General features: G+C 46.6%; 181 protein-coding genes, 1 pseudogene and 1 riboswitch (2 of these 183 only partly in view). Of the genes and pseudogenes, 82 read left to right on the top strand and 100 right to left on the bottom strand.

Annotated features, from left to right (window positions below; genetic code table 11):
• The 5 genes from ACO08K_RS19745 to ACO08K_RS19725 form a co-directional block, all read left to right on the top strand.
• Positions 1 to 595 carry the 3' portion of a nickel-dependent hydrogenase large subunit gene (locus ACO08K_RS19745; RefSeq protein WP_421798141.1) on the top strand. It extends 998 nt beyond the left edge of the window, so only the last 595 of its 1,593 coding nucleotides appear in the window; its start codon lies beyond the left edge, outside the window; it ends in the stop codon at positions 593 to 595.
• A gap of 71 nt (positions 596 to 666) precedes the next feature.
• Positions 667 to 1,191: a hydrogenase maturation protease gene (locus tag ACO08K_RS19740; RefSeq protein WP_421798140.1), complete on the top strand. Its 525-nt coding sequence runs from the start codon at positions 667 to 669 to the stop codon at positions 1,189 to 1,191.
• Positions 1,192 to 1,198: 7 nt separating this feature from the next.
• Entirely contained in the window at positions 1,199 to 1,513 is a 315-nt protein-coding gene (locus ACO08K_RS19735; protein WP_421798139.1) for a hypothetical protein, read from the top strand.
• A gap of 1 nt (position 1,514) precedes the next feature.
• The gene (locus tag ACO08K_RS19730) at positions 1,515 to 3,032 is read left to right on the top strand and encodes a hypothetical protein (protein ID WP_421798138.1); all 1,518 of its coding nucleotides are present in this window, start codon (positions 1,515 to 1,517) and stop codon (positions 3,030 to 3,032) included.
• 3 nt (positions 3,033 to 3,035) lie between these two features.
• Positions 3,036 to 3,389, top strand: a complete 354-nt coding sequence (locus ACO08K_RS19725) for a hydrogenase maturation nickel metallochaperone HypA (RefSeq protein WP_421798137.1) — start codon at positions 3,036 to 3,038, stop codon at positions 3,387 to 3,389.
• 55 nt (positions 3,390 to 3,444) lie between these two features.
• Here the strand turns inward: ACO08K_RS19725 and ACO08K_RS19720 are convergent, their stop codons facing one another.
• From ACO08K_RS19720 to ACO08K_RS19650, 15 genes are all read right to left on the bottom strand, one after another.
• Positions 3,445 to 4,002: a bifunctional nuclease domain-containing protein gene (locus tag ACO08K_RS19720; RefSeq protein ID WP_421798136.1), complete on the bottom strand. Its 558-nt coding sequence runs from the start codon at positions 4,000 to 4,002 to the stop codon at positions 3,445 to 3,447.
• 10 nt (positions 4,003 to 4,012) lie between these two features.
• On the bottom strand, positions 4,013 to 4,228 hold the full coding sequence (locus ACO08K_RS19715; protein WP_421798135.1) for a hypothetical protein: 216 nt from the start codon (positions 4,226 to 4,228) through the stop codon (positions 4,013 to 4,015).
• 4 nt (positions 4,229 to 4,232) lie between these two features.
• A complete protein-coding gene (locus tag ACO08K_RS19710; protein ID WP_421798134.1) occupies positions 4,233 to 4,865 on the bottom strand; it encodes an urease accessory protein in 633 nt (210 codons plus the stop codon).
• 11 nt (positions 4,866 to 4,876) lie between these two features.
• Positions 4,877 to 6,043 carry a hypothetical protein gene (locus tag ACO08K_RS19705; protein WP_421798133.1) on the bottom strand — a complete coding sequence of 389 codons (1,167 nt, stop codon included), beginning with the start codon at positions 6,041 to 6,043 and terminating at the stop codon, positions 4,877 to 4,879.
• 1 nt (position 6,044) lies between these two features.
• The gene (gene hypE / locus ACO08K_RS19700; RefSeq protein WP_421798324.1) at positions 6,045 to 7,082 is read right to left on the bottom strand and encodes a hydrogenase expression/formation protein HypE; all 1,038 of its coding nucleotides are present in this window, start codon (positions 7,080 to 7,082) and stop codon (positions 6,045 to 6,047) included.
• A gap of 22 nt (positions 7,083 to 7,104) precedes the next feature.
• The gene (hypD, locus tag ACO08K_RS19695) at positions 7,105 to 8,208 is read right to left on the bottom strand and encodes a hydrogenase formation protein HypD (RefSeq protein ID WP_421798132.1); all 1,104 of its coding nucleotides are present in this window, start codon (positions 8,206 to 8,208) and stop codon (positions 7,105 to 7,107) included.
• A gap of 8 nt (positions 8,209 to 8,216) precedes the next feature.
• Entirely contained in the window at positions 8,217 to 8,477 is a 261-nt protein-coding gene (locus ACO08K_RS19690; protein WP_320031972.1) for a HypC/HybG/HupF family hydrogenase formation chaperone, read from the bottom strand.
• A 16-nt stretch (positions 8,478 to 8,493) separates the two neighbouring features.
• Positions 8,494 to 9,228 carry a hydrogenase nickel incorporation protein HypB gene (hypB, locus tag ACO08K_RS19685; RefSeq protein WP_421798131.1) on the bottom strand — a complete coding sequence of 245 codons (735 nt, stop codon included), beginning with the start codon at positions 9,226 to 9,228 and terminating at the stop codon, positions 8,494 to 8,496.
• A gap of 170 nt (positions 9,229 to 9,398) precedes the next feature.
• Positions 9,399 to 9,851 (bottom strand): nuclear transport factor 2 family protein, encoded by a 453-nt coding sequence (locus ACO08K_RS19680; RefSeq protein WP_421798130.1) that lies wholly within the window; start codon positions 9,849 to 9,851, stop codon positions 9,399 to 9,401.
• A 129-nt stretch (positions 9,852 to 9,980) separates the two neighbouring features.
• A complete protein-coding gene (locus ACO08K_RS19675) occupies positions 9,981 to 10,502 on the bottom strand; it encodes a hypothetical protein (RefSeq protein ID WP_421798129.1) in 522 nt (173 codons plus the stop codon).
• A 125-nt stretch (positions 10,503 to 10,627) separates the two neighbouring features.
• On the bottom strand, positions 10,628 to 10,861 hold the full coding sequence (locus ACO08K_RS19670) for a DUF433 domain-containing protein (protein ID WP_421798128.1): 234 nt from the start codon (positions 10,859 to 10,861) through the stop codon (positions 10,628 to 10,630).
• Between the two features lie 30 nt (positions 10,862 to 10,891).
• Complete coding sequence (gene hypF / locus ACO08K_RS19665) at positions 10,892 to 13,156, bottom strand: carbamoyltransferase HypF (RefSeq protein WP_421798127.1); 2,265 nt, start codon at positions 13,154 to 13,156, stop codon at positions 10,892 to 10,894.
• A 10-nt stretch (positions 13,157 to 13,166) separates the two neighbouring features.
• Positions 13,167 to 13,838 carry a glycosyltransferase family 2 protein gene (locus tag ACO08K_RS19660; RefSeq protein WP_421798126.1) on the bottom strand — a complete coding sequence of 224 codons (672 nt, stop codon included), beginning with the start codon at positions 13,836 to 13,838 and terminating at the stop codon, positions 13,167 to 13,169.
• 3 nt (positions 13,839 to 13,841) lie between these two features.
• A complete protein-coding gene (locus ACO08K_RS19655; RefSeq protein WP_421798125.1) occupies positions 13,842 to 14,615 on the bottom strand; it encodes a type III pantothenate kinase in 774 nt (257 codons plus the stop codon).
• A gap of 1 nt (position 14,616) precedes the next feature.
• On the bottom strand, positions 14,617 to 16,530 hold the full coding sequence (locus ACO08K_RS19650; RefSeq protein ID WP_421798124.1) for a S8 family serine peptidase: 1,914 nt from the start codon (positions 16,528 to 16,530) through the stop codon (positions 14,617 to 14,619).
• A 124-nt stretch (positions 16,531 to 16,654) separates the two neighbouring features.
• On the opposite strand from ACO08K_RS19650, the gene ACO08K_RS19645 reads away from it, so the two are divergent.
• Positions 16,655 to 17,536: a phosphodiester glycosidase family protein gene (locus tag ACO08K_RS19645; RefSeq protein ID WP_421798123.1), complete on the top strand. Its 882-nt coding sequence runs from the start codon at positions 16,655 to 16,657 to the stop codon at positions 17,534 to 17,536.
• Here the strand turns inward: ACO08K_RS19645 and ACO08K_RS19640 are convergent.
• On the bottom strand, positions 17,526 to 18,380 hold the full coding sequence (locus tag ACO08K_RS19640) for a LytR/AlgR family response regulator transcription factor (RefSeq protein WP_421798122.1): 855 nt from the start codon (positions 18,378 to 18,380) through the stop codon (positions 17,526 to 17,528). The two genes, ACO08K_RS19645 and ACO08K_RS19640, sit on opposite strands and share 11 nt — an antisense overlap.
• 205 nt (positions 18,381 to 18,585) lie before the next feature.
• Between ACO08K_RS19640 and ACO08K_RS19635 the strand changes: the two genes are divergently transcribed.
• Both ACO08K_RS19635 and ACO08K_RS19630 read left to right on the top strand, forming a co-directional pair.
• The gene (locus ACO08K_RS19635; RefSeq protein WP_421798121.1) at positions 18,586 to 19,149 is read left to right on the top strand and encodes a hypothetical protein; all 564 of its coding nucleotides are present in this window, start codon (positions 18,586 to 18,588) and stop codon (positions 19,147 to 19,149) included.
• A 42-nt stretch (positions 19,150 to 19,191) separates the two neighbouring features.
• Positions 19,192 to 20,202, top strand: a complete 1,011-nt coding sequence (locus ACO08K_RS19630; protein ID WP_421798120.1) for an alpha/beta fold hydrolase — start codon at positions 19,192 to 19,194, stop codon at positions 20,200 to 20,202.
• A 73-nt stretch (positions 20,203 to 20,275) separates the two neighbouring features.
• Here the strand turns inward: ACO08K_RS19630 and ACO08K_RS19625 are convergent, their stop codons facing one another.
• The 5 genes from ACO08K_RS19625 to ACO08K_RS19605 form a co-directional block, all read right to left on the bottom strand.
• A complete protein-coding gene (locus tag ACO08K_RS19625) occupies positions 20,276 to 20,953 on the bottom strand; it encodes a spermidine synthase (RefSeq protein WP_421798119.1) in 678 nt (225 codons plus the stop codon).
• Positions 20,954 to 20,957: 4 nt separating this feature from the next.
• The gene (locus ACO08K_RS19620) at positions 20,958 to 22,163 is read right to left on the bottom strand and encodes a GlmU family protein (RefSeq protein WP_421798118.1); all 1,206 of its coding nucleotides are present in this window, start codon (positions 22,161 to 22,163) and stop codon (positions 20,958 to 20,960) included.
• A 92-nt stretch (positions 22,164 to 22,255) separates the two neighbouring features.
• Positions 22,256 to 22,516 (bottom strand): type B 50S ribosomal protein L31, encoded by a 261-nt coding sequence (locus ACO08K_RS19615; protein WP_421798117.1) that lies wholly within the window; start codon positions 22,514 to 22,516, stop codon positions 22,256 to 22,258.
• A 188-nt stretch (positions 22,517 to 22,704) separates the two neighbouring features.
• Positions 22,705 to 23,271 (bottom strand): hypothetical protein, encoded by a 567-nt coding sequence (locus ACO08K_RS19610; protein WP_421798116.1) that lies wholly within the window; start codon positions 23,269 to 23,271, stop codon positions 22,705 to 22,707.
• A 44-nt stretch (positions 23,272 to 23,315) separates the two neighbouring features.
• Positions 23,316 to 24,437: a hypothetical protein gene (locus ACO08K_RS19605; protein ID WP_421798115.1), complete on the bottom strand. Its 1,122-nt coding sequence runs from the start codon at positions 24,435 to 24,437 to the stop codon at positions 23,316 to 23,318.
• A gap of 213 nt (positions 24,438 to 24,650) precedes the next feature.
• On the opposite strand from ACO08K_RS19605, the gene ACO08K_RS19600 reads away from it, so the two are divergent.
• On the top strand, positions 24,651 to 25,139 hold the full coding sequence (locus ACO08K_RS19600) for an NUDIX hydrolase (protein ID WP_421798114.1): 489 nt from the start codon (positions 24,651 to 24,653) through the stop codon (positions 25,137 to 25,139).
• Positions 25,140 to 25,259: 120 nt separating this feature from the next.
• Here ACO08K_RS19600 and metG read toward each other — a convergent pair whose 3' ends face one another.
• On the bottom strand, positions 25,260 to 27,428 hold the full coding sequence (gene metG, locus ACO08K_RS19595) for a methionine--tRNA ligase (RefSeq protein WP_421798113.1): 2,169 nt from the start codon (positions 27,426 to 27,428) through the stop codon (positions 25,260 to 25,262).
• Between the two features lie 457 nt (positions 27,429 to 27,885).
• Between metG and ACO08K_RS19590 the strand changes: the two genes are divergently transcribed.
• Both ACO08K_RS19590 and ACO08K_RS19585 read left to right on the top strand, forming a co-directional pair.
• Positions 27,886 to 28,992 carry a DUF1015 family protein gene (locus tag ACO08K_RS19590; protein WP_421798112.1) on the top strand — a complete coding sequence of 369 codons (1,107 nt, stop codon included), beginning with the start codon at positions 27,886 to 27,888 and terminating at the stop codon, positions 28,990 to 28,992.
• A 22-nt stretch (positions 28,993 to 29,014) separates the two neighbouring features.
• Entirely contained in the window at positions 29,015 to 30,196 is a 1,182-nt protein-coding gene (locus ACO08K_RS19585) for an amidohydrolase family protein (protein ID WP_421798111.1), read from the top strand.
• A gap of 260 nt (positions 30,197 to 30,456) precedes the next feature.
• Here the strand turns inward: ACO08K_RS19585 and ACO08K_RS19580 are convergent, their stop codons facing one another.
• Together ACO08K_RS19580 and ACO08K_RS19575 are read right to left on the bottom strand one after the other, a co-directional pair.
• Positions 30,457 to 32,076 (bottom strand): hypothetical protein, encoded by a 1,620-nt coding sequence (locus ACO08K_RS19580; RefSeq protein WP_421798110.1) that lies wholly within the window; start codon positions 32,074 to 32,076, stop codon positions 30,457 to 30,459.
• 734 nt (positions 32,077 to 32,810) lie between these two features.
• Positions 32,811 to 34,043 carry an O-antigen ligase family protein gene (locus ACO08K_RS19575; protein WP_421798109.1) on the bottom strand — a complete coding sequence of 411 codons (1,233 nt, stop codon included), beginning with the start codon at positions 34,041 to 34,043 and terminating at the stop codon, positions 32,811 to 32,813.
• Between the two features lie 206 nt (positions 34,044 to 34,249).
• Here ACO08K_RS19575 and pheS point away from each other — a divergent pair, with 206 nt between their 5' ends.
• The 6 genes from pheS to ACO08K_RS19545 all read left to right on the top strand — a co-directional run bounded on the left by pheS (position 34,250) and on the right by ACO08K_RS19545 (position 46,371).
• Positions 34,250 to 35,287, top strand: a complete 1,038-nt coding sequence (gene pheS, locus ACO08K_RS19570) for a phenylalanine--tRNA ligase subunit alpha (protein ID WP_421798108.1) — start codon at positions 34,250 to 34,252, stop codon at positions 35,285 to 35,287.
• 42 nt (positions 35,288 to 35,329) lie between these two features.
• Complete coding sequence (hisS, locus tag ACO08K_RS19565) at positions 35,330 to 36,676, top strand: histidine--tRNA ligase (RefSeq protein WP_421798107.1); 1,347 nt, start codon at positions 35,330 to 35,332, stop codon at positions 36,674 to 36,676.
• A 75-nt stretch (positions 36,677 to 36,751) separates the two neighbouring features.
• Positions 36,752 to 37,363 carry a NifU family protein gene (locus ACO08K_RS19560; protein WP_421798106.1) on the top strand — a complete coding sequence of 204 codons (612 nt, stop codon included), beginning with the start codon at positions 36,752 to 36,754 and terminating at the stop codon, positions 37,361 to 37,363.
• Positions 37,364 to 37,704: 341 nt separating this feature from the next.
• Positions 37,705 to 40,185: a M12 family metallo-peptidase gene (locus ACO08K_RS19555; RefSeq protein ID WP_421798105.1), complete on the top strand. Its 2,481-nt coding sequence runs from the start codon at positions 37,705 to 37,707 to the stop codon at positions 40,183 to 40,185.
• Between the two features lie 565 nt (positions 40,186 to 40,750).
• On the top strand, positions 40,751 to 43,054 hold the full coding sequence (locus ACO08K_RS19550; protein ID WP_421798104.1) for a zinc-dependent metalloprotease: 2,304 nt from the start codon (positions 40,751 to 40,753) through the stop codon (positions 43,052 to 43,054).
• A gap of 818 nt (positions 43,055 to 43,872) precedes the next feature.
• Entirely contained in the window at positions 43,873 to 46,371 is a 2,499-nt protein-coding gene (locus ACO08K_RS19545; RefSeq protein WP_421798103.1) for a M12 family metallo-peptidase, read from the top strand.
• Between the two features lie 62 nt (positions 46,372 to 46,433).
• Here the strand turns inward: ACO08K_RS19545 and ACO08K_RS19540 are convergent, their stop codons facing one another.
• The 8 genes from ACO08K_RS19540 to ACO08K_RS19505 form a co-directional block, all read right to left on the bottom strand.
• The gene (locus ACO08K_RS19540) at positions 46,434 to 47,417 is read right to left on the bottom strand and encodes an SMI1/KNR4 family protein (RefSeq protein WP_421798102.1); all 984 of its coding nucleotides are present in this window, start codon (positions 47,415 to 47,417) and stop codon (positions 46,434 to 46,436) included.
• Positions 47,418 to 47,646: 229 nt separating this feature from the next.
• The gene (gene argH, locus ACO08K_RS19535) at positions 47,647 to 48,978 is read right to left on the bottom strand and encodes an argininosuccinate lyase (protein WP_421798101.1); all 1,332 of its coding nucleotides are present in this window, start codon (positions 48,976 to 48,978) and stop codon (positions 47,647 to 47,649) included.
• Positions 48,975 to 50,030, bottom strand: coding sequence for a M20 family metallo-hydrolase (locus tag ACO08K_RS19530; protein ID WP_421798100.1), 1,056 nt, complete (start codon positions 50,028 to 50,030; stop codon positions 48,975 to 48,977). The genes argH and ACO08K_RS19530 overlap by 4 nt, the downstream gene beginning before the upstream one ends.
• A 77-nt stretch (positions 50,031 to 50,107) precedes the next feature.
• The gene (locus tag ACO08K_RS19525; protein WP_421798099.1) at positions 50,108 to 50,617 is read right to left on the bottom strand and encodes a dihydrofolate reductase family protein; all 510 of its coding nucleotides are present in this window, start codon (positions 50,615 to 50,617) and stop codon (positions 50,108 to 50,110) included.
• Positions 50,618 to 50,697: 80 nt separating this feature from the next.
• On the bottom strand, positions 50,698 to 51,468 hold the full coding sequence (argB, locus tag ACO08K_RS19520; protein ID WP_421798098.1) for an acetylglutamate kinase: 771 nt from the start codon (positions 51,466 to 51,468) through the stop codon (positions 50,698 to 50,700).
• Positions 51,469 to 51,606: 138 nt separating this feature from the next.
• Positions 51,607 to 58,650, bottom strand: coding sequence for a T9SS type A sorting domain-containing protein (locus ACO08K_RS19515; protein ID WP_421798097.1), 7,044 nt, complete (start codon positions 58,648 to 58,650; stop codon positions 51,607 to 51,609).
• A 237-nt stretch (positions 58,651 to 58,887) separates the two neighbouring features.
• Positions 58,888 to 59,829, bottom strand: a complete 942-nt coding sequence (locus ACO08K_RS19510; protein ID WP_421798096.1) for a GNAT family N-acetyltransferase — start codon at positions 59,827 to 59,829, stop codon at positions 58,888 to 58,890.
• Entirely contained in the window at positions 59,826 to 60,464 is a 639-nt protein-coding gene (locus ACO08K_RS19505; RefSeq protein WP_421798095.1) for an O-methyltransferase, read from the bottom strand. The genes ACO08K_RS19510 and ACO08K_RS19505 overlap by 4 nt, the downstream gene beginning before the upstream one ends.
• Positions 60,465 to 60,641: 177 nt before the next feature.
• On the opposite strand from ACO08K_RS19505, the gene ACO08K_RS19500 reads away from it, so the two are divergent.
• Positions 60,642 to 62,378, top strand: coding sequence for a M14 family metallopeptidase (locus ACO08K_RS19500; protein WP_421798094.1), 1,737 nt, complete (start codon positions 60,642 to 60,644; stop codon positions 62,376 to 62,378).
• A gap of 152 nt (positions 62,379 to 62,530) precedes the next feature.
• Here the strand turns inward: ACO08K_RS19500 and ACO08K_RS19495 are convergent, their stop codons facing one another.
• Complete coding sequence (locus tag ACO08K_RS19495; RefSeq protein WP_421798093.1) at positions 62,531 to 64,084, bottom strand: AAA family ATPase; 1,554 nt, start codon at positions 64,082 to 64,084, stop codon at positions 62,531 to 62,533.
• Positions 64,085 to 64,236: 152 nt separating this feature from the next.
• On the opposite strand from ACO08K_RS19495, the gene ACO08K_RS19490 reads away from it, so the two are divergent.
• Positions 64,237 to 64,593 (top strand): GIY-YIG nuclease family protein, encoded by a 357-nt coding sequence (locus ACO08K_RS19490; RefSeq protein WP_421798092.1) that lies wholly within the window; start codon positions 64,237 to 64,239, stop codon positions 64,591 to 64,593.
• Between the two features lie 25 nt (positions 64,594 to 64,618).
• On the opposite strand, the gene tnpA is transcribed toward ACO08K_RS19490, so the two are convergent.
• The 4 genes from tnpA to ACO08K_RS19470 form a co-directional block, all read right to left on the bottom strand.
• The gene (tnpA, locus tag ACO08K_RS19485) at positions 64,619 to 65,080 is read right to left on the bottom strand and encodes an IS200/IS605 family transposase (protein WP_421798091.1); all 462 of its coding nucleotides are present in this window, start codon (positions 65,078 to 65,080) and stop codon (positions 64,619 to 64,621) included.
• Positions 65,081 to 65,414: 334 nt separating this feature from the next.
• Positions 65,415 to 67,709 carry an ATP-dependent helicase gene (locus ACO08K_RS19480; RefSeq protein ID WP_421798090.1) on the bottom strand — a complete coding sequence of 765 codons (2,295 nt, stop codon included), beginning with the start codon at positions 67,707 to 67,709 and terminating at the stop codon, positions 65,415 to 65,417.
• A 53-nt stretch (positions 67,710 to 67,762) separates the two neighbouring features.
• The gene (locus ACO08K_RS19475) at positions 67,763 to 68,113 is read right to left on the bottom strand and encodes a carboxymuconolactone decarboxylase family protein (protein ID WP_421798089.1); all 351 of its coding nucleotides are present in this window, start codon (positions 68,111 to 68,113) and stop codon (positions 67,763 to 67,765) included.
• A 244-nt stretch (positions 68,114 to 68,357) separates the two neighbouring features.
• A complete protein-coding gene (locus ACO08K_RS19470; protein ID WP_421798088.1) occupies positions 68,358 to 69,461 on the bottom strand; it encodes a hypothetical protein in 1,104 nt (367 codons plus the stop codon).
• Between the two features lie 406 nt (positions 69,462 to 69,867).
• Here ACO08K_RS19470 and ACO08K_RS19465 point away from each other — a divergent pair, with 406 nt between their 5' ends.
• Positions 69,868 to 70,332 (top strand): SRPBCC family protein, encoded by a 465-nt coding sequence (locus ACO08K_RS19465; RefSeq protein ID WP_421798087.1) that lies wholly within the window; start codon positions 69,868 to 69,870, stop codon positions 70,330 to 70,332.
• A 15-nt stretch (positions 70,333 to 70,347) separates the two neighbouring features.
• Here ACO08K_RS19465 and ACO08K_RS19460 read toward each other — a convergent pair whose 3' ends face one another.
• Positions 70,348 to 71,601, bottom strand: a complete 1,254-nt coding sequence (locus ACO08K_RS19460) for an AfsR/SARP family transcriptional regulator (RefSeq protein WP_421798086.1) — start codon at positions 71,599 to 71,601, stop codon at positions 70,348 to 70,350.
• Between the two features lie 153 nt (positions 71,602 to 71,754).
• Between ACO08K_RS19460 and ACO08K_RS19455 the strand changes: the two genes are divergently transcribed.
• Complete coding sequence (locus ACO08K_RS19455) at positions 71,755 to 71,979, top strand: hypothetical protein (RefSeq protein ID WP_421798085.1); 225 nt, start codon at positions 71,755 to 71,757, stop codon at positions 71,977 to 71,979.
• 5 nt (positions 71,980 to 71,984) lie between these two features.
• Here ACO08K_RS19455 and ACO08K_RS19450 read toward each other — a convergent pair whose 3' ends face one another.
• Both ACO08K_RS19450 and ACO08K_RS19445 read right to left on the bottom strand, forming a co-directional pair.
• Positions 71,985 to 72,728, bottom strand: coding sequence for a hypothetical protein (locus tag ACO08K_RS19450; protein ID WP_421798084.1), 744 nt, complete (start codon positions 72,726 to 72,728; stop codon positions 71,985 to 71,987).
• Positions 72,729 to 72,838: 110 nt separating this feature from the next.
• Entirely contained in the window at positions 72,839 to 73,297 is a 459-nt protein-coding gene (locus ACO08K_RS19445; RefSeq protein ID WP_421798083.1) for a hypothetical protein, read from the bottom strand.
• A gap of 225 nt (positions 73,298 to 73,522) precedes the next feature.
• Here ACO08K_RS19445 and ACO08K_RS19440 point away from each other — a divergent pair, with 225 nt between their 5' ends.
• Together ACO08K_RS19440 and ACO08K_RS19435 are read left to right on the top strand one after the other, a co-directional pair.
• Positions 73,523 to 74,293, top strand: a complete 771-nt coding sequence (locus ACO08K_RS19440; RefSeq protein ID WP_421798082.1) for an ABC transporter ATP-binding protein — start codon at positions 73,523 to 73,525, stop codon at positions 74,291 to 74,293.
• A 5-nt stretch (positions 74,294 to 74,298) separates the two neighbouring features.
• On the top strand, positions 74,299 to 75,993 hold the full coding sequence (locus ACO08K_RS19435; protein ID WP_421798081.1) for a hypothetical protein: 1,695 nt from the start codon (positions 74,299 to 74,301) through the stop codon (positions 75,991 to 75,993).
• A 285-nt stretch (positions 75,994 to 76,278) separates the two neighbouring features.
• Here the strand turns inward: ACO08K_RS19435 and ACO08K_RS19430 are convergent, their stop codons facing one another.
• Positions 76,279 to 78,888, bottom strand: a complete 2,610-nt coding sequence (locus ACO08K_RS19430) for a lamin tail domain-containing protein (protein WP_421798080.1) — start codon at positions 78,886 to 78,888, stop codon at positions 76,279 to 76,281.
• A 105-nt stretch (positions 78,889 to 78,993) separates the two neighbouring features.
• Here ACO08K_RS19430 and ACO08K_RS19425 point away from each other — a divergent pair, with 105 nt between their 5' ends.
• Positions 78,994 to 80,007 carry an aspartate-semialdehyde dehydrogenase gene (locus ACO08K_RS19425; RefSeq protein WP_421798079.1) on the top strand — a complete coding sequence of 338 codons (1,014 nt, stop codon included), beginning with the start codon at positions 78,994 to 78,996 and terminating at the stop codon, positions 80,005 to 80,007.
• A gap of 238 nt (positions 80,008 to 80,245) precedes the next feature.
• Positions 80,246 to 81,820, top strand: coding sequence for a hypothetical protein (locus tag ACO08K_RS19420; RefSeq protein ID WP_421798078.1), 1,575 nt, complete (start codon positions 80,246 to 80,248; stop codon positions 81,818 to 81,820).
• Between the two features lie 937 nt (positions 81,821 to 82,757).
• On the opposite strand, the gene ACO08K_RS19415 is transcribed toward ACO08K_RS19420, so the two are convergent.
• Entirely contained in the window at positions 82,758 to 83,660 is a 903-nt protein-coding gene (locus ACO08K_RS19415) for a histone deacetylase (protein WP_421798323.1), read from the bottom strand.
• A 254-nt stretch (positions 83,661 to 83,914) separates the two neighbouring features.
• On the opposite strand from ACO08K_RS19415, the gene lysS reads away from it, so the two are divergent.
• Positions 83,915 to 85,441, top strand: coding sequence for a lysine--tRNA ligase (gene lysS / locus ACO08K_RS19410; RefSeq protein WP_421798077.1), 1,527 nt, complete (start codon positions 83,915 to 83,917; stop codon positions 85,439 to 85,441).
• 123 nt (positions 85,442 to 85,564) lie between these two features.
• The gene (locus tag ACO08K_RS19405) at positions 85,565 to 87,337 is read left to right on the top strand and encodes a hypothetical protein (RefSeq protein WP_421798076.1); all 1,773 of its coding nucleotides are present in this window, start codon (positions 85,565 to 85,567) and stop codon (positions 87,335 to 87,337) included.
• 12 nt (positions 87,338 to 87,349) lie between these two features.
• On the opposite strand, the gene ACO08K_RS19400 is transcribed toward ACO08K_RS19405, so the two are convergent.
• Together ACO08K_RS19400 and ACO08K_RS19395 are read right to left on the bottom strand one after the other, a co-directional pair.
• On the bottom strand, positions 87,350 to 87,754 hold the full coding sequence (locus ACO08K_RS19400; RefSeq protein WP_421798075.1) for a hypothetical protein: 405 nt from the start codon (positions 87,752 to 87,754) through the stop codon (positions 87,350 to 87,352).
• A 100-nt stretch (positions 87,755 to 87,854) separates the two neighbouring features.
• A complete protein-coding gene (locus tag ACO08K_RS19395) occupies positions 87,855 to 88,244 on the bottom strand; it encodes a DUF1573 domain-containing protein (protein WP_421798074.1) in 390 nt (129 codons plus the stop codon).
• Between the two features lie 262 nt (positions 88,245 to 88,506).
• Between ACO08K_RS19395 and ACO08K_RS19390 the strand changes: the two genes are divergently transcribed.
• The 4 genes from ACO08K_RS19390 (at position 88,507) to ACO08K_RS19375 (ending at position 92,413) form a co-directional block, all read left to right on the top strand.
• A complete protein-coding gene (locus ACO08K_RS19390) occupies positions 88,507 to 88,911 on the top strand; it encodes a hypothetical protein (RefSeq protein ID WP_421798073.1) in 405 nt (134 codons plus the stop codon).
• 53 nt (positions 88,912 to 88,964) lie between these two features.
• A complete protein-coding gene (locus tag ACO08K_RS19385) occupies positions 88,965 to 90,428 on the top strand; it encodes a hypothetical protein (RefSeq protein WP_421798072.1) in 1,464 nt (487 codons plus the stop codon).
• 82 nt (positions 90,429 to 90,510) lie between these two features.
• Positions 90,511 to 91,506, top strand: coding sequence for an SMP-30/gluconolactonase/LRE family protein (locus tag ACO08K_RS19380; RefSeq protein ID WP_421798071.1), 996 nt, complete (start codon positions 90,511 to 90,513; stop codon positions 91,504 to 91,506).
• 79 nt (positions 91,507 to 91,585) lie between these two features.
• Positions 91,586 to 92,413, top strand: a complete 828-nt coding sequence (locus ACO08K_RS19375) for a hypothetical protein (RefSeq protein ID WP_421798070.1) — start codon at positions 91,586 to 91,588, stop codon at positions 92,411 to 92,413.
• Here ACO08K_RS19375 and rfbD read toward each other — a convergent pair.
• From rfbD to ACO08K_RS19360, 3 genes are all read right to left on the bottom strand, one after another.
• Positions 92,410 to 93,267: a dTDP-4-dehydrorhamnose reductase gene (gene rfbD / locus ACO08K_RS19370; protein ID WP_421798069.1), complete on the bottom strand. Its 858-nt coding sequence runs from the start codon at positions 93,265 to 93,267 to the stop codon at positions 92,410 to 92,412. The genes ACO08K_RS19375 and rfbD overlap by 4 nt on opposite strands.
• 87 nt (positions 93,268 to 93,354) lie before the next feature.
• On the bottom strand, positions 93,355 to 94,689 hold the full coding sequence (gene xylA, locus ACO08K_RS19365) for a xylose isomerase (protein WP_320031087.1): 1,335 nt from the start codon (positions 94,687 to 94,689) through the stop codon (positions 93,355 to 93,357).
• Positions 94,690 to 94,694: 5 nt separating this feature from the next.
• The gene (locus ACO08K_RS19360; RefSeq protein WP_421798068.1) at positions 94,695 to 96,182 is read right to left on the bottom strand and encodes a xylulokinase; all 1,488 of its coding nucleotides are present in this window, start codon (positions 96,180 to 96,182) and stop codon (positions 94,695 to 94,697) included.
• 97 nt (positions 96,183 to 96,279) lie between these two features.
• Here ACO08K_RS19360 and ACO08K_RS19355 point away from each other — a divergent pair, with 97 nt between their 5' ends.
• A complete protein-coding gene (locus ACO08K_RS19355; protein ID WP_421798067.1) occupies positions 96,280 to 97,158 on the top strand; it encodes a bestrophin family protein in 879 nt (292 codons plus the stop codon).
• Between the two features lie 170 nt (positions 97,159 to 97,328).
• Here the strand turns inward: ACO08K_RS19355 and ACO08K_RS19350 are convergent, their stop codons facing one another.
• Complete coding sequence (locus ACO08K_RS19350) at positions 97,329 to 98,852, bottom strand: hypothetical protein (RefSeq protein WP_421798066.1); 1,524 nt, start codon at positions 98,850 to 98,852, stop codon at positions 97,329 to 97,331.
• A 194-nt stretch (positions 98,853 to 99,046) separates the two neighbouring features.
• Here ACO08K_RS19350 and ACO08K_RS19345 point away from each other — a divergent pair, with 194 nt between their 5' ends.
• Positions 99,047 to 99,244, top strand: coding sequence for a hypothetical protein (locus ACO08K_RS19345; RefSeq protein ID WP_421798065.1), 198 nt, complete (start codon positions 99,047 to 99,049; stop codon positions 99,242 to 99,244).
• A 420-nt stretch (positions 99,245 to 99,664) separates the two neighbouring features.
• Here the strand turns inward: ACO08K_RS19345 and ACO08K_RS19340 are convergent, their stop codons facing one another.
• Together ACO08K_RS19340 and ACO08K_RS19335 are read right to left on the bottom strand one after the other, a co-directional pair.
• Entirely contained in the window at positions 99,665 to 100,258 is a 594-nt protein-coding gene (locus ACO08K_RS19340; protein ID WP_421798064.1) for an HD domain-containing protein, read from the bottom strand.
• A 158-nt stretch (positions 100,259 to 100,416) separates the two neighbouring features.
• Positions 100,417 to 100,899 (bottom strand): DUF4920 domain-containing protein, encoded by a 483-nt coding sequence (locus ACO08K_RS19335; RefSeq protein ID WP_421798063.1) that lies wholly within the window; start codon positions 100,897 to 100,899, stop codon positions 100,417 to 100,419.
• A 264-nt stretch (positions 100,900 to 101,163) separates the two neighbouring features.
• Here ACO08K_RS19335 and ACO08K_RS19330 point away from each other — a divergent pair, with 264 nt between their 5' ends.
• The 9 genes from ACO08K_RS19330 (at position 101,164) to ACO08K_RS19290 (ending at position 112,567) form a co-directional block, all read left to right on the top strand.
• Positions 101,164 to 102,786 carry a caspase family protein gene (locus ACO08K_RS19330; RefSeq protein ID WP_421798062.1) on the top strand — a complete coding sequence of 541 codons (1,623 nt, stop codon included), beginning with the start codon at positions 101,164 to 101,166 and terminating at the stop codon, positions 102,784 to 102,786.
• A gap of 27 nt (positions 102,787 to 102,813) precedes the next feature.
• Positions 102,814 to 104,505, top strand: coding sequence for a caspase family protein (locus ACO08K_RS19325; RefSeq protein ID WP_421798061.1), 1,692 nt, complete (start codon positions 102,814 to 102,816; stop codon positions 104,503 to 104,505).
• An 88-nt stretch (positions 104,506 to 104,593) separates the two neighbouring features.
• Positions 104,594 to 105,073, top strand: a complete 480-nt coding sequence (gene rpsF, locus ACO08K_RS19320; RefSeq protein WP_421798060.1) for a 30S ribosomal protein S6 — start codon at positions 104,594 to 104,596, stop codon at positions 105,071 to 105,073.
• Positions 105,074 to 105,106: 33 nt separating this feature from the next.
• Complete coding sequence (gene rpsR / locus ACO08K_RS19315; protein ID WP_320027567.1) at positions 105,107 to 105,373, top strand: 30S ribosomal protein S18; 267 nt, start codon at positions 105,107 to 105,109, stop codon at positions 105,371 to 105,373.
• Between the two features lie 72 nt (positions 105,374 to 105,445).
• On the top strand, positions 105,446 to 105,892 hold the full coding sequence (gene rplI, locus ACO08K_RS19310; protein ID WP_421798059.1) for a 50S ribosomal protein L9: 447 nt from the start codon (positions 105,446 to 105,448) through the stop codon (positions 105,890 to 105,892).
• 242 nt (positions 105,893 to 106,134) lie between these two features.
• Positions 106,135 to 106,491 carry a toxin gene (locus tag ACO08K_RS19305; RefSeq protein WP_421798058.1) on the top strand — a complete coding sequence of 119 codons (357 nt, stop codon included), beginning with the start codon at positions 106,135 to 106,137 and terminating at the stop codon, positions 106,489 to 106,491.
• Positions 106,492 to 106,528: 37 nt separating this feature from the next.
• Positions 106,529 to 107,500 carry a type II toxin-antitoxin system antitoxin SocA domain-containing protein gene (locus tag ACO08K_RS19300; RefSeq protein ID WP_421798057.1) on the top strand — a complete coding sequence of 324 codons (972 nt, stop codon included), beginning with the start codon at positions 106,529 to 106,531 and terminating at the stop codon, positions 107,498 to 107,500.
• 420 nt (positions 107,501 to 107,920) lie between these two features.
• Positions 107,921 to 108,334 (top strand): hypothetical protein, encoded by a 414-nt coding sequence (locus ACO08K_RS19295; protein ID WP_421798056.1) that lies wholly within the window; start codon positions 107,921 to 107,923, stop codon positions 108,332 to 108,334.
• Positions 108,335 to 108,349: 15 nt separating this feature from the next.
• Entirely contained in the window at positions 108,350 to 112,567 is a 4,218-nt protein-coding gene (locus tag ACO08K_RS19290) for an AAA domain-containing protein (RefSeq protein ID WP_421798055.1), read from the top strand.
• 156 nt (positions 112,568 to 112,723) lie between these two features.
• Here ACO08K_RS19290 and ACO08K_RS19285 read toward each other — a convergent pair whose 3' ends face one another.
• Positions 112,724 to 114,544 carry a RagB/SusD family nutrient uptake outer membrane protein gene (locus ACO08K_RS19285; protein WP_421798054.1) on the bottom strand — a complete coding sequence of 607 codons (1,821 nt, stop codon included), beginning with the start codon at positions 114,542 to 114,544 and terminating at the stop codon, positions 112,724 to 112,726.
• An 18-nt stretch (positions 114,545 to 114,562) separates the two neighbouring features.
• Entirely contained in the window at positions 114,563 to 117,739 is a 3,177-nt protein-coding gene (locus ACO08K_RS19280; RefSeq protein ID WP_421798053.1) for a SusC/RagA family TonB-linked outer membrane protein, read from the bottom strand.
• Positions 117,740 to 118,173: 434 nt separating this feature from the next.
• Between ACO08K_RS19280 and ACO08K_RS19275 the strand changes: the two genes are divergently transcribed.
• The 9 genes from ACO08K_RS19275 (at position 118,174) to ACO08K_RS19235 (ending at position 131,938) form a co-directional block, all read left to right on the top strand.
• Positions 118,174 to 118,758 (top strand): RNA polymerase sigma factor, encoded by a 585-nt coding sequence (locus ACO08K_RS19275; RefSeq protein ID WP_421798051.1) that lies wholly within the window; start codon positions 118,174 to 118,176, stop codon positions 118,756 to 118,758.
• Between the two features lie 102 nt (positions 118,759 to 118,860).
• The gene (locus ACO08K_RS19270) at positions 118,861 to 119,859 is read left to right on the top strand and encodes a FecR family protein (RefSeq protein ID WP_421798050.1); all 999 of its coding nucleotides are present in this window, start codon (positions 118,861 to 118,863) and stop codon (positions 119,857 to 119,859) included.
• 186 nt (positions 119,860 to 120,045) lie between these two features.
• Positions 120,046 to 123,459, top strand: a complete 3,414-nt coding sequence (locus ACO08K_RS19265) for a TonB-dependent receptor (RefSeq protein ID WP_421798049.1) — start codon at positions 120,046 to 120,048, stop codon at positions 123,457 to 123,459.
• A gap of 77 nt (positions 123,460 to 123,536) precedes the next feature.
• The gene (locus ACO08K_RS19260) at positions 123,537 to 125,156 is read left to right on the top strand and encodes a RagB/SusD family nutrient uptake outer membrane protein (RefSeq protein WP_421798048.1); all 1,620 of its coding nucleotides are present in this window, start codon (positions 123,537 to 123,539) and stop codon (positions 125,154 to 125,156) included.
• A gap of 207 nt (positions 125,157 to 125,363) precedes the next feature.
• The gene (locus ACO08K_RS19255; protein WP_421798047.1) at positions 125,364 to 127,205 is read left to right on the top strand and encodes a heparinase II/III domain-containing protein; all 1,842 of its coding nucleotides are present in this window, start codon (positions 125,364 to 125,366) and stop codon (positions 127,203 to 127,205) included.
• A gap of 62 nt (positions 127,206 to 127,267) precedes the next feature.
• Positions 127,268 to 128,275, top strand: coding sequence for a family 43 glycosylhydrolase (locus tag ACO08K_RS19250; protein WP_421798046.1), 1,008 nt, complete (start codon positions 127,268 to 127,270; stop codon positions 128,273 to 128,275).
• A gap of 4 nt (positions 128,276 to 128,279) precedes the next feature.
• A complete protein-coding gene (locus ACO08K_RS19245) occupies positions 128,280 to 129,149 on the top strand; it encodes a LamG domain-containing protein (RefSeq protein WP_421798045.1) in 870 nt (289 codons plus the stop codon).
• 38 nt (positions 129,150 to 129,187) lie between these two features.
• Positions 129,188 to 131,113, top strand: coding sequence for a heparinase II/III domain-containing protein (locus ACO08K_RS19240; protein ID WP_421798044.1), 1,926 nt, complete (start codon positions 129,188 to 129,190; stop codon positions 131,111 to 131,113).
• Positions 131,114 to 131,173: 60 nt separating this feature from the next.
• Positions 131,174 to 131,938, top strand: a complete 765-nt coding sequence (locus ACO08K_RS19235) for a hypothetical protein (protein ID WP_421798043.1) — start codon at positions 131,174 to 131,176, stop codon at positions 131,936 to 131,938.
• 176 nt (positions 131,939 to 132,114) lie between these two features.
• On the opposite strand, the gene ACO08K_RS19230 is transcribed toward ACO08K_RS19235, so the two are convergent.
• Together ACO08K_RS19230 and ACO08K_RS19225 are read right to left on the bottom strand one after the other, a co-directional pair.
• A complete protein-coding gene (locus ACO08K_RS19230; RefSeq protein WP_421798042.1) occupies positions 132,115 to 134,247 on the bottom strand; it encodes a molybdopterin cofactor-binding domain-containing protein in 2,133 nt (710 codons plus the stop codon).
• A complete protein-coding gene (locus tag ACO08K_RS19225; protein ID WP_421798041.1) occupies positions 134,244 to 134,708 on the bottom strand; it encodes a (2Fe-2S)-binding protein in 465 nt (154 codons plus the stop codon). Before ACO08K_RS19225 ends, ACO08K_RS19230 begins: the two co-directional genes overlap by 4 nt.
• A 244-nt stretch (positions 134,709 to 134,952) precedes the next feature.
• Here ACO08K_RS19225 and ACO08K_RS19220 point away from each other — a divergent pair, with 244 nt between their 5' ends.
• Together ACO08K_RS19220 and ACO08K_RS19215 are read left to right on the top strand one after the other, a co-directional pair.
• A complete protein-coding gene (locus tag ACO08K_RS19220) occupies positions 134,953 to 135,717 on the top strand; it encodes a glycosyltransferase family 2 protein (RefSeq protein ID WP_421798040.1) in 765 nt (254 codons plus the stop codon).
• A gap of 84 nt (positions 135,718 to 135,801) precedes the next feature.
• Positions 135,802 to 136,374 carry a Uma2 family endonuclease gene (locus ACO08K_RS19215; protein WP_421798039.1) on the top strand — a complete coding sequence of 191 codons (573 nt, stop codon included), beginning with the start codon at positions 135,802 to 135,804 and terminating at the stop codon, positions 136,372 to 136,374.
• Positions 136,375 to 136,792: 418 nt separating this feature from the next.
• On the opposite strand, the gene ACO08K_RS19210 is transcribed toward ACO08K_RS19215, so the two are convergent.
• Complete coding sequence (locus ACO08K_RS19210) at positions 136,793 to 137,074, bottom strand: hypothetical protein (RefSeq protein WP_421798038.1); 282 nt, start codon at positions 137,072 to 137,074, stop codon at positions 136,793 to 136,795.
• Positions 137,075 to 137,344: 270 nt separating this feature from the next.
• Between ACO08K_RS19210 and kynU the strand changes: the two genes are divergently transcribed.
• From kynU to ACO08K_RS19175, 7 genes are all read left to right on the top strand, one after another.
• Positions 137,345 to 138,643, top strand: coding sequence for a kynureninase (gene kynU, locus ACO08K_RS19205; RefSeq protein ID WP_421798037.1), 1,299 nt, complete (start codon positions 137,345 to 137,347; stop codon positions 138,641 to 138,643).
• Between the two features lie 62 nt (positions 138,644 to 138,705).
• Positions 138,706 to 139,452: a DUF481 domain-containing protein gene (locus ACO08K_RS19200; protein ID WP_421798036.1), complete on the top strand. Its 747-nt coding sequence runs from the start codon at positions 138,706 to 138,708 to the stop codon at positions 139,450 to 139,452.
• Between the two features lie 19 nt (positions 139,453 to 139,471).
• Positions 139,472 to 139,906, top strand: a complete 435-nt coding sequence (locus ACO08K_RS19195; RefSeq protein ID WP_421798035.1) for a YybH family protein — start codon at positions 139,472 to 139,474, stop codon at positions 139,904 to 139,906.
• A gap of 230 nt (positions 139,907 to 140,136) precedes the next feature.
• Positions 140,137 to 141,069 carry an RraA family protein gene (locus tag ACO08K_RS19190; protein WP_421798034.1) on the top strand — a complete coding sequence of 311 codons (933 nt, stop codon included), beginning with the start codon at positions 140,137 to 140,139 and terminating at the stop codon, positions 141,067 to 141,069.
• Between the two features lie 145 nt (positions 141,070 to 141,214).
• Positions 141,215 to 142,684: a mandelate racemase/muconate lactonizing enzyme family protein gene (locus tag ACO08K_RS19185; protein ID WP_421798033.1), complete on the top strand. Its 1,470-nt coding sequence runs from the start codon at positions 141,215 to 141,217 to the stop codon at positions 142,682 to 142,684.
• Between the two features lie 121 nt (positions 142,685 to 142,805).
• The gene (locus ACO08K_RS19180) at positions 142,806 to 143,885 is read left to right on the top strand and encodes a bile acid:sodium symporter family protein (protein ID WP_421798032.1); all 1,080 of its coding nucleotides are present in this window, start codon (positions 142,806 to 142,808) and stop codon (positions 143,883 to 143,885) included.
• 260 nt (positions 143,886 to 144,145) lie between these two features.
• Complete coding sequence (locus tag ACO08K_RS19175) at positions 144,146 to 145,486, top strand: amidohydrolase family protein (RefSeq protein WP_421798031.1); 1,341 nt, start codon at positions 144,146 to 144,148, stop codon at positions 145,484 to 145,486.
• Between the two features lie 103 nt (positions 145,487 to 145,589).
• Here the strand turns inward: ACO08K_RS19175 and ACO08K_RS19170 are convergent, their stop codons facing one another.
• Both ACO08K_RS19170 and ACO08K_RS19165 read right to left on the bottom strand, forming a co-directional pair.
• The gene (locus ACO08K_RS19170) at positions 145,590 to 146,888 is read right to left on the bottom strand and encodes a M16 family metallopeptidase (protein WP_421798030.1); all 1,299 of its coding nucleotides are present in this window, start codon (positions 146,886 to 146,888) and stop codon (positions 145,590 to 145,592) included.
• A 135-nt stretch (positions 146,889 to 147,023) separates the two neighbouring features.
• A complete protein-coding gene (locus tag ACO08K_RS19165) occupies positions 147,024 to 147,290 on the bottom strand; it encodes a hypothetical protein (protein WP_421798029.1) in 267 nt (88 codons plus the stop codon).
• Positions 147,291 to 147,509: 219 nt separating this feature from the next.
• Between ACO08K_RS19165 and ACO08K_RS19160 the strand changes: the two genes are divergently transcribed.
• Entirely contained in the window at positions 147,510 to 148,874 is a 1,365-nt protein-coding gene (locus ACO08K_RS19160; RefSeq protein ID WP_421798028.1) for a TrpB-like pyridoxal phosphate-dependent enzyme, read from the top strand.
• Between the two features lie 112 nt (positions 148,875 to 148,986).
• Here the strand turns inward: ACO08K_RS19160 and ACO08K_RS19155 are convergent, their stop codons facing one another.
• A complete protein-coding gene (locus tag ACO08K_RS19155) occupies positions 148,987 to 150,498 on the bottom strand; it encodes a TlpA family protein disulfide reductase (protein WP_421798027.1) in 1,512 nt (503 codons plus the stop codon).
• 597 nt (positions 150,499 to 151,095) lie between these two features.
• Here ACO08K_RS19155 and ACO08K_RS19150 point away from each other — a divergent pair.
• From ACO08K_RS19150 to ACO08K_RS19135, 4 genes are all read left to right on the top strand, one after another.
• Positions 151,096 to 152,379: a DUF4142 domain-containing protein gene (locus ACO08K_RS19150; protein WP_421798026.1), complete on the top strand. Its 1,284-nt coding sequence runs from the start codon at positions 151,096 to 151,098 to the stop codon at positions 152,377 to 152,379.
• 416 nt (positions 152,380 to 152,795) lie between these two features.
• Positions 152,796 to 154,241, top strand: a complete 1,446-nt coding sequence (locus tag ACO08K_RS19145) for an AAA family ATPase (RefSeq protein WP_421798025.1) — start codon at positions 152,796 to 152,798, stop codon at positions 154,239 to 154,241.
• Positions 154,242 to 154,264: 23 nt separating this feature from the next.
• Positions 154,265 to 155,869, top strand: coding sequence for a hypothetical protein (locus tag ACO08K_RS19140; protein ID WP_421798024.1), 1,605 nt, complete (start codon positions 154,265 to 154,267; stop codon positions 155,867 to 155,869).
• Between the two features lie 38 nt (positions 155,870 to 155,907).
• Positions 155,908 to 156,777, top strand: coding sequence for a hypothetical protein (locus ACO08K_RS19135; RefSeq protein ID WP_421798023.1), 870 nt, complete (start codon positions 155,908 to 155,910; stop codon positions 156,775 to 156,777).
• 157 nt (positions 156,778 to 156,934) lie between these two features.
• On the opposite strand, the gene ACO08K_RS19130 is transcribed toward ACO08K_RS19135, so the two are convergent.
• The 5 genes from ACO08K_RS19130 to ACO08K_RS19110 all read right to left on the bottom strand — a co-directional run bounded on the left by ACO08K_RS19130 (position 156,935) and on the right by ACO08K_RS19110 (position 165,909).
• Positions 156,935 to 159,604, bottom strand: coding sequence for a TonB-dependent receptor domain-containing protein (locus ACO08K_RS19130; RefSeq protein ID WP_421798022.1), 2,670 nt, complete (start codon positions 159,602 to 159,604; stop codon positions 156,935 to 156,937).
• Positions 159,605 to 159,676: 72 nt separating this feature from the next.
• Positions 159,677 to 162,130, bottom strand: a complete 2,454-nt coding sequence (locus ACO08K_RS19125) for a TonB-dependent receptor domain-containing protein (RefSeq protein ID WP_421798021.1) — start codon at positions 162,128 to 162,130, stop codon at positions 159,677 to 159,679.
• Positions 162,131 to 162,497: 367 nt separating this feature from the next.
• Positions 162,498 to 163,334 carry a glucosaminidase domain-containing protein gene (locus ACO08K_RS19120; protein WP_421798020.1) on the bottom strand — a complete coding sequence of 279 codons (837 nt, stop codon included), beginning with the start codon at positions 163,332 to 163,334 and terminating at the stop codon, positions 162,498 to 162,500.
• Between the two features lie 157 nt (positions 163,335 to 163,491).
• The gene (locus ACO08K_RS19115) at positions 163,492 to 165,144 is read right to left on the bottom strand and encodes a tetratricopeptide repeat protein (protein WP_421798019.1); all 1,653 of its coding nucleotides are present in this window, start codon (positions 165,142 to 165,144) and stop codon (positions 163,492 to 163,494) included.
• Positions 165,145 to 165,264: 120 nt separating this feature from the next.
• Positions 165,265 to 165,909, bottom strand: coding sequence for an RNA recognition motif domain-containing protein (locus ACO08K_RS19110; RefSeq protein ID WP_421798018.1), 645 nt, complete (start codon positions 165,907 to 165,909; stop codon positions 165,265 to 165,267).
• A gap of 227 nt (positions 165,910 to 166,136) precedes the next feature.
• Here ACO08K_RS19110 and pbpC point away from each other — a divergent pair, with 227 nt between their 5' ends.
• Positions 166,137 to 168,605, top strand: coding sequence for a penicillin-binding protein 1C (gene pbpC / locus ACO08K_RS19105; protein WP_421798017.1), 2,469 nt, complete (start codon positions 166,137 to 166,139; stop codon positions 168,603 to 168,605).
• Between the two features lie 500 nt (positions 168,606 to 169,105).
• Here the strand turns inward: pbpC and ACO08K_RS19100 are convergent, their stop codons facing one another.
• A complete protein-coding gene (locus ACO08K_RS19100; RefSeq protein ID WP_421798016.1) occupies positions 169,106 to 169,855 on the bottom strand; it encodes a 3'-5' exonuclease in 750 nt (249 codons plus the stop codon).
• Between the two features lie 164 nt (positions 169,856 to 170,019).
• Here ACO08K_RS19100 and ACO08K_RS19095 point away from each other — a divergent pair, with 164 nt between their 5' ends.
• Both ACO08K_RS19095 and ACO08K_RS19090 read left to right on the top strand, forming a co-directional pair.
• A complete protein-coding gene (locus ACO08K_RS19095; RefSeq protein WP_421798015.1) occupies positions 170,020 to 170,994 on the top strand; it encodes a hypothetical protein in 975 nt (324 codons plus the stop codon).
• Positions 170,995 to 171,158: 164 nt separating this feature from the next.
• Positions 171,159 to 171,617 carry a DUF2452 domain-containing protein gene (locus ACO08K_RS19090; RefSeq protein ID WP_421798014.1) on the top strand — a complete coding sequence of 153 codons (459 nt, stop codon included), beginning with the start codon at positions 171,159 to 171,161 and terminating at the stop codon, positions 171,615 to 171,617.
• A gap of 3 nt (positions 171,618 to 171,620) precedes the next feature.
• Here ACO08K_RS19090 and ACO08K_RS19085 read toward each other — a convergent pair whose 3' ends face one another.
• Together ACO08K_RS19085 and ACO08K_RS19080 are read right to left on the bottom strand one after the other, a co-directional pair.
• Entirely contained in the window at positions 171,621 to 172,076 is a 456-nt protein-coding gene (locus ACO08K_RS19085) for a hypothetical protein (protein WP_421798013.1), read from the bottom strand.
• A gap of 80 nt (positions 172,077 to 172,156) precedes the next feature.
• On the bottom strand, positions 172,157 to 172,612 hold the full coding sequence (locus ACO08K_RS19080) for a hypothetical protein (protein ID WP_421798011.1): 456 nt from the start codon (positions 172,610 to 172,612) through the stop codon (positions 172,157 to 172,159).
• Between the two features lie 739 nt (positions 172,613 to 173,351).
• Here ACO08K_RS19080 and ACO08K_RS19075 point away from each other — a divergent pair.
• The 3 genes from ACO08K_RS19075 (at position 173,352) to ACO08K_RS19065 (ending at position 176,668) form a co-directional block, all read left to right on the top strand.
• Entirely contained in the window at positions 173,352 to 175,265 is a 1,914-nt protein-coding gene (locus tag ACO08K_RS19075; RefSeq protein WP_421798010.1) for a serine hydrolase, read from the top strand.
• A 163-nt stretch (positions 175,266 to 175,428) separates the two neighbouring features.
• Positions 175,429 to 175,617, top strand: a riboswitch (cobalamin riboswitch).
• A gap of 65 nt (positions 175,618 to 175,682) precedes the next feature.
• Complete coding sequence (locus ACO08K_RS19070; protein WP_421798009.1) at positions 175,683 to 176,282, top strand: DUF6580 family putative transport protein; 600 nt, start codon at positions 175,683 to 175,685, stop codon at positions 176,280 to 176,282.
• Positions 176,282 to 176,668, top strand: coding sequence for a cysteine-rich CWC family protein (locus ACO08K_RS19065; protein ID WP_421798008.1), 387 nt, complete (start codon positions 176,282 to 176,284; stop codon positions 176,666 to 176,668). Before ACO08K_RS19070 ends, ACO08K_RS19065 begins: the two co-directional genes overlap by 1 nt.
• A gap of 3 nt (positions 176,669 to 176,671) precedes the next feature.
• On the opposite strand, the gene ACO08K_RS19060 is transcribed toward ACO08K_RS19065, so the two are convergent.
• The gene (locus ACO08K_RS19060; RefSeq protein WP_421798007.1) at positions 176,672 to 177,154 is read right to left on the bottom strand and encodes a SixA phosphatase family protein; all 483 of its coding nucleotides are present in this window, start codon (positions 177,152 to 177,154) and stop codon (positions 176,672 to 176,674) included.
• 105 nt (positions 177,155 to 177,259) lie between these two features.
• On the opposite strand from ACO08K_RS19060, the gene ACO08K_RS19055 reads away from it, so the two are divergent.
• Positions 177,260 to 177,655, top strand: coding sequence for a group III truncated hemoglobin (locus ACO08K_RS19055; RefSeq protein WP_421798006.1), 396 nt, complete (start codon positions 177,260 to 177,262; stop codon positions 177,653 to 177,655).
• A 96-nt stretch (positions 177,656 to 177,751) separates the two neighbouring features.
• Positions 177,752 to 179,284: a subtype B tannase gene (locus ACO08K_RS19050; protein WP_421798004.1), complete on the top strand. Its 1,533-nt coding sequence runs from the start codon at positions 177,752 to 177,754 to the stop codon at positions 179,282 to 179,284.
• Between the two features lie 83 nt (positions 179,285 to 179,367).
• On the opposite strand, the gene ACO08K_RS19045 is transcribed toward ACO08K_RS19050, so the two are convergent.
• Together ACO08K_RS19045 and ACO08K_RS19040 are read right to left on the bottom strand one after the other, a co-directional pair.
• Complete coding sequence (locus tag ACO08K_RS19045; RefSeq protein ID WP_421798003.1) at positions 179,368 to 180,165, bottom strand: SDR family NAD(P)-dependent oxidoreductase; 798 nt, start codon at positions 180,163 to 180,165, stop codon at positions 179,368 to 179,370.
• Positions 180,166 to 180,186: 21 nt separating this feature from the next.
• Entirely contained in the window at positions 180,187 to 182,172 is a 1,986-nt protein-coding gene (locus tag ACO08K_RS19040) for a PKD domain-containing protein (protein ID WP_421798002.1), read from the bottom strand.
• A gap of 293 nt (positions 182,173 to 182,465) precedes the next feature.
• On the opposite strand from ACO08K_RS19040, the gene uidA reads away from it, so the two are divergent.
• Positions 182,466 to 184,328 (top strand): beta-glucuronidase, encoded by a 1,863-nt coding sequence (uidA, locus tag ACO08K_RS19035; protein ID WP_421798001.1) that lies wholly within the window; start codon positions 182,466 to 182,468, stop codon positions 184,326 to 184,328.
• A gap of 4 nt (positions 184,329 to 184,332) precedes the next feature.
• Positions 184,333 to 185,061 carry an NUDIX hydrolase gene (locus ACO08K_RS19030; RefSeq protein WP_421798000.1) on the top strand — a complete coding sequence of 243 codons (729 nt, stop codon included), beginning with the start codon at positions 184,333 to 184,335 and terminating at the stop codon, positions 185,059 to 185,061.
• 13 nt (positions 185,062 to 185,074) lie between these two features.
• Here the strand turns inward: ACO08K_RS19030 and ACO08K_RS19025 are convergent, their stop codons facing one another.
• The 8 genes from ACO08K_RS19025 to ACO08K_RS18990 form a co-directional block, all read right to left on the bottom strand.
• Positions 185,075 to 186,238, bottom strand: a complete 1,164-nt coding sequence (locus tag ACO08K_RS19025; RefSeq protein ID WP_421797998.1) for a PepSY-associated TM helix domain-containing protein — start codon at positions 186,236 to 186,238, stop codon at positions 185,075 to 185,077.
• A 4-nt stretch (positions 186,239 to 186,242) separates the two neighbouring features.
• Positions 186,243 to 188,597 carry a TonB-dependent siderophore receptor gene (locus ACO08K_RS19020; RefSeq protein ID WP_421797997.1) on the bottom strand — a complete coding sequence of 785 codons (2,355 nt, stop codon included), beginning with the start codon at positions 188,595 to 188,597 and terminating at the stop codon, positions 186,243 to 186,245.
• A gap of 704 nt (positions 188,598 to 189,301) precedes the next feature.
• The gene (locus ACO08K_RS19015; RefSeq protein ID WP_421797996.1) at positions 189,302 to 190,507 is read right to left on the bottom strand and encodes an MFS transporter; all 1,206 of its coding nucleotides are present in this window, start codon (positions 190,505 to 190,507) and stop codon (positions 189,302 to 189,304) included.
• A 25-nt stretch (positions 190,508 to 190,532) separates the two neighbouring features.
• Positions 190,533 to 191,423 (bottom strand): alpha/beta hydrolase, encoded by an 891-nt coding sequence (locus tag ACO08K_RS19010; RefSeq protein ID WP_421797995.1) that lies wholly within the window; start codon positions 191,421 to 191,423, stop codon positions 190,533 to 190,535.
• A gap of 104 nt (positions 191,424 to 191,527) precedes the next feature.
• A complete protein-coding gene (locus tag ACO08K_RS19005) occupies positions 191,528 to 192,412 on the bottom strand; it encodes an alpha/beta hydrolase (protein ID WP_421797994.1) in 885 nt (294 codons plus the stop codon).
• A 73-nt stretch (positions 192,413 to 192,485) separates the two neighbouring features.
• Positions 192,486 to 193,259, bottom strand: a complete 774-nt coding sequence (locus ACO08K_RS19000; protein ID WP_421797993.1) for an SDR family NAD(P)-dependent oxidoreductase — start codon at positions 193,257 to 193,259, stop codon at positions 192,486 to 192,488.
• A gap of 129 nt (positions 193,260 to 193,388) precedes the next feature.
• On the bottom strand, positions 193,389 to 194,720 hold the full coding sequence (locus tag ACO08K_RS18995) for a hypothetical protein (protein ID WP_421797992.1): 1,332 nt from the start codon (positions 194,718 to 194,720) through the stop codon (positions 193,389 to 193,391).
• Positions 194,721 to 194,723: 3 nt separating this feature from the next.
• Positions 194,724 to 195,872 (bottom strand): radical SAM protein, encoded by a 1,149-nt coding sequence (locus tag ACO08K_RS18990; protein ID WP_421797991.1) that lies wholly within the window; start codon positions 195,870 to 195,872, stop codon positions 194,724 to 194,726.
• A 170-nt stretch (positions 195,873 to 196,042) separates the two neighbouring features.
• Here ACO08K_RS18990 and ACO08K_RS18985 point away from each other — a divergent pair, with 170 nt between their 5' ends.
• The gene (locus ACO08K_RS18985; protein ID WP_421797990.1) at positions 196,043 to 196,759 is read left to right on the top strand and encodes an intradiol ring-cleavage dioxygenase; all 717 of its coding nucleotides are present in this window, start codon (positions 196,043 to 196,045) and stop codon (positions 196,757 to 196,759) included.
• Positions 196,752 to 197,441 (top strand): hypothetical protein, encoded by a 690-nt coding sequence (locus ACO08K_RS18980; RefSeq protein ID WP_421797989.1) that lies wholly within the window; start codon positions 196,752 to 196,754, stop codon positions 197,439 to 197,441. Before ACO08K_RS18985 ends, ACO08K_RS18980 begins: the two co-directional genes overlap by 8 nt.
• 244 nt (positions 197,442 to 197,685) lie before the next feature.
• Here the strand turns inward: ACO08K_RS18980 and ACO08K_RS18975 are convergent, their stop codons facing one another.
• The 4 genes from ACO08K_RS18975 to ACO08K_RS18960 all read right to left on the bottom strand — a co-directional run bounded on the left by ACO08K_RS18975 (position 197,686) and on the right by ACO08K_RS18960 (position 201,948).
• Positions 197,686 to 198,435, bottom strand: coding sequence for a bacteriorhodopsin-like (locus ACO08K_RS18975; protein WP_421797988.1), 750 nt, complete (start codon positions 198,433 to 198,435; stop codon positions 197,686 to 197,688).
• Positions 198,436 to 198,811: 376 nt separating this feature from the next.
• Positions 198,812 to 199,492, bottom strand: a complete 681-nt coding sequence (locus tag ACO08K_RS18970; protein ID WP_421797987.1) for a Brp/Blh family beta-carotene 15,15'-dioxygenase — start codon at positions 199,490 to 199,492, stop codon at positions 198,812 to 198,814.
• A complete protein-coding gene (locus ACO08K_RS18965; protein ID WP_421797986.1) occupies positions 199,489 to 200,673 on the bottom strand; it encodes a lycopene cyclase family protein in 1,185 nt (394 codons plus the stop codon). The genes ACO08K_RS18970 and ACO08K_RS18965 overlap by 4 nt, the downstream gene beginning before the upstream one ends.
• Positions 200,674 to 200,994: 321 nt before the next feature.
• Entirely contained in the window at positions 200,995 to 201,948 is a 954-nt protein-coding gene (locus tag ACO08K_RS18960) for a fasciclin domain-containing protein (RefSeq protein ID WP_421797985.1), read from the bottom strand.
• A gap of 285 nt (positions 201,949 to 202,233) precedes the next feature.
• Between ACO08K_RS18960 and ACO08K_RS18955 the strand changes: the two genes are divergently transcribed.
• Positions 202,234 to 202,737 carry a DUF4396 domain-containing protein gene (locus ACO08K_RS18955; protein ID WP_421797984.1) on the top strand — a complete coding sequence of 168 codons (504 nt, stop codon included), beginning with the start codon at positions 202,234 to 202,236 and terminating at the stop codon, positions 202,735 to 202,737.
• Positions 202,738 to 202,790: 53 nt separating this feature from the next.
• On the opposite strand, the gene ACO08K_RS18950 is transcribed toward ACO08K_RS18955, so the two are convergent.
• The 4 genes from ACO08K_RS18950 to ACO08K_RS18935 all read right to left on the bottom strand — a co-directional run bounded on the left by ACO08K_RS18950 (position 202,791) and on the right by ACO08K_RS18935 (position 207,876).
• Entirely contained in the window at positions 202,791 to 203,219 is a 429-nt protein-coding gene (locus ACO08K_RS18950; protein WP_421797983.1) for a nuclear transport factor 2 family protein, read from the bottom strand.
• A 22-nt stretch (positions 203,220 to 203,241) separates the two neighbouring features.
• Positions 203,242 to 205,350, bottom strand: a complete 2,109-nt coding sequence (locus tag ACO08K_RS18945; protein ID WP_421797982.1) for a PQQ-binding-like beta-propeller repeat protein — start codon at positions 205,348 to 205,350, stop codon at positions 203,242 to 203,244.
• Positions 205,351 to 205,596: 246 nt separating this feature from the next.
• Positions 205,597 to 206,367 carry a tRNA pseudouridine(38-40) synthase TruA gene (gene truA, locus ACO08K_RS18940; protein WP_421797981.1) on the bottom strand — a complete coding sequence of 257 codons (771 nt, stop codon included), beginning with the start codon at positions 206,365 to 206,367 and terminating at the stop codon, positions 205,597 to 205,599.
• Between the two features lie 51 nt (positions 206,368 to 206,418).
• Complete coding sequence (locus ACO08K_RS18935) at positions 206,419 to 207,876, bottom strand: PLP-dependent aminotransferase family protein (protein WP_421797980.1); 1,458 nt, start codon at positions 207,874 to 207,876, stop codon at positions 206,419 to 206,421.
• A 112-nt stretch (positions 207,877 to 207,988) separates the two neighbouring features.
• On the opposite strand from ACO08K_RS18935, the gene ACO08K_RS18930 reads away from it, so the two are divergent.
• The 3 genes from ACO08K_RS18930 (at position 207,989) to ACO08K_RS18920 (ending at position 210,153) form a co-directional block, all read left to right on the top strand.
• Positions 207,989 to 208,339: an antibiotic biosynthesis monooxygenase family protein gene (locus tag ACO08K_RS18930; protein ID WP_421797979.1), complete on the top strand. Its 351-nt coding sequence runs from the start codon at positions 207,989 to 207,991 to the stop codon at positions 208,337 to 208,339.
• Positions 208,340 to 208,564: 225 nt separating this feature from the next.
• Positions 208,565 to 209,278 (top strand): DUF2306 domain-containing protein, encoded by a 714-nt coding sequence (locus ACO08K_RS18925; protein WP_421797978.1) that lies wholly within the window; start codon positions 208,565 to 208,567, stop codon positions 209,276 to 209,278.
• A gap of 2 nt (positions 209,279 to 209,280) precedes the next feature.
• Positions 209,281 to 210,153: a hypothetical protein gene (locus ACO08K_RS18920; RefSeq protein WP_421797977.1), complete on the top strand. Its 873-nt coding sequence runs from the start codon at positions 209,281 to 209,283 to the stop codon at positions 210,151 to 210,153.
• A 91-nt stretch (positions 210,154 to 210,244) separates the two neighbouring features.
• Here ACO08K_RS18920 and mscL read toward each other — a convergent pair whose 3' ends face one another.
• Positions 210,245 to 210,628: a large conductance mechanosensitive channel protein MscL gene (mscL, locus tag ACO08K_RS18915; protein ID WP_421797976.1), complete on the bottom strand. Its 384-nt coding sequence runs from the start codon at positions 210,626 to 210,628 to the stop codon at positions 210,245 to 210,247.
• An 88-nt stretch (positions 210,629 to 210,716) separates the two neighbouring features.
• Here mscL and ACO08K_RS18910 point away from each other — a divergent pair, with 88 nt between their 5' ends.
• Entirely contained in the window at positions 210,717 to 212,870 is a 2,154-nt protein-coding gene (locus tag ACO08K_RS18910) for a cation:proton antiporter (RefSeq protein WP_421797975.1), read from the top strand.
• A 23-nt stretch (positions 212,871 to 212,893) separates the two neighbouring features.
• Here ACO08K_RS18910 and lptC read toward each other — a convergent pair whose 3' ends face one another.
• From lptC to ACO08K_RS18840, 14 genes and pseudogenes are all read right to left on the bottom strand, one after another.
• Positions 212,894 to 213,430 carry an LPS export ABC transporter periplasmic protein LptC gene (gene lptC / locus ACO08K_RS18905; RefSeq protein ID WP_421797974.1) on the bottom strand — a complete coding sequence of 179 codons (537 nt, stop codon included), beginning with the start codon at positions 213,428 to 213,430 and terminating at the stop codon, positions 212,894 to 212,896.
• A gap of 65 nt (positions 213,431 to 213,495) precedes the next feature.
• Positions 213,496 to 215,433 (bottom strand): tetratricopeptide repeat protein, encoded by a 1,938-nt coding sequence (locus ACO08K_RS18900; RefSeq protein ID WP_421797973.1) that lies wholly within the window; start codon positions 215,431 to 215,433, stop codon positions 213,496 to 213,498.
• A 131-nt stretch (positions 215,434 to 215,564) separates the two neighbouring features.
• The gene (locus tag ACO08K_RS18895; RefSeq protein WP_421797972.1) at positions 215,565 to 215,927 is read right to left on the bottom strand and encodes a rhodanese-like domain-containing protein; all 363 of its coding nucleotides are present in this window, start codon (positions 215,925 to 215,927) and stop codon (positions 215,565 to 215,567) included.
• A gap of 102 nt (positions 215,928 to 216,029) precedes the next feature.
• Positions 216,030 to 216,788 carry a M15 family metallopeptidase gene (locus ACO08K_RS18890; RefSeq protein ID WP_421797971.1) on the bottom strand — a complete coding sequence of 253 codons (759 nt, stop codon included), beginning with the start codon at positions 216,786 to 216,788 and terminating at the stop codon, positions 216,030 to 216,032.
• 49 nt (positions 216,789 to 216,837) lie between these two features.
• On the bottom strand, positions 216,838 to 217,563 hold the full coding sequence (locus ACO08K_RS18885; RefSeq protein WP_421797970.1) for a LytR/AlgR family response regulator transcription factor: 726 nt from the start codon (positions 217,561 to 217,563) through the stop codon (positions 216,838 to 216,840).
• Positions 217,560 to 218,588 (bottom strand): sensor histidine kinase, encoded by a 1,029-nt coding sequence (locus ACO08K_RS18880; RefSeq protein WP_421797969.1) that lies wholly within the window; start codon positions 218,586 to 218,588, stop codon positions 217,560 to 217,562. Before ACO08K_RS18880 ends, ACO08K_RS18885 begins: the two co-directional genes overlap by 4 nt.
• 523 nt (positions 218,589 to 219,111) lie before the next feature.
• The gene (locus tag ACO08K_RS18875; RefSeq protein WP_421797968.1) at positions 219,112 to 220,983 is read right to left on the bottom strand and encodes a proton-conducting transporter membrane subunit; all 1,872 of its coding nucleotides are present in this window, start codon (positions 220,981 to 220,983) and stop codon (positions 219,112 to 219,114) included.
• 4 nt (positions 220,984 to 220,987) lie between these two features.
• Positions 220,988 to 223,498, bottom strand: coding sequence for a YbcC family protein (locus ACO08K_RS18870; RefSeq protein WP_421797967.1), 2,511 nt, complete (start codon positions 223,496 to 223,498; stop codon positions 220,988 to 220,990).
• 315 nt (positions 223,499 to 223,813) lie between these two features.
• Entirely contained in the window at positions 223,814 to 224,404 is a 591-nt protein-coding gene (locus ACO08K_RS18865; protein ID WP_421797966.1) for a hypothetical protein, read from the bottom strand.
• A gap of 322 nt (positions 224,405 to 224,726) precedes the next feature.
• Positions 224,727 to 226,556: an ABC transporter ATP-binding protein gene (locus ACO08K_RS18860; RefSeq protein WP_421797965.1), complete on the bottom strand. Its 1,830-nt coding sequence runs from the start codon at positions 226,554 to 226,556 to the stop codon at positions 224,727 to 224,729.
• A gap of 205 nt (positions 226,557 to 226,761) precedes the next feature.
• Positions 226,762 to 227,088, bottom strand: a pseudogene (locus tag ACO08K_RS18855) (virulence RhuM family protein); the annotation flags it as partial.
• Positions 227,089 to 227,293: 205 nt separating this feature from the next.
• Positions 227,294 to 229,132, bottom strand: a complete 1,839-nt coding sequence (locus ACO08K_RS18850) for a phosphoenolpyruvate carboxykinase (GTP) (RefSeq protein WP_421798322.1) — start codon at positions 229,130 to 229,132, stop codon at positions 227,294 to 227,296.
• Positions 229,133 to 229,337: 205 nt separating this feature from the next.
• Positions 229,338 to 229,919 carry an OmpH family outer membrane protein gene (locus ACO08K_RS18845; RefSeq protein WP_421797964.1) on the bottom strand — a complete coding sequence of 194 codons (582 nt, stop codon included), beginning with the start codon at positions 229,917 to 229,919 and terminating at the stop codon, positions 229,338 to 229,340.
• Positions 229,920 to 230,153: 234 nt separating this feature from the next.
• On the bottom strand, positions 230,154 to 230,686 hold the 3' portion of the coding sequence (locus ACO08K_RS18840) for a hypothetical protein (RefSeq protein ID WP_421797963.1). The gene runs 820 nt beyond the window's last position; 533 of the gene's 1,353 nt are visible here — the last part of the coding sequence; the start codon falls outside the window, past its right edge; its stop codon occupies positions 230,154 to 230,156.

Raw genomic sequence — 230,686 nt, 5'->3', positions numbered from 1 at the left:
GGATCAAACCGACTTCAACAACAAGTATTCCTGGGCAAAAGCACCCCGCTATACCGGGCATGCAGCTGAGGTAGGCCCACTGGCCAGGGTGATTATGAACGCCAATCCAGGCAATAAATCTCACCAAATTCAGGATCCTTTATTCCTGGACATTATGAATCGGATGGGGCCAAGTGTGTTCACCCGAGCACTGGCACGGGTACACGAAGCACCAAGACTCTATACCTTCATCAACGATTGGTTGAGCCAAATCAACCTCGATGGCGAGTTCTACGTCAAACCTCAAGAGCGCGATGGACGCGGCTGGGGCGCAACCGAAGCCGCTCGTGGCGCATTGGCCCATTGGATTGAGATCGAAAATGGGCTGATCAAAAACTATCAGGTCATTGCACCGACCACCTGGAACGTAGGTCCTAATGACGAGTCAGGTAATTCTGGCCCAATTGAAGCGGCATTGGAAGGTACCGAAATCGAGGATCCACACGATCCGGTAGAAGTAGGGATGGTGGCTCGTTCTTTCGACTCCTGCCTGGTGTGCACAGTACATGCCCACGATGCCAAAACAGGGGAAAAACTGGCAAAATTTAAGTTATAATTGATTTGAAATCAATCTCTCAAACCCGCAATTTTTATGAAAAAGTTGCGGGTCTTTTTTATTTTTAGAAAATGGAAAAAACGGCAATTCTAGGCTTTGGCAATCCGGTGCGCAGCGACGATGGCATTGGCTGTTTTGTAATAAATGCGCTGCAAAAACATTGGGGTAATCCTCCAGATTTGAGCATTTTGGACATGGGCACCTCCGCATTTGAAGTGCTTTTCCAATTGCAAGGCCACTCTCGGATCATTCTTGTGGATGCTGTGATCAATACGGGCGAACCCGATGGCACCCTCTACCGTTTACCTGCCGAAGCAATTGAATCTTCCATTCAGGACGATCCTATGGTATTTTTACACAGCCTGAAATGGGATCAAGCCTTGTCTTACGCCAAAAAAATCCTGGGGGCAAATTTTCCCAGCGACATCAGTGTTTATTTGATTGCAGTGAGCAATACCCGTTTGGAGGTCGACCTCAGCGAGGCAGTGAAAGCTGCAGGGCTTAAAGTGGTGGACTTGATCAATCAGGAATTAGCCCCTGAGCCGGTAGAAAACAACTCCCCTGTATTTGAGCAGTCCCAAAGTACACCCAATTAAAACAAACATGAGCCACGTAAAACTCAGAACGCAACACCTGTTGATCGAAGCCGCACTGGCGGCGGAAGTATTTGGCGCATCCGCACAGGTTCATACCGTTTTTTATGCTCAGCAAAAGTCATTGTTACTGGCACCCATGGAGGATGAACTTTTTCCCAAAATCCATAAAACAGCCTTACAAATGCTCAAATCCAGAAATTTGCAGGGCGACAAAAGTATTTCCCTGCAAGAACTGATCATTGATCATGATTTGGACGATAGTGATCGTGATCTGGAATTCTCCCACCAGCCGGGCATTCAAATGCTGCAAGTAAAGTTTTAGTATGATTTCTATTTACACCATACCAGAATTGCTCGAAACGATCAAGAGCATCATCACCACCGAAGATCGCTTGCACGAACTCGTGGAGGTAAAAGATCTCCTACTTGAAAGACCCGAACTGAGTGGCTTCAACCTGATTGTTCGCAAGGATCACATTGCACAAGTGATCGATTGGCAAAATGTGCTTCCACCTTATTTACTGCCAGAGGAAATCGCTTTTAACTCGAATAATTTACTGGCATTGGTGTACGCCAAATTGGGCAACTATGAGCGGGCTTATCAATTGTTGAGCAGCAATGGCTTGTTGAGCAATGAAATTGACATCATCAACCGCTTGCAAAACGGCATCCCTACCTCCGCCGAAGTCCTGAACTCAGATCTCAGCCCCTTTGAAGAATATCGCTTTTGTCACAACGCAGCCATCCTGCACCACTACGCCGCTACCGAGGCCAGCTTCGACCCCGATAAAGCCCGTTATTTTTACCGCGAAGCGCTGAACAGTGCTCCCAATGGAGAATTTTACGCCTTTACGGCCAAACAATACGTCGCTTTTTTGCAGGACATGGAAGAGCCTGAAGTGGCCGAACATTTGCTGGATGATGCCATCAAGGAAGCACTATCCGACGATGCCAGAATGGAACTCAGAGCGAGCTTGTGCCAGGTGTGGATGAAAAAACTGGTGGCCCCTTACGATCCATCCTTGCTGGAAAACCTCAAAAACACCCTCTGGGAAAGCCTGCAATACTACCAAAAACAAGGCCGCAGGGTAGAAGAAGCCTTGCTTTTGATCGATGCCTCCTATGTGGCCAATCTTTCCAAAAGTTTTTCAGAATCACTGGGCTACATCAATAAGGCGCTGGATATTTTGGGTCAGGAAGAGCTACCAGAATTACAGGCCAATGCACATTTCCGCCGCGCAGGCTTGTTGTACGCCTGGGCCCAAAAAGGCAATCCGCAATTTTACCGAGGCGCTCTGGAGAGTTACCAGGAAGCCCTAAAAATATTTACACGCGAAGACAGCCCGGAAACTTTTGCCGAAATTCACCACCATCTGGGAGTCATTTATTCCGAAATCCCGGATGAAGTGCGCAAAAAAAGCATTTGGGCGGCGGTGTCTTCTTCCTCCTTCAATGAAGCCTTGAATTTTTACACCAAAGACCAATACCCCTATGAATATGCCATGATTTGCAACAATTTTGGCAACGCCATCTCCAAATACCCCGAAGCCATTCATTCGGACAACCTGGAAAAGGCCGCTTTTTATTACAACGAAGCGCTGAGTATCCGCAGTGCAGAACGTTTCCCGCTGGAGCGCACCCTGACCTTGCTCAATTTTCTGGAAGCGTATTGGTACATGAGTTTGGGAGAAAATGGCTCCAATATCGTGCGTTACAAACAGATGTTGGCTTTTGCCAAAGAAGCGCTTACCCTTACTGATGACCCAACCCTGATTGCTGAAGCTAAAAACCACTTGCTCAAATTGCAGGAACTGGGTCAAGCCCTGGCCCAAGAAAAATAAGCCATGCACGAGATCTCACTGGTCCGCAACATTTTCCGCACCCTGGAAGCACAACTTCCCGCTGAGGAATTGGTGCAAGTCCAAAAAATCAAACTACGGGTTGGACTTCTGGCCAACGTGGAGCCTATATTGATGCAAAATGCTTTTGAAGCGGTGACTGCTACCGAACAGCCAAACTTCAAGTCAGCAATTTTGGAGATAGAATTGGTACCCATTCGGATTTTGTGTCCTTCTTGTGGGCAGGAATCAGGGGTGGAGAATTATCGCTTTCGTTGTGGCTTTTGTGATACGCCGAGTAATGAGATTGTGAGTGGCACGGAGTTGTTGATTAGCGGGGTGGAGTTGAGGGAGAATTAGTTTTTACCTATCTTTAGAAATTGAGTTTGTATTTTTTTACGCGCAAAACGATCTCTCACCCATTCCTCTTCTCAATATAATTTCGAATCCGCGCCGCACTCTCATAATCCTCCTTTTCAATCACTTTTGCCAGCAAATCCTCCAACTCCTCCAGGCTGTATTCCGCCAGCGAGCCCTTGCGTTGGTGTGGCAAAAAAACTTCGGTCAAAAAGCCAGCCTCTTCCACTACATTATCGTAGGTATAAATGGGCACATTGCAACGGACCGCCAGAGCAATGGCGTCCGAACTTCTGGCATCCAGCACAATTTCTTCTCCAGTGGAAGACTTCATGATGAGCTGGGCATAAAAAATGCCATCGATTAAACTATGGATCAAGACTTCCTGCATCTTCGCCCCCAGCGCAGTCAGCATCGACACAAAAAGATCGTGGGTCAAGGGTCGAGCCGGTTGCATTTGTTCCATGACAATGGCTATCGATTGCGCTTCTGCCGCACCGATGATCACGGGAATCCGGCGGCGGGTTTCCAGATCTTCCAGGATGAGGGCAAAATTTCCCGGGTGGGAATCACTCGTTGATAGGGCAGCTACACCCAGTTCGCGCTTCGTTGTCATGTATTGTTTTTCAACCCATTTTTATAAACTGGCACAATTCTTCTACACTGGCAAAAGGAGCAACCACCAGGCCTTCCGAGCGCAGCTTATAAATGCCGTTGGCCTCTATTTCAACACTGTAATCATTTTCCAGTTCGAGAAACTTTCCATTGTCGGTAAGAACGACAATGCTCTGTTCCTGAAAAGCTTGCAACAATTGTTCTTTGGAGTTGCTAGTTTCATTCATGGCTTCAATTTGACATCAGGTTTTCCCAAATGACTTTACCGCCCACAATCATACACAACAAGGAAGACAAGAGCGTAAAACGCCAGCGCCAGGGCCCCGCATCCGCAAGTTTTTGGGAAAAAGGCAGACTGAACACCCCTGAAGCCAGCAGCATCCCGGCAATGGAACCAAGCCCAAACACCAGCAGGTAGAGTACCGCAGGCAACGCTTCTTTGATTTCGGTCATGACCAGTAAAACCAAGGCCCCACTTCCGGCCAGGCCATGCACCAGGCCAACGCCATAAGCCAAACGGTGGTCATGCGCTTGCAGGTGGTGGTGCTGGTCGGCGTGCCACTTCTCGTGTTCCCAGGTTTTGCGGATGCGCTGGACGCCCAGCACCACCAGCATCACCCCAACCCCGGCCTCGAAGAAATGAAAGGTTTGTTCGGAGATGCCTAGTTTTGCCAAAATCATCAAAACGCCGATGATCAGGATGGTTGAAGTATGCCCAAGTCCCCAATAAATCCCATCTTTGAGGGCCTCCCAGATCGTTTTGCGCCGGGTTACGATATTACTCACCGCCAACAAGTGGTCGATTTCAAAGGCGTGTCCGAAACCAACTGCAGCTGCAAAAAACAAAGGGAGTGCATTGATCATACGGGTAGGTTTTAGCGTTGAGCAATTGAAGAATCGAGGAATTGAGCCAAAATAATCCGATGGTTCCCGGTATCTGCAATGGCCATTTGGTCCTCATTGACACTGATAGAAAAAGGCCAATACAGGGATTTTTCCGTCCCAAACAGAGTATCCATGTTTTCACTGCCCATGTTGAAATGGGGTTTACCAATCAGGCTTTGCGCTTTGGCATTGTTTTCCGGCGGCAAAGCTCCAAAACAGAGCACCCGGCTGTTGCCCGTATCGGCCACCAGGATTCCTTTCTGATAAAAAACCGCGTCGTAGCACCAACTCAGGGTATTGGCCTGTGGAAACAATCCGTATTGGTTCATGCCGTTGCTGTCCAGATCAGCTTGCCCAATGATCAACTCGGCTTTCTGGGACAGTGAATTTTGCCAATGTCGCCAAATCAACACCCGGTAATACTGCGTATCGGTGATCGCCATTTCGCCATTGGGGCCAATTTTGACGGCGTAGGGCCAGATGGCGTCCTGGTTTTCATAATCACGTTCGTCAAAGCTAGCTTTACCTATCACTGCGTCGGCAGCGGTATAATTTTCTTGTGGGATTTTTTCAAAAAACAAAACCCTGCGGTTGCCCGTATCAGCAATCCAAAGGCGTTTGCCATCGCTGAAAACACCGTAAGGCCAGTAAAGAGATTGGGCATTGGGAACAGTACCAATACCGTTTACATTAGGTTGATTGTGGAAAAAATCGGGCTGCCCCAACACCACGTCGGCAGCTTGACCGTCCTGTTGTGGCCAAGTGTTCCAAATAAGCACGCGGTGGTTCCAGGCGTCGGCCACAATCAGCCGCTCGCCATCCGACCAAAGGCCGGAAGGATATTGTAAAGTGGATGCTGACACACCAACTCCTGCGTTGCGTCCGGTCGCATCCATTTCAATCTGACCCAAAATCAGATCTGGCTCTGCCTGCTCGGCTAGGTGGCTTGCATTGCGCCAGATGAAAACCCGGTTTTGGCCTGTGTCGGCCACCAGAAGCGTATCTTTAATCAAGCACACGCCCCGTGGTGCCAGCAATGGATTGTCGGGTGCACCTTTGAACATGCGCTCATGTTGTACCACAGCAGGTACACTCGGCACATTTGTGGGCAGTCCGGTACCAGCCTTGAGGGTGATGTTCAGTGCGCCGTACTCCATGTCAACAAATTCGGGGCAATTGCTCGCCCAAAGGCATGTTTACGACCCTTTTTCCCCCAATCGAACTGTGCAGGATGACTTGTTTCGGATGCGCTTCAACCACCTCGCCGATGATGGCCGCCTGCGCACCATTTTCATCGGCTCGCAACATTTCCAGGGCAGCATCTGCCACTTCTGGTGCCACAAAGGCCATAAAAATACCTTCATTGGCCACATACAGGGGATCGAGCCCCAGTAATTCGCAGGCACCATAAACGTCTTCGGCGACGGGTAGTTGTTTTTGCCAAATTTCTACGCCCAGGCGGGTGTCGCGGGCCATTTCGTTGAGCACAGTGGCCACACCACCACGGGTGGGGTCGTGCAACAAGTGAATTTTTTCACCAAACTGGTCCAATAAACGAACTACGGTATGGTTGAGGTTTACAGTATCACTTTGGATTTCGCTGTCAAATTGCAGGCCTTGCCGCAAACTCAGGATGGCGATGCCATGCGCGGCGATGTTTCCGCTGATAAGGATGCGGTCGCCTACCTGTACCCGAGATTTGCTGATTTGGGCCTGGGGGTGTAGGGTGCCAATGCCAGAAGTATTGATGAAAATTTTATCACCTTTGCCGCGTTCAACTACTTTGGTATCTCCGGTGACAATTTGTACGCCTGCGCGCTCGGCGGCAAATTTGATGCTGACCAGGATTTTCCAAAAGTCTTGCATCATCAGCCCTTCTTCAATGATAAAAGCCAGGGACAAATAACGCGGAATGGCCCCACACATGGCCAAATCGTTGACCGTACCATTCACTGCCAACTCACCAATGTTGCCTCCTGGAAAAAAAATGGGAGAAACGACGTAGCTGTCCGTTGAAAAGGCCAGCGGTCCTTGCAAAGTGAAGATAGCGCCATCGTGGTGCTGATCCAGGTATTCATTTTTCAACAGGTCAAACACTCCTGTCTCCAGCAGTTTGTTGGTGAGCAGCCCTCCGCTGCCATGCCCCAGGGTAATCACCTCAAAGTCGAGCTGAGGCATAGGGCATTGCAATTCCATTTTCAGTTTTTCCATCGCGTTGTTATGCAGATACTTCTTCCATGGCCTGTGAAAAATGGTAATAGGCGGCACAGGCACCCTCGCTGGATACCATTGGAGCGCCTAGTGGCATCTGTGGTGTACAGCCGCGACCAAATTGAGGGCATTCCTGCGGTTTTTTGATGCCTTTTAGCACCAGGCCTGCAATACATTCGTCACTCTCTGCCACCTTTTCGATGTTGACATTAAACTTGATGTTGGCATCATAAGCGACATATTCCGGGCGTACTTCGTAGCCGCTCATAGGAATTACGCCGATACCGCGCCATTCCCGGTCTGCAATGGTAAAGACCTGCTGGATGACTTTTTGGGCTTCAGGGTTTCCTTCGGGCCTGACCACCCGGCTGTATTGATTTTCCAGTTGGTGTTCTCCTTTTTCCAATTGGCGGACGGTCATCAGGATGCCTTGCGCCAAATCCACGGGTTCGAAGCCCGTCACGACTATCGGAATTTCATATCGATCCACCAAGGGGTAATACTCGTCAATGCCCATGATGGTGCATACGTGGCCGGCAGCGAGGAATCCTTGGATACTGGAATCGGGGTCGTTCATCACCGCTTCGATGGCCGGTGGGACCAACACATGAGAAGCCAGAATCGAATAGTTGGGCACCCCGGCCCGTTGGGCATGGATAACCGAAAGGGCGTTGGCAGGAGCAGTGGTTTCAAAACCTACCGCAAAAAATACTACCTCTCGATCCGGGTTTTCTTGAGCGATTTTGACAGCTTCCAAAGGGGAATACAAAATCCGGACATCCGCCCCACGGGCTTTGGATTCCAGCAGACTGCGTTTGGAGCCGGGCACCCGAATCATGTCGCCGTAAGAACAAAGGATTACGCCTTTTTCTTCAGCGAGGTAAACCGCCTTATCAATCAAATTGAGGGGCGTTACACATACCGGGCAGCCAGGGCCGTGGATCATGCGCACTTCGGGGGGGAGCATGTTGAGGATGCCATTTTTGACCAAGCTGTGGGTCTGTCCACCGCATACTTCCATGATGGCCCATGGCCGAGTGACGGTTTGCCGAATCTCTTCGAGATACTGGGCTACCATATCGGCATCGCGGTATTCACTGACGTATTTCATGGCTGTGGTTATAAGTGTGATCCTGGGACAAGTTCATCCAGTTCGCCAATTTCCTCGAGGTAGGCAAAGGTCTTTTGGGCTTCCTCTTCATCAACAAGGCTGATGGCTACACCCACGTGAACCAGGACGTAATCACCTTCCTTAGCATGAGGCAACATTTCCAAACTAGCTTCTTTTGAAATGCCTCCAAACTGCACCTTGGCCATGCGGACCAAGCCGCCGTATTGCATTTCAATGGATTTGATCTTTCCAGGTATTGCTAAACACATGCTGATTGGTTTTTGACTAGGCTAAAACGGTTGTTTTTGTTGACATTGCCTTCTTTGCAGCTACCCGATCCATTACCCAGGCGCACCATGCATCCAGGCCTTCGCCGCTGGTGCTGGAGATGGTCAGGGTTTCGAGATTGGGGTTGACGTCCTGCGCATCCTTGATGGCTGCTTCGACCGAGAATGGCAAATAGGGTAATAAATCAGCCTTGGACAACAACATCAACTCACTGGTGAGAAACATGCGGGGGTACTTTTTAGGCTTGTCGTCGCCCTCGGTAGTTGCCAACAAGGTCACCCGATAATCTTCGCCCAAATCAAAGGAAGCAGGACATACCAAGTTACCTACATTTTCAATAAAAAGCAAATCAAGTCCATCCAAATCAATGGATTGCATGGCCTGCCAAATCATTTGGGCTTCCAGGTGACAAATGCCTCCAGTTACGATTTGTAGGGCTTCGATTCCGGTTTGACGGATGCGGTCAGCGTCCCGCTCTGTATCCAAATCACCTACCAAGACTGCCATTTTCAGCTTACCGCTCAGGCGTTTGGCGGTCTCCTGCATCAGAGAGGTTTTGCCACTTCCGGCGGAGGAGGTGATGTTGATCAAAAGGATATTGCGCTCGGCGACCGATTTGCGGATGGCATCTGCTACAAAATCATTGGCTTGGAGCAGGTGCATAGTGGTATTGTCACAGGCGACGGTTCCACGTGCATTTTTATTGGACTTCGGGACTCTCAAATGTTCCATGATCTGATGTATTTTGAATGGAACCGCTTACCCGTATACAAAATCAGGCAGGATTCTTGCGAAAGCTACTATTAAAAATCGAGATTAGAAAAAATTTTCTAAAAATAAAACCGGGTTTACTAAAATTTTAGATAGAAAAGGGGAGAACTGGGGCTGTCGTAGGTGGACTTCTATTTTTTCTCATCCGGCTTGGGGTACGGCCGCCAGGTGTAACTTTTTTGTACGATTTTCCAGGAGCCCTGGTATTTCATCAGCAAAAAATAGTCGGTGAAAATCCGCCAATTGGGCACGACGATTTCCGCTTTGGCGGTGGCAGCATCTTTTTCGTAATCGATCGAAATGATGCGTCCAATGCGGTTGGCTTTTTCTCCTGGTTTAAAACCTTTGATATAAACTTCCCCGGAACGGGTCATGAGGGTGTCCGCAGTTACGGTGTATAGATTGAAACTGGGATGGAAGGCTTTGCGCAGGCGTTCGGGCTCGCCATTGGCGGTGCCTTCAATATAGTCCATGAGTGTGGCAGTGATTTGTTCAAATTCAGACTTGCTGTTTTCGGCTTGGGCTTGAGCGCTTAAGCCGCTACAAATCATCAGGCAGATGGCCAGGATTGGGAGTGATTTCATCGTCGTGGTGTTTTGAATGGTGAAACTGTACTGCAAAATACAGCACTGGTATCGAAGTGCACTTACAAAGGGTGGAAAGTAGTTAATTTGGGTAGGGAAAGGTGGGTTATTGCAATTTGGCCCGCGAGGTCATTCGTATTCATATTCTCCATTATTAAAAATATTTAGTACAAATTCAGGGGCTAAATTTTTGGCACCCAGGCCTAATAATATTTCCCATGTAGTTGCACTGAAGTTTTCTAAGTTTAACTCCACTTTTTTATCAGGAGGATGGAATTCTATTTGAAAAAAATATCGAAACCTTAGAGGCCCTGAAGCTTTCACTATCAATCGATCCATTGAGCCAATGTTACTCCCATATTTATACAACTCTTCAATGATTAATGCTGGCAGTTTTTCCTTGTTTTTTTCAAAATTAAAAATGGCTAAGTCTTCTATCTCTTTAAATTCTTCATCTTGTTGTTTGTATTTATCATCTCTTGCCTCATAAATATAATTGCCAACTTGGTTTCCTAATGTTATTTGATGTTTAACTTTTTCAGATAAATAGTCCCTGGGTATGTTTCTTTGAGGAAATGCTCTGCACCTTCTATTTCTTTCGTAATGAATACATCGAATACACTGAGGAGGCCTTCTACTCGTAATGTGCATCAGAAGTTGAATTTTCCCGGAATCCACTATTTTAGCTTTTGTTTTTTGATAAAAGTATACCACTTACACAAGTCCCCATCCAAAATGATTGGGAAAATCTAAAATTTTGAAATCCTGAATTTTCATTACGCCCTTACTTTAGTCTCAATAATGATCTCATTTTCCATCCAACGTGAAGCGTAAAGCACGGCCTCCTGTACACCTTCATAAGGCAGGTGGGGAAACTCTTCAACAATTTCTTTGATGCTAGCTCCCGAGGCAAGCCATTCCAGGATCAACTGCACGCTGATGCGGCTACCTTTGATGATGGGTTTGCCACTCAAAATTTCAGGATCAGAAACAATATATTGGAACTCCATGTGGCTATTTTTTCCAAAGCTAAGCTCTTTTTAAGATTTATGCAAATGAGGAAAAACCACCACCTGCCCCAGCGCCACCCCCTCATCATTCGGCGAAACCTCCTGATGAAAGTACAGCTGAAAATCCTGCAATTGATTCAACGCCAAATCCACCAATAGGCTATTCTGCCACACCCCTCCCGAAAAGGCAATGCGTTGCACCTGCTCCACAGCCGCCATTGTTTTTATCAGCTCAATCAGCGAAACGTGGAATTTGAAGGCGATGAGATTGCTGGGCAGTCCAGCTTCTACATCCGCTTTGATTTGTAAAAGCAATTGTTGAGGAGCGGGGTGAGTATCAAAAATATAGCAATCAGGCATAGGATTTCCGTCTTGCCAATACGTCCAGGCCAATTCTTCCAGTCGCAGCGCTGCTTCCCCTTCATAGGTTTGTACATCCATAATGCCCAACAGAGCTGCCACCGCGTCAAAAATGCGTCCCGTGCTGGAAGTCTGTACTACATGCTTTTTCTGCCACAACACCTGATAATTGGCCCATTCCGCCGCGCTGAATTTAGGTTCCAGAAACGGATCCGGCCCCAAAATGGCAAAAGCCGCCAGCCGGGGCTCCCGGGCCATTTTGTCCCCCATAAAATAAGGGAAGTATTGGAAGTGGCTCTTGCGCTGAAACTGCTTTTGCTGGTACACAAAAAACTCACCACCCCAAATCTGGCCATCTTCACCCAAGCCTACTCCATCCCAAATGACCCCGAGCACAGGTTCCATTTGATCCAGTAAATCATGCTCTGCCAAAACAGCTCCAAAATGCGCCAAATGGTGCTGAATCGGTACGACAGGTAACCCTCGTGCTTCTGCCATATCTCGCCCCAATTGACTGGAGGCATAAGCTGGATGTAAATCCACCAAAATACAAGTGGGCTCCACTTGCAAGGTGTTCAGCAAGTGTTGCAAGGTGAGTTGGTAATTTTGCTGCGTATCAAAGTCTTCCAAATCTCCCAGGTATTGTGAGAGGTATAGGTTGTTTTGATGGGTAAAAGCAAAGGTACTTTTGAGTAGTGCCCCCATCGCCAGGAGGCCATTTTGAGGTTGAAAATGGGGCAAAAGTAAAGTGGGTGCCAAACCCCGGGAACGCCGGATCACTATTTTTTGCTGTTGTCTTGGCGAAAAAGCCAATACACTATCGTCCTGCGGCACCACAATCTCGCGGTTGTGCAAAAGTATCCCATCTGCAATTCCACTTAATCTTTCTAGGGCCTGCTCATTCGTATACGCAATAGGGGCATGACTGAGGTTACCACTGGTAGCTACCAAAGGTCGACCCAATGCAGCACTGATCAGCTCCAACAAGGGGGCATAAGGCAACATCACCCCCAGGCGGCGCAATCCAGGTGCAAGGGCAGCAACTTGAGCCCTGCTTTTCGGCTGCGGTTGCAGGGGCAAAAGAACAATCGGAGCCACTGAACTTTGTAGCGCTGCTGCTGCTTGTGGCGATACAATCACATCCGATGCCAGGCATTCCAGGTCGGGATACAACAAGGCAAAAGGTTTGCTGGGGCGTTGTTTGCGCTGCCGCAACAGGTTGATGGTAGTAGAATTAGTAGCATCGGCCAACAACAAAAAACCGCTGATGCCTTTCACTGCTACTATTTTTCCGGCGTTCAATGCGGCAATAGCAGCTTGTAAGGCTACCTCATTGTTTTCTGATGTGTCGTTTTTGGCCTCAACATATTGTAGTAGGATGCCGCAGGTGGGGCAAGAATTGGTTTGGGCATAGTAGCGCCGGTTCAGCGGATCATCGTACTCAGTCTGGCAAGTGGGGCACATCTGAAAATCCCGCATCGTAGTCAGTGGCCGATCATAAGGCAAACCCGTGATGATGGAATAACGTGGCCCGCAATTGGTGCAGGTAATGAAGGCGTAATTGTGGCGAAAGTTTGAGGCTTGGTGCAGCTCACTTTTGCAATCGGCACACAAACCAAAATCGGGAGTCAGCAACAATTGAGGGGTGTTGAGGCTTTCGCTGGCAATGATTCTAAAATCGGGAAAAGTTTGAGCGACTAAAATTTGCTGCCGAACGGCGGTGATGCGGGCGAGGGCTGGCGCTTCGGCTGCAACCCTTTGAGCAAAGTGCTGAATGGCATCTACTGCCCCACTTACCTCAATGTGTACTCCATCCACCCCGTTGTTGACCCAACCTTTGAGCCCCATTTCCAGTGCCAGGCGGTAAACAAAGGGACGGAAACCTACACCTTGTACTTGTCCCTGGATGTGCAGGTGCAGCGCTTGCTTGTGCATTAGGTATCAATCAATTCTTCAAACTTTTCTCAAATTGTACAGTCATACTATCCTCTATTCTACAATAAACCATCGTTTTGTATTCAGGCTCGGTTAATTTTTGGACAAAAAAACACTGTTCCACAATTCTGGCCAGCAGATCAGTATCGTTCCCAAAAGCAATATCTCGATACCCTCCAACGGCTCTAAAGGTTGAGGTTTTTCCAAAAAAACTACCATTTACACTACAGTCATTCAGGTTTATTTTGAGATTTGGATTGTTTATATCTACAACATATTCATCTCCAATTACAACAATTCCTCCATGTAAAAAATCCACCTCAGGGTGCGCTTTCAAATACTGAAGCCTGCTTTCGATGTGATCGGGCAGGTAATAATCATCCGAGTCCAAGATACACACATATTCTCCAGCCGCCATCGCCAGTCCCACATTCAGGCTTAGCGATTGTCCTCGATTACTATGTCTACTACAGCGGATGCGGTCCTCGGAAAGCATGTATTCATGGATTGCATGCAAACTTTGATCGCTGCTCCCATCATCAATAATGAGGTGCTCCCAATTTTTAAACGTTTGGTTCTTAACCGATTCAATGCATTTCGGCAACAGTTTTTCGCGGTTATAGGTGGCGGTTAAAACACTCACCTCTGGAAGCAGAGATGGATAAAGTTGAAGGTTTTTCATAAATTATTCGCTGTGCTGGGTTTCAGCAATGATGCGTAAACCTTCTAGGGTCAACATCGGATCAATGTGTTGAAAGTCAGTTCGCAAAGGAGTAAGGATCGAAGACAAGCCTCCGGTGGCTACCGCAATGTACTGCTCTCCTACTTCGTTGCGGATTTCAGCCAACATGTGCCGTACCAGGCCAACATAGCCAATTAAGATACCGCTTTGAATGGCGTGTTCGGTATTTTTCCCGATTGGCGTTTGAGGGAGGGTAAGGGGTACTTCGGGCAATTGGGCCGTTTTTTGAAACAACGAAGCAATGGCCGTCTTTAGGCCCGGAGCAATGGCCACTCCTAAAATATGGCCTTCCCCCGTAACGGTGGTAAAAGTGAGCGCGGTTCCAAAATCCACGATAATGCAGTCCTGTTGGTACAAATGATGCGCCGCTACTGCATTGGCCAATAAATCGGTGCCAATTTCATTCGGACGATCAATTTGTAATTTCAACTTCGGGTAAATCGGTGGAGCAACTTTGAGGGCTGGCTGACCAAAGAGGTGTTCGGCGATGTGTAAAAAAGATTGGGTCAATTGGGGCACTACACTACTCACTACCACTCTTGGTCGGGGGCCCAGAAGGACACCGGCTTCCATCAACAAATCGGCCAATCTTTTTTCATAAAACAACGCGGCATCTGCCTCCGTAATGGTGGGGATGCGCCAGACCTGCGACCAGGAATGGCCATCGTGTAATGCGACCACTACGTTGCTGTTGCCAATATCAATTGCAAGAACCATATTAAACGTCTGCTAGGTTTTTCACAAAGCCTTGATATCCTGCCTGCGCCAAACGACTTTGCATGATGCTGGCCTCGTTGATGTTGGCGTAGGCACCTACCACTACTTTGTAGAGTTGGCGGCCATTTTGATTGGAAACGACTACAAATACGGGTTGACCAAATTGTTGTTTCAATTTGGCGACAAGCGACAGTACGTTGTCGTAATTGCTGTACACTCCGATTTGCACGCCCCAACCAGAGCTGGGCTTTTGGTTAACATTGACCTCAAACACACTGGAGCCAGAGCCAGAACTCACCACCGGCTGGGGTTGTGGTTGCGGATTGGGCCGTGGTTGTGGGGTAGGTTGAGGGTTGTTAGGCATTGGGGTTGGAGTCGATGTGCCTCTGCGACGCAGGGCTTCAGCGACTGCACGTTCTGCATTGACCATTCCGTAGCCGTATTTGCGCGAATGGCCATTGATGTATTCAGCAGGGTTGCCAATTTTATCAGCGGTCTGGATTAAAATTTGCTTTACCTCGCGAGCGGTCAAATCAGGGTTAGCAGTCAGCATCAGGGCGCAAACACCTGCCACCAAAGGAGTAGCCGAAGAAGTACCTCCAAAATGTTTGTACTGATTGCCTCTGCTGAAACCATCGATCCAGTATCTTCTTTCGCCCTGTTCGCGTTGATCGCCCTGATCCCACCAGGCTCGGGCCGCAATGATGGGCCAGTCGCCGTTGGAGGGCGCACAAATGGTCACTTCCATCCCGGTATTGGAGTAGGGCGCATGAATGCCCTGGCTGGTACAAGCCCCTACGGCAATCACATCCGGGTGTTGCGCGTAAAAATTGACGTAGTTCAAACTATCGTTACCAACAGCATATAAGATTACACAACCTCGGCCATTCCGGCCCCGACGGGCAGCATTCGCAATGATCTGTTGTTTTTCAGCATTCAACTGGTAATTGGGATCAGTAGAGCCCCAACTGCAACTGATGATGTCAGCACCATTGTTGACACAATAGTTGAAAATCGACTCGGTGGTACGTACACTAAAAGAAGTGCCGCTGACCGGAATAAAGCGGGCATTGGGCGCGGAACCCACCATACCAACACCGTTTGAAGCGGCCAAAGCTACACTGGCACAAGGGGTGCCGTGGGTATAACGGGCATCGCCCTGGAGTACTTGTGGGCTATTGTTCCAAAAATCAAAGGGTTTGATCACCTTGTTTTTCAGGTCTGGGTGGGTCAGGTCAAAACCATTGTCCACTATGGCAATATTGATGTTAGGCGAGCCAAGACTGCCCAAGGCACGCCAGGCGGCCACCACTTTGGCGTCGATTCCCCGGCGCAACTGAACATTGGCATCGGGTACAAAGCCATTGTTTTGCAGATGCCACATGCTACCCATCAGGTTGTCGGTGGGTAAAAAATACTGATCGAGGACGGTATCAATATCCGGCTCAGCGTTTTTTACCAGACAGCTTTTTTGCAATAATCCTGCTGTTTTGATGGGGTTAGGCGAATTGGCAGTTACCCGAGCAACCAGCACATTGGGACCACGACGCTCTACCAGTTCCAGATTGTATTCATCCAGTGCTACCATCTGCTCTTCATCGCTGACTCCCTCGTGGTAAGTGATGAAAATTTCACCGGTAGCAATCAAAGGCCGGTCGCTGTTTTCGGGATAATAGACGTGGGTTCCTACCTCTACCTCTTCTCTTTCACGTACCTCATCCAGTTTATCATTGATGTTGGTATCTTCAATGCTCAATTCAACCACCTTAAAGCCGCCCAGGCTTTGGTGCAATTCTTTATTGATGTAGTCTGGTTCTAAAAGTCCACGGGATTGGGTCATTTTTAACCCAACCAAAGCTTTACTTTTACGCAGTTTAATTTCGCCTTTATCGCTGTGAATGCTGATTTGGTCCATGCCAGATACGTTCTGGGAACGGAAATGAAACAAAGCAAACCAGTTTACTTTGTTTCATTTCCGTTCCCGGTGATGTTTTATAGGTGAAAAGTACAAAATATTTTATAACTCTTGCAACTGACCGATGATGATTCGATTGCTGACTCTTTTAATCGTCCTGCCTCAAATCGTATTTGCACAGGTGGACAGCGTCCAGCTTTTGCTCAAAAAAACGGATTGGCATGCACAGAAAATTGCCCCAAAAGCCAAATGGGAACAGCATCATTTTGCCAACGCGGAGCTGTTTCATGCCAACCAAAACGTCAATATCCTGCGCATCAAAAAAGGGCATCGCCCTTTAAATCTGGCTTTTGCTTCGGGCGGCCAGGAGCTGATTCCCACCAGTATCCAGGGGCAGCAAGCAAAAGCATTAGCCGCATTAAATGGCACTTTTTTTGACGTTAAAAACGGCGGCTCAGTTGATTTTATCCGCATCAATGGGGTGACACTGGATACCACCCGGCCTTCAGGTCAATTCCTGGCAGAGCACCAACGCAGCGCCATTGTGATCAAAAACAATCAGGTGCAAATCGTCAGAGGGGACAGCATCAAGGGTTGGGAAAAAAGGTTGTTGGCCGAGGACAATGTAATGGTAACCGGGCCCTTGCTCATCCACGAAGGGAAAAAAATCCACTTGCCTGCCCGTTTGTTCAACACAACAAGGCACCCTCGCACGGCTTTGGGCATTACCCGGAGGGGAGAAATTTTGTGGATCACGGTGGATGGGCGAGCAAAAGAAGCTGCGGGCATGAGTCTGTACGAATTGAGCCAGTTGATGGAAGCCTTGGACTGTGTAGAAGCGATCAACCTCGACGGCGGAGGTTCAACTACACTATGGATTGACGGGACTACTAAAACGGGAGTTGTCAACATGCCATGCGACGACAAGGTATTTGATGAATACGGCGAACGTAAGGTGAGTAACGTTTTACTGTTGAGTCTACGGAAGGCGAAGGTCAACGATTGACCAACCAGTTTTTAAAAGTGGCCGCTTTTTTTTGACTAACTATAGCCGCCTCAGGCATACTGGGCTGGAGGATCACTTCCAGTTTACCGTTGGCGATGCTGCGGAAGGAGGCACAGGCTTTGGCATTGGCAAGGGTCTGTCGATTGATGCGAAAAAACTGACTGGCCGGCAACAAGTTGGCCAATTCATCCAGGGTTTCATTGCTCATCAATTGTTGTTCATCGAAGGTTTTGAGGTAATAAATATCATCCAGCAAAAAACAATAGGCGATTTCTTCAACTGGTACTGGTACCTGGCGGCTGCCTTTGGTCGCAATGATGACGGGCGTATTGCTGGCAGCAGGTGTATTTACCACGGCTTGGGGCGCTACGAGCTGATGTTGAAGCGTCTGTAATGCCGACTCAGCTTGCCTGAAGCGCTGATAAAAATAATAAGCCAGGTAAAAACAATTCATCATGGCCAGGTAAAAAAGCACTACCCGGTATTCCACATACAACCAACTCGAATTAAAAATATTATCCCCGGCAACATAGATGAAGAAGAGATACATTGTAAAAAAGGATATCAATACGGGTACCACAAAGCCCAAAGTAGCCTGCAAAAAAGCCCGCATCATAGAAACTTCCAACCAATCGTAATGGGCATCCAACCGTATGCTGACCCAACGAACGAGGCTCCACACGCCAAAATTGATCAGGGCTCCAGTTAGCACCTCTAAAAAGTACTCTGGCTGCATGACAATTTCCCACAAGCTCTGGGAATGCCCCAGCATTTTGATGAAATGAGCCAAAAAAATGGAGCCAATGATGCGTATCCAAATATCGGGATAGGGCCGGGTTTGCACGTTGTAAATTTTTAGCACAATTTATACAAACTTTTATAAGAATAACCTCCATTTCAGGCGCATACTTCAGCCCGCTTTTTATCTACTTCAGCCCAAATGCCTTCTACTTCGGGCAAAGTGGCGCGATTTACTGCCACCCCATCTTCAATTTTTCAGTCAATAGGGGCACAAATGTTTACTACATTTTTCACCCTTTCAAACTGTTATGATGAAGAATTTATCTTGCTGGAGTATCTTAAGTATGCTGCTTTTTTTAAGCACTTCGAGCCTGATGGCACAAAAAAACCTCAACCTGGGGCTGGGTTATTTCGGTGAAACGGGCACCCATCCCGGATTGGTTGCTCAGCTGGAGCTGGAAAAAACCCAGTCCAAAAAAGTATCTACCCTCTTCCGGGCCGACCTGGGGGCCTACGTACATGCCCGCAACCACACGGGAGTTTTTATGGATGTCCATGCTGGCTTGCGGCGCTACCGGAATTCGGGCTTTTTTACGGAGCAATACCTGGGCTTAGGTACCCTGTTGAGTTTTTACAATGGCGACGGAGTTTTTCAACGTGATGAAGATGGCAATATCCGTCGGGCCTCGGCTTTTGCCAACCTCGACATCATGCCCTCCGTAACCTTGGGTGTCGGCTACAACCTGAGCAAAGATGCGGCCAGTGCCAATCTCGTTTATTTCCGTCCCAAGGTCTTCTGGCAGCTGCCTTTCAACAACCTTGCCCTACCGCATTTGGCCTTGCAAGTTGGCTTCATTCACCGCATCAAGTAAGTGCTTGTTTAAATTCATTGATCAGCCTACAAACCTCTAACTATGAAAAAGTTACTTTGGGTGGCCTTGCTTGCCATCAGCCTTTTTGCTTGTGAAAAATCTGAATTCCTCAGCGAAGGCAACTACTATTTTATTCGCCACAAAGGCGCAGCCATGCCCGTGTGGGTCAAAGGCAACCTCGAATCCGGCGTTTTTTTGATCACTGTACATGGTGGCCCAGGCGATTCGGGGCATGAATTTGCGGTAACCAAAAGTTTTGCCGAACTGGAAAAAGACTACGCGGTAGTATACTGGGACCAACGTTTTTCGGGCCTTTCTCAGGGCGACCCTAAAAAATCAACTTTGAGCATCGATCAATTTGTAGAAGATGTGGATGTTGTGGTTGACTTTGTCCGCCAGCAGTTTAATCAGCCCAAGTTGTTCATGCTGGGCCACAGCTGGGGTGGCGGGCTGAGCGCTGCCTGGTTGGGTCGCAACAACAATCAGCAAAAAGTGCAGGGCTGGATTGATGTGGATGGTTCCGTGTTTGACTCATTAGAAGTACAAACGGTCAAAAAATGGACCCTGGAACGAGTGCCCGCCAAAATCGCCGAAGGCAAAGACCTTAAATTTTGGCAATACGTGATCGATTGGTACCAGGCCCATCCCAACCCGGTGTATTCTGACAAGGAGCCTTACATTTTTGCTTATGCACTGGACACCAGTTACAACGCCGCCGCCCTGGCCGATAGCAATCAATTGGATTATACTAAGTTACTACTGCGCTCGCCTTATTCTTTGGCTTATTTCACGAATAAAGTAGACGCTCGTTTTGCGGATGGGCTGGATTTTAGGCCTGAGTTGCGGCGCATCAACATCCCGGCGTTGGTGTTGTGGGGCAAGGATGACCCCATTTTACCCATCGAGTTGGCTAGTTTTACTTACAATACTTTGGGTACGGCACCGGATCGGAAAAAGAAAGTGGAGTTTGAAAAGTGTGGGCATTCGCCACATTATGAGCAGCCGACGAAGTTTGTGGCGGTGATGCGGGAGTTTGTGGAAAGGTGGAGGTAGTAGAGACGCACGGCTGTGCGTCTTTTCCGCGCAACCATTTAGAGACGCACGGCCGTGCGTCTCTACCACACCATCAGCGCAACATCGTCTGGTCATTCACCAGTACCCAATTGAACTCCACCTCGATGAAAGTCCCCTGCGGAAATACAGCTTTGAACACCTGAGAGAAAAAACGCTCCGCTTTTCTCCGGTCACTGATCCGCAAAGCGAGTACATTAAAAAGCAGTAGCCCACCAGGAGCAAGCAGCTCGCGCAATTGTTCCAAAAATTCAATTTGTTGGAAAGGCCCGGGAATCTGATCGTCCAAAAAAACATCCATACAGATCAGGTCATACTTTTGGTAGGTGCTCGACACAAAAATTTCTGCATCGGCACAAACCATATCGATGGGCGATTGTAAATCAGCTAAAGTGTAGCGGTAAGCCAGGTCGATGACGACCTCGTCAATTTCCACGGCAGTAATGTGGAAATCCATACCCTGTTTTTTCTCCAGGATGTAAGGAATACTACCCAGGCCCAGGCCCAGCACCAAAGCCTCTCTACCGGGCAATCCGTCCAATTTGCACTGCTCAAAAGCGCGGGCAAAGTTGGTGTAAAGGTCTTCAAAGGAATATACAGCATGGGCCGTACTCAGTTGGTAGCGTCCCCTGCGCATACTTACGTACAGGTGAGGATTGTACTCGCTTGATGCACTTTCCAGGTGGATTTCGACCAGATAACTCAGATACCTTTTCCAGGCAGGAATGTGCATGTGCTTATTTTTCCCAATTGCGGTATTTGGAACTGTCTTCAAAGGTGCGCAGCAAAATCAGGCGTTCGGAAATGTCAAATTCCTTACCTCGGCGCTGCATCATTGCTTCAGCGGTTTCGAAAGCCTTGTCCAGTTGGAAGGTCGTAAAACCAGCAGCCCCTCCCCAGGAGAAGGAGGGCACAAAAGCCCGGGGGAATCCAGCCCCAAAAATATTGGCTCCTACTCCAATCACCGTGCCAGTATTGAGCATAGAGTTGATACCCACCTTGGCGTGGTCGCCCATGATTACACCGCAGAATTGGATGCCAGCGGGTAAAAATTGACCAGCAGGATAATTCCAAATCCGTACTTCTTCGTAGGTATTTTTGAGATTGGAGGTGTTGGTATCGGCGCCGATGTTGCACCATTCGCCAATGACCGAGTTGCCCAGAAAACCATCGTGGGCTTTATTGCTGTAACCTTGAATGACAGAGTTGCTTATTTCACCACCTACCCTGCTCCAAGGGCCAAAGGTGTTGCTACCATAAAGGCGTGTACCCATTTTGACCTGAGCATGCTCGCCCAATGCCAAACCGCCCCGAATGAGGCTACCTTCCATGATTTCGGCATTTTTGCCGACGTAGATGGGACCATTGAGCACATTGAGGCTGGCACCTTCCACCACTGCACCTTCTTCCAAAAAGATGCGGCTGGGGTCACCAATGATGCGATTGCTCTCGGAAATGGACTGAGACTCCCGACCCTGGGTAAGCAATTGAAAATCTTCTTCCAATGCCGCAGCATTTTGGAGGAAAATATCCCAGGGGTGATCTATCTTTAAAAATGGAGTGTCTTCGATATCGTAAACGTGCAGTTGGTCGATGTCCTCATCGTGGATGAGTTTTTCCAACTGTTCCCGATCCAGTTTTGCAACAATCAGTTCCTCCCCTTTGAGGTAGGCCTCATTGAATTCCATTTGCCGGATCAGACGGATCAAACGATCCGAAGGCATCACGGAACCATTGATGACAATGTTTTCGTCGCCGTATTCGATTGGGAATTTACTGGCAAGGTAGTCTTGGGTAATAAAGGAAACTTTCGCGTTGAGCCACTGCTTCCATTTTTCCTGAATAGTTAGGGCACCTACACGTAGCGCACCTACGGGTCGGGTAAAAGTGAGTGGAAGCAGTTGTTCGCGAACTTCGCTGTCAAAAAGAATAACGTGCCACATAGGCGATTTAAAAGTTTGCCCGAAAATTAAAAAAAAAGTCCCAACCAAACCTGATTGGGACTTTTTTTACCGTGATCACATTGTATGGTGATTTACGACTTCTGAGCGAATTTGGCAAATTTCTTATTGAACTTGTCAATACGACCCGCTGTATCCACAAACTTCATCTTTCCAGTGAAGAATGGATGTGATGCGCTGGAGATTTCCAACTTAATCAGCGGATATTCATTGCCATCTTCCCAAACGATTTTATCGCGGGTAGGCGCGCAAGAACGGCCCATCCAAGCTTCATCGCAAGAGAAATCTTTAAATACCACCGTGCGGTAAGATTCCGGATGGATATCTTTTTTCATGGCAAACTACTTTTTCAAATTTTTAAATCAGGGTGCAAAGATAATTTCTTTCGTGCAATAAATCAAAAGAGTAGTGCAAAATATTCTCAACTTTTTCATTTTTCGGTTAATAATGAACAAGAGTGGATGACCAAAAAAGGTCACCCACTCGTCAATATGGTCACAAAACTCCAAAAAATCGAATTGAATTAGCCCTTCAGACAGCTGACGATCGAAACCAGGCTAACACCACATGAAATACAAGTGCCATCAAAATTGCGGCCAAGACAACGTACTCTGGCAAGGAAAGTATTGTTTTGGCTGATACAGTTTAGAATTTTGGTTTTGCAAGCACTGCAAGAACTGGCTGCCCCAAACAGCTGGGTGACACAATTGAGGGGATTTCCTCCACTTATGGCTACCAATTGACCACTCCGCAATTCTGAAAGTTTACCATCGGAACCTTGGGTCAGGCTAAAAAACTGGGTTTTGCCAGCCTCGGTAATCTTAATGGTAATCTGATCAAGAGTGCCTAATCTGGAAGGGATTTGCCGGGATGCAATTTGGATGGTGGAATTGCCAGCAGTAAAACGTTCCGACACTTTGATTTCGCCCAATCTGCCCCCTAACTTACTGATTAGGTGATTTTGTAAATCCCCTTTGAGCAAGCCACTGGCCAGGGATGTGTCGACTTGTGCATAGGAAAACGAAAAAGAAGCACAAAGTGCAAGCGTGAAGCAAAGCTTCAAAAAAGGGTTCTGCAATGAATTTTTCATTGTTTTAAAGGTTTGTAGGTGAAAAAAATAGTGATTGAATCATGTTAGCGCATCATACAGGCCAGATTGGCGACGGGTATGATGTTTTTGAATTGCATTTGTTTGGTGTAATCGGTACGTACGCCGTAGGAAAGCATCACGTTGCGACTGAGGCGCCAATCGCCGCCGTAGGAAATGCTCATGGCGCTGAGCTGGGTAAGGTTCAAGCCGGGGTCACTGAGTACAAATTGAGCATTGCCTTGCGAGTACAATACATCGGCAAAAAAATTGAACTTGGAACCGCCGTAGCGCAAACCCATGCCCATCGAAACGATGTTGCCACTGGCGTTGATCGTGCTCAAATCGTTCCGCCGTTCTTGCATAATGTACTTGAACAGGCCTGTCACCAGGGCTTTGCGGCCAATCCCTTTGCTGGCACTGACCCAAAAAGCGGTGGCTTGCCCTCGCAGGACCAAACTATCCACCTTGGGGTTGACGTAGGAAAAAATCCGGCCAAAAGCCACATCCACGTGTGAAGCATTCCAGTTGCTGCGCAGGTAGCGGACTACCAGGTTCTGGATGTTGTCTTTTTGCAGTTTGTCCAGGTTATTGTATTCCTGCTGGATGGAGTCCATTTGTTGTTCGTAGCGCAGTCGGTCGCGCATGCTGATTTCGGCGCGATTACGTTTGAGTTGCAGGTCGACCAATAGCTTCATCCGTTCCTGTTGTAGGCGGTTAAACGTTGTATCAACTGCAAACACTTCGATGTCACTCATCGGGTCGCGTTCACGGTACAGGTTGATCTTGGCAGCCATTGCTACCCGACGGTTTTGGGCGTCATCTTCAATGGTTCCGGCTGAAAAATCCAGGGTAGAAAGTGTCTTCAAAAACGAAGAAGTACGTTGATAAGGTCGAAGATCGGCGCGGTTGTAAAAAATCTCCCAAATGGGTTGGGCTTGTATGGCTAGATTGGGCTTGAGTCGCCAGGATCGAAAGGACCAGTCCACCTTAAATTCGCGGATGTTGTTGGGCCGCAAAATTTGGGACGGATTGACCGCTAGAAGATCAAATGCCGGCGAAACAGGAATGGTAAATTCGGAGGCTCTGGCCAGGGTAGGTGTTTCATTTTGGGCACAAATATTCCCAAGCAGCCCCAGCAAAAGCAGGAGTGTGCATAGCTTTTTCATACATGTTTTAGGGTTTTGGATGTTTTGGAGTGACCAATATTGTTTCAGCTGAATACCCCACAAAGTTCAGGGAAAGGGCTGCATGAAACATCCTGCAAAAAGGGGATTTGGGGAAAATCATCTAAAAAGAGGGGAAACATCTTTTTCAATTCGATTGTAAACTTTTGCCGGAATAACTGTTTATTTGGTGAAAACCTTTCAATTATACTTGCTATGTCTTTTCCACTCGGCCTTAAGCGCGCTTGTTCCATGGTCATTTTGCGCCATCAACAACACTTCCTCTTGCTCAAACGCATCAAGCCGCCTTATGTAGGCAGCTACCTGCCCGTAGGTGGAAAGTTGGAACCATTTGAAGATCCACGGACTGCCGCCCATCGGGAATTGAAAGAAGAAACAGGGCTTGAGGTAGAAAAATTAAAATACGGTGGCTCCCTGATGGAATCCTCACCGATTGATTACAATTGGCAATGCAACATCTATATTGCGGATATTGATTTTGTTGCTCCGCCGCCTTGCCCGGAGGGCGATTTGGAATGGATTGCTTTTGCGGATGTTCCGAATGTGCCCACCCCACCTACCGATTTCACTGTATACCAATACTTAATGGCGGAAAAACCATTTGCTTTTAATGCGGTGTACGATGCGGATATGAACTTGTTGTTTATGGACGAGGAGTTGGAAGGGGTGAGGATTTTGGGGTAAAAAACCCAGCCAACCCACGGGAATCCCACGATTTAAATCGTGGGTTATATCCGTGGGAGGCCACCCTACCGCATCACCCCATGAATTTATTCGTGGGTGAAATAAATGGCTTGAAGCCATTTATTTCACAATGCTCCCATTGCTCACACCTATCGCCGGGCTCACCAAACGCAATCGTCCATCCGGTTCCTCCGCGCTTAAAATCATCCCATTCGACTCAATCCCCCGCAATTTACGCGGAGCCAGATTCGCCACAACCACCACCTGTTTCCCCGGTAATTCCTCCGGACTAAAATGCTCCGCAATCCCGGAAACAATCGTCCTTTCTTCAAAACCCAGGTCAACTTGCAATTTCAGCAGCTTATCCGCTTTGGGTACTCGTTCAGCAGAAAGGATGGTGCCCACCCGCAAGTCAATTTTGGCAAAATCCTCGTATTGAATCACTTCTTTCAAAGCAGGCAGTTCGGTATTGGTCACTTCACTCGTTTTTAATTCCTGAGCAGCAGGCGCATTTTTAATTCTTTCCGCTTCGGCAGCCAAAATAGCAGCCAGTTTATCCTTTTGGCGGTTTACAATCTCCAGGCGACTGGTATCGCGACGGTCGTTGATTTTGGGGAACAATACTTCCACTTCTCCAACCTGATGCCCGGCAGGCACAATGGCCAGGCCGTTTTCCAGTTTGTGCAACAATTCCGCCCAATCGCCATTTTGCACCTCTGGCAAACCAATCAGTTTGCGGAACCGTGGCGAGGTGAAGGGAATGAATGGATGCGCAGCCAAACTCAATAAGCCTACGATCTGCAAGCAGATGAACATACACTCACGGATGACCGGGCTATCGGGATTTTCCTTGTAGATGTTCCAGGGCGATACATCCTGCAAATAGGTATTGCCGTAAGTGGAAATTTCCAAAAAGGTTTGGCTCGCCGCTTTGAAGCTAAAGGCATCCAATTCCTCGGTGAAACGTTGGGTCAAAGCCGTGACATCAGCCAGTTTATCCTGAAGATCGATCTTCAGTTCCGGTACTTGTCCACCAAAATACTTGTGCGTAAGGGTAATCACCCGATTGACAAAGTTGCCGAGGTTATCGGCCAGTTCCTTGTCGTGGTAGTCCACAAAATCGTCCCATTTGAAATCCGCGTCGCGGTTTTCCGGCATGTTGCGTAGCAGGGCGTAGCGCAATGCATCTTCTTTATTGGGAAATTCGGCAAATTCTTCTAGGTAGTTGTGCTGTTCGATGCCCCAGCCCCGCGATTTGGAGAATTTTTGGCCTTCAAAATTCAGGAATTGATTGGCTGGCACGTTTTTAGGCAGAGCGTATTCGCCGTGCGCCTTGAGCATAGCCGGGAAAATGATGCAGTGGAAAACGATGTTGTCTTTGCCAATAAAATGGATCAATTCTACATCGTCGCCTTTCCAATATTCCTCCCAGTTTTTGCCATTGTCCAGGGCCCACTGTTTAGCGGCGGAGATGTAGCCGATTGGGGCATCAAACCAAACATACAAAACCTTTCCTTTGCCTTCGGGCAGCGGCACGGGGATGCCCCAATCCAGGTCCCGCGTAATGGAGCGAGGATGTAAGCCGCCATCCAGCCAGGACAGGCATTGTCCCAATACGTGGTTTTTCCAGGTCTTGGGGTCGTGGTGTTGTTTACCGTCGAGTACTCCGGTTTCAACCCACTGTTTCAGCCACTCGGTGTGGTTGTCGAGTTTGAAATACCAGTGTTTGGTTTTTTTCAGGACTGGTGTTTTGCCACTCAGCGTAGAGCGGGGATTGATCAGTTCCAGGGGTGATAGGTCGGAACCACAGTTTTCACACTGATCGCCAAAGGCTTCGGTATGTCCACATTTGGGACAAGTACCAATGATGTAGCGGTCAGCCAGGAATTGATCGTAGTCCTCGTCGTAATATTGTTCAATAAAATGCTCTTCGAACTCGTCCCCTTTTTCGTGCAAACGCAGGAAAAAATCCTGGGAGGTTTTGTGGTGAATCGGCTCACTGGTGCGGTGGTAAATATCAAAAGAGATGCCCAGTTGTTCAAAAGTAGCCTTATTCAGCGCATGGTATTTGTCGATGATCTCCCGCGGGCTGATCCCTTCTTTTTTAGCCTTGATGGTAATGGCAGCGCCATGTTCGTCCGAGCCACATACCCATACCACCTCCTTGCCGAGCATCCGCAAGTAACGTACGTAGATGTCAGCAGGCAAATAAGCGCCAGCCAGGTGGCCCAGGTGGAGGGCGCCATTGGCGTAAGGCAAAGCGGAGGTGATCAAATATTTTTTTGACATGGTAACACAGTTGTAGTGGAGTCGCGTTCTAATTTGGCGCGAATATAAGCTTTTGTCCAACGATATCTACCTATAAAATGGTTCCATCAAATCTTTGGAGCATGTAAATAAAACCTAATTTTTACAATTATTCGATATACATGGAATGCAATTAGTTGTATATTTGGTCATTGTTTTTAGAGCTCTAGTCTTCTACATACGCTTAGTCGTCCGTTCCAGTATTATTTTCAGCCTTCTACACTATCTAGCCAAACAATTTCTTGTTGTAAATTAAACAGTCTTTGCCTTTCGGCAGGCTAAGCGTACACTATGCAATACTAGTTCTAAACAATCATGTGTCAGCCCCTTCCCTTCTGGGGCTGTCCTGCGCTAAGGAATGGGTGTGATAACTTTCCACCCGTTCCTTTTTATTTTTATTTTTTGCTTTTTTGCTACCTTGCTTTCAAGTATTAGACCCATGCAAATCAACCCTTTTCGGGCGCTATTGCCACATTTGGAAAAAATTGGATCAAACGACGCTTTTTTTGCTGCCGTAAAAGAAGAGTTTCCCCGTTTTGCACAAACTGCTTACTTTGAATCGCGGGAAATGCCAGCCCTTTATCTTTGCTCCATTGAATCTGCCAGTCATAAGGCCCTAGGCATTGTCGGATGTGCCCATATTCAGGACTATTTGCACGGGGCCATCAAACGCCACGAAAATACCATCCCCGCCAAGGAAGAAGTACAAATCCGCTTATGGAAGGAGCAACAGGCGATGATAAAACCCGTCTTATTGGCCTATCCCAGCGTACCCGCAATTGAAGCCTGGATGCAAAAAATAGCGACAAACCAGGCCCCGAATTTAGAAATTCCCTTTCCGGCGGAGGAACAAACCTACCAAATCTGGGCAATCACTGACCCCATCGAATTGCAATACATTCAGGAATTGTTTGCGGCCTTTGTACCCCGATCCTACATTGCCGATGGGCACCATCGCTGCTCTTCATCGGCAGTTTTGTACGAGCGGAACTTGATACATGGAAAGGCTGATCCCGATTTTTTGGTAGCCCTTTTTCCATCAAACCACTTAAACATTCAGGCTTTTCACCGTGTCCTGGATGAGGTAGATTGGACTGCGGATGAGTTACTCAAAAAGCTCGAACCTTACTTTTACATCGAATCCAGCGTTAGTGCAGTGCTTCCAAGCCAGAAATTTGAATGGGGTTTATTGATAGAAAAACGGGCTTTTCGCCTAACTTGGCGCCGTGATTTTTTGGAGCGCTACCACTGGGAAAAAGCCATTTTGGATACTCAGCTGTTCAACGAAGTGATTTTGCCAAATGTGTTTGGCATCGTCAATGTGCGCCAGGAGCCCCGATTGACTTATATTGAAGGGGCCAAAGGAATGGCCCATTTGCAACAAGTACAACAACTCAAACCCCAACGCGTAGCCTTTGCCCTCTACCCCATCGACTTGCAGGAAATGATGTTGCTGGCAGATCACAATCAGGCTTTGCCGCCCAAGTCAACCTGGTTTGAGCCGAGGATGAAAAACGGGGTAGTGGTGCGCCCTTTTCCAATTTAAACATCGACACAAAAAACGACTCATGATACGGAAGATCAGCGCTGATCGCCTTTATACAGGAACCACCGATGTCGCATTGCTCGACAAGGTTGTGATCTTTGACCCCCAAGGCACCATTTTACAAATTGATGAATTAGAAGCCCACGACCCAGCCAGTGTGGAAAAACTGGAAGGCGCTCTTGTGCCCGGCTTCATCAATACCCACTGCCACCTGGAGCTTTCGCACATGAAAGACAAGGCCAATACCGGAACAGGGCTGGTGCCTTTTTTACAAACGGTAGTCAATTTTCGCGACATCTCCATGGAGGAAATCCTGGATGCCATCGACCGCGCCGATGCCGAAATGTGGGAAGGAGGCATCATGGCCGTAGGCGACATTTCCAATAAAGCGGATACTGCTGCACGCAAGAACCAAAGCCAGATCCAGTACTACACTTTTGTGGAGTTTTTTGACTTCTTGCAGGAAGAAGGTGCCGACAATTGGTTTAACAACTTCAAACCTGCCTACGACCAGCAAAGCGATGTCAACCGCAATCGCAAAAGTGCGGTGCCCCACGCCCCCTATACGGTTTCGCGCAATTTGTTCAAAAAAATCAATGCGCTGAACCAGCCGGGCTGTACTGTCAGCATCCACAACCAGGAAACGCCGGGTGAAAATGCCCTTTTCCAGACTAAAACCGGGAGTTTTTTGGAGTTTTACACTGGCTTCGGTTTCCCCTTGGATCAGTTTCAGCCCAGCGGCAAAAGCTCCATCCATTACGCGCTGGAAAACATGGATCCGGCTTGTCGCACCCTTTTTGTACACAACACCGAAAGTACCCGTGAGGACATCCGCGCCGCTCAGGCCTGGAGCCAAGATATTTATTGGGCTACCTGCCCCAATGCCAATTTGTTCATCGAAAACCGCTTGCCCAATTACCAGTATTTTCTGGATACGGAGGCGAAGGTCACCATTGGTACGGATAGTTTGACCTCGAACTGGCAGTTGTCGGTGTTGGAGGAAATGAAAACCATCGCGCGTTTCCAGTCTTATGTGCCTTTTACAACAATTTTGCGTTGGGCCACGATCAATGGGGCGGAGGCGCTGGGTTTTGAAGATAGCTTGGGCAGTATTGAGGTGGGTAAACGGCCAGGATTGCTGTTGTTGAATTTGGGGGAGGATGAGAAGTTGAGGGCGGATACGGTGGTGAGGAGGGTTGTTTAAAAAAGCTGGTTGATTCGTTTTTATTGAGCATTTTACGTGCCACTACGTGGGCGCTCGTCGATCTTTTACTGACGCCTGCGGCGTCAAGCTCGACGGTCGCAGGCTTTAGAGCCTACCGCACCTCAGGCTTTTTACGCCTGTTCGACTAGAAGTACGATTGGTGTATCTGCGACCGTCGAGCCTGCTCGCGCAGCGAGCAAACCAGTATCGACGAGTGCCCACTTAGTGGCGGGTAAAATGCTCAAATCAACCAAAGACTTTCACTGCATTTGCAGCACTTTCCCACTTACCCATTCAATCGTTCCATCGTCCAACTGTATTTTAGCCAAGCTCAAATACATGCCTTTCGGAACCCATTGGCCGTTGCTTTGGCCATTCCAACCCTGGGTGGGATCATTGCTCAAAAAGTCTTTGCCCCGCCAAAGGGAACGCCCCCATTGATCCCACACTTCCATGTCCACTACCCGGCCTTTGGTGCCAGTGTGGCTAAATACATTCAGGTGTCCACCTTCGTGTAGCAAGCCCGGAATGTAAAAATCCGCATTGCGGTTGATCGCAAGCTCGCGGGTGGAAGTGGTGGTGAATTTCAGCTCCAGGCAATACGTAGAGTCACAAGTTCCTGGTCGGGGAATCACCCGACAAATGAGGGTGTCCTGCCGAATCACCTGGTTTCCCCATACATATATCTCGCCCTTGCGCAAGGTGATTTTTTCCCGCTTGGCGGCTTTGTCTCCCTTGGCGGCTAAAATGGTAATGCCTGCTACCCAGGTGCAGCCATTGTAATCCTCAATGTTGATGAAATGGCTCCCTGGCTGGGTGAAAGTACGGCGAGGAGGAGTGCGGGCCTGGTTTTCCCAAGAATACCTTCGGGCAGACAACAAACCTGCCGAAATGTCCCAAGTGATGCTATCCCCTGCGCAAAGCTGAACGATCTGGGTGCGGCGTTCGCGGATTCCATTGATGCCGATGGCCGGGAAGGGCAAGGGGCGCTCCACCGTAATCTGGGCCGTATCGGCAGGGCAATCGCCTGCTTTAACGATGTAGAAATAATGTGCAGCGGTATCCAAATCAGGATTCAAAAAATTGTTGATCCGCAAGGCTGGAGACCAAGTGCCACCGGGATAAGCTTTGGGGCCCAACGCTTTGTACATATCGATGAAGGAGCCATGTTCGCAGCCTTGTACCGAGGTGTCGTTGCCCGCGAAGGGACGGGCATACGCGCGTACCCGCAGGTAGGCCATAGCTGGATCACCTTTGATGCCGTTTTTATAAATATTGCACAATACGACCCGCTCGCCATCCTGCACCTCCGTAGCTTCGATTCGGTAACGAATGCTGCGCAGAGCCTCCGTAAAGGCTTCATCGCTGGCAGTACCCAGATTGCGCAGCACGATTTTTTCCTTACCCATAAAACTAGCGCTGATACCCGGAAAAATACCGCGCAGTTCCAACATTTCCTGCCCCGGGTGTTTGATGCCGGATTGAATTTTCACCACGAGTGAATCGATGCCCCCAATGTAGGATTTTATACTGGCATCCCGATCGGCAATAGGTAGCGTGGTGAGGCAGAGCGTATCTAGCTGAAAATGATCCACAAAGCGGCCGCTGCTGTTGTCGGGGTCGAGGTCCATGCGGATGTTGAATTGGGTGCGGACGTCGTCGTCGCTGGCCATACCCCAGAGTGTGGGGTAATTCAATGGAACTTTATCACATATGGTAATAAGTTTTTTGTTTTCAAAGTCAATCTCAATTAGATCATTGGTTCTTTCTAAACCGCTAATGGAACTACCTTCTAGCGTCGCATACAAACGACGTTTTTTTGCAGCATAATCCCATAAAGTAACCATTCCAAAAATTCGATCCCCTTTTGGGAAGGGCATAATAGTATCTATTTTTCCCGTTTTGAGGTCAATCTTAAAAATCCACTGTCCAGGGGGATGAAATGAATAACTTCCGGCTTGAGTAATTAATACACTGTCTTCTGGCATAAACTGAATATCTCCTGGTATAATTCCTGGAAATGGAAATGTATTAATAATTTTCGTGGAGAGATTCATTGAAAAAATTGCTGCCGCATATCCAAAATAACAATCTCCTTTTGGGCTTATACTCAAGGACGTAGAGGAATAAGGAAAAGAAATTAGTGTATCAAGAATGATATTTTTCCGAGTGTCAAATTCACATATACGATAAGGCAAAGTATCCCATGCTTCGGTAGGTTGTTCACCAATATGTCCAAGCATTCTTCCGTCTGGGGCAATAGCTATTTCAGCAATTGGTGTGATGTATTTACCAAATCCGGTTATGGTTTTGTAATTACATTCTTTGTGATTAATGGTTCCGAAGGTAGCATCAACTGTATTAAAGTAGATTTGACAATTAGCTTTAATGCCAATGAAAAGCATAAAAAAAATAAGCAATTTCATGTGTTCTTGGTAGCCCAGTTTCTGCAATTTGCGTTTCAGTGTTCTCGGGTGGCAGCCTAGTTCAATGGCCAATCGATCCCGGGTAATTAAGTTTTGGGAATTCATTACAATTAGGGTGTTATTTCGGGTAAAATACATCTCCTGAATCAATTCAACAATAAACCAATGTTAAGATTATTGTTTTGCAATTATTTTGACAAAGCCATTTGCTTCAGCCCCCACAACCAAAAATAACTCGCCAGCGCCACCCCCATCGCATTTTCCAAGGTAGCCTCCACCAACAAGGAAGCAAGCAGGACTACATAAGTGCCCAAAAACAACTCATCCCGATAATTGCCATTGTAAAATAGTGGCAAGAAAATGGCCACACAAAACAGCAACAAACCCACAACTCCCGAACCCGCCGCCACGTACAAAAACTGATTGTGCGGCATCATTACCCGAGCGGCATTGGGGTAATGAGCTGCGTATTGGGCATGCACAGCCTGGTCAAGATTACCCGCCCCTACCCCCAGAAAAGGCGCTGCTTTGAAGATTTCCCAACCCACTTTTAAGGTTGTAATGCGTTCAGAATCAGACAACATCTCGGTATGCCCGCTTTGGCGCATCCGCAGGTCGTATAGGGCATAATCGACCTTCATTTTAAAACTCGGCAGTACAAAATAACCCAGCACAGGCAAAGCCACCATCGCTCCTACGACTCCCAAAGCCAACCAATACTTATGACTCAACCAGGCATAGCGCAAACCCACTACCAGCATCGCCAAATACAGCGCCGCAATGCCACTGCGCACCGAAAGCACATGGATAAACCCAAAAAGAAACAGCCCCATCCCAGCGATCCATTTGCGCTCCTTTTCGCTTTTAAAATAGTAGCCTTGCCAGTACAAATACCCCGCTGACAATACCCCAATGGCCAACAATAAGCTAAAGCGGATGTGGTTGGTCGGCATCGGCATGGCTTGCCCCTGTTTGATCAGGAGTTGGATGTTTTCGTAGTCCAGGTTGTAGTTAATCAGAATACCCAAACTGGTTATCGACAAGATAATAATCAGCACATAAAGTAAGCTAAAGTACTGTCTTTGTGAAAATTGTGGCATAAAAAAGAAAGCCAGTGGTAGGATCAAAAAAGGCAATTTGATGCGCAAACGTTCCAACCAAAAATCCATGTCTTGTATTACCCAAAATCCAAACAACACAATCGCAAAATGCAGGCCAAAAACCCAAAAATCGGGCCTCTTCCAGAATGCTTTCCACCGCTCTGCTAGGGTCTCACGAGTGGCGATACACTCCCACACTGCGGCAATGGCAAAACCAAATAAACTCATGGATTGCAAAAAGGGAGAAACCACCAAGCCAACCAGAAGGGCGAGGCAGGAAAGATAGGTGAAGTAAAAGCGGAGCTGTGAAGCTTGGAACATGTCTAAAGAGGTTGAGAAGTTGAGAAGTTGAGAAAGTTGAGGCTACCGCAAGTGTCACTGTCAAAGCCGCTCGCGGTAGCCTCAACTTTCTCAACTTCTCAACCTTCTAAACTAAAAATTGGAACTCTGCGCAATATCGCCATTGTTATTGATTCTACATGAAAGTAAAATGCTTACTTTTGCCAGCGATTTTTTAAAAAATGAATATGTCTGCCAACGCATTTCAACAATTACAGGACTTGCTGCAGGAAATTGAGGTGGCCAATCCCGCCTCTGCGGAAACCATTGAGCAGTTTCGTTTGCGCTACCTGGGCTCCAACAATGTGATCAAACCCTTGATGGGCGAAATTCGGAATGTACCGAATGAGCAAAAAAAGGAATTTGGTCAATTGATCAACAAAGCCAAAGAGCTTGCCGAGGCCAAGTTTGAAACCCTCAAAGCCGTGGCCGAAGCTGCTGCCGAAAAATCTCAGGCGGCTGGCTTGGACATTACTGCACCTGGTGAACCCATTGATCTGGGCTCTCGCCATCCCGTGGCCGTAACCCTGAACCGCATTGTGCGGATTTTTGAACGCCTAGGCTTTGTGGTTGCAGAAGAGCGTGAAATTGAAGACGATTGGCACAACTTCACGGCCATGAATACGCCTGCCGACCATCCGGCGCGCGACATGCAGGATACGTATTACTTGCGCAACAGCTCCGAAATGTTGCTGCGTACCCATACCTCTTCGGTCCAGGCGCGGGTGATGACTTCACAAAAGCCACCCATCCGCATCATTGCACCGGGGCGGGTTTACCGCAATGAGACCATCTCGGCGCGTTCGCACTGCCAGTTCCATCAAGTAGAAGGTTTGTACATCGACAAGGGAGTGTCTTTTGCTGACATGAAACAAACCCTATACTATTTCGCCAAAGAAATGTATGGTCCCGATACCAAAATTCGCCTGCGGCCATCCTTCTTCCCATTTACCGAGCCAAGTGCCGAAATGGACGTGTCCTGCTTCATTTGCAACGCCAAGGGCTGTCGGGTCTGCAAGCACAGCGGCTGGGTAGAAATTTTGGGTTGCGGCATGGTTGATCCGCAGGTCTTGATCAATTGTGGCATCGATCCGGAAGAGTACTCTGGCTTTGCCTTTGGTATGGGCATCGAGCGCCAGGCCATGATGTTGTACACCATTACTGATATTCGCTTGTTGTTTGAAAACGATGTGCGCTTTTTGAAACAGTTTTCATCTGTTATATAACGGTAAAGACGCACGGCCGTGCGTCTCTACAACGACCAAAAAATGAAACCAACTACCGCCGAAGGCACCAGGGATTTCACCCCCGATCAGGTGCTCAAACGCAACTATATCTTCGATACCATCCGTTCGGTGTTTGTCAAATACGGCTATTTGCCCATTGAGACCCCCGCGATGGAAAACCTCAGTACGCTTTCCGGCAAATACGGTGAAGAGGGCGACCGCCTCCTGTTCAAAATTCTGAACAATGGCGAGTACCTCAAAGGCATCAAGCCTGCGGATATTGAGGCCCAAGCTTACAAAGCCCTCACCCCGGCATTGGCCAAACGGGGCCTGCGTTACGACCTTACCGTACCCTTCGCCCGTTTTGTGGTGATGCACCAGAATGAGATCAGCTTCCCCTTCAAAAGGTACCAAATCCAGCCCGTTTGGCGGGCGGATCGGCCCCAAAAAGGGCGCTACCGGGAGTTTTACCAATGTGACGTCGATGTGGTGGGCTCTACTTCGTTGGTGTACGAGGCTGAGTTGGTGCAGATTTACGATGAGGTTTTTTCCAAACTCAATCTGCCCGTTGTCATCAAGTTCAACAACCGCAAAATCCTTACCGGGATAGCGGAAGTGGCGGGTATTCCAGAATTGATGGTCGACATGACCGTGGCCATCGACAAACTGGATAAAATTGGATTGGACGGGGTAAAAAAGGAAATGGCTGAGCGGGGAATTGGCGAAGCAGCCGTGGAAACAATTACCCAGATTCTGGCCATTCAATCGCTCGAAGAATTACAAAGCGCCCTATCCGCCAGCGAAACCGGGAAGTTGGGCATCCAGGAAATCCAAAACCTTTTGCAATACCTCGGCGCCAGTACGACCCAGCAAGAAATCCGTTTCGACATCACATTGGCTCGTGGACTCAACTATTACACTGGCTGTATTTTTGAAGTACAAGCCAAAGGAGTAGCTATGGGTAGCATCGGTGGTGGTGGTCGCTACGATAACCTGACGGGTGTTTTTGGGCTTAAGGATGTTTCGGGTGTAGGTGTTTCTTTTGGTGCCGAGCGCATCTATGATGTACTGGAAGAACTCAAATTGTTTCCCGCCGATAGTAGCAGTTCGCTCAAGGTGCTTTTTATGGCATTCGATGATGCTACACACCTGTATGCTTTTGCTGCATTGAGCAAATTGCGTGCAGCGGGTGTGAATGCAGAAATTTATCCTGATCCAGGCAAACTCAAAAAACAAATGAAATATGCCAACGACCGGCAGGTTCCTTTTGTGGTGCTGGTAGGGGAAGAAGAAATGAGTAGCGGCTTACTTGGTTTCAAAAACATGCAAAGCGGGGAGCAGGAAAAACTGAGCATTGAGGAAATTATTGCAAAAACTCAATCGCTTTAAAAACCAGCGAGGCTTAAAAAGCGTTACCTTGTAGATTCATTCTAAATAACTCACACGACAACAGATACTCACGATATGGAGACTACTGTTACCAAAAGCCCGGTGTTGTTGTACACCGAGCAAACGCCCAACCCGGAGTCACTCAAGTTTGTGACCAACCGCATGTTGTACCGCGGCACAGCCGATTTCCGTGAAGTGGACCTGGCCAATGAATGGTCACCGCTGGCAGTCGCGCTTTTTGAGTTTCCTTACGTGAAGGGAGTGTACATCAGCAACAACTTCGTCACGGTGAGTAAGGAAATGAACTATGAGTGGCCAGACATCATGCTCAAACTCAAAGATTTCATCAAAAACTACATTGAAGAAGGTGGTGAATTGGTGAAAGAGGGCTTTGCTGAGCATACCGCTAAAATCGAAGCGGATCGCGCCGGAGTGACTTACACCGGTGACGAGGCTGAATTGGTGCAAAAAATCAAAGAACTAATTGATACTTACGTGAAGCCAGCTGTGGAAATGGACGGTGGTAACATTGAGTTCAAGCACTACGAAAACGGCAAAGTATTTGTATTGATGCAAGGCTCTTGCAGTGGTTGTCCTTCCTCTACGGTTACACTCAAAGCAGGCATTGAAGGGATGTTGAAGCGGATGATCCCACAAGTTGAAGAAGTAGTACAAGAGATGGGTTAATTCCATGTATACTATACAGTTATAATAACCTTTCGCCAAGTTGGTGGAAGGTTATTATTTTTTTCTGTCATTTTTTTGTAATAAACATTTGCATTATCAAAACTAAAAACTATATTTGCATAAATACCCTTTTATCGCGATTGAATATCAAGTGACATCATTTTATTTACCCTGTTTGTTCAACACTTCCTTTCGTAATCACTACTTCATAATTCACTGGTCCAACTACTTCATAATTCACTGATCCGCTCGGGCGAAGATGCCCATCGAGCAACCTATTCGCACTGATTATACGTTCGTCCAAGCAGCACTGTTTGGAACTTCAAAAATTTTAACACATCATGAGAACACTACTCACAGTAGTGTTGGCTATGCTATGGACATTGGCCAACGCTCAAAGCGCTATGCGACCAAGTGATTTGGTAGAAGCAAGGATAAAAAACAATGTAACCTTTAAAACGATTCACCTGTTTGAACGTGCTCCTGAATTGAGGAGCGAACCCCAGGTAATCAACGGACTATGGATGTTTCTTAATACGGCAAGTATAATCCCATTGCAAAGGGAGCGGCCATTGGCCCTCTCTTTGCCCTTGCCAAATACCGATGGAACGATGATGGAATTGGAGTTGGTACAAGTTGACATTTTTAGTGCCGATTTCGTTATACAGTTTTCCCAACAAAGCAACACACCTTCAAGCAAGTTGAATGGACTCTTTTATCAAGGGCGAATCAAAGGACGTCCGGAGTCCATGGCGGCCATCAGCATTTTCAACAACGAAGTGACGGGCGTAATTAGCACCCCAGAGGAAGGCAATCGAGTATTGGGCCGTTACAAAGGTGCTGACCCGCGCTTACACATTTTGCATGCGGATGAAAAAATGGCTGAACGCCCCGAGTTCCATTGCTTGAGCCCCGATAATGAATCCAATTATCGTCCAGAAGAACTACAACCACAAGCAGAGCTGCGCAGTGCAGCAGCCTGCGTGCGCTTGTACCTGGAGGTAGACAATGATGTTTTCATCGACAAAGGAGGCCAGGATGGCACTTTGCAATATGTGACCGGTATTTTTAATCAGGTTGCTGCCTTATATGCCAATGAAAACATTCGCTTGAGTTTGTCTCAGGTGTTCATTTGGAACAGCAGCAGCCCTTATACCGGATCTGATACGTACACAATACTAACGCAGTTTCAGCGAACCCGCACCAGCTTTAATGGCGATGCAGCAGAATTGATTACTTACAAAGGAGGTGGTGGCATTGCAGTAGTGGATGGCCTTTGCCGCCCTTATAACTCCTTCAAAATGGGTGTAGCGGGTGTGGGTCGCTTTTTTTCCAACCTGCCAACGTATTCTTTTAGCGTAATGGTTGTCGCCCATGAGTTGGGCCATATTCTTGGTTCTCAGCACACCCATGCCTGCGTCTGGAATGGCAACAATACAGCCATCGACGCATGCGCGGGGTATACAGAGGGCAACTGTAGTGCAACTGAGAGCACCCCCTCCGGTGGCGGCACCATTATGTCATATTGCCACCTAAACACGGTAGGCATTAATTTTTCAAAGGGATTTGGCACGCAGCCCGGCAATCTGATTCGCAATCGGATTGCTGCGGCTACCTGCTTACAAGTGTGTACAACTGATGGTGGCGGAGGTGGCAATAGTGGCGGTGGTGGTAACAATGCCACCTGTGGTGAGGTCGTTTTCCAGATGACACTGGATCTTTTTGGCAGCGAAACCACTTGGGAAATCCTCAACCCGGCCGGAGTTGCCGTTGAAAAAGGTGGGCCCTATGTAGACAAAACCTTGGGCCAAAAAATTGAACGCAAGGTATGCTTACCTTTTGGCTGTTATGCCCTCAAAATTTATGACAAACACAATGATGGAATTTGTTGTAGTTACGGCGAAGGCAGTTATCGCTTATTGAATGCTAATAACGTAGAGATCTCTAAAGGTGCAGTATTTGGAAACCTGGCACAGACTAATTTTTGTGTCAGCGCACCAGATAATGGCGGTGGTAACCCTCCTGTCGATTCGAAATGTGTCAGTATTGATTTTAACCGATATCCCCCCATTTCCTTTGGTGGTTCTCAGGATGGAGGTAGCGCCAGCATTGCAGACGCGGGTAAAACGCTGGTCATCAACAACAATGCCTGGAAAGCAGTAGCCATCAATTATGCGGTTACCACAAAGACCTTTCTGGAATTTGAATTTCGGTCCACTCAGTTGGGTGAAATTCACGGAATTGGTTTTGATGATGATGAAAACATTTCTTCACCCTATACTTTCCAGCTTTGGGGCTCCCAAACCTGGGGCATCGCCGATTACCGCAACTATACTGGAAATGGCCAATGGAAAAAATACACCATTCCGGTAGGAAAGTTTTATACAGGGACTTTTAACCGGTTGTTTTTTGCAGTAGACAAAGATGCGGCCCCATTTGCCAGCGAATCTCAATTCCGCAATGTGCGCATTTATGAGGAAACGCCTTGTCCAGGTTTCCAAGAGCCAAGCATTGATTTAGACTTGAGTCAATTGACTCAATTGAAAAACCTGAATCCTGAGGTATTGATTGCTCCCAATCCCAGCGATGTCAGTGCTCGGTTTAGTTTATTAAATTGGCCGGTTGGGCAATACAAATTGAGCATTTTTGATGCTTTAGGGCGAAAAATATTGAACAACTATCCTTTAAACATCAACGATTCCAATATATGGGAATGGCAACTCAGTACAACAAATTGGTCATCAGGAGTTTATTTTTATGTCATTCACAATGATCAGGTCAAAAAGTCAGGAAAAATGTTAATTTCAAGGCCCAATAATTAAGTGTTCCTGTGCGCAGGAACACTTTTTTTAGCGGGTTCTGACATTTTAAAGTAAAAAAAAGCCTATGTTAAAAAAATATTTGTATCTCATTAAAAATGCCCATACATTGCAGGTAGATTTGTAGTATTTGTTCCCTCCAAATGTTTAATCACCTATCCCCAAATTAGGTTATTTTTAGCCTAACTCCCTCGACACGTTACATGTGAACCACTTTGAAATTTAATCACTTTCACAAGACTTCTTTTCCCATTCAGGTTGTATAAGGCATTGCCCTATGCATTTTTACTGGTGTATTGTATGCATGCATAACAATACCCACTCTTACGTATTTAACACCTTAATCCACAACAGGTTTACCTAACAGCTGGTTGACTAATCTCTCCAGGCTGCCCTAGTATTTTTTTAACTTTTGCTTTGGAACACTATGAAATCACTACTAACAATTGTATTGGCATGTGCCTTATTGAGCACATCTGCCCAAACTGGACTACGTCCTCAGGAACAAATTGATGCACTGCGAAAGGGAAAATCACCCTTCATAAGGCTGGCGTTATTTCCAACTCACATGGTACTGAAGGACGCGGAACTTCCATCTGCCCAAGGGCTTACTTTTCAGGAGAGCGTCGCCCAAAATTTATTGCGGCGTCCCTACTCAGCCATTGAAATTGACTTGCCACTCCAGGGAAAAACAGTAACACTGGAAATGTACCGAGTTGAATTGTTTAGCGAAAACTATACCTTACAATTAGCCGATCCTACGCGTAGCCCTGATGAAAAAACTGAAGGCTTGCACTATCGTGGTGTCATTAAAGAAAGACCGGGTTCGGTTGCTGCGCTGAGTATTTACGGAGATGAGGTATTGGGAATGTTCAGTACCTTGGAAAGTGGCAACTTCACTTTGGCCAAATACAAGTCTAAGCAAAACAAGATCAAAGATTTACACGTATTGTACCCCGAAGACCAAATCCCAGACAAGCCTAATTTTCATTGTTACACCCCAGATGGACAAAGAGGTTATTCCGCTAAAGAGCTGGAAAAGACCCCCGATCTTCGGGCGGTCAATAACTGTGTCAATTTGTATTTGGAAGTTGATAACGATGTGTTTCTGGATAAAGGAGGACTGGATGAAACTACCCGTTATGTTCAAGCTATATTTAATCAAACCGCTACCTTATATGCCAATGAGGGCATTAAACTCAACCTTTCCCAACTTTACATCTGGAACACCACCAGCCCTTACAGCGAATATGATGCATATGGTTTATTGAACCAATTCAAAAACAGACGTGCCGGACAAATCAAGGGTGATGCAGGGCTCTTACTTTCTTATAAAGGAGGTGGTGGCATTGCGGTGGTAGATGGGCTGTGTGATCCTTTCAACCTGGGCTACGCTGGTATTGGCAAAAGTTACAGTGTGGCACCAGCTTATTCCTTTACAGTAATGGTGCTGACCCATGAGTTGGGACACATCTTAGGATCACAACATACTCATGCATGCGTATGGAATGGCAACAGTACGGCCATCGATGGTTGTCCTGGTTTTACAGACGGGGGTTGTGCTACTCCAGCGGTGCCCAAACAGGGTGGCACCATCATGTCCTATTGCCACATTTCTCAGTACGGGATCAATTTCTCGCTGGGTTTTGGCTTACAACCTGGCAACCTCATCCGCAACCGTATTGCCAGTGCTCCCTGTATGAGTGCCTGCCAAACTCCACCTCCTCCACCTCCTCTACTGTGCGGAGAGGTGTCTTTTACCCTTATTTTAGATGCTTATGGCAATGAAACAAGTTACGAAATTCTGGACGCGAACAACGTGGCTGTTGATAAAGGGGGGCCTTATGCGATCAAAAGTAATGGGCAAATAATTCAAAAAAAGCTCTGCCTTCCCGCAGGTTGTTACACCCTGCGGGTACTCGACTCTCGGGGTGATGGCCTGTGCTGTAATTTTGGCAATGGCTCCTTTTCATTGTTGGACAGTGAAGCCAAAATGCTGGCCGAAGGAGGGCGTTTTACCCGTGAAGCTGTAACTTCATTTTGCATCGATAATTTGGGGCGTAAAGTCACCGTTGTGCCTCCCCCACCTCCTCCTCCACCTCCTACCAATAATGCGGGTTGTATCAATGTCAACTTCAACACATTCAATATACTGTCTTACGGAGAATCACAGGATCAAGGCAGTTCATCAATTATTGAAAATGGCAATGGCCTTAGCTTAACTGGCAATGCCTGGAAAGCCATTCAGCTGAACCGAACCATCACGACCAATACGGTTCTTGAGTTTGAATTCCGCTCTACCCAGAAATCAGAGATTCACGGGATCGGTTTTGACAACGATATGGCCATTAATACCTACTACACCTTCCAACTTGCCGGCACACAGCTATGGGGATATCAAGAGTTCAATACTTATGTTGGTTATGGGGGCTGGAGAAAATTCATCATCCCGGTTGGCCAAAAGTACACTGGCGACACTCAATATTTGTTTTTTGCCAATGACAACGACGAAAGTATCACTCCGGGCAACTCACAATTCCGCAATGTCAAAATTTACGAAACCAAACCCTGTTCTTCTTTATTGAATGGTTTAGTGCCAGAAACCCAACCTGCTCCTCAAGTACTGGCCTCTCCTAACCCTGCACACCAGCAGTTAAACCTGCAATTGGATTATTTTCCGCCAGGCCAGTACCAGGTACAAGTCCTGGATCTTTTGGGCAAAAAGATTTATAGTAAAAATATCGACCACAATCTGGGTAGCCCCATTCTTGATTTTCCAGTAAGCAATCTTCCCAGTGGTATGTACATCTACCAGGTGAAAGGGAAAACGCTGCAGCAATCTGGTAAATTTATGGTTGAGCATTCGAAATGAGAGAAATATAGGATTTAACTTTACATTATAGGGTGAAGCTTCGGTTTCACCCTTTTTTTATCTTTCTACCAAGTCTATGAATGTAAAACTTGCGTCAAAAAAAAATCTGTATTATTTTGGCCTTGTTTTTATAGTACGGGTATGTTACTCCAGCTTGCCCTCAATAAATGATTGGCGAAACCTTCTATCCATCGCCCCTCCCAAAAACTGTACAAAAATATGATCACTGTGGTCATAGCTACCTTTTTATAGAAATGCCCTTCGCAAATGCTGCGATGAGTGGCGATTCTATCCCGGATTGGCTTTATAACATCTTTATAAGGCGTGAATTGTTTTTTAAGGTTACTCATTTGAGGGCTTTGCTCCCAAGCAAAGCCCTACTTGTTCCTTAAGAATGACGCAAAGTCAGAGAATTGTCAGTTTATCGCCTCTTTTTAGCTTCTCTCCTTTCAAGGGTTGTTTTTTTGGCCGATAGCCTTATCTTTGCAAGACAAAACAAAAAAAGAATTATATTTTTTTTGTTTTACGCACAATCCAAACTCAAGGGATGGAGTTATAATGTGCAAATTCCTTCCCAAATTTTAGCGCTAATCCAGAACACGGATACTTACCACGCAACTAACAAAGATAATCTCACACAAAATCAAGACATCACTATTTTTTTAGCCCATACTTTGCTTTGTCTTGAGCAATTCGTAATCACTCTTTACACACAGGGGATTAACACACTTTGAGAAAACCAGCGGCTTGGTGTACCATGTCGTAACCTAATTTATTTGTAGTAACCTTAAAAGTTTTACCAAAAACCGATTCACGCCATGAGAACTGTACTTACGCTGGCGATGGCTATGGCTTTGTCCATAGTCCATGCACAACTATCTTTACGTCCTGCAGAGCTGGTCGAAGCTCAAAAAAGCACCCGGGCTAAGTTTGTCAAGTATCAATTGTTTGACCGGGCACCTGATCTGCGTGACGCAGACGCGGTAAACGCTCAGTGGCTGTCCTTGCGGTCGGAAGACCTGCGAGGGCTGCTACAAGCGCGTCCCAAAGCCATGACCTTTCCTATACCTGCAGGTGATGCAGGTATTTATGAATTAGAACTGGTACAAGTCAATCTTTTCGCTGACGATTTCAGCGTCGTATTGGCCAGTAATCCTAAGGTTATGCACGAAATGAACAGTGGCGTTCATTACCGGGGCATCATCAAAGGACAACCCCAATCTGTAGTAGCCATTAGTGTTTTTGACGACGAAATTTCCGGCGTCATCAGCACTCCTGATCACCCCAACCAGGTATTGGGACGCTACAAAGAGGGTGACCGCCGTTTGCACCTTTTGCATGAAGACAGCATGATGGAAGATCATCCTGAGTTTGATTGTAAAACAGCAGACAGTGGTGAGGCTTACCGGGCGGAAGAGCTTAGAGATGCACCTGAATTAAGGGGTGCGGCATCTTGTGTTCGGGTTTATCTTGAGGTAGACAACGATGTTTTTGTAGACAAAGGTGGCCAAGATGGCACCACCCAATACATCACCAGTGTATTCAATCAGGTAGCGACTTTATATGCCAATGATGGCATAAGTTTGACTCTGTCACAAATTTTCGTCTGGAACACCACCAGTCCCTACTCCGGTTCGGATACCTACGGTTTGCTCACCCAATTTCAACGTACCCGTAGCACATTTAATGGTGATGCCGGGATGTTGCTTTCTTACCGAGGCAATGGAGGTATTGCCGTTGTAGATGGTTTGTGTCGGCCTTACACTTCCTTTAAAATGGGGTATTCTGGCATCGGCAAAACCTTTTCTAATGTGCCTACTTTTTCCTTCACGGTGATGGTGGTAGCTCACGAATTGGGTCACATTCTAGGTTCACAACACACCCATGCCTGCGTATGGAACGGCAATAACACCGCCCTTGATGCTTGCCCTGGCTTTACTGAAGGCAATTGTACCGCATCGGTAACAGCACCTACTGGTGGTGGAACGATCATGTCGTACTGTCACCTCAACCGGGTAGGCATTAACTTCACACTCGGGTTTGGTACCCAACCAGGCACCTTGATTCGCAACCGGGTTGCCGCAGCTACCTGTTTGGTGGCTTGCCCAACTGGAGGTGGAGGTGGAACTGGTACCGGAACGGGAACAGGTACGGGAACAGGAACCGGCACAGGTACAGCCACTTGCGCCAATGTTACTTTTTCACTTGTTTTGGACATGTTTGGCAGCGAAACCACCTGGGAAATACTCAATCCTGCAGGGGTTGCTGTAGAAAAAGGGGGACCTTATGTTGATAAAACGGCGGGACAAAAAGTGGAGAGAAAAGTATGTCTTCCATTTGGTTGTTACAGATTGCGTATTCTGGACAAAATTGGTGATGGTATTTGTTGTGGCTACGGCAATGGGTCGTTCAAGTTGTTGGATGCCAACAATGTAGTCATTGCCCAAGGTGGACAATTCACCAAAGAATCCTTAACCAACTTCTGTGTGCAGTCATCTGGCGGCGGCAATCCTCCCCCACCTACCAATACCACTTGTACCAATATCGACTTTAGCAAGACAGTTCCGGTGTCTTTTGGTGGTTCGCAAGATGGTGGTAGTGCAACAGTAGCTGACTTAGGCAAGTCTCTAACCATCAAGAACAATGCCTGGAAAGCAGTTCCCTTGGCCTACAACATTACAGCGAATACCTACATTGAGTTTGAGTTCCGCTCAACTTTGCAGGGAGAAATTCACGGGATTGGTTTCGATGATGATGAAAACATCTCTGCACCTTACACCTTCCAATTGTGGGGAACTCAATCCTGGGGAATTACCAATTACCGCAATTATGAAGGGAATGGAGCCTGGAAAAAGTACACCATCAAAGTGGGCCAATTCTATACCGGAGCAACGAAGTATTTGTTCTTTGCCGCCGACATGGATGCAGCACCGTACACTGGTGAGTCGCAGTTCCGCAATGTGCGCATTTACGAAACTACTCCTTGCCCAAGTTTCCAACAACCCAATACTGAAGGCCTTGGTTTTGGCACCAATTTGTTGAATGAAAAATCAGCCGTAGTCATTTATCCCAATCCAACCCACAACAATGCCAAAGCTCAGGTCAGTCTCAGTGCCTGGCCAGCTGGTCAGTACAACCTGGAACTTTTTGACGTGTACGGAAAAGTAGTTCGTAAACAAGCTCTTGATGTAGCTGCTTATGGCGATCACTCGTTTGAACTGGAAACTGCGGATTTACCCGCAGGCACTTACTTGTATAAAATCGGCGATGAACGATTGAAACTATCTGGCCGGGTGGTCGTGATGAGTGGCAATTGAGCGCTTGATTAAAGCTGTTGCGCCTAGCCAAGGTTGAAGACAAAGCCTTGGCTAGGTTTACTTTACTTGAATAAGTTCCCCCTTTTTTGTTCCCAATTTTGGATAAAGTGTTCTAATTGCTGGTATCTGTCGATGACCGATCGCCCTTCATGGTCGGTTATCGATAGGTCCAGTTTTGGGTGGTTTTTGAACAGATATTGCATTAAATCACGGTTTCGGCAACTTTCGTAATAAGACGATACTTCTGTAAACTCGTGCAAGGGGTACTTGCCTTGATGAGGAGTATTAATGTCTTGTCTTGCTACCTCCAATAAATATTTGAGCGTTGTAATTTCTCTTACATACAACAAACAGCCGTCCAATTTTGCGCCTTTCTGGATTAAAAAATGAAGAATTTCAGGATGATCAATATAGTGTTGTACTACATTCCGTTTCCAAACCGGATGAATTTTATCAGGGTTGCCTCCATATGCTTGTAACAATTCCTCAAATCGATCAAAGTGTATCTGGCCATCTGCCCAGAACCATTGAAGTTCAAAGATTTTATCCCCACTATTGGTTAGGAAACCATGCTCTACCTCCCCTGGTTTCAAGCATCGAAGTAAGGAATCAAAAGACGCATAAGAAGTGCGATTAAACCCTTGACCATCTCCATAATTAGCGAAATACACCCAGTTGTAATCTTCTTCGCCTAAATAAAGCATAAAATCGCCCCTCACACAGCGCGCTATGACCAAGAGTTTATTCAAATCAATGGCATACTTATCGGCCTCATCTTCTTTTATCAATTCGTTTAGCCAATTATAGGCATCATATCGGTAGGCAAACAGAATATCCTGTACGCTAGAGAAACGTTCAATCCAGGTATGTTCCCACTCATCATCAGAACGCTCATTGTTGAGATGGTTTGGCCATACTACCCCTCCATTGTGTTCGAGCAAAAATTGGCGGTAATCTGAGGGAAAGTGGAGCTGTAGTTCCTGCTCAACTCGGGAAATAAATTCAGGTGAGGCAGGTGGCTCGTCGGGGAAGAATTCTAGTGGCATAAATAGGTATGATTTCTCATTGAACATCTTGCAGTAAAGAACTTTTCGAAAGTCTAAAACTTTCGAAAAGAGGCTCTAATGTTGTACTTAAATTCCAAATTTAAGCTGCCTTTTCGAAAGTTTTATACTTTCGAAAAGGTCAAATGTGCACCATTTTGTAAGTTAAAACACAATTCATATTGCCTACTTTATCCAGGTCCCGGTCTAAAGGCAATCTTTAAAAGCAAAATCATTTCACCATTTTCCCCAGTTGCTCCAACACCCCTTCAAACCCAAATCCACTCCACACCCTCTCCCACTTCGCTTTGATCTCCGCCGTACACAAATTCCCAATACTCCCCTCATGCGTGTGATTCAAAGTCCGATCCGGATTAAAGGTCCCATTTTCAATGTCCATGCCCACCTGGCGGTACGCATCGCGGAAAGGCACTCCTTCCAGGGCCAGTTTATTGACCACTTCTACGGAATAAAGGTACTTGTATTTGTCATCATCCAGGATGTTGGTTTTGGGTTGCATTTGGGGTAGCGCAAAACACAACATCGCCAAACAACTTTTTGCTGACTCAATAGCCGGGAAAATAACCTCTTTCAGCAACTGAAAATCGCGGTGATAACCACTCGGCAGGTTGCTGGTCAACAGGCTCACCTGCTGGGGCAAAGCGGACAATTGGGTGCATTTGGCCCGCAATAATTCGAATACGTCGGGGTTCTTCTTGTGGGGCATGATGCTTGAACCAGTGGTCAATTCGTCGGGGTAACTCAAAAAGGCAAAATTCTGATTGAGGTACAAGACCATGTCCATCGACAATTTATTCAGCGTATGGCCCAAGCCGGAAAGGGCAAAAGCGAGGAACAACTCCGTTTTTCCCCGCCCCATTTGGGCATGCACCACATTGTAGTTCAGATCAGCAAAACCCAATAATGCTGTGGTCATCCGCCGATTCAGCGGGAAAGAAGAGCCATAACCCGCTGCCGAACCCAGTGGGTTTTGATTGATGATTTGATAGGCGCTTTGAAACTGCCGCAAATCATCCACCAGGGACTCAGCATAAGCCCCCAACCAAAGGCCAAAGGAAGATACCATTGCCACCTGCAAGTGGGTATAACCGGGCAGCAGCACGTCTTTGTGCTTTTCAGAAAGGCTTTGTAAAATCTCAAACAGTTCGCCTATTTGGGTGCTCAGTGCCTCAATCTCAGCCCGCAAAAACAGACGTAGATCCACCAAAACCTGGTCATTGCGCGAACGACCACTGTGGATTTTTTTGCCCATATCGCCCAGGCGGCGCGTGAGCAACATTTCCACTTGGGAATGAACGTCCTCTACCCCGTCCTCAATGACAAAATTACCGGCCACCGCTTCATGATAAAGCTCCTTCAGGGCTGCCGCCAGCGCTTCATATTCTGCTGCTTCCAACAAACCAATGCTACACAGCATCTCGATGTGTGCCAGAGAGCCCAGAATGTCGTAAGGGGCCAGGTATAAGTCCATTTCCCGATCCCGACCTACAGTAAAGGTTTCTACTTCCGACCAGGCGGAGATGGATTTTTGCCAAAGTTTCATAGTATTCCTTCAATCAGTTGAATATAGCAATCAATTCCTGCCCGAATTTCACTCAAACGAATGTATTCGTCAGCAGTATGTGAACGAGCCGAGTCACCTGGGCCAATTTTTAAGGATGGAAAAGGCATCAAAGCCTGATCTGAGAGAGTGGGTGAACCAAAGTAGGGCAAACCCAACTGGAGTCCACTTTGTACCAAGGGGTGCTCCAAAGCAATACCGGATGAATTGAGCCGAAAGGAACGCGCTTTCAAAGTTGATTGGACCTTGCTTTGCAAAAAGTCAAACACCTCCTCATTGCGGTAACACTCGTTGGTGCGAACATCGATTACAAAGCGACAAGAATCGGGTACCACGTTGTGTTGTTTACCGGCTTCGATTTGGGTAACACTCATTTTTACTTTGCCTAGAAGGGGTGAAACCCGGTCCAGCTCAAGGTTGCGAATGAGCTGGATATCTTCGAGGGCAATGTAGATGGCATTCACCCCCTCTTCCCGGGCAGCATGACCAGCAACACCCCGCGCTTCGCCATCAATGACCATCAGTCCTTTTTCAGCAATAGCCATGCGCATTTGGGTGGGTTCACCCACGATAGCAAAGTCAATTTGGCCCAATTCGGGTAACAGTGCAGCGATGCCATTGGCACCAGAGATTTCCTCTTCTGCCGTAGCCGCCATAATCAGGTTGACCGGCAAATCACTGCGTTCATAAAAATGGGTAAAAGTTGCCAGCAATGAGGCCAATGGCCCACCCGCGTCATTGCTTCCCAGGCCATACAGAATATCATCTTCTTCCACTCCAGGGTGAAAAGGGTCGCGTTGCCAGCCAGTAGCTGGTTTTACGGTATCAATGTGGGAATTGAGCAAAAGGACCGGTTTCCCCTCTTGCCAATGGCGGTTTTTCGCCCAAAGGTTGTTCAAGTGGCGCTGAAAGGGGATGTTTTTTGCAGCAAAAAAAGCAGCAACACGCTCGGCAGCAGGTGCTTCTTCCCGCGAAAAGGAAGGTGTAGCAATCAGGTTTTTCAACAAATCAATGGCCGAGTCTGCTAAATTCATGAAGCAAAATTTTCGCCGCAAAGATAAGCAGAGTTGCTACTTTTTATGCTTTAATGCTCCACACTATTTAATGGTGGCTATTTCAAAACGTAGTTTACTATGATCAAACCAGTATCGTAAGGTTGTACACTTTCCAGTTTGTACTGTACCCGATGTTGCACATTGGTAAACAAGGGTTTACCTTGCCCCAAAACGATGGGGTGTACTGCCAACGCCAATTCGTCCACCAGTCCCTCATTCATCAAGGAACCTGCCAGGTCGGCGCCACCAAAGAGCCAAATGTCTTTACCTGGTGCGGCTTTGATGGCCTTTACGTGTTCGCTGACCTTGTCTTTGATCAAGGTGACGTTTTCTGCCGCTTCGGTCATGGTAGTTGAGAACACATAATGTTCGTGTTCTTTGCCAAAAGCTTGGCCCATTTTCAGCGCCAGTTCGTACGATTTTCGTCCATATAGTACCGTGTCGATACGCGCCATAAAAGCACTCATCCCGTAATCCTGATCGGCAAAACACCAATCAAATTCGCCATTGGGGCCTTCAATAAAGCCATCGAGGCTGACTGCGCAGTTGTATACTACTTTCCGCATGTTTGGATGATTTTTTGGTACAAAACATTAAGCTGTAAAACCATCAGACAGTTCCTTCAACATTAAAGTTGCACAAAAAATCAATTCGCATAAATGATGGTACCTCCACCTTGTACTACTGATTCCGGGCCACAAATGATCACTTCTTTTACACCTTGAGCCAGAGCATCGAAAGCATTGTCGAGCTTGGGCAACATTCCAGCGTATACAACGCCCTCCTCCTTGTAGCGGGCATAATCCGCGGCATTGATGCGTGGGATGACCGAGTTGTCATCGTCCGCATTGCTCAAAACTCCATTTTTATCCAAACACAAATACAGTTTTACGTCGTAAAGTTTCGACATGGCCGTAGCCAAACTGGATGCGATGGTATCGGCATTGGTGTTGAGCAATTGGCCTTGCCCGTTGTGGGTGATGGCACAAAAAACCGGGATGAATTCAGCGCTCAACAAACGATGAATGGCTTGGGCATTCACCTCATCCAGATCCCCCACAAAACCATAATCAATTTCTTTAACTGGCCTTTGATGTGCCAGAATCACATTGCCATCTGCACCGCTCAAGCCAATGGCGTTGCCGCCTATCGATTGCAGCAAAGCGACAATCTGCTTGTTAAAAAGGCCAGCATAAACCATAGTAGCCACTTCCAAGGCAGCTGCATCGGTAATCCGCCGGCCATTGACCATTTGTACCGGAATGCCCAGTTTTTCACTGAGCTCGGAGGCTTTTTTGCCTCCGCCGTGTACGATGATTTTTTGTCCTTCTTTTTGTAAAAATGCCTCCAGGATAGGTTGCAAGAGGGCTAGATCGTCAATGACTTTGCCGCCAACTTTTAGGATGTGTAAGTTCATCGTGCTTGGGTATTGAATTTGGCTGTGAGCACGAAGATAGTGTTTTATAGTGGGCAGGGAAAAAATTGTAGGGGCAAGCCTATGTGCTTGCCCCTACGGTTGAAGTAAGGGCAGCCACACAGGGCCGCCCCAACAAATCTACATCTTATTGATACGAATCAACTCTGGTGCCTGACCACTCCGCAATACACGGATGAGGTAAAGTCCAGAAGGTAGTTTCTTCAGATCCAATTCACCTTCAGTTGTACCTGCATCAAACTTCTCCCGGTTGATGACTCCGCCGTTGAGGTTAAGTACCTCTACGGAAATGCCGGACTCATCCACTTGCTTAGGATTGTTGAAAATCAGTCGCACCCGATCGTTGGTTGGGTTTGGATAAGCATCTGTGGTAGGCACTGCTCCAAATCCTTTACAATCGTTAACGTTGAAGGTTGCACCACTCAGTTCAACAAAACCACAGTATTTACCACCACCCATCTTCAATTGCAGCATCACCTCAAAGAGGGTTGCGTAATTGTTGAGGTTTACCTCGGTTGGGTTAACGATTACTGGGTGGATACGGTAGGTTCCCACCTGAGTTACTTTAAATTCAGGTTTATCACTGATCGCTTTGATGTTCGTTTTGTCCCCATCCGTAAGCACATAGTACAATTTCAGCGGTGCGTCTACCATGTTCATGGAGATTACGTCCGCCTTGATGGTAATGCCACCAGGTACAAAACAAGCCATTGGTTGAGGATCCAAACGACCAGCCATCATCATGCCACAATCGGTACAAAGTTTAATGTCCAGCATAAAGCCTACATCAATCAGGTTACACTTGAAGATCGTGATTTCTTCCACGATGTCATCAATAGTAGATTGACCGAGCGAAATCAGCTTGAGCGGATCAAAATCCTTTGGATTGTAGATCAGGTGGTAAACGGTGTACTTGCCGATTTTGCAGAGCAGGAAGTCAGGCTTATCGTATACCACGTTGATGATCTTGCTATTTGGAGCAGTAACCAGGTAGAGAATCTTCCAACCTTGTGGAATTACTGGTGCCTTTTTCCATTCCAGTTTAATGTAAGCACAAGCTCCTTGTTGGATACAAGGTACATTCACATAAGGTTTGAACTCACCCGTTTTAGCGGTACAGCATGGACCAGTAATGAAGCGAACCCCTATTTCATCCAGACTAAAGCAAATTTGTGGGTTATTGCTGAGTTGAGTTTTCAGCCCGGCAATAGTGGTCACACCCAACTGGATGGTATTTGGATTGAAGGTACTCGGATCGTACACCAGCGTATGGATCGTCCAGTTTTTGAGGCTATTGACCACAAAGTTTGGCGTAGTGTTAATTTGCTCAATCACTTTATTGTTGCCGCTGGCACTAGCTAGCAGGTATCTCACCTGATAGTTTCCAGGAACAACAGGAGCAACATTTGTAGTTGCCTGTAAAGTAGCAGGCAAAGTAGATTTACAAGTATCTCCAACCGGCTTCAGTGTACCTGCAAATGCGAAGCAAATGAATTGACAATTAGAAATTTCAAATGCTACACCACCATCCAGTGCGGCACAAACATTGCTCGTTATCTGATTAGAGATGAAGCTCAGTGTTGCACCACTTGGGAAGCTCAAATTCAAGGTTCCTGGCAGGAAAACCAAGACATGAATCCGGTATACCCCTGACTGAGTGATCGTGAAAGACGGTGTAGTTTTGATTTCCTTGATTACCAAAGTATTGCCACTGGTCAAAATGTAGCGAACCACATAACCAGCAGGAACAGTTGGCTGCTGAGTAACCGTTGCGGTGAATGTTCCGGTACCGTTGATCAAACAAGGTTCTCCTACCACTGTCAACTTACCCGGAGCAACAACGCAAGGTTCTTTACAAGCAGGAACCTCAAAGAGTGCTCCACCCGTCTCAACACTCGCGCAAATACCCCCACCGCCTTCAATGAACTGTGCCCGCAAGCTATTCACCGTGGTTACACCCAATTGGATGCTGGCCAGAGAGAAGGTAGCTGGGTTGAACACAAATACATGGATTCGGTAAGTTCCAGTTTCCGCAACGCTGAAGCTTGGGTTGGTACCAAAGTCAACGATCACTTTGTTGGCACCTTTGCTCAACAAGTAGCGGATACCATAGCCAGCAGGTACTGTACTTGCAGTGAGGGAACTAGCCGAAAGTAGTACTTCGCCATTTTTCGGCAAACAAACTTCACTGTTCGGCTTGAGTTTGCCAGCATCTGCTGGGCAAGTACAAGGTGCGATTTTGAAGCTTGCTCCAATCAAATCCAATGCACCACAAAGGGCTCCTCCTCCCTGAATAAATTTGGCATTGAGCTGTGCAACGGTAGTAGTGCCCAAAACAATGGAATTCACATTGAAGGTGCTCGGGTCGTATACAAGGGTAAGTACCCGGTAATTACCCGTTTGATTGATTCCGAATTTAGGTTGAAGTTCAATTTGGCGGATAACGTTATCCGGCGTAACCAACAAGTAGCGACGAGCATATCCAGACGGGATCACCGAAGCACCGTTAGCAGGGTGTTTTGCACTGATCCAGGCATAACCTACCGACAAACATTCTTCTAATTCAGGTACCAGTGTTCCAGCGTTGGCTTCACAAAGTGGTGTACATTCTTTAACCGTGAAACAAACTCCAGTCATGTCCACATGACCGCAGATGCTTCCACCCGTCAACCAATAGTTCAGCTGGGCCAGAGTGGTTACCCCTTTGATGATGTTGTTTGGATTGAAGGTCAATGCGCGGAATACAAAGACGTGTACGCAGTAGGTACCAGGTTTTTTCACCCAGAAGCACAAGTCTTCTACCACATCTACAATGATACCTTTGTCATTAACCATGGCGTAACAAACTGTGAATCCACTTGGTGTAGCAGGTGGGGTTACCACGTTTACACAAATTTTGACGGAGTCAATCAAACATGGAATGGTGCCCACGCCTACCTTTCCGGCATTTACATTACAAGTGGTGGTACATGCTACCACATTGAAACAAACTCCATTCACATCTATTGTAGCACAGTATTCCTGTAGCCAAAGTTTAAGTTGTGCAATGGTGGTATTGTTTTCAATGATTCGCCCAACGTTGAAAGAAGCAGTTGGGAAAATAAAGGTATGCATGCAATAAGTTCCGGTATTGCGTACCACTGCACTTGGCTGTTCAGTCACATCGATGATGACGCCATTGGCATTGGTGATTGCATAACAGATGGTATAGCCAGTAGGAACAATTGCAGGGGTACTAAAGTCTGCAATCAAAGTAGAAATACCACCTGCTGGCAAACAAACTGGCACCCGAGGTACAAGTTTACCTACAAAAACATCACAGGTTGGCGTACACAATTGAACGTTGAAGCAGATACCCGTCAGATCAATAGCCGAGCACAGGTCTTTCAGCCACAAATTAAGTTGAGCCAGTGTTGTGCTGTTTTCAATGATCCGGCCCAGGTTGAACTGGTTGGTCGGGAACACAAAGGTGTGCATGCAGTAGGTACCTGGAGTACGTACAACCACGGATGGGTTTTCAGTCACATCCACAATCACACCACTTGCATTTACGATTGCATAACAAACCGTATAACCACTTGGTACAATCGGCGCTGTTACTACTTGTGCGGAAAGGGTTACCGTTCCACCTGCAATCAAGCAGTTAGGAACGTTTACCTTTAATTTACCTGCCGTAACGGTACAAGTGTTGCAATAGCCTACGTTGAAATAGGCGCCATTGAGATCAAGCGCAGCACAAACCGTTCCACCACCTTGAATCAGCAGTTCATTGAGTTCGCTCAACTTAGTGGTGTTCAAATAAACGGTGAAGTTGAGGGTATTCGGATGATACACCAGGGTATGAATCCGGTATTTACCCGTCGTAGTTACAGTAAAGTCAGGCGTACTGCCTACTTTGATAATGACCTTGTTGTCTCCAGTAGTCAACAAATATCGAACAACATAGCCACTTGGTGCATTGGGCTGGGTACCTACAGTGGCCAAAAGGCGAGTGCTGTTCCAGTTGTCAATACATGGCGCACCAGTTGGGTTCAACGTACCCGCAGTGACACCACAAGTTTGTTGGCAATTGCTGACTACAAAATACGCTCCAACCGGGTCAACCGCTGCACAAATGGTTCCTCCATCCTGGATGAAGGTTTGTTTCACCGTTTTGAGCATGGTCACTCCATTTTGGATGACCGCAGCTGGATTCCAGGTATTGGGGTTGTACACCAAAGCATGGATGCGGTAATTGCCTGTATTTCCGACAGTAAAGTCGGGGCTATTGCCTACCAGCAAAATGGTCATGTTGTCGCCATACGTCAACACATACTTCACAATATAACCTGAAGGAACCACTGGAGCGCGATCGGTTTCACCTTGCAAACGAGCGCCGTTAGCAGCGGTGAGACATACCTGAGCTTTTACCTTCAAGGTGCCAGCTTCCACATCACAGCCTTCGCAAGGTTTCACTACGAATACTGCGCCGTTTTCATCCAGGCTCGCACAAGTTGGTACAATGCCGCGTACCAACAAGACTTTCAGATCTTCAATGGTTGTAGAATTGAGCACAATCTGGCTCAAATTGAAAGTGCTTGGATTGAAAACCAACGCATGGATGCGCCAGGTACCAGTAGTATGTACAACAAAGTCTGGCTTATCGCCGATGTCAGTAATTACTTTATTGGCACCAAACGTGACCAAATAGCGCAATTGGTAGCCAGTTGGGATTACAGGAGCAATGTCCGTTGCAGCGCGCAAACGAGCATCCCACCAATTGTCCAAACATGGGCCATTGGCTGGTTTTACCGTACCAGAATAAGCGGTACAATTGGTGCAATTGACTACGTCAAAAGCAACACCTCCATCCAGTGCGCCACAAATTTGTCCACCACCTTGAATCAATTGACTGGTGATGGCGGAAGCTCTAGTGGTTCCAAAAATCACACCCGACAAATTGAGGGTAGCAGGATTGTACACAAATGCATGAATCCGGTAGCGACCAGTTGTTGCTACATTGAAATCAGCAGTGGAAGAGATATTTTGGATAACCAGATTGTCGGTACTGGTCAGTACGTAACGAAGTAAAAATCCTTCGGGAACCGATGGAGCAGTAAGAGTGGTTGCCCGAATGCGAGCGGTACCACCAGCAGGCAAACAAGCCTGATCCAACACCTTCAAAGTGCCAGCTGCTGCTGCACAAGTAGGAGCACAAGTTGCTACATCAAACTGCAGACCACTCAATTGGATTGAACCACAAATGGCACCTCCACCTTCAACGAGGCGATCGCGGATACCCTGTGCAGTGGTAACGCCAGCTTGAATGTCGTTGATGTTAAAGGTACTTGGGTTGTACACAAAAGCGTGGATGCGGTAACGACCAGCAGTAGTAACCGTAAAGTCGGCTACCTCTTTCACCTGACGTACCACCAACACATCACCTTGAGTAAGGATGTAACGCAAGTTGTAACCAGCAGGTACAATCGACGCCACATTTACATTGGCCCGAATACGTGCTGAACCTGCGTTCAAACAAGGTGCATCGATAGCAACTAAAGTCCCAGCCTTAGCGGAACAAACACAAGCGGTCACATCAAACTGAGCACCCGTCAAATCCAGGGCGCCACACAACTGGCCACCACCTTGAATCAACAGTTTGTTGATGTCGGTAGCTTTGGTCAGGCCAAATATTACAGTGCTCAAATCCAGATCGGCTGGATTGTAAATGAGCGTATGAATGCGGAATGTTCCTGTTTTGGTCACATTAAACGTTGGGTTTTGATTAACGTTTTCAATGACCAAGTTCGGTCCGTAGGTCAATACATACCGACGCTGATAGCCCGCAGGAACAACTGCCGCTACATCAACTAGGGCAGTCAATTTTGCCGGAGTGATGTTGTCGTAACAAACCTGAATTTCTGGTTTGAGTTTACCCGCAGTTGGCTCACATGGACAAGCTGTAACGTCAAAAGTAGCACCAAACAAGTCCAGCGCAGCACAAATCAGGCCGCCTCCTTGCACCAGCTTGCTGTTGATTGCAGAAGCTTTGGTTGTTCCAAATATTACCCCACTCAAGTCAAGAGTGGAAGGATTGTATACAAGGGTATGGATGCGGTAACGGCCAGTTTGAGCAACATTAAATTGCGCACTCGTGTTGATCTGCATGATGGTGAGGTCTTCACCACGGGTCAGCACGTAACGTACGATGTAGCCATCAGGCACTACCGTTGCTACAACCCGGTTTGCAGTCAGTTGTACAGAACCGCTATTGATACATGGTTGGCTTGCAGCAACCAATGCACCCGGATTAGCCGCACAAGGACAAATGCTTACATTGAATTTGGCACCCACAACGTCCAAAGCACCACATATTTTGCCCCCACCCTGTACGAGTAGTTTCAAAATATCGGCCGCTTTGTATTCTCCGGGATCAAATATGCCTAGATTGAGCTTGGCAGGGTCATAAACTAAAGTGTGAATCGTAAAAATTCCTGCCTTGCGTACGATGAAATCTGGAGTAGCTGCCAGTTGTTCCAGCACCAGATCAGCTCCACTCGTCAGTACATAAATAATTTTGTAGTTCGATGGTACAGGGAAAGTAGGCGCTGTTACACTCAGCGCTTGTAAACGAGCAGTTCCATTGTCCAGGCAGTTTTGGGCCAGGATGCGTAGTGACCCTGCTGTAACGCCACAGGTATCACATTCATTAAAGGCAAATTGAGCACCAATGGTGTCAATTCCTGCGCAAAGGAGCGACGTGCTGGCAGCAAATCGACGCGCCAACTGCGGCACCTTGTAGTCTTTTGGTGGGAAAAGGGTATCTGGGTTGAGCTTGGTTGGGTCATACACGAGTGTGTGTATCCCATACAGCCCTTCCGCCTTCACTTTGAACAGTGGGCTTGAATTTTTAGCAAGCACACGCTGTCCACTTCCTTTGGAAAGTAGATAGGTTCGAGCAAAACCTTGTGGTACTACTGAGGCCTCAATCTGTTTTGCTTCTATCAGGGCGGAGTCCTTGTTCAAACACACTTTTAAATCTCCCAATTTTCCGACTTTGGTCGTACAAGTGATTAGATTTGTCTGCTGTGCAAACGCAGGAATCCCCATTAAGAAAAACAGAATAGGCATCAAGTTTTTCAGTGGCCGCAGGTGGCCTGGAAAGAGGTACTTAATGGGTATCATAATTAATCGTTTTCGGTTAAATTGCGGAAAACCAATTATGATCCCGGGCTTTTTAGCCCACGAATGAATCCGTGGGTCCTACGGTTGTCCGTAGGTAGTAGTTCAGACTGCTGCTAGATGAAGGAGGAAAATGTGAAGTAAAACCTAGATTGTTATAATTCAAACCCTAATTGAGGATTCAAATATACAACTCCAGATGACACAATTCCTCCTTTTGTGGGCTTTTTTTTAAAAAGATTAAACAAATAGCCCTTTTAGGTTACGAACTTTTTCCAAAAAGTTGAATGTTTTGGAATAGTTCTTTGAAACAGAAAAATAGGGGGTCTGAATAGCTCCAAATTGCCGCCGGATGGCTTCCACATTTTTTATCATGCTTCCTTCAAAATCCAGGGTGTTGATTCCCAATTCATTGTGAAGAAACTGAATGGCTTCCCAGATGAGCAAGATACCTGCTCCATGTTGGCGAAATTGGGGATCGTCTCCCGCCAAATGGTAATAAGCAACCTGATCATCCCATATCACATAAGACGCACTATGTAGCTGACCTCGTTGGTCTACCGCAAAAAAAAGTTTGCGTCGTTGCTGTAGATTCAAGGCCGCGTCATGGCGTAGAAATTGTGCTAAGGTGTACGGAATCGGTATGTTTTGCCGATCAAAACTCTTTTTATTGACAAGGTAAAATCGTTCTGGGTCGTCCCAGTGTTCTATTTTTATTTGCTCACTCGCTTTTTTAATGTTGCGCCGCATGTTTCGATTGACGTCATCCAGTACTTTTTGCAAATCACTGACATCAAGCAAATAGGTATAACGGGTAGTTTGGTGGAAAGTTTGCCAATACAAGGGCAACCAATTGGTAATGTTATAATGAAAATCTTGCTTTATACTTGCTACTGGGGGAATCTGGGCCAAAAGTTTGGTTAAAATCTGGTGTTGTTCACTTGTACTTGGGTTACCAGGTAGGTAAGGCCCCATAAATTTAACAAAATTTGGCATCGTGACATATTTGAAGCCCATTTTTTGCTTCATAAAATAGGTCCAAATGCCTTTGACCTTACCCCCCTCTTCCAACATTGCCACGCCCCATTCACCTTCCTGACACACTGCATCGAGGTACCAATCCTGGAAAAAGATGGGCAATCCGGGCTCAGACTGGCAAAATTGCTGGTATTGGGCTTTCATGCTTTTACCCTTATAATCATCACTCCATCGCGTAGAGGCAGTAGTAAGTTTTCCACCCTCGGATCAGCCTGAATTTTTTCATTGAATTGGTGGATCAATAAGGTGTCCTTGTCTTTTTTTTCCAAAGCTACCTTCCCATCCCATAAAACATTATCCACCAAAATGACCCCACCAGGGTTCATTTTTTCAATCACCAAATCGTAATGCAGGCTATAATCTTGTTTACCTCCATCAATCATCGCCAAATCAAAATGGCAATCCAAATCGGGAATTACTACTTCCGCACGGCCCGTATGCAGTTGAATCCGTTCGCTCAGCCCAGCTTTGGCAACATATTTTTGGAAAATGTAGGCCAATTCCCGATTGGGTTCAATTGTGTGCAGTATGCCATCCGCAGGCAAACCTTCGGCGATACAGATCGATCCATATCCGGTAAATGTGCCAATTTCAAGGGCGAATTTAGGTTTGACCCACAAACTGATGAAGCGCAACAACTGACCTTGCAGCGGCCCGGTCATCATTTGTGGGGCCAGGGTTTTGAGATGGGTCTCGCGGTCCAACTCGTGCAACACTTCAGAAGGAGCGGTGCTATGCTGGATGCAATATTGGTAGATGTTGCGAAGCGGACGTTGCATAAAAGAATAAGTTGAGAAGGTTGAGGGAGGTTGAGAAGGTTGAGGCTACCGCAGCGACATAGACGCTGGCGATTCTAAACCTTCTCAACTTTCCTCAACCTTCCTAAACTTTTAAAAAAACAAAGTTCTAAAAGTTTTTTGTACTTTTCTTCACCACCAAATAGAACTTGATTCGTTATGAAAAAATCAATCGGCTTTGGCCTGATGCTGAGCCTCTTATTCCCACTTGGCTTATGGAGCCAATACACCACGCGGTTTGAAAGCAGCAATGGCACCCAAACTCCTACTTATGAGGAAGGCATCGCCTGGTACCAGAAAATTGCCGCCGATTTTAAAGAAATTGACATTCAAAGCAAAGGCCTGACCGACAGTGGGCATCCTCTACATTTGGTGTTGTACTCCAAAAATCGCAAATTCGATATCCCAAAACTTAAAGCCCAGGGCAAGGCGATTTTTTTCATCAACAACGCTATTCATCCTGGTGAGCCTGATGGAGTGGATGCCTCGATGATGCTCTTGCGCGATTTGGCACTGCACCCCGAGCGTTACCCCATGCTGGACAGTGTGGTGGTTGCCATCATCCCCTTTTACAACATTGGTGGGGCACTCAACCGCAGTGCCACCAGTCGGGTAAGCCAGAATGGCCCCGAAGAACAGGGCTTTCGGGGGAATGCCCGCAATTTCGACCTCAATCGCGACTTCATCAAAGCCGATACCCGCAACGCCCATAGTTTTGCAGCCATTTTCCAGGAACTGGATCCTGATCTCTTCATCGACACCCACGTGAGCAATGGGGCGGACTATCAGTATACCATGACCTTTTGTTATGCCCAAGAGGAAAAACTGGGCGGTGTGCTGGGACCTTTTCACAAAGGGACTTTCCTGCCCTTTTTGTACGAGCACATGAAAACTTCCGGTTTTGAGGCCACTCCTTATGTGAATGCTTTTGGGCAAACGCCCGACAAGGGTTTCAGCCAATTTCCTGATTGGCCCCGCTACTCTACGGGCTACGCGGCACTGTTTCACACCATCGGCATGATGACCGAAACCCATATGCTCAAACCCTATGCCCAACGGGTGAAATCAACTTATGCACTGTTGGATGGAGTCTTGAAGTTTTTGGGGAAACATCGGGCCCAACTCCTGGCACTGCGTAAGGCTACCAAAGAAAGTGTAAAAACCCAAAGTGAATTTCCCTTGACCTGGAAGCTCAACCGGGAGAAGTTTTCCGAGATTGAATTCAAAGGTTACGAACCCGAATACCCCCTCAGCGAAGTGAGCGGCCTGAAACGTTTGTACTACAACCGCAGCAAACCATTGAATAAAATTGTCCCCTTTTACGACCACTATGAGGTCGACCTAAAAGCCAACAAACCCGCTGCCTACATCATCCCGCAAGGTTGGCACAACGTCATTGAACGGCTCAAGGTGAGTGGGGTACAAATGCGTCAGTTGACTCAAGATAGCACCATCGAACTGGACGTGTACATCATTGATGCCTACAAAAGTGCACCTAACCCCTACGAAGGGCATCACCAAAACACCAGCGTAGATTTGCATACCGAACGCCACAAAGTGGCCTTGCGCAAAGGAGATTATTTCATCCCGCTCAATCAGTGGCGCAATCGTTTTATTGTGGAAGTGCTCGAGCCTCAAGGGGTGGATTCGTATTTCCGCTGGAACTTCTTTGATACGATTTTGCAGGAAAAAGGGGGCTATTCGGCTTATGTGTTTGAAGACCTGGCGGCAGAGTTGCTGCAAAAAGACCCTACACTAAAAAAGAAATTGGAAGAAAAAAAGGCAAGTGACAAGGCTTTCGCGGAAAATGCTTCGGCCCAGCTGGATTTTGTTTACAAAAACTCGAAGTATTGGGAGAAGGAGTACATGCGGTATCCGGTGTATCGGGTGAGGTAATTTCGGATTCCGGGATTTCGGATTTCGGTTGGTGCATTACTTTGACAAATAACGGCAACCAAAAATTTAGTTTCAGGTATGAAAAACTAAAATTGGATTGACCAGATACTTTTGAAGCAATGCACCAACCGAAATCCGAAATCCCGAAATCTCTACTCTGCCATCTGCGCCAGCACCACACCCGGATTCATAGCCGCAGCCGGATTATGCGCTGCGGTAAAAGCAGGTGCAGCTGCCAAACGTTCCCGATTTTCACGCAGTTGCTCGATGGCTTGATTGAAATAAGCGAAAGGGCTGCGCACTTTTTGTTCTTTGGCCACATCGAAGCCGTGCAAATTGCGGGCATCCGCTACGATACGCTTCAAATCTGCCCCTGAACAATCGTAAGTCAATTCGGCCAGATGGCTCAATTCTTTTGCTTTGAGTTGCAACACACTATCGGCGATCAAGGCTTTCAACATCGCCTCTCGAGCAGGGGCATTCGGCAATTTCATTTCCAGCCACAACTCTACCCGACCACTGCGGATCAAGGCAGGTGGTAAACTCCCGATATTCATGGCCGTAAACATCACCGTCACCTGAGCGTTGGATCGGGATTCCAGACCATCCAGCATAGTGAGCAAATAGCGGTACAAACCAAACTCATCCTGGTTTTCAAACAAGACATCACAGTCGTCGATGAATAGGATACTCGGTGCGTTGTGCTTGGCGGCCTCAAAGATTTGGTGCACCTTGTTGTAGAACTGATCGGTACCACTGATGACGGTGCCATCCAGCAAAAAGAATTTGCTGTGCAGTCGGTGCGCCAAGGCTCGACCAATTGAAGTTTTACCTGTTCCGGGAGGGCCGTAGAGCAAAACCCCTCGTTTGGCACGGATACCCAGCTCCTTCGCCAGGTCGTCGCGTTCCATCGGCACAATGATGTCAATTTCGAGTTGGCGAACCACTTCTTCCACTCCATAGAGGTCCGAAAAGTCCATAGGGTCAACCTCGCTAGTGTCTACGTTGCTGTGCAGGGCGTAGGTTTCCAGGAATTGAATCAGTGCAGCGGTGTCAAAATGGGCGCCTTCAGGCATCAACTGGCAGGCGTAGGCCATTTGAGTGGCATTCAAGTGGGGTGCAAATACAAAAACACGCTCAAAATCGACATCTTTTAAACGCCCTTTACTCAAGGTATTGAACAAAAAGGCCTGGTCTTCAGCATTGAACTCCAGCAAATTGATTTTTTGGATCGGGTTCTGAAGCGGCTCTGGGTAATAGCCTTGGTCGCTACTCAATACCAATCGTTTGCCACTTTGTTCCAGCCAACGCAGGATGCCGTCCAACACGGCAATGAGTACCCCTGGCCGCGCCTTACCGTAACAACTTTCCAGCATGTTGTGAACTTGATGGAAATCGTCAACAATCACCAGATCATGCGCTTTCAAAGCCTTGTGCAAAGTAGCCGCAATACCTTCTTCCAATGCCAGGGGGTGGAAGGATTGGATTTCGTCAAAAAAATCGGCGAGGCGTAAAAAGTGCCCACCTGTTTCGAAGGCCAGGCGTTGGAGCATAAATGTACGGCCATGGCCGCGGGTTACTCCAAGTCCACAAAGGGAGTGTTGTTGAAGTTGTTGGAGTAAACGTTGATAAACTTCGTTTTGTGAAGGGCTTAGTGGAGGTAGGTTTACCGTATGGTTCAAAATTAAGGGGTGCAGCGTTTGCATCGGTTTTGGTTTTGTTTGGGGTGGTAACCGTGGGAGTTGGGAAAAGATTCCCGGAAAGTATTTTTTATTTTTGGGGATAATCAATAAAGTGGAACTAAACTCGGCAGGGCAACTGTTCCCACGGAGTTCCATCAACCTTTAACCCATTCACCATGAAAACCCGAAAAGAAATCATCAACGATTACAAACAGACCAAGTCCAAAATTGGCGTCTTCCAAATCCGCAACAAGAGCAACGATAAGATATTTGTGGAAAGTAGCCTTGATCTGATTGCCATCTGGAATCGGCTCCGCTTTCAGTTGAATATGGGTTCACATCCTAATCTTGAACTACAAAAGGATTGGAAAGCCTTGGGTGAAGAGAATTTCACCTACGAAATCCTAAGCGAAATCCAGCAGGATGATGCAGTTCAAATGGACTACCGCAAAGAAATCAAAAAATTAGAGGCGATGTTTATCGAGGAGTTGCAGCCTTTTGGGGAGAGGGGGTACCACAAAAACAAGGGGTGATCGGATTTTATCCCCATTTTTTTACCTAGTCAAAAAACTCGAACACATATCGCTCGTCATATTCTACTTCAAATTTGCGGAGCAATTCCAGGTACTCTGCTCGGAAGGATTTCTTTTGGTGGTGTACTTCTTGGTTTTCAATGTATTTGGCAACGGTTGAAACTTGCGACTGACTGTATGAAAATGCACCATATCCTTTTTGCCAATCAAATTTATAACGAGACAATTGATTGGTTTTGATAAAATCATTGGAGCTCGTCTTAATGTGCTCCATTAAATCTGGTAGCAACTTTGTGTGATTGTATCCTATCAAGAGGTGAATATGATCGGGCATAGAGTTGATACACATCATTTTATGCCCTTGTTTCTGAACGATTCCCGTAATGTAGGCGTGAAGTTGGCCTTGCCAGGATTTTTGGATGAGAGCATCTCGGTTTTTGACCGCAAAAACGATTTGAAAATAGAGTTGGGTGTACGTGTTGGCCATACAGCGTGAGTTGATCAGTGTTCCGGTGCGCTGCACCTTCATTTAACATCTGTGCCTTGCTTCTAGTGACGTTTCGCGGCTCTGCCGCTAGTCGGTAGCCTAGAATGAATCAAATATATCAAAAATTTAGTTCGCGTACCATCAAAATTGGATTAGTCCCTGTTTTTCAGGGTTTCGAGAAGTCAAAGCATCGAATCCTGTTCTATCCTTCAGACAAAACGAGCAACTATAAGGCTCCGACCTAGCGGCATTAGCCGCGAAACGTCACTAGAAGGGAAGGTAATGTGGTACTTGGAGGTGCAGCGCACCGGAACAATTCCCCCTTTCCTCCCCCCTACTCCACAACCTGCAACTTCGCAAATTTCAACATGATCCGTTTCTCCTTTTCATCATCTGCAGCTTCAAAGAAGATGGTCGCAATCCGGTTGTCCTTGCCCCCGTCGATATTCAGCACTTTGCCTTCGCCAAATTTGAGGTGAAGCACCTTGCTCCCCACTTTGATTTGTTCGCTAGGGCTGGGTTTGAACAGGGCTGGATCAATTTTTGGAGCTGCATTGGCACTTGATGGGCGCGGCTTGAATGCGCCACTCACCCCTGAGGTACCCGCCGGTTTGCTGGGTGCAGGCTCATAATCGGAGGAGAATCCACTACGCAACGCCGAAGTACTCTCCAGGTGATCCCGGGGAATTTCCTCGATGAAGCGACTCATCTCATTGTATTGCATCTGGCCGAATTTGTAGCGGCTCATCGCAAAGGTGAGGGTCAGGAATTGTTCGGCACGAGTAATTGCCACATAAAAAAGGCGGCGTTCTTCATCCAGGCCATCCGGCGTATCCATCGACATGAAGGAGGGAAAGAGTTTTTCCTCCAAGCCAACCACAAAAACCGACTTGAACTCCAAGCCCTTGGCAGAGTGCACCGACATCAGGGTCACATAATCCCCGGTTTGTTTGGACTCATCGTCCATATCGGTCAGCAGGGCAATGTTTTGCAGGTAGGCACCCAGAGATTTGTTTTGCTGTTCACCAGCAGTTTCAAATTCGTCGTCTTCCACAAAGGATTTGATACCATCGAGCAGGGCGTTAAGGTTTTCCAGGCGTCCCAGGCCTTCTACCGTTTTGTCCTGGTTGTATTCTTCAATCAGTTTGGATTGTTTGGCAATGTGCATAGCCGCTTCGTAGGCGTTGAGCGTTTCTGCCTTTTGCCCACTATCTTGCACAATTTTGATGAACTCCTGGATGGACTTTTGGGTACGCGTAGCTGCATCTACGTGCAAGAGCACCTCCCACATGGTCAGGTTTTGTTGGCCCGCCATTTCGCTCACCTTGTCCACCGTACTATCACCAATACCCCGTTTGGGGAAATTGATCACCCGACGCAAAGCCTCTTCATCACGTGGGTTGATGGCCAGGCGCAGGTAAGCGATCAGGTCTTTGACTTCCTTGCGCTGGTAAAAAGACAGGCCACCAAATACCCGGTACGGAATGTTATAACGGCGCAAGTATTCTTCCATGACCCGGCTTTGGGCATTGGTGCGGTACAAGACGGCAATGTCCGAGTTGCTCAGGTGAAAGCGGTTGCGCTGTTCCACGATGGTGTCCCCAACCCGTTTGCCCTCTTCGGCGTCACTCATGGTTTTGATGACCTTGATCTTTTGCCCGGTCCCTTTACTCGACCAGATTTTTTTCTGAATCTGGCGTTTGTTGAAGCGGATTACTTCGTTGGCAGCTTGTACGATGTGCTCCGTAGAGCGGTAGTTTTCTTCCAGTTTAAAGACCTTGATCCCGTAGGGATTGAAGTCTTTTTCAAAATCGAGGATGTTCTGGATGGTTGCCCCACGGAAGGCGTAGATACTTTGCGCATCGTCGCCCACCACACAGATGTTGCGTGGGCTCCCTTCAAAGTGTACCAACTTGCGGATGATGCCGTATTGCAGGGTATTGGTGTCCTGAAACTCGTCCACCATCAAGTATTTAAAACGTTTGCGGTACTTTTCCAGCACCTCCGGGTTCTTTTGCCACAACTCGTAAAGGCGGTACAAGAGGTCGTCGAAGTCCATTGCCCCGGCCCGTTTGCAACGTTCGCCGTATTTGAGGTAAATTTCGCTGATGTAAGGCATTTTAGCCTGCCGATCCTGCATTTTTAATTCCTCATTTTCGGCGTACAAGCGAGGCGTGATCAGGCTGCTTTTGGCCGAAGAGATGCGGCTGCGGATAGTATTGACGTTGTATACGGTTTTGTCCAGGTTCATCTCCTTGATGATGGCCCCCAGTACACTTTTGGTATCTTCGGTATCGTAAATGGTGAAATTGGGGGAATACCCGATTTTGTCGGCCTCTACCCGCAGAATGCGGGCAAAAATGGAGTGAAAGGTTCCCGACCAAACATTGCGTGCCTTATCCCCTACTACCTTTTCAATCCGTTCCTGCATTTCTTTGGCCGCCTTGTTGGTAAAGGTAAGCGACAAAATTTCCCAGGGGGCCACTCCTTTTTCAATGAGGTGGGCAATGCGAAAAGTCAACACGCGGGTTTTGCCCGAGCCAGGGCCGGCTACGACCAGCACCGGGCCATCGGTATTTTCTACGGCTTGACGTTGAACAGGATTGAGTTGATCGAGATAAGCAGACATAATGAAAGTTTGAGTGTGAAAGTGTGTTCTGTGAGTGTGTTGAAGCCACAGACTCAGATTTCATCAACTTTCTCCAATGCGCTCCAATACTCCACCGCCCGCCGGGTATGTGGGATACAGATGGAACCACCAACCAGATTGGCGATGGCAAAAACTTCAAAAACCTCTTCGCGCGAAACGCCCAGGTCAAAACATTTGCCCAGGTGGTATCGAATACAATCATCGCAGCGCAGTACCATAGAGGCGATAAGACCCAGCAGCTCTTTGGTCTTTTTGTCCAAAGCACCATCCTGATAGGCATTGCTATCAAGGTTAAAGAAGCGTTTGAGCACCAGGTTATCTTGAGCCAAAATCTCTTCGTTCATTTTGGCACGGTAGTCATTGAATTCGGTTACGATCGACATGATTGAGGAATTGGTAGGGGGCAAAAATACAATTCTATAGGTAGGAAAGAAATGGAGGGAAAACAAAAAAAAACGGGAGGTGAAAAAACCTCCCGCTGAAAATCCTCGTTAAGAAACCCTTCACAAAAAAATTCTTTCTGTTGTTTAGTTCTTTTCGTTATCCCTGTCCGAAACGCTGATTAGCATCCCAAAACTGGGCTCTAATCGGCGTCTTCGAGCAGAAACTATGATTTGTTACGCGAAACTAGTTGAAAACCAAAAAACTACTGGAATAAGACCCTCCAGACTCCGATTGACTCGGAATGGAGTTATGTTTGACTTTATTGTCTTCAGTTGACTTAGCTGGGTTAGTTGTGTTAGGTGCGATCCGCAATTCTTGTACATGGCTGATCACATTGGCACCACAGGTATCGTTGATCGTCCATGTTCTGAGGATGCGGTGCTGTTCGGCATCGATCTTATCCTCAAAAGTAACCTGCATACCATTGAAGGTTCCGGCAAGTACCATCTGATCTTCAGTGGTTTTAGCATTGCCATCGGCATCCAAAATTGGATAACCTGTGTATTCCGGTTGAACGCTTTTGCTCACTTGTGTATTGCGAGGAAAACGGATATCGCCCAAATTGGGCTTTTCTACGGAGATGTATTGGCTGGCTACTACCTGGCGTGCTTCATTCACCCACTCGCGGGTAATCAGATAGGCCAGGTCAGAAAGGAAAGAAAACTCTTGTACGATTATTGATTTGCTTGCCGTTGGATTGATTTGCAAATGCAATTCATCGCCAGCGCGCATGAATACGGATACTTTACCTGTTTCTGCTGCAATTGGCCGTGCGTTGACAAAAACAGCAAGTGCGGTGGGGTTAGAAAGGGAGCCCCCTAAGTCGTTCCAGTTGAAAGTAACATACCCGCTGCTGGGCATCTTTACTGTGAAGCGCGGAGCCCGGCGGTCAGCCACAACAACCGGATAATTATTGGTCCCTTCAACCAATAATTGACCGGGAGCTCCGGTGACATCTACCCCACCGGCACTTTTTATATTTGAGTCCATCCAACGAGATGGATCAAAATAACCTACAAAATCATTGGCATTACAACCGAGGTCGTAGCGTTTATCCTGTACCAGTAGTGCCGTATTTTCCGAGATCGCCTTAAGGGCAAGTGGCGATGGAATGGCACGCAGATCTAGCTCTCCCGTGCAAACTACTGAAACATAATCAGTACTTGCCTGATGAGAAAGTTGACTAATGACCTGTTGTGGACTAGATGATTTTTTTTCTACCACAGCAGAAAGGCTTGCTTGCAAGTCTTGTTGGCTGTAGAGAAAGTTACTTTGTAGGGCAATCATGAATGCACTACAAAACAACCAAGTGATCCTGATTATAGTACCATTGCACATGTGGACAAAACTTTAAGGGTAGACACGATGAATTAGACGAACATCGGGCAGGATGGTCACCTGTGGCTACACTACATTTTGACCTTTGGGCATGATAAAGTCAGGGAAGTATGGATAGAACGCAATGGAGATAGAAGTCGAATTTTTGTAATCGGTTGTCATGGGAAAATGTTTTGGGATCAAAATCTAGTCCTCAACTGGACTTTTGCATTTGTTGTTGAACAAAGATAGGGGTTAAACCCGTAGCCTAGTGCATTTTTGTCACAGAAATTTCACATTTTTTTTCGGCTAATGGATTTAAGCTTCATTTTCTTATGAACAAACAGGAGAATAACGAGTTTAGCTGTAAAAAATTATGCAGATCAAAAGAAAGGAGTGGCAACAATTTATTCCGCAACCGGTAGAAGCCATCTGGGATTTTTTCTCCAGGCCTGAAAATCTCAAGAAGCTGACCCCTGCAAAGGTGGGTATTACGATGTTGACCGACCTGAGTGGCCAACAAATGTACCCAGGCATGCTCATCCCTTACTACATCAGTCCTTTGTTAGCAATCCGCATGAAATGGACAACGGAAATCACCCACATTGACCCTATGCATTACTTCATTGATGTACAGCAGGAGGGGCCATATGCTTTTTGGCATCACCAACATCATTTTACGCCTCAAAACGGAGGAACTTTGATGCACGATATCTTACATTATAAGGTGCCCTACGGGCCTATTGGCACGATTGCCGACTTACTGATGGTAAACAATATGGTGGACGAAATTTTCACCTATCGAGCGAAGGCAATCGAGGATTTTTTTAACCAGCATTAAAACTCCAGCAACAACTCAGTTTTTTGAGATCAAGTGATTATACCAGGCACAAAGATTTTCAAAAGTCCCTTCTTCGATCAATGTACGTAATGTTTTACTGCTTGCAGAAGGAGCCAAAACGAATTCTTGAATCCGAGTTTGTTCAAAACGTCGGTATGCCCGGATAGCTGCTTCCCGATCACCATTAAGGGCCAGCGCCAAAATCAATCTTTGCTGAATTGCTTCCAGACAAGGATCCAAATCAACTCCCCGGCGACAATAATAAATGGCTTGTGAATAACCATTTCTTTGCAAATAATAATCAGCCAGGTGCAGGATGATGCCTTGCAATTTCTCCTGTATATCCAAACGTTGTCGATCGATCCACTCGGAGTGCTCAATGCCTTCCAGGAGCAGCCCCTGATGGAGCTCTACTATTTTTTTACAAATCTGGATACTGATTTCCGGCTGATCTTGCTGGGTTTTTAATTCAGCCAGCAAATTATGGTATTCATGAACATCTATTTGAATTGAATCCGGCACACTCAGGAAATACGCATTGACCCGGGAATCATATACCAACCAGTCTGCAATACTTTGCTCTTTGCTATTTGCTCTCCGCAAACGATGAATAAGTACATTGAGTCGGTTCCGTGCAGACTCCGCGTCGATACCTGGCCAAAGTGCAGCACAGAGTTTTTCCCGTTTAATCGGTTTGGGATAGTTAAACAACAAATATCCCAGCAGCTCCCGTTCTCTTTGAGTATGAGGGCACAACTGGAATTGGTCTTGGCGAATACTCAATTCTCCCAGTAAAGTAATTTGGTAAGTGGTCAGGTCCTTTTTTGGGGGCTGGCCTAAAAAACCGCCTTTTTGTACCTGTAATGGAGGGTAAAACAAGGTATTGAATCGATTTTTTAACGACTCCAGCAAATTTTTTTTAGGAATACACTGCCTGATCGCGGACTGTAGTTCTTCCTTGGATTTTGGCCAAATGAGAACTTTGTTTGCTCCACTTTGATAAGCTTGTTGCAACAATGCTGAAGATGGTTGATTCAGCACAGCTAAGGTTGGGATTTTGCCCGTGACGGGCGTCTGAGCAAGATAAGTCATGGAATCCTCGTCTACTACCAGGATGAGCGTTTGTGATAGTTTAGAAATTTTACTGATGGTGTCTGTATCAGTCAGAGGAACCGAGCAACAGGCGAATTGATCGGACAACATGGCCTGGATTTGGGACTGCACGGCAGGGATCTGCCCTGTGATGACAATCAAATTTGAAGTAGACATTGGAGTTAGTTTTACAAAAAACCGGAAATTGTGTATTTTTAACTGGATTTAAATCAAAACCTCGGTTGAGCGTATACTTTTACCATAAACAGGGTACAAGTTATTTCTTTTGGCCTTATAAGTCAAGCACGTAACCTTCAAAACAAATCAAATATGCTCAACATTGAATTCTCAGCAAAGGAAGATGCACATACCTGCGAGGTGTCTGTTGAAGTTCCATGGATCGTATTTACTTGCCCGCAATGCCAGAATTACCGCCGCAAGATGCATCAGGAAACGGGTGAAATGGTAGTTGAAAACCCCGGAGATCCACAAATTAAACACCAGGGTATGTACATCAACCCTCTGATTCTGGAAGCCGGTCATTCACTTTCTTAACAGTTTCAAATCACTTGAATAAGTTGGTTTGCCGTAAATCTTGCAGCTCCATTGATAGGGTTATCTCCAGCGGCAAGAGCACTAAATTTTAAGTCATAAATACCTGGTTTTAGCTGATCTTCCGACAAGAAGACCTCGAGCTGGCCATTCAAGATTTGCTTACGCCGGATGTTATGACTATATGCACTCCTCTCCAGCGACTTAAAATGGACGTTGTACTCGGCCCATTGTGCTACAGAATCAGTAGCAAAACGTAGAGAGATAGCCTGAGACGACTCAAAAACATTGCTTTTTAGTCCATTTTGCCATATTTCCAATTTTCCAGTCGGTAGTTCTTTGATGGGTGATTCAGTTTCAAAGGTGGGCTCATTAACTTGATTCTGTAGAGGAAGTGTAACTATTGGCACTGTTTCAGCTTCTGTTTCAACCTTGGCTATCGTTTCGTTAAAGTCTTGTTTACGCCAGTTTTTAGGCAGATTACGGCGGATAAAATCCAGTAAAACCTCACTATCTAAATCGTCTATCAAGGTTGCTTGTTCCTCTGAGCCGATTTTTTTCAATCGCCCAATGAAGGAGCTTTCTTTTTCATCAACAGGGTAAAACTCCAATGTAAAGGAAACTTTGGGCTCATCATCCAAAGGATCAGCGGTAAGTGGCAAAAATTGAGGGGAAACAACTTGAACTGCATCAGGCAAAGCCACCGACAAGGAGGAACGAGGGCTGCTTTTTTTTCGTTTTGTAGTAGCCATAACTTTAAGGTTTAGTCGTACAAAAAAGAAAACATGGTACTTCACCAAGTATGGCGCATGTTTCTGCGTTACCAAGTGATAGATACCATGTTTTCAAGCACCTGGATCAATTAGCCTTTATAGAACTGTACCATTCCAAGGTCGATGAATCCGGTAGCCAAAATAGTGCTGGAGCTGTTTGGTCGCATACACAGCCGAGCCACCAGGCGATAAACGCCTTCAGGTACATCACCAGGGTTCAAATTAATGGTTCCAGAAAACGTATTGGACAGTGCATTTACACCCGGAATGGTGATGGAAGGCAGGGTGGCAGGGTTATCGTCTGGTCCAAATTGTTCCATCAGAATATCACAATCCCATTTTACAGCAGCACCAAAAAACTTAAAAAAGATCCCACTTGCTGTAAATTTGAATTTCACTTGCCATTTTTGGTCCACCTGAATACTGGCTGGATTAGGGCTGGTGATTACAGGATCGGGATAAACTCCGGTAGGCAATTCGAAATACTGAACATCTCCAGAAACAGAACTGGACAAAAAACCAATTGCATTTTCGATTGTAAGTGGCATGGTGTTAAGTTTTATCCATACCTGCTGTTTGGAGTTCAGGTGGTTTACCAGCAGGTTGGGGGTTATTGTTTTAGCCTGAACTCACTGCAAAAATGGGTCTTACCCAATTACATTACCGCTTACTTTCCCTTTTTTATCGCTTACATTTTTACTGTAAATCATTTTCAACAAAATACTTCTGCTTGCTCTATGCTTTTTTTAGCTTTGATCCAATAAAAAAAGAAAATGGAACCCATCATTCAAATTGACAACCTGAGCAAATTTTTTGGCAAAAAACAGGTGCTCCACGATATCAGTCTCCACATCCAGCCAGGTCAGGTAATTGGCTACATCGGCCCCAATGGTGCAGGTAAATCGACTACGGTGCGCATTCTGGCCGGATTGGATGATAACTTCAAAGGCAGTGTAAAAATCAAAGGGATTGATGTCAAGGAAAACCCCCTGGCCGTAAAACGGATCATTGGTTACATTCCCGAGCTGGCTGACTTATACGATGTGCTTACCCCGTTGGAATTCTTACTCTTGGTGGGTCGCTTGCACGATATGGACGATGCCCAAATCGAAGAACGTGCTAGTCGTATGCTCGATTTTCTGGGGCTCAAAGACCAATTGCACGAGCGGATGGACACCTTTTCCAAGGGCATGCGCCAAAAAGTGCTGCTGGTTTCGGGTTTGTTGCACAATCCGGAAATTATTTTTATGGATGAGCCACTCAGCGGCTTGGATGCCAATGCAGTAATTCTGGTCAAAGAAATCATTTTGCGTCTGGTAGAGCAGGGCAAAACGATTATCTACTGCTCACACAATATGGATACGGTCGAAAAAATCTCCGACCGCATCATCCTGATTGCTGAAGGTAAAGTAGTCGCCGATGGCAATTTCCAGGAACTCAAACGCAACGAAGGCGATACCCTGGAAAAACTCTTTTCCCAATTGACTGGCCAAACCAATTTTGACCAATTGGCCGAAGGATTTACCCAAACTTTTAATCCCTAAACCCCATGAATAAAATCCTGTTACGCCTTCTCCGCCTCTTCGATGGCATTTGGCGGCGCATCGACGTCAATCCAGATCACCTGCATACCATTTTGGAAGTCAAATTAAAAATGGACGGGCGGCGCAAAACGGCTTTTAACTACCAACGTTCTGCTCAAAAGAAAGAAGTCAAAGGTCAGGACATCCTGGTGATGGTGATGATGGCATTTATGGGCCTGGCGTTTACTTTTATATTGGTGTTTTTCGAACATAGTTCCAGTGGTTTGTTCCTCTATCTAAGTTTTTGGATGGCTATATTGGCACTCACCTTGATCAGCGACTTTACCGATGTGCTCATTGACGTACGCGACAATTACATCTTGTTGCCCCGCCCGGTAGGTGGGAAAACCCTGGCAGTGTCCCGCATCCTACACGTCTTTTTTTACCTGATCAAGCTGGTGATTCCCTTTAGTATTTCGGGACTGATTGGCGTGGGGATTAAATTTGGCCCTTTGGCGGTAATCTTATTGGCCTTTTTGATTTTGATGAGTGTGTTGATGACCATCTTTTTTGTCAACTTGCTTTATCTGGTCATGCTCAATTTATTGTCGCCACGCAAATTCAAAGAAATCATCAACTACTTCCAAATCATTTTTTACGCAGTGGTTTTCCTCGGGTATCAAATTTTGCCCCGTTTGATAGATTTTCAGGTGATGGGGGGCAATAATCTGTTTAAAAAAATATACCTCTGGCCCTTGCCTTCGATGTGGTTAGCAAGTATCTGGGATGTCTTGTTTTACCGGCCAGCACAGCCCATGATTTACATGATGGCGGTGATTGGTTTGCTCACCCCTTTTCTGGCGATTTATTTGGTGAGCACGGTTTTGAGCCGCAATTTCAGTCAAAAAATGTTTTCGATTGGGGAAGGAGGCAGTGGTGGAGAAAGCTCCCCTCAACACAAAGCCGAACAACATCAACAGGCTCGATTCAGCTGGGCCAGGCGCTCGGCACAATGGTTTTGCGGCAATAAACACGAGCTCGCCATCTATGAACTCACCTGGGAATTGACGAGCCGCAGCCGCGATTTTAAACTCAAGTTTTACCCCAACCTCATCATGTTACCGGTTTATTTTTTGCTCATTTTTGTTTTCCCGGCAACCCGTGATTCCGACAATGCGCTGCAAGAGATGCAACAGGGCAGCATGTACCTTTTTGGCTTTTATTTCTCGATGATTATCCTGATTTCCGGATTGAGCATGTTGCAGTTTTCTGAAAAGTATAAAGCAAGTTGGTTTTATCGAACTGTCCCCCTGGAACAACCAGGTCTGGTGCTGACTGGCTCCTTCAAGGCGATTATTGTTAAGTTTTATTTACCCGTCTACGGCTTGATTACCATCGGCTCCGGCCTCTTTTTCGGCTGGCACATTTTAGATGATGCACTACTGGCTTTTTTTGGCATCCTCACCTCTGTTACTGGCGTGGCGATCCTGACGCACTATATATTGCCTTTCACCAAATCCTGGGATGAGGCAAGTCGGGGTGGAAACATCGGCTTTACTTTCCTGACAATGATCCTGGCGGGATTCTTTGGCTTTTTCCATTATTTGATTTCGGGTTTCAATTGGGCGGTTTGGGGGCTTATCCCGATTTGTGCCTTATTGGCGGTACTCGCGATGCGACAGTATGGTAAGACAGGCTGGCGCTACATTATTTGGGAGTAAAAGACCCTGTTCTGACCGAGCAAGCTTCTGTTCAGAAAGTCTAACAAAAAAGGGGCCAGGCACCATTCAGCCTAGCCCCATCCCATCGCTAAAACACGTTTCATTTGGTTTTTTGAGGTAGAATATCAAAAGTCTCGGGTAACAAACTTCATATGTGCTTGTCTAACGATGGTTTTGAACGGAAAATGATGTGGAAATTTTAATTTTGGAAAAACTCAGGGGAAACCCTAAGCAGGGGCTAAGGGTATACCCTAAGCTTTGTAGAACAGTTCTTTAAATGAGCTTTCACAGCCTCCCTGCCAGCACACAACTCAACTTTTGCAATGCCTTACCGCCATCCGGCTCAAACAATTCAATCCAGATCACATACACCCCTACCCGCGCCTTGAGCAGCTCATCGGTTGTTCCGTCCCATTTGAGAATACCTTCTGCAGCCAGCGATTCATTGCGTGCCAGGCGTTTGACTTGCCTGCCATTGATGTCAAATACAATGATATTGGCCAGGTAGCCCGGCGTATTGGTTTGGTAAGGCAACAAAAGTACATCCTGGAAACCATCACCATCCGGTGAAAATTTGGCTTCCTCCAGACGGAAAATGGTTTCGGCTCCATTGGCCGGATCAGGACGAAAAACCTGGGAATTGGTATACCCCGGCGTAGCCCCGCCTGCTGAAATGGCTGCCGAATGCCAGTTGCCCGCAGCATTGGTGGGCAAATCAAAGTTCAATCGTTCCAGGGAGATGCCCTCTTCGTCTTCCAACAAAGGGCTATGCAGTTTATTGCTGTAGTTGAATGAATCCAGGGTGATGTTGTTGAAGCGCAGGGTAATGTTTCCGGCATCGTCATCCAAAGTAGGTAAGGCATTGCTGAAAATGGCCGAAGAATCCTTGACAATATAGCCTTGTTGAATATTGCTCTTTGAACCTGCCACCGCCACGTAGCGCCCTGGCGCCAAGAGGTAATCAGTGGTGATGGTACTTTGAATGCCCCCCGAGGTTTTTTGGCGATTGATCAAGCTCATGCCTCTTAGGCTAATCAATTTTTGGGATTTGTTGTACAATTCCACAAAATCAGAGCCGCCTGACAGGGGATTAAAAAGGATTTCATTCACAATCAAATCACCAACTGCCGGTGCTTGTGGCAAACCAGTCAAAAGCTGCTGTGGGCTGCTTTGTGCATTGCCCAAACAATCGCGAATCCCCGGTGCAAGCGTCAAAGTATAGGCCTTGGTATTTTGTAAAGGGGTATTCAAGATCAGGCGCAGGCTTGTTTTATTGCTTTGCAAAACAGCATCCAGTGGACTGATGCCATCCGTAAGGGCGTAATATTTCAGGTCTTCAGCAGTCACGGGGTCTAGCGGCTCATCAAAAGTCAGCAACAACTCCTGGGTACTTGTGGAAACTGCCGTAATCAGACGAGGGCCACTGCGGTCAGTGATTTGGTTGTTGATGGAGTTGATTCTACCCGGAGTCCCGCCAGTAGGGTCTACACTGGCGCGCCAGTTGCCCGGGCAATCGCTGGTGGCGTTGGCGCTAATGAGCTCCAGGGCCCAGCCGCCCTGGGCTTTGTCTTCATCACGGTACCAATCATCGTCATAGTTGACCAGGTTCACGACGAGCCCATTGGTGGTTCGCACACTTACATCATCGCCGGCATTGGTCAGCGCTGGAAAACCACTTACCCCTTGCACCGGTCCAAAAGGTTGAAATCCAGCCGCATTTTCAGGGGCACAGAGAATCAAAAAAGTATTGGGTAAAAATAAGCCTGTCCCAATCCGTACCGGAGTACCTCCATTGGAGACTTGTAATTCATCCAGGGCAATAACCTTGGTGCTTTTGTTCCACAATTCAAGGTATTCCACCGCGGGCAATTTCCCCAAGGCAGGGGTGGGATCAGCCATAATTTCGCTGATCAGAATATCGCCCTCGGCAGCTTTGCCAATTTCCAAATAAGTGAATTTGGCAGATTGTACTCCGGCTACATTACCAGCTGCATCACGAATGCCTGTAACCGTACAAGTATAGGCTGTCAGGTTTTGCATTTTCCCGCTAAGGCTCAAAATGATATGGTTCGGATTACCCGCATCGCGCTGGGCACTGCTGATGCTTCCCGCAGTGGGGTTGAGGTCGTAGTGGTTGAGCTCAGTAGCCGTACTGGCATCCACAGCTTCGTTGAAACGCAAAGTGATGCGTTGCTCATTTTGGGTTTCAACACCTAATAATATTGGTGGCGTACGATCACTAAACAATGGGTCAATTAAAACATCATCCAATGAAAAGGACTTGTTGCGGGTAGCCGTATAGCGGCAAATCCAGCCAAAATGGGTGCCGCTTGGGTAACTTTGGTCCTGAACGTTGCCCTCTGATTCGAAATTTCGACCTCCGGCATAATCTGCCTCCATAGTCCATAGGCCAGCGGCACTTCTTTTAACCCTCACCCGCACATTAACAGTGGCCGTACCTGCTCCCCCAGCCCGTCCATTCAACAATACGGTTATATTGTTTCCATCTTGCCGACACAATTGCAATGCGTCCAAATCCCCGTTGATCCCGCCAACCTGAACAAAATACCCATTGAGCGCTTGGCTCAAATTGCTTTGGCTGGCAGACAAATAAATTCTTGGATAATTGGTGGTGGAAGGAGAAAAGGTCAAACTACTTAGAAACTCCCAGGTAGTGACCGCGTCTGAGGTGGTAGCTGCGGGCAAAGACAAGTAGCTTTGATTGGATGCAGCAGGATTATTGTCATTCAACTGCAAAGCGCCATTTACCACTGCAAACTTGCTGGAATCTCCACTCCAACCCTGAAAATTGCCGTTGGCGAAGTCTATACTCAGCTGTGCGTGCAAAAAACTGGCAAAACAGCACAGAATAGGAAAAAATATTGTGGCTTTCATGTGTTCAAAGGTAGCAATAAAGATACAATGCCCTTATATTTGCCCCACTATTTAGCCGCCCTAGCCTGCACAATTTTTTTCCTCAATTTTTAAACATTTGTGAACATGAGAGTAGCAGTAGTCGGTGTAACCGGTATGGTTGGTGGTGTGATGATCAAAGTATTGGAAGAACATAAATTTCCAATCACGGAGTTCATCCCAGTTGCTTCAGAGCGTTCGGTAGGCAAAGAAGTTGTCTACAACGGCAGCAAATACACCGTTATTGGTATGGAGGAAGCGGTGGCTATTCGTCCCGACATCGCCATTTTTTCAGCCGGAGGAGGTACTTCTCTGGAATGGGCCCCCAAGTTTGCGGCCGTTGGTACCACCGTTATCGACAATTCTTCGGCCTGGCGGATGGATCCTTCCAAAAAATTGATTGTCCCCGAGATCAACGCCAATACCTTGACTCCAGAGGATAAAATCATTGCCAATCCCAATTGTTCTACCATTCAAATGGTCTTGACTTTGGCACCACTGCATAAAAAGTACGGCATCAAGCGGATTGTGGTTTCCACCTATCAGTCCATTACAGGTACAGGTATGAAAGCAGTGAAGCAATACCAAATGGAGCGCAAGGGTTTCCAGGCCGATGAAATGGCTTATTTCTACCAGATTTTTGAAAACTGTATTCCCCATTGCGATTCATTCCTGGACAACGATTACACCAAGGAAGAAATGAAATTGGTGAACGAAACCCGGAAAATTTTGGGCGACCAAAGCATCGCCATCACTTCCACTACGGTGCGGGTACCTGTTTTGGGTGGTCACAGTGAGTCGGTCAACCTCGAATTCAACCAGCCTTTTGAAGTAGCCGACATCAGAAAGATCCTCAGCGAAACACCCGGGGTGATTGTGCAAGACAATCCGGCCAAAAATGAATACCCGATGCCCATGTTGGCCAAAGATCGCGATGAGGTATTTGTAGGCCGCATCCGCCGCGATGAGTCGATTGCAAATGGCTTGAATTTGTGGATTGTAGCCGACAACCTGCGCAAAGGTGCAGCTACCAATGCAGTACAAATAGCAGAATACCTGGCTGCCCACAATTTGGTTGGGCAATCGGTAGTTACAGCATAATATACCTGTAGAAACTCATGGTGGTACGTCTTTCCGCCAACAAATCGAATGCAGAGATGCACAGCTGTGCGTCTCTACATTTTCGATTAATCGCGTCTCTACTAGTTAATACTAAAAAAAATGCTATTTTTGATTTAATAAACGGAATCCATCATCCGTTTTTTACGAACAATGTATATCATGAAAATTTCGACCTATTTCGGAATCGATTGATAATCAGCAAATTTGTCACCAGTTTATGAAGACCAAGCTCGTACTTTGGGGTACTAACGCACAGAATGAACGATTGCTAATTGCCCTTGAATTGATGCCGGAAGAAAATAAAGTGAAAGCTTTTACCTTTCCGGAGCAAATTGCCACCGAAGAGTTCAGCCAACTGATGCTCAAGGAATGGAGAGATGGCAATGCAGTAGAATTTCCGGATGGCTTTTCTGTAGAGGAAAGAGAACTCACGCTCAGCGGCAGCATTTTACCCGATGGGGTTAAAGCTGAACGTGAAGACATCGTCCAACGCGCTCAAACCGAGTGGCACTTCATCGTGCTGTCTTCTCGCCTATACCACACTTACCATTCCGAGTTAAGCGAATTCAAAGATCGCATCGAAAAAGCACTGCGTTTTGAATCCAGTTTGTGGGATGAGCTAAAGGGCTTCTGGGACAAAGTACAGGTACAGGTTCGTGACCGCAACCTCTTCCGCGAACACGCTGATGCCCTGCGCGACCGTACCAACGAGCTGTTCACTTCGCTCAAAGAACTACGGGGTAAACTGGACGAAGAATTCGAACGCCTTTCTAAAGATAATTTCGAACGTTTCAACCAAATGTTGGCCGACGTTGAAAAAAAGGTCAGCGATGGTTTGCGCTTACAGCCCCTTTTTGACGACCTCAAAGAGATGCAACGCAAATTTCGCGAAGCCAAATTGACCAAGGATCACCGTACCAAAATTTGGGATCGCTTGGACAATGCCTTTAAAGTCATCAAAGAAAAACGCTTCGGTACCAGCAGTTCACCAGCTGGGGCAACTGGTGCTCCCGGAACTGGTGATGATCGCTCCCCTGGTGAACGCCTGAGCCGTCGTTACGAAGGTTTGATGTCCGCCATTGATAAAATGGAGAAATCCATCAAACGTGATGAAGACGATTTGGATTTCCAAAAGCGCAAAGTCGCCTCAACGGATGGCCAATTGGAAGCGCAAATTCGCCAGGCCAAAATCCTGATGATCGAAGAACGCATCCGCTCCAAGCGGGAGAAATTGGGTGAAATGACCCAAACCCGTGAAGAACTCGATCGCCGGGTAGAGTCTCAAAAAGAACGCGACGCTAAAAAAGCTGAGCAAGATAAAATCCACGAAGCCAAAAGGGCTGCCGAGGAAAAAATCAAATCGGAAATCAAAGCTGCTGCCGACGCCCGCAAAGAGGACGATGATAAGTTGTCTAAAGCTGCCGAGCAACTCAAGGTAGAAAAAGGCGCTCCAACCACTAAATCGGAAGATGCTCCTGCTGGTGATAAAGAGGAGTCATTACTCGATGCAGTCATCGCAACGGTAGGTGACTCAGTTACCGATGTAGTGGATACCATTAAAGCAGTTGGCGAAGTAGTAGGGGATAAAATAGGGGATTTGGTTGACGACCTCAAAGAGGCTTGGGAACAATCCGCTGAAGTTACCGAAGAAACCAAAACCGAAGCCGTAGCGGCAGTTGAAGAAACTGTTGCAGCGGTTGAAGAAGTCGTTTCTCCCGAAGAAAGCTCAGCTCCAGAAGACGATGCAGCTGCAAATACAGAAGAGTCTGATAAAAAAGATCCAAACGAATAACGATTTTTTTTACCTTGTACTGACAAAAAAAGCGACCGCGTTACCTGGAAATGGCAACGCGGTCGCTTTTTTTTATTTTTTTTTACTTTTTTTCGACCGTTTACCGCCCAAAAACCTCCTTTTGCCAAAAGAAAAAATTCTTTTTTTTTATCCAAAAAAATTATTATTTTCACAATATACTCAATGAAAATCAATAAAATCAAGAGATTTGTAAGATTCAATCTGAATTCTTTTTTTCACAATGCCCAAAAAATGTCCTTGTCAAGTGCAAATAAGCGTCGCATATTTGTATCGTGATCAGGAGATAATGAGAATGAAGCGAGCGGATCACCAAGCTGATAAAAGGATCAGCACTCAAAGTTGAATATGTTCATGGGATTATAATTTGTCAGTGGTCGGTCGTCCCGAGAGCAATTTCGGGACGATAGACTTCTTTTAAAGGACAATCCTAATGCTCAAAAATAAAAAAGGCATTTCTCAAACGAAATGCCCTCAAGTAGTAACTAGGTCATGCTCATGGAATTATTGCAAAAAGATATTTTCGTGAGATTACAATTTGTTGTTGGGGTTAAGAATTAGCATTAACATTGCGAGGCCAAGTTACAAGGAATATTCCGCCTGTGCAAGAAAGGAAGAATATTTCTATCAACGGACTCAAGAGATTTTTTTTTGGATATGTTCATGGGATTATATGTAAGGGTCGCGCTTAAAGTGCGACTTTTTTTTTGCCCCTACTTCATCTCTTCTGCACTTTTCTATTCTTTCAGACTGCACAGTCATAAATTAGTCACATATTATTTGGTGAATATTCTTTAGTACGACGCAAAAAGTTACTTCCCGATTTTTTTAGAGGCTTTTGAATAGGAAGCTCACTTGAAATGAAGCGTTCGACTTCCTATTCAAAACCCAAAATCGGGAAGTTAATTTTTCTGCTTTACTAAAAAAATATTTCTTGCGCCATGCGGTAAGTATTGGCGTGTGCTTCCACAATAATCGCTAAACTTTCCGAGTAGCCGCCGCCCATACTGATAGCTACAGGCAGTTTATTTTTTTTACAGGTTTCCAGCACAAAGCGATCTCTTTCCCTACATCCTTCTGGCGTAAGTCCCAGGCGCCCCAGTTTGTCGCTAGCCAATACATCTACGCCAGACAGGTAAAACACCAATTCAGGTTGGACTTTTTCCAATAAAACTGGCAATGTTTTTTTCAGGATAGACAAATAGGCCTGATCCTCGGTCCCATCGGGTAATCCAATGTCCAAATCAGATACCTCCTTGCGCAAGGGGAAATTTTTAGCTCCATGCATACTGAAGGTGAATACCCTTGGTTCATTTCTAAAAATATGGGCCGTGCCATTGCCCTGGTGGACATCCAAATCCACCACCAGAATTTTATGCACTATATTATGGTGTAGCAAATAATTGGCGGCTACCGCAATATCATTGGTACAGCAAAATCCTTCGCCCCTAAAAGCATAGGCATGATGGGTGCCTCCAGCTACATTCAGGGCTACCCCATATTGCTGGGCATAAAAGGCACATTGCAAGGTACCGTTGGCAATAACCCGGCTCCTTTGCACCAATTGCGGGGTAAGTGGGAACCCGATCGCCCTGATTTCGCGTTCAGTCAATTGTTGGTCACGCAGGCGAAACCAGTAATCCCGCGTATGGGTGAGCAAAATGCTTTCTTCGTCTAGTGGAGTTGGGCTGAAGAAGTTTTTTTCACTTACGGTACCCTCGTACAAAAGCTGCTCGGGAATCAATTCGTATTTGATCATCGGGAATCGGTGTCCCTCCGGCAGTTTGTATTTGTAAATTGGATCGTAAGCGATTTTAAGCATAGCGGTGGGGCAAAAATAAATGTTCATTTTTCTTGAGCCAAAGGATTAGATAAGAAACTTGAAATGAAACGTTTACTTATCTAATCCTTCGGCAAAATGAACAATTTATTTTTTATCGCCCCATAAAAGTTTTTCTATTTTTGCAGCTTCTTAAACCAAAGTTGAACGTAAAGGTTCAAAACACAACCCATGGCTTTGGCTTTGGGAGCAAACTCAGCCCATGACTTTTGGTCGTGGGGACAAAAATAACACACATGCATTTAAGCGAACAGGAAATCGTCAGAAGAGAACACCTGGAGGAATTGCGCAGCATGGGCATCGACCCCTATCCTGCCGAAGCATTTGTAGTCAATGCCTTGGCAAGCGACATCAAAGCGCAATTCAATGACGACGCTCCAGAACAGTTCGAGGCCGTTGCATTGGCTGGCCGGATGATGGTGGTACGGGAAAAAGGGAAAGTCACTTTTGCCGAATTGCAGGATAGCAGCGGACGCATCCAGCTCTATATTTCGCGCAGTGACATCGCCGATGGGGAAAATTTCGAGATGTATGATGTTGTATTGAAACGTTTGCTCGATTTTGGTGATTACATTGGTGTTAAAGGTTTTGTATTTCGCACTCGAATGGGCGAAATCACGGTACATGTGAAAGAGTTGAAACTGCTCAGCAAATCTTTGCGCCCACTCCCGATGGTCAAAACCCGGGTGAATGAAACAACAGGGGAAACCGAAGTATACGACGCCTTCACTGATCCTGAACAGCGCCACCGCATGCGTTATGTGGATCTGACCGTAAATCCACAAATCAAAGAGGCTTTCATCACCCGCAGCCGCATCATTACTGCCATGCGCAGCTTTTTTGATGCCAAAGGTTGGTTGGAGGTAGAAACACCCATTCTACAACCCATCCACGGAGGTGCCGCTGCTCGCCCCTTTGAGACCCATCACAATACACTGGACATGAAGCTGTACATGCGGATTGCCAACGAGTTGTATCTGAAACGTTTGATCGCAGGTGGATTTGATGGCGTATATGAAATCGGCAAGATGTTCCGCAACGAAGGTATGGACCGGACCCACAACCCCGAGTTCACCTCCATGGAAATCTATGTAGCCTATAAGGATTACTACTGGATGATGGAAATGGTGGAGCAGTGCCTGGAATACATTGCACGCGCCATCAACCAGAATAACCCCCTGCTCAAATTTGGCGAGCACGAAATCAACTACGCTGGACCATACCGTCGCCTCAGCATGTACGATTCGATCAAAGAATACACCGGAGTGGACATTTCAGAAATGGATGAAGCGCAACTCCGAGATTTGTGCAAACAACTGCACATTGACATCGACAATTCGATGGGCCGTGGCAAATTGATCGATGAAATTTTTGGGGCAAAAGTGGAAAAGAACCTGATCCAACCCACTTACATCATCGATTATCCGATCGAAATGAGCCCCTTGGCTAAAAAGCACCGCAGCAAGGCGGGTTTGGTGGAGCGTTTTGAGTTGTTTGTCAGCGGCAAAGAAATTGCCAACGCCTACTCCGAGCTCAACGACCCCATTGACCAACGCGAACGCTTTGAAGACCAACTCCAATTGGCTGCTCGTGGCGACCACGAAGCCATGGCCATGGACGAAGATTTCTTACGTTCCCTGGAATACGGGATGCCGCCTACCTCAGGCCTGGGCATCGGAATCGACCGTTTGACCATGTTTATGACGAATAACCATACAATTCAGGAAGTGCTGTTCTTCCCGCAGATGCGGCCAGAGCACTAGTATCCGATTCAAGCAGAAAAAAATGAGGAGTTGCCTGGCAGCTGCTCATTTTTTTTGCCCTTACCGGAACAAATTATTAGTTTTAGACACTTCTTTCCTACCAAAACCTAATAACCTTTACCCATGTCCCTGCATGACCCAAAATACCTAGATCAAGAAACTTACAACCAGATTTTTGCCAAACACGAAACCTATCGGATCTTCAAACCCTTGATCCAGGATCGCAATACCCTCCGTTTTCACCTCAAAGAAGACGATTATCAATTGCGCGAAGGGCTAGACGGGGAAGAACTCGACTTGTTTTTTGATGGAGAAATGCGCGATGGTTTCGTGTCTATTTTTCGAAATCGCCCCGAAGGCAAGGTTTTTGCCAAATCTATTCCCTGGGAAGGTTGGGATAACCTGCGACCAGTAATTAGTGAATTTCCCAAAGCACAGATTGTTGGAGTAGACCGCACGGGGCAGGTCATGCGCGTGGGAGGAGGTGAGGCAGTAGTGGAGCAAGCTGTTGGCGAAATGGTTTTTGATACCACGGTCATTGATGGTTACGTCTACTTGATTGGTAGAGGAAAAATTTGGCGCAGAGATGCGGCAGATACTTACACCCTGATAGGGGAAAGGAATGACAATCAAGCGCTGATTTTCCGACGCATTGCAGGCATTGCGGCCAATGATTTTTATGTAGCGGATGAACAAGGGGACTTGTTCCATTTTGATGGCCAGCAATTAAATGCTACAAGCTTCCAACCGAAACAATTCATGGGCAACAAGGTTGTGCACCAAAGCCCAACCATATATGAAAACCAGCCTGAGCCCGAGCAAATCACCTGCATTGCTCATTTCGCTCCAAATGAACTTTATCTGGGCACCAGCACTGGTCGCGTTTTGGCCCAAACTACAGCTGGCTGGATCGAACTCAACCGTAGTCAGCCCGAGCAGATGACTTACCCTATCCGCAACATTGTCAAGTGCCAGGGACGGATTTTTGTAGTAACCGGATTTTGGGGGCGTTACAACATCCTGAACCGACGGGAGCAAAAACATTTGTGGGAGATCATCGGCAATGTAGTTCAACTGGCCGATGTACCCGCAGAAGTCCATGATTTTGCGGAAACCCTCGACGCAAAAGACGGCGTACTGCTGGTGGCGGGCAGCCGTGGTGCCCTACTTTGGGACGGTGTCCAATGGGAAGTAGTGATTGACGCACAAGCTTATCACATTTTATCTACCGAACAGCTGGAGGTCATCGAAGCAGACCAGGCGGCCAAGGCAATTGTGGAGGGTGATTACGAACAGGTGCTCGCGGACATCCACAGCAAAACCGGAGCGCTGACAGCAGAGATGAGCGCCAAACTAGAGGAATTAAAAGACTCTCCAAAATACTGGATGAGCGGACTGCCCCCACTCCTGATTAGAGAAGGATGGCATGCCGAAGGGTTTGAAATTTTATCCGATAAAGAAGTATTAGTCATCCAGGGTGATTTGAGCTGTGGCAAATGCCTGGAGTTCTATGGTCCACTCACCCTGGTATTTGGCAACGTGAATGCCCAAAACCTCATCATTGAAGGAGAGGTATTCATTCAGGGCAACTTACAAGTGGAAAACGTCATTTATGCTTATTCGGAAAGTATGGGCAAGCTGTGGGTAGGTGGCGATTTGCAGGCGCAAATTTGGTTGAGCCTGGGGCAGCAACTGGAAGTGCGTGGAGCAGTTTCCGTTGAGCATTTCTGCACCCAGCAAAGTTTTGGCTATCAAATGGAGCAATTCCCGGAGAACCAGGATTTTATTACCGATCTGGACGAGTGTTTGGTGCCGGAATTGTTCAAAGATGGGGCATTGGATTTCGAGGAATTGTTAATGCGGATTGAGAAGAATGAGGCAATTCTGCGCAGTTGATTGCTTTAAAAACTATTGCGCCTGTGCCTGGGTTTTCCCCGCTGCCGCTTTCCTTTCCAATATCCGGTGAAACTTCAACAAGTGCTGCGGGTCCTTTTCATTGTACACACAAAGGATCAGGGTGTTTTTATTGCGCCCGTCGTAAGGGAAAAGGATTTTGATGGGATTGTGAATGTAGCCATTGTCTTCAAACATCAACAGTTGTTTGTTGCGGGAGGGCAGGCGAAACAGTTTGAGCTCTTCGGCATCTTTGGGGATGGGTAAGTCGCCATATCCCTCTTCCTTCAAAAACTGCCGTACCATATCGTAGCTCGCATGCAGGCGAGAGCCCGCAAAGATGGTCTGGTATTCGTAGCCATCACTGGTACCACCCATGTAATCTGAACCCGCCTCAGGGAATTCTTCCCGCAATGGCATAAGCTGTTTGTTTTTTTCGAATCGCTAAATTAATCGTTTAGATTTAAAAAATTAAACCTTATGGTGAATTTATGCAGCCAAACTTGGAACCCAGCCCCTTCTATTTCACTGTACCTTCCACATACAAGCGTTCCGCCTGCGGAAACTCCTTAAAATACACCTTGATCATTTTGTAAAAATAACCAGCTTTGCGGGAGCTGAATTCGATGTTGATCGTAGCTGTAGAATCAGGTGGAATGGGTGTTTCGCGCCAATCCGGTGTTGTACAACCGCAAGATGGGCGAACATTGGCGATGGTGACCGAATCAGTAGAACAATTGCGAAAAGTAAAGCTGCAATCTGCCTCTTTTCCACTTTCTACTTCTCCAAAATTATGGGTATCCAACCCCTCCCATTTGATGCAATATTCCTCTGGCAATGTGGTGAAAGCCAAACCCAATGAGCCCAAAACCATCCACATCAGGCTCCAGTTTTTCCATTTTTTAGCCATTGACTCCATTTCTTTTGCTTCTTTTTTGTCAAAACAACGCAAAGACTTTACAGTTTAGCATACTTTATGTAACTTAGCGTTGCTATTGAGAAAAATTCTTATCGAATCAGGCTTTTCTACCTACCTACCTGAACGTCATCCCATTTCCGTATTTAAACCATTTTGTACCCATGAACAAGACCTTTTGGTTTGCCCATCCTGTATGGCAACACCAGACCAATGCGCAATCTGTACATTTCATCACCTCCAAAATGAATGTACAATGAACGTCCGCACCAAAATCCAAGTGCTCAATATTGCATTGGGCGTGTTACTCGTCACCGCCCTTGGACTGGGTTTGAGCTCCTTTTTCACAAGTTCCAAACTCAAAAAAACCAAGGATCAAACACTCAAGCAAAATTTATACCTCTTTGAACGCTCCATGGAAGATGTACGTACCTGCCTGGATGCCGAAGAGTACAAATTGGCAAAAATTCGACTGGCCGAGGCCCTCGAACTACTAAAAGACAGCCAGTCGGCAGCCCAACGCAACGAGGAAGTCAAAAACTCTTTTGATGCCATCTGCATGAAGTACTGTAAAATTTGGAGTTCTACCGAATGGGGCTACAGCTACCGTGCCAGTGACTACCCTGAGCTACAAAAAGGATTCGAGAGCATTTGTAAATAAACATCCCTGAACAGTTCGCGCTTGGTCAAACAAGCGCATAAAGCTTGAACGTCATGCAAGCACTAAAACCGATTGTATTAACCCTTTGTCTGGGCATATTCGTCTTTAGCCAGGCGATTGCTCAAGGCGACAACTGTGCCCTCTACGCAGGTATTCTCCAGCGGGGAGATAGCCTCAGCCGGGCGGGCAACTACGTTGCAGCCATCAAAACCTACCGCGCAGCTCGCGTAGCCTGCCCTTCCAAAGTGTACGAAACCGACATGCGGGTAGAACGCATCGTGTATCGACTCGTGCAAATGCGCGAACAAGCCATCCAGCGGCGTGATGAAGTGTTGCAAAAAATTGCGCTCATGGAAAAAGACCTCCAACGAGCGCGTTACAATGAAGAAGTAGCCGAGCGCCGCGAACGACTATTGCGACAGGCAAACGAACAAGAAAGGACAGAGCCAACCCTGGCAGAAAAAAAGGCTACCGCACTGGCTGAAACGCAGTTGGAGCAAAAAGACCCTTGGGATTTGTTGCGTACGGGCCATTACCAGGAAGCTCTGCCGCTGTTGGAAGCTTCGGCTTTTAATGATTTGCAGGACAGCCTCAGCCTGATGCGCCTCGCCCATGCCAACTTGTTCAATGGCCGGATCGAAGTGGCAGAGTCCATTTACCGGGTCTTAAAACCACTACCCTACCGGGCTGGAAAATACAAGTCCTTTGCCGAAGCCTACCTGGCCGACTTCAATGCCCTCGAAAATGCAGAAGGTATTCTTGGCAACGGAGCAGTGATTCCTGTTGCCATCCGAGAATCCTATTTGCGCATTCGGGCCGATCTGGAAAATTATGCTCAGGCACTGGACCTGGCCGAACAAGAGCGCAAAAAATCCAAAGAACTCGCCAAAGAACTGGGCTCAGAAAAAATAGATAAATCTGAACCTATACCGGTGGACAACACTGTAAAAGTGGACAACAACGCCGCAGTGCTTTTGCCCAATGAGCCCATAAAGTCAAATACGGATTCGGTTCAAGTTGATCCAAACGCCAATTCAGCGCTCAGTGATGCCAATAACAATGCATTGAATGACAGCAACGATTCAGCAAAGGAAGTCAACCTCGAAGCTTCTACCTCGACTAAAGAAGCTAGCTCTTTGCGCAACAATGCTACCCATTCCCGGGCAAAACTGGAGGAAGATCGTCCCTTGCCTCCTACTCCGGAATTTGTCATGAAAAACCTGATCAATACTGAACTGGAAAACAAAACCACCCGCACCGTCAACAAAGCGGGTCAGCCTACCGGGTACATCGTTTTTATCGGCGATTTTGATCTGAATGACTATTACGCCCAACGCACCCTCAAAAAAGTGCGGGAGCAATATGGCATCATGGAGGCACGGATTCGCTACTTCAGTGAGGTGCTCAAATACCGGATTGTACTGGCTGAATTTGCAACCAAAGAAGAAGCTGCCCAGTACACGCTCAATTATGAGCAAAAATACCGGGAAAGAGTTTGGATGGGCGTTTTGTATTAATTGTGAGCTGGTAGCTGCTGCATTTTGTTGGTCAAAACTATTCTTTTATCTTCCCCTGATAAAAGTATAAACACCAACAAACATGAAACATCAGCTCGTATTTTTCCTGCTGCTTTGCAGCTTCAGCCTTTGGAGCCAGAACAAAACCATCGGCAAAGTGACCCATTTTGATCCGGCTTGTGCCAATCTGATTGATGCACAGGCCAGCATCGAAATCATTGCCGATGGTTTTGATTGGTCCGAAGGTCCTGTCTGGGTAAAAAACGGAGGCTTCCTCCTCTTTTCTGACGTACCCAAAAACACCATTCACAAGTGGAAACCTGGTGAAGGTTTAAGCGTTTTCCTCAATCCTAGTGGTTATACGGGCAAACTACCCTACGGTGATGAACCTGGGAGCAATGGTCTGTTGATCAACCTGAAAGGAGAACTGGTCACCTGTGAGCACGGTGATCGACGTATCGCGGCCATGCCCCTACAACTCGGCGGCAAACGCACTCTCGCCGACAACTACCAGGGCATGCGCTTAAATAGCCCCAACGACATCACCCAACATCCCAACGGCGATTATTACTTTACCGATCCACCTTATGGCATGCCCCAAAAGGAAAAATCTCCCTTGCGTGAGACGACCTGGTTTGGCGTTTACCACATCGACAAAGCGGGTAAAGTTAGTCTGGTCGACAAAACCCTGGATCGCCCCAATGGCATCGCTGTTTCACCCGATGGCAAAACCCTGTACGTAGGCCAAAGCAGTGGCTCCCAGCCCTATATTACCGCCTTCCCCATTACTGCCAATGGCAAAACAGGCAAAGGCAAGGTCATTTTTGATGGCTCAAAATCCATGAAAGAAGGCAAATATGGCATCTTTGACGGCATGAAGGTGGACAAACACGGCAACATCTTCGCTGCGGGTATGAACGGCATTTTGATTCTGTCCCCAGAAGGGAAGCCACTCGGGCAAATTGAAACGGGCCAATTTACAGCCAATTGTGGCTGGGGTGACGAAGATGGTGGCACTTTGTACATCACTTCGGATATGTATCTGTGTAAGGTGCGCACTAAAACGGGGGGCTGGTAGAAAAAAAAGAAGTATTGATCGAAAAGCAAAAATGCTTTTGGGCTACTTAGCGTTAGTTGAAGCAAAAATCAGAACCACAATGAAAAACCCTATTTTTTTGGTACTGCTCAGTTTGGCCATTGGCATGCAATCTTTGGGCGCGCAGGATAGCTATTTGCTAAAAATTCAACCCAAGGCTGGAGCAGAATACCGGTTCACCAATAATGTGAACGTTTCGGTAATCAGTGGCGCGGAAGCGGTAATGAGCACCAATATGGCACAAAATATTGTGTCCAAAATCATTGCCTCCAGCCTGGAAGAAGTGTCCATGACCGAAAAGATAGAAAAAATTAAAGGCAGTAGCACCTCGATGGGGCGCACTTTTGACTTTGATACCAGCAACCCCATGGCGGGCAACCCCACCATGAATGCCCAAATGGAACAATTGGTGGGCAAAGAGATGGTTTCGCGGTTTAAGCCCAATGGCGTATTTGTAGCTGGCGATAATCCTTTCGAAGGTATAGCCGGTGGATCAAGTAGTCCCTCTGATTTTCGCAACATCACCGGAGGGGTGCGCTATGCTGAGCAGGCCATCAAAATTGGGGAGTCCTGGACAGTAGTGGATACCGTTCAAAACCAGGGTATGACTACAATTTCCTATACCACTTGGACGCTTCAGGAAATTAAAGAGGATTTGGCTATTCTCTCCTCCACCGGCGCTGGTAATATTGCCGGACAACCTCCAATGATGCCAGATGGCAAAGTGGAAGGCACCATGACCGCAAAGGGTTCTGCCACAATCGAACTACAATCGGGTATTTGTCGTGAATCCAGCCAACGGATTGAGGCAAAGATGAACATGAGTTACAGCGGGCAAACCCAACAGTTGACTTCGGTGACGGAGACTGCGGTGAAGCGGGTGAATTAGGCCAAAAGGTTCAAACAATCCCTCAAACTATCCCGCCAATACGGAATATCCATCCCCAACGCCGCCTTAAACTTCCCTTTATCCAAAACGCTATAATGAGGCCGCGCCGCTGGAGTTGGGTATTCCGTACTTGGAATCGCCTCCACCTTACACTTCACCCCACTCAACTCAAAAATGGCCTGGGCAAAATCGTACCAACTGCATACCCCCTCGTTGCTGTAATTAAACAGGCCTAAGTGCTGGGCCGCCTTGCCGCTTTGGATCAATTTCAGGGTCATCCGCGCGATGTCGCGGGCGTAGGTCGGGCTGCCAATCTGATCGTTCACGACGCGCAATGCACCCCGTTCTGCACCATAGCGCAACATGGTTTTGACAAAATTGTGCCCAAAAGAAGAATACACCCAGGAGGTGCGGAAAACCAAAGCACTAGGATGCGTCGCCAAAACCCTCAAATCACCTTCCAATTTACTTTGTGCATAGATCCCCTTGGGCGTCGTAGCGTCCGTTTCCAGGAGTGGGCGGTTTTCCTGATTGTGGTAGACATAATCGGAAGAATAATGGATCAGTTGGGCGCCCTTAGCCAAACAAGCAATAGCCAAACGCTCCGGGGCCTCCGCATTGATGGCAAAAGCAAGTTCGCTTTCCTGCTCCGCTTTATCTACAGCAGTGTACGCCGCACAATTGATACAGACGTCAAAATCGATGCTGTTGCAAAAAGGAGCGATCGCCGCCGTATCCGAAACATCCAGGGAGGAGCGGTCAATTGGAACCAGCTTCAGGTTTGGAAACTCAGCCGAAAGCGCCTGCAATTCCCGGCCAAGCTGGCCATTTGCACCAATAATTAGAATGGTCATAATCTACTGTTCACAAGTATAAATGCTTGCGGGATTTTTTGGTAAAGGCCAAAAAATCCCGCAAGTCCCAAGGTTTAAAACCGTTCCTTACACGTATTGATTCAGGATGTTCTCGTACAATTCCTGTTTGCCGCTGGTCAAGCCCGGTTCAGGGTTGGCGTGAGCCAGTGCATGCAAGTCTTGCAAGCTGAGTTTGCCTTCTTCAAATTCTTTGCCCTTACCACTATCGAAACTAGCATAACGCTCTTTGCGCAGCGCCAGGAACTTCGATTTATTCAGGATGGCATCCGCAGCGATCAGTGCACGGGAGAAGACATCCATACCACCAATGTGCGCATGGAAAATATCCACCAAGTCGGTAGAGTTCCGACGTGTTTTGGCGTCAAAGTTTACCCCACCACCCTGGAAGCCACCAGCTTGCATAATTACCAGCATGGATTCGGTCAGTTCCATCACGTTGTTGGGGAATTGATCGGTGTCCCAGCCGTTTTGGTAATCACCACGGTTGGCATCAATGCTGCCCAACATACCCGCATCTGCAGCTACCTGTAGTTCGTGTTGGAATGTATGCAAGGCCAAGGTAGCGTGGTTGACTTCGATGTTGATTTTGAAATCATCGGCCAGGCCAAACTTGTTGAGGAAACCGACCACAGTTGCACAATCGAAATCGTACTGGTGTTTGCTGGGTTCCATCGGTTTGGGCTCGATGAAAAATACCCCTTTGAAGCCTTGGCTACGCGCATAATCCCGGGATAAAGTCAGGATTTTGGCCAGGTGCTCTTGTTCTCGCTTCATGTCGGTATTCAGCAGCGACATATACCCTTCGCGGCCACCCCAGAATACGTAGTTTTCGCCACCCAAAGCAATCGTAGCGTCAATAGCATTTTTCAACTGCGCACCCGCATAAGCCAGTACATTGAAGTCCGGGCTAGTAGCCGCACCGTTCATGTAGCGTGGGTTGGAAAAGAGGTTGGCGGTGCCCCAGAGTACTTTTACCCCCGAAGCGGCAATTTTCTCCTTGGCATAATCTACAATGGCGCTCAGGCGGCGCTCACTTTCTTTCAGGCTTGGGCCTTCGTCTACCAAATCCACATCGTGGAAACAGAAGTATGGCGTGCCAATTTTGGTGAAAAATTCAAAAGCCGCATCCATCTTGTCTTTGGCAGACTGCACGGCATCACTAGCTTCCAACCAGGGGAATTGTTTGGTACCTGGCCCAAAGGGGTCTCCACCTGTGCCACAGAAGGTATGCCAATAAGCGGTAGCAAAACGGAAGTGCTCCTTCATGGTTTTGCCCGCAATTACCCGATTTTCATCGTAGTACTTAAATGCCAGCGGATTGTCCGACTCTGGCCCTTCAAACTGGATTTTTCCAATTCCAGGGAAATATTCACGATTTCCCAATACAACAGCATTGCTCATGATGTCTATTTGTTTGATAGTTTATGCAATGAATTCAACCAGCGCTGGTAAGCTGCTTCATAAGCACTTGTGTCTGTTAAAGGTGCGTATCCACCTACAACGGGTGTTGACCCCAAGGCTTCGCGCAAAGTGCCATACAGACCCGCTCCGAAGCCCGCGCCTTTAGCAGCACCCACTGCCCCGGTGGTGTCCAGCATTTCAATTTTGCTTTGGCACAAGGTCGCAATGGTTTCGGCAAAGATACGGGATTGAAACAAGTTATCATTGCCTACCCGCATTACCTTTAAATCAAGACCCATTTCTTGCAAAATACTCATGCCATAGACAAAGGAAAAGGCAATGCCTTCGAGCCCGGCCCGAACCAGGTGGGCCTGGCCGTGGCGGTTGAAATTGAGCCCCTGCAAATTTGCACCCAAATCCACATTGTTCAAAATTCGTTCGGCGCCGTTGCCAAAAGGCAACATGGAGAGCCCATCGGCACCCACTGGTATTTGAGCAGCCATTTGTTCTAGGTCGGGGTAGCTCAGTGCGCTCGCTCCTGTGTTTTTCCGCAACCAATTGTAAGTAATCCCGGCGCCGTTGATGCACATCAGCACTCCTACATAAGGTTGTTGCAAGGTATAATTGACGTGGGCAAATCCATTGACCCGGGAAAGCGGGTCAAAAGCAGCCTGATCAGTAATGGCATACACTACGCCGGATGTACCACCCGTCGCTGCAACTTCACCTGGCTCCAGCGCATTGAGGGAAAGGGCATTGTTGGGCTGGTCGCCAGCACGGTAAGCCACCGGAATACCCGGGCTTAAACCCAGTTCAGCTGCTGCCACTGCCCGCAATTGCCCCTGAACGCCAAAGGTAGGCTGGATCTTTGGGGTAAGCGCCTGATCGATCCCATAATCCTGGAAAACCAACTCAGCAGGTTTCTGCTCCAGGAAATCCCAGAAGATGCCTTCGGAAAGTCCTGAAATGGTCGTACAAGCCTCCCCAGTCATTTTTAAGGCCAGGTAATCGCCGGGTAGCATAAAATGTTTGACACGGCGGTACAATTCAGGTTCATTTTCCTGCACCCAGCGCAATTTGGAGGCAGTGAAATTTCCGGGAGAATTGAGCAAATGGGATAAGGCAGTTTGGGCACCAATGCGCTCGAATGCAGCCGCTCCAATATTGACCGCCCGGCCGTCACACCAGATGATAGAAGGGCGCAATACCTGATCGGCGTCATCAACCAGTACCAGACCGTGCATTTGGTAGGAAATGCCAATCGCCTTTACGTTATCTTTTGCTGCGGGGTAAACTTGAAGCAGGCGTTGGGTGGCTTGCACCATGCCCTCCCACCACTGGTCGGGGTGTTGCTCGGCCCAGCCGGGCTGAGGCGCTTGCATCTCCATCTCACGGTCGGGATAATGGGCACGCAGCAGGGTTTTCCCACTTTCTGCGTCCACCAAAGCCACTTTTACCGAAGAACTGCCGATATCGTATCCAATGAGGTACATAAATTTGTGTATTTGTTTGTTCGTTTGTTGTATAGTTTGCGGCAAAGAAAGCTATTTTAGCCTGAATTAAAGAACGATTTTTCCAAAAAAAGCCAGCATGATCAGTTATAACCCAAAGGATTGGATCACTTTTATCTTCCGTTTTCACCGCTCGGATACCGTCCGGCGTTTGTTTCCGATGATTGTATTGATTTCGCTCTATTCAGCTGGAGTGGCCTACCTGGAAATTGAAGTGTGGAAATTGAGCGAAAAAAGCCATGTGCGCAATGTTTCGGTGATGCACACCTTGTTGGGCTTTGTGATTTCCTTTCTACTGGTTTTCCGCACCAATACCGCTTACGAACGCTGGTGGGAAGGCCGCAAGCTCTGGGGTGCGCTGGTGAACAACAGCCGCAACCTCGCCATGAAACTGGCCGCCCTGCTGCGCAATGAACAGGATGAAAAGGATTTTTTCCGGGCCATGATCCCCGCCTATGCTTCGGCCTTACAAAGACACCTGCGCAGTGAGGATACTCGAGTGGAGTTGTTCGACAAACTGCCCAAGGGTACGCAGGAAAAACTCGACCACGAAAAACACATCCCCAATCAAATCGCCGCCCTGATGTATGGCCGGATATTACACTTGGCTGAGCAAGGCAAGCTGAGCGGCGAGCACCTCATTTTTCTCAATCCAGAGCTGCAATCCTTCACCGACATCTGTGGGGCCTGTGAGCGCATCCGCAATACCCCCATTCCCTATTCTTATAGTGTGTTCATCAAGAAGTTCATCTTTTTTTACATCATGACCTTGCCCTTTGGCTATGTCTTTACTTTGGGCTACTACGTGGTACCCATTGTAGCCTTTATTTTTTACGTATTGGCCAGTTTAGAGGTCATCGCCGAGGAGATTGAAGAGCCTTTTGGGGCCGATGAAAATGACTTACCGCTAGGCAAAATCAGCCGAAACATCCAGATGCACATTGGGGAGTTGATCTGATCCTGGTTTATGGTGAAAAAAATGCAATTATTTTTCAGTGTAATTTGTACATATTTCACACATAATATTAATTTTAAATCATTAAAAATCAATTTTTTAACTCATTTTTTTTTGAAAAAAAATGAGTTCTCATCTGTTTTTATTCATCGTAAAATGCAACTAATTTTTCCTCATCTGTCCCGTACTTTTGTTTTGCGATCGGGTTCAAGGCTTTCGAGCATAAAGGCCCAAAGGGTTTCGTAGGGGATGATTTCCAGGTCATAATCCTGCTTGGCTTTGTGCAAAGGCACAGCCAACAGTTTTTGATAATAAGGTTCGGCTTTGCGCTGTACGGCAATGGGGTGAAAATTCGCTTTGTCCAGTTGCATGATCATTTTGATGAAACAATTGGTCCGGTAGGTTTCGTCAATCCTTAAGTGGCGGTGGGTGTAGGCTTTAAGCGCATCAATTTTGTCGATGATGCTGGAGTAGTCTTTGTCCAAGAGTAGAAATAGAATCATTATGGTGATCAGTACAATGTTGTTGCCGGATTTATCGTGGATGGATCTAGTGAATTCGTTGATGAATTTTTTGGTGCGGAATTTGAAATCCACCCCTTCGGGTTGTTGCAGTTTTCCGGCACGGATGAGGTAATACAGCATGGCCTCATTGATTCGCCACCTCTCCTGAAGTGGAGAGGATTGTTTTGACAAATCAAGATTGCTTTTTACCTCAAGTAAAACCTTGAGTGCTGATTCATACTTTTGGGAATGCAAATGGGTAATCAAGAGCATTTCGTGGATAATAAACCAGTTTATGTTGTTCGGAGGAGCTAAGGAAATAACTTTTTGAGCTTTTTCTATTGCTTCCGAATAATGCCCAAGCATGCGCAAGGAAGTAACTAAGTCAAATGTAAAAGTGAGAATTATGCTCCTTGAATCTCTTTGGGTCTGTTTTTCAAAAAACTCCAGCGCAGCTTGGCAAGCTTTGGCAGATTTTTCATAGTCTGCAACCAAATGGTGTTCGTAGACAAAACATAAATGAGACAACATGTTTAGCCGATAGGAAGAAAGTCTTTGGATATAGGTACGCAGTTCTTGCGCATAAGCTTTAACCATTTTAGCAAATGTGAGGTCTGCCGATCGTTTCATACTGTGATGAAATAATATTGAATTATGGTACTTTTCGGCCAGGATTTCTGCATTTAGAAGCTCTTGCATACGTTCGACCAATTGACTATAATAATGGTATTTTTTTTTATGAGGATCGTGTATCCCATAATGGGTTGATAAATAACGCGCCAGGGGTAAGGTCACATCGGTCAATTCTATGTTGAGGGAAATTTTAATGGTTTCTTCGGCGATTTTAATCGCGGACTTGCGCATGAAGCGGGCAATCAGAGAACTGAAAACGGCATAATTGCGCTGGCAAACCAATACTTCTTTTTGGATTTGATTGGCTGCAGTTTGGTTGAAGTCCACCAAAAAAAGTAAGTTGAATAACCTTTCTTCTAATTGCTGGGCCAGTCGGTAATAATAAGCCTTGGCGTTTTTGTCGCCGGGGAAAAAAAAATCGCGGGCCTGGGCTTCGGTTTTAAACGAACCGTCTCGAAGTTTTTCGTAAAAGGTCAACAACCTGGAATTTTCCGCAAACACTTCCAGGTGTTTGAACTTGTTCTTGGATAAAAATTGAGCCAATTCAATCAAATGATCCATTGCAAGAAATAATTTTTTTCCTTTAAAGTGTATAGATTACTCTAAAAGTAAAAAAACGAAGTAATTATCTTTCAAATTATTAGTCATTTTTTTAGAAAAAAGTTAAAAAAACTCACCTGTTAATTTTTCCGCTCAAACGTAACCATCCCTACCTGATTGCCTTCCTACCTTTGTTTTAACAAAATCAATGACTTATGGAGGCTATTATCATCAGCTTGTTGCTGTTCTTCAGCAACGCAGACTTCGCTTTGGGCTACGACAACCTGGATCAAAGCAACCAGAACACCCAAACCACTACTCTGGAAGAAGGGCAAGGGACTTACGTAGACGACCAGGTAGTGGAGTGTTCTTCGGGAGGGAAAATTTCAAGCGCTGACTTAGACGGATTCTAATCCACAAAACATACGGTTTATTAGTACTGCTAACTTTTTCAGCGCTTTTTTATTTGGATTTTTGCATTACTTGTTGTATTTTGTTTATATTATTGGTTAGAACGCTGTAATTAAAGCGCTGCGGGGTATCGAGCGATCCGGGCAAACTAGCTTGATACCCCTTTCTTTTCTTTAGAGCATGTTTTTACCCAAAAAAGATGGGTTCCAATTGGGATGTCTCCTGCTTGTCATGAAGTGGTTGGCAATATTTTTATTGGATGGAATCGAAATGAAGGAGAGAGAAAATAAAAAAGGCAACCTCGGGCTGATAAAAGATTTTGCTATGTAGCAACTAGTGAGTGTAAGCCGAGGTTGCCTAGCGAATTGTAACCTTAACTGATGCTTATACGCATGAGGTGAATTATTCGCTGCCTAGAAAATTTATTTTTTTTCGTAGGAGGCAACCAAATTGCGCAACTGGTCCAAATAAAGTGCCTTTTTCTGGGCTCTGCGCTCGATACTGGTGGGTGTAAAAAAAGTATGTTTTTCTAAAAAAGAAACCTGCAGGCGGTTCCAGGCCTCTTCATTTTGCAGTACGTTGTAGGCTTTGAGCTCTTCGTACAAGGTGGCACCGATGCTGAAAAAATCATCGCGCCCCAGGTAGTCCAGGTCGGCATCACACAAAATGGCTTCCAAATGATTTTGGGGGTTCTGAGGGATTTTGGTCGCCATGATCATCCCACAAATCTGTTCAATCTCCTGGTCCGAATAGCCAAATTTGGGCAATTCCTTTTGGGCAATCTGGCAGCCCAATAATTCGTGGTCCTTGTTGTTGATGGTAAAGCCCGAATCATGGAACAGGGCAGCCGTTTTGAGCAAAACCGCTTCACGCGAGGTTACCGCTTCGATGTTGCAAAGTTCTTTGGTAATGTCAAAGACATCCAAAGTATGGTGCAAACCATGATAAGTCAAATCAGCGGAGAGTTCGCGTTTGAGTTTATCGATGATGAAATCTTTAGCGGCCCGATAATCCATTCTTACAGTTGAAGTGATTGGCCTTTATGGACAGCCTGCTGTCCATAAAGGCTTTTGGTTACTCGACAAATATAAACAAGATAATTGAAATCCATAGACTTTATGAACAGAAGCTCTTTTGGCCGGAACGAGGCCTTATGAGCTGCTTTTCCCACGGTCTAGTCCAAAAGAACCACACCAGAAGCCATAAACTTCAGCTCTTCTTTAGGTTTGGTAATCAGGGCAATTTCAGCCGCCGATTTGCCAGCGTCTTCAGCATAGTGACGCAATTCGTCGACAGAGGTAACTTCGCGATAAGCGATTCCTTGCATAACGACCTTGCGGCCAGAAATGTCTTTGGGCATAAAAAAGGCGTAATCTTTGAACTTGACAAACATTTTAGGTTTGCCCGCTTCGTCCGAAATGATGTTCATCCAGCAGCCTTTTACCTGGCATACTCCTTCTACTTTACCCACTACTTTAACTTTCATGGAGTCTTTGGAGTTGAGCTCAGTCAGCAATTGATCGTAAGAAACGGCGCCATTGGCCGAGATTTTTGCACCAAAGTGTTTGCTGTCGCTTTTGCTGCTTACGCTGTTTTTGGTGCTGTTACAGGCATAAAAGGTGGCGGCCACCATCAGGAAGAGAAAGAATTTTTTCATTGCTGTCGTTTTTTTTGCAAAAATAAGATTACTTTAAAGAGGAAGTTCAAAAAAACAGGAGCATCGTCCGTCATTGGCTTAAAATTTCTTTAAAGCTTCAGAGGCGAGCAATATGCATAACCCATAACAGGTTAATAAAATTATTCAATCTTCGCAAAAAACGCTACAATCTGAGTGAAACTTTACGCTTTGTTTATAACAATTAACTCAGTTTCGGGTATGAAGATGTTGTGCTGCGTATGGTGCCTTTTATTGGCATCCCCGATGTTAAGTGCTCAAAATCCGGCTTTTAAATGCCTGAAAGGCGACTGTGAAAATGGACTCGGCAAATGTGTGCTCCCCAATGGAGCTGTCTATGAAGGCAGTTTCCGGCAAGGAAAAATGCAGGGCCTGGGCACCATGGAATTTCCCAATCGCGACCGCTACAGCGGAGAATGGGCCAATCAAATGCGCCAGGGCCGGGGGCGCTACAAATTCGCCACCGGAGATGAATACCTTGGCGAATTTCAGGCCAACGTCATGCAGGGCACGGGAACCATGACCTATCTGGATGGCTCCAAATACGAAGGTCAATGGTACAATGGCCAGCCGCAGGGCCGGGGCGTATTGCTACAAGCCAACAAAGACCGTTACGAAGGTGACTTTCAACTGGGAAAATTTGCGGGCAAAGGAACCATGCTCTACGCCAATGGTGAAAAATACCAGGGCGACTGGGCAGCCGGCAAACCTCATGGCACTGGAACCCTCAGTAAAACCAATGGTACCAAAATGACTGGCATCTGGGACCAGGGTCGCTATTTGGGCGCAAGTCGACTTGAAATTTTACAAAACGAAGTAGCACTACCCGACGACTCCCTGCAATACCGCAATTGTAACGTAGAGTTTTGTGGCACCGGACTAGGCCAATTTGTCTACCGCAATGGCACCCGTTATGTGGGTTATTTTGCCAATGGTAACCCCGAAGGTTTAGGCAAAACCTTTTACAACAATGGGGACCGTTATGAAGGTGGCTGGAAACAAAACAACCCCCAGGGGCGGGGCATTATGTACTACCAGGACGGGCGTATCCTCACCGCCGTATGGGAAAAGGGGCTGCCTGTGCAAAAAATCTTTGAAGAAAAGGCAAAACCTACTGTACCCGTAAAACCTGCTTCAAATACTGCTTCAGATGTTAAAATTTGGGCCGTTGTAATCGGGGCCGCTCAATACAATCACCTGGTCTCACTTCGGTTTACCGACGACGATGCCTATCTCGTTTACGCCTTTTTGCGCAGCCCGGAAGGTGGGGCTGTCCCGGAGGGTCAAATCCGGCTTTTGATCGATGAAGATGCCACCCGCAGTGGAATTCTCTCGGCAATGAATACACTTTATCAAAAAGCTGATGATAATGATGTGATTTTTTTCTATTTTTCCGGCCACGGCATTGAAGGCTCATTTTTGCCCATCGATTACGATGGTTACAACAATAGCATTAAGCATGAGGAGTTGAAAAACATCATCGATAAAAGCCGTGCTAAACACAAAATCATAATCGCTGACGCCTGCCATGCGGGTAGTATTGGCAATCCTCGGACTCCTATTCACATCGAATTAGAAAAATTCTACCGCTCCTTTATCAGTTCCAAGGGAGGTACAGCTCTGTTTATGTCTTCAAAAAGTGAAGAGTATTCGCTGGAAGACAACGGATTGCGTTCGGGGGTATTTAGTCATTTTTTAATCAAGGGCTTAAAAGGCCCCGCCGATCAGGATCATAATAACTTAATTACCGTCAAAGAAGCCTTTGACTATGTACAACGCAACGTGCGCACCTATACAGCCAACGTACAGACTCCTCTGTTGTTGGGTACTTTTGACCAGGCAATGCCTTTTGCATTGATCCGGGAATGAACTTGACCCATTTAAATTATTTCCACCATGAAGAAGCTCATTTTTTGCTTTTCAATCGCAGTAACCTTAAACCTTCAATTCGTGCTCGCCCAATGCATCACAGGCAACTGTATCGATGGAAGTGGGGTCATGTATTACCCCAGTAGCAGCTCGCGTTACGTGGGTGAATTTAAAGGGGGAAAAAGAGAAGGGTTTGGTTATTTGTATTTGCCCAACGACGGCAATTATACCGGATATTGGAAAAACAATCGTTATGACGGGGAGGGCATTCGCCTGACCGGAGATGGCAAGGTGGAGCAAGGTATTTGGAAAGAAGGCCAATTGTTTAAACCAATGAACAACCTCAATCTTCCGCTGGACGGAGTTGTCACCAAGTTTAAACCAGGCTGCATTTCGGGCAATTGTTTTGAAGGCAATGGCATCAAACTGTATCCCGACGGTATGATTTACCTGGGTGATTTCAAAAACGGTATCCGTAATGGCTTTGGTAAAGTGTATAATCCCGATAAAACGATTTATGAAGGCCGTTGGGTCAGCGATAAAATGGATGGCTCCGGGGTATTTATTGATGACAAAGGAGTAAAACGAACCGGGGTTTGGAAAGAAAACCTCTACGTCAGCAATGGCAATGCTTCAAACCCAAGCTCAGTACCTTCTGCTCCAGGGGTAAAATCTCCTCAACGCCAAATTGGATGCATCACCGGGGATTGTGTCAATGGTTATGGTACGTATGTTTATGGTGATGGTAGCCGCTACATCGGTCCGTTTAAGGATAGCCTTTCTCATGGTCAAGGGGTAGCCATTTACCTGAAAGAGGATGGTACAACCACTCGTTATGAGGGAATGTTTGACCGTGGCAATGTAACCGGTCGAGGAACTTATACCTATGCTGACGGGCGCAAAAAAATGGGTTACTGGAAGGATGGAAAACTGATCCAGAGCCTGGAATCAGAAAATGCCAACCCAACCAGTCAACCACCAGCTGTGGCTGGAATTAAAATCTGGTCGGTCATCATTGGTGTGGCCTCCTATAAAGATATGCCAGTACTTCGCTTTACTGATGACGACGCTTATCGCATCTATGCCTTCCTAAAAAGCCCTGAAGGCGGCGCGGTAGCGGATGAACAAATCAAACTCCTGATCGACGAAGCGGCTACCCGCCAAAACATCCTCAGCGCGATGCGGGAAGTATTTTACAAAGCTGGCCCTAACGATTTTGTGCTCTTGTACTTTTCAGGACATGGTTTGCCTGGCGCTTTTTTGCCGATTGATTATAATGGTGTGGACAACAAAATTTTCCATCAGGAAATCAACGATATGCTCAAAAAGAGCCCGGCCAAGTACAAACTGTGCATTGCCGACGCCTGCCACTCGGGCAGCATGTTGGCCGCACGTTCGGTACAATCTACTCAGAATACCATCGTTGGTTTTTACAATCAATTGGCCCAGGCACAGGCAGGTACAGCCTTGATCATGTCGTCCAAATCGGAAGAAACTTCGCTTGAAGCCAGTGGTTTGCGCCAGGGTGTGTTCAGCCATTTCCTCATTCGGGGTTTGAAAGGAGAAGCAGATTCCAATCGCGATAAAAAGGTAACGATCCAGGAGCTGTTCGATTATGTGTACACCAGCGTACGGTCATTTACCGGAAATTTGCAGTCGCCGATCATTCGGGGAGATTACGACCATTCGATGATTGTATCGGCGGTTGAACGACCTTGATGATTTTCAATTATTTATTTGGATATCCAAAACCCATTATTTACCTTTGCAGCCCAAATTTTTGGATAACCAAATATGTCTGAATCCGATGAGAAATTACGAAGTAACCTTCATCGTTGACCCCGTGCTGGCGTCTGAAGAAATCAAGGCGACTGCTCAGACATATGTCGATCTGCTCAAGAGCAAGGGCTGCGAGATCGTGCATATCAATGAGATGGGCTTGCGTCAATTGGCATTCGCCATTGGCAAGCGTCACTCCGGGTCTTATTATTGCGTTGAATTTAAGGCTGTCGATGGCACCTTTGTCAACGAGGTTGAACTGGCGTTCCGCCGCGACGAGCGTATCATTCGCTTCCTGACCGTATCTCTGGATAAATACGGCGTGAAGTACAATGAAGACAAGCGCAAAGGTCTGATTGGTACCGTGAAAAAGAAGAAGGTAGAGGAAAAGCGCGAGGAAAGAAACGAGCGCCCTGATCGTAGAGGCAACAACAACAGCGGCCCACGTCGCCCACAGCCTGCTGCGGCAGAACCAGAAGCTCCGGCTACTACTGAAGATCAAGCGTAATCCAATTACCAACCTTCCAAAAGACACAAACCAATGGCAAATAAGGACGATATTAAGTTCCTCAGCAATCCTAAGATTGGCCAGAAGCGCAAAAAATATTGCCGCTTCCGCAAGTTTGGCATCAAGTACATCGATTACAAAGATGGTGACTTCTTGCTCCAATTCATCAACGAGCAAGGCAAAATCCTGCCTCGCCGTATTACTGGCAACTCTTTGAAGTACCAACGCAAAGTGGCTACTGCCGTAAAACGTGCGCGTCACTTGGCTTTGCTGCCCTATGTAGCCGATTTGTTGAAATAATCCAATTCGGACTGCAACGATTTGATTTAGGAACACCCCGTGGTGCTCCACAACTCAAAATCATCATCAATCATGCAAGTTATTCTGCTTAAGGATATTGATAAACTAGGGGATCGTTTTGAAGTAGTTGGCGTAAAAGATGGTTACGGCCGCAACTACTTGATCCCACAAGGCCTGGCTCGCGTAGCCAACAAAGCCAATGTAGCTGCTATCGACGACATCAAGCGCCAAGAAGAGGAGGAAGAAGCTGCTCGTCGCGCTGAGTTCGAAGCAATTGCTACCCAACTCGCCAGCCAAACCATCAAGATTGGCGCCAAAGCGGGTCAAAGTGGCAAAATCTTCGGTAGCGTTACCAACGTACAAATCATTGCTGCAATCAAAGAGCAGCTGGGTATGGAAATTGAGCGCCGCAAGGTATCTATCGCTGACGAAATTAAAGAATTGGGCACTTATACTGCTCAGGTTCAATTGTCTCGCGAAGTAGCGGGAACAGTTACTTTCGAAGTGGTAGCTGAATAAGCTTATCGGCACCCTGGTGGTGCTGGAAATAAAAAAAATGCCGTCTCTCTTAGTTGGGAGATGGCATTTTTTGTTGGTTTAGGTATCTAAGGAAAATACAAGGGGAACAGTTAATAAATACATTAATTACGTGAAAAAAATACAATTTTACCTAATTTTCACTTTTTCGTTGATTTTAATGCTAAAATGCCTTATCTTTGGACAGTAAATCATCAGTTGAATGAAAACACGCTAAAATCCTCATGGAACACAGTGAAACAACTGCAGTTGATCATTTTTTAACTGAGTTTAAGGTGAAGCTGAAAATCTGGAATGTAATATTCTGGAGTGATCGGCAGAAAAATACTCAGACCATGGCCGAACTTGAAATCAGTGTAAATGATGCCATTGCGGTGTTAGAGGATTTATCCATAGAAGATTATTCTCAGGGCCCTCTACTCGATCAAATGTTGAACGGTGCAGACATGTGGGTGTTTGGCAAAGAAGTAAAAGGCCACGAGATATACATTAAAGTGACTCTTGGCCGGGTAAGCAATCCCGTAATTTGTATTTCATTCCATTTTGCGGAGTATCCCATGAATTATCCGCTCAAATCCTAAGCCAATCAATATGCAAAGCCCAATCACTGGAAAAGAAATGAAACTTCACATTTACGATAGCCAATTAAAGGTTCGTAAAGAAGCTTTTGATGTAAAATACCACGTGTACAAATGTGAAGATACTGGAGAAGAATTTGAAACACCAGCATTGGTGGAAATCAACTTGCAGCAAGCAATGGATCAATACCGCAGCAAGTACAACCTACCATTTCCAGAGGAAATTCGGAGCATCAGGGAGCAATATGGTATTTCAGCTGCAAAAATGTCCGAAGTGCTGCGATTTGGAATCAACCAGTACAAGCAGTATGAAAACGGGGAATTGCCCAGCGAATCGAATGCAAGTCTGATTTTTCTGGCCGCCCATCCCAAAAGTTTTGGTCAATTGGTTGAACTGAGCAGTTTGAGTCGGGAAGAAAAAGATAAATTACAAAAAAAAGTAGATGCGCTATGCGAGCAAAATCCACATCAACAGGAGCATGAATGGACGACCCACTTGTTCATGGGGTCAAATCGGCCAGATGTGGAGCGAGGGTTTAAAAAACCTAATCTCCTACATTTTGCTGCAATGATTTCATTTTTTGCGCTGCACTTAAGTCCATTCAAGACCCAAATGAATAAACTGCTTTTTTACGCCGATTTTCACCATTTCCGCAAACATGGTCGGTCCATCAGTGGCGCAAAATACCGGGCGATTGAAATGGGCCCGGTTCCGAATAACTTTGATACCCTCTTTCAATTTGCCGAAAACGAACACTTTGTAACTCTGGATCACCATGAATTCCCTAACGGTGCCATTGGCACCAAGTTTTTTCCAAATCCGGCTGCCAAAATTGAGGATTATTTAACGGAACTGGAATTGGAAAGCTTGAAAGAGGTACTGGAGCGCTTCAGGAATGTAAAAAGTCAGGACATCATTCAGCTTAGCCATGAAGAAAATGCTTGGGTCAATAACGCGGGTACTAGGTCGATCATTAGTTATTTGGATGCTTATTGTTTGAAGGCGATATGAAGACGGGAAGGCGGATAAAGTGGAATTAATCCTTCTAAGGTCAAAGTTACAACTCAGACTGAGACAACGGGTTGATCAGAAATAAATACATGAGGGCTGTTAGTAATATCGAACAATTAACTTTAGCAACAAAAGAATCCTGGGTTATTGTGATCAGAAGCCGGAAGTTTATGGTTAAAAAAATAACAAGTAAGGTTTGGAGAGTTTTGAGTTAATTGTTAAGTTTACAATTGAGCATTTAAAGTGACTTTGATTTAGCCATCAACAACTACACAAATTATATAAAGTAGGCTTCAACCATACCACACCAACTTTCACCTATTCTGTTTCGGTTTCATGTTATAACTATCTCTTTAAGAGTCTAGTGTGTAATTGATGAATTTGTTTAATTGAAAAGTCTGATCCATTAAAAAAAATCCCATGGATATGTACTCTCAACCTACTACTACAACTCCATTGCAAAATCTCTTTCTTTACATAAGAGATATGTACAATATCACAGATTCATGCTTTGAATTTGACAAAGAATCTGGTAACGCAAAAAGTTTGGAGGTTAATTATTGGGAAATTGGGGCTCTTTTAAGCCTTGCAAAACAAAGCGAACAAAAACAATTGGAAGAATTCAGTTTGAATTTTGACAATTCCTTGGATTACTTATTGAAAATAAAGCGAATATCCATAAACCAGGAACCGAAAACCCCTATCGAATTGGCCAAATGGGTTAAAATTGATCGTTCAACTACTATTCCAATAATAACCTTTAAAAAGGAATTGGAGTTACTTGAAAAATTTGAAGATTCTGAACAAAGGATGCAGGCTTTCGAGCTCATCTAGAAAAATACATCTTCATTGTTTGATGAAGTTAAGCTACCAGAATCGCTTGTAGGATGGGTAGAAGGAAGTAATGGCGTGATTGTAAAAAAATCAGAAAAGAAAACAACAGTCGCCTTTGAAAGTGATCCGGCTAGAGTAAAGATTGCTATACAGTTTAAACTTGAATTTGAAAAATATTATAGTGTCAACGAAATCCCAATAAAAATAAACAAAGTTTATGACGCATTACATACGCTTCACTATGAATTAAGAGGTAAGGAAAACAAGAAGTTATACATTTCATTTGGCTTGGTAAACGGCAAAATTGGTGATCAAAACTATCGCAACTTCTTATTTCATGCACCTCTTAGAATGACACTGAAGAATCATGAAATCAAAATAGAGTTTGATACATTTACAACGAAAGTTTTTTGCGAGCAAAATTTTATTGGGTTATTAGATCTGCATTTTGCTAATGAACCTAGTCTTGTTCGTGAAGGCCGAAAGAAAGAGATTTTACTTGCGATTGATAAATTCAATACTGTTCCACACGAATTTGTATTTGACAAAGAGCTAATTAGAACAGATTATTACGACACAGGTCTCGAAATATTAAAAGGGTTTGCACAAAAAGAATATTCTTTCTTCCGAGAGGAAAACCTAATCTATGACTTTCAAAAAGCTCCCCTTAATGACCAGATAACCTTTAGTTTCTCGCCAATTATACAGACAAAAGTTATTCAAAACCAAATTATAACATCAAATGACGCAGGCAATATCATTACCAAAATCAATGAATTACAGGCAAACGAGGAGTTGCATTTAATACCTGACTTTTTCAAAAAACTCTTTTCCCTTGAGCCTGGCGAGTTGCCCGGCACCATTCATATTAATGGAAACAATGGTCATAAATCTTTTGAGAATGTAGAGAAAAGGTCGCACCCACGTTTCCTCTTTCCTCTTCCCTACAACGATGAACAACTTGAAATAGCAAGACGTCTATATGAACAAGACGCAGTAACCGTAAAAGGGCCTCCTGGTACAGGTAAAAGCCATACTATTGCTAATTTAATTTCCCATTTTGTTGCAGAGGGAAAGTCGATACTTGTTGTCTCACATAATGCTAAAGCATTAAGTGTGTTAAAGGAAAAGTTGCCAGAAGAGATAAAAGATTTAGCCGTATCCTTTGTCAATGAAGGAAAGGGGAAGGAAAGTTTAAAAGCCTCCGTTAATGCAATTATCGCAAATTTAGCGCAGAGATATGAAGAAGAAAAAGTTGATGAATTACTTAACGATCTGTTTCAATCTGAAAAAAAATATGCAGATACATTGCAGCGTATTTATGAAGTAATTCAGGCCAACGCTAAGCCTTTAAAGGTTTACAATCCATATTCCGGGGCACTAGAAAATAGAACAGCCTATGAGTGGTCTCTTTTTCGATTTGAGCAATTAGAAAATTATTTTTTGGAAATTATAAAGGACGATATTGATTTTGACAAAAATACGGATGGGCTTTCATCAAAGCTGGCTGAGCTATCCTTGATTGGTAAAGAATTAGACCCTGAGGATTTTGATCTAGTTGATTACCTATTCCTTGATGATGATATGTTTTTAGATGTCAATGAATTGCGGAAACTAGAAATCAAGTTACAAAACCTAACAGCTCAGATAAATCCCGAAGACTACGACCAAGTTAGAGCCGAATACATTGATGAAAAATTGAAACATGAAATCGCAATTTTTAAGGAAAAACTGACTCAGTTCAAAAATTCGCCCATAACCTCAATTTTATACGAGCATTCAGCTTTTAATCTTCCAATGCTAAAGAATATTCTAACACAATTTGCGGATTTAAGGGCACAGATCAAGCATGCTGACGATCAGTTATTGTCTTATCAACTAGACTTGTCTGTTCTTGAAGGTTTTGAACCTGAAATCCTGCATCAACAAATCAATCAGCTAATCGTTAAGTTTGGAAACACCGCTCATCTTGGCTCCATAGCAAAGGCTTTTCTAGACAAAAATTTGAAGCGCTTTTTTGATTGCAAAGTCAACTTTATTCCTGCCAACAATCTCGATCAGTTTAAACTCATAGAAATTGAAATCACGAAAAGAAAGAATCTTAAACAGCTTTCCATTACTTTTAATAATTATCTAAAAACCTTTGGACTACCTCAACAAACCAATATTTTATCAGCATTGAGTGAACTAGATTTCTTAGATCATTTTTCTGGCTTTATAACCTCATTTAACCAATTCCTTAAGGACAGGAACTTGCCAATTATTAAAGTGTCAGATTCTGACTTACAGGATAAAGTGGTTTATTTAGAAAATCTTCATTATTATGCAGAATACTATGCTATTTCAGCCTTTTTAAAAGAAGTACGGAACCGAATTACAAAACATGCAACACCCTACCCAATTGCCTTTAAAATTGCAAGTAATATTGAAAATTTAGATAGAGCGAGCTACGAAATGAACCTAGAAGCCTATCGATTAAAGCGTGAAAAACAAAAAAGGTCAGCCGAATTTCACAGCTTATTCAGAGAAATAAGTTTAACACTACCCAAAACTTCGAATTTCATCAAAATCGCATGTCAAGATTCAGATTTTACAGTCATTGACCCAAATGCGGTTGAGCGGGATTTGTTCTTCATAAAAATAGATAATTTCCTTGCCTCCATCACAGAGCATACCAAGCATTCATCAAAGCTATTTGGTGATTTGCATACGATCAAGCAAACCATACAAAGGCAGACCACAAAATTGATTGCTTATAAAACCTGGTATCATAAATCCAAGAAAGTATCTGATCTTCAAAAAACCGCTTTAAGTGCTTGGTTAAATGACTTAATTAAAATAGGGCAAGGAACTGGGATTAATGCACAAAGAGATAGGGCTTCAGCAATCGCAAACATGCAAGTAGCTAAAGGAGCTGTGCCAGTTTGGATTATGCAACAAGACACCGCTATTACTTTTTTTCCTGACGCCACTCCGGCTCAATTTGACATCTTAATTATTGATGAAGCAAGTCAGTGTGATATCAGTAGTTTAAATCTGATTTTTCGCTGTAAAAAAGCATTAATTGTTGGGGATGAAAATCAAACTTCTGTCGTACCAAATCCCAACTTTTTCCAAATCGATAGAATAAACGAATTGCTTGACCGGCATCTAATTTCGCATCCTCATAAAGTTCAATTTGACATAAAAAATAGCATATATACATTAAGTGGAATTATTTACCCAAACATTGCCACGTTGAGAGAACATTTTAGATGCTTGCCTGAAATCATTGGCTTTTCAAACCGCTATATTTATAACAACAACATAGTTTCACTAAAAACAGCTACCGAAAAACCTTATGGTGAACCTACAGAAATTCATTATGTTGAGGACAATTTTTTAGATGAAGCTAAGCCGTTAATCGTCTCGAAGATTATTGATCAAATTGAGAACTATATTTTTGCTTACCAAAGGCAAGAATTAAAGCAATTGCCAACTATTGGCATTTTAACCTTAGACAGTTCAAATACGAAGCATCAAAAGTTATTAATCAAACAAATTGCACAGAATGAGCTAATAAGTTTTTATGCTGATCAACTGGAATTACTAATCGGTACTTCAAGAGAGTTTCAAGGAGATGAACGGGATATCATGTTTCTAACTATCACAGCAAGTCATAGCATTAATGAGCACGATCAAAAAATCAAACCACCACAAGCAGTTGCTGCTGAAATTTTTATGCGAATATTTAATGTTGCAGCTAGTCGTGCGAAAGAAAAATCAGTCCTTATTCATAGTATTCACCCTGAAGCGATCGCGATAATGAACCCTGATTGCTACCGCAAAAAGCTAATTGATTATTATGTTGGCAAAATCAATCCTTTGCCAACAGGAAATAATAAAAAATTATGCGATCAAGTGGATGGGAATTCTGGTGATTTTGAAAAAACAGTTTGCATATTTCTCTGCGATCACAATCTTGGGGATTATGTTTATCCTCAATTTGAAATTGGAAAATATAAGATTGATTTTGCATTGATAAAAAACAATAAAAAACTTGCAATAGAATGCGACGGAGTGACCTTCCATTCAGGAATCAAAAAAATCCAAGAGGACATCGCTCGGCAGTTAATCCTAGAGCGAGCTGGTTGGCGTTTTTTCCGTATCCAAAGCACAGATTGGTTTTACAAGAACGAACAAGTCAGCAGACAGCTTTTGAATTGGGTTAACGAAAACACATCGGATGGTTAACCCTCACACCCAAAACTGAGCGAATACCTTATTCGAGTGCTCCCTATCCGGGTACTCGCTCAGTTGGACCAGAAACCATAAAAAAAATATGGCACCCCAAAAGACATTACCTTCTGAAGTGCCATACCTTAAAAATCAAAAATCCAAATACTCACATCAATACCCCGGATTCTGAGGGAACTTTGGCCCTTCAACCACTCTATCAATCTGCGCTTGAGGAATTGGGCGCAGCATGTGGAAATCCTTAATGTTTGCACCAGCCTCAGGGTTCCAATCTTTTACCCGACGCACCAAAGAACGGGTACGCACCAGGTCGTGCCATCTTTGCCATTCGCCATAAAACTCACGAGTGCGTTCATCCAGGATAAAATCAAGTGTAACATCTGCTTCCTTGATTTCCATGGCCGTTGCCGCAGCTGCATTTTGCTCCGCAGTGTTGCCTGGGCGGAAAGCGGCTCTCCTTCTGATGGCATTGAGCAAATCCTTAGCTGCGGTGGTTTGACCAGCTTTGAACGCTGCTTCCGCCCCGGTCAGGTACACATCCGCAAAGCGGTAGATCACCACAGGTCTGGAGGATGGGTCGTTAAAGTTCGCACCACGACTGGGGTCCATAAACTTCTTCACCGCAGGGAAATAGGTATTGTTCCAAAGACTGGGTGGGATAACCGTGCCCTTAAAAGGTCTGGTTCCAACAAACTGTGGTGCACCTGCCACTTCGTAATCCGGCATCCAAATGGCCGTATCTATGTTTGCGCGCAGGGTATACGTAGGAATGCCCCGGCTGTTGTTGGCAGCATTCTGAGCATTGGTTGTTTCCTTGTTCGCAATCCAGACGGTATAAAAGGTATTTTCAAAACGAGAGTCAACGTTGCGGTTCACAAAGGCCTGATCCAGAAAATAACTTTTCCCGGCATTAGGGCCTGAGGGCCATTTGTAGCTATTGGGGCGAATCCGAATGTATGGACGACCGTAATAAGAGTCCCGAATCATCGTGGCAGTGCCATTATTGACCAGGTTCCCGGCAGCATTTTTGAAAGAGTTGACGCCAAGATTGGGATAGTTCCAATTCGTAAACCAAGGCGTAAGGTTTTGCGCTCCACCACCCGAGGCACCACCACCTACGGTGTAATAGCCATATTTGGGGTCTTTGGAGTGATCACTCACAAACATGGTTTCTTTGCCATAGTCATTCGCAGGAACAAAAGCATCGCCATAGTTCGCCCAAAGATCAAGCCCATAAGTGGCTTTTTTGGCAATGATATCCGCGCAGATGGTCGATGCCTGGGTAAAATCTGCCTGGCTGTTGGTCAACCAGCCTCTGGTCAAATATGCTTTAGCCAATACCAACTGTGCCACTGGCTTGCAAGCAGCTTTGTCGATAAAAGGAGCGGTGGGTTTGTCGGGTAAATCCGTCGCAGCCTCGGTCAAATCCTTGATGATTTGTTCGTAAACTTGTGCTGCGGGCTGACGCGAAGCAGCTTGTGAAGGCACTGTAATGAACTTGGTATTCAAAGGCACGTCACCAAAGGTTTGCACCAGGTAAAAATACCAGAAGCCGCGCAAAAACTTGGCTTGAGCCAGGTATTGCTTGCGGGTTGCATCGGGAAGATCGATGGTTTGACCGTATTCCAAAACTCCGTTCAGCGTATTGATGTCGGTATAAGCGATATTCCAGGCGGCCCCAAAGTTGGTTCCGTTGAGCCCGTTGTAGTTGTGCAGTTGAATCCCACTGGCACTTGCTCCGGCCAAATGTTCATCTGTACCCGCCATCATTTCATTGGTAAACCCCTCTGTTCCCCATGCGTTGCGGATGTCGTTGTACACCCCGGCAATACCCCCCAACACACCGGAAGGGCTATTGAAAAAGGAGGGTACAATGGCCGCCTTAGGGTTCTCTTCCAGGATGCCCTGGCAACCGTTGTTTATGAATGCACACAGTACAAGTACTGCGGGTAAAAGTTTATATTTTAGTTTCATGTCAATTCGTTTTTGAGTTTAAAATTTCAAATTCAGGCCGAAGGTGAACTGTCTAAAAGCAGGGTTATTCAGGTTCACACTAATTTGGCGTGCAGGAGCACCTACGTCACCAGCACCAGTTGGAGCCACGCCACCACCATATCCATTGCCTTCAGGATCAGGACCAAAGCCCGCATCCACAAATGGAGAATAGATCACAAATGGGTTGGTTGCATTCAGGTAAATTCTTGCCGAAGCGAGGCCCATTTTACTCATCAAACTGCTTGGCAGTTGGTACCCAAAGTTGATGCTGCGGCACTTGATGAAGGATCCGTCCTGGTACCCGAGGGTAGAACCAAATAACAAACGGTCCGTACCCGCATCCGGCGCCGGGAAGGCATTGGTTGGGTTGGACCGGGTCCAGTAGTCCACCTTGAGCTGGTTAACCCGGCTTTGGTTGAAGAAAGGAAAGCCGTTGCCACCACCATCGGCAGTGAGGTGGGGTGCCAATACTTTCATGCCCATTCTGGCGTAGATGACAATTGAAAGGTCAAAACCTTTGTAGCTGAAGCGGTTGGTAAGGCCGCCTTCCCATTGCGGTTGGAAATTGCCCAGGATTTGACGGTCGTTGGCATCGATCTTACCATCTCCATTAACGTCCTCTACCCGAATTTGGCCGGGATATTGTACCGGGGCAGTTTGTTTCTTGATCTGCTCATTGATGGAGTCTTGCAACTGCCAGATGCCGACTTTTTTGTAGTCATAAATCACCGTCAATGGTTGACCCACAAACCAGCCAGCGCCTTTGTTTTCCAATTCGGTAGGTGTAGTCAATTGGGTGATTTTCTCCCGGTTGAAGAAGAAAATCCAGTCGGTACTCCAGTTGAATCCATTGGTTTTTTGAATATTCTGGGTCGTGATCATCACTTCCAAACCTTTGCCTTCGGTTCTACCCAGGTTTTGCAGGGTGGAAGAGGCACCGTTACTAGCAGGAAGTGGTACCGACAACAAGATGTCTTTCGTTTTTTGATGGTAATAATCGACACTACCCGTGATGCGGTCATTGAACAAGCCAAATTCCAAACCCAAATCAATCTGGTCGGTGGATTGCCAACTCAGCGTTGAGCTAGGCAAGCTGGTCACCAGGTAGGCCAGTTGTTGTCCGGCGGTGCTTTGGCCAAAATTGTAGTACCCTGCGCTCAAACCACCCAAAGTGGCGTATGCACCTACGTTGCGGTTACCGGAAATACCCCAGCCCCCTCTGATTTTGAGGTTGGAGATCGCTTTTATGTTTTTCATAAAACCTTCCTCTGTTACGGTCCAGCCCAAGCCCACGGCGGGGTAATTGAAGTACTGAAAGCCTGGAGAAAGTGTAGAAGAACCGTCGCGGCGGAAGGTAAGGGTTGCAAGATACTTACTGGCAAAACTGTAGTTTACCCGGCCCATGAACGACAATAAGCCTGTTTCGGAGAATGAACCCGTAGCAGTTGGCTGCCCAGCCGCTAAGGCGAAGTTGGCATTGGCAATGTAATCCGCGGGAATACCCGTTACGTTAAACTGACTTCTCTGGTTGTGGTCTTTGGTTACTTCAAACAAACCAGTTATACCGAGTTTGTGTTTTTTGGCAAACACTTTATCGTAGTACAACAGGTGCTGGAAGTTGTACGACCAAGCTTCGGCGTTGTTCACTTCGGCATTCGAAGAAGACTGTACCACCGATGTATTGACATAGGTCAAAGGCCCGGAATAACCATTGCCATTGTCCTGTCTGAAATCCAGACCCGCATTGAAGCGGTAACGCAATCCTTCCACGATTTTCAATTCGGCGTACAAACTGTTGAAGGTTCTGAGTCGGCGGTTGTTGGCCAATAAGGAATTGGCCTTGGTGATCAGGGTAAGTGGACTAACCGCCGCTGCATCGATCGAACCGATGGCTGGATTGAGGTTTACCGTACCATCTGCATTGTAAGGTGAAGCCAGCGGAGTCAAACGCACCAAACCACTGGGCACACCACCACCACCTACCGTATTCGAGTAGGTAAGGGTATTCATGGTGTTGAGCCCGATTTTTAAACTTTTGCTGATCCGGTGATCAATGGTCGTACGGAGTGAGAAACGTTCAAAATTCTGATTGGGAATAACCCCATCTTCCCGGTAATAACCGCCACTCAACCCGTATTGGGTGCTTTCACTACCACCACTCAAACTCAGCAAGTGGCTGGAGTTGGAACCAGTACGATAAATCAAATCTTGCCAATCGGTGGATACTCCCGCAGCCAAGGCATCTTTTTCCTGCTGGGTGAGGAGGTAGGAAGAGGTGCCCGCACTGCTGGGCCAACTGGAACGGTTGTAAGCAGCAGCATCGCTTTTGAATTGGGCATATTCCGCCCCATTCATGACGTTGTACTTGGACATAATATTGGTCAAACCATGGAACCCATCATAGGTGATCACAGCTTTACCACTTTTGCCCCGGCGGGTAGTCACCAAGATGACCCCTCCCGCACCACGTGAGCCGTAGATAGCGGTTGCAGAGGCGTCTTTCAAGATATCGAGACTCGTAATGTCTTCAGGGTTCAAATCGTTGATGCTGCCACCATAAGGGATCCCGTCTACTACGATCAGCGGACCGTCCAACGCATCGCTGGAGCCAGAGTTGGTGGTCAAGGTACGGTTTCCCCGGATCCGAATCTGACCCGCTGCCCCCGGTGTAGAACTATTGTTTACAATCGAAACACCAGCCGTACGCCCTTTCAGTTGTGCGATCAAGTTAGGAGCAGGAACTTCTTTGAGTACTTCCGACTTGATTTTAGTCACAGCTCCTGTTACATCTTTTGCTTCCTGGGTACCATACCCCACGACGACCACTTCATTCAACACGGAAGTGTTGACTTCCAGCACTAAGTTCAAAGTCGTTTGACCATTGATTGCAACGGTCTGTTCAGTATATCCTGTGTAACTGAATTTCAGGGTACCATTGGTAGGCGCTGTGATGGAATATTTCCCATCGATGTCCGTAACAGCACCACGGCTGCTACCTACGAGTAAAATGCTTACCCCGGTAAGTGGCTCATTCCCATCTTTTGAGGTAACCGTTCCACTGACTGTCACATCTTGAGCGTGAGCGTAACCAACTAAGCCTAAGAAAACCAGCATTAGCATGCTAAATCTTCTCAGGCCAGCTAGTCCTGGAAATGTTCTTTGTTTGTTTCGCATTGTTTGTTTGTTTAAATAAAAATCACCAAATATTCGTCGGCAAATACAAAGATAGGTATCCTTTTTAATTTATGAAATCGGTTGCATTGTTTTTCTATGAAAATTTAAAATAGCCTGCACACCTCCTTATGTGGGGCGAGAATTACAAAGCTTCAAAGTTAAAATTACTTAAAATCAATGTTTTATGCCCTTAGATCAGGTTAAGCTGGGTTTAAATATTGGGCCTAATTCGGAAAAGATTGTGTTTATGTATTTGATTCAGAAATCGGTTACATTTCTATCCAGAGTAATTCTAAATACCCTGGAATTCATTTTTACCTCTTCGGTCAGGGTTTCCGGAGATTCCAACGTCTTATTTTGTGAAGTTTTTTACCTGAAACTCAAAAGATCAACAACAAAAATAAGTACTGCCTACATCAAATAAATCGCCAGCAATGAGTCTAAAGGCACATTCCGATGCAGATCTGTTGAGTTTATTGAAAGCCGATGACAAGTTGGCTTTTAAAGAATTGTACGATCGTTACTGGTACAAGATGTACAGCATTGCCTTCCGCAAACTGAATCGGAAAGAAGTGGCCGAAGAACTTGCTCAGGAGTTATTTGTAATGCTTTGGCAAAAACGCGCCACCCTGCGCATCATCAATTTGAATGCTTTTTTGCAGGTTTCACTCAAAAACCTGGCCATTGACTACATTCGACGCAACATCCAGGAGGAACATTACCTGGATTCACTCAAACAATATTTTCCAGTTGAAATCATGGCCACCACGGACATGGTTTATTTCAATGAATTGACCGAAGCATTACAAAAAGCGCTGGCCGAACTCCCCGAGAAAACCCGGCAAATCTTTTTGCTCAACCGCTTCGAACGTTTGACCATTCGCGAAATCGCTGCTCAACTCAATCTTTCCGAAAAGGCTATTGAATACCACCTCTCACGCTCCACCACCTATTTGCGACAGCACCTCAGCGAATTCAATACTTACGGTATGGCTTTACTCGCATACATCCTATTTTAAATGTATTTTTTGCTTTTTAATTTTTTTAAAAAAACCGTCTAACCCATTTAGGGAAAAAAATTCCGCGCCCGTCTAAGCAGGTATATAACTTGGTAGACAAGCATGAGCAAGGAAAAATATCAGGCTTTATTGGCAAAATACCTCAATGGTGAATGCTCTGACGAAGAAAGAGCATTGCTCGACCAATGGTATGCCGAATTGGAGGATGTTTCAAAAACGGTACCTGAAACCGTTGATCCCGTACAAAAAGCCGCCTTTTTAGAAAAAAATTGGGAAACACTCTTGGCCAAAACCCATTTGGATACTCTCCAAAGCAAATCCAAACAACTCTGGTGGCGGTGGTTGGCCGCAGCTTCGGTATTGTTGATCCTTGGGGCAAGTTATTTTTGGTTCAATCATTCATCTCCTTCTACTACAGCCAGTCAAGACCTAGAGGTCCATAAAAATACTGCTACCCAGACCAAAGTAGTTAAGTTGTCAGATGGGAGTATCGTTCACCTGGAACCCAATGCCAGTCTGGTGTTGGATGCCAATTTTGGCAAACAATTAAGAGCAGTACAATTGGAGGGGGAAGCTTTTTTTGAAGTTGCCCGCAATCCCAAAATCCCCTTTTTGGTGCGTTCCGGGAATTTGGTCACCGAAGTTTTAGGCACCAGCTTTCGCATTAAACCACAAGTTGGTCAAAAAACAATCGAGGTCTCGGTACTTACCGGCCGGGTGTCGGTATATGCTCAGGAAACACCCAAAACCCAAAAACTCAACGGGGTGATTCTGACACCCAACCAAAAGGTCATTTTTGATACCGATCTCAAAACCATTCGTCAGGGTATTGTTGATCGGCCACAGTTGATCATTGCGGACCTTCCAAAATCCAATTTCCAATTCGATGAAAGCACCTTGGAAAAAGTGGCTGGCACATTACAAAGCGCTTATGGCGTGGAGATTGTCATCGTCAATCCAAGTATTCGAAATTGTGCGTTTACCGGAGATTTAAATGGCCTGAGTTTGCAGGAGCAATTGGCATTTATATGTGGCAGCATCAATGCAGAATTTGAAATCAGGGGAAGCACCGTATTTATTTTAGGCAGCAGTTGTAATTAACTGAAAATAAATAGCCGACAATGTTGGCGCATTGTCGGCTTGCCGTGTACTACTGGCTTTTGGTTGGCGCCTCAAGCCCCGTTCTTGCACAACGATAGTACACTCGGTTTTAATGTCATTGTCAACTTTAAAACAGTCCAATTTATGAAGAAAAATTTACGAATTCCGAAAATCCTATGGGAGCTTATGAGAATCTCGTTCCATCAGATCTTACTCTGCTTCATCTTTTCCAGTGTGGCCTTCGGGCATACTGTGGGACAAGATGTACTGAACAGGTCCGTCTCGATCGAGGCTGATGACCTGGGGATGAAAAAAGTACTCAATCTGATCGAGAAACAAACCGACGTACGATTTATCTACAGTTCAAGTGCTATCAATACCAATTTGAAAGTCAACATCAAGGTCGCGAATAAAAAACTCGAAACCGTCTTGAAGGAGTTGTTCAAACCCATGGCGGTAAGTTACCTGGTGGCAGACAACCGTATTTTGCTCAAAAAAGAAAAAGTAGAACTTGGTTTTGTACCTACCCTCCAACCAAAATCAAGTGAACTTCAAGTACAATCCATTGACCAGTCGATTAGGGGGAAAGTAACCGATGAAAATGGCGAAGCCCTCATTGGTGTGAGTATTTTTGTCAAATCCCAAACCCAGGGCACCGTAACTGATGCCGATGGCAATTACACCCTGAGCATTCCCAATGGCAATGTAGTGCTGGTCTTTTCGTACATCGGTTATGAGCCACAGGAAGTACTGGTTGGCAACCGCAGTGTGCTCAATGTTGCACTCAAAATCGATACCAAAGCATTGGATGAAGTCGTAGTAGTGGGTTACGGCACCCAAAAGAAAGAAAACCTTACGGGCGCCGTTTCAACCATCGACTCCAAAGCCATTGAAAACCGACCAGTGGCTAACGTAGCCAACGCTTTACAAGGACTGGCTTCAGGCCTCATCATTACACGCGGAACCGGCCAACCCGGCAATGAAGGCATCGGCATTCAAATCCGGGGAGCCACCTCAGCCAATGGCAATGTGGACCCACTGATTCTGGTGGACGGGGTTACCGTGTCCAGTTTTACCCTGCAAACGCTCAATCCCAACGACATCGAAAACATCAGTGTGCTCAAGGATGCCGCTGCTGCCGCCATATACGGTGCTCAAGCCGCAGGTGGAGTCATTTTGATCACCACCAAAAAAGGCAAATCAGGCAAAACCATTTTTGAATATTCCAATCAAATTGGGGCCGATTGGGCACTCAATGTACCCGAAAGGATGCCCTTGCTGGAAGAAGCGGAATATGCCAACCTGGCCCGCAAAAATGCAGGATCAGGCCCTGAATACAATGAGCAGGAGTTGCAGCGCATCCGCGACGGAATTCCTTATGTAATCAATCCGAGCGACACCACCCGTTACATTTTTTACAACCAGGAAGATTTGATTAGTCAGGTGATTCGGGATTACACCCCCATGCAAACGCACAACCTCTCGGCCAGAGGGGGCACCGACAAAACCAACTTCCTGATTTCTCTGGGCTATTATGGCAAACAAGGTACTTTCAAAGTGGGGCCGGACCGCCTGGATCGTTATAACCTGCGCATCAACCTGGGTACCCAGTTGACTAAACATTTGTCCCTGGATTCGCGCATTGCCTACACCTTGCAAAAACAGGAAGCGCCATCAACCGGTGCGGATGGACAAGGCCTGGTGTACCAGGTTTATCGTTTGCGGATGCGGTATCCCATTTTCACGCCAGAAGGCCGCTTGAATGGTGGCGCGGGTTCTTCTGCCAACAATACCTATGCTTTGTTGAAAGAGGGCGGCTACAACAATGTTGATCGCAACTTTTTTGATGGGGTATTTACTTTCACCGCAGCCAATTTTATCAAAGGTTTGAAGTTAAAAGCGGTGGTGGGTCAACAATACCGCCTGGGACAAAGAGAATTGTTCGCCCGTACGGTTGAGTTGTGGGGGCGTTTTAGTCCGGTTTTTTACCTGAACAATCCAAACAACTTTAGTCGCACCAACGAAGTTACCCAAAACACCAACCTGCAATACCTGGCCGATTACGATTTGGCTTTGGGCAAAAATAAAATCCACGTATTGGCGGGTTACCAATGGGAAAACAACCGTTTTGAAGGGGTAACCACCTCCTCCAATTCTTTGGTCAGCAACGACCGCCCGACCCTCAACCTCGGGAACGACCTGACCAAGTCCAACAGCGAAACCATCAATACTTTTGCCTTCCAGTCCTATTTTGGTCGCTTCAATTACAGCTTTGACGACAAGTATTTGCTGGAAGCCACCATTCGGGTAGATGAAAGTTCACGCTTGGCACCGGGCTTGCGCGTCAAAACTTTCCCTTCTGCTTCCGCTGGCTGGAATCTGCACAAAGAAACTTGGTTCAATAAAGCATTGCCGATCTTTTCCGGTTTCAAACTCCGGGCGTCCTGGGGTCGTTTGGGCAATGCCCTGGGGATAGGATTGTACGATTACCTTAGCTTACTCAGCAGAGGTTCTGGTTTGGTCCTTGGTGGAACCGAAGCACGTACTTCTTACTTCTTTGAAAACGTAGTTCCCTCCTCTGAACTCTCCTGGGAAACCATCGAAACGAGCAACGGGGGCCTTGACATCGGTTTGTTCAAAAATCGCCTGCAAATCAGCGCTGACTACTATGTAAAATTCAACCGGAACATGCTTACTCCTCTCCAGTTGCCAGCAACCTTTGGAGTGGGTACACCCCGCATCAACAATGGGGAGCTGAAATCCTGGGGCTGGGAAACCGAGTTGACTTACCGCGATAAAATCGGTGACCATTTCAACTACAACATCGGCCTGAACATATCCGACAACCAAAACGAACTCATTAGTTATGCTGGCCGCCGGGTATTGAATGCCGGGTCGGTAAGTTTATTGGAAGGATACCCCCTCAACACCTTCTGGGGCTACCTCTCTGACGGCTATTTCCAGAATGCGGATGAAGTCACGGCACATGCTTTCCAGGATAGCCGCACCGGCCCTGGGGATATCAAATTTGTAGACCGTAACGGCGACGGCAAACTCACTGTAGGCAAAGGTTCTCCCGAAGATCCTGGTGACCTCGTCATCCTGGGTACCGATCAGCCCCGTTACACTTTTGGCGTCAATTTGGGCTTCCAATGGAAAGGTTTCGATTTTTCAGCCTTCATTCAAGGGGTTGGCAAGCGTAACTTCTTGCCCAACGGCGAAGCGCTTCAGCCCCTTTCTCAGTCCTGGAAACAACCGCTGGCCCTCCACCGCGACTACTGGACAACGGAAAATCCCAATGCCGCCTTCCCTCGTCCATACCTGCAGGGTGCTTACCGTTACCTGCCATCCGACAAGTGGATCATGAATGGGCAATACGCCCGTTTGAAAAACATTCAGGTTGGTTATACCCTACCAGCTGGTTTGTTGAAAAAGGTCAAATTGTCTCGGGCCAGAATTTTCTTCACTGGACAAGACCTGTTCACGGTATCGAAATTGGGCATCTTTAACGACTACTTCAACCCTGAGCAAAGAAGTGGAGTGGAAAACGATTATCCGTTTTTTGCCACTGCCGCCATGGGCCTGAACCTGTCATTTTAAGTAGTGGGGCAAAAATAAGTACTCATTTTTTTATTGCCCCTAATCCCATTTTTTGACGTTCTAAAGCTTTTTCGACCATGAGAAATACGTTTAAATTTTTCATCCTGCTTTTTGCCCTGAGCATGTTTAATGCTTGCGACGTGGATCGTTTGCCGGAGACCCAATTGAGCGACCCTGCCTTTTGGAAAACCGAAGCCGATCTGACCGCAGCGGCCAACTACTTGTATACATTTTTGCCTGGGCTACCCAACACCGACGACAACTGGTCGGACGAAACCTATGCCCGTGCCCCCAATAGCATCAGTGATGGCTCCCGGATTGCACCTGCTACCGACGGCAGTTACAACAACCCCTATCGTTTGATTCGGGCCGCAAACAACATCATCGCAAAAGGGCCTCAGGCTGCTGCGACTGGCGTTTCTGCTGCCACTATTGATCGTTACATTGGTGAAGCGCAATTTTTCAGGGCTTGGGCCTATTTTTCCTTGTTGCAACGGTACGGTGGTGTTCCACTGATTCTGACTACGCTCAAGGAAAATTCACCCGAGCTGGAAGCCCCGGCGGCTACCCGTGAGGCAGTGGTTGAAGCCATTTACAAGGACCTGGATTTTGCCGCCGCTAAGTTACCCACCCCAAAAGCTTTGGGTGCAGCCGGATATGGCCGTATTTCAAATACTGCTGCGCTGGCTTTCAAAGCCAGAGTTGCCCTGTTTGAAGGTACTCGATCCAAATTTCATGGCTACGGAGAGCCCAACAAACACCTGGCCCTCGCGGTAACTGCTTCCAAGGCGGTAATCGACAGTAAGGAGCACGGTCTGTTTGGCAATTATTACAACCTCTTTCAGCTCGCTGGCGAAGGCCCAAGCAACAAGGAGAACATCCTGGTCCGCAAGTACGGGGTCAGTTTGGCCGACAATGTATTGAACCACAACTCTGCACGCAACCTGGAAAATGGCTCAGCCAGCCCTACCAAAAGTTTGGTTGATTCTTATTTGATGACCGATGGATTACCAATTACCAAGTCACCATTGTACACAGCACCTGTTGCTTCCATCGATGTATTCGCCAAAAGGGACGAGCGCCTTTCGGCAACGATTATGAAAAGAGGTGATGCCTATATTGGCTCCAATCCGGTCTTTTCCATTGCACCCCTGGTCTTCAATTTTACCGGATTTTGCCCTCGCAAATATTTCAACATCGACGACTGGACCAACCAGCGCTCCTACATCGATGGCATTTTGATCCGTTATGCCGAAGTATTATTGATTTATGCTGAAGCAAAGTTTGAGCTGGAAGGAAGCATCAGCGATGCTGACCTGGAACTGAGTGTCAACTTGTTGCGCACCCGGGGCAAAATTGCCAAACTGAGCAATGCTTTTGTCAACGATAATGGCCTTGATATGCGTACCGAATTGCGCCGTGAGCGTCGGGTAGAATTAGCACTGGAGGGCTTCCGTTACTGGGACCTGATGCGCTGGAAAACGGCAGAAGTGGAATTGGTCAAACCCATTTTGGGCAATTTTTTCTTCAAGTCCGAATATGGTACCGCTACTTCCGTGAAGCTCACACCTGACAACTTCATTTTGGTGCAGGATGCCAACTTCCGCAAGTTCAATCCTGAAAAAGATTACCTCTGGCCCTTGCCCATCAACGAAATTGGTTTAAATCCTTCCCTGAAGCAGAATCAAGGATGGTAAGCACTTTAGCCCCTCAAACATCTTGAGGGGCTTTTTTCTAGATTTTTTTGCCAATCTACAGCCCCTTTTCGAAAGTTTCGGACTTTCGAAAAGGTCGACTGCGTAAACATTCGCATTCAGCGCAATATGTTGCATAGTGACCTTTTCAAAAGTTGAAACTTTTGAAAAGGGGTTTTGAATTTCCCGTTCAGCCCTAAATATCAAGCCATGTCCACAATTTCCTATCCCTGCAAAAGGTGGTACTCCTTAACCCTGCTCGCCCTGCTGAGTTTTTTTTCCTGCATCAAAACCCCGGCACCCGCCCCGCAACCCGTAGAGCTCACAGGCTGGCTCTCCGATGTCAAAAAGAATCACCCCCGTTTGATTTTACAGGAAAATCGCCTGGAGGAAATCAAACAATTGCGCAAAACTGATCCCCTCCTCGATCAATACATCAATGCCTGTTTGAGTAGAGCCAATACCTATGCGACCAAGCCACTATTGGAGCGAGTACTTACCGGGCCACGCCTCTTGTCGGTGAGCCGGGAGTTGTTGATTCGCTCTTATTGCTTATCTTTTGCCTATCGTTTTACCAGGGACGAAAAATATTTAAGTGCTGCGGTCAACAACCTCAAAGCCGTTTGTGCCTTTTCGGATTGGAACCCCTCCCATTTTTTGGATGTGGCAGAAATGCTGCATGGGGTCGCGATTGGGTACGACTGGTTGTACCAGGACCTAAGCAAAGCTGACCGCGAAATCCTGCGGGAAGGCATGAAAAAACATGGCCTGAATGAATACCAGAAGCGTGGTGGCGAGTGGTGGAACAAAGCCGAAAACAACTGGAATCAGGTCTGCAACGCTGGCTTGATCGTAGGGGCATTGGCATTGGCTGAAACCGACCCAACTTATGCCCAGGAACTGGTTCCCAAAGCCATCAGCAACCTTTCTGTCGCCCTCAAAAACTATGCACCCGACGGCTTGTGGTACGAAGGCCCAGCCTATTGGAGCTACGCCACCGAGTACCTGTGCTATGGCATGGCTGCCCTGCAAACGGCCAAAGGCAATATGCAAGGGTTGGAACAATATCCGGGTTTGCGCGAAACGGGTTTGGTGCCTATGATTTGTGCTTCGCCTAATTACAGTTTCCTCAATTTTGCCGATGCTGGTGAAAATAGCCGCTCGGATGCCTCTCCTGCTTTCCTGTTTTTAGCCAAAACCTACAACAATCCAAATATTTCCAACTATTACCACGAGGTCATCAAAGCGCGCAACTTACTGGCTCATCCCCTGGCGGTGCTTTGGTATCAAGCCCCAAATAGTACAACCACAGCTCGCACCCTCGACCAATATTTTCGGGGCAAGGTAGAGGTGGTCACCTTCCGCTCGGCATGGAACGATCCAAACGCACTTTGGCTAGGCATCAAAGGTGGAGTAAATGGTTCGGAACACTCCCATCTCGATTTGGGCAATTTTGAGTTGGAAGCAGGTGGGGTGCGTTGGGCCAAAGACCTGGGCTCCGACGATTACAACCTGCCTGGTTACTGGACCATGGGCGTCGGCGGCAAACGTTGGACTTATTACCGACTCAACTCGTTCAGCCACAATGTTCCCTTGTTGGGGAATCAAAACCAGTACGAGCTAGCCACTGCAAAATTTATTCAAACCGACCTCAATCAGGCAAATCCTTCCGCTACGCTCGACTTGACGGATGCTTACCGCAACTTCTCCAGCAAAAGTACCCGCAAGGTGAGTTTGATCAACAAACGCAGTGCTTTTTTGATTGAGGATGAGTTTATTTTGACCAAGAATACAGAAGTGGCATGGGGAATGATGACCGCTAATAGCATTGAAGTTCAGAAAGGAGGAAAGGCCATTTTGCGAAATGCCACGATTACCACGCGTACACTGGAAGTGGAGGTTGTTTCACCTCAGGGCGCAGAATTCAGCGTTGAATCCGCCGTACAAAAAGCCCCTGAAAAACTGAACACTGGCCATTCCCGCTTGATGATTCGTTTGCCCAATCAAACAGGAAATATCAAAGTCATCGTGAAACTTACGCCGAAAAGTTAAATTTGTCTTGGAAGTTGTTGGAATTCATGTTGCGAACAGCTTCTAAAACAAAAACACTAAAGATGAATTACAAAGTCCTCCTGCTTTTATTACTGCTACCTTGCCTATCCTTTGAATCATTTGGGCAAAAAAAGGCAGCGGCCAAAATGCCAAAAATGATATTTGGCGATACTTCCCGCATTGGCATTCCCTTTGCGAAAGATCCTCATGTGATCAAATTCCAGGGCCGCTATTTGATGTACTATTCCATTCCTGCCTATCTGGACCAATCCAATCCAATCCCGGGTTGGGGCGTAGGGATTGCCGAGAGTAAAGATTTGCACAAATGGCATAAAGTAGGTGAAGTCACTCCAGCCAGCGAGTATGAAAAAAAAGGACTTGCCGCACCAGCCGCCCTGGTTGTCAATGGTCAAGTGCATCTTTTTTACCAAACCTACGGCAATGGGAAAAAAGACGCCATTTGCCACGCGGTTTCCTCCGATGGTTTGAAGTTTACCCGCGACCCAAGCAACCCAATTTTTAGCCCTACAGGAGATTGGAATTGTGGCCGTGCCATCGATGCCGAAGTGTTTCCATTCAAAGACAAGTACTTACTTTATTTTGCCACCCGTGATATCGATTACAAAATCCAGATGCAAGGGGTCGCTTCTGCGCCTTTAACGGGTAGTTTTGGCCGCGAGCAATGGACGCAACAGTGTACAGCTTCCATCCTTAAACCCGAACTTCCCTGGGAAGGCAACTGCATTGAAGGCGCTTCAATCATCGAAAAAAACGGCTTGTTGTACATGTTTTATGCTGGTGCCTACAACAACGACCCACAACAAATCGGCGTGGCCAAAAGTAGCGATGGGATAAAATGGGAACGTTTGTCCAACAAACCCTTTTTAACCAACGGCGATCCAGGCACCTGGAACTCCAGTGAATCCGGGCATCCTCATATTTTTCAGGACGACAATGGCAAGACCTACCTGTTTTACCAGGGCAACAACAACAAGGGTAAAAACTGGTACATCTCCAATGTCGAAGTTAAATGGAATGATCAGGGTCCTTACCTCAAAAAGCAGCGTTGAATTGATGAAAACAAATCAAAACTTGTTTGTAGTTGCACTTTTTGGCATAGGGATTTTGTTGGTTCAAAATCAACACTTAAGCGCCCAAAACAAAACGGAGCAACTCAAATCCACCAAAGGTTTGGTTGCATTTTGGGACTTCAAGGAAGAAGCAGGCCAAACCCGCCAAGCATGGGGCAAAGGAACTTTTCCGCTCGCGGAAATGGATGGCACAATTCCACGGCTCAATGAAGGGCCGCTGTCAGGTTATTCGGCCCAATTTGGCAGTGGTGCTTATCTGTCGCTACCCAGTACACAAACCGGCGCGCTGAATATTTATGGGTCAAAACAAGGGGTAACAGTCCTCGCCTGGGTAAAATGGACGGGTGAACAAACCGGTTTTGTGGGTGGATTATGGAATGAATATCAGGACGGCGGCAAACGCCAGTACGGTTTATTTGTGTCCCTTCCGCATTACAATGGCAAAAATCAGGTTTGTGGGCACATTTCACTGACTGGCAAACCAACTCCTCCATTCCCCTATTCCATCGACTACTCCGCGAGTAAACAGGATGTTCCTGCCAACCAATGGGTTTGTATTGCCTTCACCTACGATGGGCGCTACATGAAGTCTTATGTAAACGGCGTTTTTGAAGCCCGCAAACCAGAACTGATTGAGCATACCAAGGGGTTTGAGGGATATCCCAATGGCCTGATCCAAAGCAAAAATCCTTATTATTTTCCCGATGGGATGGGCAATAATGGCTCAGATTTTACAGTTGGAGCCGTATTATTAAAAAGGGGTATGGGTAATTTTTTCAAAGGGCAAATTGGTGGCTTGGCAGTCTTTGATCGAGCCTTGCACAAAAAAGAATTACACCGATTGGCCCACTAGTTCTGCTTTATCTTCAACTCCTTTAAACCAACATTGCAATGAGAACCTACTTCATGTTCATTTTCTGGCTGCTTTGTGTACAACTCTCTTTGGCTCAAGTTACCCAGCGCAACATCCTCGCCAACAAATACAACCTGCTGGCCGTACAACAATCTTTAGTACCCAAAAACCAGTGGAAACCCTACCCCACCACGCCCGAAGAATGGCGGAAAAAATTGCCCGATTCCATCTTCAACAAACTGATCAAAACGGGCGAAACTACCCTCAAGTATAAATTCGAACCCATTTCGGCCACAATGTCCCTGGATTTTGTACGCTCTGGTGACCGGCAACAACATGGCAATCTTTCTTTTGGCAAACGCAACGCCTTGATGAACCTGGTACTTGCCGAAAGCCTTGAAAACCAAGGGCGTTTTACCGAAGCCATCATGAATGGGGTTTGGTCGATCTGTGAAGAAAGTTATTGGGGCGTCCCGGCACACATTAGCAGCACAGGACTACCTGATGTAGAAAACCCAGTGGTCGATCTATTCGCCGCTGAAACCGCAGCAGTGTTGGCCTTAACCGACTATTTTGTGGGGGAAAAACTAGACAAAATCAATCGCCTGCTGCGTAGCCGAATCTACTACGAAACTAAACAACGTATTTTCACCCCTATGGCCAAGAATGGCGACAAATACGGCTGGATGAGCCAAACCAAACCAGTCAACAACTGGAACCCCTGGATCATGTCCAACTGGATCACGGCCATTTTGCTCCTGGAAAAAGATGAAAAGCAACGCGCCGAGATGTTGCACCATTCCATGCGTGGCCTGGATCGTTACTTCAACAGCCTGGGTGACGATGGCGGTTGTGATGAAGGACCGAGTTATTGGTTTGCGGCAGGAGCTTCGGCTTATGATTGTTTGGAACTCTACACCAGCGCGACCAATGGGAAAATCGACATTTACGGTGATCCTTTGATCAAAAAGATGGCCTCGTATGTGTACAAGACGCACATTGCCGACAATTACTTCGTCAACTTTGCTGATGCCGATCCAAAGTTGACCCCCGACGGCTTGATGTTGTACCGTTTTGGCAAGGCCATCAAGGATGAAACAATGGTACAATTTGGGCAGTGGTCATTCAAAACTTTCCCTGCTGCTTCAACTGCTGTTTCCGGTTACCAACGGCCCCGCAGGCTCAACAACATCCTGAGCGTAGTACAACTGGCCAACAACAATTTCAGCTACACGCCTGCACCGGATGCCTGGTTTGCCGACATCCAGGTAATGACCACCCGCAATGCCAGCGGCATGTATCTGGCTGCACATGGTGGACACAACGCCGAAAGCCACAACCACAACGATGTAGGAGACTTCATCATTTACCTCAACGGCAAACCCATGATTGTGGACGCCGGACGGGGCAATTACACGGCGCGCACTTTTTCGAGCAAACGTTATGAATTGTGGTTCACTCAGTCCGAGCACCACAACCTGCCGATCATCAATGGCCTAGGGCAAAAAAGTGGCCAGGAATTTGCGGCAAAAAATGTCAGTCGGATCATGACTCCTAAAGAAAGTGGTATGAGTATGGACATTGCCAGCGCTTACCCTGCCGAAGCTGGCATCCAAAGCTGGAATCGCACCGTTCTGCTCAAGCGCAATCAGGACGAGGTGGAACTTACCGACGAATACCTGCTCAAACAAAAGCCCAAATCGCTGCAACAGGTTTTTATGACCGTTGGAAATGTAAATCTCGTTGAAGCTGGAAAAATCATCATTTCGGATGGCTTCCTGAGCATGACCCTGCGTTACGATGCCAAAAAATGGACTGCAACGACCGAATTGCCTTCCACCGAAGGGATGGAATACAGCAGCTTCAAAACCAAGTGGGACAGTAAACCCGTACGCAGAATCATCTTGACCAATACCGCCCCCGAGGCGAAGGGAAAGTTCGTATATAGTTTTAAGCGGGATTAAACAAGCAACAATCATTTTAAACAATCAATTATATTTGTAGTAAAATCTTAATTCATTACAATGAGAACAACTAACATTTTATGCTTATTGGGTTTGGCTGCAGCCCTGGGCCAGGCCTGTCAAAATGCAGCACCGAAGCAGGTCGAGGCACCAGCCTTCACTACTACGCCATATTGGGTATCGAGTGCTTTCATTGATGCCCTGGAAGCAGACAGTGACTCTCTGGCTACCGCTCAATGCCACGAATTGCAGTTCATTGGCAAAGATTCCGTGATCTACATCTACGGAGGTTGGGAAGCAGCACCTGGAACTTTCACAGTTGTCGACGATAAAAACATTGAAATCAGTGGGGAGATGTTTGGGGACGCCACACTCCGCATCACTCAGGTTTCGGATCAAGAGATTGTATTGGATCTGGGTACTGACCGAGAAGTACATTTCAGACCTGTTGAGAACCATGAACACGATCCACGGGGAGCAGCAGTACTATTGGTCGGCCAACATCTTGCGGGTACCTACACCCGTGAGAATCCTTTTGGCCGAAGCAATGCCGAGCAACCCATCACCCTAAATGCGGATGGAACAGTCAAAGGGTTTGAAGCCTATCAAACCTACGAAGCTGCAATCGGTGGCGATCTGGCCGACGCCGGGAGTGGCAGTAACATGATCTATTTCTCTTCCGCCAAGCAAGAGATGTTTCCCTTGGCCTGGAGCAAGCGTGGCGATACCCTGAATTTATGGACCTTGGAAAGAGTTACTGGAGCCGATGAAAAACCTTATTATGAGGTGGGAAGGATGTATGATCGGCTGATTCGGAAGAAATAAGTTGTATGAAAAATGACTTTGAGCGGAATAGTGATGCACTAATCCGCTTAAAGTATAGTTTTTAGACCACTTTGAGCAGCTTAACGCCCAAAAAACGACACTAGCTCAAAAAAGAAGGGACGGAAAATAACCAATTGGCTATTTCCGTCCCTTTTATTTTTCAATTCCTTAATTGCTTACACGTTCCGCAAACCATTCAAACTAAATGGCTGCTTGCGCAAACGAATTCCGGTTGCTTTAAATATCGCATTGCCCAATGCCGCCGAAAGTGGTGGCAAAGCTGGCTCGCCCAGACCCGTAGGATCCAGTTCGTTTTCTACGAAATAGACTTCCACCGGTGGCGTATCGCCCATCTTGATGACGCGGTAGGTATCGTAATTGGTCTGTTCTGGCACACCATCCTTGAAGGTCATGTTGCTGAACATGGCATGACCAAGTCCGTCAACAAGGCCGCCTTCGATTTGGTTGATGGCGTGTTCCGGGTTAATCACCACCCCACAGTCCACCGCACAAACCATCCGTTTGATTTTGGGCTGACCAGCTTCAAGGGTTACTTCCACTACCTGCGCAACGTAGGTATTGAAGGAAAAGTATGCACTAAAACCCTGGAATACCCCGGCTGGTGCCTTGCCCCAATTGGCTTTTTTCGCGGCCAGTTCGATGGTATTGCGGAAACGATCAATCTTGTAAGGCACATTGCCCACTGGTGATTTTTCTGCCTTTGCCAGCCAGTCCAGGCGCAACTGCACTGGATCTTTGCCGGTAGCCTCCGCGATCTCATCCAGAAAGCTTTGCTCTGCAAAAGCCAGGAAATTATGCACGGGTGCCCGCCAGGGGCCAGTAGTAATGTTGCTCTGTTGGTTGTGCCCTTCAGCCAGATAGTGTTCCAGTGCACCGGCAGGGAAGTTGTTTTCCCGCAGTGGGTTACCCACGTTCAAGCCAGCGCCACGCACGTGGATGGCCTTCACATTCCCTTGAGCATCCAGTGCTGCCCGATAAAGGTAGTGGCACGCAGGTCGGTAAATCCCCCCTGACATGTCGTCTTCCCGGGTCCACATGAGTTTGACGGGTGCTTTGGCCAGTTTGGAAACCTCCGCGGCCTCAGCAGCAAAGTCGGCATTCAAACGGCGACCAAAACCACCACCCATCCTGGTCATCATCACGCTGACTTTTTCTGGAGCGATGCCGAGGACTTGTGCCGCTGCACTGCGGGCAGAGCCTGGGTTCTGGGTTGGCCCGATCAATTCAGCCTTATCTTCACGCACATCGGCAAAGAAGTTCATTGGCTCCATGGGTGCATGGGGCAAAAAGGGTGCTTCGAACTTGGATTCGATGATTTTATGGGCACCTTCAAACTGGGCCAGGGCGTCGCCGTCCTTGCGTTGTGGTTTTTCCACCGGCTTGCCCAGCAGTTCGGTCATTTTTGCATCGTGATCAGCCGAGCTTTCCAGTTTGGTATCTACTTCCCATTCGATGGCCAGGCGTTCACGGCCTTTGAGGACTTCCCAGGTAGAGGTACCCAAAACCGCCACTTTATTGCCGAAACGGATCACCTGCTTGATGCCCGGCATGGCTTTGGTGCGTGAATCATTGACCGATTTGATCTTCATGCCAAAAGCGGGTGGACGAGCCACTACCCCAATGAGCATGCCTTCCCGTTTGAAGTCGAGACCAAATTCCTGTTTGCCTGTGAAGATTTTTTTGTTGTCAACCGCCTTGTGGGATTGGCCAATGATTTTGAAATCCTTGACCGCCTTCAATGGCACATCTTTCGGCACTTCCATTTTGGCAGCTTCGGTAGCCAATTCGCCGTAAGTGGCTTTTTTGCCTGAAGCGGTGTGCAGTACTACACCATTGCTGGTGCTGCACTCAGAGGCGCTCACATTCCAACGTTTGGCGGCAGCACTGATCAGCATTTGGCGGGCGGTTGCTCCAGCGGTACGCAATGGCTTCCAGGATGCAGGCGTGGAACCACTACCCCCAGCTACCTGACGGGTGTATTTGGTAGAATCCAGCCCGGCTTGTTCAACCACTACTTTGCTCCAGTCGCAGTCCAGTTCTTCAGCTACCAACATCGGCATGGCCGTTTTGATGTTCTGGCCGCATTCCGGGTTGGGCGACATGATGGTGACTACTCCTTCCGGACTGATTTTTACAAAAGCATTGAAGGTCATTGCCTCCATGAATGGTGCCTCGCTGATTTCGGCGGCACTGGCAGCCCAGCTCAAACCCAGCATCATCCCGCCACCAGTGGTCGCGGTAACCTTGAGGAAGGAGCGGCGATCAAATTGAATTGAGGATGTGCTCATGATTTAACTTTTTTAGCGGCTACGTGAATGGCTTCCCGGATGCGGTTGTAGGTACCACAACGACAAATGTTGCCTGACATGGCCGAGTTGATGTCTGCATCTGAAGGCGACGGGTTTTTTTTGAGCAGCGCAGCGGCGCTCATGATTTGTCCCGCCTGGCAATAGCCGCATTGGGGAACATCCACTTCGTGCCAGGCTTGCTGAACGGGGTGCTCACCCGTTTTGGACAAACCTTCGATCGTAATGACCTGTGCTTTGCCTACCGCCGAGACGGGTAAGGCGCAAGAACGCATGGATTCGCCATTGATGTGTACGGTGCAAGCACCACACTGGCCAATACCACAACCGTATTTTGAGCCCGTAAGGCCCAGATGGTCGCGCAAAATCCAGAGCAAAGGCGTATCTGCAGCGGCCTCCACCTTGTATTTTGTCCCATTGACTTTGAGTGTAAATTCTGCCATGAGTGATAGGTTGGTTGTCTATTCGATATTAGGAAAAGTTGAGAAGTTGAGGAGTTGAGAAGTTTAGGCTGCCGCGATGTTTTTGACGAAGACCTTGTCTAAGCTACTCGCGGTAGCCTAAACTTCTCAACTTCTCAACTTCAAAACCTTTACAAAATACAGCTTATAATGCACGAAATCAATTTATGTTTGGTGAAAAGTAAGTTCTACCTTTGAACGGCATTTTTTTGTAGACCAACGACACATGATTCAATTATCTGCGGTTGTCATTACTTTTAATGAAGAAAAAAACATCGAACGTTGCATCTTGTCTTTGCAAGGCGTTGCAGATGAGATTGTTGTAGTGGATTCCTATTCCAACGATCGCACCGAAGCCATTTGTGCACAGTACGGCGTTCGGTTCATTCAGCACCCTTTTGCAGGGCATATTCAGCAAAAAAACTGGGCCATCACCCAGGCCAGCTCGCCCTACGTTTTGTCTCTGGATGCCGACGAAGCTTTATCTGAAGAACTCCGCCAGTCGATTTTGGCCGTCAAAAAAAACTGGACTGCGCAAGGCTATACTTTCAACCGCCTCAACAACTATTGCGGGCAATGGATTCACCACAGTGGTTGGTATCCCGACCGCAAATTGCGCCTCTGGGATTCCCGCCTGGGCCAATGGGCGGGGGCTAACCCCCACGACCGTTACGAAATGCAGGCCGGAGCAACCACACAACACCTCAAAGGGGATTTATTGCATTACACGGCCAACAGCGTCAAGGAGCATTTTGACATGTTGTACAAATACGCTGACATTGGGGCCAAGGAGCTGGTTCGACAAGGTAAAGGCAGTTCCTGGATCAAACTATGGGTCAATCCCTGGTTCAAGTTTTTCAAGATGTACATCCTGAAGCGGGGCTATAAAGATGGGCTGTATGGCTTGATTATTTGTTCGTCGACGGCGTGGTTTACGTTTTGGAAGTATGTGTTGGTGCGGTATTATCGGCGTGAGGGGAAGGAGGAGTAATGAGGGATCAGCAGTTTTATTTGATTCAGCGGGGGAGCTTGTGAGGATGTTGTAAAGTCATTATATTTGTACAAAACAGGAAAAATGGCAGTTCAAGCACAACGCAAACTGTTTACGGTGAGTGACTTTTACAAAATGGCTGAAGTGGGCATTTTGGATTGGGACGATCGTGTTGAACTGATTCATGGAGAAATACTGGAAATGAGTCCAATCAATAGCCCCCATGCCAAAATCGTTGCCAGGCTTACCCGAATACTCAATGCCATCCTGGGTGAAAGAGCGCTGGTAAGAGGGCAATGCCCCATTCAAATTGATGAATATTCCGAACCAGAGCCCGATGTGTCGGTTGTTGAGTTCCAAATTGACGAATACGAAGATCAACATCCTCGCCCGGAGGAAGTGTACCTGCTAATCGAGGCATCTGATAGTACTTTACAACGGGATCGAAAACTTAAATTGCCCTTGTATGCGGAAGCGGCCATTCCTGAAGTTTGGATTTTAGACATGAAGAACCAGATTGTGGAAGTATATACAAATCCTGAAAATGGTAAATATCAGAAGGTCTTAAAAGCTCAGAAAGGGGACACGCTGCACTGCACAAGCCTGCCGTTTGAATTAGAAGTGGAAAGGATATTTGGGAGAAAATACACGAAGTAGCAGATACCACTACTTCCACCTACTGATTTATGTCTTACCGTCCAATTTCCAAGGGCAACGCTGGTACAATGTCTCCAGACTTGTACCAATATTCCCGCGTCTCCAGACGCATGAGTATGCACAATGTTTATCGAAGGCAATAGCTTTCTGGTTGGAGAGGGCTTGTTTTTTGGAATTAAAAAGCTAATTTTCTTTTGATTACACACGTCTGGAGACGTGCAGATAATGGTACAGGTCTGGAGACCTGTACCAGCGACAACTCAACGTTTTGCTTGATTTTGAAAGACTTGCACTAGCGGGTTGGGTTTGGGAAAATTGGGCTAGCGGGTCAGGCTTTGTGCAAATGAGTTTTGAAAACTCAGGCTTTATAGAGCCTTGCTAAAACAATTTGCACAAAACCTAACTCAGTGCGATATAACTATGGTTTTGAAAATAGTTCAATAAACATCAAAATAAGCCAGGCTAAACCAACTACTAGACCAATCGTCCCGATAATTTTTTCATGCTTTCTTCTCCCAAAAATTAAGAATAATACCCCTAGAGTAATTAATAAGGGTCCGCTTAAAAATACTCTAGCAACAACCAGGCTATCAGGAATATCTTTGCAGAAACCAAACTTATAACAATATAGGTAGATAGCAATAGGCAAGAAGGCAACCAGCATTAAAAAACTTGACATTATACTTAAAGGCTTTGGCATAAGTGATGATTTAGTTATTAAGTGTCTTGAATATTTTCTTCACTACTTCTTCAGAAGACTCATTAAAAATAACACTATGTGCCATCTTTTGTTTTTTCCCATCTTTGTCAATGTAATTTACCTTGATTACATTTGTAATGCCTTTTTCGGTTCCATCTTCGCGAGTGTTATGTCCACCCCGCTAGTTAAAGCCTTCCCCTTCAACCAACTCACAATTTTTGTGTTTATTATTCAAAACTCAGCCAAATTTTTCGCCTTAAACCAAACCAAATGTCCTTTCAACCTACCCTCGAATACGCCCGTCAAATGGATGCCCAAGACCCCTTGCGCTCTTTTCGCGACCAATACCTTTTCCCTCAACACCAAGGCCACAATTGCCTCTATTTTTGTGGAAACTCCTTGGGCTTACAACCCAAACAAGCCCGAACCTGCATCGAAACCGAGCTGCAACGCTGGCAAGAACTGGGCGTGGAAGGCCACTTTGAAGGCGAACTGCCCTGGACGCAGTACCATAAGGCCCTCGCCCCTGCATCTGCCCACATCGTAGGTGCACAAGAGGATGAAGTCATTGTGATGAATACCCTCTCGGTCAACTTGCACTTGTTGATGGTGAGTTTTTATCGGCCTAATGCCCAACGTTTCAAAATCATCATGGAGGCAGGGGCTTTCCCTTCCGACCAGTACGCCATTGAAACCCAGGTGCGCTGGCACGGCTACGATCCCGCTGAGGCCATCGTGGAAGTAGCACCCCGTCCGGGAGAAATGCTGTTGCATACCGAAGACATTCTGGCTGCCATCGAACAACACGGTGCTCAAACAGCCTTGGTGCTTTTTGCTGGCCTCAACTACTACACTGGGCAAGTCTACGACATGCCCGCCATCACCAAAGCAGGTCATGCTGCTGGCGCTTATGTCGGTTTTGACCTGGCACATGCCGCAGGCAATGTCCCTATACACTTGCACGATTGGGGTGTCGATTTTGCGGTATGGTGTACCTACAAATACATCAATTCAGGGCCCGGAGCGCTCGGAGGTGTTTTTATCCATGCCAATCATGGCTACAATAAAGACCTGCCCCGTTTTGCGGGCTGGTGGGGGCACAACGAAGAGCGGCGTTTTTTGATGGAAAAAGGCTTTGACCCCATCCCCGGTGCTGCTGGCTGGCAGTTGAGCAACGCGCCCATTCTGGCCTTTGCACCCATGAAAGCTAGCCACGATTTGTTCATGCAGGCGACCATGCCAGCACTACGGGCCAAAAGTGAACACTTGACGGCCTACCTGGAATACCTGATTGATCTGCTCAATGCTGATGGCCCCAGATTTAGCATCATCACGCCCCGCGACCCGGCGCAACGGGGTGCTCAACTGTCCATTTTAACTGGCCCAGAAGGGAAGGCACTGTTTGATTATCTGGCAAAAAATGGGGTGATCTGTGATTGGCGGGAACACAATTTGCCTGGTGAAAAAGAGGGAAAAGCAGGAGTCATTCGGGTGGCACCTACGCCGATGTACAACTCTTATGAGGATGTCTGGCAGTTGGTGGATTTGTTGAAAAAGGCAGAGGTTTAAAAAGGTGTAAACATTTAGGTTTTAATGTTTAACTTCGTAAACGAACCTAAATGCCTATTTCCATGAAAGCATACCTAAGCCTTCTGACTTGTATGGCCTTTGCCCTGTTCAGTCATGCCCAAACCGATACTACAGCCAAGGCCGCTAAATGGCAATTTAGCGGAGAATTAGGGCTTGACATGTCCTTTCAAAGTGGCAATCTGCAATCCAGCAGCATCGTTGGCCAATTCAGCCCCGCTCTAGAGAGCTCCAACGTTACAATCACTTCCTTCGTGCAATACATGTATTCACGTTACGACCAAACGGTCTACCAAAACGATGTACTATCGGAACTTTCCGCTGATATTTGGTACAAAAGACGTTTTTTTCCCAATGTCAGCGGCCGTTTTGAAGCAACAACTTTGCGGGCCATCAAGGACAGGATTGGGATTGGCCCGGGCATAGGCTGGCGGGCCTTTAAAACCCCAAAATCAGATTTGGTGGTGCTGAATTCCGTTTATTACTACCGGACTACCTTTAACTTGGCTCGCGAGTTGAGTTTTGAAAAATTCCTCTATGTTCTGACCTTGAAAGGCACCTATGCGACGCTGGGCGACAAACTGAACATCTCCCACGATTTGCAATACATCCCCTGGGTTCGGCAAGAAAAAACCAACCACATCCTGCGCGCAATCCTGAGCTTTGGGCTGCCCATTACCGAGCAATTTGCGGTCAATATTGACGTGGATTACATTTATGAAAGTCTGGTGGTAAGGAATCGGAAGAACTCCAATTTGACGACTGCGTTTGGGATTGCGTATGCGTTTTAAAACAAACAAACAACTAAATATGAAAGCATTACTTGCCTGCTTATTTTTGATTTTGGGGTATAGCCTTACCGCCCAGGAAGATACCGACTTCGCCCAAATCCGCGCCGCCCTCATGCAGCAGGAAGCCGACTGGAACAAAGGCGACATTCCTGCCTTTATGGAGGTGTATTGGAAATCGGACCAACTCCAGTTCATCGGGGCTGCGGGGGTTACCAAAGGCTGGCAACAAACCCTGGATGGCTACAAGCGCCGTTATCCCGATCGGGATGCCATGGGGCAGCTCACTTTTGGCATTGTCAGTATGGAAAAACTGGGGAAAAAGTCGGTTTTTTTGGTGGGCACCTGGGATTTGAAGCGCAAAAACGATTCACCGGGAGGGCATTTTATACTGATTTGGAAAAAAATCAATGGGAAATGGGTGATTACGGCTGATCATACAAGTGCGCGGACTTAGCCGCTGATTTTCAACTCAACATGTATTCTAGCGAGTTTTCAAAATAAAAGAAAAGTATTTAGTCATAAAAAAAGTACAAAATTCGCCGCTCAGCATAAATAGAAGTTAGATAGTTTGGACTTTGCTACATTTGTTATCAACTACATTGTTTTGTTATTTGGTTTCATCCGTTGGCGTTGTTGTGAGTAAATACTAAAGCTTGCAACAACGCCGCCAATCTTTCAGATCGTATGATAAAGCGCAATCAGCTGGTGCTATTGGCACTGGTTTTATTCTCCTGTCTAACTATTCACGCCCAACAAATTACACCCACTAAAGATCAAATCATTGCCCTTACTCCTGAATGGAAAGGAGAACGGATGGCCGATGGGCGCCCCAAAACCAGCGACAAATTTATGGAGCGGCTGAAAAAAGTCTCGCTGGAAGAAGCCTGGGGGTATTTGCGCAATAAGGGGTATCACAATCAATTTGAAGGAGACTGGATGCTGTTGCGCCCCGATCAGGTTTTGGTAGGGCGGGCAGTTACGGCACAATACATGCCTTTGCGCCCTGAATGGGACAAAATCATTAAGGCTACCGGAGAAAAGGAGGGCCGCATCGGAGGCACCAATTCATGGCCCATCGACGTGCTCAAGCCGGGGGATGTATACATTGCTGACAGCTATGGTAAAATTGTAGATGGCACCCTGATTGGCGACAACCTGGGCAACTCCATCTACGCCAAATCCAAAAATGGGGTCATTTTTTATGGCTCGGTGCGCGACATCGAAGGGTTGGAAGCCATTGAAGGATTCACCGCCTGGATGAAAGGTTACGATCCTTCCTATATCCAACAAATGATGCTGGCGTCCATCAACAATCCGATCCGCATTGGGCGCGCTACAGTGTTGCCAGGGGATGCTGTTTTGGCGAAAAAAGGAGGCATTGTATTTATTCCACCCCACTTGCTGGAAGACCTGGTGCTGAATGCCGAGTTTGTAGCCCTGCGTGACGCCTTTGGTCACCAACGCCTGCGTGAAGGTAAATTCACCCCTGGGCAAATAGACCGCCAATGGACTGACGACATCAAGAAGGACTTCATCAGTTGGCTGGATACCCAAAAAGACAAACTCCCGATGACCCGCGCCGAATTGGATGCGTACATGAAAGATCGTACCTGGTAGCATTTTTTAGTTGAGAAGTTGAGGAGTTGAGAAGTTGAGGCTACCGCGAGCGACGTTGACAGTGTCGCTCGCGGCAGCCTCAACTCCTCAACCTCTCAACTCCTCAACTTTTCCATACCCACATTCGCAATAAGCAAACAAAAACATGACAACACCTGCTCAACGTTACCTGCAAAAGTTCGGGCTTACCGATCCTATGCCCAATGCTGCTGATTCAGAAGAAGCGGCTAGTGGGCCCAATCGCCGCGATTTTATCCGCAATGTTGGTTTTGGAGGCCTGGCCCTGGGTGCCTTTATGAACGCACCCCTGACCCAAACCATCGAATACTCCACCCAAAAAGTGAGCCGGGCCTCAGCGCCCAGCGACTTGAAGATCACCGATATGCGTTATGCCGTGGTGATGAACGGTGGTGGCCGTTGTCCGGTTATTCGCATTGATACCAATCAGGGGATTTACGGTTTGGGTGAAGTACGCGATGGGGCCAACTGGCGCTATGCCCTTTTCCTCAAAAGCCGCATCATGGGTATGAACCCTTGCAATGTGGAAATGATTTTTAAAAAGATCAAGCAGTTTGGTTTCCACGCCCGGCAGGCCGGCGGGGTATGCGCGGTTGAAATGGCCCTCTGGGACCTGGCTGGTAAAGCTTACAATGTACCAGCCTACCAATTATTAGGTGGCAAATACCGCAACAAAATCCGCTTGTATGCCGACACCCCCCGCATGGATGATCCCACTCAATTTGCGGCCAAAATGAAAGAGCGGGTTGTAGGCAAGGGATATACCTTCTTAAAAATGGATTTTGGGATTGAATCCCTGGCAAAGGTGCCCGGCACTGTGGTGAACAGTAATTTTTGGGACATCAGCCGCCAATGGGAAAACACCCAAATGACTTACGGGGGCACTGAGCACCCTTTCACTCAAGTACAAATCACCGACAAAGGGCTGGAGCTATTGGCTGAATATGTAGGCAAAGTGCGGGAAGCGGTTGGCTATGAGATTCCCCTGGCCTCAGACCACTACGGGCATTTTGATAAAAACAACGCGATTCGTTTGGGCAGAGCCGTGGAAAAATACCGCCTGGCTTGGCTCGAAGACCTCATTCCCTGGAAGTTTACCGAAGACTGGAAGGAAATATCCCAAGCCATCGAAACACCAACTATAACTGGAGAGGACATTTACCTCAAAGAGGAGTTCATTAAATTGATCGACCACCGCGCAGTTGATATGGTACATCCTGACCTGGCTAGCTCCGGCGGCTTATTGGAAACCAAAAAAATCGGGGATTACGCCGAAGAACATGGCGTAGCCATGGCCATGCACTTTGCCGGAACCCCTATTTCCTTCATGGCCAATGTGCATTGTGCGGCAGCTACCCAGAACTTTGTGGCCCTCGAGCACCACTCTGTAGATCTGAGCTATTGGGAAAATTTGGTCAAAAAGACCGACGTACCCATGATCGAAAAAGGCTTTGCCAACGTACCTGAGCGCCCGGGACTTGGGGTTGATCTCAACGACGAGGAAGTCAAAAAACACCTCGATCCGGAAGACCAAAGCTACTTCAAACCAACCCCTGAGTGGGATCAGATTCGTTCCTGGGATCGCCTGTGGAGCTAATACTACGCTGGATACATACAGTTTTCAATTATTCTCTGCATATTTAACCAACTTTCGTACTCATAGAGACGCGATTGATCGCGTCTCTACTTTTGATCGCAACAATTACATCTAAATCGTTATGGAATCCTTTTCAAGGTATTTGCTTTATGCTGGTTTAGGCGTTTTAGCGCTGGCATTACTGGCTTTTTTGATCGGCCAATCCGGTTTTACCGGGCCACTTTTGGTCATTGGCTTTTTAGTCGCAGCTTTAGGGATGCGCAATATTCCTGCCTTAAAGGGTTATGCCTACACTACGGTAATTTTTGCTGTGGTGAGCGCTGGGATGTTTTATCCACAGTATTTCACCACAGTTGGCGATTACAAATTGTCCAAACTCATCATGCCCTTATTGCAAGTCATCATGTTTGGCATGGGTACGACGATGACTTTTGATGATTTTGTGGGCATCATCAAAACGCCGAAGGCCGTAATCATCGGAATATGTTGCCAATTTGCCATCATGCCTACCCTGGGTTTTTTAATTGCCAGTACTTTTAATTTTCCACCGGAGATTGCTGCGGGGGTTATTTTGATCGGTTCTTCACCGAGTGGTTTGGCTTCCAATGTAATGGCGTTGATTGCCAAGGCCAATGTGGCATTGTCCATTACCATTACAACCTTTGCCACTTTGCTGGCTCCTTTGATGACGCCACTGTTGATGAAATACCTGGCGGGGCAGTTCATCGAAATCAACTTCTGGAGCATGGTGTGGGACATCACCAAAATCATCATCATCCCCCTAGGCATTGGGTTTATCATCAACCAATTCTTTAAAAAATTCGCCGAATGGCTCAAAGATTATCTTCCCTTCATTTCGATGGCGGGTATTGCCTTCATTTTATTGATCATCATTGCGGCAGGGCAACAGTCACTGCTTAATGTAGGAGGAATGTTGATCGTGGCGGTATTGCTGCACAATATCGGAGGTTTTATTTTGGGCTATTCAGCAGCCAAACTCTTCCGCATGCCCGAACAGGATTGCCGGACGGTAGCCATTGAAGTGGGTTTACAAAATGGAGGGCTGGCCTCAGGCCTGGCCAATCAAATGGGGAAACTCGCTACGGTGGGCTTAGCTGCTGCGCTGTTTGGGCCGATTATGAACATTACCGGGTCGATTTTGGCAAGCTGGTGGGGAAGAAAGCCAGTGGAGGAAAGCTAATTATTCTAATATTTTCATACGCCTTTGGCGCACCATTCCTTAGGTGAATCCTTAAGTGCCTTAGGTTACTTAGGTGGTGAAGAAAAAAGCCTGCGAAGCAGGCCACGTATTTTTCACCACCTAAGTAACCTAAGGCACTTAAGGATTCACCTAAGATTTGGTATCAAAGATGCCTCATATTCAGGACAACTCTTGTTTCTTCAAATACCTCAACTTCTCTTTCCTTTTGTATTTTACAGGCTCAACAACCTGTGATTAGTATGAAAACTCGTTTGCTCCTCACTGCCCTGCTGCTTCTGGGCGGTATTGGTGTTTTTGCCCAACAAAAAAACCTCAAAGCCCTGGTGGGCGGCACCCTCATTGACGGCTACGGAAGCCATCCACTCCGCAACAGCGTCATCATTATTGAAGGGGAAAAAATCCTCAAAATTGGTCAGGTTGGTCAGATTGATATTCCGGCAGGCGCCGAAATCATTTCGACCGAAGGCATGAGCCTGCTCCCGGGCCTCTGGGACATGCACGTACACCTCATGATCAATGGCCACAGCAACTACACCCACTGGGACAAAAAATACCCCAAGCTGTTTGGCAGCGTGATCATGCCCTCTTCGGCCAAACAATTGCTCATGGCTGGCGTAACCTCTGCCCGCGACCTGGGCGCACCACTCGAAGAATCCATCGCCGTACGCGACGCCATCAATGCGGGCAAGTTAGATGGCCCGACCCTTTATGTGTCTGGGCCTTTTATCCAAAAAGAACCTTACCCTGGCACCGAGTTGTTCCGCTGGGGCGTAAACGGTGCAGAAGACGCCCGCAACAAAGTCCGTAAACTGGCCAAAGCCGGGGTAGATTGTATCAAGCTCATCGACCACGACCAAATGACCATGGAAGAGCTCAAAGCGGTGGTGGATGAAGCACACAAAAACAAGCTAAAAGTAGTAGGCCATGCCCACCGCCCGGAAGAAATTCGCCGTGGACTGTCAGTTGGTGTGGATTGTTTCGAACATACTGGCCTCTCCTCTGCCCCTGAATACCCCAACGACATCCTGAATCAAATCAAGGAACGTACCGCTCAAATGAACCTTGGCCCACTCTTCTGGACGCCTACCATCGAGGGTTTGTACAATTACACCTACAACCGCGACAACCGCGAAAAGCTGGACGATCCCTCCTGGCACCTGGGTTTGCCGGATTCAATCATTGCTGACATCAAACAGTCGATTGAACACCCCGACCGCATGGCTTATTTCCAGTTGACGCCCATGCGGCAACCAACTCTAGCCAAAAAATTCCAACAATTGAAAGAAACAGGCGTGGTTCTGCTAATTGGTACCGATAGTGGAATCCCCATGAAATTTCACAGCCAATCTACCTGGAATGAATTGGATGTATGGGTCAACCACCTGGGTGTGGACCCCATGTACGCCATTCGGGCAGCGACCTATTGGCCCGCATTGTTTCACGGAGTAGCAGATCAGGTTGGCACGGTAACAGAAGGGAAATATGCCGACATCATCGGGGTGCGGGGCGATGTGCTGCGTTACATCAACCTATTGCAGGATGTGGATATGGTGATTAAGCATGGGAAGAGATATAAGTGAGAGATGAGAGATGAGAGATGAAAGAGGCTACCGCAGCGTTTTTGACGAGACCTTGTCAATGTCCCAGCGGTAGCCTCTTTCATCTCTCATCTTTCATCTCTACCTAATAGTCGTCATCATCGTCATCATCCATACCCCCCGAAAACCCAGCCATGGCCGCAGCACCGGGGATCGCCTTATAGTACAACTTGCTGCAATTTTCTTCGCGGAACAAGTGTTGGGCTACGCGGTGCATGTCAGCCGCAGTGATTTTTTCATACAGTTCTGGCTCTTTGTTGATCAAGTCAGCATCGCCCAGCAATTCAAAAAAAGCCAGGTTCATGGCTTTGCCCAGGGCGCTTAGTTCAGAAAAAATTAGGGCACTTTCGGCGCGGTTTTTACATTTTTGCAATTCATCTTCGGCAATAGGCTGATCGATGAGCAATTGTAATTCTTCCCAAACCGCCGCTTCTGCGTCTTCCAAACTTACCCCGTCGGAGGGCCGCCCTTCGATGATGAACAAGCCTGGATCAACGGTGCCCGTGATATAGGCATCGATTTGGGAAAACAACTGCTTTTCCTTCAACAAACGCCGATACAAGCGGGAGGAAGGCCCATTGCTCAGTACATCCGACAACAAATCGGTGATGTAAAAATCGGGATGCAAACGCTCGGGGCAATGGAAGGCCAGGTACAGTGCGTCGAGGGGCACGTTGGTTTCCTGGATTTTTTCCTGCAGTTTGCGTTGGGGTGCTTCGTGGTCGATTTTCCGTTCAGGGATATCGCCAGCCGGAATGTCTCCAAACCATTTTTGCGCCAGTTTTTTGACCTGGTTCAATTTTACATTGCCACAAACGGCCAGGATGGCATTGTTGGGGCGGTAATGTTTGAAATAAAAGTCCTGCACATCGTTCATGGTGGCGCTTTCCACATGCTCCGGCACCTGTCCAATCACGGGCCAACGGTAGGGGTGGGTTTGGTAGGCCATTTCGGAGAGGTGATGCCACATGTCGCCGTAAGGCTGATTGAGACAAGTCTCCTTAAATTCTTCGACAACTACCTTGCGCTGCACTTCGAGCACCTGGGGGTCGAAGTTGAGGCTCAACATCCGGTCTGATTCCAGCCAAAAAGCCACTTCCAGGTTCTGAGCTGGCAGTACTTCGTAAAAATTGGTAAAATCGTTGTTGGTGAAGGCATTGTTGTCGCCCCCAGCCAATTGCAGGGGATCATCAAAATCGGGAATATTGGCGGAGCCTCCAAACATCAAGTGTTCAAAGAGGTGAGCAAAACCCGTTTTATCGGCTTGCTCGTCGCGGGAACCTACGTCGTACAATACATTCACCGCCGCCATGGGTGTGCTGGGATCCTCATGTACCAATACCCGCAAGCCATTGTCCAGCACAAATCGATGGAATACTATCACGTGAAAATTGTTGAGAAGGTTGAGGGAGGTTGAGAAGGTTGAGGCGGCCTCAATCCGGTCACTGAGCGTAGCCGAAGTGCAAGGATTGCGGCCGCCTCAACCTTCTCAACTTTCTCAACCTCCCTAAACCTTTAATTAGAACCAATCCTTAAACCGCTCCTTCAAAGAGCTAATGGCCGTAGCGGCTTTTGCTTTGAGTTCCTGAAATTCTTCGCTGGTTTCTTCGCCCAGTTTTTCCAGTTCTTCACCAAAATCGATGCTTTTCAGGTAGGCCAATTGCTCCTGAATTTCTTCTTTGGCTTCGGCAACTCCTTCTTTGGCCAGCTCGGTCAGGTGAGCTATTTTTTCTTGCACTTTGGCTTTAGTTTCGGCCAATTGCTCTTTCAATTGTTCCTTGTCCATTTTGAGTGTTTTGAGGTTAAAAAATAACCAATTGGAAATATTTCAGGTGATTTCAGGAAATCGCCCCTAAGTTACCCTTTTTCAAAGTTTTGATTAAAACAGATTTCAGAATTAAAAAGTTGGCTGATTTTTCTCACCAAAAAATACGGCGCAGTTTTTTAAAATTTTGCAATAAAAGCTTACTTTCCCCAGCCTTTTCAACATTAAAACACCAGATTCATGCAAAATCGCAAATTTTTATTGACGGAACAGGAAATTCCCGATAAGTGGTACAACATTGTGGCCGACATGCCGAATAAGCCGCTGCCGCCTCTACACCCAGGTACCAAAGAACCGATTGGCCCCGAAGCGCTCGCTCCGCTTTTCCCCATGGAGCTCATCAAGCAAGAAGTGACCACGGATAAATGGGTACCGATCCCTGATGCGGTGCGCGACATTTACACCATCTGGCGCCCTACCCCACTCTACCGCGCCTATGCACTGGAAAAAGCCCTGGATACCCCGGCTAAAATCTACTACAAATACGAAGGGGTGAGCCCGGCTGGCTCCCACAAACCCAATACGGCGGTACCTCAGGCCTACTACAACAAAATGGAAGGGGTCAAACGCATCACCACCGAAACGGGTGCAGGGCAATGGGGTAGCGCCTTGTCTTTTGCCTGCCAGCACTTCGGCATCGAGTGTGAGGTGTACATGGTGAAGGTGAGCTACGACGGTAAACCCTACCGCAAACTGATGATGAACACCTGGGGCGCCAAGGTACACTCCTCGCCTACGGATCACACCCAGGCAGGACGGCAAATTTTGGCCCAGGACCCCAATTCGCCCGGCAGTTTGGGCATCGCCATTTCCGAAGCGGTGGAACGCGCCGCCATGGACGAAAACACCAAATACGCCTTGGGTAGCGTACTCAACCACGTGTTGATGCATCAAACCGTGATTGGGTTGGAAGCAATTGAGCAAATGAAAAAAGCGGGCGACATGCCGGATGTGGTGGTGGCACCGTTTGGGGGTGGCTCCAATTTTGCGGGCATCGCCTTCCCCTTCCTGCGCTTCAATCTGGAAGAGGGTAAAAACATCCGCTGCATCGCCAGTGAGCCATCGTCTTGTCCCAAATTGACCCGTGGGGTTTTCCGCTACGATTTTGGCGATACGGTCGGGATGACGCCACTGCTGCCCATGTATACACTCGGGCACAACTTTGTGCCTGCACCCATCCATGCGGGGGGCTTGCGCTACCACGGCGCCGGGGTGATTGTGAGCCAGTTGCTGAAAGACAAGCTCATCGAAGCACGCTCGCATGATCAGCTGGAGTGCTTTGAGGCTGGAGTATTGTTTGCAAAAACGGAAGGCATCATTCCGGCTCCGGAGGCTACTCATGCACTGGCAACGGTATTTGCTGAGGCGCAGGCGGCGAAGGAGGAAGGCAAGTCGCGCACGATTTTGTTCAACCTCTGTGGCCACGGGCATTTTGACTTGCAGGCTTATGATGATTATTTCAACAATCGACTGGTGAAACACGAGGTGACGAATGCGGAGATCGCGGATTCGTTGGCACAGTTGGATACGCCGGTGATTGGGTAACACGAGCTTATAACTCGCCAGCTTGGGCTTTTTGGGGCTGAGTTGGCGAGTTGTTATAGCTGTTTCAAACTTCAAGGGGCACACAACATGTTCACTCCTTCAACAAACAAATCTATTCAGCCAAGTATTTTGCTAAAAGCTTTTTCACCTCTTCACCTCCTGGTCCTGGAGCATTTTTATGGGCTAAAATTCCTTGCTTGTTAAAAATCATGTAACGAGGGATTGCGTTGACTTTTAATTCATCTAACCATGAAGATGTGTATCTATTCAAAATTAAAAAAGAATGGGCTTGTCCATTAATTTTATGCTTGGCTGCTGCCCGTTTCCATTGCTCTTCATTTTCATCTATGGATAAATAAATAAACTCAACGGCATCACCTAAATGTTCTTCTTTTAACGCTATTGAAGCAGGAAGAGACTGTAAACAGGGCGCACACCAGCTTGCCCAAAAATCGAGGTATACTACTTTGTTTCTTAAACTCTTTAACAAATCAGATAAAAACAAAGTATCTCCGTTCAGATTTTTTAAAACCAATTGCTTAGCTTGGTTAAAATCTAGGTTGAAATTTTTCTTGATTGCATTTTTTAACGCAACATTCTCCACATCACGGTCGAATTTGCTGGAGTATTTTTTAATTTCTTCCAACGACCCTTGTTGCACCAAAAAATTCATGGTTTCAAATAAAAAACTTTCTTTAGCCTTCTTACTCAATAGAGGCGATCTACTAATTGAATCATAAACCGCTTTGTAATCAGGCAAACGAGAATTTGAGGTACTTATCATAGGGGCTATGGAATGAAAATAGCCCGTTACAAAACCTTTAACGGTCATGTTTTGCAAGGTTTCATCGCTGATCTGATTACTCCCTGATAAATTGCTTATCAATTTTATCGATTTTAATAAAGAGTCATTTGGGTACGGGAGTTTCAGACGCATTGAGTTGTATTTCCTTAAAGTGACAAGTTTTACTTCACTTTCATACGTATACAATTGATAAACTTTTTTAGAAATTGCTTTGCTTTCAAAAAGAGAATCTAGCCATATTTTTTCTATTTGAAATTCTGCAAGAGCTTTTTTAAAATATAAACTTTGAACTTCTTGCATGGTTTTACCCGGGTGGCGAGCCATGGACAAGCTTGGACGAAAAAATAAAGTATAAGCCGGAAAGCTATCTTGATAGATTTTATTTATTTTTTCTAAGTTGTAATTGGTTTCATAAGTGTTAGCAGAGCGATTTACAATTGTTGCGTGAGGTGTTTTATCGTTATAAGTAAATATCACGGTATCTCCTTTTTGAAACAAGAAACTCCAGGTCTCCGCGCCTTTATAAGCATGACTTAGTTCTATCCATTCTCTTTGGCTTTTAATGATTAGTGTATCTTTATCCGGGGCATAACGAGGAGTAAAGCGTTGTTCAATAAGATTGTCATCCAAATAGCGAATTTCGGAATTCCCTATTGCCATTGTGCTTCCACTGGGAAGTTGATGGGTAAAATTAATGGAAGCTTGATCAAATAATATCACAATCTGGTTTTCGCTTTCGCTTTGAGGTTGGGTACCAGGAAACCAAAAAACCAGGGAAATGAGCCATGCAAATTGGGTTAAAAAGCATAATGTATTCATTGTTCAATTATTGCTACCCCTTAACAGCAAACTGTAGCTGTTAAGGAATAAGGATTTTAAAAAAAGCTCCACCTCGCATTGGATCATTCCTCAATTAAGCACGATTTAGGCTTTGGATCGTTTGTTGTCTGACCACAAAATTTCAACAAGCTATAAAGGCGCATCCTTTGTAGTTGAGCTTCTAAACCTACCTTGTTTTTGATTTTACTACGACGAAACAGGTGGCTACGGAGTTATCATGTTTTTATTTTGCTTCAATAACTACATATTTATACTGTTTCTTTCTTTTTCCACCGTAAGTATAATGAAAAAAATAATAGAAGTCAAATTTGAACTAAAAAAATATGGACCTCCAAATTGAATCCCCAAAAACACAAATTACTGATTTTCTGAACCATAAAAAATAACCATACGATTACAAATTGAGCATTTTACCTGACAAAACGGGGAAATCTCACCCGTTTTGGGCACAAAGCTTCTAGGTTTTCCCCTTTTCTTTCTGGCATCGATTTTGCGCACTGTTAAAAATCAAATCACCCGTGTGTTTTTATTTTTAAACACATTATCCATTTATCTTAATTACTTCAATTTCTTACCATGAAAATTTCGATGGTTTTATTATTGACCCTGGGCATGTACTTCGGTTGCTGCAATCCGATGAACGCCCAACAAAAGCCCCCCGCGAACCAAAACCCTAAACGAGAAAGTATGGACAAAGCACGCTCAACGGAGTGGTCATCCTGGCCATCTCAAAGTGCTGTTCAAACGATGATCGCCCAATATGGGGATCCTGCAGAAGTTTCATCAGAAGGTGCAGTTTGGTACGACCAGGGGCCATACAAGCGCATTCGGGTGATGCGCAACGGTTCGGATGCGTCACGCCAGAACTACACAGAGTACACCATTGCTTATCCCAAAATGCGCAAAAAACGGCTCAAAGAACTCATGGCTTTTGACAATGCTATTGTTGTAAACAAACCAGCGAGAGAGGTGTCGGTACGCTATGACCTGGAAAGCCAAAATGTACGCTCACTTGAGCTCAGCCGAGACATTCTGGATGGGACCACAACTGCTCAAGAAGCAAGGATGACTTTTGACCAAGATATGGCCAGAGATGCTACAAATGCAACTTACAAAAAAGGAACCCAATCACCTCCCGCAAGAGACAAGGTTCCTTATTCCGAAAAGCCAGTGAAATCAACAGAAATGACGAGAGATTCGATCGGTAGTGCCTACAACAAAGGAACCCAAACGCCTCGTAACAGGGACTCTGTTTCTTATTCAGAAAATCGTAAGAACTCCACAGAAATGACCAGAGATACCATGGGTAATACCTACAAGAAAGGCACCCAAATGCCTCGTACTAGTAGAGACTCTGTTCCTCATTCTGATAAGCACATGAACTCTACTACCATGCGCAATGCAACCAATGGGCAAGGCAGTGAAGGTGAAATGCTTGCTTTTTTGGCAGCCGTAAACCACCACGAAATCGATGCAGCTGCTGCTGCAAAAAGTAAAAAAATCAGCGCAAGGGTATCGGAGTACGCCACGATGCTGAGTGAGCACCATAGCAGCAATTTGGAAAAAACATTGGCACTTGGCGACAGCATCAACATTGAACCCCAAGAAACCGAAAGTATCAAGGAGTTCAAGAAAAAAGGCAACCAAGAACTGACCAAATTGGCTGCACTGGAAGGTACAGGATTTGAATCAGCTTATCTTGATGCAATGATCAAAGGCCACACGGAAGTGTTGGCCTGGATTGACAGTAAGTCAATCACTTCTACCAAAAGCGAGGCACTGAAAGCACACCTTGATGAGACCCGTATGCAAATAGCCATGCACCTTGAAGAGGCTAAAAAACTGAGAGACAATAAATAATCGTTAAGAGCCTGAATTAGCTCCAACTCACCCAGGCAGGGCCAAAAGATAGCATTTTCCTGATTTCCGGAAAGTTACCTATTTCAGATGGCCCTCCTGGGTGAGTTTTTTTTAGGGATTTTTCTATTGGGCTGCACTATGAAGTTTGATTTAATGTTGCGGAACATTATGTACATATACTGTTTCTTTCTTTGCTACCACCAGTGTAATGCAAAAAAGCAAAAGTTAAATTTTAACAAAAACAAGGAACAGAGGTGAAAAACGCTACGTACTACATGCTATTCAACATTCCGCTGCAATGAAAGCCGTACATCTCAGCGGAATCAACCAAAAAATGCCACATTCCGCTGAGATGATTGCTCTTCATTCCAGCGGAATCTTTATATTTGTACAAACACTTTGCAAAATTTCCAGGTATGAGCATCCAAACACCCTTGGTTGGTCGCCAAGCCGAGCAACTTATTTTACAAAAAGCCCTACAATCCAATGAACCTGAAATGGTAGCAGTCATTGGGCGGCGGCGTGTTGGGAAAACCTTTTTAGTGCGTTCGACCTACGCTGGAAAAATCAATTTTGAAATCACGGGTGTCCAAAACGGGAGTACGCGCGAACAACTCCAACACTTTACCGACCGTCTGAATTATTACGCCCAACCCATTCTCCCCTTTCAGGTCCCCAAAAACTGGCAAGAAGCATTTCAGATGTTGATCATTTTTTTGGAAAAACGGATGAATGGGGAAAAAGCGGTAGTTTTTTTGGATGAATTCCCGTGGTTGGCTGGTCGTAATTCCGATTTTTTAAAAGCTTTTGGCCTGTTTTGGAATTCCTGGGCTTCGCAAAACAACGTGGTCATTGTCATTTGTGGCTCGGCAGCTTCCTGGATGATTGCAAATGTAGTACGAAACAAAGGAGGTTTGCACAACCGCATTACCCGACGGGTCAACCTACAGCCTTTCACCCTTTACGAAACCGAACAGTTTTTACAAAGCCGATCAATCCAACTCAACCGGTACCATATTTTACAAATTTACATGGCAATGGGGGGCATTCCACACTATTTGAAAGAAGTGGAAGCTGGCAAAACGGCGACCCAAAACATTGATCAAATTTGTTTTTCTCCACAGGGCTTCTTGCGTGAAGAATTTACTGAATTATATCCCGCCTTGTTTGACCATGCCGAAAACCACATCCTGATCATCCGGGCTTTGGCCAACACCTGGCAGGGCATGACCCGCAAAGATATTTTGTTAAAAACCGGACTGGCGGACGGCGGTACCTCCACGAGGATTTTAGAAGAATTGGCCAATTCTGGCTTTATCATGGCTTTTTATGCTTTTGGCAAAAAGAAAAAAGAGTTGCGGTATCGCTTAACAGATGAGTATTCCTTATTTTATCTCCAGTTTATTGAAGACAAACGGGGTGAAGGAGCTGGAACCTGGGAACGATTGGCCCAAACCCAAGCCTGGAAAAGTTGGAGTGGCTATGCCTATGAAAGTATTTGTCTAAAACACATTCCCGCTATCAAAAAAGCACTAGGCATCAGCGGAATTTATACCGAAGCTTCGGCATTCTATTTAAAAAAGAGTGATTTTGGTCGAGGTATTCAGCTAGATCTCTTGATTGATCGCAACGACCAGGCCATTAATCTTTTCGAAATCAAATTTTATCAGTCACCTTTCGTTTTGAACAAAGAACTAGCGGAAGAAATCCTCCTGAAGAAGGCCATTTTTAAGTCGGCTACGGGGAGTACCAAACAGTTGTTTTTTACTCTACTGACTACTTTCCCACTGGTGCCCAATGAGCATAGCTTGGGTGTTGTGGATAATGTTTTGGATATGAATTGTTTGTTCGAACCTATATAATGACTTCCTCTGTCAAAATTGCCATGAAAAAACCACCCTACGAACCCATCCTCTTCACGCTCCTCCTACTCCTGGCCCTACTCCCCATTTGGTCAGTCACTTTTTTTGTCACGGGCGATGGCCCTTGCCATTTGTACAATTCCAAAATCCTGCTCGATTGGTACCGTGGTGAAGCGCTGGATTTTTACAAACCTTTTTATTTTCTCAATCCCAATCTGGATCCCAACTGGTTGACCAATTTGATACAGGTGCCGCTCCTGATGCTTTTTCCTGCCCCAGTTGCCGAAAAGCTATTTTTCAGTTTGTACATCTTGCTCTTCGCCGGTGGCTTTCGCTTTTTATGCAGGCAGATCAATCCAGATGCCGTTTTTTTGAGCGCCCTGGGGATTTTGTTCGCCTGGAATCACATTGTGATGATGGGCTTTTTGAACAACTCTTTGAGCCTGGCGCTATGGTTTTGGGTGCTGGGGTATTGGTGGAAGTGGCGGCGCTCGACGGATTATTTATCGATGTTGGCCCTGGCGTTGTGGTTTTTTGCGCTCTATCTGGCACACCCGATTGGGCTGTTTTTTGCTGGACTGAATATTATCGCGCTGGCCTTGGGGCAGTTTTTCCAGCAAGTGCAACAGCATACTTTCCGTGAAGCTTGGCAAAATCTACTCCAACAGGGCAGCAAAACCTTGCTGGTGGCCTTGCCTGGTTTGATTTTGTTTGCCCATTTTATCCTCAAACGCGATTGGTTGTCGGAGGCCAGCCCGAGCAGCAGCAATGTGTGGGGCAACCTTTTGCGGATGACCGCACTGGTCAATCTGAGTCAGCAGGAAGCCCCGTTCGTGATGCCCATCAGTATTTTCTGCTTGTTGTTGTTCGGCTATGCGGTTTGGCTGCGTTGGAAGGAACGGCGTTGGTTGGAGGCGGATGGTTTGTTGATTTTTGTGGTACTGGCGTTTGCTGTGATCATGAACCCACCTTCAAGTCTGTCGGGTGGGTTGGAAGTCCCTTTGCGGATGGTGATGATTCCCTTTCTTGCCTTAATCATGTGGATGGCTACGGTATCTTTTCCTCAATGGGTAAAACAAATCAGCATGGGGTTTGCAGTCCTGATTATGGCCGCATTATTGTGGGTACGACTCCCCATTCACCGGGCAGCTTCAGATTATGCGGAGGAAGTGTATTCTCTACGCTACCAAATCCCCGATCAATCGCGCGTTTTGGTGTTGAATTACGATTGGGATGGGCACACCCCGGAGGGTAAAAAAATCGCTGACAAAATTTGGCTTTTCACCCATGTTGACTGTTACCTCGGCGCACAAAGTAGCCTGGTCATTTCGGACAATTACGAAGCCAATTTTTGGTATTTCCCCACTGTTGCCCATTGGGAAACCAACATGTACACCCAAACAGATAAAGATGGTATCAATTTTGACCATCGCCCGCCGCGGGCAGATATACTCAGCTTCCAACGACGTACGCAGGGGCAAGAGATTGATTACGTATTGTTGTTGAGCCCCAGTCCGGAATATGCCCAACACTCCTATACTTTGGAAATTATGGAGCAGTTAAATCAAGCTTACATCAAAGTTTCTACTACGGAATTGGGGCGAGCGATCCTGTATAAGAAGAGATAAATGGAACCATAGATTATTTCATCAAAACTATATTCCTTATGAAAACACTGTTTGTGCTTATTTCGAGTTTGTTTGTGGGCTTCATTCAAGGCCAAAATTACATTCCATATTACACCCTGGTCAATGAGGGCAATAAACTCTTGTACCACAAAAAATACCAGGAAGCTGCCGATCAATATGAAAAGGCGATGAAGTTGGTAAAGTATGTGCATTGTGATACTTACACAGCAGCGGCCATTGCCCAGTCGCATTTAAACCAATACAAAAAAGCGACGGCTTATCTTGAAAAGTCGATTGAACAGGGTGGAAATTACTACGTCCAAATTCAAGGGGCCAGTTTTCAGGAAAAATATACCAATACCCCCGCATATGAACAGCTGACATCGGAAAATGCTCCACTTTTTAAAGTTGAATTTAACAGCACTTACATTCATCAATTAGATAGCCTATACCACATTGATCAGGATACGCTAAGAAAAGATGGAAAGCATCAGGAATCAGCAATGTATTCAGACAGTTTGAATTTTGCTGCTTTGCTCAAATTAATTGACAAATATGGTTTTCCTTCGGAGCAAATTGTTGGCCTCGCCGCTGCACACCAGGCTGAAATCATCATCCATCACAATGCACGCCTTCCAAAAAATGAAGCGTATTGGCCCTTGTGGCAAGATGCTGTAAAAAAAGGGGAGCTCAATCCTGAAGTTTACGCGTGGATGTACGATCAGTATTTGGCATGGTTCAAAAAGGAGAGCCCTTATTTTTATCATTGTATCGCCCCCATTGACAAGTTAAGCAAGGCGGAATTGGAACTTGTAGATCAGCACAGAAAAGAGTGGGGTGTCCCAACTTTGGCTGCCTTTGCTATTGAAACGACTGGTGGCGGGATGAGTTTTACGAAACTGTATTGAAATGACGAATTTCTCGAATGACGAATGACGAATAGGGTGGATTCACCTGAGTTTTTTGAAACCTCAAAATTGGAGTTCCATTTATTTGTACCTACTAACAAAACTTGGAGGCGACGCTCCCAATTCGTCATTCGTCATTCGAGAAATTCGTCATTCGTCAAAATCCACTATTCTCCCCACTATCCTTCAAATCGTCGTTCTTGATCTTGGAGTTACGCGTTTTAGGCGCTTTGTTGAAGTCCAGTTTACCGAAGCGGTAGCTGAAAGACAGGCCGTAAGATCGTTGTGCAAAGGAGTAGGAACTGGTTTGCCGGAAAGAAGCACTCTCCAGTCTAGTTGGGAAAGTAACATCCCGCTTGAAGGGTTGTACCGCCACGATGCCGATGCTGCCTTTTTTCTTCCAAATCTCTTTACGAATGCCAAACTGGCTGCGTGTATAAGCCGAGCGCACGCCCTGGATACCTACCCGTGGTGAGAGGTAAAAACCGTTGGCTTCAAAACGCAGCGTTTTGGAGACGTTCCAGTTCAAGTTGAGGTTGCCATTCCAAACCACCCCAGAGTTGCTGACGCGCTCGCCGCCCAAGAGGCCTTCACCCGTGTAGTGCGAAACGGTTGCTCCGCCGCGCAGTTGAATTTTTTTGATGGTCACCGAGGAAAAGACGTTGAAGCCAATCGTGGTACTTTTCCCGATGTTCTGATAGGTCGTGATGCTGATGCCATCGTCGATTTGGCCCAGGAAGGGTTTGATGCTGTTGATCAAAGCTGCCTGTTCAGCCGGGATATTGTCCGCATCGTTGATGACGATGGTGAATGGTTCGATGATGGAATTGGTGAAGCGGGTAAAAATACCAGCGTTAAAAACGGCACCACCTTTGAAGAAGGTATTGTAGTTCAACTCCAGTTGATCGGTTTGTTCCGGGAACAACAAGGGGGTACCAACCGTGATGTCACGTGGGTCAGTCAACTCGATATAGGGGTTGACAAAACGTAAACTTGGGCGTTGGATGCGGTTGGCGTAGCTCAACTTGATCGAAGAACCCGGTTTTTTCAGGTTGTGACTCAGGATGACGCTGGGTAGGAAGTTGTCGTAATCCGAGCTAAAAGGCACCCTTTCCGCATTCCGATATTTGCCCGCAATGTCGGTACGCTCGTAACGGGTGCCAGCGATAAGCCCCCATTTTTCGCCCAATTTGACGTTGAACGAAGCATAAGCGGCTAATACATTTTGGTCGTACAAAAACAAGTCCGATCGCTGCGGGTCCTTTACATATTGCTGGCTGCTCTGATCCAGTTTGCTGTAAGAAAAGTCACTATCGATGTCGCGCATCACCCCTTTCAACCCCGTTTCCAGTTTTACTTTTTTGCTGAATGGGTGGGCATAATCCAGCTGAAGGGTAGACTCCAGGTTGATGCCCCGGTTGTCGTTTTTTTCATCGCGCAGCAAGCTCGCGTCGCTTCCTGACTGGTTCAAGCTATTTTTGGTAAAACTGTTTTGCCCCGTCAATTGAAAAGAAAAAACCAGTTCCTGCTCGGGTGTTTTAAAAGTGCGGCGGTAGTCGGAGTTCCAGTCAAAACCTCCACGTAGGGAATTGGCTTCAGAGACCCGGGTGTATTCCTGGCGGAAACCAGAAGCGGGATCGAGGAAAAGGGCATCGGTGGTGTTGTCCTGAATCTGGCCAAAACCATTAAAGGTCAAAGCAGAGTTGATGCTGTTGTAGGCATTGAATTCGTAATTCATGCCCAGGGTACCGCGTGGGCCATAATAACTGCTGTTGCCATTGGTCTCTTGATCAAGGGTGCGTATTCCGGTGCTGAGGAAGTCTTCCCGCAAAAAGGTAGAGCTGGAAGGGCGAGGTGGCGTGTAAAAAGTACCTCCTGTAAAATTCAAACCGAAGCGACCTTTTTGGTAATTCAGCGAAAGGTTGGCGTTATTGGAGCGGGTCCCTCCTGAAGCGGATACAGTTCCTGTAAAGCCCTCCGCTGATTTCTTTTTAGTGATGATGTTGATGATCCCCGCACTGCCTTCCCCATCGTATTTGGCGGAGGGGTTGGTGATCACTTCCACACTTTTGATCTGATCTGCCGGGATGGATTTCAGCGCATCCCCAACGTTACCGCTAGAAAACAGGGCTGAAGGTTTCCCGTTGATCAGGATTTGAACATTGCTGGAGCCCCGCAAGGACAGGTTGCCATCACCATCTACCGCGAGTAGTGGCACGCGCTGCAGGACTTCGGATGCATCTCCGATGCTGGTGGTAATGTCCTTGTCGGCATTGTACACAAACTTGTCAATTTTATTTTCCATCACCGCTTGCTGACCAACCACTTCCACCGTGCCAAGATTTACACTCTCGGCTGCCAGCATGAAGTTACCAGCATTGTAATCGGGTTTTTGAGGAGTCAATGTGATGCCTTTGATGCTTTTGGTACGGTAACCGATAAAGGAAAAACCCAAATCGTATTTCCCCAGAACCACCTCTGGGAATTTGAAAGCACCTTTTTCATCGGTCACAACTCCGTCAATTTGTTTTTGGGTTTGAGCATTGGTGAGCACCACTGTCGCAAATTCAACCGGTTGACGGGAGCTTGAGTCGATCAGAATGCCAAATATACGACCGGTGATGCCTTGGCTAGGTTGTTGCCATGCTCCTGGCTGTCCACCACCCATTGCAGGTGGTTGAGCTTTTGCTGGTGTACCTGGAGTTTGACCGGGCCATTGCTGGCTAGTTTTTTTTGTGGTGTCTTGGGCTGGTTTTGCTGCTGGTTGTTGGGCAAAAAGCATGGCACCTAGGCCAAAAAACAGTAGAGTGAATATTGATTTTTTCATTGTTTAATCCGTCCTATTACGGTGTTTATAACTGTTGCATAATTGATTAGTATGGCATTTTAGAGCATGCTCTTAGAAGCCATCATTGCCTTCCCTTTGTTCGTCACCACGACTGTTTCGTTCTTTGAAATCCAGTTTACCAAAACGATAGCTAAAGCTGATCCCATAAGAGCGCTGAGCAATTGCGTTTTGGCTGAATTGTTCAAAATTGGAGCCAGTCAAACGATTGGGGAATTTCAGATACTTGGCAAACGGCTGAACGGCAACGATCCCAATCGAAGCTTTCTTTTTCCAAATGTCCTTCCGTACGGCAAAAGAACTTCGGGCATATGCAGCTCGGGAGCCTTGCAAGCTTACCCGGGGAGCCGAGTAAAATCCATTGACTTCAGCACGAAGGGTTTTGGAAAAAGTGTAGCTCAGGTTCATGTTTCCGTTCCAGTAGGCCCCAGAGTTGGTCAGGCGTACTCCATTTACAACCCCTTCTCCGCTGTAATAGATAACCGTAGCATTTCCTCTTAGTTGCAGTTTGTCCTTTAACGTAACAGAGGCGAAAAGGTTGCCACCAAAAGTGGAGCTCTTACCGATATTTTGGTAGGAGGTCAAACTCACCCCATCATCGATGATGCTCAGAATGGGCTCGATGATGTCGCGAGTAGCGCGGTAAAAGGTGCCAACGTTCATGTTGAAAGCCTTAGCGGATTTGTTAAAAGTGAGTTCGTACTGGTTGGTTACTTCGGGCAAAAGTAAAGGGTTACCAACGGTGATATCGCGAGGGTCACTTACGGCTACATAAGGGTTGACGAAATCTTCTTCCGGGCGTTGGATGCGTTGGCCAAAGCTGAATTTGATGCCACTGAGTTCGCTGAGCTTGTAATTCAAGGTTGCACTGGGAAGTACATTGCCATAGCTGGAGGAAAATGGTTGACGCTCTGCGTTGTCATAGTCCCCACTGATGTTGGTTGCTTCGTAACGAGCGCCAGCCAAAAGACCCCATTTATCAGAAAGCTCTACATTGAAAGATGCATAACCTGCATACACATCTTGCAAATAATCAAACTGGTCTGAGCGCAATTCATCCAGGATGAAAGTTTGGCTGGTTGCATCAAAATTGCGGTATTCAAAATCGCTGCTGATGCCCCGAAAAATACCTTTCACCCCCGTTTCCAATTTTACTTTTTCACCAAATGGGTGGGTGTAATCCAGCTGGATCAGGGTTTCGCCATTGCGGGACCGGTTGCCATTGCTTTCGTTGCGGTACAAGGTCGAATCATTCCCGGATTGTTGCACCAGGTTTTCCACCCGATCCTTATCATTTTCCAACTGTACGGCGAAGGTTAGTTCTTTTCCTGGTTTTAAAAAAGTTCGGCGGTAATCGAAGCTCCAATCCAGGCCATTGCTCCGGGTGTCCCCAAAAGATTCGCGGGTGTATTCCTGGCGAAGGTTTGCAGCAGGGTCAATGAACAAGGCATCGGTATAGTTTGTACTTTCGCGGCCCCTTCCGCCAAAATTGACATTGGAAGATACGCGGTTGTAAGCATTGATGTCGTAACTCAGTTCAAGGTTGGCGCGGCCACCAAAGTTATTACCATCGCCTGCTCCGTTTTGTGTCAGCACTCGTTCACCAGAATCCAAAAAATCTCTGCGAACAAATTCACTGATGGAAGGTCGGGAAGGGTTACCTCGGAATCCACCACTGAAATTTAAACCAAAACGGCCTTTTGCATAGGTCAATCCTAAATTTCCGTTATTGGATCTGGTCCCCACAGATGCTGAAGCATTGCCGGTAAATCCTTGTGGTGCCTTTTTCCTGGTAATGATGTTGATGATCCCAGCACTTCCCTCACCATCATAACGCGCCGAAGGGCTGGTGATGACTTCAATACTTTTGATCTGTTCTGCAGGAATGGATTTCAGGGCCTCCGCAACACCACCGGAAAAAATCGCTGATGGGCGCCCGTTGATTAAAATTTGAATATTGCTGGAGCCCCGCAAACTGACCCCTCCGTTTACATCTACCGAAAGCATAGGCACCCTGGATAGCACATCAGAAGCATCGCCCCCCGCGGTTGACACGTCCTTTTCGGCGTTGTACACCAGTTTATCAATCTTGTTTTCGACAATGGAAGCTTGACCTACAATTTCTACCCCTTCCAGAACATAACTATCCGGGATCAGGTAAATGGTGTTCAAATTGAAGTCTGGTTTCTCCGGGCTCAGGGTAATGCTCGAAGTTTTGTTTTTGTATCCAATGAAAGAAAAAACCAATTGGTATTTCCCCAAGGCAATTTCGTTGAACTTAAATTCCCCCTTTTCATCCGTCGTCAAACCATCAATTTGGTTTTGCGATTGGGTTTCAAGTAGCATTACAGTAGCAAACTCTACTGGTTGGCGGCTGACGGAATCAATTAACACTCCAGTTATTTTGCCTTTAATGGTGTTTTTTTCACCTGGTTTGTTGCCAGGGTTTTGTGCGGATAGGAAGCATGAATAAATAGTTGCGATCAGGAAAAGGACAGAATATTTCATGGTTACAGTTTGATGGACATAAGGGTGCAAAATTACATTGCTTTATTGCCCAGTACACCACTTTAATTGCAGATGGAGTAGAAGTGTTGGATAAAAAAGGAAAAAAATGCCCGATGGCAGGAGAGAGTCGACGAAAGGAATTGGAGCAGGGGTATTTTTATCGCTCAAAATCAAGAAACCATGGTTGATTGGTTTGCAAAAAAAGGGCCGTCCTCAGTCGGCACGGCCCATCATTCATGAGAAAACCACTTAGATATAAGGAAAGCAAGATAGGAAAGACGAATTATGAAGCTGTTCAAACGAATCCAAACAGCTTTTAAGGGGCTTGAATCAGCAAATTCGACACGATGCTACAACATCACCAATTCTATTGGTCAGCACCCATTTTATCCAATTTATCCAATTGATAATGTTCAATGATTTGAGTCAAGTGTTGGGCATAGTCATCCATGGGATTATATCCTATTTTTTCCAAAGCTTTGGCCCAACGTTTGTAGTTGCTTCCATATTTGAACAGTTCGGGATGTTCATTGCGCAAATAAAGGCTGTGGGCTCTCCAGCTTTCCCAGGCGGTTGCGACTGGAGTATTGCGCAAGGGAATGCCAAAATGATTGTTGCTAACAACTGCCTCATTGAGGGTACCCGCCTGGCTCTCTAATAGTGCTTGTGCCATTTTGATACTGGCTGGCACGCCAAATTGTTGCATTTCCATAACTGCTACCCGGCGAAAGCGTTTGATGTAGGCATCAATTTGTGCTTCCTGCGGGTTGGATGTTCGAGCTGTCTCCTGGCTGCTTGGTTTTGTCGGCAAAGCAATGGATTGAGCCATACCAAATTGAGCTACACCTACCTGGTCAGTATTTTGAGTGGACTGACCAATCAACCAGGATGGCAATTTGAGGTTCAAGGTAAATCGTAGATCTTCTTTAAAGACCAAAAACATCGCCACTGCCAAAATGCCCAGTTTAAAATAGGGCACTCTTGGTTTTTCAAACAAATTGTGCTTAATCGAATGGACAAGGTATTTCCCTGCAACGTAGAGTTTTCCGATGCCCATCCAAGTCTGGCGAACGAGGTCGATCAGGTTTGGATAATTGTCCTCGGCATTGTTGTGCGTGGCAATTCCAGCAGAGGGGCGTCCATTACGGTTCGGCCCGCTTTCATTGGAGTAGTTGGTGTGGTATCTTGGTTGTGATGCGCCCATGATGGTTGTTTTTTAAGCGATAAAGACATCCAACAATTTAAGGTTTGATTGACCTCTCCGTCCTTGTTGGCAACATAACAAAGATAAAATTAAAAGTTTTAAAAAACAAATGATTTTAAAACTTTCTAAACAAAAATATTTCCAACAACTTTAAGTCTCAATTTTTGAGTGGTTTATATTTCGAAGCCTTTAGAAAGCGCGGGTCATTGATAAAACGGATGTAAGGTTCCTGGTTGACCGTTTCAGGGGTGTATTCAAAACCTTTGGAAACCGCTTTACCCACATTTCGATAAAACAGTTCCTTTTGCCCCAGGAAGGCGTAAGACTCAGCCAAAGTGGTGTATGGATAAGCAACGTTGGTGTCTACTGCGATGGCATAACGCGCATAGTGCATTGCTGAATCGTAACGGAACTGGCCATAGTGGGCCATGGCCATGTAGTTGAACATGTTTTGTTGCCGGTATTTTAAATCCTGGTTTTTTTGGGTATTTCCATTTACAACCTGGCAAACTTTTCTGGCCATTTGTAGACTTTGATCGTAATTTTTTTTCCGGAATTCAATTTGTACGATCTGAGAAAGAGCATCCAGGTTTCGCGGTTCGTATTCAAGCGCTTTATACAACATCTTGGTAGCGCTGTCGACTCGATTTTCATAAAACAAACTAGCCGATTGGAAAAGATAACCTACGGCCGTTTCCGGAGCTTGGGCACGACCTTGTCGAAACAAATCCAGTGCTCCGGCCGTATCCTTTTTGATCCGAATTTTAAAATCGGCATAATTGCCGTACAGATAAACATCTTGAGGAAATTCCTTGAGTCCTTGCTCATAAGCTTGTTCTGCCTTATCATATTGTTTGAGGCGAAAGCTACTTTGAGCAATGCCATTCAATGCCGTAGAACGTGTAGCATTATTTTTGGCAAATGCCAACAATTTTTCAAAGTTGCTTAATGCTCGGGCATATTGTGCTTGTTGGAAGTGCATCCAGGCGAGATTGACCAAGGCTGGTTCGAGGTTGGGTTTTAATTCCAGGGCTTTTTCAAATTTCTCAATCCCGCCTGCCAAGTTTTGTTGTCTGACCAAAATACTACCCCAGGCAAGGTAAGCCCAACAAGCTTCTTTTGGGCGTTCTTTCAAGATTCCTCTAGCACATTCCATAGCTTCTTCAAAACGCCCCTGGTGGTAATAATAGACAGCAAGGATGTATGGATCCGACCACCTTAAAACCTTTTCAGCAGCTTCTTTGAGCAATTTGTCTACCCGTTTATCAATGGTAAGGGAATCTTCAAAATTGTGAACTTCAATTTTGTCCGCATCACTAAAGCGGAGGGTGAGGGTCATGTTTTGGGCCAGAGTGGTTAACTCACCACTTACGGTACGGTCCTTTTTGCCCAATAATTGTTTGGCATAATACAAGATGGTTTGAGTAGAAAACCCAACGCCCATCACGCTGAGGTCCATTTCTGGTTTTAGGGCTGCATCAAATTTGACTGAGTCATTTTTTATACTTCCGGCATCTGTTTTGATTGCGGCTACTTCATCCATGATTTCCTGAGCCAATACCAGGCCGTTGAAACCAGATTCCTCAAGGCTTTTGGGCACGTGAAAGGTTTGAATGGAATAGGCGTCCTTCCGCATTTCGATGCTGATATTGCGAATTAGGACCAAAATGAGGATCAGGCCAAACAATTTTGCAAAAATGATCATCCAGTCAAAAAATCGGTGAAAGGTCATCCGCATTTTTCTTTCCTGGGTGCTATTAAGGTTTTGGGTGAACCATTTCCAGAATTTGTTGAAATAGGAGAGTTTCATACTTTGCCAGATTGTCTTTCGGTATTTTTTAAGAACAGGACTGGGCTAAAATAAAACACGGGCACCTCTTTTCACAGAGATGCCCGCATTTTTTATCCTTACACGAGTAGTGTTGACCGATTAATACCGATCGTCGTCATCTTTGTAACGGTCATTGGTACCGTAGTCATTGCTTTTGTTGTCACGGTAACCGCCGCCGCCGTAACTTCCGCCGCCGTAGCCACCGCCACTGCCGCCTTTGTCACGGTAACCGCCGCCATCACGACCACCACCGTAGCCACCGTCACGACCACCGCCGTAACCGCCGCCACCACGGTTGCCGCCACCGCCGTAGCCACCGCCACCACGGTTGCCGCCGCCGCCGCCGCCATAGCCGCCGCCGCCGCCGTAGCCACCGCCACCACGGTTGCCGCCGCCACCGCCGTAGCCACCGCCACCACGGTTGCCGCCGCCGCCGCCGTAGCCACCGCCACCGCGATTGCCACCGCCGCCACCAAAGCCACCTCTGCCGCCGCCACCACCTTCACGTGGTTCAGCTTTCTTAACTACTATCGTGTTTCCGTCAAAGTCAGTTTCATTCAATGCATCAATAGCGGCTTGCGCCTCGTCGTCGTTAGGCATTTCAACGAAGCCAAAGCCTCTGGATTTGCCGGTGTCGTGGTCCATGATAACTTTTGCGGAATCAACTTCCCCAAAAGCTTCAAATGCTTCTCTCAGGTCTTCACTAGATGTCCCGAAATTGAGTTTTGCAACAAAAATGTTCATTTGAAAAAAATAAAGGAATGAAATAATTATGGATGAAAAACAAAAACAACTGATTTTGATGATGTAAAGCCACTAAGTGAAGCAATGGAAGTGAAGTCAAAAAAACACACTCAATCAAATCAGCTAAACTTAAAGGCGAACAAATCCATCTCAAATTTAAGGTAATGTACACCAATAATTCAAGGGGGCCGAAAAAAAAAACTAAAAAACCCCTAATTTGCAGGGTCATGAATCGAATTAAAACATATATTCTACGCGTTTTTTGGCCTGTTTTTGGTGAATTTATTGAGCGATTACAACTCATTAAGTCGCTCTTAATCAACTATCAGCAAGTTAAACCACTCAGCATTGCCCTGGGGAGTGGATTTATTTTTTTCTTTTGGTATCTTTTCTGCTTACCCTACCCTCTTTTTGATGCTCCAGTGAGCCAAGTGGTCGAAGATGTTCATTTTGAGCTGCTTTCAGCACGAATTGCGGCTGATGGTCAGTGGCGTTTTCCTGAGCCGGATAGCATTCCAGAAGTATACATACAGTCACTGATTGAGTTTGAAGATAAAAATTTTTACCACCATCAGGGAGTTGATCCTTTTGCGTTAATGCGTGCTGTTTTTCAAAATCTGAGGCGTGGGCACATCGTGAGTGGAGGGAGTACCATCAGCATGCAAGTGATCAGAATGGCTAAAGGAAATCCTGCCAGGAGTATTCCCCAAAAAATCATTGAAGCCCTTTTGGCCACTCGTTTGGAATTTGGTTATTCCAAGGCCAGGATTTTGCGTTTTTACGCTGCGAATGCACCTTTTGGGGGCAATGTTGTTGGGATTGAGGCGGCAGCCTGGCGGTACTTTGGCAAATCTCCCGCTTTATTGTCCTGGGCTGAAGGTGCGCTCCTCGCGGTTCTGCCCAACAGCCCTGCTTTGATTCACCCTGGCCGCAACCGGAACACCTTGCTCAATAAACGCAACAAACTCCTTGATCGGCTTGCAGCTAAAGGAATCATTGATAAAACGACCTGTGAATTGGCAAAATCCGAGGATTTGCCTGAAGCACCCCACCCCTTACCTCGTTTGGCACCCCATTTGTTGGATCGGGTTGCAAAAGAAAAGGGGCGTTTACGGATTCGCAGCAGTATTCAACTCGGGTTGCAAGAGCGAGTTATGAATCTTGCTCAGCGCCATCAGGAGCTATTAAAATTCAGTCAGATTCACAACCTGGCGATTTTAGTGGCTGATGTTCGCAGCGGTGAAGTGCTGGCCTATGTAGGGAATGCCCCCAATGCCGGTGCAGATCATGGTGAACAAGTTGACGTGATCACTGCTCCTCGGAGTAGTGGGAGCATCCTCAAGCCCTTTTTGTACGGCCTGGCCCTTCAGGATGGCCTTATTTTGCCAAATAGCCTCTTGCCCGATGTGCCGATGAACATTAATGGTTATCGCCCTGAAAACTTCCAGGAAGGCTATGATGGATTGGTGCCGGCCAGTGAAGCATTGTCCAGATCCCTGAACATCCCATTTGTTGACTTGCTGCGGCAATATGATTATGATCGCTTTCATTTTCAGCTCAAAAAATTAGGGATGAGTACCTTGACCCAAGCTCCGGGGCATTATGGATTGTCCTTAATCTTGGGAGGGGCAGAGACCAAATTATGGGATCTCTGTGGTATGTATGCATCGATGGCCCGGATTTTGGGGCATTTTCCACGATACAGTGGTCGGTATGACCCTAACGATTACCACCCGCTTTTTTACCAGCCAGTTCCTGAGCAAGCTGTACCCAAACTCAAAGATCTGGACACCAACCCAGATGTATTTTCCGCGGGAAGCATTTGGGCCACATTTGAGGCCATGCAAGAGGTCCAACGGCCTGGAACTGAGGGCGAATGGCAGCAATTTAGCACCAGCAGAAGGGTAGCCTGGAAAACCGGAACCAGTTTTGGTTTTCGGGATGCCTGGGCAATTGGGGTAACTCCGGAATACGTAGTTGGTGTTTGGGCTGGGAATGCCGACGGTGAAGGGCGCCCCGGTTTGGTGGGAACTTTGGCTGCTGCCCCGATTTTATTTGAAACCTTTGGTTTGTTACCTGCCAGTTCCTGGTTTTCTCCTCCCTACGATGATATGGCTAAGGTTGAGGTTTGTCGGGAAACGGGTTTTCGAGCTGGGCAATATTGTCCGGTTGATACTTCCAGTGTTCCTCAAAAAGCACTAAACAGCCCTGTTTGTGCTTTTCATCAATTGATCCACCTGGATCAAAGCGAGCAGTATCAGGTCAATGCACAATGTTATTTACCTAACCAAATTGTACATCGCCCATGGTTGGTTTTGCCCCCCTTGGAAGAGTTCTATTATCGTCAACGCCACCCGGAGTACGCCGCACTTCCTGCTTTCCATCCGGATTGCCGATCAGGAATGGGCAATGATGCAAGCCCGATGCAATTGATTTATCCCCGGCAAGCCAGTAGGATATTTGTGCCAGTTGACCTGGATGGTCGCAAATCCAAAACTATTTTTCAGGTGGCCCATCGCCGGGCTAACGCGAAAATCCACTGGCACATCGACCAGGATTTTGTAGGTACCACCCAAACTTTTCACCAGTTTGCGTTGGAGCCTCCAGCAGGGAAACATTTGTTGACTTTGGTGGATGAAAATGGCTATCGCCTGGAACAGCGATTTGAAATCATCTTGAAACAGCAAAGGAAGTAAGAGGTTAAAAAAGAGACTCCCGCATTAAGGATGTACCAATGCGGGAGCCGGACAACATACTATGAGAAAACTACGGTTCAAAGATATACTGGAAATAGTTATAAACTGCGTTCCAATTAGGCTATGCCACAGATGAGTGTTGAATGGTTGTTTAAACTTAGGAAGCGGTAGATAAGGCCAGAAATAATTCCCGTGGAATTGGCGTTATGCAGAAATGCTAAAAAAATGGCAAAAAAAAACCTACACTCAGCATAAAGAGTGTAGGAGAATTAAACATACTATGAGAAAACTGAAACAAAGATATAACTGCTGTTCAGAGCAGCAAGCTTCGTTTAGGCAACGGCAGGGATTCTCAGGGAACGGTATCTTCCCTTTAGGAAACGGTAAGTGAAGTGGAGAATTTGTACAGGTAGGTACGCTTAAAAAATTAGATTCGTCAAAGATATACTTATTTTTTGAATATTGCAAATCTATTTTATGTCCAGCTGGAATCCCCCCTTTCATCTGATGTGGGTCACCTGATCTTCCTCTAAAATCGGTGCACGCCGATACCGCAGGAAAAGTTGGATGGTAGCCAATACGTCCTTTTCACAATAAAACGAAATCCGCTCTACATCATTTTCATCCCAGTACACTCGGCCAACCTGGCTGCCATCAATGTCATCTTTGGGTGAGGGGAAATTGAGCAAGGCCGCAAGCACTTTTAAGGAGGTGTAATTTTTGCGGTCGCCAAATTTCCACATTTCCATGGTGTCCAATAAGTGGAGAGTTTCCCAAGGTTTTTTCCCTTCCAGATCCAGGAGATTTGGGAAGGGCATTTGGTGAACAACCATTCGTCGACAAATGTAAGGGATGTCGAACTCCTTGATGTTGTGGCCACAAATGAAATGTTTGCCTGGGCTGGGGTAATGTTGGGCCATCAATTCTGAAAAATCTTTCAATAACTGTGCCTCATCGTGCCCGGCAAAAGATTTTAACCGCACTCTCAGCCGTTTGTCATCCTTGTCCCGATACACTACTCCCACTGAAATGCACATGATTTTGCCAAACTCGGCATAGATGGCCGCCCGGTCGCGGTAGGTTTCGTTCAGCTCCTCCTCAGTGGCATCAGTTTCTGTTTTGAACAGGGATGTACTTTTTGCCTTCCACAAGTGTTGGAAATCTTCCGAAAGCTCAGCATACGTGTGGGTTACGCTTACCGTTTCGATGTCTAAAAAAAGGACATTGGCAATATCAATTTGTTCCAGCATATCCAATTTTGTATTTGGGTAGACAATATTAGCAAACTTCGGGTCGTTGTGCAATTGCTTTTTCTGAAATACAAAAAAGTATTGAAAACAGTTCCTTGTTGTCTTATTTTTTGTTTCTTTTTTGTATTTCCCAAAACTTTTTGTCAACAAAAAACCAAAAAACTATGTCAACCACATCTGGAAACAATTCTAAAAGCACACTTTTAATTGCAGCTGTTGCAGTAATTGTAGTTCTGTTGGGCATCAACGGTTATATGATTTACAACCGTAGCCAACTCAAAACTCAGAACACCGAATTGACTGCTGACCTGGATGAGACTACCAAACTGAAAGAAGAGCTCAACAAGCAGTACTATTCTGCTTTGTCGGAGTTGGAAGGGATGCGTGGAACCAATGAAGAACTGAATTCTTTGATTGATCAACAAAAACAAGAACTGGATGCTTCTAAATCCAGAATTGAAACCCTGTTGAAAGATAAAGGCAATTTGGGTAAAGCACGCGCTGAGGTGGCAAACCTACAAGGCCGCATCAATCAACTTTTGGCTGAAGTGAATACGCTACGCGGCGAAAACGAAACCTTGAAAGGGGACGTAACCCGTTTGGGTGAAGAAAAAACGCAGCTAGCAACTTCATTGGAAGCCGAAAAAGCAACCACTTCCCAGTTGAGTACCGAAAAATCTTCGCTGGAGAGTGCAAAGGCTGATTTGGAAAAAACCAAAGAAGACTTGGCTAAAAAAGTAACTGCGGCTTCTGCCATCAAGGTTCAGGAAATCGATGCTACTGGTTTGATCACCAAAGATCAGAAAAAACCTAGCAAGAGCAACAATGCCAAAAAAGTTAACCAGGTAGACGTTTGCTTCGAGATCATTCCAAATGACAATGCGGAAGTAGGTCAGGAAGTATTCCACGTACGTGTAATCACTCCAAAAGGAGAAACTTTGGCTTCAGAAGGTTCTTTCACCAGCGGTTCTGGCGAAGATGTACCTTTCTCCAAAGCAAAATCGACCAGCTACAACAAAGGTCAATCCAAGGTTTGTGCTTCAATCGCACCTGGTGCACCTTTTGAAGAAGGTGATTACAAGGTAGAAGTATACAACAAAGGGTATCTTTCTGGCAAAGGAACTTTCAAACTGAAGTAAACAATCAGATCCTTAAGTTCCAAAGTTCCATCTACTTACTTGGTCACTGAGCGTAGTCGAAGTGACCAAGTAAGTGGATGGAACTTTTTAATTTCAGGCCCCCACAACTTTTCTCCACCTCTTCTGTTCAAAAGGCTTAACTTTGTAGTCTCAATTTTACTGTCATGTCCGAGCGCCAGAAAGAGGAATTCATCAACCCAATCGATAAGGATAAAATTGCCGAAAATCCACATTTGTTGCCTTATGCCCATACCCGGGGTGGGGTAAACATTAAACCTACGGATAAGGGCAAAGTCAAAGGGCGGGCCGTAACTGCCATGTACGAACAAACGGAAATGGACCTCGACCAAATCCGCCAACAAATTGAGCTGCTTGCTTCCCAGGCCAAAGCCATCCAAAACCGCGTCTCTATCTCTGAACGCATCTACCTTGCCGAAATGAATTTTGGGCCCATCATTGGCAAAATCTACCACCTGTACCGCCGCGACAACGGCAAAGACGTCATGTCGATGATTTCACCCAGCGAATGGGGTCGTAAGGCACCTTACCAATTCGTAGCTACGATCAAACTTCTTGCCGACCATACCTGGGATGTACTCGCCACGGGTGAGTTAGAGCTGTAAGGCTTATTTTTCCAGAATTTCTGCCTCTTCCAGGATAAAACTCATTTCCCGGTGGTTGCTGTCATTGAGTTTGAGGATTCCTTTCACTTTGAGGATTTCGTCGGTTTTTAACTTGTGAATCGCTTGTTTAAAATTGATCCTGGCGACGGTTTCTGGCCCCGCACCACCACAGAAGAAACAGCTGGAATTGGGCACCCGCGACAGGATGATGGAACGGGGAGTCTGCAAATCAGTGGGGACAAAATAACCTTTCAAAGTCACTTCTTTTCCTTCCAACAAACGAATGGTCCAATCAAATTGAGGAACCTGGATGTTCATCCCATAATCCGCCTGGTATTTTGAACTGAATTTTACCCGGGCAAAACTATCCCAGGCGGAATTTTGCCCCGCTAATGAATGGCAGGCTACCAATAGAAACACCCAGATAGATAGCTTTAGCAATGCTTGGTTTGGCAACATAAACACTTGGGTTTTATAAAAAAGCGCTCATCTTTACTCAAAGTTGTTCATTAAAATAACCTATGTCAAACAATTTAGGTTTACTTGCTTGGAGCAGTGACCAACTCAGAATCGTCCAAAATAAAATTGAGTTCATCCAGGTTGGAGTCGTTGAGCCGCAATTTGCCCCGGACGGTAATGACCTGATCAGTTTTAAACTTTGGGGCTTTGCCCTTAAAATTGATCATCGCAATGGATTCAGGACCAGCCCCACCACAAAAGAAACATTGGGACATGGGCACTTTGGACATCACAATCCATTTGTCTGAATGTACCTCGGTGGGGATGTAATAACCCCGCAGGCTGAAGTACATGCCTTCCAGGGACTTTATTTTTTCATCAAATTTTGGGGTAAGCACGTAGACTCCCTCATTTTTGAAAAACTTGGTTTCTGATTTCACCTGCGCAAATGCTTGCCAACCTAAACTTTGTGCCTGGGCCGCAAAGGAAAAGGCCCCTAGGCCAAACAATACGATTACAACAATTAAAGCTTTCATGTTAAGGAATTTTATGCAACAATGTTGCAAAAATGGCGATTCGTTTCCATTCATTCAAGAAATGTGTTAATTTTTAAAAAAGTTTTGAAAGATGTACTGGATATTCCAAAAACTTTTCCCAATTTAGCGTCACGAGAAAATCATATCGGTTTTTTCGCCTCCCATAGGTCCCACAATACATATCAGTTTTTTATCCCGTGAGCAATCCATTTGAACCCCTTAATGGAGCGCAATATCATTTAATCACGAACACACAACAAAAAACTGGTCGGTCATGCTAGTACTTATCGTAACCTTTGCCGCTTTTGTCGCTGGGGCCGGTATAATTACCGCTATGAATACTGCACCCAAGGGTGCTCGCCGTTAGAGGTGCAGATCATTGGACCTTTTTCCTGATGATCTACACTTCGCGTCCCCCCGCGATTTTTTACTAGAATCCGCCCTTCATTGTGGCGACATCACTGGTCTAGCCTTTTTCAGTTCTCTTTAGGAAACCCTTTTATTTTTACTTAGGTCCATTCAGGCCAAACGCTAGTCAGCCAGTTAAAGGCGTCCTACTAACAAGAGTAAGTGCTGTACTTCGTCCTTTGTGATGGGGTACAGCCTTTTTTTTTGTGCCCTATATTTATTCTGTTAAAAAATTGTGAAAATCCTCTCCTCGTGGAACCAACTCACCTCCACCACACACCTGCTTTTGAACACTGAATTTATTTTTCACAACTCCTTAAAATCCTTTCCTATGTTCAATCCAACCAGATTTCATTTTGGAAAAATGCTGTTCCTTTTGATTTGTTTGTGTACCAGTGCAGTTTTGAGCGCAGTCAACCCTTGGGTGGCCCGCCACAACCTCAGCGCCGCCCAGTACCAGCAATTTTACAACACCTATACCCAACAAGGCTACCGGCCCAAACAAGTCAGTTGCTACACTGCTGGCAACAGTATCTTTTACGCAGCCCTCTTTGAAAAAGTAGCCGGGCCGGCCTACGTTACCCACCACGGTATGAACGCTGCGGATTACCAGCAAAAATTCACTACGTATACTCAACAAGGTTATCGCCTGACCTGGGTAGATGGCTGCGGCCTCAATGGCGCCGCCTATTATTCCGCAATTTGGGAAAAAAACAATGCCATTCAGATCGCTCGCCACGGCATGAGTGCAGCTCAGTACCAGCAAGAATACAATACCCAGAACCAAAACGGCTACCGCATCAAGCAAGTTGAGGGTTTTGAGGTAGGCAATACCATCCAGTTTGTCGCCTTTTGGGAAAAAACGACTGGCCCTGCGCTGATTGCCCGCCACAACCTGACTGCAGCCCAATACCAACAGGAATTCAATACCAATACCCAAAATGGTTACCGCCCAACCCATGTCAGTGGCTACAACCAGGGTGCTACGGATTATTACGCCTGTATTTTTGAAAAAGTAGGTGGCCCGGCCTGGTCGGCTCGCCATCGGATGGACTCCAAAAACTACCAGGCTGAATTTGACAACCATTTTTACCAGGGTTATTACCCCGTTTTGGTCAATGGTTACAGCGATGGTGCCTCTGCTCGTTTTACGGCCATTTGGGAAAAGACGCCCGAAAGCATCAGCATCGCTGGCATCCAGCACATCGACAAAACCGTTGGTGCCTACATCAACAAGTATGGTTTGCCGGGAGCTGGGGTCGGGATTGTAAAAGACGGCCGTTTAATTTTTGCCAAAGGTTATGGTTTTGCAGACAAAAGCACGGGAGAACTCGCCAGCCCTACCGACCTCTTCCGCGTTGCCAGTGTGTCCAAACCACTGACCGGTGTGGCCATCATGAAATTGGTAGAACAAAACAAACTCAAACTCAGCGATAAGGTATTCGGCAACGGCAGCATCCTGGGCTTTGCCTATGGCCAAACCCTGAGCAATTGGGAGACCCAAATCACCGTACAACACCTGCTGGAACATACCGCAGGAGGCACCAATTGGGACAACAATGGCGACGACGGCGTGGGCGACCCCATGTTTTCCAACCCCACCATGACCCAGGCCCAACTGATCAGCACCATTTTGGCCCAACGTGATCCCAGCCATGTGCCTGGCACCAAATATGCTTATTCCAACTTTGGTTACTGCATCCTCGGCCGCATCATCGAAAAAGTGACGGGTCAGGGGTATGAGGCTTTTGTCAAAAACAATATCCTGGCTCCTTGTGGGGTGAATGACATGCACATTGGTGGCGATACCAAGGCACAAAAACGCCACAATGAAGTGGTGTACCACGACCTAGGTGGTGGCGACCCTTATACTATGAAAGTAACCCGCATGGACGCCCACGGTGGTTGGATTGCTTCGCCAGTAGATTACCTGCGTTTGTTGGTACGGGTGGATGGATTTCCAACCAAACCCGACATCCTTGGTGCGGCTGCCTTCAACACCATGGTGACCAAAAGTGCAGTAAGCAATTATGCCAAAGGTTGGAACGTCAACGGTAACAACTATTTCCACATGGGTAGTTTGCCGGGTACCGGGACCGTGATGGTGAGAGCCGGAAATGGCTTGAGCTGGGTATTCTTCACCAATGGAAAAAGTGATGCCGATGCATTCTTCGGTGATATGGACAAGCTGATGTGGGATGTGGTGAATGGGATACCGGCCTGGCCCGCAAATGATTTATTCTAACTCGGGAATACAGAATCACATTGGTTCATTTAAGGGTTCGGGGGTAATTCCTCCGAACTCTTCCTTGTTTGATTAGTGACCTTGATTTAAAAATTCATCCCTAATCCTGATAAATTCCTGTAAAACCCGTAAACTTGCCCCTGATAACGTTCTTTTCCACATTGCTTCATCAACCGGGATAGGTTTTACTACGTTTGTGGTAAATAAAAAGGGAATCGTGTGCAAATCACGAGCTGTCGCGCAACTGTAAGTAACAAGCAAGGTTTTCATCAAATATGGTCCACTGCCCAAAGGTGGGAAGGACGATGAAAATGTTACAAGTCAGGAGACCTGCCTTTTCCGCTACGAGTTCATTTAAGCGACCACTTAAATGAACTCTAGACGATGCTTTCGCGGTATAAAGCTAAAAGTCACAAGATGTCTTCTAATTCTTCTACAGATTCCAAGTTGTCCCTGCGCTTCGGCGTATTGGCGGGCATGATTGTTTTAGCGGCCTTCAGTCGGATGATTCCGCACATGCTCAATTTTTCACCATTGGGGGCGATCGCTCTATTTGGTGCAGCTCATTTCCAAAAGAAGTGGCAGGCCATTTTGATTCCCATTGCTGCTACCTGGTTGAGCGACTTGTTCATCAACAATGTCATTTATGCGCGGTACTATCCTGAGTTCACCTGGTTTTATTCCGGTTTTTACTGGCAGTATGGTTGCTATGTGCTGATTGCCCTGCTGGGGTTGTTGCTTTTCAAAAAAGTCAGCTGGCAACGGGTTGCAGTTGGTGCACTGGGTTCTTCGGCAATCTTCTTTTTGGTCACCAATTTTAGCTGCTGGATCGGCAGTACCACTTATGCCCAAAACTTTGGCGGTTTAATGACCTGTTACGCTGCTGGGGTTCCTTTTTTGAAGGGCACCATGTTGGGTGACTTGTGCTACGCAGCCGCGCTCTTTGGCACTTTTGCCTGGATGCAACGCCAGATTCCAGCCTTAAAACCTGCACTAAGCGTCGCTAATCATCAGTAATGACCGCTGAATCCACTCGGGCAAAACATGAAGAAAAGTGTTGCCCAAGGTGCCGTACTGCATTCACCTGCAAAGTAGGAGATGTGGCCAATTGCCAGTGCGCAGAGGTGAAGGTTTCTGCCGAAACGCATACCTTTTTGGCTACAACGCAGTACGATTGTTTGTGCAAAAACTGCCTGGCGCACTACGAGCATTTGATCAAGGTTGCTCGGAGCTATCGCTTTCCCACTCAGCGCGAAATGCTGATCGAAGGTTTGCACTACTACAAGGAAAATGGATTTTGGGTATTCACCGAGCTGTACCATCTACTGCGCGGCCGCTGCTGCGGCAGTGGTTGTCGGCATTGTGTGTATGGGTTTAAAAAGGAAGTCTTGGATAAGCTCTAAACCTCAATAGCTGAGCTTCACAATGACCGGAGCTTGACCCTCTTGGATGGTCACCACCCACAAATCCCCATACCCATCATTAGGCTGGTAATTTTTGGTACCCGACAGTTGATTCAACAGGTCGGGAACGGTATTGGAATGCCCTACCACCAGGACCTTTTTGCCAGATTTGCGCAGTTGTTCGCCAAAATTGGCATCTCTGGGCTCATATACCACCGGGCTTAATTTCATGGCATTCGCCAGCGGCTCAGCCGTTTGCATGGTTCGTTTGTAGTTGGTGGAGTACACCGCTTCAATCCCGGTATTTTTGAGGATTTCCGCCAAGTGCGCGGCGCGTTTTTTGCCTTCTTCGGCCAAGTTGGGATTGTCGGTGCTTTCCATCGCTTTTTCGCAGTGGCGAACGATGAAAATCACGGAAGGACTCGTTTGGGCTTGTCCGATGGACAGCGCCAGGAAAAACAGGAAGGAGAGAATGGATGCTTTCATGGTACAAAAATAAAAAAATGGTTCAATTCTACACTTGATGATAAATATCATTGGGGTACTTCATTGTTCGGCCTACTTTTGATTTAGTTTAAATAAAAACAAACAATGGATATTCACAAAGCAGACATCCGTACCGAGCAAGATGTTGAATTAATGGTAGACTCCTTCTATGCCAAGGTCAATCAAGACCCCCTGTTATCTTATGTGTTCAATGATTTTGCTGAAGTAGAGTGGCAAAGCCATTTGCCCAAAATGTATCAGTTTTGGAGCACCCTGATTTTTGGCGTACAAAGTTACAAAGGCAATCCTTTTGCCGCTCATGTCCCTCTGCCTGTGGATAAAACCCATTTTGAAAGATGGCTCAGTTTATTTGAGGAGAATATGGACGAATTGTTTGCTGGGGAAGTAGCAGAACATACCAAATTGAGGGCAAAGTCGATTGCGTATGTGTTTTCGAGTAAATTGGCACAGATTAAAAATCACGAACTAAAAATCAATTAACTCTTTGAATTATAATATTGCGTTTGCTAGGGTTTTGGCATTGGAGAGCTATTTTGCAACAACCTGGAGCTCAACTAAAACCACAAACCGACAGCAATGGAAACTGCCAATTTGAAATCTTTCGCTTTTGTCACCCTGCTTAGTCTGGCCAATTTAGCCTTTGGACAAAAGCCACTTAGCCTGGTTTTTAACGCCAAAAACTTCAGCCACCAAGAACTGACCCTCAACGGCAAAACCATCAAAGTAAGGGCTTACGAAAACATCATCTACGTACAGAATCCCGTTGATACGGCTTATCAAAAGTTAAACATCTACGTTCCCGAAGCCTACTACCAGGGGCTAAGCATCAATGGCTATACCGCAGCAACAGCCCCGATTTTTTTCCCAAACAATGTAGGTGGCTACATGCCCGCCCAACCTGCCAAGGCCAGAGGGAATGCACCGAGCGGGGCAATGCCAGCGCCTCCGGGGGGAGCTCCCGGGCAGACGCCAGCGGTACCAGCCAGACCAACTCGGCCCAATACCGTTTTGGAAGCCTTAGCGCATGGCTACGTGGTAGCTTCGGCTGGCGCAAGAGGCCGTAGCTTGAAAGACGCCATTGGCAAATTTACCGGAAAAGCTCCCGCTGGAATCGTCGACTTAAAAGCTGCCGTGCGTTACCTCGTGTTCAACGATAAAAAAATGCCCGGAGATGCACGCAAAATCATCTCTAATGGCACCAGTGCAGGAGGGGCTATGTCGACCCTGCTGGGCGCAACGGGAAATCACCCTGACTACGAACCCTACCTCAAAGCCCTTGGCGCAGCAAAGGCTACTGATCATATTTTTGCTGTTTCGGCTTACTGCCCAATCATCAATTTGGACAACTCGGATGCAGCCTACGAATGGCAGTTTGAAGGCATCCACACCTACAAAAGAGGTGGGCCAATGCAAAACAATCCCCCTGCTGCTGCCCTGAGCGCTGAGCAAATTGCGGTTTCACAACAATTGAAAGTGTTGTTTCCAGCTTATCTCAACGGTTTGAAATTGAAGGACAAAAGTGGCGCACTGCTTTCCCTGGACAAGGATGGTAATGGTAATTTTAAGGAATGGATAAAATCCTATTTGATCGCATCGGCCAAAAAGGAACTGGACAAGGGAACTGACTTATCCTCCTTTGCTTTTTTGAGCATCAGCAATGGCAAAGTCAATGCCCTGGACTACAATGCCTACATCAAATACATTGAGCGCATGAAAACCCCTCCGGCCTTTGACGCCTTGGACATGACCTCTCCTGAGAATAACCTGTTTGGAACGGCAACAATACCCAACCTGCATTTCACCTCCTTTGCTCAGGAACAGAGCAAAGCAGCAAGTCCACTGGCAGATCCACTCCTGGTAAAAATGATGAACCCCATGCACTACATCGGCACTCCTCAAAGCGCTACTTCCAAACATTGGCGCATCCGGCACGGTGCCAAAGACAAAGACACCAGTTTTGCCATTCCAGTGATGCTGGCAACCCTGCTTGAAAACAAAGGGTATGACGTGAGCCTGGAATTGCCTTGGGAAAAACCGCATAGCGGCGATTACGACTTGAACGAATTGTTCGCGTGGATAGATGGGATTTGTAAAAAGGGGGGTAAATGAATTACTGCCCAGCTTGATAGTGCGGAAGATTAAATTTGAGTAAGCGACTCTATAAACGCCCTTATTCTCCTGCCTTTCAAAGATTACCGCATCACATCCGCCATTTTCCGCTGAATAAAATCCACTGCTCTTTGGGGATTTAAGCGATAAAACAGGTCCATGAAGCTGGCATCTTTCCCCACCATAACCCGGAATTGATCCCTTTCCATCGCTTTGATGATGAGTTCAGCGGCTTTAGCGGCGGGCAGAGCACGATTGGCCTGAGCAGAAGAGATACTGGGTTTACCCAAGCCAGAGTTTTCGACAATATTGGTCGCAATGGCTCCCGGATGCACTACAGTTACCCTTACAGGCGTGGCTTTTAATTCAGCATAAAGCCCCTCCGTGAACAATTTCACCGCTGCCTTGGCTGCTCCGTATACCGTTTGCCCTGGAAAAGGGATAAATCCGCCCATACTCGATACGTTCACGATATGCGCCGCGGGGCGCTCCAAAAGCAGAGGTAAAAAAGCTTTGGTCAGATAGACTGTCCCATAAAAATTGACATTGATGACCCGCTGGATGTCCTCTATGTTTAAGTCATTGATGGGAATGAATTTTTGGATGATGCCCGCATTGTTGATCAGGCCATCAACAGTGCCAAAGTGTTGAATGACTTCGGCGGGAAGTGCATCTACTTTTTGTTTGTCCGAAATGTCCAAAACAAAAGCCTTAAACTGATCATCACCCACTCCTGCCAAGGCTTGGGTTTGGGCTAAGGCATCAGAATGGATGTCAATACCAGCTACTCTCGCACCTTTCCGCAGCAGTTGTATGGCCAATTCCTGGCCAATACCACTCCCGGCACCGGTAAGAACTATGACTTTATCTTTTGCTTGCATGACTTTGGTTTTATTGGTGGGTTATTTTACAACTACCCGTACCCGATCCAGATTTTGGATTCGAGCAAAGGCAGTTTCAGCTGAGCCTTCACGTTGGACAGCAATACGTAATGTAGGGAAATAAGTGCCCGGTTTTAGGAAGGTATATCTGGTTTTTAGATGAAGTTTGTCATTTTTTATTTTACTGGAAACGGGGAAAGTACCCCCACCTTCAAAATCCCAGTCAGCCGAAACCAGCTTGCCAGAGTTTGGAGCTAGTTCCACATTGGCAGTAAAGGTGACTTTTTGCCCTACTGCCACATCCGCGCGTTTTTTGCCATTGACCTGAAGTTGAACTACGGGTTGAATGCCTTTTCGGTCCTGTGCTTTTGCCGGTACAATCACCTGACCATCCTCAATTTTGTATTGGGTGGAAGCGGGTGGAAGACCCCCTTTTTCTACCCAGGCGCTCAAATCGCGAAGTGCTTGTTGCAAGACACCCAAATAACTAACCGTACGGGTGGGATCTTCTTGTTTTGACAGATCACCGTGTAGGGCCCGGTCGGTATACCACAACCGGAACACATCATCAGTTTTATCTCCGAGATTGGCTTTTACGGTTTCACGATAAAAGTCGCCCTGCCAGGCAAACGCTTCCCTGTCCCACAAAGAGCAGAGCAGGATCATTTTACCCTTGAATTTACCCGTAGGCAAAACCCCGGCGGCTCCTCTGGTAAATAGAGGCCCCAACAGCATTGGCCGTTGTGGGTAAAGTGGATTGCCAGCGGCATCCCGAAACTGATCCCAAACCTGATATTCTTTTCCAGGTACCTGGTGCCGATGGTAAGTTTGTACGGCTAAAAAATTAGAATTGTCCACAAACACTTCATCACCAACTTTGATTTGAGCTAAAACCGTAGGATCAACCGGGCCAAAAACGACTTTATCACCAAACACACTAGCCAGTTGAATGCTTTTACCTGCAGCAGCACCAGATTTAATGATGAGGTCTCCTCCTAAAAAATGAACAGCGGGTAACACATCTTCAAGTTGGAAAGCCACCGGCATCGCACCTGCTGTGCCACCGATACTTTTCCAGGCCAGGTCAGCTGAGCCCCGCTCGCCCTCCGATATAGGTTCTTTTATACCCAGTTTCACGGCTTCATCAATGGGTATGGCCAATTTAATTTTGCTGGTTTTTTGCAGGCGAGCATTCAAAAGTGACGCGGTGGGGTTTGCCCCTAGATAACCTTTGACGGTCCAGAAATCATCAAAATATTTGCGGTCAGCCATTTTCATTCCCTGATACAGGGCTATGAATCCGTGAATCCCCATCGTTTTGTACCCAAACCAGGATTGTGGGGGAAAACCCATTCTGGTAACTTCTGCCAAGGCTTGTTTTTCCTCTTCGTTTAAACCCATATACATATCGCCACTGCCCCCGGCATCCATTGCGTCAATGATTTGTGGCAACTTATCATTCAAAATCCGCATGGCGTGCATACGCACCGAGAATACGTTGGGAATGGCCATGGGTGAACCCAATACATAAGGAACAGCCCCATCCCATACTCCTTCTGTGTTTTCAATGCCTCCGATGGTTCGGTAAGCTCCGCCGCTGCCTCCAAAGCAATATCCATAGGTCCGATGAGACCCGTACATCTGCACAGCAACTGTACGGGAAAAGTGCGCACTCGCCGCATTGGCACGATAGGCACCAATCAAAGGGTCTGAAGGAATACCTGGTCGGCCAAAATCTACCCTGCCGCCACCATTTGTTTCGATAAAATAAGCCCCGCTACTGATCGAAAAGCCAATTTTATCCTCTTCCCCCTTTGCGCCTTGTGATAGGTTTTCATCATCTGGGAAGGGGGTGACGTACTGAAAAAAGCGGCCCTGGTACTGTTCTTTAGCTGGGAAATAAAACGAAAAACGGGTGCCAGTCCCAGCAAAACCACCATGAACATAACGATGCCGCACTGGCGTATCCCGCCATTCATCCAGGTCAATGTAAGGTTTATTGAACATAGAATCCTGTGCAGGGTTGTAGGGAGTCTGACTCGCTAAGCCAAAGCAAACTCCAAGTAAAAACCCGCTAAGTAAGGATGCGAACAAACCTTGTTTAAAGCATTTTTTCATGATGATATTGATAGCTGAGTTGATAAGGGGCAATAAAAAATAAATGTTCATTTTGCCCCACTACTAATGAATGGAACAAAGGTAAGAGAAAATTTTTCTATTGTATAAAAAAAATACATTAATCCCGCTTCATAGTTTATCTTTGCAAAAAATCCTGCACCACCCTTAATATCGCACTTAAAATGAACAACTTGCGCACACTTTTCTTTTTGGCCATTTTGAGTCTTTATCATCTAAATGCCAATAGCCAATCGAGCAATGACATCTCGAGCATTGCCCTTTTTCCACAACAAAACGAGATCAGAAACACCATCAATCTATCCGGTATTTGGCGTTTTAAAAAGGACTCTCTCGAAGTAGGGGAAAAAGAAAACTGGCAAAACGGCCTTACTAATTATCGCTCCATCGCAGTACCCGGTAGCTGGAACGAGCAGTTTACGGATAGTCGCGACTACCTGGGGATGGTGTGGTATGAAAAAGAAACTTACGCGCCGAGTACTTGGCGAGGGCAACGCATTTTTATCCGGGTGGGTTCGGCTACTTATGCCGCAAAAGTGTGGATAAACGGCCAATTGGTGGGCAAACACGAGGGTGGTAACCTGCCCTTTGCCTTTGAAATAGGCTCCTATCTCAAGTGGGACTCCAGCAACCGCATCAGCATTCAAGTGGAAAATCTGCTCAAGCCAACTCGTGTGCCTACTGGCGAAGTAAAAGGAGGGCCTTTCACCAATTTTCCCAAGTCTAACTACGACTTTTTTCCATATGCTGGCTTGCATCGCGATGTCTGGCTGTACAGTTTGCCTAGTATTGCCTCTATCAAAGACATTACGGTTAAAACGGGTTTTACCAATACCACAGGGAATGTTGAAGTAAAAATTGAAGCAGAGGGCAAGGCCAGTAAAGGTACTGTGATCCTATTCGGCAATGGCAAACGGTTTGAAGTTCCTTTTTCCTTGACGAATAATCAAGCGACGGTAAATGTTTCGATCCCGGAAGTTCGGCTATGGTCACCCGAAGATCCTCATTTGTATACCCTGGATGTCAGCATCAGCGATGCTAAAACTACCCTTGACCACTACAGCCTCGAAACAGGAGTACGCACCATCAGCAAAAACAACAAACAAGTATTGCTCAACGGTAAACCCATTTTCCTGAAAGGTTTTGGTAAACATGAAGATTTTCCCATCATTGGCAGAGGCAGTTCAAACCCGGTGATGATCAAAGATTTTGCCCTGATGAAATGGACCGGTGCCAATTCATTTCGCACCTCCCACTACCCTTATGATGAGGAGTTTATGCGGATGGCCGATCGGGAAGGTTTTTTGATCATTGATGAAATCCCGGCGGTTGGCTTGTACTTCCATGGCGATACCACCGAACTCGCCCAGCGCCAAGTCATCTGTAAGCAATACCTCAACGAACTGATTACCCGGGATAAAAACCACCCCTCCGTCATCATGTGGTGCATTGCTAATGAGCCTTTCCCCAAGGATTTGAGTGTAAGCGGCGGTGGCGGTGATCGCTCAGCCAGCCCTAAAAGTATTGAATTGTTTAAGGAATTATTTGCGCTGGTCAAAGCGAAAGACAATACCCGTTTGGCCACTTTGGTTGGTGTAATGGGCGGCCCCAAAGAATGGGTTGGTCTGGGCGACGTCATGTGTGTAAACCGCTACTATGGATGGTATACGCACACTGGCGAATTGGCCGCAGCGACCAAACTACTGCACCTGGAGCTGGATGGCTTGCACAAAGCCTACAACAAGCCCATCATCATCACCGAGTTTGGTGCAGATACTTACCCTGGTATGCACACCGAGCAATCTGAAATGTTCACAGAAGAATTTCAGGTTGAATTTCTAAAAGCTTACCTCGATTTTGCCGATCAAAAAGACTACATTGCGGGGATGCACGTCTGGGCGTTTTCGGATTTTAAAACCGGGCAAGGCATCATCCGTTTTGGTGGCGTCAACTACAAAGGAGTTTTTACCCGCGACCGAAAACCCAAAACAGCAGCATATTACTTGAGGAGTCGTTGGAACAAATAACAACATGATCAACCCAAGCAAACAAGACCTAATTCCACAAATCACCATTGATTGTGTCATCTTTGGATATGAAAGTCGGCAGTTAAAAGTGTTGATTCCAAAACTGGATTTTAATGGAGATTTTTGGGCTTTGCCTAGTGGGTTTGTGCAGCAAAATGACGACATTGATATAGCCGCTCAGAAAATCCTGCAGTTTCGCACGGGTATCGAAAACCTTTACCTGGAGCAATTTAGGGTTTTTGGGAAAGTAGCCCGCAACCATGCTGCTTTTTTGGACAGATTGATCGAGCTCAATTCAGATCGGCTATCCCCTGTTGAATCGAGTAAGGAAGATTATGACTGGTTTACCAAAAGATTTATCGCCATTGGTTATTATGCATTGGTGGACATCGGCAAAGTACAGCCACAGAAGAGCAGCATCGACCAAACCATTGAGTGGCACCCGGTCGAGGAATTACCCACGATGATTTTGGATCATCAGGAGATTGTGGAGCTTGCTTTAAAAACGCTAAGGCGTGACCTGGATGAAAAGTTGAATGCCTTTAATTTGCTGCCAGATACCTTTACCATGAAAGAGGTGCAGGAGGTTTACGAAACCATTTCCGCCAGGCCATTCTTGCGGACTAATTTTCAGAAAAAAATCCTCGACCTTGATGTGCTGGAGCGGCTTGAAAAAAAATTCACTGGGGCTGCCAATAAAGCACCGTATTTATACCGGTTTAAGTACAGGTAGGTACAATACGATTTTAAGACAAAGTTTCGACCAGAGCCTGATTGGATTTTGGCGCTTTCTCCACCTTTTTCCACCGCCGTCCATACCAAATGTAAAACCCCGTAACTGGCAGTGTAGCAATCACCAAACTGATACAAAAAGCCAATATCTTTCCTGCCAGTCCACCAATTGCCCCCACATGGATGTCATAATTCATGCGCAACAGTTTATCGGCCAGGCCCGCATCTTTAAGCCGTCCGTAAATGTGCTCCACGGGCATTTCCTGCAAGGAATATTGATCGAAGTAGCGATAATCGGTTTTCCAATAAGTTCCTTCCTGGAAATTGGCGTTGGCCGCGATGGAAGAAGAATCCGTCTCAGGTGGGTGCACCTCAATACTTTTGGCACTGGGGTATTCCGCCCGCATTTTTAACCAAACTTTGTCCAATGGCGACTGCACATTGCTGAGGATCGCTGGATTTTTTACGGAAATTGGATCTACGTAAAGCAGGGATTTTTTGCCTCCCATTGCCGTGTAATAACCTTGCGCAAACCAGGTAAATCCCCATACCAGGCCCGTCACCGCAAAAACCAGGGCCAACAAACTCACATAAAACCCCGAAACATTGTGCAAGTCATAGTTTTTGCGCTTCCACTGGGTCGTTTTTTTCCAACGGTACCAAAAGCGTTGTTTGATCGCCGCTTTGTTGATCGGAAACCACAAAATCAATCCCGAAATGAGCATGACCAAAAAAATCAGCGTAAAGGAGGCCACCAGGGGTTGCCCAATGCGAGGTGGCAACCACAAGTAAAAATGGCCATCTAGGATAAAGTGAAAAAAGCCCCGTTCCATGTCCTTTACCTTTTGCACCTTGCCATTATAAGGATTGAGGTAAACGATGTAGTAATAAGTGGGCTCGTAATGGTAAAAAATGGCTTCTGCGGCCTTGTTTTTGCCATTGTACTTGACGGCGTGGAGTTGCCGCTCGGGCAACTCCTTTTTGGCAATGGCCGCCAATTGAGAAGGAAGTAGGAAGTTGGTTGCCTGTGGATTGACGCGTCGATAGCGTTCCGTAGCATTTTCAATTTCATCTTTGAAAGCATACAAACAGCCCGTAATGGCCACGATAAACACCACTAACCCGGACGTGAGTCCGAGCCAGAGGTGTACTTTTCCTATGATTTTTTTAAAATTCATGGAACTAGAATTTGTAGTTAAAACTCAAGCGGGCATTGCGATAGGCTTCGGCCTGCCAATAATAAAATTTGCTCCAGGAGTAATAAGCACCAGACAACAGGTCGGCGTTGAAGATGTTGTTGACATTCAAGGCTACCCCAAATTTGTCGAATTGGTAGGATAGGGCACCATCAAAACGGGTGTAATCAGGCATCGTCGGATCCAGTGAGCGATCGTAAGCCCCGTACCAGGCCGTGCGACCTGCTGCGTGCGAAGCCCCCAGAGATATGCCCAAACCTTTCACAGCACCACTTTGCACGCGATAAGTAAACCAGGCATTGGCGATGTGTTTGTCGGTACCGGGCAATTGTTTGTCCACCTGATTGTTTTCGGTGTCTTTGGTCACGCGCCCATCGGTCAAGGCATAGTTCAAGGTGGCTTCCAGACCGGGCAACAACTGGCCGCGTACGTCAAATTCCACACCCTGGGTTTGGGTTTGTCCCAATTGAATAGAGAAATATTGGTGGTCAGGATCGGGAGTCAGTACATTGTTTTTGGTGATGCGGTAAGCCGCTACGGTAGCCGTCCAGCGGCCTTGTAGCCATTCGCGCTTGAGGCCAATTTCCTGATTGTTGCCCGTAATAGGGTCAAATTTTTCGCCAGCAAAGGAGGCGCCAGCCTGAGGCACAAAAGCTTGATCGAACACCGCATAAACACTGGTATTTTTGTTCAAGGAATAGCTCAGACCCATTCTTGGGGTGAATTTTTCAGCCGCCACTTTGCCGGAATAAGGATCTTCGTCGCCTGTGGTTGTGAATCTTCCTGCCAAGGTCAGCCTCAACTTATCCTCCAGCAGGTGAATTTCGTCCTGGATGTATACTGCGGTGTACAGGTTATTGTAGTGAACACCACGCTCCCGAATGCTCAGCGTACGATTGTAGGTTGGATAAGCGCTGGCAGGTACGGTGCCATACACCGGATTGTACACATTGAATCCAGCGGAACCGGTGATGGCACCTCCTTGAGCCCAGTCGTGGTAGTAGTCTTTGTCACCCATGTCCAGGCCGGCCAAGATCCGGTGTTTGATGCTTCCAGTAGCCACATCGCCGTTTACAAAAAACTGGCCGACGCGGGTTTGACCCAAAATGTCCCAGTTGGAAGCGGCGCGTAGCAGGGTGTCTCCTTTGAAACCCGAGGGCCAAAGGCTGTAACCTTCCTGATTAAAATTCAGGTAGGCCAGCTGTCCGGTGAATTTCCAGTTTTTGTTGATGCTGTGTGCAAAAGTCACAATAATCGATTGGTCCTTGATCTCTACTGGCTTCATGTTCGCTTCCAGAGATGTGAAATTGGCGGGCAGGTCACCCAGTGCTTTGGGCGAAAAGATGTAGTTCGAGCCAATTGGTGACATGTTCACCCCCTGGTAAGTGTATTCAGCCGTTAGGGAAGTATTGGGATTGATTTGAAACTTCACTACTGGCGCAATAGATACCCGATTGTTGTATTCAAAACTGCGCTGGGTGCCTTTGAGTTGGCCCATCAAGTTGAGGCGGTATTGGATTTTGCCACTTTTGTCCAACAAACCGTCGAAATCCAAAGTGGTCCGGTAAGTGCCAAAGCTACCCACAGTCATACCTAGTTCCGATTTGCGAATGCCCGTAGGTTTTTTGGTAACCACGTTGTAAAAACCACTGGGTTCGCCGCTGGCCAGCATAAAACCAGCCGGGCCTTTGACAAATTCAATGCGTTCTACCATACTCATGTCTTCGGTGAGTGGGCCCCAGGTTTCCTGTACGTTCATGCCGTTGCGAAAGGCTGCGATCCGTGCACCGCGCATCACAATGCGGGCGTAAGTTTCCCAGTGCTCCGAGCGGGTGGCACCGCTCACGTTGCGGATTACCCCTTCCTGCATGTCAAAAATCTGCTGGTCTTGCAGGGTTTGACGCGTAATGACCTGAATGTTTTGTGGTACCTCAAGCAAGGGCGTTTTTAAGCGCAGGGAGATGGAAGGATAATCGGTGACGTATTTGCTGGGGTTGGCAGTGACCACTACCTCTTTAAGGTCTTCACTGTTGGTAGAAAGGGTAAAATCAAGATTGGTAGTTTGACCAGCTTGCACCTCCACAGTTTGGCTTTCGGTACTCAATCCTACAAAGCTTGCCTGGAGGGTATAAGTACCAGGTTTTATGCCCTCGATGAGGTAGGCACCTGCGGCATCGGCAGTGGCACCTTTGCCCGTACCTTTTAGAATGATGTTGACAAATTCAGCGGCTTGACCATCGCTGGTGCTGACACGGCCTTGGATGTTTCCCGTTTGAGCGGCTATGCTGCAACTCAAACCAACCATTAGAACCAGAATAGGAAAAAAGTTAAAATTGCTCATGATCCAGAAGTTGCGATGAAATTGAAGCGCATGATATTGTGGCTTCAATTTTCATTTATTAAGACTAATTCTAAACAATGACGCAAAAATAAGAATCCGCTTGCTTCTTCCAAGCGAGGCATCTGGTGAGCGAAAACGCAAGTGGCAGAATGCGGAATTCAGGGCTCCAATTGTTAGGTATCGGATCGGAAAGAGTAGCTACCTAAATATTTAGTAATTTTTTATCCTCTTTTAAAAACAGGTCAAGCAAATAACTGATAATCAATGTTTTTTACCTACCAAATCTTATTTCACTCAAATCTTGTCTTGCTTAATACTGAGCCAAACACACCACTACCTAGCAAATATTTGGGTATACACTCCACTACAGAACCTACCTAACATTTACTCACAATTGGTTAGCCTTTAGCGTTTTCAGAATATAAATCTTAAGGTTTAAAAACCCAACCGCGGCAGCGGTTAAATCTAGAATAGCCGCAGTCGTCTGCGGATTATAGCGGATACCCGGCGTTCACAACCACGGTAGTGGTTGAACATAATCCATTGGAAGTTCAACCGCTACCGCGGTTATGATACATTGTTTTGTTCTTTTACCGCAGACGACTGCGGCTATTCAAAATTCAATCGCTCCGCGATTAGATTTTAGCCCGACTTTGGCTTTTCAAAAATTCACCATGACTAATGTTTGAGATACCCTACCTGCCTCACTCCGTATAATTCAAATCCTTATCAAAGGTCTCCTCCAAATTCCCCAAGCCCCAGAAGGCCACTACAATCGCAATCACTCCGCCCACCATGGCGGCATTGGCCGCTCCAATACTCGGGCTCAACCAACCAAATAGGGTAGCTTGCGGAATAACCGTAGCCCGAATCAAATTCAAGGCCGAAGTGGTCACCGTAGCGCGAATGTTGGTGCCAAATTGCTCGGCGGCCAGGGTGAGCAAAACAATCGTATAACCCGCACTAAAGCCAACAAAAAGAAAAATGCTGTAGTACAAGGTCAAGGAATAACGTCCAAACAGAAAAAAAGCGACCATGCCCAATCCGTACATGCTGAGATAAGCACGGATTGCCTTTTTGCGGCTCTTTAAATACTGGCTGACAAAACCACCAGTTAAATCCCCAAAAGTAAAACCGATAAAAAAGAAGGTAAACACCACCGACACCGAAGGCAATGGATCCATCCCCCAGGCTTTGCCTATCTCCGGTGTAAAAGTCATCACCACCCCATTCATAAACCAACAGGGGAAGCCCATGATACAAATGCTGATGTATTTTCGGATGTAGTCGCGGTTTTTGAACAAGAGCCGCAAGTCGCCCTTGAGCGTCGTTTTTTCTTTCATCTGGTTAAATAGGCCCGATTCAAGCACGCCTAGACGCAGAATCAGCAGCACAAAACCCATCGCGCCGCCCAATTGGTAGGTGAATTGCCAGGAGTACCTCCCGCCCACATACGCCCCTACTATCGCTCCCAACATGCCACAACCCGCGATGATCGCCGGGCCAATGCCCCGGTATTTTTGTGGCATTTGTTCGGTAACCAGGGTAATCGCAGCTCCCAATTCTCCAGCCAAACCCAGGCCAGCCAAAAAACGCAACAACAGATAGGTTTCAAAACTGCCCGCATAAGCATTCGCAAAAGTGGCCGTGGAGTACAGGATGATCGAGCCAAACAATACCGAAAGCCGCCCGAATTTATCCCCAATGATGCCCCACACAAAGCCACCAATCAGCATGCCCACCATTTGGATGTTGATCAGGGAAACCCCTTTGGAAAGCAATTCCCCTTCGGGTACACCCATCGCCAAGAGGCTTTTGGCACGCACGATGCTCAAAATGATGATGTCGTATAAATCCACAAAAAAGCCCAAAGCCGAAGCAATGATGGCCAGCCAGATATGTCTTTTCATCTTTTATGATTTGTTCTGCCAGGTGCTAATTTACCGTAGACCCGTTCTTTTTCAAAACATTGTAAAAAAAGAGAACATGGTAAGGCAAGGAATTTTGCCAATATTCCCAGGTATGTTCGCCAGGTCTTTCAATGTAATCGTGTGGCACCTGGTTGTACAACAGGCGTTGGTGTAGCTCCCGGTTTACATCAATCAAAAAGTCATCTACCCCACAATCAATTACAATAGCTAATCCATTTTTTTTGATGGCCTCTACCATATTGACTACGGAGTGTTTGGCAACGATTTCACTATTGGGATCAGGAGTGCCCAGGAGTTTTTGAAAGCGATCCCGCAAGGATTGGTAATAGGATTCACTGATGCGGAATTTGCTCCAGTTCATGTCCATCGCCCCACTCATCGTTCCGGCTGCGCAAAAGAGTTCAGGATGGCGAATGGAAAGGTACATTGCACCGTGCCCACCCATGGAAAGCCCCGAGATCACCCGGCCATTTTTATTGGCAATGGTCCGATAAGTGGCATCCACCTTAGGGATGACTTCATTGATGATATGGGTTTCAAATTTGCTTTCAGGGTTCACCGGGCTGTCCAGGTACCAACCATAAACTTCTCCCTCGGGCATTACGATGATCAGATTGTACTGGTCGGCCAGGTTTTTGACCAGCATTTTATCTGGAGTGGAAGTCAACCAATTGCGAAAATGCCCACTGGCACCGTGTAACAAATACAGGACTGGATAAGCTGCTTTATTTTTACTGTTGACATAGGAATCAGGCAACACCACTGCTGCTTTGTAGCTTTTGTTCATGGACGCGCTGGGTACTTCCAGGCTGTCGACTTTGGCGGCAAAAGCGGATAATCCAGCTAGATTAAAAATCAGCAAAAGGGCGAAACGATAATTTTTTGAGCACAGCATGATGGTAAAAATTTGATTAAACACGCTCTAAGCCAATGCAACAGTAGCCGGCCAGATTTCTCTTTAAATTGTTTTTGAACTTGAGTCCAAGCTCCAAGTCGGCATTAGTTTACCGTTACTCCGTGGCCTTTTAAAATCTTGTGGAAGAACAAGAGGTGATACGGCAAGGCATTCTCCCAATACCCCCAGGTATGTCCACCAGGTCTTTCGATGTAGTCATGCGGCACGTTGTTGTACACCAAACGTTGGTGCAACTCGCGATTGATGTCAACCAAAAAATCGTCTACGCCGCACTCAATGATGATCGGCAAAGCATTCTTTTTAATGGTTTCCACCATATTGACAATGGAGTTTTTAAAATAAACTTCATTCGTGGGGTCATCGCTGCCCATTAATTGCTGGAAACCATTTTTTAGGGACTTGGCAAAATCTTCATTGATCTTGAATTTGGTCCAGTTCATGTCCAAAGCGCCACTCATGGAGCCTGCTGCACAAAATAGCTCCGGGTGCCGGGTGGAAAGGTACATGGCTCCATGCCCTCCCATGGATAGGCCAGTGATTACGCGGCCTTTATTGCTGCGCACCGTACGGTAAGTGCCATCAATCTTGGGAATGACTTCTTTGATGATGTGGGTTTCAAATTTGCTACTTGGATTAACCGGGCTATCCAGATACCATGCAAAGGTTTCACCTTCGGGCATCACGATGATCAGGTTGTATTGATCAGCCAGGTTTTTGACTGTCATCTTATCCGGGGTGGAAGTCAGCCAGTCCCGGAAGTGGCCACCACCGCCGTGCAGCAGATACAACACTGGATAATTGGCTTTATTGGTGGCATATGAATTGGGCAGCACCACTGCTGCTTTGTAGGTTTTATTCATGGATGCGCTGGGGATTTCCAGGCTGTCGACTTTGGCGGCAAAGGCACAAAGGCTGGATAGAAAAAAGGCCGCCGAAAGTGCTAAACGGCAGTTTTTGAAGCGGAACATAGGTTTAAGATTTTGATCACTAAATATATGAGTGAAGAGTGACGAGTACATGAGTTAAAAGTTTAGAGGTGGGCTATCCCCGTAAACTTGGCAAGCCTACTCCAGCGGCATCAAAACCTCCATCCACAGCCAGAATTTGCCCGTTGATGTAAGCGGCAGCAGGACTACAAAGGAAATAAACCGCATCGGCAATTTCTGTAGTAGTGCCGTAACGCGCCAAAGGAATGGCGTCACTGTAAGAGGTTCGAATATCGGCACTGTGCACGAGCTTGGCCATTTCGGTTTCCACCGGGCCTGGGGCTATGGCGTTGGCACGTACCCCTCTGTTGCCATATTCCACCGCTTGCTGTTTGGTCAGGTGCATGATTGCCGCCTTGCTGGTGCCGTAGGCAATGCGCAGGGTACTGGCACGCACCCCGGAAATGCTGGCAATATTGACAATGCTTCCTTTTGCTTCCAACAAACCGGGTAGCGCAGCCTGAGTACACAAAAAAGTACCGTTCAGATTGGTCGACATCACCGCAGTCCAATCTTCAAAAGTCACTTGGTCGGCGGGTTTAAAAATGGCGATCCCGGCATTGTTGATCAGGGCGTGAATGGCGGGGAAGCGGCTGAGGATTTTTTGAAAAGTCGATTGAACCTGGCGTGGATTGGACACATCGCAAAACTCAAAGGAATAATTGCCTTTGCCTTTCAGGTTCGTTTTGCATTGTTGCAAGGTAGCTTTATCATTGTCCAAAAGGATAACATGGTAGTTTTCTGCCTGAAAACGATGAGCAATCTCCAGGCCAATGCCCCGGGCTGCACCAGTTACAACCGCTACTTGAGCAGAAGGAGTTGTGGACATAAGGTTGAGGTGTGTTGCGATGATGTAGTGAATGTTAGGGTGGCAAAATAGGAATAAACCGCCAAAATTTCACCTTCATGCATTGACTCAACTCAAACTCAAATGCTCAACCTGGGTACTGCCCAAAACTCAATATTTGCCCTGGCTTTTTGCCCAACGAATGTACATGCGCAGGCTTTCTTCCAAACGTTTCATCACGGCTTCTTTGGTCATCGTTTTGGCGTGTTGCAATTCGGTAGAATCTTTTGAGATTATTTCATCTTTCATCAGTTCTTTTTCTGTGTAGTAGAATTTAATGCGATCATCCTCAAAACTGATGGGCGCTACAAACAGCTCTTTTTCCTTTGCCCAATAATCCAATTCCTTGATTTCTGCCAAACTATAAAGGCGGTTTTGAAATTGGTCGCGAATGTCCCAAAGCACCTCTTTCCAATTCGGATGGTATTTTTGAAAAAGATCTTGCACAGCAGTTTTTACATTTGCATCCACAAAATAGGGGGCTTTTAATTCAGCCAATACCTTAGTGGCGTTGCTTGATTTTTCGGGGTTTTGCTCCAACCAATTCTGCTGTTCAGTGATGTATTGGTCTAGCACTTTTTCATTTCCTTCTTTTTCTCGTGTAAACTCGTGCAATAAGCTGATGAAAAAATTCAACTCAAGGGCTTGATGAAGGGCAAACCAGTCTTTTTTCTGCAATGCTTTTTCAATAGCTGGCTTTGTGTAAAACGTTTTTTCCACCTCATTTTTAAATCGATCTTTAATCAGCATTTTATAAAATAGCCATTCACCCTCCTGCTGTTCTTTTTCTGATAGGGATGAAAAAGTTGCTTTAGTGAAAAGCTTAAAAAAGCCTTTTTCCTCTTTAGTCCAAAGGGCTTGTTTTTCCAAATTCACCCAACCATATAAAGAAAAATCTGGATTTCCATGCGCAAATTGTTCCCACATTTGCTTCAACTGCGGGGCACTGATTGCTGGCTCGGGAGTTTCATCATATATTTTATCAATAACCGAATTTCGATCCGTATTGCTGTAATCCAAAATGGCAAAGCCAATCTTTTTATCTTCATCAAAAACACTAATTGGGAATTGCATGCTAAAATGGGTATCACTATACTTCCACGGCACATTTTCTTCAACATTCAGCCCTTCATCTTTGGAAATACGCATTACCATTCCCCGAATTTCTTTACTGGATAATTGATCGGGCAATCCAGTGCCAAACATCGCAGGCATATACGGAAGCCCGGTTTTATCAAAAGTAAAGGTATTGCCTACTTCTTGAATTACTCCCTCACAGGCAGTAGCCCCAAATATGCCCAAAGCCATTGCCCATTCCAACATCCGTTTTGAAAAAGGATAAGGCAAGGCCTGCGGATCATCCAAAGGGTTTGGATCGGTATACCTGGGGTATTTTGCCTTGTTGTACCGAAGTACGGGTTTGATTTCGAGTTGTTTTTTCATGGTTTATACCAGGTGTTCGAGGTAATCAATCATGGGATAAAGCGGGTTGTAGTGCTTGTGTAAAAACTGTGGGTTGCGCTTGCGCCAAAGGCGATTGGCCATGGCATCCACCAGTGGCATCAAAGTCCGTTCGTGGTAACAAACCACTGGGCTGGCTTGTGTGACAGTGCCCGTACTGGCAAAATTGATGCAGGAGCACCAACTGGCGCACCGCCCCTGCAAAGCGCAGCTGGTACAAGCATCCTTGGGTTTTTCGGAGCAACTGTGCAGATGTTGTCGGCAGTTCTCATCAAAACCACCGTGCAGCACATGTCCAATCATAAACTCTGGCAAGGTTTCGGTTGTCACAAACTGGATACAAGGATAAAGTGCCCCATCGGGAGCAATGGAAAATTGACGATGACCTAAATTGCAGCGCTCATCCTGCCCGGGCGGCGCCTGGCTATGCGAGCGAATACGTTCGTCAAAACAACTGAGGTAGAAGCGTTGATTTTGCTGCATTTTTTCCTCGTACCAATGGGCAAGTTTGTGGTAACTTTTTTCCAAGCGATGCATGTCTTCCATCGTCCAGTTGGCGCTGTAATCCAGGGTAAGGTTGAAATACCTGAATCCTTTTTGGTAGAGCCAGTCTATGGATTCCGCCGCATGGCCAGCAGAATAGGGCGTAAGTACGGTAGTGACACTCGCACATGGGTTGCTGCGCAACAAAATGGGAATGGCTTTTTCAATGGCTGCACTACTGCCTTTACCCGCTGCGTTGGGCCGTTGGGCATCCTGAATCTCCGGAACCCCATCCACACTCAAAGAAACATAAATGTCCCGTTGTGCCAAGGCCTGCATCATTGCCTCGGTCAATAAGGTGCCATTGGTGCTAATGCGAAAAGACAGGGTCATGCCTGGGGGTAATTTTTCCTGAAAGGAATCTGCCAGCCAAAACAAAAGCTCGGCTTCGATCAGGGGTTCACCACCAAAAAAAGTGATGTCCAGGAATTTTACCTGCGCCTTATAGGCTTCATCTAGTACGAATTGAAGGGATTTTAGCGCCACCTCCCTCGACATGGGGCGATGCACTTTTGTTCCGGTATAACAATAGATACAGCGCAAGTTGCACTGGTGCGTGAGGTGGAATGTGGCGGCAAGGGTTTGCGTCATAGCGGGATTTTGTATACCCTTTTAATGTGAAAGTATCATGTTAGTTACACTTTAGTTAACACCTGCCTGGAAATTTTGAAAAACTACCTTTTGGCTGAGTACAATCTATATCAGTCCGCCTTATACTACTATACTGCTTGTTTTTCCCTTGAATTTTAAAAACCAACAACATGCAACGCACCGAATTTTTGAAAAAAGGCATGGCGGCCCTGGGCGTAGCCTTCATCGTACCCTTGGCTAACTCTTGCAAAAAAGACTCCCTGGTGGACGAAGTCACCCCGGATGGTTCCAGCTCCAGTGGAACCTGCACCGTTTCCCCAACTGAAACGGCAGGCCCCTTCCCTACCAAGTCTCCAGCTACGCTGCAAATGGTGGACATCCGTTCAGATCGTACAGGCGTACCCCTGAGCGTCAAAATCAACATCAAAAACCTGAATGCGGGCTGTGAAGCCATGTCGGGCGCTATTGTCGACATCTGGCACTGCGACAAGGACGGCTACTACTCTGAATACGGCGGAACGGGCATGCAACAAGCCAATTTCACCACTGTTCACTTCTTGCGCGGGCGGCAGGTAACCGATGCCAATGGGCAAGTAGGTTTTACGAGTATTTTCCCCGGCTGGTATTCTGGGCGGGCGCCGCACATCCACGTTCACATCTACAATGCGAGTGGGAAGTCACTCCTGGTCACCCAGATTGCTTTCCCGACCAGCGTATGTGACACGGTTTATACCACTGCGACCAACTACTACACCCGTGGAAAACAGGATACCGCCAACGCCAGCGACAATGTTTTTTCGGATTCCCTGAGCCAGCAGATGTCCAGCGTAACCGGTAGTGTAGCCGCAGGTTATGAACTCACCCATACAATCGTTGTCAATGGATAAGTCATCAGCAACCATCTATCTGGCCGAGCAGCGTGGTATTACCCAAGCGGATCAATCATTTCGCAGTTGGCATACTTTCAACTATGGCGATTATCAAAATCCACACCGCGAAGCCCCCGGGGCTTTGCGGGCTTTTAATGAAGACACCTTGGCTGGAGGGCAACGGATGGTTCATCAGGCAGCTGAAGCTGTAGATATCCTACTTTTACCGCTGGTAGGTGGCATTACTGTAGCGGTTGACAACGGAAAATCCCAGCAATACGTGGAAGCAGGCAGCTTGTTGTCGCTGCATTTGTCGGCGGGGGATAAGTATATCGTTGAAAACCCATTTGAAGTAGATTTGGTGAGCTATCTCCACTTGGTTATACGTCGGACTACTTTAAAAACGGGTTTGGCACTGCACCCTTTCGACTTGGGACAGCATTCAAACAGGTTGCTGAAACTGGCTGAGGGGGCCAAGAGTTACCAGTGTTTGATAGGCCAGTTTGATGGGCGGTCCGAGTTGAATCAGGCCCTTGATGGTACTTTCAAACACAGTTATGTTTTTATCATCGATGGGGTTTTTGAAGTACAAAATCGTTTGTTGCATGCTCGAGATGGCCTGTTTTTATCACAAATACAGGAATTTGATTTTGAAGCGTTGGCCAACAACTCCATTGTTTTACTATTGAATTTATGCTGATTATTTGACCCGAAAATGTGTTTGCTTGACAAGAAAAGGGCTGTAAAGGGTTCATTTTCCTTTACAGCCCATTCATTGTTGTAACGCCTGATCGCTTTATGGCCAAAGCTAAAAAAACGTTAAAAAGTCACACCTATCCTGAAAAGTCCATAACTTGCGACCTTATTACTAATGCAATTTAGCCTGCTTCATGGTACATCCTGGGGTAGGCATTTTCATTTATAACCACATTGAGGGAATGTGCTTAGGCGGTCTGTAGCTTCTGATTGCTGCTGATAGCCAGACTGTAGATGACCAACCCGAAGCCGATTTTATTGACCGCATCCCCAATATTGTAGATCAAATCCATGGCTTGGATAGGAAGTACTCCACTCAGCAATCCACCATCAATGGCCATGTAACCGATTGGATAAATAGCCCAACCTGCAAAAATGAACCATCCAAGGATTTTCATTGCAGTTTGTAGGTTTGCGTCAGCTGAGCTGTTTGCCAATTTTCTGGCGCCACCAAACCATACGTCATAAGCAATGAACGCATAACCAATAGTAGAAATAGCTCCCCAGATAGCCGACTGGCTACGGAATACGGTTTCGCCCAGATAACCGGTTACCAGCATCCACAATGACCAGAAGATCATTCGCCACATCAGGCTTTGCTTAGCGCCGTAAGGCTTCAGGATGAGGTAAAATTCGACGCACATCAGTGGCACTGTCAAAATCCAGTCGATGTACCGAAACTCAGTTGGTGAAGTTTGATTCTCGGCCCAAAAACTACGCATGTAAAAATAATGCGCAGCAGCGATTCCGGTAATAAGTGCAGATACAAGCAGGGAGTCTTTCCACTTACCTTCCACTCGGGTCATTTGGACGAAGAAAAAAACGGTTGAGGCCAGCATGGCCATTGAACCGATGAAAAAAGTAAAGCCGACGTAATCGCCAGGCTGCAATTGAGCCAAAAAAAATGGCTGAAAGTTGTTGATTACTAATGCATTCATGATGTATAAGGTTTATTAAAGGTACAATGTATGTTTAACGGAGGACCACCAGTTATGTTCAAAATATTCAGAACTTTCAATAAAAATAAAAAAATAATTAACTAATCTAATGCCCTTGCGCTCCCTGCTCCATCCGTAGTTTGTTTAACTCCGTAGAGCATTTCGATAAGAAGTAAGTGAGGCAAGGTAACCAAGGACAAAAAGATGAACAGGATTCCCCAGGCTGAATCCAACTGAATGGAGTTGGAATACCAAATCATCATCAACAGTCCAAAGATGGCGAGTCCAGTATAAGGTAGTGCCGCTTTGATGTAATCTCTAAGCCGAAACCTAGGCTTTTGTAGTTTAAAAAAAGCAATTTGATCTTGGATTGAGCTCAGCGCATGCCAAGCAGAAAAATACAGGGCGAATCCCAATAAAGTGGCGTGGACAGAAAAAGGACAAGCAAGATGAATGCGTTTAAAACCTCTGCCCAAACTTCCTGCTTGGTCAATTTCCCCCCCAACCAAAGCAAAATGATTGAGCCCAAATTGATGATTGTAATCAATCCAATACCTCCGTTTAAAAACTGGGCTGGTACCTGGGGAAGGGTCCACTGAATGATCGATTCAACAATGGGTTGGGCAATCTCAAAATGAGCTAGAATGGGTACAAAGAGTACAAAAGCCCCATAAACCAAATAAAGCGGAACTTGAAACCCGGCTTTTAGGCTTAAATAGTTCCAATTGGACTGCCCAAAATGGTACATGGAGGTTATAAAAAAAATCAGTAAACTGAAGACTGGACTCAACCACCATATTAAGGCATAAATCAGCATCAAGCCCAAATAAGCACCATAAAAACCCAGCATAGCCGGCTTTCCCCCTTTTTGCTGAAGTAATTCATGAAAGATTCGGTGATCGGTTGCACCATGAGGTATCCCCAGGCCTACGATCAGGAACAATGCCAGAAAGAGGCTCAAGTTATCAGCCAAAGCCGGCAACAGAATTACAATGGCAGCCAGCAATAAACTAAACAAACGCAACCAAAAATAAAGATGAGGGTAGCGTGCAGTCATATTCGAACAGGATTTGGAGGTGATGCTGCGAATTTATTCGTGCCGAGATAAGATGCCCAAATAGCATGTAGGAAAGGAACAGGTGGTAAACTGGCCAAAATTCCGATCTCTTCACCCAGGTGAGTATCTTCATCTAAAAATTTGAGGATATGGGGAAAGTCGATCTGCTGAAATAATTTACCAAAAATGGAGGCGCCCAAATTCCCTCGATGGGTAAGGATATGCAACAACAATTGATCGTAGAATTCGAATCGTTTGGAACGGTAGCGTCTAGGATCTGGTCTTCCCTGGCCGACCAATTGTTGCGCAAGTTGTTTGGCTTGTTCCTGGATCCGCGCAAAAGCGTAGCCTGTTGATGGTTTTACTGCTCCGCCAGTAGTACCGATTTGGAAGATATGGCTTTGCTTTTTTGCGGACTTAGATTCAATGATTTGCATAGGAATTACGCCGAATTCTTTTTCGAGAACTACCCATTGTTCAATTTTTAGTGTGCTATTTAGGTATTCTTCGAGCGCCGCTGCATAGGCTTTTTCGCTCAATAACTGGGTTGAAAAAACGGTGAACTCTACCAATGCTCGCCGACTAGAGGTAGGCAGTACATAGCAGAAACGAGTATCGTTGCGCTGGGGAACTCTAAAATCCATGATGGAGGCACACCCCGGGTCAAAACAATCCTCGGCTGTTTCTATCCAATATCCTGCAAAATGCTGTTTAAGCTTATGCCCGGGCTCAGCGATTGTCGAAACTTTGGGAATGCTGGAGAACACCAATTCAGCTGAAAAAATGGCATTTTCAGTTCTTACAATCGCACCTGTTTCAGCATCTTCAATGCTAGTGATATCGGCTTGATGGCAGATAACGTTGGGTGCAAGGGCGAGTCTTTGTTGGATAAAACGGTAGAAATCAGCAGAGCGAAGCAAACAATAGCGGTAAGGATCAATTGATTGAATCCTTTGCAAATTATGATTGGCAAACTTTAAAGACTGCCATTGATGGGTAAACAAGGAGTCGAATGGTGTTGGCGACTTGCTCCACCAACACCATGTACGGTCATTATTGGACTTCTGTTCGCGGTCCAATATCAGGATATCGCCCCGGTAACCTTCGTCCACTAAATAGTAGGCAAGGCTCAAACCTGAGCAACCTCCTCCTGCGATAATGCAATCGAAGTGTTGTTTCATTTTATTACTAATGCAATTGCGTATAAGACAAGATAAACCAAGAAAGGTTTAGGCTTTGGAATGATACTTTGAAAACACAAATGGAATCCGAATCATTAACTAAAAATCTGATTCTGAATTGAGAAGAAAAAAGGCCAGTCTCGGTATAGAGACTGGCCAAAGCGCACTAAAATACGACTTAGTATGACGCAAAAAATTACTTCCCGATTTTTTTAGAGGCTTTTGAATTGGAAGCTCACTTGAAATGAAGCGTTCGACTTCCTATTCAAAACCCAAATCGGGAAGTTAATTTTTCTGCGTTGCTAAGTTAAATCGAAAAAATTATGGCAACAATACCCGATCAATCACGTGCACTACGCCATTTGTTGCCAGCAGGTTCGCGATGCTAACATTCGAAGCATTGGCTCCGTTGCCATTACCCAGTACACTTACCGCTCCTTCTACAATTCTTACTTTGGCTTTTCCACCTTGCGCGGTAGTCAATTCTGCACCATTGGTCAGGTTGGTAGAGAAAGCTCTAGCCGCAACCACGTGGTAGGTAAGAATATTTGCCAGCGTTGATGGATCAGCGGCTTCGATGGATGCAATCGTTGGAAAGCCAGCCGCCTGGAATGCAGCGTTGGTGGGTGCAAATACAGTCAGGGGACCAGCTGCCGTAAGGGCATTGACCACTCCGCTACCCGCACGAGTTACCGCAGCCACCAGGTAACTCAAGTTTGCATTGGCCGAAGCCAAACCTACTATGTTTACTGATGGGGGAAGAATCACCGCGTTGATCACATGGATCACTCCATTGGAAGCACTGACATCTGCCTGGGTTACCGTGGCACCGTTGATGGATACACCAGCAGCGTTTTTGGTAATAAAAGCATCCACATTACTCAACATTTTGGTCGCCTGATTGTCTCCTACCTGAATGGCAGCTGCATTGATCTTGCTGCCAATTACATGGTACTGCAACACGGCCTGCAGAGTAGCTACTGGTGTATTGTTGATGGCGTCAACGTTTGCAAAACCAGCTGCACGGAAAGCCGCATCGGTTGGAGCAAATACCGTCAAGCTGCCAGTGCTCAATGCATCGGCCAATCCGGCGCGTACCACTGCCGCCTCTAGCAAGGTAAAATCGGCTCCATCCACCACAATTTGGGTGATGGTTTTGGCATCTGCTCCATCGTCATCTTTGTCGTCACAAGCGGTGGTCAGGGCCAAGGCAAGAACACTGAGTAGGGTCATCATTAAACTACGCATGGGGAACATCAAAAATTTGGTTTTCATAATTTGATTCATTTTGGTTGATAAGTTAGGAAGTATGAAATCAGGAATAGAAACGTGGTTTTTATTGCTATGTTTATAAAAAATGATTCAAGAATAAAGGCTTGTCTAATTCTTTACATTAGACTGTTATTTTCCCCTTTTGCGTGAACAAATTCGATACCCGACTTAAAAATCTGCTTTAATCGTTTCTAAAAACACCCTTAAACTTTGTAACTAAATCCCAAAATAATGTAACAAAACCCTGTTAATCAAGGCCTAATTTTGCTGTATCAAAAATCAAAAGCCATGCAGCACCATCAAACTACGCATCATCAGCACGACCACCACATGCACCATCAGCATCAGGTGGAACAGTCCAATACTGAGCAAAAGGGTGATTTCAAGCTAGCCGTCTCCGCTACACTTCACTGCTTATTGGGTTGTGGATTAGGAGAAGTATTGGGAATGGTCATTGGCAATTTGTTGAACCTCTCGATGCTTTACACCACCATTTTAGCCATTATCCTAGGCTTCATTTTGGGTTTTGCATTGGGTATTGTTCCACTGTTGCGCAAAGGCCTGAGCGTAATGGAAGCTTTCAAAATTGTTTTTATTGCCGAAGGCCTGAGTATCCTGGTGATGGAGTTTTTTGAGGTAGGTACCCAGTGGGTCATACCTGGCGTCATGGAGGCGGGCCTGAGCAGCATCCTATTTTGGGTGGGGATGACGGCCAGTCTAATTGTGGGCTTTGTGGCAGCACTTCCAGTGAATTATTACCTAATCAAAAAAGGGGTAAGGCATCAACACTGATGCCCTACCCCTTTTGTTTCCGTTTATGATACCTTTAGTAGCATCACAAAGCACTAGGGCTGTCGTGCAGCCTGACGAGCCAGCAATTTCCAGTCTGGCCCAACCTTTTGCCAGATTTGCAACACAAACAGTTTCACCGAGCCCGGCTTGCCTCCATCATTGATGTCACCAGCTAGTTTGTGGCGCACAATGGCCGTTTTGCCCGCTATTTTGATGCTCTGCTCCGTCAGTTCCATGGTGATGAAGTCAGATTCACCAGTAGAAATTGACTTGACCAACATCGCTTTGTCTTCAATTTTACCATTGGAATGTCCATAGCTCAACTCAGGAGCAAGAATGGCTTCCAGACCTGCTTTGTCCGCATCAAGCATGGCTTTGCGCCAGACTAAAACGGCATCAGCCACTTGTTGCTCTGCTTTGGACTGCGCAAAACTGCTGCCGGCCATCGCCAGCAAAAAGAGCAAGAGAATTGATTTTTTCATTTTTAGGTATTGTTTATAGTTTTTAAGGTAATGCATAAGCTACGTACTGATTGCCCTTTGGTGTACCCAATTTGGTGCCTCCACAGGCCAGCACAATGTACTGTTTACCATCGATTGAGTAAGTAGCCGGAGTAGCGAAAGCTGCAGCAGGCAGCTTGGTTTCCCAAAGTACCTTGCCCGATCTTTTATCAAATGCCCGGAACATACCGTCTTTGGTTGCAGCAATAAAAAGTAGACCACTCGCAGTCACCACCGGGCCGCCGTAGTTTTCCACCCCGGTGTTGCGGATTCCTTTTGCGATCAGAGTGGGCTCTTCGCCAAAAGGTACTTGCCAGAGGTATTCCCCGGTATTCAGGTTGATGGCGCTGAGTTGTCCCCAGGGTGGGCTGATGGCTGGAAGCCCTTTGCTGTCGAGGAATTTGTTGTAACCGGTGCTGTAAAAAGGCAATTGGACGGGTTTTGATGCTCCGGCTACAGCACCTACTTCTTTTTTCTCGTCCCCAAACAGATAGGCAACCAAGGCTTGTTTTTCAGCGTTCGAAAGTGCTGGAAAGCCCGGCATCATGCCCTTACCCGCGGTAACGATTTGGGTAACGAATTCCTTGTCCCGTTTTTTTCCAATGTCCACTAAAGTAGGGAAACCACTTTTGGCATTGCCTTTGCGGTCGGTACCGTGGCAAGAAGCACAAGTGTTCAGATATACCCTTTCGCCGGGACTGGCATTCGCCAGCAAATCGGTAGCGGGTGGTTTCATGGTCAAAATCCAGGCCATTTCGTTGCTGTTGACGTAGAGGGTACCCTCTGGGTCGGCAGCTGCACCACCCCACTCTGCACCACCATCGTAGCCGGGAAAAATCACCGTGCCTTCGATACTGGGTGGATCGTAAAAGCCAGTTTTGTACTTGCGAAAATTCTGCTTCAATTCCTCGCGGTTTTCCGCATAAGGGCTGATGTCGTTTTCGGTCAGTGCATTGGATTGCCGGGCGTAGGGAAGGGGAAGTGTAGGCATTGGTTGGGTTTTCCAAAGTTTTTCACCCTTCAAACCCACCGTAGGCACGGGTACTTCTTTGATTGGATAAATGGGTTTGCCCGTAACCCGGTCAAATACAAATACAAAACCCTGCTTGGTCACCTGCGTTACCACGTCGATGGATTTTCCATCTTTTTGCAAAGTCATCAAGTTGGGAGGAGCAGGCATGTCTCTATCCCAAACGTCGTGATGGGTAGTTTGGAAATGCCAGAGACGCTTGCCCGTGCGGGCATCCAGGGCCAGGAGGCAATTGGCAAACAGGTTTTGCCCTTTGCGGTTGCCGCCATAAAAGTCGTAGCCAGCCGAGCCAGTCGGCACATACAAAATGCCTCGTTTGCGATCCACTGCCATACCCGACCAATTGTTGGCCGCACCCGTATAGGTATTGAGGTAGGCGTCTTTGGGGAAAGTTTTGTAGCCATATTCCCCCGGATAAGGGATGGTGTGAAAGGTCCAGGCCAACTTGCCCGTGCGTACATTGAAAGCCCGAATGTCACCAGGGGCGGCGTCGGAGCCCTCGGAAAGCCGAACGGGCATCACAATCAAGTCTTCAAAAATGGTACCCGGGGTATTGGAAATGATGAATTTTTTCTGCGCAACTGCGGGCAACCCAGTGTGTAAATCGACTTTACCTTGGTCGCCAAAGCTGGTGATGGGTTTACCCGTTTTGGCATCCAAGGCCCAGAGATTGGGCCCGGCGGTGTACAAAATGCGCTGCTCTTTTCCATCCGTCCAATAGGCTACGCCCCGACTGGTGCTGGACCAATCTTTTAAAGGGTCGCCAAAACGCCAGAGCTGTTTCCCGGTAGCAGCGTTGAGTGCAAAGGCTTGTACACTGGCACTTACGCCATACAACACACCATCGATCACGAGTGGATTGACTTGCATTTGCCCGGAGTCAGGCAAGGAGTAACGCCAGGCGATTTTGAGTTGGTCGACATTGCTGGGCGTGATGTCAACGAGTTCGGAGTAATGGTTGCGGTCGGGGCCGCCAAGGTATTCGGGCCAATCTGAATCAGTGGGATCAGTGTCCGCATTGTTCCAGGCCAGGATACTCAAAAAGAGTAGCCCAAATAGAGAAAAGATAGCCAATCGTTTCATAGCGCTTGCTTGCGAATTGATGAAGAGAGCTGGCTAAAATAGCAATTTTTGCTTGAGAGGCTAGAATTTTAATCTTTTGTGCTAAAATCTAATTAGAGCACTCGAAAGCCCAATGGTACATCATTCCTTAGGTGATTTCTTTAGTGTCTTAGGTTTCTTAGGTGGTGAATTAATACCCTGCTTCGCAGGTTTTCTCTTTTCACCACCTAAGAAACCTAAGGCACTAAAGAAATCACCTAAGAAATCTTAAAGCAAAGTCTTAAACTCCTTACTCACCTGCTCCCCCGGAAAATAGACCCGTTCCAAAAACAAACCAGCTGGCGGCGCGGTGTATTGAGCAGGCTCCTGACTAGGCGCTTCGAGCCATTCTTTAAATTTAGCAGGATCCATTCGGCCAGTACCCACTTCTACCAGGCAGCCCACGACCCGGCGCACCATTTTCCACAAAAAATGGGAAGCTACGATGTGTACAATGATCATGTCACCTTTTTCCACCACCTTGAGTTGTTGCAACTCCACTTTAGAGCTTTTTTCGGTCCCTTTTTCATTGGAGAAGGACTTGAAGTCGTGGAAACCCACCAGGTGTGCAGCGGCCTGATTCATCTTTTCGACATCCAAAGGATCTTTGACCCACCACATGAAGTGTTTGCCAAAAGCGTTGCGGCGGCGTGAGATTTGGTAGATGTAGCTGCGTGCAATGGCGTCATGGCGGGCATGGAATTTTGGAGACACAGAATCCACACTAATGATGTTGACATCGTGGGGCAGCAGGTCGTTCATTTTTTGCCGGATCAAGCGCACGGGCATTTTGGAGTTCACGTCCAGGTGCGCCACTTGCCCTAGGGCGTGTACCCCCGCGTCGGTGCGCCCGGAGCCATATACTTCTACCTTGTCGGTTTCAAATACTGTTTTGGCAGCTTTGATCAATAAGCCCTGAATGGAACGGGCATCTTCCTGGACTTGCCAACCTTTAAAGCGGCCGCCATCGTATTCTATCGTCAGTTTAAACTTTCCCATACTGCAAAAATGGGGCGGGATTTAGAGCTTTTACAGCATTTTCGCATTTTTTTACAAACAGCTTTTAAAAATCTGCATGCCCCGTTCCATTTCCTCTTCATTTGCGGAAGCAAAACCCAGGCGGGTTACATTCAAATCGGGGGTATAATTGGAGGCGTCGGGAATGTACAAGCCTTTTTGCAGCAACTTTTCGCGGATTTTGCGCAAGGGGAATTCGGGATCAAATTGCGCCCAAACCGCCATACCACCCCTGGGTTTTTCAAACTCAACAATTGACCCTAATTCCTGCTTTAGCATTTCGCAAAACAAGTTGCGCCGCTGTTGATAGGTCTTTTGCGCTTTTTTGAGGTGCCGTTTCATTTCTCCGTCCCGAAAAAGCGTTGCGGTAGCCGCTTCCAATAAATTGTCGCCTTGCCGATCCAGAATGCGGCGCAAACGGGCCAGATTTTCAATCACTTCACTGGATGCGGCCACGTAACCAATGCGTAGGGAGGGAGAAAAGGCTTTGCACAAGGAGCCTACGTACACCACATGCCCGCCCGTGTCGGCACCCGCGAGGGGGAGAATTGGGTTGCTGTTGTAGTGAAAATCGTAGTCGTAATCATCCTCCAGGATACAAAAATGGTATTGCTGGGCCAGTTGCAGAAGGCGCAGGCGGCGCTCAGCGGGCATGGTCACCGTGGTTGGATAGTGGTGGTGCGGAGTGACATAAACGAGGCGTACTTGCTGTTGCTGACACAATTGTTCGATGGCTTGTACATCTATCCCCTGTTCGTCTACCGGGACTTTCAGCAGTTTAGCCCCTTGGCGCTGAAAAATCAGGTTGGCCGAACCGTATGAAATTTTTCCAACCACGACCACATCCTGCGCCTGCACCAGCAACTGAGCGGTGAGGTAAATGGCCATGGTACTGCCACGGGTGATCAGCACATTGTCCAATTCGATGGGCAAGCCACGGGTTTCGCGCAAGTATTTGGTCATCTGCGTCCGCAACGACAACTCGCCCAGGGTATCGCCATAAAAGAATAAATTCTTGCGGTAGCCTTGCTGAAGCGCTGTGCGATAGGCGCGGTTGAGGGCATCCCAGGGAGCAAGGCGCACATCGGGGAACCCATCATCAAAGGCCAGGCTGTTGCTACCGCGCAAAATGGGTCTACCCAGACTTGGATCAACGTGAAAAGAAAATCCAGCTTTTACCTTGGGGTTGGTGTCCGGGCTGGAGTTTGGGTTGAGCTGTTGAACCTTAATTTCGGGTAGTTTTTGACTCACAAAAGTCCCCTTGGCCGCCTGGGTTTCGATCCAGCCTTGGGCCAATAACTCATCGTAAGCGGCGACTACTGTTTGCCGATGCACCCCCAAAACCTCCGCCAAGGCGCGCGTCCCCGGCAATTGCGCCCCAGCCGGAATAGTGCCTTTGCGGATTTGCTCCGCCAGACTGTTGGAGATTTGGATAAACACCGGAGCTTTAACTCCTTTATCGATGTGGATGAGAGTAGCAAAGGGCAGCATGTTGGTAATGGTCTGTTTCCGCCAAAAATACAAATCTGGACCATTGATTTTTTACAAACTGGCCATTTACAATAGTCCTTTTTGCGCTATTTTTGTTCAAAATGAATGGATCATGGCCTCTCATAACGAAAATCACCAACCTGCATTAGCCGACACCCCCAAACCGCCTTATTATGCCGTCATTTTCAGCACCACCCGAACCGAAGGCGACAATGGCTATGGCGAAATGGCGGAAAAAATGGCACAATTGGCGGCCACTATGCCTGGCTACCTGGGGGCCGAAAGCGCCCGGAATGAAATTGGCATCACCGTGTCGTATTGGAAAGACCTAGAAAGCATCAAAAACTGGAAATACCAAATGGAACACGTAGAAGCCCGGGATCTGGGACGGGAGGTATGGTACCAGTCGTATCGCTTAAGGATTGCGAAGGTGGAACGGGATTATGGGTTTGAGAAGCGGTAAGGGAAATGCACGATCTGAAACCCCTCCCCAAAAGTAGAGACGAACGGCCGTGCTTCTCTACAATCCGGAGGTAAAGCAGCGAAATAGTGCTTTGCTCAACCTCCCCGAAGGTCTGAAACCTTCGGGGAGGGGTTCTAGATTTGTACATAAGTCATGGATTTTTTCACATCTCTCCTCACTTTCTCCTCCAAATTCCCTATTCTTGCCTAAGAATCTCAAGCATTTATGGCCAACACAGCCCAGCGGGCCACTATTTTTGATACAATAATGGAATCCCTGTTGCTCTTGGCAGCAGCAGTCATCCTGGCTTTTGCCTGCCTGATGGGCACCAAAATTGTGCCTTACTTCAGTTTTAATCCCCTCCAGGATTTTTTGGGTACCAAAACCGACCATGTTTTGGCCAAGCCCCTTTTTCAGGTTTCTTTTTACATCCACATTGCCAGTAGTTGGGTGGTGATGACTACGGGTGCCCTGCAACTCATTCCGGCAGTGTACCGCAATTGGCCCAAATTTCACCGATGGACGGGGCGGATTTATGCTGCGGTTATTCTGGTACTGGCCTGCCCTTCGGGCCTGGGACTAGCCATTTATGCCAATGGCGGTTTGGCGGCCAAAGTTGGTTTCTCCCTACAATGTGTGGCCTGGTGGTTTTTGACCCTGCAGGCCTGGCGTTATGCCCGCCTGCGGCAATGGGAAAAACACGCCAATGCCGTACTGCGCAGCCTGGCGGTTACCATTGCGGCCATGAGCCTGCGCACTGAAAGTTATTTTATGTTTTACTACCTGGGCACCAAACCCATTGAGACTTACCTGACGGTGACCTGGCTTTCCTGGGTAGGCAACCTCTTTATTGCCGAAATCTTGATTTTTTGGGGCTGGGGCCCCTATATGATCAAAAGAATGTTCCCTCCGACATCGTTATACCATAAAACAAACTAAAAATGAAAAAACACCTTTCTCAATTGACCTTCTTTGCAGCAGCCTTTGTGCTCTGCTTGTTTGGTTTGATGCAGTGCACCCAGAAGGCTGCCCAACAAACTGTAAAGGAAACCGAACCCACTCCACTGGTAACACACGCGGAAGGGGCAGATACCTTGCGAGATGAGAGCATTACTGAGAACGAAGTGAAGCCTATTAAGCTGAAATGGCTCAATTCGGCGGGCATGCACGGATTGTTGGATACCCTGGATTTGTCGGACATTGTGGCTAGCCACGACTGGGCGGAACTGGGCTTCTATGGCGAAGACCGTTACAAAATCGAGTTCTATTTCTCCAAAGTGACCAAGGATGAAAAAGATCCTTTCCTCTACCACGTTGTAGGCAAAAACCGCCATAAGAAGGTGATTTCTGAATTTAAAGGCACTTTCCGCATCGATAGTTTGGCACAAGTTACCGACCCCAACCTTGATACCGAGGAAGTTGGCGATATGGGGGTACAACGCATCTATTCTGCCAACGGTAAATTCACCCTGGCCGAAGACAGCCTGAAAAAATACTCTGGCCGTTTTACTGGAAAGATGCAAATGGATTTTGGGGCTTACGATAAGGCACCTATCGAACTCTGGTATTTCTCCGAAACCCCCAATAAGGGCAGCGGCATCCGTTACGACGGTACCTGGACGAGCTATAAAACCGGCAAATCCAAACCCGTAATTTGGTCCAAAGACCTCTTCCGCTTTGCCAACGACATCCTCGAAGAATTCTCCATCGGCGAACGCGATGTGGAAATCAACGAAAAATACCGCAAGCTCGGTTGGGATAACTTTTGGGAAAATGAAGAATGGTGGGCTGAGTCGAAGAAGGTGACGATGTAAGCGATCAGAAATCAGCTATCAGCAATGAGCTATCAGCTATGAGCAACCTCCGTTGGCTGATAGCTGATAGCTCATTGCTGACAGCTAATGGTTATTTCTTCAGCAAATCCCGAATTTCCCCCAACAACTGCAATTCCGTAGGCGCTCCACTCACCGAAACCACTTCCTTCTTTTTCGCAGTATTGATCGTTTTGACGATGAAAAACATCACTACAGCAACCACGATAAAATCTATACTTGCGGTTACAAATTCTCCCCAGGCAAGAGCCACTTCCGGGCGAGAATCCGTCGCTGCATAAATGACGAATTTGTAGTCGTTGAGGTTGACTCCACCCATCAACAAACCCACCAAAGGGGCAAACATTTTTTCCACAAAAGCAGTAACCACCTTACCAAAAGCGGCGCCCATTACAAAGGCAATGGCCGTTTCGATCAGATTGCCTTTGAGTGCAAATTCTTTAAATTCTTTCCACATGGTGTTCAATTGGTTTGGTAAAAAAAATCAAATATAAGGAAGAGGCTCGATTCCAAATTCGTAGTTTGCAGGCCAAATGAGCTTGTAAATGAAAAAAACCTGGGTACTCTACGGAATCGTCATCGCTTTGTTGGTGCTACTGGGCTGGTGGGTGCTGCAACAAGGACAGGTGCTGGAAACGCCCAACAATTCTGTAACCCTGGTACAGGATGCTCCAATGCATTTTTGGGACTCCATCCTGGAAGGCATAACTCACCCACTAAGCATTTTTTTACTGCAAATTCTGACCATTCTCAGTATTGCCCGCCTTTTAGGCTGGTTGATTGGCAAAATGGGGCAGCCTAGTGTGGTGGGGGAAATTGTGGCGGGAATTCTGCTTGGGCCCTCTTTACTGGGCTGGCTGGCCCCGGATTTCTCCAGTTTTTTGTTTGCACCCAACTCCCTGGGTAACCTGCAACTGATCAGCCAATTAGGTCTTGTGCTTTTTATGTTTACAGTGGGCATGGAACTGGATTTAAGGATACTGCGCAAATCGGCACTGGATGTCATCTTTATCAGCCAATCCAGCATCATTGTCCCTTATGTGGGCGGGATTGTACTGGCCTGGATTTTGTACCAAAACTACGCCCCTGCCGGGGTGAGTTTTTTGGCTTTTGCCCTGTTTATAGGAATTGCCATGAGCATTACGGCTTTCCCGGTGTTGGCGCGGATTACCCAGGAACGAGGTTTGAACAAAACGCCCTTAGGCAGTTTGGCTTTGGCAGCAGCAGCAATCAATGATGTTTTGGCCTGGTGTATCCTGGCGGCGATAATCGCCTTGGTGCGTACCGGACCTGCGCACAGTGCTTTGTTGACGATTGGGCTTTCGGTATTGTATGTGTTGTTCATGTTGTACATCGTTCGGCCCTTATTGGCCAGGGTGGCCAATCGTTTTTTTAGCTATGAGACGATGAACCGCACGGTGATCGCGGTCATTTTTGCGGTACTGCTGCTTTCGGCCCTAATGACTGAAATCATTGGGATTCACGCGCTTTTTGGTGCTTTTTTAGCGGGAGTGATCATTCCTCAAAACGAAGCATTCCGCCACGTGATCATTAATAAAATTGAAGATTTAACGGTGGTGCTTCTTTTGCCACTGTTTTTTGTTTTTACCGGCTTGCGCACCCAAATCGGGCTACTTAATACGCCAGAATTGTGGCAAACCTGCGGCCTGATCATCCTATTTGCAGTATTGGGTAAATTCATCGGCAGTGCTATACCCGCTCGGATCAGTGGCCAAAATTGGCACGACTCTCTAGCCTTGGGTGCCTTGATGAATACCCGAGGCTTAATGGAGTTGATTGTACTTAACATTGGTTTTGACCTCGGCATTTTATCCCCTGAAGTATTTGCCATGATGGTGCTGATGGCTCTGGCGACCACTTTTATGACTGGGCCAGCACTAAATGGTTTGCATTGGTTTCAACAGAAATTTGGGTATAAGCCCGATGCCATTCCAGTGCTACCGGAGGAAACCCAACAGACTCCTTTTCGTTTGTTGATTTCTTTTGGACAACCGAGAGCAGGTGCCCGCTTGTTACAATTGGCGCAACAATTGCACATTTTGGGCGAAACCCATGCCCTGCATTTTACACCCAATGCGGATATTTCCATTTCCGAGGCCGAAATTTTTGAAAAGGAAGGATTTGAACCCATTTTAGGTTTGGCCGACCGGTACCATCTTCCAATTCAAACGCATTACAAAGCCAGCAATAACGTACCCCAGGAAATCATCCAACACGCCAATCGGGGAGCTTATAACCTAATGTTGATTGGTAGTTCCCGTCCCTTGTTTTCGAGTGATGAAACGGGGGGTATGGTGCAAACTTTTTTTGAGGGCATAGATTGTGCTATTGGGGTGCTGATTGACAAAGGTTTTAGCCAAATCAAAAAGGTGCTGATGGTGTATTATGATGAGCAGGATGCACATTTGTTGAAGCTGCTGCATCAATGTTTTGAACGGGAACATATGCCGCAGTTCAAGGTACTGAGTTACGCAGAACCAACTGAAGTAGCCGCTCCCTACGTGGAAAAAGGCAATTGGGTGGTGCAAACCAACCTGGAGATGAGTAGCTTTCGGGAGTACGACCTCTTGATTTTGAGCCGCAATTTTTGGGAAATCATCAAATTGCAGCGCTACGAACTAATGGCTTATGCTCCATCCATCCTGATCCTCCATCCTGGCAATGAGCCCAAGGATTGATCATCTTTAATCCGTAAATCGGTTCATTGTTTGACCTCCAAACTGCCATCCACGGCACTAAAGCGGATATTGGAAAAGTCCTGATTGGCCGTAAAGCCATGGCTACGAATGGTATCCTTGCGGGTGGTAACCACTACAAAACGATTGGTAGAAACTTGCTGATCCCGCTCATTCCAGGTGAGTTCGGGGGATTCCAGTTTTTTGCCATCCACACTTTGCCAGACTACGCTATCCCGCACCAGCGTTACACCTTTGTATTCGTAGCGCACGGCGTATTTGGCGGTGAGTGTGCCCGCCAGGGCGCCATAAGTGTTGAAAAAGTCTACTTTGATGCCTTTGATGAATTCCTGCCGAGGGTCGTCGCTCACCAGGTGGCGCAACATCACCGGCCCACGAATGCGCACCCGGATTAGGGCGGAGTCGCTATAGAGCATGTCAACGTCTTTAATCCGCTCAACGGAGACATCTTCTTTGGAAAAAACTTCCACTGCCTCGTTATTGCCATTGCAATTGTACAAGAGCAAACTAAGGATGCTGAGGAAAAAAGTGAGTGTGCGCATGTATTTTGAAATATTAGGATCAATCCTAGGATCGATGTTGAAACAGTTTTGCTGCCCCTATTTGTTTATTGACCATTTAAACCTTTCAATTTTTCCACTACCTCGGGCATGCCCGGCTTTAACTTCAGGGCTGCCTGATAATCAGTGATTGCTCCGGCATTGTCGCCTTGCATTTGTTTGGCCTGGCCGCGGTTGAAAAAATGATAGGGGTCTTGCGCATCTAAAGAAATGGCCTTGCTGTAATCAGCTTGAGCAGCCGGGTAATTGCCTGTAAGCAAATAAGCGTAGCCCCGTGCGCCATAATTAGCCGCTTTTTCCAGCAGCGAATTTTTGATCACGAAATTCAAGTCGGTAATCGCAGCCTGTGGATTTTTATTCAAAAGGGCGATCGAGCGGTTGTAGCGCACGCTGACATTGTTGGAGTCCAACTTCAGCGCCTCATTGAACATGCTCACTGCTTTATCAACTTGCCCTTGGGTGCCATAAGCATTGCCCAGCCCTTCGTAAATCGAGACATTCTGGAAATTGTTGCGCAATGCGGCCTCAAAGTCGGCAATGGCCAGATCGATGCGGCCAGTTTTGCCGTAGTAGTGGCCACGAATTTTGCGCGGCTCGCCTGCATTAGGATACAGCTTGATGACATTGGTCCAGAGGGTATCGTGGTTTTGCCAGATGTCGACTTGCGCGCGGGTGCGGAGCATAAAAAAGACATTGAGCCCGGCAATGACACCCCATAATACGTATTTGCTGGACGGAACCTTGCGGATTAAGGCATCGAGTCCATACCCCAGCATAAAAAACAAACCGACATAAGGCAGATAGGTGTACCGATCCGCCATGATCACGGCCCCAACCGAAATGACCTGCAAAACCAGGGCGATGCTGAACAAATAAAAGCCAAAACCAAAGAGGTAGATTTTGTTTTTGCGGGCATTCCAAAGGCTCCAGGCACCAACGGCTATGGTGAAGACCAAACCCAGCAGATATACCCCGCTCTCATTGCCTTGTTTGACCACATCCAAATTGGGATAGGGGTAAAAAGCAGACAAATTGAAGGGTAAAAACAACTTGACGATGTACATCATGAAGCCATAACCGGCAAACTTGAGCCGTTGAAAAAAACTGAACACTTCAAAATCTGCCAGGGCATCGTTTTTTTCAACCATGCCAAATGCCCCATAAAAGCTACCACCATCCTGCACATCCAGCGCAATGAGGCCAAACAATATCGCCAAAGCGATGAAAGGAATTTTTTCCAAAATGTTGCCTACACTCAACAGTTTCCGCCCCTGCCAATAGTCGAGCAAAAAGAGAATCGGCACCAGCGAAACCGCCATCGCTTTGGACAAACAAGACAGCAAGAAGGCAATCAAGGCAAGGCCCCACCAGAGGCCAATTTTCCCTTTGTCCAAATGTTTCAAATACGCCAATGCTGCCAGCAAAAAGAAAAACACATACAACACATCCTTGCGCTCAGATACCCAGGCTACCGACTCCACATGCATGGGATGCAAGCCAAAACCCAGGGCGGTTACCAGCGCAATCAGCGCATTTCGCTTGCTCAATGCGAGTGCAAAGAAAAAGACCAAAGCCGTATTGATGACGTGGAAAATGATGTTGAAAGCGATATACGAACGGGCACTTTCAATGCCGGAATTGGCGGCGTTCCACCACAGGGTAGCCATGGTCAGCGGGTGGTAGTTCAAGGAGACTACCGAACGCATCAGCACGTTCAGGTTTTCAGAAGTGGCGGGATTGAGGTAAGGGTTTTCGGTGACGTAGGTGGGGTCGTCCCAGTCGACGAACTGGTTGTCCAAAGCCCGGGAATAGGCAATAAAGACCCAAACCGCCAGTAAAGCGATCCATAGCCAGGTCAGCGGCTTGCTACCCTGTTCTGTGTTTGAGGTAGAGATGCGATTTATCGCGTCTTTACCTCCCGCCGTCGGTTTGGCCTTAGGCGGATTGGGACGATTGGGGACGGGCTTTTTTTTAGGTTTGGACATGGTGGCGCTGTTTTGCGCTGTGAAATTACAAAGTAAGTGAAAAGTGAAAAGCGAAAAGTGAAAAGCAAGTACAGCATTGGACTTCTACCGCTTAATTTTTCACTTTTCACTTTTCACTTTTCACTTTTCACTTACTTCGTCCACGCCAAATACCCTCCATCCAAATTGTAAATTTTTTTAAAGCCCATTTCTTTCAAAATATTGGCTGCATTGGCGCTACGCATACCCGAACGGCAATACACGGCTACTGGTTTTTTGGGATCCAGTTTGGCCGCCATGGTTTTGAATTCCGCGTTTTTCACGTCGATGTTTTGAGCTCCCTCGATGCTTCCTTCGCTGAATTCAGCAGGAGTGCGCACATCTACCAATTGTACTTTTTTGGATTGGATGGTTTTTTTGAAGGTCGCCACATCTTGGGTGATGATGCCTGGCGATTGAGCTTGAACACAGGAAGTCAAGCCGATGAGTAGAAACAGGGAAAAGATTGTTTTCATGGTTGATGATTTCGTAGGGGCACCCCTCGCGGGTGCCCTTGATTTGATGATTGGGGCAACCCTTGCGGTTGCCTGCAATGGGGCAACCACACAGGATTGCCCTTACAGAAATTCCGGGCGGTATTCAAAATGCATCGAATCGTAATGGTACCACTTACCACCCCAGATGAAACCATGTTTTTCAAACACATCAACAACCTGCTTGGGGATACTGTTTTTGTAGCCCAATTTGGCATCTTCGTTGGTGCATTTACAATCCCATTGCCAGTAGTGGGAGTATTTCACGTTGATGTCGATGGTCATGCCAAAGCTGTGCATGCTCAGGCGATTGGTGCCCTTGATGACCCGCCAAAGGAAGGTGCCTCCGGGGTTTTCCAGGTATTGTTTCAGGCCGGGGAGTTGATCGAGTTCGGCAGAAATGGCTTCCAGCTTTTTGTCTACGCCGTTCACTTTGGTCACCATGATTTTGGTTCCGATGGTTTTGGGTAGCCATACGATTTCGCGCAGGTTGGCGCGTACCTCTTCCTGGGTATTGCCGTACATTTTCATGTAAAAGGGCATAAAGCGAATGCGGCCGGGGTCGTTGTTGACCGGCAGGCCATCCTTACCCGGGAATTTGGAGGGATAGTCGTACCGAAACTGGTCTTCCAAGTCCGGCTGATCGAGCAAGTCCTGAAAGCTTTTATTTTTTTTCCCATCATCATAACTGAATACGGTGCCATCTTTCAGCGTGATGCTGTTGGCGTCGGCTTTGACGATGAAATCGGGGTAGGCTTTTTGGAGGCGTTGAATGCCTGCGGGAAGTTCAGGTGGATTGGGGATGGGCCAGAAAAAGGAAATGAAGAGAAAAAGAATTGGCATGTTTGTTTTTTTACAAAAATAGGGAAAAACAGAAAATATTGTTGTGATGTTACACCCCATCAAACACCTTATCCTGCCCCCATCTTTCCGACAATATTTTAAAAAACGCGGGCCGATAACTCTGGCCAATCGGAATTTCGTGTTTGCCAATACTCACCTGATGCCGCTCAACCACATTCAAATGCCGCAGCGAAATGATGTAGGACTTATGGATTTTGCAGAAAAAATCGGGCAGAATTTCCTGCACATCCTGCATGTTTTGTCGGCTAAGGATTTTCCGATCCTGGGTGTGAAACACCACGTAGTTTTCACTTTTTTCCAAAAACAACACCTCTTCCCAGTTCAGGCGGTAGAGTTTGGGGCCACTTTTGATGAAAATTTCCTGTGCAGTAGGGCTGCTTTCGATACCAGGACTGGCACTGATCGGAGCTTCTTTGCAACGACCACACGCCTGCAAAAAACGTTCAAAAGTGATCGGTTTAACCAGATAGTCCAGCGCTTCCAGCTCGTAGCTGGCCACGGCGTATTCGGAGTAGGCGGTAGTGAAGATGACCTTGGGTTTGTCGGGCAAGGCGCGGTAAAATTCCACCCCGGAGATTTGGGGCATGTGAATGTCCAGCAGGAGCAAATCGACAGGGTGACTTTGCAAAAATGCCAGTGCTTCCAATGGATTGCGATAAGTACCTACACATTTCAGCCAAGGCAAACGGTTGACGTAGTTGCTCAGCAGCTCAATGGCCTTGGGTTCATCGTCGATGATCAGTACTTCTTTCATTCGTCCAAACTAAGGCTAAGGTGGATAGAGAAATAATCCGCTTCGTCCACAATCCGCAGGGTGTGGCGGTCTGGGTACAGGAGCGCCAAGCGTTTGCGGACATTTTCCAACCCAATGCCCTCCTGATTCAGAGAAGTAGACACCTGTTTGGTGTTCTTGGTGTTGAAATACAACATCCGTCCTTCCACCGTCACGTCAATTTTCACCATCGACTGCTTGGTCACATCGATGCCATGTTTGAGTGCATTTTCGACAAAGGGAATCAAAATGGCTGGGGCAATCATTTTTCCATCCATCTCCCCTTGGGTATTGAGGCTGATGATCACGTCGTCGTCATCACTCAGGCGCAGGTGTTGAATTTCGATAAAACCGCCGATCTGGTCAATTTCCCGGCGCAGGGGCACTTTTTCAGCATTGCTTTCATAGGTGAGGTAACGCATCAAACCAGCCAGGGAAGCGATGCTTTGCCCCAATTCCTCCTGGTTTTTTTCTACTGCCAATGCATACAAACTATTGAGCGTATTGAACAAAAAATGCGGATTGACCTGAGCTTTGAGGAAAGCTAACTCTGTCGCCTGTTTCTCTGCAGCTAGTTTGCGGGTGGTCATTTCCGTTTCGTACCAAATACGGGAGAAACGGATCACCGCCGCGAAGAGCATCACCGAAAGGAATACGAAGAGGTTTTGCAGGTTGGGCAGGTAGTAAAAAAAGTAAAAATTGTACCCCAGGTCCTCCATAAATTCCGAAAAAACCCACAACAACATCCAGGAGCGATCCAACAACCAATGGGTGCCAACCAATAAACTAAACAAACCTGCATAAGCCAGGTAATTGCGTTGCTTGACCAGATAACGGGGGATCAAAAAATAGTTATTGAAATAGGTAGCCGCCATCAGCAAAGGCAGGCGAAACAAGCTGGCCCAGGCAATATTAGAGAACTCACAATCCATATTCATCCACAAAATGGTTGTCCACAACCAGATGATGGCCCAAAAAAGGATATGCTTGGCGATTCTCTTAATCATGAACTCAAAGGTAAGGATTTGGGGCTAGATGCCGCAGTATCTGCAATCAATCTAGGCTTTTTGAGGTCAAAAACGACAAAAATGTGATTCTTGGTAACTATTTAGCACCCATCCACCTGCGGTGGATTTTATAGTCAATTTTTTCACCACAAAGGCACAAAGGCACAAAGACACAACATTTTAGAGCTTAATGTCTTTGTGCCTTTGTGCCTTTGTGGTGAAAAATTCCGCCGCAGGCGGCTGCTAAATAGTTACGATTCTTGTATGAATTCCGTTTTTTTTACCTGGAAAAACCAAAATACGGCATTTCAGCCCCCGATCTAAGGGTTTGACCACAAAAAAAACACCGCAAAAAAAATGATTTTAGTTTTGTTTCAAGAAATCACCTGAAAACCATGCCAGCAAGTTTTCATATTCATCCAAACTTCGCAGCGCTCCCACTGGGGCGCTTTTTTTTTGCCATAAAAAAAGGCTGACCCAAAGATGAGCCAGCCTAGCATATTACACTCTTAAAGACAATTATTTATGAAGATCGGTATGCAATCGAGTGGTAGTTTTTACTGTGTGGCCCCAGGAACACCCGGGCATAAATGCGAATGATCGCCAAGCCATCAATGATGAAGCTCAAGGCCACGAACAAGGCTAGAACCACCTGATTTTCGTGGATGTGGCTAAAAATTAAATCCTCCCCGATAAAAGTAGGCGTGATGGGAAACCCAGATAAGGCCAGGCAACACACAAAAAACAGAAATGCCGCCACTGGGTGTTCGTAAACGTGCCCATAAAAACGATCCAGATTAACGGTTTCTCGTTTTTTGAGCCAGTTGAGGATGACCCAACCCCCAGCACCTGCGATGACCACTCCACTCAGGTAGATGTAGACCTGCAAAAAATCAAACTGCTCGTTGTAAGAGGCCGCCAAGGCAATCCAGAAATGATTCATGATAACTAAGACCCAGCTGAGTCGGGCGTGGAGGCGTTCTGAGAAGGCTTTCAGCACCATGATCAATCCAAAGAAGGCAAAAGTGACTGGCAAATAAGCATGAGCAGTGGGAGAAATAAACCCTTCTGCAAAATGCAAAAAGTACAAGCCTATGAGGTAGGTAGGGATGAAAAACCAAAGCAGGAGAGGGAGATTGAGGAAGTCCATTTTTTTACCCAATTGCTTCAATGGATTCCACAAATACTGGTACATGAATGCATCCAAGTTCCACTCCTTGATGCACATAATGTACAGGGCATATTCCATTTTATTGGACAACAACTTACCTTCCATCGACTTTTGCCGGGGGATAAATTTGTAAAACTGCTCTTTGATCAAATAACTCACGATGGAGGGTGAAACCAGCAGTTGGTAAGTGCGCAAGAACGCATTTCCGGCAAAGTGAACCAGTGCCAGAATATGAAAACCTGCTGCCACTTCAACAAAAATCAAACCAATCTGCGCAATCGAAGCATAGGCCAACTGGCTTTTTACCGAAGATTGGACCCTGGCGACTCCGATGGCAATTACCGTAGTGGCTAAACCTAATAGGGCAATCAGGATGCGTACCGAAAACTGATGCTCCCAAAAAGGAAAGGTGCGGAGCAAGAGGAATACGCCCAAGTGTACTGATAAAGAGCCGTAAAAAATCGCACTGGAGGGAGTAGGGCCTTCCATGGCGCGTGGCAGCCAGGAAGAGAAGGGCAATTGTGCCGATTTCGCCGCTGCGGAGATTAAAATCATCACCGAAATAAAAACCCCAATCCAGGTATGGGACTGCAATTGATCACTAACCAACTGAAAATTGTCCAACTTTTCAAAAGTGATGCTTTCATGCCACAAGTGATGACTCATCCACATGGCCAGGATCAAGCCCACGTCGCCGATGCGGTAAATGGAAAAGATTTTTACCGCATTTTTCACTGGCAAATAGCGGTCGCGGTAAAATGCAATCAATAAAAAAGAAGCAATCCCCAGTATTTCCCAACCTATAAACAAGGTTTCGAGATTGCCCGAGAAAATGGCAATGTTGTAACCTATGTAGAAAAAAAGAATGGTATTGAAAAAGCGTTTGTAGCCCCCCTCGCGATGCAGGTAATAACGGCTGTAAACGGTCACCAAAAAGGTTAAAAACGCCCCGGTGAGCAAATACACCGCAGTGATTTTGTCGAACATCAAAGTAAAATCGAACTTGTATTGGTCGGTTTGTAGCAAGGTAATTTCTTTGGTTGTTTGTAACTTATGGTCCCCCAACAACCAAAAGATGGTGAATCCAAACGCAAACAATTCGTGTAAACCAATCGTGAGGAAGGTAATCCAGGACATGGTGTCCTCCTTCTTGTCTGGTACAAACAAACTGATGCCATAGCCCAACAAGGGCAAGAGAATAAATATTGGCAATAATTGATCCATCATCTTAGTTTTCGGCGATTAGATAAACCGGGAAATTCTCCGCGTGGGTTTCAAACAGCGGCACCATATCGTCAACGGTTTCCAAGGTCTTGGTGATTGGCTCATAGGGTGTAAATTTCCCATCTTTAAACCGGGACATCGCTTTAGTCTCCGGATGGACCACCACCAAATTTACCCATTCGTTGATGAACCACTCAAACGTAGCGGCCGATCTTTGGATACTGGTCAACACTACTTCTGGGTAATGTTCCACAATGATGAGCAGCCGCAAAGGATCGTGCACCTCCGTCATTTGGGTGGGCAAACCCGGCCGCAAATCCCCGTCGATCCCGTTGGCTACGCCAAATAGGCCCATTACGTTGTGTGGCAATTTGGAACCTGCCCCCAATTTCTGGTCATCTACCCGCGAGAAATAATACTCCAGGTTGATCCCGCCACATACCGGAGCGGCAGCATTCAGGATATTGGACAAATATTTACCTTCAGGGTCAATTTGGTAATCGTAAGAGTTGAGGAAGGAGCGACGATCCAGAAACAAACCGCGCGACAAATGCCTGCGCCCCACTATACAAAGGGCGTTGGTGGCGTGGTTGAGTTCGGGGCGCGGCTCAAACAAGGACACCGAACGCAACAACACCTTATCGTGTACTTTTAATGGCGATTTACGGGTATCAATGTAGTCAAAACGCCGGGATCTTTCCTTGGCATTGGAATCAAGGGCGTTTTCAAAAATGACCTCGTTCTGGGTATGCAATTCAAAATTGATGGGCGAAAGGTCGTATTCGTCATAAAAAACGATTTCATCCCGAGTGGTATCGTGCAAACCACCTACAAATTGGGTCTCTTTGGGAATGTGCAAGCCACGCTCAGCCAGTTGAGCCCGTACCTCAGGGTGATTGGCCATGTAGCTGAACACCCGCGCATTAACTGAGCCCGCCCGGCCACTACAGGCACCACAATCGTAAGCAGCGTAGTAGGGGTTGTTGAGGCTACTGGCACCGTGCCCGACGATGTAGATCAGCGATGCAAAATCCTTGACCATACCGATGCTTCGCAACACGGCTTCGACCCGGTTCACCATCTCTTCAACGGTATACCCCACTTGCAAGCCCTGGTGTTTTTCGGGATGCTCGCCACATTCGACGGTCAATTTGGAGTACTTGTCCATGTGCTTCAGCGAAGAAGCCGTAGCTGGGCTCATGGAGGGCCGGAAAATGTTCCAGAACAATTTTAAGGCAGCCCAAAAACCCAGGGTTTGAGAAACCAACCAACCTCCGATCGAGGAATGGCTGTGTTTATTGAAATACAGATCGCGCTCCAGGCGATTGCTGGATTCTTCTTCCCGAATCAGGTACTTGGGATTGACGGGAGCAGGGCAGGATTTGGTCAAAAACTTCCCTCCTTGTGGTTGAAAGTAAAACTCCACACCAAAAAAGCCAGGCGTACCAAAAGTTTCACAATTGGGATCCATCAACTCCAGGTAACGGCGCAGTGAACATTCCCGATCATCAATGCAAAAAACCGCTTGAAAACTCTTGTCTTTGATGACTTTGTTGCTGACTTGCTCAATTTGAATACCCGCCAAAACTTGATCGAAATAACTCCACTCAAAAGCTTCCTGCCATATGCTGAGCACTTCGTTTTGTTCGGAGTAAGGGATTTTGTCAAAAAGCGGCTGGGGGCGTTCTTTGAGTTTGCTGCCCAGGGGTTGCCAATCTTTACCTTGTACAAAATCTAGGGTATCAATTTCCAGCAACAATTCAAATACAATCAGGTCATGTAAGCTGATTTTGCGGGTGTCCAACAGCGTCTGTGGTTGGTCTTCTACGGTTGAAATCATGCCCGACCAGCCCTGGTGTGCAAATTGCTGATCGTAGAGGTAATGCTCAAATAGTTGTTCGTCCCCTACCAGAATTTTCAATAGCTCGCTGATTTCACACTTTGAGCCCAAGAGCAATTCCTTGGCCCGTTTGCGGCGGAAAATACTCACCTTGCTGTGCCGCTCCATCCGCCGGATGGCTGATAAAAACCCTTTTTCGTTCACCGGGAAGGGCCAGATGGAAATGCCCTGATCCATAAAACTGCACAAGAGGCGGAACAGAAATGGATGCACCAGGGAATCCATATCCAGGTTGTAGACCCGCTTCCAGTGGTCTCGCAACTCCCCTATCCGGGGATCAAATTCTTTGGGATAATCGTTTTTGGTCAATTTCTGGAGCCACTCGGCGTGTTGTGCCTGCCCTTTGCGCTCCACAATCACTTTGTCCAATACCTGGCGATTGATGCGCCCTTTCTGGAACAAATCGCGAAACTCTTGAAGGGAAAGACTGACTTTGTAGCCAAAAATCGTGGCTGCTTTTTGGGTGCCTTCTTCAAACTTGAGGTGCTGGAAGGCGTGCAGGGTGTTGTGGTGCACGAAGTCTTTCAGGGGAGCCTGCGCAGGTAGGTAGTGCTTGAGCTCATGTACAACCTGATGCTCATCAAACCCCTTTTGCAATTCAATAGAATGACTCATCGCGGATGATTTTTCTTAAAGTAGTTGTGGTGCCTTCGTTCGGGTCAAAGCACAAAAAATCGCGCTTAGTGTTGATCCAACACAAAGTTATTGGTCTAAGACCGCAGGAGACAAATTTGAAGTGTGGAAAAAGGGTCGAAGCGGGCAAATTCGGGGGGCGAAGTTGGGGGGCGGAGCAGGACTAATCTGTCAAGCAGTTGATTGGAGGTATCAAGTACATCCTAAAAATAATTTTTAAATCATAATCAAAACGACCACATAACATCATTAATAATGAGGCAGCGTCCTTCGGATTACAAGCATTGCAAGAGCTGGTTAGTGCTTTTTTTTATTAGGTTTTGGCCTCAAGGTTGTGTCGAATTTAGAAAATATACTTTCCAATATAGTAATCGCATTTATGGCAATTGCCCCGTCAAGGGGAGGCACTTCCGACAAAAAATCCATACCCGAAAAAAGTGCAAACTTTTGACTTCCTTTTTCAAAGATGAAAAATGCATTAGTGCTTTTGTTATTGGTACTTTTAGGACAAATCAAACCGTAATTGCCCGATTCATAATTCTGAGCAAGCTTTAATAAGTTTAAACCAGCAAAACCGTCGTAAAAAAGGGTATCCACTTTTTTAAATTCATCATTGGTGAAAAATCGAACTGCTACCTTACCAAATGTTCCAATGTTCGCCATGGTCAGATTGGAGGTATTTGAGCCATGGACCCGCTCAATCCAGATAAATGTGGTAGCCTTTGTATCTCTTTGTATCAACGCATGAACCTTGGGGTGATCTGACCAAAATAACGCTAAGTCCATGGTATCTTTTTTAACCAGGTGACAAAAAGTTTCATGCGAATAGGATTGAGCACGAGCTATTGTTGTTGTTAGAAAAATAAAGCCAATCATTAGTGCTCTCATTTTCGGTTCGATTTTATAAAAATGCTACGCTTCGCAATTTTTTCTCCCAGCAAAAACATGAGTCATACTGAATTTTTCAGAAAACATAAAGCGACATTTATTTAGCACAAAGACCCCAAAGGCAGCACAAAGGACACAAAGGTGAGACGTTGACAAGGCTTTGCATCCAAAATAAGATAAAGTCTAGGCGTATTGCTTTGTCAAAATCGCGTCTTTGTGTCCTTTGTGCTTCCTTTGAGTTCTTTGTGCTCATTTTTTCTTTGTGATACTTGTAAATTCGGGATGGCTCATGTTTCCACGAAATCCCTCAGCTACCCTCTCCCTAATTCATCGAAAACACCTTCTCCTTCCGCTCCCCAATTTGCTGCCGCCACATCGCGTAGTACAAACCTTTTTCAGCCAGCAACTCCTCATGAGATCCCGTCTCTACGATATCTCCTTTCTCCAACACATAAATGCGATCAGCATGCAGGATGGTGCTGAGGCGGTGGGCAATGAGTAGGGTAATCTGGCGGCCTTCCGCGCTGATTTCCCGGATGGTATCAGTAATTTCCTCCTCGGTGAGGGAGTCGAGGGCAGAAGTAGCTTCGTCAAACAGCAGGAGTTTAGGGATGCGCAGCAAGGCACGGGCAATCGAGATGCGTTGTTTTTCTCCACCAGAGAGTTTTAGGCCACCTTCACCGATGGTCGTATCCAGGCCATTTTCAGCACGAGCCAGCAGGGTGTTACAAGATGCTTTGGTCAATGCTCGTTGCAAGTCAGCTTCGGTGGCTGTAGGGTTCACAAAAAGCAGGTTTTCCCGGATGGTACCAGAGAAGAGCTGCGTGTCTTGGGTAACGAAACCGATTTGACGGCGCAAGTCATCAAAATGGATGGATTGCTCATCGAGGCCGTTGTAAAGGATGCTGCCGTTTTGAGGGCGGTACAAACCAACGAGCAGTTTCATCAAGGTGGTTTTGCCACTGCCGCTGGGGCCAACAAAGGCGATCGTTTCGCCGGTTTTTACCTGAAAACTGATGTCGTTAAGGGCATTTTGCTGCGCCGATTGGTGGCGGAAACCCACATGGCGGAACTCCAAGGTTTCAATATCACCGAGGGGCTTGGGCTCGGCGGGCTCGGCTTCGGGCTGCTTTTTCATCAAGTTTTCAAAGTTATTGAGTGAAGCCTCGGCCTCCCGGTAACTGAGGATGATGTTGCCAATTTCCTGCAAAGGGCCAAAGATGAAAAAGGAAAAAATCTGCATGGTCACGATTTCGCCAGGTGCCAATTGACCTTTGTACACCAGCCACATCAGCATGAACAGAATGAGTTGCCGCAGGGTGTTGACAAAGGTACCCTGCACGAAGCTGATGCTGCGGATGCGCTTCACCTTGGTGAGTTCCAGCTTGAGGATGTTGAAGGTGTTTTTATTGAGGCGCTCGACTTCCTGTTTGGTCAGACCAAGGCTTTTCATCAACTCGATGTTGCGCAACGATTCGGTGGTGGCACCCGCCAAAGAGGTGGTCTGTTTGACAATGATCTTCTGGATGGCCTTTACTTTTTTGCTCAGCAGGTTGGACACCCAGGTGAGTAAAAAAATGCCGCCAAAGTAGATCACCGGCAAACTCCAGTGCTTGTTGAATGCATACAAAGCCACAAATACAATACCTACAATGACAGGGAACAACACGTTGATGAAGGTGGAAATAAACTTCTCGGTATCGGTGCGCACCTTTTGGAGGATGCCCAATGTTTCGCCGCTGCGCTGCTCTTCAAACTCCTGGTAGGGCAGTTTCATGGCATGCTGCAAGCCATCGGTGAAGATGGTGGCCCCGAATTTCTGGGTGATGAGGTTCAGGAAATAATCCTGAAAGGCCTTGGCAATGCGGCTGACCATGGCCACCGAAATGGAGCCGATCAGCAACCACATGAGGCCATACACCATCACAGTTTTCCCAGCCTGATCGGTGACATTCTCATTGATGAACAGGAAGCGTTGCCAGTCAAATGCTCCAGGAGGCGTAGACGACACCTGATGATTGGAAGCCAAAGTGACCAACTTCCCAAAGATGATGGGGTCAATCAACGAAAACCCGATGTTGATGGCTGCCAGTAACAGTACCAGTATGACAAGCCAACGATAAGGTGCGAAGTAGCGGAAAAGTAGTTTCATATTGTAGGTGGTGCGCCTGAATGGAGGCAAGGCTGCTCGCACTCAGGGAGATGTTCAAGTTGGTGAAAAGAAGATAAACACTTTATGCTTTAGTCTGGTTTCAAGTGGGAGGGTGAAGGGGTTAATTGAGTGCATTAGAAAACTGGAGCAATGCAAAAAATGCCGGATGATGCCGGATTGTAGAGACGCACGGCCGTGCGTCTCTACGGTGTGTTGCTCCGATGCGGAACTGGGTGCCTTGGGGAGATTTTACGCGGTAGCCGACGGAGATGATGACGTCAAGGTTGTAGTGCTGGGTATCATAGTTTTTACCGTCAGTGGCAGTTATCCGGAAATTCCGGACAACTGAATTTTCTTCCAGTTCGCCTTCTTTGAAGATATTGCCGATGTGTTCAGAAATCGTTCGTTTGTCTTTCCCAAAAAGCTGCGCCATTTGTGACTGCGTAAGCCAAACAGTTTCGTCCTCTAGCCGCACATCGATTTTGATGTGGCCGTTTGGGTTTTGATAGATGAGGATTTCGCTGGTGTTCATTTGGTGCACTTTCTTTAGGCCTTTAGCTATGAGGTAGACGCAAACAAAGATAATATGTTTTTAAAAAAGAAATGAATTAATTTTTTGTGTTTACAAATAGCTAATGATCTGTTGCTGTAGCGAAAAGTAATTAAAAGATAAAAAAATGCCAGCCGAACTCCCGCTCAACTGGCACCCTCAATTCATATCCAAACTTCAATAAAACCTATCTCTCCGCCGCCAGTCCCCATTTCTCAGGAGATCTCCACAGTGCGGAGAGCAACAATTCCCGCATAAACAGGAATTCCTTGGGCAGCTTATCATATGCCGTAGCGAACAATTCTTCGTGGTTGATTACCTCTTTTTTCCAGGCTTCGCGGTCGATGGACATGATCTTATCAAAGTCCGCTTCCGTGAAATTTTCTATCCCGGTCCAGTCCAAATCCTGGTAGCGGGGCATCCAGCCAATCGGGCTTTCGACCGCTGCGGCCTGGCCTTTGATGCGGCCAATGATCCACTTCAGCACCCGCAGGTTTTCACCAAAACCGGGCCAAATGAAGTTGCCATCTTCGTCTTTGCGGAACCAGTTGACCCCAAAAATCCGGGGTGCGTTCGGCAAATCGCGGCCATAATCCAGCCAGTGGTTGAAATAGTCGCCGAGGTGGTAACCCAGGAAGGGCAACATGGCGTAAGGGTCGCGGCGCACCTTGCCAATTTCGCCAAAGGCTGCTGCGGTCATTTCAGAGCCCATGGTGGCTGCGAGGTAAACCCCAAAGTTCCAGTTGAACGATTGCACCACCAAAGGCACAGTGGTACTCCGCCGACCGCCAAAAATGAAGGCCCCAATTGGTACGCCATTTGGATTGTTCCATTCAGAATCAATCGCCGGGTTTTGGCCAGCTGGTGCGGTAAAGCGGGCGTTAGGGTGCGCGCAAGGTTTGCCACTTGCAGGGTCCCAGGGCTGTCTGCGCCAGTCGATCAAGTTGGCTGGCGGCGTTTTGCTCATGCCTTCCCACCAGATGTCGCCATCGGGCGTAACCCCCACGTTGGTGAAGATGGTGTTTTTGGCAATGGAAGCCATGGCGTTAGGATTGGTTTTCAGGTTGGTACCTGGGGCCACCCCAAAATACCCGGCTTCGGGGTTGATCGCAAAGAGTCGACCACCTTCACCCCGGTGAATCCAGGCAATGTCGTCGCCAACGGTGGTGATTTTCCAGCCCTCCATCCCCGTTGGTGGGATCATCATGGCAAAGTTGGTTTTGCCACACGCACTGGGGAAAGCTGCTGCGATGTAGGTTTTGTCTCCCTCTGGCGATTCTGCGCCCATGATCAACATGTGCTCAGCCAGCCAGTGCTCCGCACGGCCAAGTGCTGAAGCAATCCGCAGGGCAAAACACTTTTTACCCAAGAGAGCGTTGCCCCCGTAGCCACTACCATAGGACACGATCGAACGTTCTTCGGGATAGTGCACGATGTATTTTACGGTAGGATTACAAGGCCAGGAACTGTCCTCTTGCCCGGGAGCCAGTGGCGCCCCCACGGTATGCAAACATTTTACGTATTCCTCTTCTTTCTCAATGTATGCCAAAGCCGCGCTGCCCATGCGTGTCATGATGCGCATGTTGGCTACTACGTATTCCGAGTCGGTAATCTGGATGCCATACCGAGACAACTCGGAACCCAATGGCCCCATACAGAAGGGAATGATGTACATTGTGCGGCCCTTCATGCATCCTTTGAGCAGCGGGTCGAGCGTCTTTTTCATTTGTTTGGGCTCCACCCAGTTGTTGGTTGGGCCTGCATCCGAGCGGTTGATGCTACAAATGTAGGTGCGGTCTTCTACCCGGGCAACATCGCTGGGATCGCTAAAACAAGCGAAACTGTTGGGCCATTTTTGGGGATTGAGGCGGATGAAAGTACCTTTTTCGACCAGTTTTTCGGTCATAGAATTGTACTCCGCTTCCGATCCGTCGCAGAGCTGCACCTCGTCGGGTTGGCAGAGCTCGATCGTTTTTTCGAGCCAGCGTTTGAGTTCCTTGAAGGAACCGGTGTATGGGTTTTTCATGGTTAATGCTTCTTCCTGTAACATGTCAATGCCTGTTTTGGGTTAGAAAATATGGTATGGATTGACGGTCCAGGAAGGAATTTGGTTAGGGAAAAAATCTTCGTAGAGGCGACCCTCCGTGGTCGCCCACAATAGGGACAACCACGTACGTTGGGGCGTACCCTATGTGGTCGCCCACAGTAGGGGCAACCACGTAGGGTTGTCCCTACTGTTTGGCGTTCAATTTTTCCAGTACCACTTTGGTAATGTCGAGGCTATCATTGACCATCAACACCCCGGTACCTGGACCGTAATTCAGAATAAAATCATACCCTTTTTCCTTGCGGATGGCGGTGAGCAGTTCTTTTACCCGCTTTTCCAGATTTTCCTGCAATTTTTGGCGCTCGTCCAGCAGTTGTTTCGACATGCTTTCTTGCTGGGCAACCAAACTTTGTTGCTTTTGCATGAGGCGCTGTTGCTCCTTCTGGATTTGTGCTGGTGCCCACTGACCGGATTGAGCCTTCTGTTCAGCAGCGATCAACTCTTGTTGGAGGGAACGACCTCGGCTGGCCAGGGTACTTTCCATGCCTTTGCTACGGGTTTCCAGTGCTTTTAAATCAGCCTGAAAAACCGCGTATTTATTCAGCAGGCTGTCGCCATTGACGTATACGATTTTGGGCGTATCCTCTTTTACCGTTATTTCGGCTTTTTCCTTTGAACCTGATGCAGGGTTGCTGAAATGTGCAAAAAACAGGTAGCCAACGGCTACCAACAATATCCAGGTCAGTACTGATGTGATGTTTTTCATTAATGGCTGTTTTGAATTTTGAATAAGCAAAGGCAAAACTGCCATTATTTTTGGAAAAAAACCAAGAAAGTAAAGGTTTTGCGTGAAATCAGAGGCAAGATCGTGCAGCTCAGGGTGGGGAGAGATGACGATTGTCAATTTAAAAAATGAAACTTGTCAATAGTGCCAAAAATGCAATATGCCCTTGAAGGCCAGCTTCAAGGGCATATCACAATCAGATCAAAAATACCTAAGCTAGATGAAAATTTGGTACTGGAGCGTAAGTGTATTTTTCCGATCCCCAGCTGAAATGGTATTTTGTTCAACCGTATAGGTAGGCCTGTTTTGTAAATCCAGCGATAGTTTAGCCTTGTGTCCGCTCAAAAACCAATTGATCCCAGCATTGAAGGTGTTGGTATTCAAGTTGCCCAGGCGATCGTAACTTGCTAATGTAGAAGCCACATAAGGCATCAACTGCCCGTGACCCTTGAGTATCTTGTTGGAGAGCAGGTAGCCAAATTGAGCATAAACGGTCGACCCGGTTCCAAACATTGGAAAGGAATTGCCAAAGGTCGGGCCTTGTCCGGTGATGCTGTTTTGGGCAGTCAAACTGGTCCCATTCGCCGGGTTCATAATGCCGTTGTAGCGCAGGTAATTGGTACCAAAATTGGTGTTGATGTACCCGATATAAGCAGAAATAGCCGTGCCTTTTTCCTTGTTCAAAGGCATATCCAGGTAACTTTCTACGGCAAAATGTTTCATGTCCTGGTAAGTAGTATCATTGGCAC

This window comes from Haliscomenobacter sp. (assembly GCF_965225875.1).
Classification (GTDB): domain Bacteria; phylum Bacteroidota; class Bacteroidia; order Chitinophagales; family Saprospiraceae; genus Haliscomenobacter.
The sequence above is the reverse complement of the archived record's forward strand: the minus strand, read 5'-3'. Positions and strand labels throughout refer to the sequence as shown.

Bases quoted from the DNA above. Each gene is read 5' to 3' on its own strand.
- argH (WP_421798101.1), bottom strand. From the start codon at position 48,978: ATGAAACTTTGGCAAAAATCCATCTCCGCCTGGTCGGAAGTAGAAACC.
- ACO08K_RS19505 (WP_421798095.1), bottom strand. From the start codon at position 60,464: ATGCAACGTCCGCTTCGCAACATCTACCAATATTGCATCCAGCATAGC.
- kynU (WP_421798037.1), top strand. From the start codon at position 137,345: ATGTCCTTTCAACCTACCCTCGAATACGCCCGTCAAATGGATGCCCAA.
- ACO08K_RS19460 (WP_421798086.1), bottom strand. From the start codon at position 71,601: ATGTCTACTTCAAATTTGATTGTCATCACAGGGCAGATCCCTGCCGTG.
- ACO08K_RS18970 (WP_421797987.1), bottom strand. From the start codon at position 199,492: ATGACTGCACGCTACCCTCATCTTTATTTTTGGTTGCGTTTGTTTAGT.
- ACO08K_RS18995 (WP_421797992.1), bottom strand. From the start codon at position 194,720: ATGAAAAAACAACTCGAAATCAAACCCGTACTTCGGTACAACAAGGCA.
- pheS (WP_421798108.1), top strand. From the start codon at position 34,250: ATGTCTGCCAACGCATTTCAACAATTACAGGACTTGCTGCAGGAAATT.
- ACO08K_RS19690 (WP_320031972.1), bottom strand. From the start codon at position 8,477: ATGTGTTTAGCAATACCTGGAAAGATCAAATCCATTGAAATGCAATAC.
- ACO08K_RS19720 (WP_421798136.1), bottom strand. From the start codon at position 4,002: ATGACAACGAAGCGCGAACTGGGTGTAGCTGCCCTATCAACGAGTGAT.
- ACO08K_RS19590 (WP_421798112.1), top strand. From the start codon at position 27,886: ATGCAAATCAACCCTTTTCGGGCGCTATTGCCACATTTGGAAAAAATT.
- ACO08K_RS18945 (WP_421797982.1), bottom strand. From the start codon at position 205,350: ATGAAACGATTGGCTATCTTTTCTCTATTTGGGCTACTCTTTTTGAGT.
- ACO08K_RS18845 (WP_421797964.1), bottom strand. From the start codon at position 229,919: ATGAAAAACATCACATCAGTACTGACCTGGATATTGTTGGTAGCCGTT.
- ACO08K_RS18930 (WP_421797979.1), top strand. From the start codon at position 207,989: ATGGCCTCTCATAACGAAAATCACCAACCTGCATTAGCCGACACCCCC.
- hisS (WP_421798107.1), top strand. From the start codon at position 35,330: ATGAAACCAACTACCGCCGAAGGCACCAGGGATTTCACCCCCGATCAG.
- ACO08K_RS19055 (WP_421798006.1), top strand. From the start codon at position 177,260: ATGGATATTCACAAAGCAGACATCCGTACCGAGCAAGATGTTGAATTA.
- ACO08K_RS19735 (WP_421798139.1), top strand. From the start codon at position 1,199: ATGAGCCACGTAAAACTCAGAACGCAACACCTGTTGATCGAAGCCGCA.
- ACO08K_RS19020 (WP_421797997.1), bottom strand. From the start codon at position 188,597: ATGAGCAATTTTAACTTTTTTCCTATTCTGGTTCTAATGGTTGGTTTG.
- ACO08K_RS19130 (WP_421798022.1), bottom strand. From the start codon at position 159,604: ATGAAAAAATCAATATTCACTCTACTGTTTTTTGGCCTAGGTGCCATG.
- ACO08K_RS19545 (WP_421798103.1), top strand. From the start codon at position 43,873: ATGAGAACTGTACTTACGCTGGCGATGGCTATGGCTTTGTCCATAGTC.
- ACO08K_RS19355 (WP_421798067.1), top strand. From the start codon at position 96,280: ATGATCAGTTATAACCCAAAGGATTGGATCACTTTTATCTTCCGTTTT.
- ACO08K_RS19000 (WP_421797993.1), bottom strand. From the start codon at position 193,259: ATGTCCACAACTCCTTCTGCTCAAGTAGCGGTTGTAACTGGTGCAGCC.
- ACO08K_RS19215 (WP_421798039.1), top strand. From the start codon at position 135,802: ATGGCAGTTCAAGCACAACGCAAACTGTTTACGGTGAGTGACTTTTAC.
- ACO08K_RS19660 (WP_421798126.1), bottom strand. From the start codon at position 13,838: ATGAAAAACCTTCAACTTTATCCATCTCTGCTTCCAGAGGTGAGTGTT.
- ACO08K_RS19145 (WP_421798025.1), top strand. From the start codon at position 152,796: ATGAGCATCCAAACACCCTTGGTTGGTCGCCAAGCCGAGCAACTTATT.
- ACO08K_RS19375 (WP_421798070.1), top strand. From the start codon at position 91,586: ATGAAAAACCCTATTTTTTTGGTACTGCTCAGTTTGGCCATTGGCATG.
- ACO08K_RS19155 (WP_421798027.1), bottom strand. From the start codon at position 150,498: ATGAATACATTATGCTTTTTAACCCAATTTGCATGGCTCATTTCCCTG.
- ACO08K_RS19120 (WP_421798020.1), bottom strand. From the start codon at position 163,334: ATGGGCGCATCACAACCAAGATACCACACCAACTACTCCAATGAAAGC.
- ACO08K_RS19025 (WP_421797998.1), bottom strand. From the start codon at position 186,238: ATGAATTTTAAAAAAATCATAGGAAAAGTACACCTCTGGCTCGGACTC.
- ACO08K_RS19510 (WP_421798096.1), bottom strand. From the start codon at position 59,829: ATGAAAGCCCAATACCAGCAATTTTGCCAGTCTGAGCCCGGATTGCCC.
- ACO08K_RS18870 (WP_421797967.1), bottom strand. From the start codon at position 223,498: ATGAGTCATTCTATTGAATTGCAAAAGGGGTTTGATGAGCATCAGGTT.
- ACO08K_RS19060 (WP_421798007.1), bottom strand. From the start codon at position 177,154: ATGAAAGCATCCATTCTCTCCTTCCTGTTTTTCCTGGCGCTGTCCATC.
- ACO08K_RS19600 (WP_421798114.1), top strand. From the start codon at position 24,651: ATGTCTTTTCCACTCGGCCTTAAGCGCGCTTGTTCCATGGTCATTTTG.
- ACO08K_RS19615 (WP_421798117.1), bottom strand. From the start codon at position 22,516: ATGAAAAAAGATATCCATCCGGAATCTTACCGCACGGTGGTATTTAAA.
- ACO08K_RS19065 (WP_421798008.1), top strand. From the start codon at position 176,282: ATGACCGCTGAATCCACTCGGGCAAAACATGAAGAAAAGTGTTGCCCA.
- ACO08K_RS19585 (WP_421798111.1), top strand. From the start codon at position 29,015: ATGATACGGAAGATCAGCGCTGATCGCCTTTATACAGGAACCACCGAT.
- ACO08K_RS18910 (WP_421797975.1), top strand. From the start codon at position 210,717: ATGAAAAAAACCTGGGTACTCTACGGAATCGTCATCGCTTTGTTGGTG.
- ACO08K_RS18935 (WP_421797980.1), bottom strand. From the start codon at position 207,876: ATGCTGCCCTTTGCTACTCTCATCCACATCGATAAAGGAGTTAAAGCT.
- ACO08K_RS19525 (WP_421798099.1), bottom strand. From the start codon at position 50,617: ATGCGGAAAGTAGTATACAACTGCGCAGTCAGCCTCGATGGCTTTATT.
- ACO08K_RS19090 (WP_421798014.1), top strand. From the start codon at position 171,159: ATGTCCGAGCGCCAGAAAGAGGAATTCATCAACCCAATCGATAAGGAT.
- rpsR (WP_320027567.1), top strand. From the start codon at position 105,107: ATGGCAAATAAGGACGATATTAAGTTCCTCAGCAATCCTAAGATTGGC.
- ACO08K_RS18965 (WP_421797986.1), bottom strand. From the start codon at position 200,673: ATGAAACAACACTTCGATTGCATTATCGCAGGAGGAGGTTGCTCAGGT.
- ACO08K_RS19655 (WP_421798125.1), bottom strand. From the start codon at position 14,615: ATGGTTCTTGCAATTGATATTGGCAACAGCAACGTAGTGGTCGCATTA.
- ACO08K_RS19190 (WP_421798034.1), top strand. From the start codon at position 140,137: ATGATAAAGCGCAATCAGCTGGTGCTATTGGCACTGGTTTTATTCTCC.
- ACO08K_RS19725 (WP_421798137.1), top strand. From the start codon at position 3,036: ATGCACGAGATCTCACTGGTCCGCAACATTTTCCGCACCCTGGAAGCA.
- ACO08K_RS19210 (WP_421798038.1), bottom strand. From the start codon at position 137,074: ATGCCAAAGCCTTTAAGTATAATGTCAAGTTTTTTAATGCTGGTTGCC.
- lptC (WP_421797974.1), bottom strand. From the start codon at position 213,430: ATGCGCACACTCACTTTTTTCCTCAGCATCCTTAGTTTGCTCTTGTAC.
- ACO08K_RS19390 (WP_421798073.1), top strand. From the start codon at position 88,507: ATGAACGTCCGCACCAAAATCCAAGTGCTCAATATTGCATTGGGCGTG.
- ACO08K_RS19050 (WP_421798004.1), top strand. From the start codon at position 177,752: ATGGAAACTGCCAATTTGAAATCTTTCGCTTTTGTCACCCTGCTTAGT.
- ACO08K_RS19070 (WP_421798009.1), top strand. From the start codon at position 175,683: ATGTCTTCTAATTCTTCTACAGATTCCAAGTTGTCCCTGCGCTTCGGC.
- ACO08K_RS19710 (WP_421798134.1), bottom strand. From the start codon at position 4,865: ATGATCAATGCACTCCCTTTGTTTTTTGCAGCTGCAGTTGGTTTCGGA.
- ACO08K_RS19125 (WP_421798021.1), bottom strand. From the start codon at position 162,130: ATGAAATATTCTGTCCTTTTCCTGATCGCAACTATTTATTCATGCTTC.
- ACO08K_RS19645 (WP_421798123.1), top strand. From the start codon at position 16,655: ATGATGATTCGATTGCTGACTCTTTTAATCGTCCTGCCTCAAATCGTA.
- hypB (WP_421798131.1), bottom strand. From the start codon at position 9,228: ATGGAACATTTGAGAGTCCCGAAGTCCAATAAAAATGCACGTGGAACC.
- ACO08K_RS19095 (WP_421798015.1), top strand. From the start codon at position 170,020: ATGTCAACCACATCTGGAAACAATTCTAAAAGCACACTTTTAATTGCA.
- ACO08K_RS18865 (WP_421797966.1), bottom strand. From the start codon at position 224,404: ATGAGAGCACTAATGATTGGCTTTATTTTTCTAACAACAACAATAGCT.
- uidA (WP_421798001.1), top strand. From the start codon at position 182,466: ATGAACAACTTGCGCACACTTTTCTTTTTGGCCATTTTGAGTCTTTAT.
- tnpA (WP_421798091.1), bottom strand. From the start codon at position 65,080: ATGGCCAACACGTACACCCAACTCTATTTTCAAATCGTTTTTGCGGTC.
- ACO08K_RS19555 (WP_421798105.1), top strand. From the start codon at position 37,705: ATGAGAACACTACTCACAGTAGTGTTGGCTATGCTATGGACATTGGCC.
- ACO08K_RS19740 (WP_421798140.1), top strand. From the start codon at position 667: ATGGAAAAAACGGCAATTCTAGGCTTTGGCAATCCGGTGCGCAGCGAC.
- ACO08K_RS19340 (WP_421798064.1), bottom strand. From the start codon at position 100,258: ATGGATTATCGGGCCGCTAAAGATTTCATCATCGATAAACTCAAACGC.
- ACO08K_RS19325 (WP_421798061.1), top strand. From the start codon at position 102,814: ATGAAGAAGCTCATTTTTTGCTTTTCAATCGCAGTAACCTTAAACCTT.
- ACO08K_RS19350 (WP_421798066.1), bottom strand. From the start codon at position 98,852: ATGGATCATTTGATTGAATTGGCTCAATTTTTATCCAAGAACAAGTTC.
- ACO08K_RS19450 (WP_421798084.1), bottom strand. From the start codon at position 72,728: ATGGCTACTACAAAACGAAAAAAAAGCAGCCCTCGTTCCTCCTTGTCG.
- ACO08K_RS19580 (WP_421798110.1), bottom strand. From the start codon at position 32,076: ATGCCCTTCCCAAAAGGGGATCGAATTTTTGGAATGGTTACTTTATGG.
- ACO08K_RS19270 (WP_421798050.1), top strand. From the start codon at position 118,861: ATGAGCAAGGAAAAATATCAGGCTTTATTGGCAAAATACCTCAATGGT.
- ACO08K_RS19650 (WP_421798124.1), bottom strand. From the start codon at position 16,530: ATGGACCAAATCAGCATTCACAGCGATAAAGGCGAAATTAAACTGCGT.
- ACO08K_RS19420 (WP_421798078.1), top strand. From the start codon at position 80,246: ATGAAGACCAAGCTCGTACTTTGGGGTACTAACGCACAGAATGAACGA.
- ACO08K_RS19475 (WP_421798089.1), bottom strand. From the start codon at position 68,113: ATGTCGATCGTAACCGAATTCAATGACTACCGTGCCAAAATGAACGAA.
- ACO08K_RS19200 (WP_421798036.1), top strand. From the start codon at position 138,706: ATGAAAGCATACCTAAGCCTTCTGACTTGTATGGCCTTTGCCCTGTTC.
- ACO08K_RS19305 (WP_421798058.1), top strand. From the start codon at position 106,135: ATGGAACACAGTGAAACAACTGCAGTTGATCATTTTTTAACTGAGTTT.
- ACO08K_RS19045 (WP_421798003.1), bottom strand. From the start codon at position 180,165: ATGCAAGCAAAAGATAAAGTCATAGTTCTTACCGGTGCCGGGAGTGGT.
- ACO08K_RS19435 (WP_421798081.1), top strand. From the start codon at position 74,299: ATGAATAAAATCCTGTTACGCCTTCTCCGCCTCTTCGATGGCATTTGG.
- ACO08K_RS19195 (WP_421798035.1), top strand. From the start codon at position 139,472: ATGAAAGCATTACTTGCCTGCTTATTTTTGATTTTGGGGTATAGCCTT.
- ACO08K_RS19715 (WP_421798135.1), bottom strand. From the start codon at position 4,228: ATGAATGAAACTAGCAACTCCAAAGAACAATTGTTGCAAGCTTTTCAG.
- ACO08K_RS19605 (WP_421798115.1), bottom strand. From the start codon at position 24,437: ATGAAAAAGCTATGCACACTCCTGCTTTTGCTGGGGCTGCTTGGGAAT.
- ACO08K_RS19175 (WP_421798031.1), top strand. From the start codon at position 144,146: ATGAAAACTCGTTTGCTCCTCACTGCCCTGCTGCTTCTGGGCGGTATT.
- ACO08K_RS19075 (WP_421798010.1), top strand. From the start codon at position 173,352: ATGTTCAATCCAACCAGATTTCATTTTGGAAAAATGCTGTTCCTTTTG.
- ACO08K_RS19675 (WP_421798129.1), bottom strand. From the start codon at position 10,502: ATGCACATTACGAGTAGAAGGCCTCCTCAGTGTATTCGATGTATTCAT.
- ACO08K_RS19480 (WP_421798090.1), bottom strand. From the start codon at position 67,709: ATGTCTGCTTATCTCGATCAACTCAATCCTGTTCAACGTCAAGCCGTA.
- ACO08K_RS19260 (WP_421798048.1), top strand. From the start codon at position 123,537: ATGAGAAATACGTTTAAATTTTTCATCCTGCTTTTTGCCCTGAGCATG.
- ACO08K_RS19425 (WP_421798079.1), top strand. From the start codon at position 78,994: ATGAGAGTAGCAGTAGTCGGTGTAACCGGTATGGTTGGTGGTGTGATG.
- ACO08K_RS19015 (WP_421797996.1), bottom strand. From the start codon at position 190,507: ATGAAAAGACATATCTGGCTGGCCATCATTGCTTCGGCTTTGGGCTTT.
- lysS (WP_421798077.1), top strand. From the start codon at position 83,915: ATGCATTTAAGCGAACAGGAAATCGTCAGAAGAGAACACCTGGAGGAA.
- ACO08K_RS19560 (WP_421798106.1), top strand. From the start codon at position 36,752: ATGGAGACTACTGTTACCAAAAGCCCGGTGTTGTTGTACACCGAGCAA.
- ACO08K_RS19465 (WP_421798087.1), top strand. From the start codon at position 69,868: ATGCAGATCAAAAGAAAGGAGTGGCAACAATTTATTCCGCAACCGGTA.
- mscL (WP_421797976.1), bottom strand. From the start codon at position 210,628: ATGTGGAAAGAATTTAAAGAATTTGCACTCAAAGGCAATCTGATCGAA.
- ACO08K_RS19550 (WP_421798104.1), top strand. From the start codon at position 40,751: ATGGTACTGAAGGACGCGGAACTTCCATCTGCCCAAGGGCTTACTTTT.
- ACO08K_RS19185 (WP_421798033.1), top strand. From the start codon at position 141,215: ATGACAACACCTGCTCAACGTTACCTGCAAAAGTTCGGGCTTACCGAT.
- ACO08K_RS19220 (WP_421798040.1), top strand. From the start codon at position 134,953: ATGATTCAATTATCTGCGGTTGTCATTACTTTTAATGAAGAAAAAAAC.
- rplI (WP_421798059.1), top strand. From the start codon at position 105,446: ATGCAAGTTATTCTGCTTAAGGATATTGATAAACTAGGGGATCGTTTT.
- ACO08K_RS19430 (WP_421798080.1), bottom strand. From the start codon at position 78,888: ATGAAAGCCACAATATTTTTTCCTATTCTGTGCTGTTTTGCCAGTTTT.
- ACO08K_RS19440 (WP_421798082.1), top strand. From the start codon at position 73,523: ATGGAACCCATCATTCAAATTGACAACCTGAGCAAATTTTTTGGCAAA.
- ACO08K_RS19280 (WP_421798053.1), bottom strand. From the start codon at position 117,739: ATGCGAAACAAACAAAGAACATTTCCAGGACTAGCTGGCCTGAGAAGA.
- ACO08K_RS18960 (WP_421797985.1), bottom strand. From the start codon at position 201,948: ATGAAAACCAAATTTTTGATGTTCCCCATGCGTAGTTTAATGATGACC.
- ACO08K_RS19530 (WP_421798100.1), bottom strand. From the start codon at position 50,030: ATGAATTTAGCAGACTCGGCCATTGATTTGTTGAAAAACCTGATTGCT.
- hypD (WP_421798132.1), bottom strand. From the start codon at position 8,208: ATGAAATACGTCAGTGAATACCGCGATGCCGATATGGTAGCCCAGTAT.
- ACO08K_RS19165 (WP_421798029.1), bottom strand. From the start codon at position 147,290: ATGGACAAGGAACAATTGAAAGAGCAATTGGCCGAAACTAAAGCCAAA.
- ACO08K_RS18925 (WP_421797978.1), top strand. From the start codon at position 208,565: ATGGCCAACACAGCCCAGCGGGCCACTATTTTTGATACAATAATGGAA.
- ACO08K_RS19235 (WP_421798043.1), top strand. From the start codon at position 131,174: ATGAGAACAACTAACATTTTATGCTTATTGGGTTTGGCTGCAGCCCTG.
- ACO08K_RS19360 (WP_421798068.1), bottom strand. From the start codon at position 96,182: ATGTACCTCATTGGATACGATATCGGCAGTTCTTCGGTAAAAGTGGCT.
- ACO08K_RS18990 (WP_421797991.1), bottom strand. From the start codon at position 195,872: ATGACGCAAACCCTTGCCGCCACATTCCACCTCACGCACCAGTGCAAC.
- ACO08K_RS18895 (WP_421797972.1), bottom strand. From the start codon at position 215,927: ATGAAAACAATCTTTTCCCTGTTTCTACTCATCGGCTTGACTTCCTGT.
- ACO08K_RS18950 (WP_421797983.1), bottom strand. From the start codon at position 203,219: ATGAAAAAATCAATTCTCTTGCTCTTTTTGCTGGCGATGGCCGGCAGC.
- rpsF (WP_421798060.1), top strand. From the start codon at position 104,594: ATGAGAAATTACGAAGTAACCTTCATCGTTGACCCCGTGCTGGCGTCT.
- ACO08K_RS19180 (WP_421798032.1), top strand. From the start codon at position 142,806: ATGGAATCCTTTTCAAGGTATTTGCTTTATGCTGGTTTAGGCGTTTTA.
- ACO08K_RS19295 (WP_421798056.1), top strand. From the start codon at position 107,921: ATGGATATGTACTCTCAACCTACTACTACAACTCCATTGCAAAATCTC.
- ACO08K_RS19610 (WP_421798116.1), bottom strand. From the start codon at position 23,271: ATGAAAAATTCATTGCAGAACCCTTTTTTGAAGCTTTGCTTCACGCTT.
- ACO08K_RS18880 (WP_421797969.1), bottom strand. From the start codon at position 218,588: ATGATTAAGAGAATCGCCAAGCATATCCTTTTTTGGGCCATCATCTGG.
- ACO08K_RS18980 (WP_421797989.1), top strand. From the start codon at position 196,752: ATGGATAAGTCATCAGCAACCATCTATCTGGCCGAGCAGCGTGGTATT.
- ACO08K_RS19255 (WP_421798047.1), top strand. From the start codon at position 125,364: ATGTCCACAATTTCCTATCCCTGCAAAAGGTGGTACTCCTTAACCCTG.
- ACO08K_RS19635 (WP_421798121.1), top strand. From the start codon at position 18,586: ATGATGAAGAATTTATCTTGCTGGAGTATCTTAAGTATGCTGCTTTTT.
- ACO08K_RS19400 (WP_421798075.1), bottom strand. From the start codon at position 87,754: ATGCCATTGCGGGAAGAATTCCCTGAGGCGGGTTCAGATTACATGGGT.
- ACO08K_RS19080 (WP_421798011.1), bottom strand. From the start codon at position 172,612: ATGAAAGCTTTAATTGTTGTAATCGTATTGTTTGGCCTAGGGGCCTTT.
- ACO08K_RS19345 (WP_421798065.1), top strand. From the start codon at position 99,047: ATGGAGGCTATTATCATCAGCTTGTTGCTGTTCTTCAGCAACGCAGAC.
- ACO08K_RS19275 (WP_421798051.1), top strand. From the start codon at position 118,174: ATGAGTCTAAAGGCACATTCCGATGCAGATCTGTTGAGTTTATTGAAA.
- ACO08K_RS19160 (WP_421798028.1), top strand. From the start codon at position 147,510: ATGCAAAATCGCAAATTTTTATTGACGGAACAGGAAATTCCCGATAAG.
- ACO08K_RS18860 (WP_421797965.1), bottom strand. From the start codon at position 226,556: ATGAAACTACTTTTCCGCTACTTCGCACCTTATCGTTGGCTTGTCATA.
- argB (WP_421798098.1), bottom strand. From the start codon at position 51,468: ATGAACTTACACATCCTAAAAGTTGGCGGCAAAGTCATTGACGATCTA.
- ACO08K_RS19085 (WP_421798013.1), bottom strand. From the start codon at position 172,076: ATGTTGCCAAACCAAGCATTGCTAAAGCTATCTATCTGGGTGTTTCTA.
- ACO08K_RS19335 (WP_421798063.1), bottom strand. From the start codon at position 100,899: ATGAAAAAATTCTTTCTCTTCCTGATGGTGGCCGCCACCTTTTATGCC.
- ACO08K_RS18890 (WP_421797971.1), bottom strand. From the start codon at position 216,788: ATGCCAATTCTTTTTCTCTTCATTTCCTTTTTCTGGCCCATCCCCAAT.
- ACO08K_RS19330 (WP_421798062.1), top strand. From the start codon at position 101,164: ATGTTAAGTGCTCAAAATCCGGCTTTTAAATGCCTGAAAGGCGACTGT.
- ACO08K_RS19445 (WP_421798083.1), bottom strand. From the start codon at position 73,297: ATGCCACTTACAATCGAAAATGCAATTGGTTTTTTGTCCAGTTCTGTT.
- ACO08K_RS19405 (WP_421798076.1), top strand. From the start codon at position 85,565: ATGTCCCTGCATGACCCAAAATACCTAGATCAAGAAACTTACAACCAG.
- xylA (WP_320031087.1), bottom strand. From the start codon at position 94,689: ATGAGCAATGCTGTTGTATTGGGAAATCGTGAATATTTCCCTGGAATT.
- ACO08K_RS19030 (WP_421798000.1), top strand. From the start codon at position 184,333: ATGATCAACCCAAGCAAACAAGACCTAATTCCACAAATCACCATTGAT.
- ACO08K_RS19110 (WP_421798018.1), bottom strand. From the start codon at position 165,909: ATGAACATTTTTGTTGCAAAACTCAATTTCGGGACATCTAGTGAAGAC.
- ACO08K_RS19005 (WP_421797994.1), bottom strand. From the start codon at position 192,412: ATGTTCCGCTTCAAAAACTGCCGTTTAGCACTTTCGGCGGCCTTTTTT.
- metG (WP_421798113.1), bottom strand. From the start codon at position 27,428: ATGTCAAAAAAATATTTGATCACCTCCGCTTTGCCTTACGCCAATGGC.
- ACO08K_RS19730 (WP_421798138.1), top strand. From the start codon at position 1,515: ATGATTTCTATTTACACCATACCAGAATTGCTCGAAACGATCAAGAGC.
- ACO08K_RS19470 (WP_421798088.1), bottom strand. From the start codon at position 69,461: ATGATTGCCCTACAAAGTAACTTTCTCTACAGCCAACAAGACTTGCAA.
- ACO08K_RS19385 (WP_421798072.1), top strand. From the start codon at position 88,965: ATGCAAGCACTAAAACCGATTGTATTAACCCTTTGTCTGGGCATATTC.
- ACO08K_RS19285 (WP_421798054.1), bottom strand. From the start codon at position 114,544: ATGAAACTAAAATATAAACTTTTACCCGCAGTACTTGTACTGTGTGCA.
- ACO08K_RS18955 (WP_421797984.1), top strand. From the start codon at position 202,234: ATGCAGCACCATCAAACTACGCATCATCAGCACGACCACCACATGCAC.
- ACO08K_RS19500 (WP_421798094.1), top strand. From the start codon at position 60,642: ATGAAAAAATCAATCGGCTTTGGCCTGATGCTGAGCCTCTTATTCCCA.
- truA (WP_421797981.1), bottom strand. From the start codon at position 206,367: ATGGGAAAGTTTAAACTGACGATAGAATACGATGGCGGCCGCTTTAAA.
- ACO08K_RS19415 (WP_421798323.1), bottom strand. From the start codon at position 83,660: ATGCTTAAAATCGCTTACGATCCAATTTACAAATACAAACTGCCGGAG.
- ACO08K_RS19140 (WP_421798024.1), top strand. From the start codon at position 154,265: ATGAAAAAACCACCCTACGAACCCATCCTCTTCACGCTCCTCCTACTC.
- hypE (WP_421798324.1), bottom strand. From the start codon at position 7,082: ATGGAATTGCAATGCCCTATGCCTCAGCTCGACTTTGAGGTGATTACC.
- pbpC (WP_421798017.1), top strand. From the start codon at position 166,137: ATGAATCGAATTAAAACATATATTCTACGCGTTTTTTGGCCTGTTTTT.
- ACO08K_RS19495 (WP_421798093.1), bottom strand. From the start codon at position 64,084: ATGCAAACGCTGCACCCCTTAATTTTGAACCATACGGTAAACCTACCT.
- ACO08K_RS19245 (WP_421798045.1), top strand. From the start codon at position 128,280: ATGAAAACAAATCAAAACTTGTTTGTAGTTGCACTTTTTGGCATAGGG.
- ACO08K_RS19115 (WP_421798019.1), bottom strand. From the start codon at position 165,144: ATGAAACTCTCCTATTTCAACAAATTCTGGAAATGGTTCACCCAAAAC.
- ACO08K_RS19010 (WP_421797995.1), bottom strand. From the start codon at position 191,423: ATGCTGTGCTCAAAAAATTATCGTTTCGCCCTTTTGCTGATTTTTAAT.
- ACO08K_RS19300 (WP_421798057.1), top strand. From the start codon at position 106,529: ATGAAACTTCACATTTACGATAGCCAATTAAAGGTTCGTAAAGAAGCT.
- ACO08K_RS19625 (WP_421798119.1), bottom strand. From the start codon at position 20,953: ATGCACATTCCTGCCTGGAAAAGGTATCTGAGTTATCTGGTCGAAATC.
- ACO08K_RS18920 (WP_421797977.1), top strand. From the start codon at position 209,281: ATGAAAAAACACCTTTCTCAATTGACCTTCTTTGCAGCAGCCTTTGTG.
- ACO08K_RS19265 (WP_421798049.1), top strand. From the start codon at position 120,046: ATGAGAATCTCGTTCCATCAGATCTTACTCTGCTTCATCTTTTCCAGT.
- ACO08K_RS18875 (WP_421797968.1), bottom strand. From the start codon at position 220,983: ATGGATCAATTATTGCCAATATTTATTCTCTTGCCCTTGTTGGGCTAT.
- ACO08K_RS19680 (WP_421798130.1), bottom strand. From the start codon at position 9,851: ATGAAATCACTCCCAATCCTGGCCATCTGCCTGATGATTTGTAGCGGC.
- ACO08K_RS19135 (WP_421798023.1), top strand. From the start codon at position 155,908: ATGAAAACACTGTTTGTGCTTATTTCGAGTTTGTTTGTGGGCTTCATT.
- ACO08K_RS19380 (WP_421798071.1), top strand. From the start codon at position 90,511: ATGAAACATCAGCTCGTATTTTTCCTGCTGCTTTGCAGCTTCAGCCTT.
- ACO08K_RS19490 (WP_421798092.1), top strand. From the start codon at position 64,237: ATGAAAACCCGAAAAGAAATCATCAACGATTACAAACAGACCAAGTCC.
- rfbD (WP_421798069.1), bottom strand. From the start codon at position 93,267: ATGACCATTCTAATTATTGGTGCAAATGGCCAGCTTGGCCGGGAATTG.
- hypF (WP_421798127.1), bottom strand. From the start codon at position 13,156: ATGCACAAGCAAGCGCTGCACCTGCACATCCAGGGACAAGTACAAGGT.
- ACO08K_RS18850 (WP_421798322.1), bottom strand. From the start codon at position 229,132: ATGAAAAACCCATACACCGGTTCCTTCAAGGAACTCAAACGCTGGCTC.
- ACO08K_RS18885 (WP_421797970.1), bottom strand. From the start codon at position 217,563: ATGAAAGAAGTACTGATCATCGACGATGAACCCAAGGCCATTGAGCTG.
- ACO08K_RS19670 (WP_421798128.1), bottom strand. From the start codon at position 10,861: ATGGAGTTCCAATATATTGTTTCTGATCCTGAAATTTTGAGTGGCAAA.
- ACO08K_RS19100 (WP_421798016.1), bottom strand. From the start codon at position 169,855: ATGCTGGAACAAATTGATATTGCCAATGTCCTTTTTTTAGACATCGAA.
- ACO08K_RS18900 (WP_421797973.1), bottom strand. From the start codon at position 215,433: ATGTCCAAACCTAAAAAAAAGCCCGTCCCCAATCGTCCCAATCCGCCT.
- ACO08K_RS19705 (WP_421798133.1), bottom strand. From the start codon at position 6,043: ATGGAGTACGGCGCACTGAACATCACCCTCAAGGCTGGTACCGGACTG.
- ACO08K_RS18975 (WP_421797988.1), bottom strand. From the start codon at position 198,435: ATGAATGCATTAGTAATCAACAACTTTCAGCCATTTTTTTTGGCTCAA.
- ACO08K_RS19395 (WP_421798074.1), bottom strand. From the start codon at position 88,244: ATGGCTAAAAAATGGAAAAACTGGAGCCTGATGTGGATGGTTTTGGGC.
- ACO08K_RS19515 (WP_421798097.1), bottom strand. From the start codon at position 58,650: ATGATACCCATTAAGTACCTCTTTCCAGGCCACCTGCGGCCACTGAAA.
- ACO08K_RS19540 (WP_421798102.1), bottom strand. From the start codon at position 47,417: ATGCCACTAGAATTCTTCCCCGACGAGCCACCTGCCTCACCTGAATTT.
- ACO08K_RS19250 (WP_421798046.1), top strand. From the start codon at position 127,268: ATGAATTACAAAGTCCTCCTGCTTTTATTACTGCTACCTTGCCTATCC.
- ACO08K_RS19455 (WP_421798085.1), top strand. From the start codon at position 71,755: ATGCTCAACATTGAATTCTCAGCAAAGGAAGATGCACATACCTGCGAG.
- ACO08K_RS19225 (WP_421798041.1), bottom strand. From the start codon at position 134,708: ATGGCAGAATTTACACTCAAAGTCAATGGGACAAAATACAAGGTGGAG.
- ACO08K_RS19620 (WP_421798118.1), bottom strand. From the start codon at position 22,163: ATGTGGCACGTTATTCTTTTTGACAGCGAAGTTCGCGAACAACTGCTT.
- ACO08K_RS19150 (WP_421798026.1), top strand. From the start codon at position 151,096: ATGAAAATTTCGATGGTTTTATTATTGACCCTGGGCATGTACTTCGGT.
- ACO08K_RS19240 (WP_421798044.1), top strand. From the start codon at position 129,188: ATGAGAACCTACTTCATGTTCATTTTCTGGCTGCTTTGTGTACAACTC.
- ACO08K_RS19040 (WP_421798002.1), bottom strand. From the start codon at position 182,172: ATGTTCAATAAACCTTACATTGACCTGGATGAATGGCGGGATACGCCA.
- ACO08K_RS19575 (WP_421798109.1), bottom strand. From the start codon at position 34,043: ATGTTCCAAGCTTCACAGCTCCGCTTTTACTTCACCTATCTTTCCTGC.
- ACO08K_RS18985 (WP_421797990.1), top strand. From the start codon at position 196,043: ATGCAACGCACCGAATTTTTGAAAAAAGGCATGGCGGCCCTGGGCGTA.
- ACO08K_RS19630 (WP_421798120.1), top strand. From the start codon at position 19,192: ATGAAAAAGTTACTTTGGGTGGCCTTGCTTGCCATCAGCCTTTTTGCT.
- ACO08K_RS19230 (WP_421798042.1), bottom strand. From the start codon at position 134,247: ATGAGCACATCCTCAATTCAATTTGATCGCCGCTCCTTCCTCAAGGTT.